We start from the raw sequence: 227,174 nt of genomic DNA, 5'->3' as shown, positions 1-227,174 counted from the left end.
CGCGTCCCAACTCCAGGTCGCCGAGCTGGCACACGGGCTGGAAGTCACGTCCCATCACGCGCTCCTCACCTCGGAGGTCGGGCTGCGGGGTACCACTGGGGCACCTGCGACACGATTCGTCACGGCGGCTCCTTCCTCTCGACCTCGAACGTTAGGAGTCGGATGTTGTGAGTTCGTTGCGTCATGTTTCGCGCAGGAAAACGCTTGCTCCGTGCAGACCTCCAGGGACGCTCGCCTGAGCGCCTCCCCTCGCGCCTGCGCGGACGCCCCACGAGGTGGGTGGGCACGACGACGGGTCGGTACCCTGAACCCCGTGACGAACCCCCTCGACGCCTCCCCCGCGACCGACGCCCGACCGACCCCCTGCGCGGTGGTCGTCCTCGCTGCCGGTGCGGGCAGCCGGGTCGGCGCGACCGTCGCCGGTCTCCCGGTCAACAAGGTCCTGCTCCCGCTCGCAGGCCGCCCGGTGCTGGTGCACTCGGTGCGCAACGCACTGGCGACGCCCGGCCTGCGCCACCTCGTCGTGGTCGCTCGTCCGGGCGAGGAGGGCATGGTCGCCGGCGCGATCACTCCGTACCTGGACGAGCGCACCGAGGTGCGTCTGGTCACGGGCGGAGCGAGCCGGCACGCCTCCGAGGCAGCGGGCATCGAGGCCGTCGCCGCCGAGATCACCTCGGGTGAGGTCGAGGTCGTCGCGGTCCACGACGGTGCCCGCCCGTTGGCCTCCCCGCGGCTCTACGCCGCGGTGGTCGCCACGGCCGCCGAGGTCGGTGGCGCGGTGCCGGTGGTCCCGGCCCGTTCGCTCGTGACGCTCTCCGGCGGCGAGGGCCCGCAGCAGTTGGCCGGCGTCCAGACCCCGCAGGCGTTCCGGGCCTCCGCGCTGCTGGACGCCTACCGTGCGGCTGCCGTCGACGGTTTCGAGGGCACCGACACCGCGAGCACGTTGGAGAAGTACGCCCCCGAGGTCCTGCTGGCGGCCGTGCCGTCGGGCACGAGCAACCTCAAGGTCACGTTCCCCGAGGACGTCGCGCTGGCCGAGGCACTGCTGGAGCGCCTCGGCTGAGTCACGAGCTGATCAGCCCAGCCGATCAGCCCAGCGGGCCGGTCTCGCGACGGGTCAGTTCCTCGAGCACCCGGACGTCGTCCGCGGTGACGATGCGGCGCGCCTCGGCGGGAGCCTCGACGAGCGCGATCGGGAAGTGCTCACGCAGCAGCGGCACCAGCACGTCGAAGTGGGTGCTGGGCAGGTTCGGCATGGCGGCCACGACCGAGGACGGCAGCGCGATCGGGGAGACCACCTGACGCAGGTCCTCACGGTCGACGGTCTCGCCGAGGACGCCGTCGGTGACGGTCTTCACGGTGTCGGTGACCGGACGCACGCCCACCACGACGACGCGCTGGCGGTGAGCTCGGTCGACGCAGTCGGCGATGAACGCGGCCGGCGTCATCGGGCAGAGCGGGTCGTGGAGGACCAGCGTGGCGCCGGTCTCGACGACGTGCTCGCGGATCTCGTCCCACGGGACGCCGGAGTCGCCCGGCAGCACGCCTGCTTCACCCATGCCCCAGGCGGCGGCGGTCACGAGGGCCTCACCGTGGATCAGGGCGTAGGGAAGGGTGCCGCGGTCGACGTCGAGCAGGATCCCGACGGGGTCGGGGGCGTCCGGGTCAAGGAAGACCGAGAGGGTCTCCTCCTCGGGCTCCACAGGATTGCCGTCCTCGTCCACGTCGGGGAGGTCGGCGTACGGGTCGTCGGTGATGTGCTCGCTCATGACGTCTCCCACGCTAGCCGTTGGTGTCGTGGACGCACGAGGCCCCCGGGTCTTCCCGGGGGCCGACGTCGGCGTCACACGTGTGTTCAGGAGGCGAGGACCTCGTCCAACAGTGCTTCGGCCTTGTCCTCGTTGGTGTGCTCGGCGAGCGCGAGCTCGGAGACCAGCACCTGCCGGGCCTTGGCCAGCATCCGCTTCTCGCCCGCGGAGAGACCGCGGTCGCGGTCGCGGCGCCACAGGTCGCGCACGACCTCGGCGACCCGGATCACGTCGCCGCTCTTGAGCTTCTCCTGGTTGGCCTTGAACCGACGCGACCAGTTGGCCGGCTCGTCGATCTCGGCGGAGCGCAAGGTGCTGAACACCCGCTCGAGGTCTTCGCCCTCCACGGCGTCACGCACTCCGACCAGGTCGCAGTTGTCGGACGGGAGCCTGACGAGCAGGTCCTGCTGGGCGACGATCCTCATCACGAGGTACTGCCGCGCCACCCCCTTGACCGTCCGCGTCTCGATGTCCTCGATGACTGCTGCTCCGTGCTGGGGGTAGACGACCGTCTCCCCTACTGCGTAAGCCATGTGCTCTTGTCCCCTCATCCGCGTGGGGCACCCGGAACACTCAGAGTGGGTACCCCTCGGAGTATTTTCGCAGGTCAATCGTCGTTTATCGAGGGCCTGAACCCTTGACATACCGCGGGTCGACGTGCGTCAGTGCTCCGCGAGCCGGTGCCGCACTGCTCTGCAGAGCCTGCACACCGAAGCGTGGCCCGGGAAGACGCCGGGAGCCGGGTCCGGCTACCCTAGGGGGCATGCAGATGTCTCACCGCCGCAAGACCGCGTTCGCGTCGTCCGCGATCGTCCTCGCCTCCGTGCTGAGTTCCTGTGGTTTCGACACCCCCACTGACCGGGACTACCCGGTCGCCACGGGTGCCGAGGACCGTACGCAGGAAGTCGACGTCCTGAGCGGTCACGTGGTGACCGACATCGCCGGTCGTGGCGTGGTTGTCGCCACGCTGAACAACGGCTCCCAGGACGAAGAGATCTCCCTCACCGGTGTCACCTCCGACGAGGTCGACGTTGCTCCGTTCGAGGCGATCCCCGTCGGCAAGCGCAAGGCCGTCAATCTCGCCGACGCAGCCTCCGAGCTCCCGTCCATCCAGGTCACCGACCCGGGCCAGTCCTTCGAGAGCTTCGCCCCCAAGGCCAAGCCCTCCAAGACCACCGAGGCCACCCCCGCCGCTGAGGAGGGTCACGACCACGAGGGTCACGACCACGCAGCAGGCGAGGAGCACGCCGAGGAGCTCGCAACCTCCGGCTACGACGCCGACCTCAAGGTCGTCGGAGGCAAGTTCGTCCGCGTCACCATGCAGTTCTCCAACGGCGAGGCCGTCAACATCAACCTCCCCGTCGTGCGCAACTGCGGCTACTTCGCCGAGACCCCCGGCGTCAACGCCGGCCCGAAGACCTGCCCGTCCGGCAACGACCTGAAGCAGGAGAGCCACCACTGATGACGTACACCCTCGTCCTCCTCCGCCACGGCGAGAGCGAGTGGAACGCCAAGAACCTCTTCACCGGCTGGGTTGACGTCAACCTCACCGACAAGGGACGCGCCGAGGCCGTCCGCGGCGGCGAGCTGCTCAAGGCCGCCGACGTCCTTCCCGACGTCGTGCACACCTCGCTGCAGCGTCGCGCGATCAACACCGCTGCGCTCGCTCTCGACTCCGCCGACCGTCACTGGATCCCGGTCAAGCGCAACTGGCGCCTGAACGAGCGTCACTACGGCGCGCTCCAGGGCAAGGACAAGAAGCAGACCCTCGCTGAGTTCGGCGAGGAGCAGTTCATGACCTGGCGTCGTTCCTTCGACATCGCCCCGCCGGCGCTGGCCGACGACGACGAGTTCTCGCAGGTGGGCGACGCCCGCTACGCAGACCTCGGCGACGACCTGCCGCGCACCGAGTGCCTCAAGGACGTCATCGCACGTCTCCTGCCGTACTTCGACGGCGAGATCGTCCCCGACCTGAAGGCCGGCAAGACCGTTCTCATCGCCGCCCACGGCAACTCGCTGCGCGCCATCGTCAAGCACCTCGACGGCATCAGCGACGAGGACATCGCGGGTCTCAACATCCCGACCGGCATGCCGCTCGTCTACACGCTGGACGAGAACCTCAAGCCGCTGGTCGCCGGTGGCGAGTACCTGGACCCCGAGGCTGCAGCCGCTGCTGCCGCCGCCGTGGCGAACCAGGGTCGCTGACCCCGCACGACCACACCCGAGAGGGCCGGACGCTGATGCGTCCGGCCCTCTCGGCGTTCGGTGGGCCCTCCTGGGGCACCAGTCAGTCCTCGCGAGAGGGTTGGCCGGTCACCACGAACACGATCCGGGTCGCCAACGAGAGCGCGTGGTCGCCGATCCGCTCGTAGTAACGACACAGCAGGGCAATGTCGACGGCCGTCTCCACCCCGTGCTGCCAGTCCTCGGCCAGCAGGGTGCGGAACAGTTCGCTGCGCAGCCGGTCCAACTCCTCCTCGTCCGGAACGAGGTCTGCGGCCCGAGCGGCGTCGCGGTCGCGGATGATCTCTCCGGCCTGCTGCACCATCTCCTCGGCCAGCTGGGCCATCCGACCGATCATCGGCACCAGGTCGTCCGGCACCGCCACCTGCGGGACCCGCATCCGGGCGATCTTGGCGACGTGGACCGAGAGGTCGCCCATCCGCTCCAGCTCGCCGACCATCCGCAGCGACGCGACCACCGTGCGGAGGTCACCAGCCACAGGCGCCTGGCGCGACAACAGCTCGAAGGCGTGCTCCTCGAGCTGCTCGCGAGCCCGGTCGATCTCGGCGTCGTCGGAGATCACCTGCTCCGCGACGGCGGCATTGCCGGTGAAGAGGGCGTGGGTGGCTCGTTCCACCGCAGTTCGCACGGCCTCGCAGATACGGGCGAGGTCAGCATGGACGGCGTCGAGTTGGTCGGTGAAGGCATCGCGCATGCCTGCACCGTAGGGAACCAGGATGACCGCGCCCCTACCTCAGGTGAACGCCGGATGAACACTGGGCCGACGCCCGTCTCGAGCGGCCGGAACAGCCTCCGGCAAGTCGTACGATCCGGGTGTGGATCCGACGACGCAGGCCTCCCTCACCGCCCTGGTGGGCGTCTTCGTCGGCGCGGTCGGGGTCTGGACCTACATCCACTCCGAGCGCATCCAGCGCACCGCTGAACCCACACCGACCGAACCGTCCGTCCCGGCCGACGTCGCGACCGTGCTGGCGACGTTGCGCAGCAGCGCCGTCGTCGTCGACACCGACGACGTGGTGCTCAAGGCTTCGGCCCCCGCCTACTCGCTCGGCCTGGTGCGCGGTGGTGCGCTCGCGATCGACGAGCTGGCCGAACTGGTGCGACAGGTCCGGCGTGACGGCCAGATCCGGGAGCAGGAGATGACGCTCGAACGAGACCTCTCCGCTCCCCTCACCGTGCACGCCCGCGTCGCTCCCCTGGGCTCCAAGCTGGTGCTGGCGATGTTGGAGGACCGCACCCGGGAACGCCGCGTCGAGGCGGTGCGCCGTGACTTCGTCGCCAACGTCAGCCACGAACTCAAGACTCCGGTCGGGGCGATCAAGCTGCTCGCCGAGACGATCGAGGACGCCAGCGACGACCCCGAGGCGGTGCGCCGTTTCGCCGGCCGTCTGCGGGTGGAGTCCGACCGGCTCACCGACCTCGTCCACCAGGTGATCGAACTGTCCCGGCTCCAGGACACCGACCCTTCCGAAGCCCAGGACGTCGTCGGGATCGACGAGGTGGTGCGGATCGCGGTCGACACCTCGGCCCTCGCTTCCACCGCCAAGCAGATCTCCGTCGTCGTGCGGGGCGACACCGGCCTCTTCGTGCGCGGCAACCCGCAACTGATCAGCGCCGCGGTGAGCAACCTGGTCTCCAACGCCGTGCACTACTCCGAGCCGCACTCCACCGTGGTGGTGCAGACGCGCGGCCAGGGCCAGACCGTCGAGATCGCGGTCGTCGACCAAGGCATCGGCATCCCGGCGGACGAGATCGACCGGATCTTCGAACGCTTCTACCGCGTCGACCCGGCCCGGCACCGGTCCACCGGCGGCAACGGTCTGGGACTCTCGATCGTGAAGCACGTCGCCGCCACCCACGGTGGTGACGTGAAGGTCTGGTCCGTCGAGGGCCAGGGCTCGACGTTCACCCTCACCCTCCCCAGCACCTCCCCCACCGATATTCCCAGCGACATTCCCAGCGACATTCCCACCGACATCCCCAGCGAGACCCACCCGGCCGACACACACCCGGCCCAGCAGGAAGGCACCCCATGACCCGCGTGCTCGTCGTCGAGGACGAAGAGAGCTACTCCGACGCTCTCTCGTACATGCTCCGCAAGGAGGGGTACGAGGTGGCCGTGGCAGCGACCGGGCCGGACGCCCTCGTCGAGTTCGACCGGAACGGCGCCGACATCGTCCTGCTCGACCTGATGCTCCCCGGTCTGCCGGGCACCGAGGTGTGCCGACAGATCCGACAGACCTCCTCGGTCCCGGTCATCATGGTCTCGGCCAAGGACGACGAGGTCGACAAGGTCGTGGGCCTCGAGCTCGGCGCCGACGACTACGTCACCAAGCCCTACTCCCCGCGCGAGCTCGTGGCGAGGATCCGCGCGGTCCTGCGTCGCGGCGGCGAGAGCGAGGTGGCTCTCGACGTCCTCGAGGCCGGCCCGGTGCGGATGGACGTCGAACGGCACGTCGTCACCCTCGACGGCGTCGAAGTGAAGCTGCCGCTCAAGGAGTTCGAACTGTTGGAGATGTTGCTGCGCAACCCCGGCCGGGTGCTCACGCGCGGGCAGTTGATCGACCGGGTGTGGGGCTCCGACTACGTCGGGGACACCAAGACCCTCGACGTCCACGTCAAGCGTCTGCGCGCCAAGATCGAGCCCGACCCGAGCCTCCCGCAGCGTCTGGTGACGGTGCGGGGGCTCGGATACAAGCTCGACCTCTGAGGACGGAGGGCCCGCTCCGCGCGCTCAGGACGGAGCGGGCTCCTCGCCGGACTCGAGCCAGCCGCGGAACGCCTCGAGGTTGTGCGTGGGTTGGCCGGTCTGCTTGCGCCACTCCCACTCCTTGCGGATCGAGGTCGCGAAACCCATCTCCAGCAGCGGGTTGAACGACTCGTCGGCGTAGGTCAGCACCGACCCCATCAGGCGGTCGAGTTCGTCGAGGGTGACGGTGTGCAGCGGGAGCCGGGCGTCGAGGTAGATGTCACCGTCGGCGTCCACGGCGAACGCGACCGCGTACATGCGGAGGTTCTTCTCCAGCAGCCAGCGGTAGACGACCTGGTGGTTCTCGTCAGGGTTGCGGCACACGAAGGCGTGCACACCCAGGGCGTGCGGACCGACGTCGATGCGCACCGGCGTCTGGAGCTTGTTGGTCCCGGGCAGCGAGAACGAGAAGACGCCCGGGGCGGTCTCCTCGGCCGGGAGCTCGTTGGTCTCCAGCCACTCGATCACGGTGCGAGCCACGTCGAGGTCGTAGGAGAGCTGCGGAGCGCCCTCGCTGAAACCCGGAGTCTGGTCGGTCATCGTCGTCCCCCTGCTGCGATCGGTGCGGCCTGCGCGGACGCGAGCGTCCGCTCCGCCAACGTGTACGCCGCGAGGGTCTCCTCCGCGGCTCGTTCCCAGGCAAAACGTTCGGCGCGCTCGGTCGCGCCCGCGGCGAGACGCATCCGGAGCGCGGGATCCACGAGGACGCGGCGCAACGCGTGGGCCCAGTCGCGGGGGTCGTGGCCACCGACCAGGAGGCCGGAGACCTCGTCGGCGACGACCGTGGTGAGACCGCCCACGGCGGCCGCGACCACCGGAGTGCCGGCGGCCTGCGCCTCGGCGGCGACCAGACCGAACGACTCGTTGTGCGACGGCACCGCGACCAGGGTCGCAGCAGCGAACCACTTCGCGAGCTGGCTCTGGCCCACCGGCGGGACGAACCGCACGACGTCGTCGAGACCGAGGGTGTGCGAGAGGTCGGCCAGCGCCTCGGGGTGCTCCAGGCCCGACCCTGACGGGCCACCGACGATCGGGACGACCAGGTTGCTGCGCAGCGACGGGTCCTCGTCGAGCATCACCGCGACTGCCTTGAGCAGCACGTCGGGCGCCTTGAGCGGCTGGATCCGGCCGGCGAACAGCACGACGAGGGCGTCGGGAGCGATGCCGAACTCGGCGCGCGCGGCGGCACGGTCGGGGTTGCGGAAGACGGAGAGGTCGACGCCGGGGTGCACGACCGCGACCCGGGCCGGGTCGGCACCGTAGAGGCTGACCAACTGGTCGGCCTCCAGGTCGGTGTTGGCGACGAGGACGTCGGAGGCGTCCACGACCTGCTCCTCGCCGATCACGCGAGCCAGCGGTTCGGGGCTGTCGCCGGCAGCGAGTGCGGCGTTCTTGACCTTCGCCATCGTGTGCATGGAGTGCACCAGCGGCACGTTCCAGCGGTCCCGGGCCAGGGCGCCGACCTGCCCCGACAGCCAGTAGTGGGAATGCACGACGTCGTACCACCCGGGCTCGTGCAGCACCTCGGTGCGCAGGACCTCACGGGCGAACGTGCAGAGCTGGGCCGGGAGCTCGGACTTGGTGAGTCCTTCGTAGGGGCCGGCGTCGACGTGACGCACGAGCACCCCCGGGGCCGCCTCGACCTCGGGGCGCAGGGAGGAGTCGGTGGCGCGGGTGAAGATGTCGACGGCGATGCCGCGTTCGGCCATCCGCTTGGAGAGTTCGAGGACGTAGACGTTCATGCCGCCGGCGTCCCCCGTGCCGGGCTGGTCGAGCGGCGAGGTGTGCAGGCTGATCATCGCGACGCGCTTCACACCACGTCCTTCCGTCCGGTTTCTGACTGGTCCAACTCCCCCGGACCGCCAATTCTTCCCCGAGCCGTCCCCGAACGCGACTGCCGGGGGTGAGCGGGCCCGTTCAGACCCGGCTGTGCCGACCGCGCTGCGGTTCGGGGACCCGGCCCACCGGCGCCTGCGCGGCCGTCGATCGGTCGCGCCGTGCCCCGGTGGCGAGCACGAAGCCGGTGACGACCGCGAACACCCCGAGGACGAGATGTGTCGAGCCCGACGAACCCCACGTGTGCACCGTCTCGTAGACCGTCCACACCAGCAGCGGAGCCGCGGCGCCGACCACCAGGCCGAGCCACCAGGCGGTGGCCTTGACCATGCCCAGGCCGACACAGACCCAGGAGGCAAGGATCAGCGCCAGACCGATCGAGCGCAGTTCGTCCTGGGACTGTGCCGCGCCTGCGTCCTGCAGGAGCCACCGCACGATCCAGGCGACTCCGCCGGAGATGCTCAGCAGTGCCGCCATCGCTCTGGTCCGCATGGTCCCTCCCCAGGGTGTGCAGGTCCCGTCCCGCGCCTGACCCTACTGCGTCGTGGGGTCAGGCGCGTTCGGCCGACGCGTGGTGGAAGCGCTGGAACCACTCGCCGCGCTCACGCACCCACCAACTGCTGCGCAGGGTGGCGCCGGCGCGGCCGTGGCTGCGCCACACGATCAGGACGACGCCGGGGCTGACCTCGCTCACCTCCAGGACGTCCATGTCGACGTGGCCCACCGGCCCGACGCCCTGCAGGAACCCCTCACGGGTGAGCAGTCGACCACTGCGTCCGATCTCGCTCCACTCGGGGTGCAGGAGGTCGGCGACTCGTTCGACGTCGGAGCGGACCGCGTCGGTGAGCAGGGCACGTTCGAGGTCGAGGACGGTCTCCCGGGGATCCGTCGCAACCTCCTCGACGCCGGGCGCGAGCAACGGGGCGTCGTCGCGGGAGACACCCTCGTCGGCAGCTGCGTCGGTTCCGGGGGCGGCGGCTCCAAGGGGGTCGACCTCGGGCACAGCGTCGAAGAGGCTGGCCGCGGGCACAGCGTCGAAGAGGCTGGCCTCGGGCAGCGCGGCCGGAGCGGCGGGGGCGCCGTCGTCCTCGACGCGGGCGGCGCCGGTGACGCGGTCAGCGGCGTCGCCGAATCCGGGACCGCCGTCGGGCACACGGCCTTCCTTGTAGGCCTGCGAGGCGCCGTTGGCGAGGCGGTCGGCCTCCTCGTTGAGGGCGTGACCCGCGTGGCCCTTGACCCAGGTGAAGGTCACCTTCCCCACGCGCTCACGCATCGCCACGTCGAGCGCCTTGACGATCTCGAGGTTGGCCACCGGCTTGCCGTCGGCCTTCTTCCAGCCCTTCTTCTTCCAGCCGGCCATCCACTTGGTGATCGTGTCGATGGCGTACTTGGAGTCGCACAGGACCTCGAGTTCTTCCTCGAGGTGGGCGGTCTGGCGCAGCAGGTCGAGGACGGCGGTGAGCTCGCCCATGTTGTTGGTGCCGTGCGGCCAACCGCCGGCGGCCCAGCAGGAGGGGTCGACGTACCACCCCCACCCGGCGGGGCCGGGGTTGCCGAGTGCGGAACCGTCTGCTGCAGCGATGATCGTCACGGGGTCGATCCTGCCAAAGCCGAAGGCCTCCGGCGGTGTCGACGCCGGTGCCAGAATGACGTCATGAGCCCTGACCCCTCCGTCCCCACCTCCGTGCCTGCCGCCGTCCCTGCCTCCGTGGTCGCCTCCGGCCAGCGCGTCGCCGTCGTCACCGGAGCTGGTTCCGGCATCGGCGCCGCGACCGCCCGCGCCCTGGCCGGTGACGGTTTCCACGTGGTGTGCGCGGCCCGGCGCGCCGACCGGATCACCGAGGTCGCGGCCGAGATCGGTGGCACCGCAGTGGTCTGTGACGTGACCGACGCCGACTCCGTCGCTGCCCTGGCTGCAGCCTGCGGCGACGTCGTGCACGTCGTGGTCAACAACGCCGGTGGTGCGTTCGGCAACGACCCGGTCGAGTCGGCCGACCCCGCGCAGTGGCAGCAGATGTTCGACGTCAACGTCGTGGGTCTGCAGCGCGTCACCGCTGCCCTGCTCCCGGCGATGCGTGCCAGCGGCGACGCCCTGGTGGTGACGATCGGTTCGGTCGCGGGCCGCGTCGCGTACGAGAACGGTGGCGGCTACGTCGCGGTCAAGCACGGCGCGAAGGCGGTCATGCACACGCTGCGCCTGGAGCTGTGCGGTGAGCCGATCCGGATCTCCGAGGTCGCACTCGGCATGGTGCACACCCCGGAGTTCTCGCTGGTGCGGTACGGCGGCGACCAGGCTGCGGCCGACAAGGTCTACGACGGTGTCGCGGAGCCGCTGCTGGCCGAGGACATCGCGGAGACGGTGCGCTGGATCGCCTCGCTGCCCAGCCACGTGAACATCGACGAGATGGTGGTCCGTCCGCGTGCCCAGGCTGCGGCCCACAAGGTGCACCGCGCCTGATCCCCCTTTTTTCTCCGGGACGTCATAGGAATCCGGGGCTCTGCCCTCGGATTCCTATGACGTCCCGCTGGGTTTTCCGGCGGACTCCACTTTCCAACATGGAAAGTCAGTGGTTTACTTTCCATGTTGGAAAGTCCCGTCCATGAGGAGACCCCGTGACCAGCACCAGCCACGCACCCAGCCCCGAGGGCTACTACGTGAAGCTCGCCGTCGCGTTCGCGACCCTGACGATCGCCGTCGCCTCCGCCCCCGTGATCCAGGTGGTCGGCGCCGTCATCGCGGTCGCGCTGGTCTACCTCGCGGTGCGGTCCTGGAACGAACTCCACGGCAGCTTCGCGATCGCCGGCCCCACCACGCCGGGCGTGCACTGGCTCGGGCTCGCATGCCTCCTCGTCGTCGCCGGAATCGGCGCAGCCTCGCTGACCGACAACGTCGCGGTGGCCGTCGTCGCCGCCCTCGTCATCCTCGGCGCCGTCCCTGCACTGGGCGCCCAGTTCGACCGCGCGAACCTCGCAGGAGCGTGAAATCCATGACCAGGCAGAACTCCCACGACCCCGACGACGCGGCCGCCGCCCTCGCTGCGATCTCCTCCACCCGCGCAGACGTCGCGGACCGGATCGGCAGCCCGCCGCACTACTACACCAAGCTCGGCGTCGCGATGGCGCTGATCGTCGGCGCCCAGGCCGACGCCGTCCCGACCGCACTCTCGATCACCGCCGTCGTGGCCGCCTGCGCCCTGCTCGGGTGGGCCGTGCGCTCCTACATCGACCGGACCGGCAACTGGACGATGGCCACCCTGCGCGAACCCGGCGCGTGGAAAGCATGGCTGATGCTCGCCGTCATGCTGGTCTCCCTGGTCGCCGCCACCGTCACGCACAACGGCGTGGTCTGCGTGATCGGCGCGGTCGCGTCGTTCGGCGTCTGCACCTTCCTCGGCCCGAGGTGGGACGCCGCCTGGGTGGCCAGCAAGAAGCGTCAGGCATGAACAAGGACGTCGAGCCCGCCTTCGACACCCTCGTCCACGCCCCGCAACGACTCCAGATCTGCGCCACCCTCGACCTCGTCGACAGCGCCGAGTTCGCCCTGCTGCGCGAGACCCTCGGCGTCAGCGACTCCGTCGTCTCCAAGCACCTGAAGACGTTGGAGGAGGCCGGGTACGTCAAGGTCTCCAAGGGTGTGCTCGACCGCCGGACCCGCACCTGGGTGGCGATGACGAAGGCCGGGCGCACCGCTTACCGCGGTCACGTCGCGGCACTGCGCCAGATCGTCGGCGGTTGAGGCTCCGCGTCGGGGGCTGAGAATCTGGCCATGACGCGCCCCACGCAGCGCGGATCGCTGCCACACTGCTCGCCATGCAGACCATCGGACTCATCGGCGGCATGAGCTGGGAATCCAGCGCGGCGTACTACCGACTGCTCAACGAGGGCGTGCAGGCGCGTCTGGGCGGGCTGCACTCGGCCCGGACGATCATGACCTCGGTCGACTTCGCCGAGGTCACACACCTGCAGAACGCCGAGGACTGGGACGGCGTTGCCGAAATCCTGGTGGAGGCTGCACGTGGCGTCGAACGGGCCGGCGCCGACTTCTTGCTCCTGTGCACGACCGCGTTCCACCGCGTCGCCGACCAGGTGGAGGCCGCCGTCGACCTGCCCCTGGTGCACCTCGCCGACGTCGTGGCCCGGACTGCGCGCGAGCGACGGATCCACGCCGTCGGGCTGATCGGGACGAAGTTCGCCACCACCCGGACGTTCTTCACCGACCGGCTCGCCGGACACCAGCTCGACGTCGTCGTCCCGCCCGAGGAGGCCTGCGACGACCTCGACCGGATCATCTACGACGAGCTGGTGCACGGGAAGATCACCGACGCCTCACGACGACGCGTCGTGCGGATCGTGGAGGACCTGTGGGACGCCGGTGTCGGCGGAGTGATCCTGGGCTGCACCGAACTCGAGCTCCTGGTTCACCAGGCCGACCTCGAACTGCCCGTCCTCCCCTCCACGACCCTGCACGTCACCGCTGCTCTGGACCGGGCTCTCGCCGACGTCGCGGCTCCGGCAACGACGGCGGTCGCCCCCTACTGACGTCATCGCTGGCCGCCTGCATCCGGTGGGCGGCCTCGGCGGCGCGGCGTTCCCGCCTCCGGGCGTCGCCGCGACGCACCGCGGCACGCAGCATCCGCACGAAGGCCCACACCACAGCCAGCAGGGCGACCAACGCCAGCACCGGCGCAAGCAGGGCCAGCAGACTCAGCCCCACCGAGACCCCGTCCTCGGCTGTGGAGAGCACCGGTGCCGCGACTCCCCCCGTCCCGGCGTTCGCGACGGGGCGGATCGTCGCCTTCGCGGTGTGCACCACCAGGGCCACCACCGCGCCCAGCACGATCGAGATCCACGGGTTGTCGGCCAGGAACGACGACGAGTCCTCGACGTCCTGCGCGGCCGTGGTCGCAGCGACCACGATTCCTGCGCTGGCCGGACGGATCGCGGTCTGCACGGCGTCGTTGAGGGTGTCGACCACCGGGACCTTGTCGAGCAGTACCTCAGCGGCCAACAGCACGACGCCGAGCCCGATCGCCCACCACGACTCCATCCACTCCCACCCCGAGGGCAGGGAGACGACATCGGTGAACCGGGCGACCAGCGCGACCACCAGGAACGGGATGTAGGCGTTCAGCCCGGCAGCCGCCGAGAGGCCGAGTCCGGTGAGGGCAGCGAGCACGTCAGCCTCCTGTGGGGGCGCGTGCTCGGTGAGGGTCACACCGGCAGAGAACGCCAAGGATCGGTGCGGTCCCACAGCGTCGGGAGGTGCAGTCGCACGCCGTCGCGCTCGGCCAACGCCTCGAGGCGCTGCAGGGTCACGTCAAGATCGTCCACCGCGTAGGGCAGGGCGCGCAACGGTGCATCGAGAGGTCGGAAGAAGTTGTCGTGGTGGACCACCACCGCGACCTTCGCCCCGACCCGCCCGACGGTCTCGTTCCAGTACTCCTCGACGTAGGCATCCTCCTGGACGCCCAACTGCCCGACCCCGAGCATCACGACCTCGGCCTGTTGCCCCTCCAGGGCGCCGGGAACACAGCCGGCCGAGCCCTGGACCAGCAGCCGACGGCCGGTGGCAGGGTGGTGGATCAGCGTTGACCACGCTTCTCCGCAGCGGTACTCGCGCGCCCGGTCGTCGATCATGACGGGCTCCTCGATCTCGCCGGGGAACCGGTCGGGTGGGCAGTGGCTGCTCTCCACGAGGGTGATCTCGAAGCCGCCGACCTCATGGGTCTCGCCCGACTCCACGACCGTGACCCGCTCGGGCGGCAGGCCGTGGCCCACCACCACGTTCAACGTCGAGGTGCCGCCGTAGACGTCGGCTCCGGTGCGCGCGGCGACAGTGGCGGAGTCGAGGACGTGGTCGTAGTGGCTGTGGACCGGGAGCACGGCGTCGAGGGCGAGGATGCCCATCCGGTCGAGAGCGTGCTCGATCCGAGCCCGGTCGGGGACCAACGGCGCCAGACCGGTGCGCAGCAACGACGGCCGGGAGAAGAACCCGTCCGTCATGACGGCACTCGTGCCGTCGGTGACGAGCACGGTGCTGACCCCGAGCCACGCGACCTGCAGGACGGATCCTGCGGCGGCGGCCACGGGGTCAGCGACCGGGACATCAGTGAGGTGGATCCACCTCAGCAGGTCAGGTCGACCGAACCGGAGCCTCATCCATCACTTCCCGTCAGTGCTCTGAGGCTCGCGTCGTCCGTGAGGACGAACCGTCACGCAACTTCCGTGCCGGTGGACTGACGCGCGGCCATGTCGGCGTCGAGGCGCAGCATGCCGGCACCGTCGTCACCGATGCGCTCGATCTGGCCGATGATCTCGCGAATGGTGGCCTCCTCCTCGACCTGCTCCTCGACGAACCAGTTGAGAAGGGGACGGGAGTCGATGTCGCCCTCGGCGTCGGCGAGGCGGTAGAGGTTGCGGATCGACTCCGAGACCTTCTGCTCGTGCGCCAGGGACGCCTTGAAGACGTCGAGCGGGGTGGAGACGGTGGCGACGGGCGCGTCGAGAGCACCGATGACCGGGTGGTTGTCACGGTCGGCGACGTGCTGGATGAACTTGTTGGCGTGGACGATCTCCTCGTCGGCCTGGGCGCGGAGCCAGCCGGCCATGCCGGGGAGGTCCTGGAGCTCCATCTCGATGGCGAGCTGGCGGTAGACCAAGGAGGCGCCGAACTCCAGGGTGATCTGCTGGTTGAACGCGTCTTCGAGGGCGGGAGTGAGCTTCATGCGGGCCACGCTAGACGACCTCGGACGCATCCGCATCGAAGGAAAGGCTCACCCAACATAGGTGAGGCTCACCTGCACGAATCCCGCTCGGCACCTGTGGAGACCAAGGCCACGCACGCGCGAAGTGGGTCAGGATCGGCCCCGCACGTAGGATGGATCGGCTACCCGAGTCGGGGTGGCAACCCCCGAGTACCGAAAGTGATGCCACACGCTCATGACTTCTCTTCGCAGGAACGACCTGCGCAACGTCGCCATCGTCGCCCACGTCGACCACGGCAAGACCACGCTCGTCGACGCCATGCTCCGCCAGGGCGGTGCCTTCACTGAGCGCGAGGCCGAGAACGCGGGCGACCGCGTCATGGACTCCGGCGACCTGGAGCGCGAGAAGGGCATCACGATCCTCGCGAAGAACACCGCCGTGCACTACAGCGGTCCTTCCGCTCCCGAGGGCATGACGATCAACATCATCGACACCCCGGGTCACGCTGACTTCGGTGGCGAGGTCGAGCGCGCGCTCTCCATGGTCGACGGCATTGTCCTCCTGGTCGACGCCTCCGAGGGTCCGCTCCCGCAGACCCGTTTCGTGCTGCGCAAGGCCCTGAACCAGAAGAAGCCCGTCGCGCTGGTCGTCAACAAGACCGACCGCTCCGACGCTCGCATCGACGAGGTCGTCGACGAGACCTACGAGCTCTTCATGGACCTCCTGGAGGACGGCGACGAGGACGCACTCGACTTCCCCGTCATCTACGCCTCGGGCAAGGCCGGTATCGCCTCCTCCGTGAAGCCGGAGAACGGAACCCTCCCCGAGGGCGACAGCCTCGAGCCGCTCTTCAAGACGATCCTCGAGACCATCCCCGCCCCGGTCTACGACGAGGGTGCGCCGCTCCAGGCCCACGTCACCAACCTTGACTCCTCGCCGTTCCTCGGCCGTCTCGCCCTGCTGCGCATCTTCCAGGGTGAGCTGCACAAGGGTCAGACCGTTGCCTGGATGAAGGGCGACGGCACCGTCAAGAACGTCAAGATCACCGAGCTCCTCGTCACCGAGGGCCTGGTCCGCGTCCCCGGCGAGAAGGCTGGCCCGGGCGACATCGTCGCCATCGCCGGTATCCCGGAGATCATGATCGGTGAGACCATCGCCGACGCCGAGAACCCGATCGCACTGCCGCTGATCACGGTCGACGAGCCCGCGATCTCCATGACCATCGGTACCAACACCTCGCCGCTCGCCGGCAAGGTCAAGGGCGCCAAGGTCACCGCTCGCCTGGTCAAGGACCGCCTCGACTCCGAGCTCATCGGCAACGTGTCCCTCAAGGTCCTCCCGACCGAGCGTCCCGACGCCTGGGAGGTCCAGGGTCGTGGCGAGCTCGCGCTGGCCATCCTGGTCGAGCAGATGCGTCGCGAGGGCTACGAGCTCACCGTCGGCAAGCCGCAGGTGGTCACCAAGGACATCAACGGCAAGCGTCACGAGCCCGTCGAGCGCCTCACCATCGACGCTCCCGAGGAGTACCTCGGCGCGATCACCGAGCTCCTCGCGAACCGCAAGGGCCGCATGGAGGGCATGTCCAACCACGGCACCGGCTGGATCCGCATGGAGTTCCTGGTCCCCGCCCGTGGCCTCATCGGCTTCCGTACCGAGTTCATGACCGTCACCCGCGGTACCGGTATGTCGTCGCACATCTTCGAGTCCTACGAGCCGTGGGCCGGCGAGATCCGCTCGCGTCTGTCGGGTTCGCTCGTCGCCGACCGCGCCGGTGCTGCCACCGCTCACGCCATGACCTCGCTCCAGGAGCGCGGCACCCTGTTCGTGCCCCCGACCACCGAGGTCTACGAGGGCATGATCGTCGGCGAGAACTCGCGCGCCGACGACATGGACGTCAACATCACCAAGGAGAAGCAGCAGACGAACATCCGTTCCTCGTCCGCTGACAACTTCGAGAAGCTGACCCCGCCGAAGACCCTCTCGCTGGAGCAGTCCCTGGAGTTCTGCCGAGACGACGAGTGCGTCGAGGTCACCCCGGAGAACGTCCGCATCCGCAAGCTGGTCCTGGACGCCGGCGAGCGCAGCCGCACCGCTGCCCGCGCCCGCAAGGCCAACAAGTCCTGATCGTCTGATCCAGGTCTGACGAGGGCCCGTCACCGCTTCGGCGCTGGCGGGCCTTTGCCGTTCCCAGGTGACCGCCCACGGGCTACCGTCGGGCCCATGACCACCGAGACCCCCGCACTGCTGCCCACGTTCGACGACGCCGACGTCCAGCGCGTGCTGTGCGTGGTTGCCCACCCCGACGACATCGAGTACGGGCCGTCGACGGCGGTCGCGACGTGGACGGCTCGCGGCGTCGAGGTCCGCTACCTGCTGATGACGCGCGGCGAGGCGGGGATCTCGACGATGCACCCCGACGAGACCGGCGCGCTGCGCACCCGCGAGCAGATTGCGGCCGGCGTGGCTGTCGGCGTCGACCACATCGACTTCCTGGGCCACCCCGACGGGATGCTCACCTACTCCCTCGACCTGCGCCGTGACGTCGCCCGGGCCGTGCGCACGTTCCGGCCCGACATCGTCGTCACCCAGACGTGGGCCGAGGAACCCGCCTGGGGACTCAACCAGGGCGACCACCGCGCCACCGGGCTGGCCTGCGCCGACGGTGTCCGCGACGCCGGCAACCGGTGGGTCTTCACCGACCTGATCGACGAGGGCCTGGAGCCGTGGTCGCCGCAGTGGCTGCTGGTCCACGGCGACCCGAACCCCACCCACGGGGTCGTCGTCGACGAGGAGTCGTTCGAACGCGGTGTCGCGTCCCTCGAGGCGCACGCGGAGTACTTCGCGGTCCTCACCGACCACCCCACCCCGCGGGAACTCGTCACTACCTTCACCACCACCGCAGGCGCTGCCATGGGCGTGCCGCACGCGATGCTGTTCCGCGTCCACGCTCTCTGAGCGCCTTCGCCCCGACCAGATCCCAGGAGACCTCATGCCTGTCACCGCGTCCCGTCCCGCTCCCCCGCGAACCGCCACCCTGCGACCCGCCACCCTGCGTCACCGGCTCGGCGTCGTCGTCCTCGGCAGCGCGCTCGTGCTCGGGCTGAGCGCCTGCAGCGACGACGAACCAGCCGCGAAGTCCTCCGAGAGTCCCGCCACGTCCGCTGCCCCGGGGAGCAGCTCCGCAGCCTCCCCCACCTCGGAGCCCACCGAGGCTGGCGACAACACCCGCTCCCGGGCTGCGCTCGACCAGCTCGTCGAGGCCAACCGGAGCATGCTGGGCACCCAGAAGGAAGCGATGAAGGAGGTCTACTCCGACATCACGGTCGAGGCCCAGGGCGACGACACCTTGCTGATCCGCTACGTCCTGGCCGCACAGGCTCCCGCCGAGGCTGCCGAGGCGTTGCAGAGCGAGGCGAACCCCGCCGTGGAATCGCTGCGCACCACGGTCCTGCCGCAGATGGAGACCGCTGGCGTCGACGAGCCGAAGGTTCGCTACGTCGTCGAGAACCCGGACGGCAAGGTCGTCTACGACGAGACGATCAGCCAGTGACTCAGGCGAGCCCGTGCTCGTAGGCGAAGACCACGATCTGCACCCGGTCACGCAGACCCAGCTTGCGCAGCACCGACCCGACGTGGGTCTTCACCGTCGACTCCCCCAGGAACGACGCCGCCGCGATCTCACCGTTCGACAGGCCCCGCACGACGCCGTCGAAGACCTCGCGCTCGCGTTCGGTCAGTGACGCGTACGCGGCGGGCACCGTCACCTCGGGGGTGTTGAACTGGCCCTCCATCAGCGTCGCGAGGTCCTCCGGTGCCAGCACCGCGTGTCCGGCGTGGACCGTGCGGACCGCGTCGACGAGCAGCGCCGGCGAGGTGCCCTTGAGCAGGAACCCGCTCGCCCCCAGACGGATCGCGGTGGCGGCCCGGTCGTCGAGGTTGAAGGTGGTCAGCACGATCACCTTCACCGGCGTCTCCCGGGCAGCGACCGCGGCCGGGGAGAAGATCTGACGGGTCGCCTCGACGCCGTCCATCTCCGGCATCCGCATGTCCATCAGCACCACGTCAGGGCTCAGTGCCCGGACTGCCGAAACGGCCTCGGCGCCATCGGAGGCGGTGCCCACCACCCGGATGCCGGGCTGGGCGTCCAGGATCACCTGGATCCCGGCACGGAAGAGTTCCTGGTCGTCGACCAGCAGGACCCGGATCTCGTCGGGGTGTTCGTCGTTCACGGTCGGTGCTGTCCTTCGAGGGTTCCGGGCAACGGCAGCCAGGCCGTCACCGTGTGGGTGGAGGGACGGGTGGCGTCCCCGGTGCGGATCCGGACGTCGAGACGCCCGCCGACCGACTCCAGCCGACGCCGCATCCCGGTGACGCCCTGCCCGACCCGACGGACCACCGTCGGTGGGACCGCTTGCTCGGGTTCGAACGGCATCGCGTTGGCGACCTCCAGACGCAGGTCCCACCCCCAGTGGCGTTCCACCAGGATCGGCTCGTGCTCGTTGCCGTGGCGCACTGCGTTGGTGACCATCTCCTGCAGCACCCGGTGTGCGACCGTGGCGAGCTCGGGCGGGAGCGGGCGCGGCTGCCCTTCCTCCATGAACTCGACCCGGCGCCCCGAGGCGCGCACACCGTCGAGCATCACGTGCAGGTCCTCCACGGCCGGGGCCGGCACCGGCGCCCCCGAGGTGCTGGCCAGCACGCGGCGCACGTCGTCGAGAGAAGTGTGGGCGGTGGCTGCGATCGTCTCCAACGAAGCCCGCACCTGCTCCTCGTCGCCGAGGAACTGGGCCGCCTGGGCCTGGGCGAGGATCACGGTGAGTGAGTGCCCCACGACGTCGTGGACGTCGCGGGCCAACTGCGCCTGCTGCTCCCGGACATGCGCGACCTCCTCGGCCTCGACGCGGGCGGCAGCGGCGTCGTCGCGCTCCGCCTCGGCAACGGCCGTCTCCCGGGCGGCTGCCTCCGAGCGGATCCGGAACCGTACCGCCAGCCCCGCGAACCACGGCAGCGCGAGCGCGAGAATCGCCACCACGAGGATCACGAGCCGCCAGTCGACGACCTGGTAGAGGTCGTAGCCGTAGCGGTAGAAGCCGAACTCGGCAGCCGCCCTGCTGACCACCAGCGGGTCGAGGGAGACGGCGACGAGGAACGTCGCGGCCGGGATCGAGAGCGCACTGGCCCACAGCGTCCAACGGTTGCCCCACGCAGCGCACGCGAACCCGGTCAGCACGGTCATGCCGATCGCAGCCTGGGGCGGGCACCCCAGACCCACCATGCCGAGCACGATCCACGCCAGGAGCAACGACAACGACGGAACCCGTCCCGCCACCGCCACCGCGAGCACCGCGACGGCGGTGCCCCACAACGAACGGTTGCGGAGGTCGTCGTCGATCCAGTTGAGGTACGGGTCGCTGTGCGTGGCGAACCCGAACCACGCGATCACGACGGTGACCAGGGCAAGGGTCCCGAAGACGACGTCACGACGCCGGAACCGCGCTCCGGGTTCGCCGGCGACCGGGGCGAGGGGAACTTCGGAGTCGGCGTCACGCACACCGGATGTTCTCATGCGCGCACCTCCCGGCCAGCCGGTGCTCCCCGGCGTCGACCTCCCCATCGACGCGCCGCGGGTTCCTCGACCCAGCGCCACGACACCTCGGCGAGCAGACAGGTCAGCAGCACACCCACCACGGCCTGGACGCCGAGCGGCAGGTCCGTGGCACGCAGCCACACCGCGACCGGGTAGTTCCACAAGTAGGCGGCGTAACTACGACGCCCCAACCACACCGCGGCCCGAGCCAGGTCGGGCGAGCCCGCGGCGTCGACGCCCCCGGCCCGCGCACGCGCCACCAACAGCGTGGTCAGGACCGCCACCAGTGGCGCGACGACGGTGTACGTGAGCCAGGAACCGCGCACCGGCAGCAACGCGAGGGCCAGCAGTGTGGCTGATGCCGTCGGCACGATCCATCTCCCTGTCGCCAGCGGCTGCACCACCGGGGAGAACAGGGCCGACGCCCCGCCCACGACGAAGCAGAGCGCCCAACTGGTGGGGAACGCGTAGGCCACGTCGGCTGCCTCCCCCAGCCACAGCGCGGTCGCGGCCAGTCCGACGACGCAGGCCAGCAACGCCCCCAGGAGGAGCCTCACGCGTCGACGACGGGCGAGCGCGCACCCGAGGAGGACAGGCCACAGCAGGTAGAACTGCTCCTCCCCGGCCAGGGTCCAGAGGTGGAACGCCGCGTCACTGGACTCCCCCACCCACGGCAAGGGCAGGTTCGCGGTCCACGTCAGTGCGGTGCCCCAGGTCGCCGACAACGTCGTCCGGTCGCCGAGCGGATCGAGACACAGCACGACGACGCTGAACCCGATCAGCCAGAGGACCAGCGCCGGGGCCAGCCGCACGACCCGGCGTCGGTAGAACTCCCGCAGGTCGATCCGACCGTCCCGACGGTGTTCGGCCAGCAGCCCGTGGGTGATGAGGTGACCCGACAGCGCGAAGAACATCACCACCCCCACCACGCCGGCGCCGGGGAACAGGTCGGGCAGAGCATGCCGGGCCATCACCAGTGCCACCGCGGCGGCCCGCAGGACGTCGATCCCGACGTGGTGTGCACTCACGACGTCGGCGTTGCGGTCAGTGCAGGCCTCAACGGACACGGGCCGACCTGACGAGGTCGCTGAGCAGCTCCGCGTACGTCATCCCCGCGGCCGCCGCCATCAACGGCACCTGCGAGGTGGCCGTCATCCCGGGCACGGTGTTGACCTCGTTGAGCACCCAGCCACGCTCGGTGAGGAAGAAGTCGACCCGAGCAACCCCGGCGCACCCCAGGGCCTCGAAGACGTCCACCGCCTGACGTTCCAGCTCGGCGCGTTCCGCCCCGGTGATCGGGGCCGGGACCTCGAACCGGGTGCCGTCGCTGCCTCCGTACTTGGCGTCGTAGTCGAAGAAACCGTCGACGTGGACCTCCAGCGCCGGCGTGACCAGCAGCGTGCCGTCAGCCCGGCGCAGCACCGCCACGTCGATCTCGCGGCCTTCCACGACCTCCTCCACCAGTACGCGGTCGTCCTCGGCGAAGGCCGCCTTCAGTGCGACCTCGAGGTCTCCGGGCTCGCGGACCAAGGAGACGCCGTTGCTCGATCCCGCCGCGACCGGCTTCACCACCACCGGCCCTTCCCACGTCACCAGGTCGTCGGGACGCACCAGCCGCCCGGCGGCCACCTGCACCCCGACCTCGGCGGCCACGAGTTTGGTGACCCACTTGTCCATCGCCAGGGCTCCGGCGGTGAGGCCGGAGCCCACCACGGCGACCCCCAGCAGCGAGGCGAGCGCCGCAAGCGTCCCGTCCTCGCCGCCGGGGCCGTGCACCGACCCGAACAGCACCTCGCAGCGGGCGAGCTTCCCCAACGCCACAGCCGCGTCCAGTGCCGAACCGTCGGCGTCCTGCCACCCGCCGCAGCGGGTGATGTCCATGCGCAGCACCTCGAACTCGTCGAGACCTGCGAGCGTCGTGCTGATCGAGTCGGCGGTGGCGTTCGAGACGTCATGCTCGGAGCTCGTTCCGCCACCGATGACCGCGACCCGCGTGGTTGCTCCCTCTGCGGCGCTCATGCGGCACGCTCCATGTGGTTCGAGCTGTTGAGGTTTCCAGCGCCGAGGTGCACCCGCGCGACCCGTGCCGGGATCCCGGTGAGCACCTCGTGCGGGATCGTGCTCCCCCACTCTGCCCATTCCTGCACCGTCGGTTCACCCCGCTCCCCGGGCCCGAACACGACCGCCTCGGAGCCCGGAGCCACGGCGTCGTCCCCGAGGTCGACGACCGTCTGGTCCATCGAGATCCAGCCCAGGACCCGACGACGTCGTCCGGCCACCCACATCTCGGCATGGTCGGACGCCGCACGCGGCAGACCGTCGGCGTACCCCAACGGGACCAGCCCGACCCATCCGTCCCGGGACACGGCGTGGTCGTGCCCGTACCCGACGTGCTGTCCCGCCACGACTCGACGGACCTGGACGACGGGGGCGCTCAGGGTCGCGGCCGGGCGCAGCCCGCAGACAGCTGCCTCGACGCCGGACGGATCGATGCCGACGAGGCCGGCACCCACCCGCAACGTGTCGTGGTGGGCACCGGGGGTGCGCAGGGTCGCCCCGGTCGCGGAGAGGTGCAGGTGCCGCGGCGAGAGTCCGAGGCCGCGAGCGACACGGACCGCGGCGGTGAAGCGGAGGTGCGCAGCGCGGTGGTGGCGCTCGTTCTCGTCGTCGGCACACCCCAGGTGCCCCATCACTCCGACGACCTCGAGGTACCCGCAGCGTTCGGCGCCACGGGCGCGGGCACACAACGTCACCCAGTCCACGGGGTCGCAGCCGTCCCGGTTCATGCCGGTGTCGACGAAGAGATGGACCCGACGACGCACCCCGCTCCGGGCAGCACCACGGACCACGGCAGCCAGGTGCTCCAGCGAGGTCACGGCGACCTCGACGTCGGCGGTGGCCGGGTCCTCGAAGGCGGCGCCGACGGGGTTGAGCCAGCTGAGCACCGGCACCCCGAGGTCCAGCAACGGTTCGGCCTCAGCCAGCGTCGTGACCCCCAGCCCCGAGGCACCGGCGGCGATCGCCGCGCCGGCAACCGCCCGGGCACCGTGCCCGAAGCCGTCGGCCTTGACCACCGCAACCAGGTCGCGGGCCGTGCTCCCGGCCCGGAGCCGGGTGACGTTGTGGGTGACCGCCGCGAGGTCGACGGTGAGGCGTGGAGTGAGCATGCCTCGACGTTAGGTCTGGGCCACGGTGCTCCGGATCCACCCGGAGTACCGGCCGTCTCCGCCCTGGGTACCGGTTACGGCGACCTTTGGGTGGACCGGGGCAGGACCCACGGGACGTCTCAGCGGACGCGGAGCACGGTGACCGCGAAGTCGGCGTCGTCGGTGAACGGGTCGAGGTGCCAAGTCGCGAAGCGCTGCTCGAAGTCGGCGACACCGTCGCGGGCCAGGGCGGTGAGGTCGTCGTCGAAGGCGGTGAACGGGTAGACCTCGTCGCGACGGAACCCGAGGACGACGCGACCACCGGCACGGGTCACGGCACAGAGGTTGCGGAGCACCTGCTGCTCCGTGCCGGGCGCGAGGAAGACCATCACGTTGCCGGCGCAGACCGTGAGGTCGACGGGCTCGTCACCGACGTCGTCGAGCGTGAGTTCACTGAGGTCGGCGACGGCGTAGGTCGGGCCGGGGTGGTCGGTCTCGGCCGCCTCGATCAGGACCGGGTCGACGTCGAGGCCGAGGGCCTGGTGCCCCACCGCGTGCAGCGCACCGGCGACGCGTCCGGCACCGCAGCCCGCGTCGAGGATCCGGGAGCCGCGGCCGGCGAGGGTGTCGACGAACCGGGCCTCGCCGTCGAGGTCGGCGCCCTGGTCGGCGAGCGCGCGGAAGCGTTCGACGTAGTTGGTCGAATGGCCCTCGGGGGTCGCGGTGAACCAGCGGGGACGGGGAGAGGCGGACTCGCTCATGGAGTCATCCTCGCTCAGCCGACGCGGGCCTCGCCCACGAGGAGGTGGGAGGCGGTGGAGAAGCCGTCGCCGCGGAAACCGCGGAAACCGAGCTCGGCTCCCTCGGAGGTCCGCACGACCATGCCGTCGCCCCAGCGCGCGTCCAGCTCGGCGGCGAGTTCGTCGTAGGCGATCTCGGCGACGTTGAGCTCCTCGAAGGTGATCGCGGCGATCACGGCGTCCAGCGCGGCCCGCAGACGCTGACCATCCTCGTAGGCGCGGGAGTCGCAGACCTCGGTGTCGCAGGCTTGATCGTGCTCCGCCACCCAGGTGCCGTGCACACCGGGACGGCGCCACGAACGCTCCAGGTAGCCGCGGAGCAGGGACAGTCGGGTGGTGTCCGGGAGGTCCAGGTAGCGCATGACTTCTCCTCAGGTCGCTTCTGATGAAAACCTAGGCGCCCCCGACGCCCGCGTCATCGGAATCGACGAACTTTCACGTCGGCGAAACAACTGTTCCCCGATACGGGTCACCCGCAGACGCTGCCGGTCACCGTCGCGACGCCCGGGCTGAGCCGGGCGAGAGCGCAGAACTCCTCGAACGCCGTCCCCGCAGCCGGTCACGCAACCAGGCGCGACGCATCGAAAGGGTCTCCAGGAGCGCCAACGCGATGAAACCGGAGACGAGTTTGTCCACGACGGAGACGACGAGGTTGGAGACGAAGACCGCCGCCACCAGCCACGGCAACGACTCCGCCAGCGACTGGGTGAGCCGGGCCGAGTCGTGGAGGGTGAATCCGTCGTACTTGAGATAGGTGATGGGCACCGAGATGGCGGTGCAGGTGACGGCGACCGCCAGCGACAGGCCCAGGAACCTGACGGTGGAACGGGCCAACGCCCACCAGCGCACGCCGTAGCCCCACAGCAACGCGCCCGCCACCGCCACCGGCAGGTACGCGAACCCGGTGTCCCCGAAGAGGGCGACGTCCACGGCCATCGACGCCACGGCCACACCGGCTCCCCACCACGGCCCCAGAGCGATGGCGGCCACAGCGGTCCCGGTCATGTCCTGCCAGATCGGGAGGTCGAGGTCGGTCATCAGGCTCTGCCCGACGACGTTGAGCACCAACGCCAGGACGAGGAGTTTCGCGACGGTGGCAGGCCGCGGGCGGTGGAACCCGGCAGCGCGCGCCGCGACAGGCTCCGCGTCGGGCGTCTCGTCGGCGGCATCCTGGGTGGGCGTGACCTCGGTGGACGGTTCAGGAAGCGACGCGACGGCCGCCAGAGGCGTCGTCGGCGTGATCGGCGCGACGGCCGGCACCGGGTCCCCGCCCAGCACCTCGACGATGTCGGCCACGAGGTCGCGATCCAGACGTCGGCGCCCCAGCCGGAACGCGTCGTAGACCGTCGTGCGCGGCGGCATCGCTGCCTCCGGAGCCACGCCACGCGCCTCCCGCAGACGTCCCACACCCCGGGCGATCTCGGCGTAGGACGGTTCTCCGGCTGCTCGACGCAGTTCCTGCAGACGGAGTGCGACCGCGTCGGCCTGCCCAGTCCCCGGCCGCCCCAACTCCTGCATCCCACCCCCAACGACGTCGTGCACCCCCCGGCGCACCGGACAAGGCTAACCAGCGCTGTTCGGAGTCGAGGAGGCCGTTCGGGAATCGTCCGGACTTTGCTCCGAGGGCGCAGAACGTCCACGAACGACGGTGATTCAGATTTGAATGGAGTGCATCGGGCGGGAGGGCCCGAACCCACGGCGCACCGTCCTGCGTCGAGGATCTCTGCGGCGTCGGCCCTTCGCGGGGGCAGGGGCCGACGCCGTCAGGGACCAGCGCCGTCAGGAACGGGCAGCGATCAGGCCCAGATGTGTCCGGGACGACCGCCGTCGGCGGTGACCACCGCACCCGAGGCCACCCAGGCCCGCGGAGAGGCCAGGAACGTGATCAGGTCAGCGACGTCAGAGGCGTGCGGAGCCCGACGCAGCGCGTTGCCGGCAGCTGTCTCCAGGTAGTCGACGTCGCCCAGGTTGCGTTCGGTCACCGTCAGACCGGGGTGGACGCAGGTCACGCGGACCCCGTCGGGGCCGAGTTCGTCGGCAAGGTTCTTCGTCAGCGCCACCACGCCGATGTTGCGCACCGATCCGGAGATGTTGCCGGTCACCCGGGCGTTGCAGCCCGAGACGTTGACGACCGCTCCCCCGCCCCTCCGCAGGTGCGGCGCAGCAGCCCGCACGACCCGCAGGTAGCCGACCACCTTCGTGTCGACGTCGGCGAGCATGTCGGCCTCGACGAGCTCCTCGAGCGACGTCGGTGTGCCCGGCAGTGCCCGCGGAGCCGCCGCGTTGACCACGACGTCGAGGCCGCCGAGGAGATCGACGGTGCGCGCCATCGCAGCGCGGACCGTCACGTCGTCGGTGGTGTCGGCCAGGACGTGACCCACCGCGCCCACCTCGACGACTGCGTCCAGCAGCGCTGCCTCGTCCCTGCCCAGCAGCACCACGCGTGCGCCCTCCGCGACGAGGGCACGGGCCGTGGCGCGTCCGATCCCACGGTTTCCACCGGTGACGAGGGCACGGGCCCCCGAGAGTCCAAGATCCATGCGCGGTAGTGAAGCACTCCCACGCGCGGCCCCTGACGTCAGGCGGCGTTCTCGCGGGCGTGCCGAGCAGCGATGTCCCGACTGCTGGCGTGGCGTGGCTGGTTGTTGAGGTTGGCGACGATCCCCGCCCCGGCCATGCCCGCCGCCATGAACAACGCCGGGAGACCGTGGAACGGGGTGAAGCCCAGGAGTCGTTCTGCCAGGAGTGCGACCGGATGCAGCACCAGGGCGATCGGGATCCAGTACGGCACCCGGCACGCACCCCAGAGCGTGCGAGCGAGCAGCAACTCGCCGGCGAAGAAGGCGAGGTGGGCACCCTGGAGCATCCCGGCCTGCAGACCGTCCTCCATGACGCGGGTGAGGTCCCCCGGCGCCAGCGGGACGTGGGTGACGACGTTGCGCAGCATCAACAACTGCTGGGCGAACCCGGCGATCATGACGACCCCCAGGGTCAGTAGCGCCATCCCGAGGAACCCGCCGATCTCACGACGTCCCTGCGGGACGAGGGACCTGAGCGCAGGCAGCCCCAGGATCAGCGCCGTGGCACCCAGCAACAGCACCACCGCGGGCGACAGCAGGCCGTCCGGTCCCCGGACGACGAACTCGAGCACCTCCCCGTAGCCGTCAGGGCGTGGCATGGTCTGCGCGCCGTAGAAGAGTCCGGTGGCCCCCACCACCAGGGAAGCCGCCGAAACGGGGAGCCAGTCGATTCGCACCCACAAACGGTAATGGCCGAGCACTCCACTGACAGAGTGATCGGCCAAACCTGCCGCGTGCAGGCGGCCAGCGCCCCCCGAGATGGCGCAGGTCGCCCTGTGTGCACAAGACGTCAAGGACCTTAACAACCAATGCCACACCGTCGCGTGTCAGCGACGGCGAACTGCAACATGTTCACCCCGTCCGGGGGTGCGGTGGTCACGGACGAACGACGGACGGGCCGTTCCCCCAGGGAGAACGGCCCGTCCGTACGGAGATGTGACCCGTGGCGAGGTGGGTCAGACGCCGGTGGCCTTCACGCCCGCGTGGGTCTTGTAGCGACGGTTCATCGCGATCAGGTTGGCGGTGAGCGCCTCGACCTGGTGGGCATTGCGACGGCGACCGCCCCAGACGCCACGGACACCGGGGATCGAGGCGGCCAACTCCTGGACGAGGTCAGTGGCGTCGCGCTCGTCACCGAGGACGAAGACGTCGGTGTCGATGCTGCTCAGCTCGGGGTCCTCGAGAAGAGCGGCAGAGACGTTGTGGAAAGCACCGACAACGGTCGACTCGGTCAGGATCGCGGCAGCCTGCTCGGTGGCGGAACCCTCCTCCACCTTGAGAGCGAAGGGGCCCTGCTTGTCGAAGCCGAGCGGGTTGACGCAGTCGACGACGATCTTGCCGGCCAGGACGTCCTTGAGGGACTCCAGCAACTCCTTGTGGCCGTCCCACGGGACGACGACCAGGACGACGTCGGCAGCAGCAGCGGCGTCGGGGTTCGCGGCACCGGTGACCTTGCCGCCGGTGGCCTCGACCAGCTCCGCAGCGGTGGCCTCGGCCTTCTCCGCGCCGCGACCGCCGATGACGACGCTCAGGCCAGCCTGGGCGAAGCGACGGGCCAGCCCGCGGCCCTGGGGTCCGGTGCCGCCGAGGACGGCGATGGTCTTGCCTGCGAGCTCGCTCATGTCTACTCCTGGGGTGGTTCTAACCGTGGTGGCCGCAGCCGCCTGACTTAAATGTCTGACATCTGGGAGGGGCAACAGATTCGCACGCTCAGCGCGTCGAAGTGTCACCGGGGTCACGCAGTCCGCGCAGCAGCAGTTGCGCCAACTGTTCGTAGGCGGCGGCGTCGTCCAGGCCTGTGACCCGGGCGATCTCGCCGGCCTGGATCGCCGACATCACCTGGGCGACGACGGCGCCGACGAAGACCGCGTCGACCTCGCGCAGACGACCAGTGCCGACGCCCTCAGCCACAAGACCCCGGATCCGCTCGGCAGCCAGTTCGGTGTTGTGGCGGTAGATCTCGCGCGCCGGTTCGTGGGCGGCGAGGTCAGCGTAGAACTGGGGGGAGGCCGGAGCGAGGCCCCGCGCGACGGCGCGCAGGTAGGTCTCGATCCGCAGCACCGGATCGTCTGCGAGCGCCACCTCGGCCTCGATCGCGGCCGTGGCGTCACGGAACCAGGTGCGCACCACCTTGAGGACGAACTGCTCCTTGGTGGGCGCGACGAGGTAGAGGGTGCTGCGGGAGCAGCGCAGGCGTTCGGCGAGGTCACCGATGCCGAAGGCGAGGAACCCCTCGGCCAGGAACAGGTCACAGAGACCGGAGAGCAGCTCTGCCCGGCGGGCGTCACGGCGCACCTCGACCCGACCGACGGGACGTCGAACGACCGACCTGCGAGAACTCTCATGACGCATCTCCACGGCCGCTACAGTACTCACACCGAGAACGCAGTACTCATTCCAGTACGTCAGGAGAGACGGGTGTCCGCACGCCGCGTGATGAGCAGCTCCGAGACCGCCGACCTGCTCTCCCTCGCCCGTCGCGTCTGCGCCGACCTGGCCGAGCGGGCCGTCGAGGCCGAGTCCTCCGCCACTTTCCCTCGTGACGTCTTCACCCTCCTGGGCGAGATCGGCGTCCTGGGACTCCCCTACCCCGAGGAGCAGGGCGGCGGCGGCGAGACCTACGAGGTGTACCTCCAGGTGCTGGAGGAGATCGGTGCGGTCTGGTCCAGCGTCGCGGTGGGCGTCAGCGTGCACGCCCTGTCCTGCTTCCCCCTGGCCCGCTTCGGCACACCTGAGCAGCAGCAGCGCTGGCTGCCCGACATGCTCGCCGGCCACCTCCTCGGCGCCTACTGCCTCTCCGAGCCGCACGCCGGGTCCGACCCGGCCGCGATGACCACCACCGCACGCCGCGACGGCGCCGACTACGTCCTCGACGGTGCGAAGGCGTGGACCACCCACGGCGGCGAGGCTGACTTCTACACCGTCATGGCGCGCACCGGCACCGGTCGCACCGACATCTCCTGCTTCCTCGTCCCCGCCGACGCCGAGGGGCTGCGCGCCGACACCCCCGAACGCAAGATGGGCCTGACCGGTTCCACCACCGCGACGATGCTGCTCGACGGCGTCCGCGTCCCGGCCGAACGACGTATCGGCGACGAGGGCCAAGGCCTGCAGATCGCGCTGGCCGGGCTCGACTCCGGACGGCTCGGGATCGCTGCCGTGGCCACCGGGCTCGCCCAGGGCGCGCTCGACCTCGCGGTCACCTACGCCCAGCAGCGCGAGACGTTCGGGTCCCGGATCATCGACCACCAGGGGCTGGCCTTCCTGCTCGCCGACATGGAGATCGCGGTCGCCTCGGCCCGCGCCACCACCCTGCACGCCGCCCGCCTGCGGGACGCCGGGCTCGGCTTCTCCCGCGAGGCCAGCGTCGCCAAGACCCTCGCCACCGACAACGCCATGCGCGTCACCACCGACGCAGTCCAGGTGCTCGGCGGATACGGCTACACCCGCGACGTCGCCGCCGAGCGCTACATGCGCGAGGCCAAGGTGATGCAGATCTTCGAGGGCACCAACCAGATCCAACGCATGGTGATCGCCCGCTCGCTCGACCGGGACACCCCCGGCCCGATCACCCACCTGCCCCCACTCTGATCCAACCCTCCCCGCACAGCCCGTCACGACCCAGCCCGTCACGACCCAGGAAGAGGAACACCATGCAGCTCAACGACACCGCCGCGATCGTCACCGGAGGCGCCTCCGGACTCGGTGCCGCCACCGCCGAGGCACTGACCAAGCAAGGCGCCAAGGTCTTCGCCTTCGACCTCCCCACCGCGATCGAGGCCGCCCCCGCCGTCGACGGCATCACCTACGTCGGCGTCGACGTCACCGACGTCGAGCAGGTGCAGGCAGCCGTCGACACCGCCGCGTCCGCGGGCGTCCCGCTGCGCACCGTCGTCAACTGCGCCGGCATCGGCCCCTCCGCCCGACTCCTGGGCAAGAAGGGTCCCCACGACCTCGCACTCTTCGCCAAGATCGTCCAGGTCAACCTGCTTGGCACCGTCAACGTCATGACCCTGGCCGCGGAGAAGATCGCCGAGACCGAGGCCCTGGAGCACGGCGCCCGTGGCGTCGTCATCAACACCGCCTCCGTCGCCGCGTTCGACGGCCAGATCGGCCAGGCCGCGTACTCCGCGTCCAAGGGCGGCATCGTCGGCCTCAACCTGCCGGCCGCCCGCGACCTCGCCCAGTACGGCATCCGCGTGCTGACGATCGCACCCGGCATCGTCGAGACGCCGATGCTGGCGACCGTCTCCGAGGAGTTCCGCGCTGCGTTGGCGGCGGGGATCCCGTTCCCGCAGCGCCTGGGCCGTCCCGACGAGTACGCCCAGCTCGCCCTGAGCCTGATCGACCACGACTACCTCAACGGTGAGGTCATCCGGATGGACGGCGCGTTGCGCATGGCCCCGCGCTGATCCCTCGCCCCGGGCCCGTCAGCGACGCCCGGGCAGCGCAATTGTGGGATCGATGCGCCGACACGCCTGTGGCGGTGGCATCAATCCCACAATTGCGGAGCGGAGTTGCGGCTCAGGCAGTGAGGCGTTCAGCGAGCGTCCGGGCGGCGTCGCCGACCCGGTGTCCCAGACGCACGCAGGACGCCGGGGTGCGGTCCTGGAGTCCACCGCCGACCGCCACGAGCAGGTCCGGCTGGGCGACACCGAGCATCTCGACGACGGCCTCGACGTGGGCGAGGTCGCGGGTCATGGAGGCCGCCAGCACCACGGCCGATGCGCCTCGAGTACGGACCGCGGAGGCCCAGTCCTCGACCGGCAGGTCGGCGCCCACGTACGTCGTCGGCAGACCAGCGCGACGCGAGCAGACCGCGAAGCCGAGCAGACCCAGCTCGTGACGCGACTTGGGCGGCAGACCGACGACGACGCGCGGCCCGGCCAACGGTGCGGCAGCGGCGTCGAACGCCGCGGAGAGGCGTCGGACCACCGCGTGGGAGACCATGTGTTCGCCCGCCACGGTGACGCGTCCCGAGGCCCAGGCCAGGCCGAGTTCGGTCATGGCAGGGAGCAGCCAGTCGTCGGTGACAGCCTCGAAGGAGGCGCTGGCGTAGCGGGCGTCGAGCAGTCGGGTGACCGCGGCGACGTCGAGGCGTTCGGCGGCGACCAGCAGGGCTTCGGTGGCACCGGCGGCGTCGTCGGGAATGCCTTCGAAGGTGTCGACGACGACGGTGCGGGTCTGGACCTCCCCGGCGAGGAGCCGCTTGGCCTCCTCCGCGGCCTGCCTGGGCGCCATCCCGTCCATGACGAGGGAGTTCATGGTGCTGAGCGCGCGCAGGGCTTCGTCGTCGTAGAGGCGGTAGCCGGAGTCGGTGCGCAAGGGGACCGCGATCTCGTAGCGCCGTTCCCAGGCGCGCAGGGTCGCGACGTTGACGCCGATCATCTCGGCCGCGTGCTTGATCGTGTACATGCCAGCTGCTCGCCCGGTCGACGGACCGGACTTCCTCCGCCCTAGTTCTGCGTGCCCAGCCAGCGCTTCCCACCTCAGCGTGCGAGTGGGGCGTCAGCCCGTAGATCCTACTGCGCCTTCCCCGGGATCCCCGGCGATGACACGAGTGCAACGAAGCGCTCACCCCCGAGTAAACCTTGTGCAAACCTTGAACACAACCTTTGACAAAGATTGTTCGTGCACCTAGCGTCGTACTCGCTGAAGAACTCCCGATCAACCCCTCCCCTCCGTCGGCACGCTGACCACCGGTCCCCATCCGGTGACCGACGGAGAACTGATGCCCCGTCGCCGCCCCCATCGGTGACGGGGCATCAGCGCGTCCACAGTCATTGCAGCCCCAGCACGAAACCACCACGGCACTGGTCGCGGCGCGCGCGACCTGAGAGCGTGGGAGAACGACTCCCGGAGGACACGTGACCAGACCCGCCGCACCCGCTCCCGTTCTCGTCTGGCTGCGCCGCGACCTGCGCATCGAGGACCATCCCGCGATCGGCGCCGCGACCGCGCTGGCCAACGAGAGCGGCGCGACGGTGCTGCCGCTCGTCGTCCTCGACGAGACCTTGGCGCTCAGCGAGACCCGACGTGCGCGGTACGGCGCCGCCGTCGACGCACTCGCCGCATGCCTCTCCGACCTGGGCGGCAGCCTGCTGACGCAGGCGGGCGACCCCCGAGAGGTCCTGCCCGACGTGGCCCAGGCACTGGGTGCGACCCACGTGGTGGTCAGTGGCGAACACACACCCCACGCCCGACGCCGCGACGCCGCCGTCGCCGATCGACTGGCCAGCCGGGGCGTCGTGATGACGTCGGCCGGCTCGTGCCACGTGCTCGCACCGGGCACCGTGCGCACCAAGGCCGGTACGCAGCCCAAGGTGTTCACCCCCTTCTTCCGCACGTGGCTGGACCAGGTGCGACGCGACCTGAGTGAGGCGCCACCCTTGGGCCCGGCACCCGAGGACGTCCCGTGGCACCACCTCGACACCTCGACCCCGCACCGCGACGACGCACCCGCACAGGAGGCGCCCATACAGGAGGCGCCCGCACAGGAGGCGGGCGAAGCCGCTGCCCTGCATCGATGGGACGGCTTCCGTGCCGACATGGCCGGGTACGCGGCCGACCGCGACCTGCCCGCCGCGGACGCGACCAGTCGCCTCTCGATCGCCCTGCGCCTGGGCGAGGTGCACCCCGCGCGGCTCGTCGCCGACCTGCTCGACGACCACGCCGACCGCGCTGCCGCCAACGGCGAGGCGCCCGGCGACGTCGACCTCGACGCGGACGTACGCAAGTTCCTGGCCGAGATCGCATGGCGCGACTTCCACGCCGACGTGCTGTGGCACCGCCCCGAAGCACTCTGGGTCGACATGAATCCGGCGCCCGCAGGGATCCACGACGAGCCGGGCGAACAGTTCGACGCATGGCGCGAAGGCCGCACCGGCTACCCGCTCGTCGACGCCGGCATGCGGCAGTTGCTGGCCGAGGGGTGGATGCACAACCGGGTCCGGATGGTGACGGCGAGCTTCCTGGTCAAGGACCTCCTGCTGCCGTGGCAGGTGGGCGCGCGGCACTTCCTGGAGCACCTGCTCGACGGCGACCCGGCGTCGAACAACCTGGGGTGGCAGTGGGTGGCGGGCGTCGGGACCGATGCTGCGCCGTACCACCGCGTCATGAACCCGACGGCGCAGGCGACGCGGTTCGATCCGCGCGGGGAGTACGTGCGGCAGTGGATCCCGGAGCTGCGCCATCTGGGCGGCAAGAAGGCACTCGAACCCTGGAAGCACGACGACGGGCACAGCGACGGATACCCGCGCCCGATCGTCGACCACTCCGAGCAGCGGACCGAGGCGCTGCTGCGCTGGCGCAACGCCCGCGCCTGACTCGCGACCGGGTCGCACGGGCACCCGAATGCCCACATTTCGATACAACTTGTATCCCAATGAACCGCTGGGCGACGGCCGGGACTACTCTTCTTGCGAACCCTTTGCAATAAGAGCGGGAGAGCCATGTCCACAGCAGTTGACGCCCCCGAGGCAGTCAGCGCGCCGAGTCCGTCCCGGCGCACTGCCGGCCGTACGGGCGGGCGTACGACCGGGCTGGTCGTCGGGAAGTTACTCCGGCTCCTCAGCCTGCTCGTCGCCACCGTCGTCGGCATCTTCGTCCTGCTCTCCTACTCCCCCGTGGACCCGGTGCAGGCCTACGTCGGCGCCGACTCCGCCGCCCTGAGCGCGGAGCAGAAGGCACAGATCGCCGAGCGCTGGGGACTCGACGACCCGCCGCTGGAACGCTTCGGCGCCTGGGCCGGCAACCTCCTCCAGGGCGACTGGGGCACCTCGCAGGTCTACGGCGAACCCGTCCTCGACGTCATCGGCGAACGGTTCATGGCGAGCCTCGCGCTGATGGCCCTGGCCTGGATCTTCTCCGGTGTCCTCGGGTTCATCCTCGGCCTCGTCGCCGGTGCCCGCCAGGGTCGCCTCACCGACCGCGTCCTGTCATGGTTCGCCTACACGCTCGCGTCGTCCCCGACCTTCTGGGTCGGCCTGCTGCTGCTCTACGTCTTCGCCGTGCAACTGCAGTGGGCGCCGGTCTGCTGCGCCGGCCCGATCGGCGCACTGCCCGGCGAGGTCTCACTGCTGGAGCGTCTGCACCACCTCGTGCTCCCGGCCCTGACGCTCAGCGTCGTCGGTGTCTCGCCGGTCCTGCTGCACACCCGGCACGCCACCATCGAGGCACTGGCCAGCGACCAGGTCTCGTTCGCCCGTTCCCAGGGCGAGAAGTTGCCCGGCCTCGTCCTGCACCGTGTCGTCCGCAACGCCGCAGCCCCCGCGCTGATGCTGCAGTTCGCCTCCGTCGGTGAGCTCTTCGGCGGTGCGGTCCTGGCCGAACAGGTCTTCACCTACCCCGGCCTCGGCGAGGCCACCACCACCGCCGCGATGCGCCAGGACGTCCCGCTGCTGATGGGCATCTCGATCATCACCGCGGTGCTGATCTTCGTCGGCAACGCCCTCGGCGACGTCGCGCACCGCGCCGTCGCACCCCAGACCAAGGAGGTCGGCGCATGAGCGAGGCCACCCTCTCCCCCGCGACCGGCTCGCCGCACGGTGGTGGGCAGCGCACCGGATCCTCGCTGCGTGCCGCGTGGCGCAACCGTCGCACCCGCACGCTGACCAGTCTCACGCTGGCACTGCTGGTGGTGGTTGCGGTGGTCGTCGTCGGTGGAGTCGTCCGCGACGACGCCGCCGTCACCGACCTGACGCAGAAGACGCTGGCCCCCAGCGGCGAGCACTGGTTCGGCACCGATCCCTACGGCCGCGACCTCTTCGAACGCACGATGGTGGGCCTGCGGCTCAGCCTCGTCGTCGGCACCACCGCCGCCGTGCTCTCGGGCCTGATCTCGATCGCCCTGACCCTCTTCGCAACCGTCGGTGGACGCTGGGCGATGGCGACGGTCAACTGGCTGATCGACCTCTTCCTGGCCCTGCCGCACCTGGTGCTGCTGATCCTCGTGGCGTTCGCGCTCGGCGGCGGCACCGACGCGGTCGTCCTGGCCGTCGGCCTGACGCACTGGCCGCGGCTGACCCGCGTGCTGATCTCGGTGGCCCGCGAGATCAACGCCACCGACTACGTCGCGCTCTCGCGCACCTTCGGTTCGTCGCGACGCTTCGTCGCCCGACGCCACCTGGCCGTCCACCTGGTGCCGCACTTCTCGATCGGCGTGATCCTGATGTTCCCGCACGCGATCCTGCACGAGGCGGCGCTGTCGTTCCTCGGCCTGGGCATCGACCCCGGCCAGCCTGCGATCGGCATCCTGCTCGCCGACTCCATGCGGTACCTCTCCGCCGGCCACTGGTGGCTCGCAGCCCTGCCCGGCCTCGCGCTGCTGCTGATCGTGAAGCTGATCGACCGGATCGGCGACGACCTACGGATGCTCTCGGACCCGAGGAGCGCACACCTGTGAACGCCACTCCTGCTCCTGCGCCCAGCGGCCAGCCACTGCTGGAGGTCCAGCACCTCGCGGTCTCCTTCACCCAGTACGAACGCGGCCTGCGTCGTCGGGAACTCACCCCGGTCACCGACATGTCGGTGAGCGTCAACGCCGGCGAGGTCGTCGCCCTCGTGGGAGCCAGCGGCGCCGGCAAGAGCCTGCTCGGCCAAGCCGTCCTGGGCATGCTCCCGCCCAACGCGACGTCCTCGGGCGTGATCCGCTGGCAGGGTCGCGAGCTCGACCTCGCCGGACGCCGAGCCCTCGCCGGACGCGAGGTCGCGTTCCTGCCGCAGTCGCTCAGCCACCTCGACCCGACCGCGACGGTCGGGGCACAGGTGCGCCGTTCCGCACGTCTCCAGGGCGCGTCGCGTCGTGAGGCGAAGACCCGGGCGCTCGACGCGCTGACCTCCCAAGGGCTCGACGCGTCGGTGCTGAAGCTCTACCCGCACGAACTCTCCGGCGGCATGGGACGACGCGTCCTCACCGCGTGTGCGCTGATGGGATCGCCGTCGTTGGTGATCGCCGACGAGCCGACGCCCGGTCTGGCGTCGGAGAGCGTCACCGCTGTCCTCGATCGACTGCGTGGCATCGCCGCGACCGGCGCCGGCGTCCTGCTGATCACCCACGAGATCACCGGTGCGCTGACGGTGGCCGACCGCGTGGTCGTCGTCGACCGGGGTCGTTCGTTGGAGGAGGCGCCGGTGAGCGCGTTCACCGGCCACGGCGTCGCGCTGACGCACCCGTACTCGCGCCAGTTGTGGATGGCGCTGCCCGGCAACGGGTTCCAGGTACCGGCCGACCACGTCGCGCACACGTTCCACGTGATGGAGCACGACCACGCCCACCCCCACACCGAGGAGCAGCCGTGCTGACCGGGACCGACCTCTCTTTCCGCTGGTCGCGTCGCGGCCCGTGGATCCTGCACGAGCACGCGATCGAGGTGGCGCCCGGCGAGGTCGTGGGCCTGCGTGGCCCCTCAGGGTCGGGCAAGTCGACCTTGGCCGCAGTGCTCGCCGGGCTGCAGCGTCCGGCGTCGGGCACGGTGCTCGTCGACGACGAGCCGTTGGCGTCGTTCACGGGTGCGTCGCCGGTGCAGGTGGTGCTCCAGCACCCCGACCGCGCGATGAACCCGCGCTGGACGATCCGCGAGGTGCTGGCCGAGGCGTTGCCGCTGCGTCGTCGTGAGGCGTTGGTGCGCGTCGACGAGATCGTCGCCGAGGACTGGGCCCGTCACGGACTCGTGAACCCTGACTGGCTGGGACGACACCCGCACGAGATCTCCGGCGGCGAGCTGCAGCGGGTCAACCTGCTGCGGGCGCTCTGCGCCGAACCCCGCTACCTGCTGGCCGACGAGATCTCGGCCAGCCTGGACGCGATCACCCAGACGGTGCTGTGGCACCGGATCGAGCACGAGGTGAAGTCGCGCCGGATCGGCGTCCTGGCCGTCTCCCACGACTCCGCACTCCTGGAGCAGGTGGCCGACCGGATCGTCGACTTCCGCACCCCCTGAGGTCCGCTCCGCAACGTCAGGCGAGGCGGACGAGCGTCTTGCCCACGGTGCGTCCGGCCAGCATGTCGGCCATGGCCCTCGGCGCCTGCTCCAGGCCCGAGTACACCGTCTCGCGCTGCACGAGCTCTCCCGAGCGGAGCCACCCACCGAGGCGGCGCTGCATCTCCTCCATCACGCCGATGTGCAGGCTGCCGCGGAACCCCTGGAGCGTCAGGTGCTTGGCGGTGGCCAGGAAGATGTTGCGCGGACCGACAGCCTCGCCCTCGTAGTCGCTGACCGAGCCGCACAGAGCGATCCGGCCGTGCATGGCCATCGCGTCCAGAGCCGCCTCGAGGTGGTCCCCACCGACGTTGTCGAAGTAGACGTCGATCCCCTCCGGCGCCAGCTCACGCAGTGTCGGAGCCAGGGGCTGGGTGCGATGGTTGAACGCTCCGGCCACGCCCACCTCGTCGCGCAGCCAGGCGACCTTTGCGTCAGTGCCGGCACTGGCGAGCACGCGATGTCCGAGCAGGACGCCGATCTGTGCCACCAGTGAGCCCACGGCGCCGGCCGCAGCGGAGACCCAGAGCGTCTCACCGCCCTTCAACGCATCGACCACGGCCAGTCCGCTCCACGCGGTCAGACCCATCGCCCCGAGCGGACCGAGGTACCACTGGGGCTCGACGTCGGTGACGTCCAGACGCCGCAGGGTCGCGGCTCCGTTCATCAGTTCGACGCCGGCCGGGACGACCGCGTGCGTGCGCCACCCGAAGGGGTGCCAGACGGTGTCGCCGACCGCGAACCCCTCGGCCCGCGACTCGACGACCTCGCCGAGGGTGATCACCCCGTCCATCGGACGTCCCAGCTCGAAGGCGGTGAAGTAGCCCTCAGGTGCGTGCGGGCGCAGCCGCAGCCGCATCCCCGGGTCGACCGAGGTCCAGGTGTTGCGCACCAGCACCTCGCCCTCGGCGGGCGTCGGGACAGGGACCTCCACCACCTCGAAGTGCTCCGGCCCCACCGCCGCGTCGGGGTAGGACCTGACGTGGACCTCGCGGGCGAACGCCACGGTTCCTCCTTCAGTCGTTGAGGACGACCAGGCGTCCGGTGACGCCTCCGGCCCGGAGCCGCTCGATGCCCTCGGGCACCTGGTCGAAGCGCAGGTGCGTGACCACGGGGGCCAGGTCTCCGGAGGCGAGCAACGTGTAGACGGCTGCGATGTCGGCGGCGGTGCCGCCGGAACTGCCGACGATCCGCGCCTTCTGGTGGACGACGTCGGCGGTGACCAGCGGCGTGGTGTGCGCGCCCATGCCGACCATCACGACGGTTCCACCCTTGCGGATGGCCATCAGGCCGGCCTGGGTGGTCGACCCGAACCCGGCGAAGTCGACCACGGCGTCCAGCTCGAGGCCGATGAGTTCCTCGGCGCTGGAGACGACGGAGGCCAGCCCCAGGGAACGTCCCAGTTCGACGGCCGCGGGGTTGGTGTCGGCGGCGTGCACCTCGGCGCCGTGGAGCACCGCGATCCGCGCGCCGACCTGTCCGAGCCCGCCGAGGCCGATGATCCCGATCCGCTGGCCGGGGACCGCCCCGGCGACCTCGACCACGGCATGGTGCGAGGTCATGCCGGCGTCGGTGCCCAGCGCAGCCAGGTCGTAGCCCAGACCGTCCGGAACGGCGACGAGGTCGGACGCCGACACCAGGTGGTACGCGGCATACCCGCCGTCCCGTCCGTAGCCGGGCACGGTGTCCCCCATCGGGAACACCCCGAATCTCTGGCCCAGCTCGATGCCGGTGACCGACTCGCCGAGAGCGACCACGTCGCCGGCGATCTCGTGTCCCAGGGTGATCGGGTTCTGGTGGATGTTCTCCGCCCACGACGGTTCGTCCAGCTCCCCCACGTCGGAGTGACACATCCCGGCCGCGCGCACGCGGAGCAGGACTTCACCGGGGCCCGGCCGGGGCACGGGCACGTCGTTCAGAGTCAGGGGCCGGCCGGTGCCGGTCCACTGCCAGGCCTGCATGGTCGCCGGGAGGACGACGTCCTCCGCGGTCGCGGCGGCGCTGAGACCGGTGCTCACGCGGTGGCCGCCAGTGCCTGCGCGGGTGCGACGGGGGCCGAGTCGGCGTAGACCTGCATCGCCTCGGGGCGGAAGGAGATGACCACGGGCTCGCCCTCGTGGGCGCTGCGCAACCATGCGCCGTGCTGTGCCGACGCGACGCGCAGACGGAACTGCTCCGGCCCCGCAGCGACAGTGACGTCGTAGTGCCGTCCACCGAACTCGGAGGCCAGCAGCACCGCGTCCAGCGCCACGGCGTGATCAGGCACCCGGTCACCGGCGCGGTGCAGGGCGACGTCGTCGGGCCAGAGCCGGGCCACCACGTGCTGGGCGTCCGGGAGCTCGCGGAGCAGTTCGATCTCGTTGCCGCCGCGCGTCCGCCACCGGGAACCAGCACGCTCGAGCTCGATGCGGTTGGCCATGCCGATGAACTCGGCCACGAAGTCGGTCCCCGGGTTGTCGAAGACCTCCTGCGGGGTGCCCATCTGCTCGATCCGACCCTTGTTCATGATCGCGAGCTTGTCGCCCAGTGCGAAGGCCTCGGACTGGTCGTGGGTGACGAAGACCGCGCCGAATCCGAGGCTCTCGTGCAGGCGGTGGATCTCGGTGCGCACGGAGTCACGCAGGCGAGCGTCCAGGTTGGAGAGGGGCTCGTCGAAGAGGACGAGTTCGGGGCGCGCCGCGAGACCTCGGGCGACGGCCACTCGCTGCTGCTGACCACCGGAGAGCTGGGAGGGGTAGCGGTCGAGCAGGTGGCCGGTGTCGACCATCGCCGCGGCCTCCTCGACCCGGCCTGCCGCGAGGGCGTCCTTCATCTTGCGGACCTTCAGCGGGTAGGCGATGTTCTTGCGCACCGTCATGTTGGGCCACAGTGCGTACGACTGGAAGACCATGCCCAGGTTGCGCTGGTGCGCGGGGACGTTGGTGCGGGCAGCAGCGTCGAAGACCGGGCGTCCGGCCAGTTCGATGGTGCCTCGTTCGGGGGTCTCCAGACCGGCGAGACAGCGCAGGGTGGTGGTCTTGCCGCAGCCCGAGGGGCCGAGCAGGACCAGGAACTCGCCCTGCTCGATCTCGAGGTCGAGATCGTCCACGATCACGTTGGAGCCGTAGGCCTTGTGCAGGCCACTGATCTTGAAGGCAGAAGACATGGGAGGAACCTCTCGGGACACCAGGGACAGGCCCTGGACGGCATTCATTTCGTGGGCGGGGACGCGCGGCGGTGGCGCAGGAGTGACGCGGGGGACGTCACAGGTTGTCGAGGACGTTGCGACCACCGATCGCCATGGCCAGCGCGACGCCCGCGGTGGTCACGGCCGTCATCAGGATCGACATCGCCGCGACCAGCGGGTAGGAGCCGTTGCTCCAGTGGTCGTAGAGCACGGTGCCCATGACCTGCGTCGTGGACGAGCGCACCATGATCGAGGCGGCGAACTCATGTGTGAGCAGGATGAACATCAGCGCGACGGCGCTGAGCGCGGCGGGCTTCAGCGAGGGCAGGGTGACCCGCATCGTCGTGACCAGCGGACTCGCGCCGCTGACCGCGGAGGCCTCGGTGTAGCTGTTCCCCATCGAGATCAGAGCCGTCAGCAGCATCCGCGTGGCGAAGGGAAGCATGAGCACGACGTAGACCAGGACGATCACCGTCCGGGTGCCGTAGAGGATGAACGGCGGCTCCGTGTAGGTGAGCAGGAATCCGACACCGAAGATCACCGCGGGGATGCCGAGCGGCAGCGCGGAGACCAGGTCGCCCAACAGCCGCAGGAAGGGCACGTGCTGACCCTTGGCGATGAGCAGCGCGACGGCCAGGCCGAGCGGGACGCAGATCGCAACCGCGGCCAGCGAGGTCACGACGCTGGTGACGACCGACTCCATGATGCCGGGGGTGTCCACCAATTGACGGTAGTTGTCGAAGGTGAAGAGGCTCCAGGAGAGGTCTCCGGACCAGTAGGGCGTCAGCGAGACGATCACCACCCCGATCATCGGGAGCACGAGCGCCAGCAGACCGTACAGGGCCACCACCACGGTGGCCCAGTGCGACTGGCCCGAGGTGGGAGCGAACGACTTGCCTCCGTGGGTGACGAATCGTGCCTGGTTGCCCAGCAGCAGACGCTGGGCCAGGACCACGAGGATGCCCAGGATCACCAACGGTGACCCGGCGGCAGCAGCGGCGGCGAAGTTGGCCGGCGACTCCGAGGCCCGGAAGTACATCTCGGTCGTCAGGACCTTGAGACCTTCGTTCTGCCCGAGCAGCAGAGGCGCGGTGAACTGCCCCAGTCCCAGGAGCAGCGCGACACCGCCGCCGTAGACGAGGGAGGGGCGCAGCAGCGGGAGCACGACCTTGAAGAAGACCCCGAGCGTGGTCGATCCGCTCAGCTGGGCCGCTTCCAGGTGCTCGGACGAGATGTTGGACATCCCGGCGGAGACGAACAGGTACACGAAGGAGGTGAGGCTGAAGCCCGTGATGATGACGATCCACGCGGTGGAGTAGATGTTGACCGGACCGGCGTCGAGGTGGTCCCACCAGGGCAACTGGCGCAGGACCATGTTGAGGTATCCGGGACCGGGCGAGAGCAGGAACGCCCACCCGACCACGTTCGCGACCGACGGCATGACGATCGGCAGGAGCGGGACGATGCGCAGCCAGCCGACGCCTCCCGGCAGCCGACTCACGGCGAACGCCAGGATCGTGCCCAGCACCATCGCGATGACCACCGAGACGACGGCCAGCAGCGCCGTGGTCTGCAACGTCTGGGCCACGTCGTCGCGGCCGAACTGGTCCCGGTAGCCCTGGGCGCCGTCGGCGAAGGCCATCGACTGGAGCTTGTAGAGGGGCCACACGATCAGGTAGGCCAGCACTGCGATCAGGACGCCGTAGCCGATACGACTGCGCCACAGGCGCGACGCGGCCAGACGGGACCACGGTGTGGGGGTGGGAGCCGCATGGGCCGCGGCACGGGTCATCGTCATCACTTCACCTCGCTCAGCGCTTCACAGCGCCGACGTACTCGCCGGGGGGAGGAGCGGGAAGCCGCTCCGACCGGGCGGCCCGGGAGGGCCGCCCGGCAGGGGGTCACTTCTTGAGGAAGAGGCCTTCCCACGTCTTCTGGTAGTCGGTGACCACCTCGGGGCTGATCTCCTCGGGGTCCGGGAGCTTGATCTCCTGGGCGACGACGTCGGCGCCGGCGATGCCGGTGCCCTCCACGTCGGGCAGAGCCGCGACGTAGTCCGCCGAGATCGCCTTCTGGCCAGCCTCGGTGACCATGAAGTCAGCCAGCAGTTGGGCGGCGTTGGGGTTCTTGGACGCACCGACGACGTGCGTGTACCAGGGGACGCCGAAGGGCTTCTCCGGCACGACGAAGTCGACCGGGGCGCCCTTCTCCTTCTCGGCCAGCAACTGGCTGGCGGCCACCGGCGTGGCCCACACCTCACCCGAGGTCAGCGCGGAGGTGATGGCCACTGCACTGGGGTAGATGCGCGGTCCGGTGGCGGCCAGGTCGGTGACGAAGCCGGGCGCCCAGTCCTGCTCGAAGCCCTTCCACATGTCGACGTAGGTCGGGATGCCGGACGGGTTGGAGACGCCGACCTTGCCCTTCAGCTTCGGGTCGAGGACGTCCTCGGGTGCGGAGAGGCCTGTGGGGTACTTGTTGGTGTTCCAGGCGATGCCGAAGACGGCCGCGCTGGTCACGAACCACCGGTCGTCGAGGATGCTCTCCGCGCGGCGGTACTCGGCGGCGTCGAACGAGGGACCCACGAGCTCGGCCGAGGCGTCCTCGTCCTCGAGGTCGCTGGCGATCCAGGCCGCGTCGGTGGTCATGTGGACGTCGGCGATGGCCTTGCCGGTCTTCTTCTCGACGTCGACCTTGGGCAGGATGTCGGCGTCCGTGCCGCGCACGAAGTCCAGCTTGATGTCGGGGTACTCGGCCTCGAAGGCCTTCTTGAGCGCCTCGAGGTTCTCGGGAGCGTGGGTGCTGTAGAGAGTCACCTTGCCCTCCTTCGCGGCCGCCTCGACGATCCCGTCCCAGCTGTCTGCGAGTTCGGACTCGGGGCCCGATCCTCCACAGGCGGCGAGGGACATGGATGCAGCCACCACCAGGGCGGTCAGGACGGCAGGACGCTTCGATGCCATGAGTTGGGGCTCCTTGCAGAATGCACTCGTTCGCCAAATTGAACTAGATTCAGGCACCAAGGTATGGCGCGGGTCACATCCTGACAAGAGGATGTGCAATGTTTCTTGAATCGAATTCAACAGACGACAGGGGTGCCCGGAACCCCGGACACCCCTGTCGCGTCGTCGCTGGCCACTCTCAGCGTGCGACGAACCTCTCGATCAGTCGGACGGCCTCGGCGCCGGCGACGGCACGTGAGATCGTCCTCGCCTCCTCAACCCCGACGGCCGTGCGGTCGATCTCCCACCCGGCACGCAGGAGACGTCGAGCCTGCCCCAGGGCGCTCGCCGGCCCTGCAGCGAAGTCCAGGGCCACCTGGGTGGCACGGGAGACGGCCACGTCGGCGTCGTGCACGACCTCGGTGACCATGCCCCACTCGTGCGCGGTCGCGGCGGTGACGGGCTTGTTCGCCAGCGCGAAACCCAGCGCCCGCTGCTGCCCGATCGCGCGCGGAAGCAGGTAGGAGACGCCGCAGTCAGGCGTCAGGCCGATGCCGGGATAGGCGAAGACGAACTTCGTCTGCTGGGCAGCGACGATGACGTCCGCAGCCAGCATGATCGCCAGCCCCGCACCTGCCACAGCACCGTGGACGGCCGCCACGACCGGCTTCTCCAGCGACTCCAGGCCCCGGACCGCAGCGTCCGCGTCCAGCGCCAACTGGTGCAGGAAGGCCGGTTTGTCCTCGGCCGCAGCGAACGCGGGAACGTCCCCGCCACCACAGAACCGCGCACCGGATCCGGAGACCAGGACCGACTTCGCACTCTCGTCGGAGGCCGCTCGCTCGGCCGCCAGTCGCAACGCGTGCGAGAGGCCGACGTCCAGGGCGTTGGCCGCGGACGGTCGGTTCAGGGTGATGTGCGCGACGCCGTCACGCACGGCGTAGGTGACGTCGTCCTCCGGCCCGAGGTCGTGCTCGCCGACGACGTAGCCGGCCGGCAGTTCGTCGGGCAGGACGTACTCGCCAGCCATCTCAGACCCGCTTCAGCAGGGCGGCGAGCGCCTGGCCGCCACCGATGCACATGGTGACGATGCCGTACTCGTGGTCGGCGCGGACCATGGTCTTGGCCGCTCGGACCGTGAGCAGGGCGCCGGTCGCGCCGACCGGGTGACCGAGCGCGATCGCGCCGCCGTAGGGGTTGGTCTGTTCGGCGGAGAGCCCGGCGTCACGCATGACAGCGACAGCCTGGGAGGCGAAGGCCTCGTTGAGCTCGACGGTGCCGATGTCGGACGGCGTCAGGCCGGTCTGCTCGAAGAGCTTGCGGAGCGCGAACGTGGGGGCGTAGCCCATGAGTCGCGGGTCCATCGCAGCGGTGGTGACGGCCTCGATCGAGACCAGCGGCGTCAGACCACGCTCGGCAGCCACCGATTCACGGGCCAGGACGACCGCGGCGCCACCGTCGTTGATGCCGGAGGCGTTGCCGGCTGTGACGGTTCCGTCCTTCTTGAACGCCGGGCGCAGGCCGGCGAGGGTCTCGATGGTGGTGGCGGGCTTGGGGTGCTCGTCGGTGTCGACGACGACGGGCTTGCGGCCCTTGACCTCGAAGGCGACGATCTCCTCGGCGAAGGCGGCCTTGGCCTCGGCGGTCGCAGCGCGACGCTGCGACTCCAGGGCGAACTCGTCCTGCTCGGCACGGGAGACGCCGTACTTCGCGGCGACGTTCTCGGCGGTGATGCCCATGTGCACGCCGTCGAAGGGGTCGGTGAGCATCAGGACGGTGCCGTCCTTGAGCTCACGGTCACCCAGGCGGTAGCCGTTGCGCGCACCGAAGTCGTAGAACGGCATGCGGCTCATCGACTCGTTGCCGCCCGCGAGGGCGAAGTCGAGGTTGTTCCAGCGCATCTCCTGCGCGGCCGACCAGATCGCCTGCAGGCCCGAGCCACAGAGGCGGTTCACGGTGAAGGCAGGGACCTCGTGCGGCAGCCCGGCGGCCACACCGACGCGGCGGGCGTTGTACGCGTCCGGGCCCACCTGACCGATGCACCCGGTGACGACCTCACCGATCTCCTCCGCCGCCACGCCGGAGCGCTTGAGCGCCTCGACGGACGCGGCAGCACCCAGTTCGTAGCCGGGGACGTCCTTGAAGACGCCGCCGAAGGACCCCACCGGGGTGCGGGCTCCGTCGACGATGACGATCTTCTCCACTGTTCTCTCCATTCGTAGAAGCGGCCAGGTGCAGGATGGCACGCCGAGCGGCGCCCGCCCCGCGACCGACGCCGGGGGAAACGAGCCGCAGCACCCGACAGGTGCTGCGGCGTCAAGGGTCAGGCAGGCTCGGGATAGACGACCATGAGCGTCTGGGTCACCGCGGCAGGGCGCTCCCGGCCCTCGATCTCCACCACGTAGGAGACCCGGCCCAGCACTCCTCCCCCGTCGACGTCGGACGCCTCGAGCATCGTGGCCGTGAGGCGGATGCGGTCACCGGGGTGGACCGGCGCGGGGAAACGCACCTTGTCGAGGCCGTAGTTGACCGCGCGGCCCACCTCGGCGAACTCGAAGACCTGCGCGCTCAGGCGCGGCATCAGCGAGAGCGTCAGGAATCCGTGCGCCACCGTGCCTCCGAGCCCTTCGGCGCGGGCACGTTCAGGGTCCACGTGGATCCACTGCCAGTCCTCGGTGACGTCAGCGAAGGCATCAATGCGCTCCTGGGTGATCTCGAACCACTCACTGGTGCCCAGCTCGGACCCCACGAGGGATCGAAACTCCGCGATGCCGCGAATCGTACGACCCATCACCCCTCCTAGTTGAATTCAATTCAGTTCGGTGTCACTGTAAACCCACAACCGTCCCCCGACCAGTGGGACGCCCAGGACGACCGACTCCGCAGTCGCGGACACATCCCAGGAGAAGCCATGGACCGCTACACCGGCAGGACCGTCCTCGTCACCGGCGCCACCGGCGGGATCGGCACGCACGTGTGCCGACGCCTCGCCTCCGAGGGGGCCCGGGTGGTCGCGGCGGACCTCGCCGGCACGCCACTGGATGACCTGGTCTCCTCCCTGCCCGGCTCCGGGCACCTGCGCTCAGTGCTCGACGTCAGTGACGAATCAGCCTGGATCCGGGTGGTCAAACTGCTGGAGGAGCGCACCGGCGGACTCGACGTCCTGGTGAACAACGCAGCCATCGGCTCGGCCGCCGACGTCACCGAGGAGACCCGCGAGCGCTTCGAACGCGTCGTCGCCGTCGACCAGATCGGCACGTGGCTGGGCATGAAGCACGCCGGCGCACTGATCGAGCGCAGCGGGGGCGGCGCGATCGTCAACGTCGCCTCGATCCTGGGCAGCACCGGCGGCCTGGGCAACTCGGTCGCCTACGCCGCAGCCAAGGGCGCCGTGCGCACGATGACCAAGAACGCCGCCCTGACCTGGGCCACCCGCGGCGTGCGGGTGAACTCACTGCACCCCGGCTTCATCGAGACCCCGCAGCTGCTCGAGCGCTTCGAGGGCTCCGAACGCCACCGCGGCATGCTCGCCAACACCCCGATGGGCCGCCTGGGCCGCCCCGAGGAGATCGCCGGCGCCGTGGCCTTCCTGGGCTCCGACGACGCCGGCTTCATGACCGGCAGCGAGCTCTACGCGGACGGCGGCTGGACCGCGCGCTGAGCACTCCGGGGTCTCCCCGCCCCGGAGCAGGGCGGGGTCACCGCGCGAGAAACCGGTCGACTCCCCCGCGGGACGGCTCCACGGCGATTTCGCCCTGCTCCACGAGCACGTCGAGGTGGGCCATCGTCTCGCAGACCGCGATCATCTTGTTGAAGACGTCGAGCTCACCGAAGCTGCGCCCGCGACGGGTCCAGAGCAGACCGGAGGCGACCTCCAGCCCCGTGCTCGCACCGTGGTCGAGCACCTGGTCGCGGGTCGCGTCCAGACGCACCCGGTGGTGCTCGAGCAACGCGCGCACCCGCTCGTGCACTCCCCCGCCGACCGGCCCGTGAGCCGGCAGCAGGATCGCGTCCGGCCGCGTGAGCAGCAGTTCCAACGAGGAGAGGTAGTTGCCCAGCGGCAGGTCCCAGTCACCCAGCTCGAAGCCGATCGAGGGCGTGATCGTGGGCAGCACGTGGTCGCCGGAGAAGAGCAGCCCCGCGGCGTGGTCGTGGAAGACCAGGTGACCCTTGGTGTGCCCGGGCGTGAGCACCGCCTCGACCGGTCGTCCGGCCAGCGCGACCGTTCCGGGAGAGGTCCAGACGTCCGGCTCCTCCCAGTCCGCCGCCCTCCACGGTTCGCCGTGCTCCATCCGCGCGACGACGCCGGCGATCGCGTCGGCGCCGGCACGCGCCAACTCGCGCAGGGACGCTTCGGGGCTGTTGCTGCGCAGGGCGCTGACCATGGCCAGCCCGGGCGCCTCCTCGGCACCGAGGTGGATGCGCGCACCGCACGCGCGGCGCAGTTCCGGTCCGAGGGTGTAGTGGTCGCGGTGGATGTGCGTGACGTGGACGTCGGTGACGTCGGCCAGGGTGCAGCCGATCTGCCCCAGGCCGGCGGAGAGCACCTCGAGGGCACCCGGCACCCGCCATCCGGCGTCGACCAGAGCGAGGCCGGCGGGCCCCTGGACGGCGTAGACGTTGACGGCCCGGAGTCCGTCCTGGGGCATCGGCAGGACGATGCGGTGGATGCCCTCGGCGACCGGGTGGGCACCGGGTGCGGACCAGTCCTGGCCCGCACCCGACACCGCTCCCGGCAGCAGCGGAGAGGTCACTTCTCCGCGACCATCACTCGCTCTTCGCCCATCACGGCAATCCGGCTGCCCTTCATGTCGCCGACGTGCTCGATGGCCTTCTTCCACTCGTCACTGGCCAGCGCCGCGTCGAGCGCCTCCTTGGAGTCGAAGGAGAGGATCGAGACACCGTCCCAGCCGGCCGAGCGCTTCTCGTCCATGCGCTCGAGCACCTCGGTGTGGTGCCAACGTCGCAGCCCGGGGAGTCCGTAGGTGACCTCGGCGTGCTCGCCGCGCCACCACTCGATGAACTGGTCGTGGGTCCACTCGTGCGGCTTCGAGGCCATCAGGATCAGGTTGTACACGGTTCCTCCTGAGTTGAATTCTGTTCAAGGACTACGGGTGAAAAGGTGCCCCTCCTGTCACGACAGGAGGGGCTGCGGCTCAGTGAGCCAGTCGGAGGCAGGCCTCGACAACCTCGTCGGCGACCTGGTCGAGCGTCTGGGAGCCACTCGGGCGGTACCAGCGCCAGACGCTGTTGAGCAGACCCAGCATCAGCCTCGCGCCCGTCTTGGTGTCACGGTCGGAGAAGGCGCCCTGCTCGATGCCCAGCGCGAGCATCGCGGACCAGTCCTGCTCGATCTGACGGACGAGGTCGCGCGACTTCTGGCGCTCGGCCTCCTCGCGCTCGGAGACACGAGGAGCAACCAGGAGGTCCTGGTGGCTCAGCAGGATGCGGGCCTGCAGGGCCTCGCGCGGCTCGACGGCGATCGCTGCCCGGACCGAGGCACGGAGTTGCTCCTCGGCGCTCGCCACTCCCTGGGTCACGGCGACGAAGCGCTCGTGCGAACGCTCCAGTTCGGTGCTCATGATGGTCAGCAGGCAGTGCGCCTTCGACTCGAAGTAGTGGTAGAGCGCCGTCTGACCGATGCCCACCTGGTCGGCGATCGTGGCCCACTTGGTGTGCTCGAAGCCGACCTCCCCGAAGTTGTCGATGGCAGCGTCGAGGATGAGGCGACGCTTGGAGCGCGGCCCTGCTGGAGCTGTGGTGGACATGTTTCTCCCGGTGTCGGCGTCGTCACTCAAGCGTAACCTGAGTCGAGTTCAGGTCGGTACACACAATGGCCTGAGATCCCCTGCAGCGCCATCACTGTCAGAAATCGTTACACCAAGGAGCCGTCGGTGGCGTACCGCGCGGCGAGCGACACGGCCTCGACCCGGTTCAGCTTGCCGACCCTGTTCTGGGGCAGCGTCGGGACCGACCACAAGAACTCCGGCCACTTGAACTTCGGGAAGTCCGAGGCCGCCAGCTCGCGGACCACCTCGTCCAGCTCGCGGGGCTGGCCGTCCCACACCACCAGTGCAGCGGCGCGCTCCCCCAGCATGTCGTCCGGCACCGGCACCACGCAGACCTGCGCGACGCCGTCGAGGGCGGCCAGGGCCGACTCGACCTCGTTGATGTCGATGTTGCGCCCGCCGCGAATGATGACCTGCTTCTCGCGGCCGAGGATGTTGATCGTGCCGTCCTCGTTGATGCGGGCCCGGTCACCGGTCGGGAAGAAGCCGTCAGCGACGACCTCCGGCGGGACCGGGACGCCACCGCGCGCGTAGCCGGTGAAGAGCGAGGGGCCACGCACCTGCGCGGCACCGACCTGCCCCTGCGGCAGCGGGGATCCGTCCTCGCCGACGACACGCACCTCGGTGCCCGGGAACGGGCGACCGTCACGGCCCAGGCGGACCTCGGCGTCGTCGCTCGGCCGCGGGGTGGTGTGCCCCAGACACTCGGACATGCCGAAGACCCGCAGGAACTTCGTCCCCAGGTGCTCCTCGGCACGACGCAGTGCGTCCATGTTCATGGGACCGCCGCCCACGGTCATCGCCTTCATCTGCGAGAAGGCGTCTGCGGAGCCGTCGACCAGGGAGAGCTGCAGCGCCATCGTCGGCACGAGCATCGTCCAGGCGACCTTCTCCTCGCGCAGGAGCGCGACGGCCGACTCGGGGCTCCACTTCTCCAGACACACCATCGGCGAGCCGTTCATCGCCGGCAGGTGCAGGCCGAAGCAGAAGGCAGCCACCGACGACAGCGGCACCAGAGCACCGACCGGGTCGCCGGGCTGCAGGCCCACGGCCTCGATGGTGGAGCGTCCGGCGTAGCGCAGGGCCTCCTCGGACTGCACCACACACTTGGGGCGACCGGTGGAGCCCGACGTCATCGCGATCACGACACCGCCGTTCCAGCGCTCGACGCCACGGGTGGTCCCGGACGCGGCGCGCAGCAGCGGCCACCCGTCCAGCACCTCGCCAGCGGCGACGAACCCGGCGTCGGCCCCGGTGCCGAGCTGCCAGCTCTCGGAGGTGTGGGCCGAGACCACGACGGCGTCGGGCTCGATGTCCTCCTGGGCCAGCTCCCACTCGGTGCGGGTGGCATGGCCGCTGATCACCGCGACCAGACCACCGCGAATGCCGACGGCCAACGCAGCCGCCAACGTCCGCCAGGTGTTGTCGGCCTGCACGAGAACCGTCGGGGCGCCGTCGAGCTCGCGCTCCAGCACCTCGGCGAGGGCTCGGGCGTGGGTCACGACCTCGCCCAGCGTGTGCCTACCGGTTCCGTCCACCACGGCCACCTGCTCGGGTGACTGCTCGGCCCGGGCCAGAACCTCCTGCGCCAGCTTCTGCATGCCTGGATGCTCCTCTGCTCGTCGTCGTCTTCGTTCAAGGGGGTGGTTCAGCGTCCGGGGATGACGACCGCGCGGCCGTGCACCTCCCCGGCAGCGAGGCGTGCGTACGCCTCCTCCACCCGGGACAGGTCGAACTGTTCGGTCTCGGCGTGCAGGACGCCACGGGACGCCAGGTGCACCACCTCGACCAGGTCGGCGTGCGTGCCCCAGAACGGAGCGCTCACCGAGAACCCACGGGGCCAGGGCGCACCCTTGGCCACCCGAGCGGCGCCCCCGCCCGATCCCACCACCACGTAGGAACCACCGGGGACCAACAGGTCCGGGGCCGCGTCCAGGGTGGCAGCGTTGCCGACCAGGTCGATGACCAGGTCGAGACTCCCGTCGGCCTCGGCGGCCGGCAACGGACCGCGCGCAGCCAGCGCCAGGGCGACGGCGGGCTTGACCTCGCTGACGTCGGCGACCACGACGTCGGCGCCCAGGTGGGTGGCCAGGTCACGGGCACCCGGACGCGGGTCGACCGCCGCCAGGAGCTCGAGACCTTCGGTCGCCAGGAGCTGGAGCGCGAGGTGGCCGAGTCCCCCGATCCCGACCACCGCGGCCACTCCCCCACGCAGGCGACCGCGGTGCGGGGCCAGGGCGTGGAAGGTGGTCAGACCTGCGTCGGTGAGCGGTGCCAGGTCGACGGCCGCGACACCGTCGGCCGGCACCAGGTGCTCGGCGGAGGGCACGAGCACGTACTCGGCCAGGCCACCGTCGCGCCCGATCCCGGGACCGATCGCGTCGGTGATCGAGGCACAGGAGTTCTGCTCACCACGACGGCAGGCACGGCACTGGCCGCACCCCCAGACCCCGTGCACGGCGAAGGTGCCGCGCAACGTGGGGTCGGCGTCGGGTCCGAGTGCGACGACCCGTCCCACGACCTCGTGACCGAGGGTGAACGGGACCGCGAAACCCATCGCTCCCGGAGCGGCGCCGATCAGTGTGAGGTCGGAGTGGCACAGCCCGGCCGCCTCGACGGCGAGCAGCACCTCACGTCCCTGCGGACGCGGCACCGGCACCCGGACGGTCGTCGGCGCCTCACCCCAGGCCAGGAGCCGGAAGGCGTCCATCTCCTCGGGGAGATCTGCAGGGAGCCCTGCGGGGAGGTCTGCGGGCGTGGTCACTTCGCGGTCCATCCACCGTCGACGGCGAGGGTCTGGCCCGTGACGTAGCTGGAGGCGTCCGAGGCCAGGAACAGCAGGGCGCCGTTCACCTCGCCCTCGGCGCCGCCGCGTCCGAGCATGGTGTTGCGACGCACCCAGCCGGCCGACTTCTCGTTCTGGAAGAGGCCGTCGGTCATCTCGGTGTCGAAGAAGCCGGGGACGATCGTGTTCACGCGGATGCCGCGCCGTCCCCACTGCCCGGCCAGCTCGCGTCCGGTGCCGATCACGGCTGCCTTGGAGGCGGCGTACCCGGCGCCACCGATCGGGGCGGTCGAGACCAGGCCCACGATCGAGGAGATGTTGATGATCGACGCGGTGCGGTCGTCCGGCAGCGCCTTGACGGCCGACACGGTGAGGTGAAAGCCGGAGACGAGGTTGATGTCGAGGATCCGGTCGAACTCCTCGGCGGTCTCGGTCAGGGCGTCCGGGCCACCGGCGATGCCGGCGTTGTTGACCAGCACGTCGATCCCGCCGTTGATCTCGGTCGCCGTGGCCACCAGACGCTCGCGGTCCTCGATGCGGGTGATGTCGGCGACCACCGGGACGATGCCCGACACCTCGGCGGCCAGCGCCTCGAGGCGATCGGCACGGCGGGCAGCAGCCACGACGGTGGCACCGGCACCGGCCAGCGTGCGGGCGAAACCCTCCCCCAGACCGGAGGAGGCACCGGTGACCACGGCGACGCGACCGGTGAGGTCGAAGAGTGCGTTCACGTCCACCATCTCAGTACACCGCCGTACGCCCGCCGTCGACGGGGATCAGGGCACCGGTCGTGTAGCCGGCGCGATCGGAAGCCAGGTGGACGACCATCCCGGCGAACTCGCGCGGGTCGCCGAGACGCCCGGCGGGCAGCCGGTCGACGACCTTGCCGATGAGCTCATCGTCCCAGTTGGCCGCCATGTCGGTGGCGAAACCGCCGGGCATCACGCAGTTGACGCGCACGGTGGGCGCGAACTCCTGGGCGAAGGCGCGGGTGAGTGCGTTGAGGCCGTTCTTGGTGGCCGCGTACGTGGCCTCGGCCGGGCTCGGACGCTCGGCGCCGATGCTGGAGACGTTGATGATCGAGCCGGAGCCCTGACGACGCATGTGCTCGCCGGCGACGGCTATCACCCGGAAGGGACCCTTGAGGTTCACGTCCACGGTCTTGGAGAAGAGAGCCTCGGAGACCTCGTACGAGCTCGGCGCGAACGGGGCGATGCCGGCGTTGTTGACCACGACGTCGATGCGACCGTGGTCGGCGACGACCGAGTCGATCGCCGGCTCGATGGCGTCCCAGTCACCCACGTGCAGGGCGAGCGGGTACGCCTTCACGCCGGTGGCCGCGGTGATCTCGGCAGCGACCTCCGCGCAGGCCTCGGCCTTGCGGCTGGAGACGATGACGGTGGCGCCGGCCTCGGCCATGGCGTCGGCGATCGCGCGGCCCAGGCCGCGGGTTCCACCGGTGACCAGGGCAACCTTGCCCTCGAGCTCGCGAGGGGCAGCAGTGCTGGCGGGGTTCGTGGGGGTGCTCATCACTTCTTCTCCGGACGCAGGTGGCGGTACTTGCGCAGCTCGCCGCGGCCGATCGAGCGCAGGTGCACCTCGGTCGGGCCGTCGGCGATCTGCAGGGCACGCGTGAGCGAGTGGAAACGGGCCAGCGGGGTGTCCTCGGTGGTGCCAGCGGCACCCCAGGTCTGGACGGCGCGGTCGATGACCTTGTGTGCGACCTCCATGGCGGCCACCTTGATCGCAGCGACCTCGGTGCGCGCGGCGGCGTTGCCCTGGGTGTCCATCAGCCAGGCGGCCTTGAACGTGTAGAGACGGATCTGGTCGATCTCCATACGGGAACGGGCGATCCACTCGCGCACCACACCCTGGTCGGCCAGCGGGCCGCCGAAGGCGCTGCGCTGCTGGGCGCGCTCGCACATCAGCTGCAGGCCACGCTCGGCGATGCCGATGGCGCGCATCGCGTAGTGCATGCGGCCGGGACCGAGACGGCCCTGGGCGATGGCGAAACCGTCACCCTCGTTGCCGAGCATGTTGGCGGCCGGGACGCGGACGTCGGTGAACTGCAGTTCGGCGTGGCCGAGGCGGTCGCGGTAGCCGAAGGAGGAGAGGTCCCGGACGATCTCGACGCCGGGGGCGTCGGTCGGGACCAGGATCATCGACTGCTGGCGGTACGGCTCGGCGTCCGGGTCGGACTTGCCCATGAAGATGAGGAGCTTGCAGTCGGGGTCCATGCCTCCGGAGGTGAACCACTTGCGGCCGTTGATCACGTACTCGTCGCCGTCGCGGACGATCGAGGACTCCACGTTCATCGCGTCGGAGGAGGCGACCCAGGGCTCGGTCATCGCGAAGGCGGAGCGGATGGAGCAGTCGAGCAGCGGCTTGAGCCACTGGTTCTTCTGCTCCTCGGTGCCGTACATGGCCAGGATCTCCATGTTCCCGGTGTCGGGGGCGGAGCAGTTGAAGACCTCGTTGCCGATGATGGAGCGACCCATGATCTCGGCGAGCGGGGCGTACTCGAGGTTGGTGAGGCCGGCACCCAGGTTGTCGTGGGTCATGGCGAAGTTCCAGAGCCCCTGACGACGGGCCTCGGCCTGCAGGTCCTTCATGATCTGCGGCTGCTCGTGGAAGTCGCCCTCGGCGACCTGCGCGTCGTACACGGTCTCGGCCGGGTAGACGTGCTCCTCCATGAAGGCGGTGATCTTCTCCGCCAGCTCGACGGTGCGGGGGGTGAATGCGAAGTCCACGGGGGTGTCCTCTCGGGTCCTGCAGGGGTGGAGTCAGGCGAGTCGCTCGAGGCCGGTGGTGATCAGGCGCTCGATGGTGGCGGGAAGTTGTTCCTGGGCGGGGTTGTGGTGACGGCCCTCGCGGTGACGTCGGAGGTTGTGTCCCATGATCGCGGCCATCTTGAAGCGCCCCAGGGCGTCGAACCAGGTCAGGTCGCCCAGCTCGGGGCCGTCGCCGCGGTAGAGCTCGACGAGCTCGGCGGGCGTCGGCAGGCCGGGCACCTCGCGGCCCACGCCGGGGAAGTTGCTGCCGTCGGCGAAGACCATGAACCAGCCGAGCTCGACGCGCGGGTCTCCGGGGCTCCAGATCTCCCAATCGATGATCGCGGCGGGCTCGGTGCCGGCCGAGAGGATGTTGCCCAGGCGGTAGTCGCCGTGCACCAGCACCGGCTCGATCGCCTCGGGGACCGACGCCTCCAGACGACGCTGCAGCTCGTCGGCACCGGTGACCAGCTCGGGCGGGACGGCACCCATGGTGCGCACCCAACGGGCCAGCTCGTCGGCCGGCGAGAGCGGCTCGGAGTCGATCGGCAGGTCGGCCAGCGGGACCGCGTGCAGGAGCGGCAGCACCTGCGCTGCACGACGCATCCGGGCCGCGGCGAGGGTGGGCTCGACGGCCGGGTCGTCCAGGACGGGCTCGAGCGACTCACCGGCGACCAGGTCCATGGCGAACCAGGACTGGACCTCGGTGGAGTCGGAGTCGTGGCTGGCGCGCACGGTCGGGACCGGGACGCCGGTCCCCTCCAGCGCCTGCAGGATCTTGGCCTGGCGGAGCATGTCGTGGCGGCCCACCGAGCGCTGCCCGAGCGGAACGGCCTTCACCACGAACGAGTTCTCGCCCATGCTGACGCGGTAGGTGAGGCCGGAGTGGCCTCCGAGCATCGGCACGAGCTCGGTGGCCGTGCCCTCGAACCCGGCTTGGCGCAGGCCGAGGTGGACCGACGCGGTCAGGTCGGCCAGGCCGGGGGTGGCCGGCGTGGTTCCGGCTGCGGTGGTGTCAGCGGTGGTGGCGGTGCTCATCGGGGCTCCCGGGGCAGGCCGAGCACGCGCTCGGAGAGGATGTTGTGCTGGATCTCGTCGGTGCCGCCGGCGATCCGGTAGCCCGGAGCGCCCAGGACGTGCTCGGTCCAGGCGAAACGTCCCCACTCGCCGGAGTCGACGGTCAGGTCGGCGCCGAGCAGGGCACGGGCGACCTCAGAGGTGCGGGCCATGGTGTCGGTGGCCAGCAGCTTGCCGACGCTGGCCTCGGGACCGGGCTCGCCGCCGGCGGCCACGGCCGCCAGGACGCGCATGCCGGCCAGACGCTGGACGTAGCTGCGGGTGACCAGGTCGGCGACCTTGTCCTTCTCCAGGTCGGTGAGCTCGCGACCGATGTTGCGGGCCAGGTCGACGGCCGCGTCCGCGTTCTCCAACCCGAGGGTGCCCGAGTCGAGGCGCTCGGAGGCGAGGACGGTCAGGGCGACCTTCCAGCCCTGGCCCTCGGGGCCGAGGCGGTAGGCGTCGTCCAGGACGACGTCGTCGAGGTAGACCTCGTTGAACGAGGAGCCACCGGTCATCTGACGGATCGGACGGATCTCCACACCGGGAGCGTCCATCGGGACCAGGAAGACGGTGAGACCGGCGTGCTTGGCCGAGGTCGGGTCGGTGCGGGTGACGGCGATGCCGATGTCGGCGACGGGGGCTCCCGAGGTCCAGACCTTGTGGCCGTTGAGGCGCCAGCGGACGCCCTCTCCGGTCTCCTCCTTGACCGCCTTGGTGCGCACGGCGGCGAGGTCGGAGCCGGCCTCGGTCTCGGAGAAGAGCTGGCAGGCGATCAGGTCGGTGCGCAGCATGGCGGCGACGTAGCGGTCACGCTGCTCCTCGCTCCCCCACTGGGCGACGGTCGGCGCGACCAGCTGCTGGGTCACGGGGAACATCTCGGTCCGCTTCGGGACGTCGTAGCCGGCCTCGGCCTGACGGAAGGCCAGTAGGTGCTGGACCGGCAGGTTCGAACCGCCGTAGCGGGCGTCCCAGGTGATCGCGGTGAAGCCGGCGTCGAACTTGGCCTGCTCGTAGGCGCGGATCCGGTCGGTCTCCTCGCGCTCCTGCTCGGGCGTCCAGTTCTCGAAGACGGCGACGGCGTCGGAGCCCTCGCCCCAGGTGCGGGTGGTGCGCGGTGCGGCGACGCTGGCGAGCCAGGTGTGGGCGCGCTGGACGAACTCCTCCAGGCTGACGCCGGCGTGGGTGACGGGGGTGCTCATCGGCGGGCTCCCAGGACGGTGCAGGCGCTGATGCCGGGGGCGCCGTAGACGTGGGTGAATCCCAGCCGGGGCCCGTCGGGGACCTGACGCGCGCCGGCCTCGCCGCGCAGCTGGGTGACGATCTCGTGGACCTGGCGCAGGCCTGAGGCACCGATCGGTTCACCGTTGGCGATGCAGCCGCCGTCGGTGTTGACCGGCAACTGGCCGGTGATCTCGGTCAGTCCCTCGTGGATCCACTTCTCCTGCTCGCCGTGCTCGACGAAGCCGCACTCGGCCATGTGCATGATCTCGGCACCCGCCTCGGTGTCCTGCAGCTGGGCGACGTCGATGTCGGACGGGGAGACACCGGCGGCCTCGAAGGCGGCGGTGGCTGCCTGGGTGGAGACCGAGGTGGGTGTACCCAGACCCTGGATGGCCGGGCTGAAGACCTCGAAGGTGCCGAACTTGCGGGTCGCGTTGGCGACCGAGAGCAGCTCGACGGGACGTCCGCCGAGGCGCTTCACCACGTTCTCGGAGGCCAGGATGATGGCTGCGCCGCCCTCACCGGGCGAGCAGAACATGTACTGGGTCAGCGGGTCGTTGACCATCTTCGAGCCGGAGATCTCGGCCTCGCTCAGCGCCTGCTGGCGCCAGGCGTTGGGGCTGATCGAGCCGTTGCGGAACGCCTTGGCGGCGACCTTGGCCAGGGTCGGCTCGGAGATGTCGTGCTCACGCATGTAGCGGGCGATCTTGATCGCGAAGAACTGGGTGGTGACCATCAGGCCGGCCTCGCCGTAGCCCGAGGGCAGGCCCCAGTCCTCGGGACGCGGGTCGAAGGCACCCGGGGGGTGCTTGTCGAACCCGACGGCCAGAGCGATCTCGGCAGCACCGGAGCGGATGGCGTTGACCGCCTGCACCAACGCGCTGCCGCCGGTGGCGCAGCCGTTCTTGACGTTGGTGAACGGGATGCCGGTCAGGCCCAGGTCGGCGACCAGGGTGTCGGCCAGGCCGGAGCCGTCCGAGCCGCCGTAGGCGACCTGGACGTCGGCCCAGGTGATGCCGGCGTCGTCGAGGGCGTTGTGGATGGCGGTCACGGCCATCTGGCGCCCGGTGATGCCGGGCTGGCGACCGAACTTCGAGAGTCCGGCGCCGATGATGCTGACGCGGGTCATCGTGCGGACTCCTCGGTCGGCGTGGTGGGAACGGTGGCGAAGCGGGGCACGGGCAGGGTGGCCACGAGCTCGACCTCGGTCCCGGCCAACGCGTGCGGATCAGGGTCGGGGCCGCAGTCGATGACTGCCTCGACCCGGACGCCGTCGGGGAGTTCGACGTACCCCACGGCGAAGGGCGTGAAGCCCTCCGCCGGGGGGACGTACGGAGGAGACTTCGGAGCGAACCTCTGGACCGTGGCGGCCCAGACGACACCCGAGGTGGCGAGCGGGAGAGGCTCGCAGTCGCCGGCCGAGCACCTGTGACAGCGCACGGCCGTAGGGAACGCGACATTTCCGCAGGTGGCGCACCTGCTTCCGACGAGGACCAACGGGTCCTGCAGCGTGTCGGTCGAGCGGGCGGGTCGAGTGCTCATTCCATCTCCTCGGTGACTCCTCCAGTGGTGCTGCTGACGCACGCCCCGATGGGGACGGGGCGGCTCAGTGGTTCAGCGACCGATCCAGACGGGCTCACGCTTCTCGAGGAAGGCCTGGACGCCCTCCTTGCCGTCGGCGGACTGCAGCGAGTTGCCCACGGCGAAGTGCTCCATGATCATGAGCGACTTGATGTCGGCGTCGAGGCCCTGGTTCACGGCCATCTTGGTCAGCTTCATCATGAAGGGGGACTTGTTGGTCAGGTCACCGATGAAGTTCTCGACGGTCTCGTCGAGCTTGTCGGCCGGAGCCGAGTCGTTGATCAGACCGAACTCGTGGGCCTCGTGGCCGGAGAGCAGCTTGCCGGTGAGCATGAGCTCCTTGGTCTTGCGCAGACCGAGCATGCGGGGCAGGCGGTAGATCGGGCCGGCGCCACCGAAGAGGGCGCGGTTGATGTGGAAGTCGCCGATCTTGGCGTCGTCCGAGGCGATGGCGAAGTCGCAGGAGATCATGAGCTCGAAGCCACCGGCGGTCACGTAGCCCTCGAGGACGGCGACGGACGGCTTGTTCATCGAGTACAGGCGGTCACAGACCTGGGCCGACAGGACGCCGACGTCCATGGCGTTCGAGGTGCCGATGAAGTCGCCCAGCAGCTCGTTGAGGTCGAAGCCGGAGCAGAACTGGTTGTTGACGCCGCGCAGGACGAGGACGCGCAACTCGGGGTCGGTCTCGACCTCCTTGATGATCTCGTCGAGGCGGTGGAGCAGCTCGACGGTGACGGCGTTCTTCACGTGCGGGCGGTTGAGCCACACGCGAGCAACGGGGCCGTCCTTCTCGAGCAGGATGTGGTCAGTCTCGATGGCCATGATGTGCGTCCTTTCAGAACCGAACTGGATTCAGTTCGAAGTATGCCCTGCATCACACGACCCTCGTCAAGGTCAAACTGAACTTATTTCAAATCAATTTGTTTGCTCCTGCCCCGACCTGCGAGAACGACGCAGGGGCCGCGGGACCCATCGGTCCCGCGGCCCCTGCCGTCGTGATCAGATCTCCGCGCCCAGGCGGTACCCCTCCGCGATCGCGTGCGAGATGCGACGTGGCGTCACGCAGTCACCGATCGAGGTGACCACCGCGCCGAACTCGGCGTCGGGCGCGAACGGCCCGGTCCCGAACGGCAGCACCGCGACGCGCGGCACGTGGTGCACCAGCAACGCGTCGGCGACCTCGAGGTCCACTCCCCCGAACACCGGACGCAGCAGCAGTGGCACCCCCGCCTCGTCAGGACGCACGACGGTGTGGGCGACGTGGAGCGCCACCCCGGCCTCCCCCAGCCGAGCCAGCAACAGGGCCGCACTCTCGGCCGGGATCCGGGTCGCCAGACCACCCAGAGTCGTCGCGAAGTCGACCTGCCAGCCCTGTCGCACGAGCGCCTCGACGGCACTGTAGGCCGGCCAGAACCCGTCCCCGTCGTCGAGGACGACCGCGCGGCGTGACCCCGTCTCCGGCTGGCGACCGAGCAGGACGTCGTCCACCGTCGCCTGCGCGCCCGACCACTCCGGCAGCGGAGCCGGACGCGAGCCCGTGGCGAGCACCACGTGGTCGGCCATCGAACGGATCTCGGCGAAGTCGTCGGCGTCGATCGGCGAGCCGAGGTTCACCTCCACCTTGAGCCGCTTCGTCTCGCGCTCGAGATGGTCGACGACGTCGATCATGGTCGCGCGGTGCGGCGAGGCAGCGGCGACCCTGACCGTTCCGCCGAGCGCGGGCGAGGCCTCGAAGAGCGTGACCTGGTGCCCACGCTGGGCGGCCACCCGGGCAGTCTCGAGTCCGGCAGGTCCACCGCCGATGACGAAGACGCTCTTCGGCTCGGCCACCTTCACTCCGTAGTTGGTGTGGCGACCGCGGCCGACCTCGGCGTTCACCGCGCAGTGCAGGTGCGGGTCGAAGGCGCGGCAGTCCTGGTTGATGCCCAGACAGCCGCGCACCTCGCCCAGCCGCGCCGTGCGCGACTTCTCCGGAAGCTCAGGGTCGGCGATCAAGGCCCGGGCCATGCCGACCAGGTCGGCGTGACCGGCCCGGACGACGTTGTCGGCAGTCGCCACGTCGCGGATCCGCTGGCCGACAATGACCGGCTTGCCGGTGGCGGCGCGTACCCGGGCCGCGGACGGTACCGCGACGGCGTCGGGGTTCGAGGCGTCCTTGACGTACTTGCCCCGGGTGCCGTGGGTGATCGAGAAGTAGTCGACCCGGTCGGCCAGGTGCTGCGCGATCCGGACACAGTCGGTGATGTCCATGCCGCCGGGAATCTCCTCCTCACCACTGAGCCGGACCCCCAGCGCGAACCCGTCAGGGATCACGCTGCGCATCGCGTCCACGATCTCGTCGACGAACCGCATCCGGTTCTCGAACGAGCCGCCGTAGGCGTCGGTGCGCTGGTTGGTCAACGGCGACATGAACTGGGCCGGGAGGTAGCCGTGGGCCGCGTGGATCTCCACGCCGTCGGCGCCTGCCTTGACCAGGTTCTGCGTCGAGACGCGCCAGCCGGCGACGATGTCGGCGATCTCGGGGGCAGTCAGCTCGTGCGGCGGGTAGGCGTCGCGCGGGGTCTTGATCGCGGACGGCGCCACCGGCGGCGAGTCGGACTCACCGCCGATGAACTCGCGTCCCAGATGGACCAGCTGACCGATGAACTTCGCGCCGTGCCGGTGGATCACCGCGGCCTTGGCAGCCGCCTTCGGCACGAACTCGTCGATGTAGGCCTCGACCAGTTTGCGCGAGCGGAGCGTCGTGGTCGGGTGGACGACGGTCGCGCCGCCGATCACCAGGCCGACGCCACCGGCAGCGAGCCGTTCGAAGTGCTCGGTGTCGCCGTCGGTGGGAACGCCCTCGTGTGCGAGCGACGTGCCGGCCGGCAGCGCCACCAGTCGGTTGCGCAGCGTGAGCGGGCCGAGCTGGAACGGCGAGAAGGCGTGCGGGAACTCGGGGTGCTCGCCGCCGGGCAGCGCGGACCCGTCCGGGAGCCGGAGGTCGTCGAGACCGGCCATCAGACCGTGAACCTTCCGCCGTTGGAGAGCAGCACCGCCCCGACCACGTTCGCCGACGCCGGCGAGGCCAGGTAGCAGATGTTGTCGGCCAACTGCTCGGGCGTCGCGTAGCCGATGGCGCCCGAGGCCTCCATCGCTGCACGGACCGAAGCGGGCGTCCGGGCCGCCATCGCGGTGTCGACCGGGCCGGGGGCGACGGTGTTCACGCGGATGCCGAACGGGATGACCTCCTTGGCCACGGCCTGGGAGACCGCGTGCACGCCGGCCTTGGAGGCGGCGTAGTGCGGGTAGCCGACGAGGGTGTCGAAGGCGGCCGAGGAACCGACGGTGACGATCGCACCCGAGCCCTGCGGCTTCATCCGACGCACGGCTGCGCGCAGGATGTGGAAGGTGCCGTCCAGGTTGATCGAGAGCACCCGGCGCCAGCCCTCGTCGGAGAGCTGGGTGAGCACGTCGACCGGCTCCCCCTTCTCCATGGCCGCCAGCATCCTGGCCTTGGACTCGGCGTCGTCGACCCCGGCAGCGTGCACCACGACGTCGACCCGTCCCGACTCCGCCACGACGGCGCCGAAGGCGGCCTCGACGGCGTCAGGGTCGGAGACGTCCACGACGTGTGCGGAGCCGCCGACCTGCTCGGCGACCGCGAAGGCGTTGGCCTCCACGACGTCGACCACGTGCACGCGCGCGGCGCCCTCGGCCGCGAGCTGGCGGGCCACGGCGGCGCCGATGCCGGAGCCGGCACCGGTGACCAGGGCGACCTGGCCGGCGAAGCGCTGGGCAGCGCCGGTCTGGTGGGCGCCAGCGTTCTCGGCTCCGGCGGTCTCGTTTCCAGCGGTCTGGGCGGGACTCATTCACGTCCTCCTTCGTCAGGGGTCGGGACAGCGCCCGGCCGGTGGGGGGTGGTGCCCTGCCCGGAGTCCGCGCGGCGCGCAGGACGGGCAGGAGGTTCGGGGGTGCTCGCCGACGAGGACACGAACGGACCCTCGACCCGGTCGGCGAGCAGGTGGACCGCGGTACGCAGACGCATCTCGGGGACCGTGAGTCTCTCCGTCTCCTGCGCGAAGAGCTCGACCGGGTCGACCAGCACGTAGTTCTCGACCCAGGGGGATGCGGCGTGCGCTCCGCCTGCAGGCTCATGGAGACGCCACCTCGTCGCTCCGGTACGCAGCCGTGAGAGTCGGAGCGGCTCCATCGCACGGACGAAGTCGTCGGAACGCCCGGGGAGGACGGAGTAGTGGTGAGTGACCTCGATCGGACCGGGCTCCAGGTCGGACAGCGAGGTGAGCAGGCCGTGGGTGGCGTCGTCGGCCTCGACCAGGACAGGTTCGATGCCTTCGGCGGACGCCAGCCCGAGCCGGAGCAGCACGACGATCGAGGCGCACATCGCGACCGCCGCAGCGACCAGAGCAGCGGGCAGGCCGACCAGGTCGGCGACGACGCCCCAGGCGAAGGAGCCGATCGCCTGGGTGCCCTGGAAGAGGAAGAGCAGCAGTGCGATCACCCGAGGACGGACCCACTCGGGCAGCGCCTGCTGGGCGAGCGTCATCCACGTGCTCTGGACGCCGACCCAGGCCACTCCGCCCAGGACCAGCACCCCACCGACGACGGCCGGGACGGTCACCAGCCCCATCACCAGCAGCGTGAGCGCGTAGAGGCCCGACCCCAGTGCCGCGAAGACGGGCACGCTGAGGCGACCTCGCAACGGCGGCAGCACGAAGGTGGCGACGACCGCGCCGGAGCCGACCAGTGCCATCACCACCCCGAAGCCGGTGGAGCCCAGGCCTAGGCGGTCGTGCACCACCAGGGAGACGAGGGCCCACAGGGCGCTGGCGGGGAGGCCGAAGCAGACCATCCGGGTCAGCAGCCGACGGGTCCAGGGTGAGTGACGGGTGAACCGCAGCCCGCCCAGCATCTCGCCGACGATCGGGCGCCGCGGGCCGCGGGCACTGGGGTGGCGCACCTCGACGACCAGCAGGACGAGGGTGCACGCGCCGAAGAGCAGGGAGACGGCCACGAAGGTGCCACTGACCCCGACCCAGCCGAGGCCGACGCCGGCCAGCAGCGGTCCGACCGCGCGCGCGACGTTGTAGGCGGACCCGTCGACCACCGAGGCCGAACCCATGAGGTGCCGGCCCACGACGTCAGGGATCATCGCCTGCCAGGTGACGCCGGTGACCACCAGCGCGGCACCGACGACCAGGACGGTGCCGACCATCGCCGTCCAGTGCAGGTCGCCGGCCGCACCGAGCGCAGCACCGACCAGAGCGGCCAGGACGGAGGCGGCGGTGGAGGCGATCAGCAGTCGTCCGCGCGGGGCGAAGCCGACCCAGGCACCCACCGGCAGCGAGAGCAACAGGAACGGCAGGGCAAGGGAAGCCGGCGCCAGGGAGACGACGGCGGCGCTCTCACCACGCTCGGTCAGGGTCCACTGGACAGTGACGACGTGGGCCCAGACCGCGATCGCATTCACGAGCTGCACCGTCATCAGGAGCGCGAAGAGCCGCACCCTCAGGGCATCCAGGGCGCTGGGGGCATGCAGGGCGCTGGTGGCATCGGGGGCGCTGGTGGCGGACCCCGGCCGTGTCGCTCGGTCACGCATGGATCCTCCATCCCTAGACTTACTGAAGTGAGTTCGGTTTACTGTAACCCCAATCACACCCCGAAGGGAGTCCCCCCACATGGACCAGCTCGACCTCCTCGTCATCGGGGCCGGCATGGCCGGCCTCACCGCGGCCACCAAGGCCGCCCGTGACGGACTTCGCGTCACCGTGGTCGAGATCGGTGAGGACGTCGGCGGCTCAGCTCGCTTCGCCGGCTACGCCTGGACCGCACCCACCCGCGAGGTGATGGACGAGGTCAACCCCGGCGGCGGCGAGGCACTGCGCCACAAGATCGTCGACGACTTCGCAGCCGGCATCGACTTCATCCGCTCGGTCGGGGTCGAGGCGATGCCAGCGCAGCGGATCCTCAGCTTCGGCCAGGGACACGGCTTCGACACCAACCAGTACGTCGACACCTGCCGCAAGCTGGTCACCGAGGCGGGCGGCGAGGTGCTCGTGCGCACCCGCACCGAGGAACTGCTGCTCACCGACGGTCGCGTCGTCGGCGCCCGCGTCACGACCCCCGAGGGCGAGCGCGAGCTGCGTGCCCGCTGGACCCTGCTGGCCACCGGCGGTTTCCAGGCCGACGCCGACCTGGTCCGCGAGCACGTCGGCGCCCTGGGCGACCGCATGCAGCTGCGCTCCAACCCGCACAGCGCCGGCGCCGGCCACCGCCTCGCCACCGCAGCGGGCGCGGCCACCGGCGGCGAGAACGCTGGTTTCTACGGCCACCTCGTGCCGTCGGGCGTTCCGTTCGCCGACCCGTCGGACTTCGTCGACCTCTCGCTCTACTACTCCGAGCACGCACTGCTCTTCAACCTCGACAACGAGCGGTTCACCGACGAGACCCTCGGCGACCACCTGACCACAATGGAGTTGCTCGACCAGCCCGAGGCCCGCGGCCTGCTCGTCGCCGACGCCCGCGTGCACCGCGACTGGATCGTCGCCTCCTACGTCGAGGGCGCCGTGGCACTGGACAAGTACGCCGTGGCGAACCGTCGGGGCGGCCGGGTCGGCATGGCCGAGTCGCTGGACGAGCTCGAGTACCTGCCCGAGGAATGGGGCTACGACGGCGCCAAGATCGCCGCGGCGATCGAGCAGTACAACGCCGACACCAAGGCCGGCACCGTCACGCCCGGGCGCGAACTCGACCCGGCCCCGCTGGACGAGGGCCCCTGGTACGTCATCGAGTGCGAGCCGGCGATCACGTTCCCCTTCCACGGCGTACTGATCGACACCGCAGCGCGCGCCCTCTCGGCCGACGGCACCCCGGTGCCCGGCCTGCTCTGCGCCGGCTCGGACTCCGGTGGCGTCTACCACCGCGGCTACGCCGGCGGACTCGCCAATGCCCTGGTCTACGGTCTGACCGCCGCAGCCACCGCCGCCGGCGACTGACACCCACCTCGACCAACGGCAACGGCCCCACTCCTTCGAGTGGGGCCGTTGCCGTTGCCGTTGTCGTTGCCCTTGTCACTGGCCGAGGGCGTCGCGTCGACGTCCGACTCAGACCTCGACGAGTGCGGCCACGCGCGCACGACCTCGGGCGGAGCCGCCCCCCAGTCCTTCGTCACCCAGAGCGCGGCGCACGTAGTAGTGGGCGCGGTGCTCCCAGGTGAAGCCGATGCCGCCGTGGAGTTGGACGGCCTCGTGGGCAGTCCGGACGAAGGCGTCCTGGCAGACGACGGCGGCCACCTCGACAGCCAGCTCGACGTCGTCGGGCACCTCGTCGTCCTCCATCGCCTGCTCCAGCACGGCGGCGGCGTAGCGCGAGGCGGACAGGGCGCGCTCGCGGTCGACGAGGACGTCGGCGAGACGGTGCTTGACCGCTTGGAACGATCCGATCGGGCGGGAGAACTGCTCACGCTGGGTGACGTACTCGACCACCAGGTCCAACAGGTGCGAGACGGCGCCGGACTGCTCCGAGGCGACGGCGACCTTGCGCAGCAGGCCCAGGCGGCGTGCCACCGATCCCGCGCGTCCGGACCCGACGAGCACCCGAGCCTCCACCCCCTCGAGTTCGACGTCGGCCTGCCTGCGGGTCAGGTCCACGACGGTGCGCGGCACCACGGTGACACCGGCAGCCGCAAGGTCCACCAGGGCGATCACGTGCTCCCCCTCGACGTCGACCGCGGTCACGAGGTGCTGCGCGAGCGCTCCGTGGACGACGCGCTCCACGCGGCCCGTGACCCGCACCGCCCCGTCACCACTCAACGTCGCCACCGGGACGCACGGCGTGTCGAGATCAGCCACGGTCACCACGACGGAGCCGGCCACGGTCGCAGCGAGGAGGTCGCGGTCCACCTCGTCAGCGAGGGTGAGCGCGCGGACCCCCAGGACGGCCGAGCTGAGCACCGGGTCGGGCAGCAACGCGGCCCCCACCTCCTCGAGCAGGACGGCGAGCTCCGGCAGCCCGAAGCCACTGCCGCCCCACTGCTCGGACAGGGCGAGGCCACCGATCTCGAGCTCTTCGTTGAGGCGCTTCCACAGCGCGACGTCATGCCCGGCAGCGGTGTCGGCCGCCGCGCGGACGGTCTCGCGGTCGGCGTACTTGGTCAACACCTGTCGCACGACGGTACGCAGCTCGTCGTGTTCCTCCACGGGGGTCAGCACGGTGGGATCGGCCTGCGGCCAGGGGTGGGTCATGCGGGTCCTCCTCGGGAAGAAATCTCCTGGACTGAACTCAATTCAGCAACAGTACGACGCGCCACTCGCTGGCGGCAATGCTCTGGACACTCCCCTTCAAGTGAATTAGGTTCAGCCGCATGTCCGACTTCGTCACCCGCCTCGAGCGCTACTACGCAACGATCGACTCCGGCGACCTGGACGGCGGCGTCGCCCTGCTCGCTCCCGACGTCCGGTTCGCGATCCTGCTGCCCGGCACCCCCGTGCGGGGCGAGAGCCGCGACGGCGTGAAGGCCTACCTCGAAGGACGCCCCGCCGGCGTCCGTCGGGTGCACGTCCCGCAGCACCGCAGCACCGACGGCGACCTCGAGTTCGTCTACGGCGCCGTGGTCGAGAACGACGAGCGCACCACCGGCCACTTCCTGGCCAGCGCCCGGATCGGCGCCGACGGCCTGATCCGCGGCTACCAGGTCGCCTTCGACCCGGACCTGGGCCTCACGGCCCTCGACTGACCCTCCCTCCCCGAGACAGAGAGCCCCGAGATGACTGCCTCCGCCACCCCCTTCATGGTGAAGTGGTTCGAGATCATGGACTCGACCACCCCCGAGCGCGTGCTCGACATGATCACCGACGACTTCCAGATCTCGATCCTCTTCGCCACTGCCGACGGCGCAGCGGAGTTCAAGGGCGACCGTGCAGGCTTGGAGACCTACCTGGCCCAGCGCGAGGTGAGCGTCCTGGTGCACCACGTGACGCACGGCCACAAGGTCGGCGACACCGAGGTGCTGCTGGGCGAGACCCGCCGCGACGGCGCCTTCGAGGCGTCGTTCAACACCTCGACGCAGATCGACCCCGCCTCCGGCAAGGCCCGTCGGATGCTGATCTGCCGCACCCCGAGCGTCTCCTTCAGCGACTGAACCGCGCACGCGTGGACGGCGGCAGTCACCTGACGTGACGCGTGACCGCCTCCGTCCACGGCGCCCGCGCGGTGCGGAAGTCGTTGATCCGCGCCTCGGAGTCAGGGTGCCCGAAGGCAAGACCACAGACGAGGAGCCGGTCGTCCTCCAGCCCCAGGTGGCTGCGCACCACGTCGGAGTACATTGCCAACGACCCGAGCGCGCAGGTGCCGAGCCCGGCGTCGCCGAGCAGGAGCATCAGCGTCGCGAGGTACCCGCCGCAGTCGAGGACCCCGTAACTGCCGAGGTCGGCGTCCACCGTCAGGACAGCCAGGTGCGGGGCACCGAAGAAGTCGAAGTTGCGCAGCATCTGCGCGCCGCGGGCCGCGTGGTCCTCACGGGCGATGCCGAGGTGGGCGTACATCTGGCGCCCGGCCTCGCGTCGCCGGTCGGCGTGGACGCCGGTGTAGGTGGGCAGACCGAGGTCGGCACGCTGCGGCTGGGTGGCGACGTGCTCACCGAGGACCTTCGCGAACGACGCCAACGCCTCTCCGCTCAACAGGTGCACCTGCCAGGGCTGGGTGTTGCACCAGGACGGCGCCTTCTGGGCCCGGGCGAACGCGGCGTCGATGACGGCGTCGTCCACCGGGTCGGGCCGAAATGCACGACAGCTGGCACGCTCGTCGACGAGTCGAGTGATCTCCACGTCGAGGAGTGTGCCAGCCGTCGGGCCGACCGGGGTCAGTTGTAGGTGTAGAAACCGCGACCGGTCTTGCGACCGAGCAGGCCGGCCTCGACCATGCGGTTGAGGAGCGGCGGGGCAGCGAACAGCGGCTCCTTGAACTCCTCGTAGAGGGACTCCGCGACGGCCTTGGTGGTGTCGAGACCGATGAGGTCGGCCAGGGCGAGCGGACCCTGCGGGTGCGCGGCGCCGAGCACGAGGCCCTTGTCGATGTCCTCGGGCGAGGCGAAGCCGGACTCGACCATGCGGATGCCCGACAGCACGAACGGGATCAGGAGCGCGTTGACGACGAAGCCGGCGCGGTCCTTGCAGTCAATGGCCTCCTTGCCGAGGGTGCCCTCGACGAAGGTGCGGGCGATCTCGGTGACGGCCGGGTCGGTGACGATCGACGGCACGAGCTCGACGAGCTTGAGCACGGGCACCGGGTTGAAGAAGTGGATGCCGATGACGCGCTCGGGGCGCGAGGTGACGACGCCGAGCTTCATGATCGGGATCGAGGAGGTGTTGGACGCGAGAATGGCGTCCGGGGAGGCGACGATGCGGTCGAGGTCACGGAAGAGCTGGGTCTTGATCTCCTCGTCCTCGATGATGGCCTCGATGACGAGGTCACGGTCGTGGAGCTGCTCGAGGTCGGTCACGAAGCGGATGCCCTCGAGGACGGCCGCGGCGGACTCGATCTTGCCCTTGGACTCGGCGCGCTCCAGGGACTTGGTCATGCGACCCTTGGCGGCCTCGGCGGACGCCTCGGTCGACTCGACGACAATGACGTCCAGACCGGCGCGTGCACAGACCTCTGCAATGCCCGAACCCATCAAGCCGCCACCGACGACTCCTACCTTCTGCATCCTCTTGCCTCTCGCTCAGGGAACTCAGTACCGTCGTACACGGTACTCAGTACCGTACGGTAACCAAAGCACGGGATCCGAAAAGCACGTAATCTCCTCTTGATTCCCCGACCGGAAGGCATCATGTCGACCCGCGACCGCATCGTCGAAGCCGCGTTCTCCCTCTTCGAGGAGCAGGGGTTCGAGGCGACCACCGTCGAGGACGTCGCCGAACGCGCCGGCGTCGGACGCACCACGTTCTTCCGCCACTTCCGGGCCAAGGAGGACGCCGTCCTGCCCGACCACGAGCTCGTGGTCGCCGCCGTCGACGCCCGCCTGGCCCAGGACGACGCCCTCGCCACCCGTGTCGCCGCCGCCGCCCGACTCGTCCTGGAGCACTACCTCGAGGAGGGCGAACGGGCCCGCGTCCGGTACCGCCTGAGCACGTCGGTGCCCGCCATCCGTCGCAGCGAGGCCGCCGGACAGCGCGCCTACCAGCGCACGTTCAAGACCGCGATCAAGGCCGAGCTCGGCTCCGCGGTCGAGGCCCGCCTGGAGGCCGAGCTGGTGGCCAACGCCGTCATCACCGCCCACAACTTCGTGCTGCGCCGCTGGCTGCGCGGCGAGACCGAGGACCCGTTCACCGAGTTCGACGCCGCGATGGTGCGCGCCACCCAGCCGCTGCACCCCGAGCGCCTGGCCACCCACCACCCCGACGCGCACGCGGTCGAGGCCGCTCGACGAGCACTGCCGGTGCTCGAGGAGCTGCTCCCGGCCCTCCGCCGCCTCAGCGACCACTGACGACGAAGGGGCCACGGGCCGGGGACATCCACCCCGGGCCCGCGGCCCCTGTCACGCCCTCCCCCGCAGGGAGGTCGCGGAATCAGGAGAGGCGCTCGAGCACCATCGCCATGCCCTGCCCGCCGCCGACGCACATCGTCATCAGGCCGCGCTCCTTGTCGTCCCAGCGCAGGGCGTTGATGAGGGTGCTCGTCATACGAGCACCGGTCATGCCGAACGGGTGCCCCACCGCGATGGCCCCACCGTGGACGTTGACCTTGTCCTCGTCGATGCCGAGCTGACGCATCGAGGGGATGACCTGGGCAGCGAACGCCTCATTGAGCTCGAACAGGTCGATGTCTCCGACCCCCATGCCGGCGAGCGCCAGGGCTCGGCGCGACGCCTCGACCGGGCCCAGGCCCATGATCTCGGGCGAGAGACCGCTGACGCCGGTGGAGACGATGCGGGCCAGCGGCTGGATGCCGAGCTCGGCGGCTCGGCGGTCACTCATCACCACGAGTGCCGCGGCGCCGTCGTTGAGGGCACAGCAGTTGCCGGCCGTCACGGTGCCGTCGGGGCGGAACGCCGGCTGCATCTCGGCGAGACGCTCGACCGTGGTGCCCGCGCGCGGGCCGTCGTCGGCCGAGACCACGGTGCCGTCGGGCAGGGTGACCGGGGTGATGTCGGAGGCCCAGAAACCCGAGGCGATGGAGGCCTCGGCGCGGTTCTGGCTGCGGGCCGCGAACGCGTCCTGCTCCGCACGCGTGACGCCGGTGATCCGGGCGACGTTCTCGGCGGTGAAACCCATCCCCTGGTAGTAGTCGGGCAGTCCACCCTCGAGGACCGGGTCACTCCAGTCGGCTCCGCTCGCGACGAGGGCGCGGCTGCGTTCGGCGGCCGCGGCGAAGAGGGGGTTCTTCGACTCCTCGGGCGCGTCGGCGAGCCCGTTGAAGTAGCGGCTGACCATCTCCACGCCTGCCGAGACGAAGACGTCCCCCTCCCCCGCCTTGATCGCGTGCAGCGCCATGCGGGTGGTCTGCAGGCTGGAGGAGCAGTAGCGATTGACGGTCACGCCGGGGGTCTCGTGCAGGCCCGCGAGGATCGAGACGGCGCGGGCCATGTTGTGGCCGTGCTCGCCGGCAGGCTGGGCGCAGCCGAGCATCAGGTCGTCGACCATCGCGGCCTCGACCTGGGGCACCGCAGCGAGTGCTTCGCGGACCATCGTGGCGGCCAGGTCGTCGGGGCGGAGGTCCTTGAGGGACCCCTTCATCGCACGACCGATGGGCGATCGGGCAGTCGAGACAATCACGGCTTCAGGCATGGAATCTCCTCGTCGGGTCAGGGGGGGGCGCAGGCACCGTGCCCGGTGCGTTCCCGCGTGGAGACGACGTTCGGAATCTCTGGACCAGCACCCCGGGACGACCTACAGTAGCCGCTGTAATGAATTCAGTTCAGGAGATGAGACGTGCCGAAGACCGCCCCCGCCCCTGTTGACGTGATCGCCTCGGCCGTTGCCGCCGCCACCGGCGACAACCGCTGGAACTCCCTGGACATGAACCTCGTGACCGGCGGGAAGTCCAACCTCACCTACTTCCTCGAGAGCGCCGCCGGCACCCTGGTGCTGCGCCGCCCACCGACGGGCGACCTGCTGCCCAGCGCCCACGACATGCTGCGCGAGGCCCGCGTCCAGTCCGCCCTGGCCGCCAGCGACGTCCCGGTCCCCCGGATCGTCCTCGTCGACTCCGGAGACCTCCTCGGGGTGCCCTGCTACGTCATGGAACGCGTCGCGGGCCACGTCGTGCGCGACCACCTGCCCGTGGGCTGGGCCGACGACGCCGAGAGCCGACGTGCAGTGGCGTTCGGCTTCGTGGACACCCTCGCCGACCTGCACGCCGTCGACCACGAGGCCGTGGGACTGGGCGACTACGGACGCCCCTCCGGCTTCGCCACGCGTCAGGTCCGCCGCTGGACCGGCCAGTGGGAGGCCAGCCGCAGCCAGGACGTCCCGGAGATCGACCTGCTGGCCCAGCGCCTCGCGGAGTCGGTGCCGGTCCAGCAGCGCTCGACCCTCGTCCACGGCGACTACCGCCTCGACAACGTCGTCCTCGACGCCTCCACCCCCGGCACGATCAACGCCGTCCTGGACTGGGAGCTCTCCACCCTCGGGGACCCGATGACCGACGTCGCCCTGCTGGACCTGTTCTGGAACGGCCCCGCGGACCGTCCGCTCAGCCTGATCCCCGGCGTCTCCCACCTGCCCGGCTTCCCGAGCCGCGAGGAGATGCTGCAGCGCTACTCCGCACGCTCGGGCGCCGCACTGGACGACCTCGACTGGTACCGCGCCTTCGCCCACTTCAAGTTCGCCGTCATCACCCAGGGGGTCTCGGCCCGTTCCCGTGCCGGCGACATGGCCGGACAGGACTTCGGTGACCTCGACGCCGAGGTGCTGCACCTGGGCCGGACCGGCCTCGCCCTCCTCTGACCCCTCCCACCGAGCCCGAAAGCGACACCATGGACTTCTCCCTGTCACCCCGTGCCACCGAGACCGCCGAGAACATGTGGGACTTCATGCGTTCCCACGTCTTCCCCGCCGAGCCCGTCTGGGACGAGCACCTGCGCACCCACGGCGACCACGCCCACCCCCCGGTGATGGAGGACCTCAAGGCCGAGGCCCGCAGGCGTGGCCTGTGGAACCTCTTCCACCACAAGTACTCCGGCATGAGCAACGTCGAGTACGCCACCATCGCCGAGATCACCGGGTGGTCGCCGGTGATCGCACCCGAGGCGATCAACTGCCAGGCCCCCGACACCGGCAACATGGAGACCCTCGAGCTCTTCGCCACCCCCGAGCAGCGCGAGCGCTGGCTCGAACCCCTGCTGGACGGACGGATCCGCTCCGCGTTCGCGATGACCGAGCCCGAGGTCGCCTCCTCCGACGCCACCAACATCACCACCACGATCCGTCGTGAGGGCGACGAGTACGTGATCAACGGCCGCAAGTGGTGGATCACCGGCGTGGCCGACGAGCGCTGCGAGATCTTCATCGTGATGGGCAAGACCGACCCTGAGGCCGACACCCACCGTCAGCAGTCGATGGTGCTCGTCCCCCGTGACACCCCCGGCCTGGAGATCGTGCGCTCGCTGCCGATCTTCGGCTACCAGGACCAGCACGGCCACTGCGAGCTCGTCTTCCGCGACGTGCGCGTCCCGGTGAGCAACCTGCTCGCCGGCGAGGGCGACGGCTTCGTGATCTCCCAGGCCCGCCTGGGCCCGGGCCGCATCCACCACGCCATGCGCGCCATCGGCATGGCCGAGCGCGCCCTGGCCCTGATGGTCGACCGCGCCACGTCGCGCGTGGCCTTCGGTCAGCCCCTCTCGGAGTTCTCCAACGTGCAGGACGCCATCGCCCAGTCGCGCATCGACATCGACCAGGCCCGCCTGCACGTGCTCGACGCCGCCTGGAAGATCGACCAGTTCGGCGCCAAGGGCGCCCGCAGCGAGATCTCCGCCATCAAGGTCTCGGCCCCGGCCATGGCGACCACGGTCATCGACCGTGCGATCGAGCTCTTCGGTGCCATGGGGGTCTGCGACGACACCCCGCTGGCCTACTTCTACGCGTGGGCCCGGGTGCTGCGGATCGTGGACGGCCCCGACGCCGTGCACCGTCGCACCGTCGCACGCCTCGAGATGCGCAAGACCCCGCCCTACGTGGGCTGACCGCCCTTCCCCACCTGCTGACTTCACCGAGGAGAACCCCATGAGCAAGCCCGTCGCCGTCGTCACCGGCGCAGCCCGCGGCATCGGTGCCGCCATCGCCCAGCGCCTCGCCGCCGAGGGCCACCCCGTCGCCGTCCTCGACCTCGACGCCACCGCCGGAGCCGAGGTGGTCGCCGCGATCACGGCAGCCGGCGGCACCGCGGCGGCCTACGGCGTCGACGTCTCCGACGAGGCCGCGGTCGAGTCCGGCGTCGCCCGGATCACCGAGGAGCTCGGCCCTGTCGGCGTCCTGGTCAACAACGCCGGCATCCTGCGCGACAACCTGCTCTTCAAGATGTCGGTCTCCGACTGGGACCAGGTCATGGGCGTGCACCTGCGCGGCGCCTTCCTGATGTCGCGCGCCTGCCAGGCGTCCATGACCACGTCCGGCTGGGGACGCATCGTCAACCTCTCCAGCGCCTCCGCGCTGGGCAACCGCGGGCAGGCCAACTACTCCGCCGCCAAGGCCGGTCTGCAGGGATTCACCCGCACCCTGGCCCTGGAGCTCGGCAAGTTCGGGGTGACGGTCAACGCGATCGCCCCGGGCTTCATCGAGACCGAGATGACGGTGGCCACCGCCGAGCGCATGGGCACCGACTTCGCCGACCTCAAGGCCGCCGCGTCGAAGACGATCCCGGTCGGTCGCATCGGTGCCCCCGACGACGTGGCCCACGCGGTCGCGTACTTCGTCAGCGAGGGTGCCGGCTTCGCGACCGGCCAGACGCTCTACCTGACCGGCGGCCCCGGCATCTGAGCCCTCGGCACACACCGACCCACCGGGCGGTCGCGGCAGTGCGCGGCCGCCCGGTGTCGAGTCTCAGCCCCGCAGCGCAGGTGCCTCGCGGCGGTCCAGCATCCACGCCGCGACCACTCCGCCGACGGCGCCGAACAGGTGGGCCTGCCACGAGACGCCCACCTGGGTGGGGAGCACGCCCCACAGCAGGGACCCGTACACCAGGAAGACCAGCACGCCGACGGCGATCTGTTTCAGGTCGCGCGCGAACCACCCGCGCACCAGCAGGTAGGCCAGCAGCCCGAACACGACGCCCGAGGCGCCGATGTGGACGGTGCCCGCGCCGCCGACGACCCAGGTGCCCAGCCCCGAGACCACCATCACGGTGATCATCACCTGCAGCCATCGACCCACGCCGGAGAGCAGCACCAGGAATCCGAGCACCAGCAGCGGACCGGTGTTGGAGAGCAGGTGGGCCCAGCTGCCGTGCAGGAACGGCGCGAGCAGGACGCCGACCAGACCGTCGGGATCGAGCGGACGGATGCCGTCGTCGTCGAGCTGGTTGCCGGAGAGCACGTCGAGGAGTTCGACGAGCCACAGCAACGCCACGAACCCGCCGCTCCACGCAGCGGCGGTGATCCATCGCGACCGTTGCTGACGACGCGGCGAGGGGAACGGGGTGACCTGGGCCATGGAGCGAGGATACGGAGCCGCTCCTCACTGGCGCGCGGGCCGCGACCGAGAAAAGCATGGACGTCCACGCAGATGCGTTAGCCTGCACGCGTGCCCAGCCCCAGCCGCGACGAACGCGACCCGATCCGCGACGCCCGCGAGCAGTGGATCCGGCACGGGTGGTCCGAGGCCGCCGACGGCATGGCCATGGTCACGTCGCTGGTGAGGGCCCAGCAGTTGCTCATGGAGCAGATCGACGCGGTCCTGCGCCCCCTGGGGCTCACCTTCGCGCGCTACGAGGTCCTGCAGGTGCTCTTCTTCACGCGAGCCAACTCCATGGCCATGACTCGCCTGGGTTCGTTGCTCCAGGTGCACCCGACCAGCGTCACGAGCGCCGTCGACCGCCTGGTGAAGCAGGGGTTCGTCGAGCGCCTGCGCGACCCCGACGACGGCCGCGTGGTGCTGGCCGCGATCACCGACGCCGGCCGCGAGGTGCTCACCCGCGCCACGGCCGGCCTTAACGGTTCGGTCTTCGAGCAGCCGGGCCTGGCCCCGGACGCCGTCGCGCGCCTGACCGGACTGCTGGGCGAGCTGCGCACCGCGCACGGCGACCACGTGGTCACCGGCCACTGACCCTCCTCCTGCGAGCCTCCCCGCGGGGCCGACACTGCGTCGTCGCAAGAAAAAGGTTGGACTTCCTAGCAATATTTACTTGGGCGTCCTAATATCCAATTCCTTGGATGTCCCAGTAATCGCCAGAAGGTCTTCGATGTCTGATCTGCACACGCCCACGCACCCCATCCGCCTCGTCACCGCCTCGGCGCTGTTCGACGGGCACGACGCCTCGATCAACATCATGCGGCGCATCTTCCAGAGCCAGGGCGCAGAGGTGATCCACCTCGGCCACAACCGCTCGGTGCAGGAGGTCGTCGACGCCGCCCTCGAGGAGGACGTCCAGGGCATCGCCGTCTCGTCCTACCAGGGCGGCCACGTGGAGTACTTCGAGTACCTGGTGGAGAAGCTGCGCGAAGCCGGAGCCGGCCACGTCAAGGTGGTGGGCGGCGGTGGCGGCGTCATCGTCCCCTCGGAGATCGAGCGCCTGCGTGCCTCCGGCGTCACCATCTTCTCCCCCGAGGACGGCCAGCGCCTCGGCCTGGCCGGCATGATCAACTCCGTCGTCGCGGACTGCGACTTCGACCCGTGGGCGATCTCCCGCCCCACCGTCGAAGCAGTGACCTCCGGCGACCGCCTCGCCGTGGCCCGCACCATCACCGGCGCCGAGGCCGGTCGCCTCGACGCCGACGACCTGGCAGCGCTGCGCGCAGCCGCCGAGGCGTCCCCCGCCCCGGTCCTGGGCATCACCGGCACCGGCGGTTCGGGCAAGTCCTCGCTCACCGACGAACTGGTGCGCCGGTTCCGCGTCGACCAGGGCGACAGCCTGCGCATCGCCGTGATCGCCGTCGACCCCACCCGCCGCAAGGGCGGCGGAGCCCTGCTGGGTGACCGCATCCGTGCCAACGCCCTCGACGGCGACAAGATCTTCTTCCGCTCGCTGGCGACCCGAGGCGCCCACGAGGTCCCCGAGCACCTCGCCGACGTGATCGCGGTGACCAAGGCCGCCGGGTTCGACCTCGTGATCGTCGAGACCCCCGGCATCGGCCAGGGCGACGCCGCCATCGTCCCGTTCGTCGACACCTCCCTGTACGTGATGACGCCCGAGTTCGGTGCCGCGTCGCAGCTGGAGAAGATCGACATGCTCGACTTCGCCGACGTCGTGGCGATCAACAAGTTCGAGCGCCGCGGTGCCGCCGACGCCCTGCGCGACGTGGCCCGCCAGATGATCCGCAACCGCGAGGCGTTCAGCTCCACTCCCGAGCAGATGCCCGCCTTCGGCACCAGTGCCGCCACCTTCAACGACGACGGCGTCACCGCCCTCTACCAGCACCTGCGCGACCTGCTCGCCACCCGCGGCCTCCGCACCAGCACCGGCTCCCTGCCCCGCGTCGACGTGCGTCACTCCTCGGGCATCCGTCAGGTCGTGCCCAGTGAGCGCGTCCGCTACCTGGCCGAGATCGCCGAGACCGTCCGCAGCTACCACCGCTGCACGGTCGAGTACGCCGAGGCAGCCCGACGCACCCAGCGCCTCGACATCGTCGCCGGTGAACTCGTCGAGGCGAACGAGGACGCAGCCGGTGTCCGCACCCTGCTCGAGCAGGCGCGCAAGGAACTGCCGCACGAGGTCGCGGACCAGATCTCGGCCTGGCCGGCCGTCGTGGAGTCCTACTCCGGCGACGAGCAGGTGGTGAAGGTGCGCGACAAGGAGATCGTCACCCGCCTCACCAAGGAGTCCCTGTCGGGCAACAAGATCCCGCGCGTCGCCCTGCCCAAGTACACCGACCACGGCGAGCTGGTCACCTTCTGGCGCAAGGAGAACCTGCCCGGCTTCTTCCCGTTCACCGCCGGCGTCTTCCCCTTCAAGCGCGACGGCGAGGACCCGGCCCGCATGTTCGCCGGCGAGGGCGACCCGGCCCGCACCAACCGCCGGTTCAAGATGCTCTCCTCCGAGGGCGAGGCGACCCGCCTGTCCACCGCCTTCGACTCGGTGACCCTCTACGGCCGCGACCCCGACCTGCGCCCCGACGTCTACGGCAAGGTCGGCACCTCCGGTGTCTCGGTGGCCACCCTGCAGGACATGAAGGATCTCTACGACGGCTTCGACCTGGTGCACCCGTCCACGTCGGTCTCGATGACGATCAACGGCCCGGCACCCACCGTGCTCGCCTTCTTCCTCAACACCGCGATCGACCAGCAGGTCGACCGCTTCCGGGCCAGCGAGGGCCGCGAGCCCACCGGAGCGGAGTTCGACGAACTGCGCGCCTTCGCGCTCGCCAACGTGCGCGGCACCGTCCAGGCCGACATCCTCAAGGAGGACCAGGGCCAGAACACCTGCCTGTTCTCCACCGAGTTCAGCCTGCGGATGATGGCCGACATCCAGGAGTGGTTCATCCAGAACCAGGTCCGCAACTTCTACTCGGTCTCGATCTCCGGCTACCACATCGCCGAGGCCGGGGCGAACCCGATCAGCCAGCTCGCCTTCACCCTGGCCAACGGCTTCACCTACGTCGAGGCCTACCTGGCCCGCGGCATGGACGTCGACGACTTCGCGCCCAACCTCTCCTTCTTCTTCTCCAACGGCATGGACCCCGAGTACTCGGTGCTGGGCCGCGTCGCGCGCCGCATCTGGGCCGTCACCATGAAGGAGAAGTACGGGGCGAGCGAGCGCTCCCAGAAGCTGAAGTACCACGTGCAGACCTCGGGTCGTTCGCTGCACGCCCAGGAGATGGACTTCAACGACATCCGCACCACCCTGCAGGCCCTGATCGCGATCTACGACAACGCCAACTCACTGCACACCAACGCCTACGACGAGGCCGTCACCACTCCGACCGAGGAGTCGGTGCGTCGCGCCCTGGCGATCCAGATGATCATCAACCGCGAGTGGGGCCTGGCGATGAACGAGAACCCCAACCAGGGCTCGTTCGTCATCGACGAACTCACCGACCTCGTCGAGGCGGCCGTGCTGCTCGAGTTCGACCGCATCAGCGAGCGCGGCGGCGTCCTCGGCGCGATGGAGACCGGCTACCAGCGCGGCCGCATCCAGGACGAGTCGATGCTCTACGAGCACCGCAAGCACGACGGGACGCTGCCGATCATCGGCGTCAACACCTTCCTCGACCCGCACGCCGACGAGGCCGAGCCGATGGAGATCGAGCTGGCGCGCGCCACCGAGGAGGAGAAGTCCTCCCAGCTGAGCCGGGTCCGCACCTGGCAGGCCAAGCACTCCACCGAGGCCGAGGTGGCACTGGCGCGACTGAAGGAAGCCGCCGTCTCCGGCGACAACGTCTTCTCGGTGCTGATGGACGCCGCGCGCGTGTGCTCGCTGCAGCAGGTCACCGAAGCCTTCTTCGAGGTCGGCGGCCAGTACCGCCGCAACGTCTGAACCGTCGGCAGAGGGATCCCGCGTCTCACTCGGTGGGGCGCGGGATCCTCACGTCGTCCCCCAGGAACGAGTAGTTGTTGCCCGCCAGGCGGGCCACCGGGTCGAGGGCCCAGACGTCGACGCGTCCCCGACGCCAGAGCGAGTCGTCGACGTGGATGCGCAGCACCCGACCGACGACGAGATGGCCGTTGCCGACCGACACCACCTGCTCGAGCAGGCACTCCAGCCGCGCCGGAGCCTCGGCCACACCGGGCGGGGTGACGTCCATGGAGGTCACCTTGGTGACGCCGCCACGCAGGAACTCGTCCTCCCCTGACGGCAGCGGCGCGGCGGTCTCGTTCATCGCAGCGAGACGCTCGCGGTCGACGACGTTGACCACGAACTCCCCCACGGCCTCGACGTTGGCGACGGTGTCCTTGCGCCCGGTCGAGACGAAGCCGATCATCGGCGGCTCGGTCGAGATCACCGTGTAGTACGAGTGGGGGGCGAGGTTGGCGACGCCGCGGGCGTCGATCGTCGAGACCCATGCGATCGGTCGGGGCACCACCAAGGCGTTGAGCAGGTGGTGGACCATGACGTTCGCCCGGGCCGAGGGGGTCGCGAGGTCAATCTCCATCACTCGACTGTACGTGGCCCACCCCTGAGCAAGAAGCCGTCGAGACCTGCTCAGAAGACCACGAGCGAACGGGTCGTCGCGACCAGCGCCGGACGTTCGCTCCCCTCGACCTCGACGGTGCTGCGCACCAGCACCTGGGTGCCCTTCGGTCCGGTCTCGACCGCGGCAACCACGGCACGGGCGCGGATCCGCGCCCCGACCGGGACCGGTGCCGGGAACCGGATCGTGTCGGATCCGTAGTTGACGCTCATCCGGTACCCCTCGAACCGGTAGACGGTGCGCAGCAGGGACGGCAGCAACGACGACGTCAGGTGGCCGTGGGCGATCGTCGTGCCGTAGGGGCCGACGGCGGCCCGGACAGGGTCGACGTGGATCCACTGGTGGTCGTCGGTGGCGTCGGCGAAGGTGTCGATGCGCTGCTGGGTGATCTCGGTCCACTCCCCCGGCCCGAGCTCGCGTCCGACGACTGCCTCGACGTCGGCGACCGAGGCCAGGACGACGGGGCCGCCTCCCATCAGCCGATCCGTTCGAAGACCGCGGCGAGTCCCTGGCCGCCACCGATGCACATCGTCTCCAGTCCGTACCGGCCCTCGCGACGGTGCAGTTCGCGGGCCAGTGACCCGAGCATCCGTACGCCGGTGGCACCGACGGGGTGTCCCAGGGAGATGCCGGACCCGTGCGGGTTGACGTGCTCGAGGCCGTCGAGGGTCCCGTCGCCGCGGTAGAGGCCCCACTCGGCGAGGCAGGCGAGGGCCTGGGCGGCGAAGGCTTCGTTGAGTTCGACGACGTCCATGTCGTCGATCGTCAGGCCTGCGGTCTTGAGTGCGCGTTCGGTGGCGGGCACCGGTCCGATCCCCATCCGGGACGGTTCGACGCCGGCGACGCCCCAGGAGACCAGGCGCACCAGCGGCGTGAGTCCGAGGCGTTCGGCCAGCGTCGCCTCGACCACGAGGCACATCGCGGCGGCGTCGTTCTGCCCTGAGGCGTTGCCGGGGGTGACGGTGGCGTCCGGATCGATCTTGGCGCGCATCGGGCGCAGCGCGGACAGCTTCGCCAGGGTGACGTCGGGGCGAGGATGCTCGTCACGGTCGACGACGACGTCCCCCTTACGACCCGGGACGGTGACGGGGACGATCTCCTCGGCGAGCAGCCCGGACTCCTGGGCGGCCACCGCGCGACGGTGCGACTCCAGCGCGAGCAGGTCCTGGACCTCGCGGCTGATGCCGTACTCGCGACGCAGGTTCTCGGCCGTCTCGATCATCCCGCCGGGCACGGGGTGGAAGCGTCCGCCGGCGGTCTCGCGGCCGCGGGCGAGGCCGTCGTGCAGGTGGACACCGGCAGCGCCGGCGCCGCGACGCATGTCGGTGGAGTAGAAGGCGACGTTGCTCATCGACTCCACTCCCCCGGCCACGACGATGTCGTTGATCCCGGCGGCGACCTGGGAGACGGCCTGGATGACAGCCTGGAGCCCGGAGCCGCAGCGGCGGTCCACCTGCATGCCGGTGACGTGGGTGCCGAGGCCGGCGTCGAGGGCGACGACGCGTCCGATCGCGGGTGCGTCCGAGGTGGGGTAGCAGTGGCCGAGGACCACCTCCTCGATCCGGTCGGGGTCGAGCCCGGTGCGTTCGAGCAGGCCGCGCAGTGCAGCGGCACCGAGATCGGCCGGCTTCAGCGTGGCGAGCGCGCCCCCGAACCCTCCGACCGGCGTCCGCACCGGCTCGCAGATGACGACCTCACGCAGCGTGTTCACATGAACCTCCCACCAGCGACCTCGACCACGTTCCCGGTCAGGTACGACGACATCGGCGAGGCCAGGAAGAGCACGACGTCAGCGACCTCATCGGGTTCCCCGGCCCGGCCGAGAGGGATCTCGGCCATCTTCTGTTCCCACGCGGCCGGCGGCATCGCCTCGGTCATGGGGGTGCGGACGAGTCCAGGCTGGACGACGTTGACCCGGATCCTGTGCTTGGCGACCTCCTTGGCCGCGGCCTTGCTGAGCCCGATGATCCCGGCCTTGGCGGCGGAGTAGTTGGTCTGGCCGAACATGCCGACCTTGCCCGAGATCGAGGAGACGTTGACGATCGCGCCGCCGTGGCCGAGCGCGGCCATGACGTCGCTGGCGTGCTTGGTGCCGAGCCAGGTTCCGCGCAGGTGCACGTCGAGCACCTGGGTGAACATCTCCTCGCTCATCCGCCGCATCGAGGCGTCGCGGGTGATCCCGGCGTTGTTGACGACGACGTCGAGCCGACCGGTGGCGGCCACCGCGGCGTCGAGCGCGGCCCGGACGGAGGCGTCGTCGGTGACGTCGCACCCGGCAGCGAGCACCTGCCCGGGACCGAGACGTGCGTCGGCGAGACCCTTGGTCGCGAGGTGGGCGGCCTCGGCGTCGACGTCGGCGATCAGGACGTGGGCGCCGTGCTCGGCGAAGCGGCGGGCGGTGGCAAGACCCAGACCCTGGGCGGCCCCGGTGACGACGGCGGTGCGGCCCTCCAGCAGCAGTGATCCGGCGGGCACGCGCGCTGGCGTGGTGGGCGGCGTGCTCATCGGGCGCCTCCGGCCCGCGTCAGGCGTTCGCGGGCTTCAGCGACGACGTGGCGTCCGAGGATGACCTGCTGGATCTGGGAGGTTCCCTCGTAGATCCGGAACAGGCGAGCGTCGCGGTACATCCGTTCGACGGCGACGCCGCGCATGTAGCCCGAGCCGCCGAAGATCTGCACCGCACGGTCGGCGCACCGTCCGACCGCTTCCGAGCAGAAGTACTTCGCTGCCGAAGGCAGCATCGAGCGGTCCTCCCCGGCGTCCCAGGCCCGGGCGGCCTCGGCGACGAGGGCGCGTCCGGCCGCGAGGTCGGTCTGCATGTCGGCCAGAAGCCCCGCGATCAGCTGGTGCTCACCGATCGGGCGTCCGCCCTGCACGCGCTGGGCGGCCTGGTCGCCGGCCTCGACAAGGAGGCGTTCCATCATCCCGACGCAGAGCGCAGCAATGTGGATGCGGCCGTGGGCGAGCGACGTCAGGGCCGTGCGGTAGCCGCTGCCCAGCGCCTCCTCCCCTCCGACGACGGCGTCGTGGCCCACGAGCACCCCGTCGAGGAACACCTCGGCCGAGGCGGCCCCCTTCTGGCCCATCTTGGAGTCGCGGGGTCCGACGGTGATGCCAGGAACGTCTGCGGGGACGAGGAAGACGGTGATCCTGTCCGTACCGTCGACGTCCACCTGGGCGAAGACCATGAAGACGTCGGCCGACGGCGCATTGGTGATGAACCGTTTGGCGCCGTCGATCCGCCACCCCTGCTCGGTGCGGACCGCACGCGTCGTCATGCCGGACGGGTCCGAACCCGCCCCTTCCTCGGTGAGCGCGAACGAAGCGAGGGCTCCCGAGGCGAGGCGCGGCAGCCAGTCAGCGCGCTGGGCCGAGGTGCCGGCCCTGATGAGCACCTGTCCGGCGATGCCGTTGTTGGTGCCGAAGAGGGAACGCAGCGCCGGGGTGGTCCAGCCGAGCTCGGTGACGAGACGGACCTCCTGACTCACCGAGACGCCGAGACCGCCGTACTGCTGCGGGATCGTGAAGCCGTAGAGGCCCATCTCCCGTGCCGCGACGACGATCTCCTCGGGCATCCGGTCCTCGGCGTCGATGACCTCCTCCAGCGGAACCACCTTGCCGCGGACGAACGCCCTCACCGACGCCAGGACGTCGTCGAAGACCTCCGGGTCGAGTTCCGTTGCGGCGCCGGTCCCCGCGTCCACCGTGACGGTCATGCCCCACCCCCGTTGCGTCGTCCCGGGCGGGCGCGACGTGCTGGTCATCCTGCGGCGGACACAGCAGCGCTGACCAGCCCCGTCCCGCGATGTGAACACGGACAAGTGAATCCGGAGTCACACCCGCAGGGCGTCTGCAAGCGGTCGGGACGGCGGGCTCCTCAGCCAGCCAGCGGCTCACTGAGCTGGGTGACCAGAACGGTCAGCACCTCGCGCACGAGGTCCTTGGTGGCCTCACCTTCCGGCCCGGCGACGAGGTGGCCGAGGGCGGTGGCCGAGGCGAGCTGGTTCTGCAGGCCGACTACCACCTGGGCGAGCTGGGCGAGCGGACGCACCGGACGTCGCCCGAGGCGTTCCATGACCAGCGCGATCATCTCGGCGAACTCGGCGCGCAACTCCTCGGTGAAGGCAGTGAGGACCTCATGGGCTCCCTCGTCACGCAGGGCCAGGAGGGTGAACTCAGCCTGGAGGACCAGCCAGGTGCGGTCGCCACTCATCTCCTGCATGAGGTCGAGGACGAACTCGAGGTCGACCTCGACGGCCGCGTCCACGCTGGCCCGAGCACGGGTGAGCAGTCCTTCGGAGTGAGCCCGGAAGACCTCGAAGAAGACCTCGTCGACGCTCTCGAAGTTGGAGTAGAAGGCGCCGCGGGTGAACCCGGCGGCCTTGGTGAGGTCGTCGACGGTGACGCGCTTGAGCCCCTTGGTCACGAAGACCTCGACGGCGGCCTCGAGGAGACGCTCGCGGGTGTTCTCGCGGCGCCGAGCGCGACTCCGATCAGACGTCGAAGGAGTGCTCACGGGCGTCACTGCTGGGCTCACGGCGACCATTCTCACACGATGCGTCAATACACTTTCGTATTCAATACGCTAATGTATTGAACTGTGAGTTCGTACCTGTACCGCCTCGGGCGCGCAGCAGCCCGTCACGCACGCCTCGTCCTCGTCGCCTGGATCGTGGCCCTGATCGGCCTCGGAGCCGGAGCCGTCGCCCTGGGCGGCCAGCTCCAGCAGGACCTCTCCATTCCCGGCACCGAGGGCCAGCGCGGTCTCGACACCCTCGACCAGCGGTTCCCACTGCTGGCCGGCGCCACCGGACAGGTCCTCTTCGTCGCGCCCGAGGGCGAGACCGTCGCCGACCACTCCGACGAGGTCGAGAAGGTGCTCGCCGCGGTGGAGAAGGTCGACCAGGTCGCCACCGTCACCGACCCGCTCGCGCTGATCGACGGAGCCCCCGGCCCGAACGTGAGCCCCGACGGCGGCGAGGCGCTCGCCCAGGTGATCCTCGACGTCAAGCTCGACGATCTCGACGACGCCACCGTGCCTGCGCTCGAGGAGGCCACCTCACTCGAAGGCGGCGACCTCGAGGTCAACCTCGGCGGTTCGGTCTTCACCACCACCAGCGTCGAGATCAGTGCCACCGAGGGCATCGGCGTCCTCGTCGCGCTCGTCGTCCTGGCGATCACGTTCGGGTCGATGCTCGCTGCCGGGCTGCCGATCGTCACTGCGCTGGTCGGCGTCGGTGCCACGATGGCTGGCCTCTTCGCGGTCGCGAAGTTCACCACGATCACCTCCACCACCCCCACGCTCGCGTTGATGATCGGGCTCGCGGTCGGCATCGACTACGCGCTCTTCATCGTCTACCGCCACCGCACCCAGCTGGCCCAGAAGATGGGCGTCGAGGAGTCCGTGGCCCGCGCCGTCGCGACGTCCGGCAGCGCCGTGATCTTCGCCGGCGTCACCGTCGTCATCGCCCTGTGCGGCCTCTCGGTCGCCGGCATCCCGTTCCTCACCGTCATGGGTCTGGCCGCCGCTGCCGGCGTCGCCGTCGCCGTGGCGGTCGCGATCACGCTGGTCCCCGCACTGCTCGCGATGTGCGGCGAGCGCCTGCGTCCCCGGGACGGCTCGAAGGCCGCGCTGCGTGCCACCGGCGACGGACGACGCACGCTCGGGTCCCGCTGGGTCGCGATCACCACCAAGGTCCCCGCGCTCACCGTCGTGGTCTCCGTCCTCGTGCTGCTCGCGATGGCACTGCCCGCCAAGGACCTCGCCCTCGGCCTGCCCGACGGCGGCACCAAGGACCCCGGCACCAGCCCGCGCGTCACCTACGACCTCGTCACCGACGCGTTCGGCGCCGGCATGAACTCGCCCCTGCTGGTCACCACCGACATCATCACCAGCCTCGAACCGGTCGAACTGGTGGAGGAGATCGCCGCCGATCTGGCGAAGATCGACGGCGTCGAGCGGGTCGCGATGGCCACCCCCAACCCCAAGGGCGACCTCGGCGTCTTCCAGATCATCCCCGAGCACGGCCAGACCGACCCCGCCACGGCAGATCTCGTCCGCGCCCTGCGCGAGGCCGGCCCCGGGTTCGAGAAGACCTACGGCGTCAGCGACTTCACCGTCACCGGTCAGACGGCCGTCAGCATCGACATCTCCGACCGTCTCTCCGGCGCGTTGCTGCCGTTCGGCCTCGTCGTCGTGGGCCTGTCGTTGGTGCTGCTGACCATCGTCTTCCGCTCGATCGCGGTGCCGCTCAAGGCGACCGCCGGCTACCTGCTGTCGGTGCTCGCATCCTTCGGTGCGGTCGCGATGGTCTTCGAGTACGGCTGGGGCGCCGAGCTCTTCAACGTCGCCAAGGTCGGCCCGGTGATCTCGTTCCTGCCGATCATCCTCATGGGCGTCCTCTTCGGACTCGCGATGGACTACGAGGTCTTCCTGGTCTCCCGGATGCGTGAGGAGTACGTGCACACCGGCGACGCGGACCGCGCGATCCAGGTCGGCTTCACCGAGTCCGCCCGCGTCGTCACCGCCGCTGCGATCATCATGATCGCCGTCTTCGCCGGGTTCATCCCGCACGGCGACTCCACCACCAAGCCGATGGCGTTCGGGCTCGCGGTCGGTGTCTTCGTCGACGCCTTCCTGGTCCGGATGACGTTGGTCCCGGCCGTGATGGCGCTGCTCGGTCGCAAGGCCTGGTGGCTGCCGGCCTCGCTGGAGCGCTCGCTGCCGCACCTCGACGTCGAGGGTGAGGGGCTGGCCCACCACGTCGAGCACGCTGCGTGGGTCGAGACCCACGGCCCGGCGACGGTCCGTGCCACCGGCATCGAGTTCACCGACGAGCAGCACGCCCCGCTGGGTGCGCCGTTCGACCTGGTGGTCCGTCCCGGTGAGCTCCACGTCGTCTCCGGATCCGACGCGGTGCTGCGTGCCGCAGTGCTGGCCGGAGTCGCGGGACGTCTCCCCCACACGTCGGGCACCCTCGTCGTCCTCGACCGGCTGATGCCGGAGGAGGGCAGCGCGGTCCGTGCGGCCAGCGCCCACTTCGCGCACTGGCCCGACGCCGACGCCCTCGCCTCGCTGGGACGTCGCACCCGGCTCGTCGTCGTCGACGGCATCGACCGCGGTGTCACCGACGACGAGGCCGCACGTCGCTGGGACGCACTCGCAGGCCTCGCCGAGCGCGGCGTCACCGTCGTCGCCGGCGCCGAGCGCGCGCCCCTCCACCTCCCGCACACCTCACTCGAACCAGCCGCCGATCGCACCGGTGCCCTCCCCGGCGCCCACCAGGAGGCACTCGCATGAGCACCCTGATCTCCCGCCTGAAGAACGGCGCCCAGAGCCGGCCCGCAGTGGTCGCGCTGGTCGCCGCCGTAGCCCTGCCCACCCTGGTGACGGCCACCGCGGTGGTCAGCCTCGGTGACCGCGCCGATGCGGCCCGTGAGCTGCGGGCCGCCGTCGTGAACCTCGACGAACCCGTCACCAGCAAGGAGTCCGGAACGGTCGCTGCCGGACGCCTGCTCGCGGCCGGACTGACCCGCCCGGCCGAGGGCGACCCGGACCCCGGCATGGACTGGGTGCTCGCCGACCCCGACAGCGCCGCTGACGGCCTCGCCGACGGTACCTTCCACGCCGTCGTCACGGTCCCGGCCGACTTCTCTGCCACGATCGCGAAGATCTCCACCGACGCGCCCCAGCAGGCCGGGGTCGAGGTCCGCACCGACGGCGCCGACGCGACCGTCGTCGGGACGATCACCACCGACGTCTCCCAGGTCGCGGCCGACAGTCTGGGCCGCACCGTCACCACCTCGTACCTGAACCAGCTCTTCGAGGGCACCAACACGCTCGGCGGCAAGCTCTCCGACGCCGCCGACGGTGCCGCCGAACTCACCGACGGCGCCGGGAAACTGAGCGACGGCCTCGGGACGTTGCGCACCGGCTCGGCGTCCCTGGCCGACGGCGCCAAGAAGCTCGACTCCGGCGCCGGGACGCTCTCGAAGGGCACCCGGGACGCCGCCACGGGCGCCACCCGACTCGACTCCGGCAGCACCCAGCTCGCCGACGGCGCAAACCAGCTCAGCTCCGGGATCTCTGACCTCTCCACCGGAGCCACCCGACTCCGCGACGGCAGCAGCGCCCTCGCCGACGGCGCCCGCAGCGTCGACGACGGCGCCACCCGTCTGGCCGACGGACTCGGCCAGCTGGATGCGGCCACCGTCGGTCTGGAGAAACAGTCCACGGCCCTGGCCGACGGCGCCGCCCAGGTCTCCGACGGCGTCGCCGGGTACGCGAAGGTCCTCCAAGGATGGGGGCAGGCCTGCGCCAACCCGCTCCTGTCGGGATCCGTCCCCGAACTCTGCGCCGCAACCTCCGCCGCGCTCGGTGCGGACGGAGCCAACGCCACTGCCCTCGTCGACGGAGCAGCCCAGCTCGCCACCGGCACCCGCACCCTCGCCGACTCCGCGCCCCAGATCCGCTCCGGCATCACCGCGGCCCACGACGGTGCCGACGCGCTCGCCGCCGGGACCGGTGAACTGAGCAGCGGAGCCGACGACCTCGCGTCCGGCGCGGCCACCCTGGCCTCCGGCGCGAAGGATGCCGACGCGGCCGCGGCCCAGCTCGCCTCCGGCGCAGGCGAACTCTCCACCGGCGCCTCCTCGCTCGCTGCAGGGACCTCGCGTCTCGCGGCCGGCAGCAAGGAACTCACCTCGGGCACCGGCGACCTCGTCAGCGGCAGCACCCGTCTCGCAGACGGCGCGAAGAGCGCAGACGCCGGCTCCACGAAGCTCGCTTCCGGAGCCGGTGAGCTCGCCACCGGCCTGCGTGACGGTGCCGACCAGGTGCCCGTCACCGACGAGGTCACCATCCGCACCAAGGCCGAGACCGTCGCCCAGCCGGTCGTGGCTCGCGCCGTCGACGACGCGCCCTCCGGCGGACGCGCGCAGGCGGCTCCGTCCGTCGTCGCGACCGCTCTCTGGCTCGGTGCTCTCGGCATCTTCCTGACCGTTCCCGCCGTCCAGGTGCGTCGCCTGTCCCGGGCCACGACCGCCCGTCGCACCGTCGCCCGCGCACTGGCTCCGGCCCTCGCGCTCGGGGTCGCGCAGGTGGCGCTCGTGCTGGGTGCCGTCCACCTGCTCGACCTCGACCTGGCACGCCCCTGGCTGCTCGCCCTCGTCGCCGCCCCCGCGGCGGCACTGGCCGCCCTCACCGTCACCCAGGCCGTGGTCGCGCTGTGCGGCGAACGTCTCGGCGGAGTGCTCGTGGTCGCCCTCACCGTCGTCCAGGCCCTGACCCTGCCCGGCTTCCTGCCGCTCGACGCCGCCCCGGGCTGGCTGCAGTCCCTCAACGGCCTGCTGCCGGTTCCGCTGGCCACCGACGCGGTGGCGTGGACCGTCACCGGTGCCGGGTCGGGCGCCTCGGTCGCCGGGCTGCTCCTCTGGTCCCTGGCCGCCGTCGTCGTGAGCGTGTGGGCCACCGCCCGCCGCGGGACGACGACGCTGGCCACCATCCGACGTCAGGTCGCCGCACCGGCCTGACGTCCACCGCCGCGAGTCCCTGTCCCCCTCCCTCCCTCCGGACAGGGACTCGCGGTCATTTCGTCCGGGCGCTGCTGCCGCCCGACGGCGAAACACCCCTCAACCGAGCCCGCACCTTCCACCCGTTCGGGGGCAGTGGTGAAATGGCCCATGGCCACCTCGATCCTCGTGGGAGTCGATGACTCCGAGACCGCCCGTTCCGCTGCCCTCACCGCCGCTGGCCTTGCCCAGGCGCTGCAGGCCGAACTCCACGTCGTGTCCGCCTTCGGCAAGTTCGAGGCGGAGCGCTACAACGTCGGAGGCGACGAGTACCTCGTCTCCAACCACGACGACGCCGTCGCCAGCGCCGAGCGCGTGGCGAACATCGTGCGTGTCGACTTCCCCGACCTGACCCTCCATGTCTCGGCGGCCGACGGCAAGCCCGCCGAGGCCCTCGTCCGGGTCGCGGAGGAGATCGACGCGACGGTCGTCGTCGTCGGCAACAAGCGCGTCCAGGGCCTCGTCCGGATGCTCGGCTCGATCGCGTCCGACGTCGCGAAGAACGCCCCCTGCGACGTCTTCATCGCGCACACGCACTGACCCCCCTTCCCCCCTCTCGCACCCCACCGATTCGGGTCGTCGATCGCTCGCGATCACGACCCAGAACGGTGGGGTGTGACACGTCAGGAGAGGTGCGGCAGGACGTCGCGGGAGAACGCCTCCAGGAACGCGACCTGGTTGGCGCCGACGTTGTGGACGAAGACGCGGTCGTAGCCGAGGTCGAGGTAGGCGCGGATCTCCGCCAGGTGCACCGCCGGGTCGGCGCTGACGGGCAGGCGTCCGGCGAAGTCCTCGGGACGCACCAGCTTCGCGATCTGCTCCACCACCTGCGGCGATCGCAGGTCGCCGCGGGCGAACCGCATCGCAGCCATCGGATAACGCTCGACGACGTTGCGTTCCGCCTCGGTGTCGCTGGCCGCCCAAGACACGTTGAGGTGCAGCCAGGCCGGCATCGTCGCGGGGTCCTTGCCGACCTCGCGGGCGCCTTCACGGAACCGTTCCAGCACCTGCGCAGCCTGCTGCGGCTGCACGGCGACGGCGAGCAGACCGTCGGCCTGACGCCCGGCCCGACGTGCCGTGACCGGGCCGGAGGTGGCGACCAGGACCTGCGGTGCGGGGGTCGGCATCGTCCACAGTCGTGAGGACTCCAGACGGAACCGCTGCCCCTCGTAGCGGACGTCGCGTTCGGTGATCGCGGAGGAGAAGAGGCGCTTGACGATGTCGACGGACTCGAAGAGGCGGCTGATCCGTTCGGGGGCCTCGGGCCAGTAGCCACCGGTGACGTGTTCGTGGATCGCCTCACCGCCGCCCAGCGAGACCCAGTGCCGGCCCGGGTGCAGGGCGCCGAGGGTGGCAGCGGCCTGGGCGATCGCGGCGGGGTGCATGCGGGTGCCCGCGGCGGCCATCCCGACCCCGAAGTCGCTGACGGTGTGCTCGGCCATCGCGCCCAGGAGCGGCCAGACGTTGGGGGCCTGACCCAGCGACGGCAGCCACGGCTGGAAGGTGTCGACGGCCATTGTCCCGGTGAACCCGGCCTGCTCGGCCAGACGGGCGAGGTCGACGGCCTCGCGCGGGGTGACGGCGTCGACCGGCACGACGTACCCGACACGTCCCTGCTCGCCCATGTGTCTCCTCGCGCGTTGGTTCACGTCGTACGACGTCTGCGCCGGAGTCTAGATGCGCGCTCCCCCACCGCCCCGCCGGACGTCATAGGAATCCGGGGTCCCAGCCCTCGATTCTCATGACGTCCTGGCTCACCCCCTGCCGGATGTCATAAGGATCCCGGGTCCCAGCCCTCGATTCTTATGACGTCCCGACGGCAGGGGCAGGGAGTGGAGGGTGGGTCAGAAGATGACGAGCGGGCGGCCGGTGCGCGGGTGCGCGATCACGTCGGCGGCGACGCCGTAGGTCTCCCGCACCAGCTCGGCGGTCAGCACCTCCGCCACCGGACCGACCGCACGGACCCGACCGTCAGCCAGGACGACGACGTGGTCGCAGTACCCAGCCGCGAGATTGAGGTCGTGCAGCGCCGCCACCACCGTCGTGCCCTGCGCAGCGACCTGCCGCAGCAGCCCGAGGGCGTCCTGCTGGGCCTTCACGTCGAGGTGGTTGGTGGGTTCGTCCAAGAGCAGAAGATCGGGTTCCTGGGCGAGCGCACGCGCCATCTGCACGCGCTGCTGCTCGCCACCCGACAGGCTTCCCAGGAGACGATCGGCGAAGGCCGTGACACCAGCGGTGGCCATCGCCTCCTCGACGATCCCGACTTCCGGGGCAGCGACCGCCCACGGCGACTCGTGCGGGATCCGCCCCATCTCGACGACCTGCCGCACCGTCAGCGAGAACTCGGCACGCAGCTCCTGCTCCACCAACGCGACCCGACGGGCACGGTCACGACGCTTCAACCCCAGCAGGTCGATGCCGTCGAGCTCGACGTGGGCCTGGTGCGAGGAGTCGACGGTGCCGGCGAGCACTCGCATCAGCGACGACTTCCCGGCACCGTTGGGCCCCACCAGAGCGGTGACGCTGCCGACCGGGACGCTGAAACCGGCGTCGCACAGGACGTCCCGACGCGCGTTGCGTCCCCCCACCTGACGTCCCAGGCCCGAGGCCTTGAGCGTCGGGACGTGCTCGCGGGTGCTCATGCCCGTCCCCGGTTCTTGATCAGCACCGCCACGAAGACGGGTGCACCGACCAGGACGGTGATGATCCCGACCGGGATCTCGCGGGGGTCGAAGAGGGTGCGGGCCGCGGTGTCGACCCACACCATGAAGACGGCGCCGAGCAGGATGCACAGCGGCAGCATCCGGCGGTGCGAGAACCCGACCATCAGCCGGACCGCGTTGGGCAGCACCAGACCGACGAAACCGATCGCGCCGGAGACCGAGACCATCACGCCGGTCAGGACGGCGGTGGCGAGCAGCAGCAGCCAGCGGGTCCGATTGACGTCGACGCCGAGGGCCGCGGCAGCGGTGTCGCCGAACGCGAAGGCGTCCAACACCCGTCCACGCAGCGCGAGCGGCAGACCGACGAGCACGACCGCACCCCAGGCCAGTGCCGCGGAGGACCAGTCGGCTCCTGCCAACGAGCCGAGGATCCAGTTGAGGACCTGTCGGAAGGAGTCGCCCTTCTCGTTCCAGAAGACCAACAACGACGTCAGCGCCCCCGCGAACGACGAGACCGCGAGACCGGCCAGGACGACGCGGGTCGGGGTGATCTCACCCAGGCTGCGGGCCAGGACCAACGTCGCGACCAGGGCAGCCGTGGCTCCGAGGAACGCCGCCACCGGCAGCGCGACGGAGAGCCCGACCAGCAGCACCAGCACGGCTCCGGTGGAGGCGCCCGAGGAGAGTCCGAGCAGGTAGGGGTCGGCGAGCGGGTTGCGGGTCAACGCCTGCATGACGGCGCCGCTGAGCGCGAGCCCGGCACCCACGGCCGCAGCGGTCAGGACTCGTGGCAGGCGCAGTTCCCAGACGATGCCGGTGCGCAGCAGCGACACGTCGGAGTCGACGAGACCCAGTTTGGCCCCGACGACGCTGGCCACGTCACGTACCGCGATGTCGGCCGGTCCGGTTGCGACGGCTGCTGCCATCGAGCCCAGCAGGACGACGACGAGAGCCGGGATCCAGAGCCACCAGAGGTCGCGTCGACGTTCCGACCGCGGCGTGGCCACGGACTCCGACGCGGGAGCGGGCCCAGGCGCGGGACCGGTCTCAGGTGCGCGGGAAGCTCCCGGCCGAGGACGTCGTACCGGCGCCTCGGGGGCCAGCGTCACTGCTGGCCGTCCTTCGCACCGTCCTCGGCACCGTCCTCGGCGCCGCCCTCGGCGGCGAACCCGAGCTCGGTGGCCTGCTCCAGCAGGCTCGCGGCGGCGTCGACGGAACGGACGCCGGCCTCACCGGACGGGAACGGAATGACGAGGTAGCGCTTCTCCTTCACCGCGGTCATCGCAGCGGTGGCGGGGTTGGACTCGAGGAACTCGATCTTGGTCTCGGCCTTGTTCCACTCGGCGTCGACAAGGACCAGGACGTCGGGGTCGGACTCGACGACGGCCTCCCAACCGAGCGAGGTCCAGGTGTCGTCGACGCCGCCGGCGACGTTGGTCAGGCCGATCGCGTCCATCACCATCTGCGGGGCTCCGGTACCGCCGCCGACGAACGGGGTGTCGACGCCGGAGGACCACCACAGGGCGGTGGTTCCCTCGGTCACGGTGCCGAGGGTCTCGAGCTGGTCGCGCTGTTCGGCGACGAGCTGCTTCGCGGCGGCGGGGGCACCGAGCACCTCACCTGCTTCGCGGAGCTGGCTGAAGAGGAGGTCGAAGGTCATCTTCTCCGGGGCCCCGGTGCTCTGACAGGCCGACGGAGCGACGTAGGTGGCGACGCCGAGCTTGGCCAGCACGTCGCGCTCACCGGCGGTGTCGGCGGCGAGGTTGGACTCCCAGCCGGCGAAGACGAGGTCGGGCTCCACCTCGAGGACGGTCTCCTGGTTCGGTGCCTTCTCGGCGAGGACGGGGAGCTTCGCGGCCTCGGCGGCCCACTGCTCCGGGACGGGGCCGTCGGAGAAGGCCTGCCCGACGATCCGGTCGCCCAGTCCGAGGGCCAGGGCGAGCTCGGTGGAGCTGGACTTGATCGTCACGATCCGCTCGGGTGCGCGGGAGGGGTCGACCTCGACGCGGACGCCGCAGTTGCTGAGCGTGCGGACGTCGTCGTCCTCGACGGGGGCTTCCGCGTCGGTGGCGCAGGCGGTGAGAGCGAGCGCGAGAGCGGCGAGCGGAAGCAGGAAGCGGGTCTTCACGAGAGGTGTCCTCCGGGACGTGTGGGGGCAGGGCAAGGCCGCCGCAGCGATTCGCTGCGGCCGATCCTCACCGCCCCAAGTCCGGGACAGGTGCACCCGGCCAAGACGGCCAGGGGGATCACGCGTTGCACAGCATAGGTGGTGTGCGCCACATGCACGCGGCCGACTCGGTGTTCCGGAGCTGGCGTCGTGGTCACACGTCGACAACAGCCCCGTCCATGGCGTCGGCCACCGGACCACCCGGACTAGGGTGGATGCATGCGCATCGAGCGGCTCGACGACCTCGGCGATCTCGTTCCTCTCGCCCAACCCGTGCGGCGAGTGGTGAGCCTGTCCCCCAGCCTCACCGAAGTGGTCTCGACCCTCGACGTGAACCTGTTGGTGGGCGTCACCTCCGACGTCGCGCTTCCGCCCCTGCCCGGGCCCGTCCTGCACACGGCCGTGAGCCCCGACGTGGCGGTCCTCGGCTCGTCCCGGCAACCCGACCTGCGGCTGGTCTCACGACTCGTGCCCGACCTCGTCCTGGCCAGCAAGTCGGAGAATCGTCTCGCCGACGTGCAGCGTCTGCGCGAGGCCGGCGTCGGTGTCTGGGTGACCGAGGTCGAGACCGTGGCCCAGGCCCTGCACTCCGTCGAACGGCTCATCTCCGAGGGCCTGGGGAGTTCGCTCCCGGCGTGGTGGCGCGTGGCGCAGCAGCGCTGGAGCAAGCCGATGGAGACCTCCCACGAACGTGTGGTCGTGCTCGTCGACACCGACCCGTGGACGGTCGTGGGACGCAATCACCTGGCCACTGACCTGCTGGCGCACCACGGCGTCGAGAACGTCATGGCCAGCCACCGCGATCGGTTCCCGACGATGACTCCCGAGGAGATCGAGTCCCACCACCTCGACGTGGTGGTCCTGCTCGTCGACGACGTCGAGACGGCCGACCTGGCACCGGTCTCCGCGCACTTCCACCGGACGCCGGTCCGGTGCCTGGACCGGCGAATCCTGAGCCACTTCGGCCCCACCTTGCTCGACGCCGCGACGCTCCTCGAACGATCGTTTCCCCGCACCACTCCCAGCCGCTAGCCTCCGAGCACCGGCCCGGGAGTTCTCGGTGACGGTGGGTCCGCAGGGGGCGGGCCGAGCCGGCAGGGGGACGCATGGCAGCACGACGGGGACGCACCTGGCGGGTGCTGCTGGTGCTCGGCCTGCTGCTGGTCGTCTACGGCGGTGCGGTCGCGGCCTTCCTCGGCCCCGACTCCTCTGTCACCATCGGCACCCGGACCGTGCCCCTGACCGCTGCCGGCACGGCCGTGTCCACGCATCCGGAGATCACCGCGTTCCGCAACATCGACATGGAGGTCACCGCGAGCGCCCCGAGCGGTGTCTTCCTGGCGGCCAGCCACCGGGTCGACACCGAGAGCCTGTTGGCGGAGCGGTCGCACTTCGAGATCTCGAAGATGTTCTTCGGCAACGTCGACGGCCGGATGCTCACCGACGGGCCTCCGGCGACCTACCAGGACCTGCGTCCGGACCGTCTGGTCGGGTGGAGCCAGGTGTCACCCGAGAGCTCCGCCGCGGTCCGGGCAGCGAGCGACGGTGGACGCGACGACGACCCGTCGTTCCCCGAGATCTCCACGGTGGTGGTCCCGTTGGGTGGTGCCCCCGTCGACGTGGTGGCGTTCCCGGTCTCGCCGGAGGAGTCGGTGACGTTCTCCTTGGGCGTCCACTCCGAGCGCGCCTTCGTCCTGCACCTCGCACTCGCGGCTCTGGGGGGCCTGCTGATCCTGGTGTGGTGGTTGCTGCGCCGACGCAGGCTCCGTGCTGCCCCGCCCGAGGCGCCTCGCACAGTGACGCCGGTCGCCCCACCGCCGACTGCGTCCACGTTCTCGACCCGGATCCGACCTCCGTCCCCTGAATCCAACCTCCCTGCCCCGTACCGCCGCACGACACTGACGGCCGGGCTCGCGCTCTCACTGGGACTGACCGTCGCCGGGTGTGCGGCACCACGTGCGGTACCGGTGTCGCAGGCCCCAGCCGCCCGCACCGCCATCACCCTGGACGAGGCGGCACAGGTCCTGGACAACGCCCCCCGTCTGGTGCACGCGCTCGGGTTCACTGCCTACCCGATGTGGGCCGTCGCCGAGGTCCCGCCCTCCCGCGACCAGCCCCGGACCCGACTGGCGGTACTCACTCGTGACGCATTCGAGAAGCCGTGGCGCAAGGCCGGCACCGTGAAGATCGTCGAGGCTGCACCTCCTCCGGGAAATCCCACCTCCACGGTGACCGACGCGGTGCGCGCAGAGGCCGTGGCTGCAGGCGCCGCGATCGCCGAGTTCTGGATGACAGGGTCCCTGGACGGCGGCACGAAGATCCCGTCGTCGGTCCGGAAGGAACGCAAGAAACTGCTACGCAACGGCGTCGACAAGACATCCTTGTGGGTGGTCGGCGGCGCCGAGGAGGACGTCCGCATCGTCCCGGTGGTGGGCGGAAACCTGGCGTTGATCAGCCACCGGCTGCACACACCCGAAGAACGCCGGCTGACCTCAGCGGTGATGCTGCGCACCGGGCGTCGCTCCGAGGTGCTCGGCTCGACGGTGGCCTCACCGGGCCGGTGATGCTCTCAGCGGGAGGGTCGTCAGCGGACGACGCGCCAGCGTCCCAGGAGCGTGCCTGACTCCTCGAGCAGCAGTGTCGGAGTGAGCGGAACGTCGATGCCGCCGCCGGCGGTGATCCGGGCGTGGTCTCCGGCGACCAGTCGCGGCACCACGGTCAGGCAGACCTCGTCGACCACCTCGGCGTTCAGCATGTCGCGGAACAGGTGCGGGCCGCCTTCGGCGAGCACCTGGGCGAAGCCTTCCTGCGCCAGTCGTGCGCGGAGGGAGCCACGGTTGATGGCGTAGCCGCCGAGGGTCCAGACGTGCTCGTCACCGAGCAGTTCGCGTGCTTCGGCGAGACGTTCGGCCTTCTCGACGGTCGCCAACCGGACCCGGCCCGGCGCGTGGCCTCGCAGCTTCTCCGGCACACGACCCGATCGGGAGACGACGACGAGCGGCACGTCAGCGGGACCGTAGCCCTCGTCACGCGCGGTGCCTGCCCCCACCACGACGACGTCGGCCTGGGCACGCAGAAGGTCGTAGACGCGCTTGTCGGCAGCGTTGTTGATGCTGCCGCTCGCGCCGTCCTCACCCTGTGCTGACCCGTCGACGGTGGAGACCATGTTGACGCGCAGCCACACCCCGTCGCCCACGGGGCTGTGGGCCGGGTCCGCGGCGTAGAGCCGGGCGAGCGTCGCGTCGTCGACCTCGTTGCTCGTCGCGGTCGGAGCATCGGAACTGATCAGGATGCGCATTGCCACCTCACCACCCAGTACATGACGCCGAAGGGATCCTCGGCGCGGTCGATCCCACCACCCTGCACCACCCAGCCCTCGTCGGCCAGCGTCGTGAACAGACCGAGACCTGCGGTGAGCAGCTCGGTGGCCAGGGCGTGGTCGAGTCCGGCGAGTCCGGCGAGGTCACCGCGGTCGAGCATGTCGCCGACGTGGGCGTCGAACGCTGCGGCGCGGTCGTCGAGGTGTCCGGGCGCCTTCTCGGTGCGACGCGCGGACCCGTTGGCGACCACGACGACGTCGGCATCAGGGCTCGTCGACGGCGTGCGTCCCAACAGCTCGCCGGCGATCCGCAGGCCCTGGGCGTCATCGGCGAGGACCCGGACGTCGTCGCCGAGCCAGTCCAGCGCCTCGCGGCAGGCGGCACGCAGCGCGGGCACCGGATCGGTGAGCGAGGCGTACTGGGCGAGCAGCACGGGCGCCCCGGGAATGACGACGACGCGGCGTCCACGGGGCTGCTGACCGGTGACTCCGGCGTCTCGGGCAGTGGGAACGGCGGTCATCAGGCGAGTCCTCGCACTGCTCGGGCCGGGAGGCGACGCCCGGCGATGGTCCACACCATGTCGACGGTCTCGCGGGTCTCGACGACCTCGTGGACGCGGTAGATCCGGGCCCCGGCGAGCGCGCAGACGCTGGTGGCGGCCAGGGTTCCGGTGAGGCGTTCACCGACCGGCTTGTCGAGGGTCTCCCCGACGAAGTCCTTGTTGCTCAGGCTCACCAGGACCGGCCAGCCGGTGTCGACCATCTCGCCGAGACGGCGGGTCACTTCGAGGGAGTGGAAGGTGTTCTTGCCGAAGTCGTGGGCCGGGTCGATGATCAGCGACTCCCGCGCGACGCCGGCAGCGAGTGCGCGTTCGGCGTAGGCGACGGTGTCGGCGATCGCGGAAGCGACGACGTCGTCGTACTCGATCCGGTGCGGCCGGGTGCGGACCTGCACGCCGCCGGTGTGGGTGCAGACCAGGGAGGCGTCGTACTGCGCGACGACGTCGACGACGTCCGGGTCCGCGCCGCCCCACGCGTCGTTGATGAGGTCCGCTCCGACGGCGAGGACGGCGTCGGCGACCTCGGCCCGCCAGGTGTCGACGGAGATCACCAACTGCGGGTGCTCCTCGCGGATCCGGGCGACGAAGTCGACGACGCGGGCCTTCTCCTCGGCCGCGGAGATCTCGACGCCGGGGGCAGCCTTGATCCCGCCGATGTCGACGATCTCCGCGCCTTGGCCAGCGACGAGCCGGACGCGTTCGACCGCGGCGTCCTCGGCCCAGGTGGCGCCCTTGTCGTAGAACGAGTCGGGGGTGCGGTTGACGATCGCCATCATCAGTGTCGCGTCGTCGGCGAACGAATGGCTCCGGAGTCGCAGGGTCACGGCACTGACCCTATGTGACGTCCACAACTCCTCGCGCCCCACCGGTTTGAGTCGCTTCCCGACCGGAAAGACGACCCAAACCGGTGGGGCGTGCTTCAGAGGAGGTCGGCGGCGGGGGGACGTTCCACCACCAGCACCTCGTCGATGCGAGGGACGAACCCCTCCCCGCCCGCGGCCGGGACGAACTGGGTCAGCGGGACAGCGTCCGCGTGGTGGCTGTGCGTCGAGCGGGCCCACGCTGCGGTGAGGATCTGCGTCGACATCGCGCCGAGGTCGAGGAGGTTCTGGTGCGAGTGCGCCCTGCGGCCGAGGTCGACCTGCGCGATCGCGTCGAGGCCACGGGTGCGCCAGGTGTCGATCAACGACGCGATCTCGACTGCGTACCCGGTGGGCACCGACAGGTGCGAGAAGTGGTCGCGACGCACCGCCCACTCCCCCGCCAACGGCTGCACCAAGCCGGCCAACGGTGGGAACAGCAACGCGATCAACGGGCGTGCGGTCAGTTCGGTGACGCGTCCGCCCTCGTACGGACCGGAGTCGCCGGGACGGGCGTAGAAGCCCTTCACCAGCTGCACCTCGGGGTCGGTGAGCAGCGGTCCCAGCAGGCCGGGCACGAAGTGGGTGTCCCAGTCGACGAGGTCGGCGTCCATGAAGACGACCACGTCACCGCGGGTCACGAAGAGCGACTTCCACATCGCCTCGCCCTTGCCGCGGAACGTCCCGAGGTCGGGACGGATCTCCGAGGCGCGGTGCACGACGGCGCCGGCGTCGGTGGCGACGTCGTAAGTGGCGTCGGTGGAGTCGGAGTCGATGACGACGATCTCGTCGACCAGCGCCGCGGTCTCCATCAGCACCTCACGGCACCGGGTGACCACGGCCCCCACCGTCGCTGCCTCGTTGCGGGCAGGGACGACGAGGCTCACCGTCGTCGTCCCCTTCGCCGCGAGCAGGTCCGCGAGGGTCCAGTCACGCCACGTGTGGGTCCGCGCGGCCCAGCCGAAGTCGTCCCGCTTCTGCTCGCTCATGACGTCGAGCCTAGGCGTCGGCGCCGCCAGGGCGGTGCCTCAGTGGGCGTCGGTGCCGAAGTGCGGCTTCTCCTTGGCCATGAACGCACGCACGCCCTCGGTGAAGTCGGGGCCGGTGTAGACGTCGCCGAGCATCGCACGGTCGAAGTCGGGCTGGACCTCGGTGGCGCGGGCGCGGGCGTTGATCTGGCGCTTGGTGGCGCGCTGGGTGGTGGCGGAGGCGAAGGTGATCTCGTCGACGAGCTTGTCGACGGCAGCGTTGAGGTCCTCGGTGATCTCGTGCAGCGCACCGAGCGAGTAGGCCCGTTCGGCGTCGACGAGTCGACCCGTCAGCAGCATCGAGCGGGTGACGCCTTCACCGAACGCGGCGACGCAGCGGTAGACGATCGGCGCGGAGAGCGCGTTGCCCAGGGTCCGCGCGATCGGGTAGCCGAAGCGGGACTCCGGGGTCGCGATCCGGATGTCGCAGTGGGTGGCGACGGCCAGGCCACCGCCGACGCAGACGCCGTCGACGGCCGCGATCGTCACCTGCGGGAGTTCGAAGAGGAGGTCGAGCATCTCCCCGATCCACTCCTCGTAGGCCGACGCGTCGGGCTCGTCGAGGAAGTCACCGATGTCGTTGCCGGCCGCGAACGCACGTCCTCCTGCCCCACGCAGGACGACGACGCGGACGTCGGGTCGGGTCTGCAGGTCGGTGAAGAGGGCACGCATCTCGGCGTACATCGCCTTGGTGAAGGCGTTGTGACGGTGCGGTCGGTTGAAGACAACCGTCACCACGCCGTCGGACGAGGTGACCAGGAGTTCGGAGTCGCTCACGGGGAGCAGACTAGGACCCCCATCCGGCAGGCAGTTCGCGGGGCGGACAAGGAACCGCTCTCGCTCAGCTTCCAACTGCCTGCCGAAGCGGGGCGATGTCGGCCAGCACAGCGCGGACGCGGGTCTGGTCGAACATGGCTTCCTCCCAGAGGAACCGGACCACCACGAACCCACGTCGGGTCAGCTCGGTGTAGCGGGTGACGTCGCGGCGCAGAGCGGTCAACGTGCCGTGGAACTCGAACGACTCGGCCTCGACGACGACACCGCGTCGCCGGTCCAACAGATCCACCCATCCGACCCCGGGCACTTCCCCCTGGGGTTCGACGTCCAGCCCGGGCACGTCCAACGCCACCGCGCGCAGCACGGACTCGAACGGGTTGGCGGCCCGACCGTCCGCCGCCTCGACCACCCGCAACGCGCGGGTACGCCCGGTTCGAGGGCTGCGCTCTGCTGCTGCGACGAGGTCGCTCCTGCTCACCTCTCCTGAGCGCAGCGCCGAGTCGGCGACCGCCAGCGCTTCATCCCACGGAAGGGCGCGGGCGCAGTCCACCACCGTGCGAGCAGGCCTCGTGACATGGTGCCGCACCTCCTCCTCGTCGAGGTCGCCCCAGCGCACCTCCAGGTTGCCGGAGGGACGCCGACGGTTGCGCGGCATCGTGACCCAGGGCCGCAGCGGTTCGTGCTTGACCTTCCAGCCCCACATCATGGCGGCGCTGAGGTGTGAGCAGACTCCGCCCGCTGCCACCGCTGCCGCGCGTTGTGCATCGGTGTCCACGAGCGCGTAGCGGTTGCGCCTCAGTCGGACGACCCGTCCCGTGGTCACCGCGTGCCTGATCTGGTCCGCGCTGCAGGGGCCGAGCAATTCGCCCCACTCCGCGATGCCACCCAGGCGAGCCAGTACCTCCGTCACGTCCACCCGGTCAGGGTCGCGGATCGGTCAGGCCAGCCGCGGACCTCATCCACAGGCCCGTCGCGAGCCCCGATCCGGCAGGCAATTGGCGAAAGCACGGTGCCGCCCCACGCGGGGCGTGGGGCGGCACCGGACGAACTGCCTGCGGAGTCGGGGTGTCAGGGCGAGCGCAGCGCTCAGGCCTCGCGGTACCCCTGCGGGTTGTTCGACTGCCAGCGCCACAGATCGGCGCACATGTCGTCGATGCCGAGCTTGGCCTCCCAGCCGAGTTCGGCCTTGGCGCGCTCCGCGTTGGCGTAGGAACGCGCGAGGTCGCCGGCACGACGCGGCTTCACCTCATACGGGATCTCGACGCCGGACGCCTTCTCGAACGCCTTCACGACCTCCAGCACGGAGGTGCCTTCACCGGTGCCGAGGTTCCAGGCCCGGCACGAGATCTCGCTGGCGTCCAGGTGCTCCAAGCACGCGACGTGGCCTTCGGCGAGGTCCATGACGTGGATGTAGTCGCGCAGACCCGTGCCGTCGGGAGTGTCGTAGTCGTCGCCGAAGACGCCGAGCTTCTCCAGACGTCCGACCGCCACCTGGGAGATGTAGGGGGTGAGGTTGTTGGGGATGCCCTGCGGGTCCTCACCGATCCGGCCGGACGGGTGCGCGCCGACCGGGTTGAAGTAGCGCAGCAGGCCGATCTTCCACGACGGGTCGGCCGCGGCGATGTCGCCGAGCATGAGCTCGATCATCACCTTGGTCTTGCCGTACGGGTTGGTGGACTCCAGCGGCTCGAACTCCTCGACGTACGGCACCACGGCACGCTCGCCGTAGACGGTCGCGGACGAGGAGAAGACCAGCGTGCGGGTCTTCGAGGCGCTCATCGCGCGGACCAGCGAGAGCGTCGACTCGAGGTTGGTGCCGTAGTAGAGCGTCGGCTTCGCGACGGACTCGCCGACGGCCTTGAGGCCGGCGAAGTGGATGACGGCGTCGAAGTCACCGGTGGCGAAGAGCGCGGTGAGCTGTTCCTCCTCGCGCAGGTCCATCTCGTGGGAGACGACGGTGCGTCCGGTCAGTTCTTCCACGCGCCGGATCGCCTCGGGCGAGGAGTTGTCGTAGTTGTCGACGACCTCGACCTCGTGGCCCTTCTCCAGGAGCGTGAGCACGGTGTGCGAACCGATGTAGCCGGCTCCGCCGGTGACGAGGATCTTCATGAGGCCTCACGATACGTGCGTACGCCGAGGCGCGTGGGGTGCCACACTGTCGCCCATGTCACTCGACACCTCCCTCTCCCCCGCGACGCTGCCCGGAGCGGGGCGCACTGCCCTCGTCACCGGCATCACCGGCCAGGACGGTCTGTACCTGGCCGAACTGCTCCTGGCGAAGGGCTACGAGGTGCACGGCGTCGTGCGCGGACAGAACAACCCGCGTCGTGAGCTGGTCGAGGAGCTCGTGCCCGACGTGCAGCTGCACACCGGCGACCTCACCGACATGTCCTCGCTGCTGCGTGCGTTGAGCGCCTCGAACCCCGACGAGGTCTACAACCTGGGTGCGATCTCGTTCGTCGCCTACTCGTGGGAGAACGCCGCCCTGACCTCGGACGTCACCGGCAAGGGCGTCCTGACGATGTTGGAGGCGCTGCGCCTGCACGCCGGCAGCGACCTCGACAAGGTGCGCTTCTACCAGGCGTCGAGCTCGGAGATGTTCGGCAAGGTCCAGGAGGTTCCGCAGCGGGAGACGACGTTGCTGTGGCCGCGTTCGCCGTACGGCGTCAGCAAGGTCTTCGGCCACTACATGACGATCAACTACCGCGAGTCGTACGGGATGCACGCTTCGAGCGGCATCCTCTTCAACCACGAGTCGCCGCGACGTGGCGAGGAGTTCGTGACGCGGAAGGTCACCAAGGCGGTCGCGAAGATCCACTTGGGGCTGCAGGACGAACTGGTGCTCGGCAACCTCGACGCCCAGCGCGACTGGGGCTACGCCGGCGACTACGTCGAGGCGATGTGGCGGATGCTGCAGCAGGACGAGGCCGACGACTACGTGATCGCGACCGGCGTCTCGCACTCGATCCGGGACCTGGTGACGATCGCGTTCGACCACGTCGGGATCTCCGGCTGGGAACAGTTCGTGCGTCAGGACCCGCGCTTCCTGCGTCCGGCAGAGGTCGACACCCTGGTCGGTGACGCCTCGAAGGCGAAGCGGGTGCTGGGCTGGGAACCGCAGGTCGACTTCGACTCGCTGGTCCGGATGATGGTCGACGCCGACCTCGAGGCACTCAAGGCCGGCTGGAAATGAGTTCTGCGCGACGCCGTGCGCTGATCACCGGAAGCGCCGGTCAGGACGGCTCCTATCTGGCCGAACAGCTGCTGGCCGACGGTTACGCGGTGCACGGCCTGGTGCGTCCCCGGCCCGACGGTTCCGTCGTCCGGCCGGAGTTCGTGCCCGACGCCGTCGTCCTGCACGGCGGTGACGTGACCGACCACGCCGCGACCGCTGCTCTGGTGGCTGAGGTGAATCCGGACGAGGTCTACAACCTCGCCGCGATCAGTTCGGTGGCCCGCAGTTGGACGGAGCCCGACCTGGTGCGAGCCGTCAACGGCGACGCCGCGATCGCGCTCCTGGACGCCTGTGTCGCGGTGGGAGCCCGGTTCGTGCAGGCCTCGAGCGCGGAGATCTTCGGCGCTCCGACGCAGAACCCGCAGACCGAGGACACCCCGCTCGCGCCCACGAACCCGTACGGGGAGGCCAAGGCGGCGGCGCACGAGGCGGTGCAGGCCGCTCGTGCTACGGGGAAGTTCGCCGTCAACGCAGTGCTCTACAACCACGAGTCCCCGCGGCGGCCGAACACGTTCGTGACCCGCAAGATCACCCAGACGGTCGCTGCCATCGCGCGCGGTGAGGCCGACGAGCTGGTGCTGGGCACGACGAGCGTGCGGCGGGACTGGGGGTGGGCTCCGGACCACGTCGACGCGATGGTGCGCGCAGCCCGGCACGACGTCGCGCAGGACTACGTCGTCGCCACCGGCGTCGGGCACTCGGTGCACGACCTGGCTGCGGCAGCGTTCGCCCACGTCGGGATCAGCGACTGGGAACGTTTCCTACGGATCGACCAGGCCTATGTCCGCCCGAATGACGCGCCCGTCCTGCTGGGGGACGCGAGCCGTGCCCGCCTGGACCTGGGATGGGTCCCGACGCGCACGTTCGAGGAGATGGTGGCGGAGATGGTCGACGCCGACCTGGGCTGAGCCCGGCCACTCGCCGTCAGTCGTCGAGCAGGCTGAGCAGGTACTCGCCGTACCCGGACTTGCGCAGCGGCGCGGCCAGCGCGGCCAGTTCGGCGTCGTCGATGAAACCCATCCGCCAGGCGACTTCCTCGGGGGCACCGATCTTGTAGCCCTGACGGCCCTCGATGGTGCGTACGAAGTTGGAGGCGTCGTTGAGGGAGTCGAAGGTGCCGGTGTCGAGCCAGGCGGTGCCGCGGGGCAGCACCTCCACCTGCAGGCGTCCTTCTTCGAGGTAGCGACGGTTGAGGTCGGTGATCTCCAGTTCACCGCGGGCGCTCGGCTCCAGTTCGGCGGCGTACTTCACGACGTCGTTGCCGTAGAAGTAGAGGCCGGGCACCGCGTAGCGCGACTTGGGGACGTCGGGCTTCTCCTCCAGGGAGAGCGCCTTGCCGTCGGCGTCGAACTCGACGACGCCGTAGGCGCGCGGGTCGCTGACGGCGTAGCCGAAGACCGCGGCGCCGTCGAGGTCGGAGAACCGCTGCAGCTGGGTGCCGAGACCGGCGCCGTGGAAGATGTTGTCGCCCAGGACGAGGGCGACGGAGTCGTCACCGATGTGCTCGGCACCGATCGTGAAGGCCTGTGCCAGACCGTCCGGGCTGGGCTGGACGGCGTAGGTGAGCGTGATCCCGTAGCGGGAGCCGTCGCCGAGCAGTCGCTCGAAGGCCTCGGCGTCCTGCGGGGTGGTGATCACCAGGATGTCGCGGACACCGGCCAGCATCAGCGTCGAGAGAGGGTAGTAGATCATCGGCTTGTCGTAGACCGGGACCAGCTGCTTGCTGACACCCAGCGTGATCGGGTGCAGACGGCTACCGGTCCCCCCGGCCAGGATGATTCCTCGCATGAGCCGGATCCTAGGTGACCCCGGCGCGTGCACCATGACCGTTGCGCGGGGGCTTCTGCGACGATGGCGCAGTGAACTTCGTACGTCGTCACCCCGTTCTTGTCGTCACAGGAGTGCTGGGCCTGCTGCTGATCGCTCTCGCGCTGCTCGCGCTGCCCCTGCGTTCGGTCCCCGCTGACGCGGACGCGGCCAAGAGCGAACTGACCGCCGCGGTCGAAGCGTTCAAGGTCGGCGACGTCGAGGTGGCCGGTACGCATCTCGACGCTGCGCGCACCCACGTGGACGCCGTCACCGACGTGACGGACGGTTTCGGCGCGAGGGTGTGGTCGTGGGTGCCGGTGATCGGTTCGGGCGTGGGCGACGCCCGCCACCTCGGCACGGCGCTCTCGGAACTCACCTCCGCGGTCGAGGCCGCCCGGACCGTCTACCCGCAGGTCTCGGGCGAGGACGCGACCCTGATGGAGGGCAAGTCGGTGGACCTCGCGGTCCTGGCGGACGTGACTGCCGCGCTGCGCACCGTCGAGGGCCACGTCGACACCGCACGCTCCCATCTCGACGACGTCGACGGTTCCGCACCGATGATCGGCGCCCGGATCTCCGAGGCCCGCGACGAGGCACTCGACCAGGTGGTCCCGGTCGCCGACGGCATCGACCGGCTGCTGCCGATGGTCGACCAGCTGCCCGCGACGCTCGGCAAGGACCGACCGATGAAGTACCTCGTCGCGATGATGAACCCCTCCGAGCTCAAGTACGCCGGCGGCTCGATGCTGACCTTCTCGGTGGTCACGGCCGACAACGGCACGATCAAGCGCGGTGAGACCTTCGACGTCGAGACCGCACCGCAGATCTTCCGCAACGTCTACTGGGACCACGTCGAGGGCAACCCGTTCGTCTCGCAGTACTCCCAGAAGATCACCCACGCCAACATCGCCCCGTCGTGGGAGGTGTCGGGCGAGGAGACCCTGCGTGCCTGGGAGAAGCTGCGCAAGCGTGACGTCGACGGTCTGATCGCGGTCGACGTCGTCGCGATCTCGCGGATGATGCAGGTCACCGGTCCGGTCTACGTCGAGGGCCTGGGCCAGTTGCGTGCCGACAACGTCGTGGAGCGCACCGCCGGTGACTACGAGCGGTTCACGCTCGCTCAGCAGGCCGAGCGCAAGGCCCTGAACCGGGCCCTGGTCCCGGCGTTCCTGGACCAGCTCTTCTCCGGGAACGACTTCGTCTCCACGATGCAGGCCGTCGGGGACTCCGCGGGCGGACGTCACCTGGCCTTCTACTTCCGCGACGACGTCACCCAGGCCGCGGCCGGCGAGTTCGGTCTCGACGGTGCCCTGGCTGACACCGACCACGACTACGTCGGCTTCTTCACCCAGAACTTGGTCGGCTCGAAGGCCGACTTCGGTCAGCGCAAGTCGATCTCCTCGGAGGTGACGCTGCGTGAGGACGGTTCCGCCGAGGTCGTGATGACGGCGAAGGTGAAGAACGGCAACGACGCCACCGTCGACGGCGAACTCTCTGCGTACACCGACCCGAATCTCGAGGGGAACCTGGCGCTCTTCCTGCCGCGTGGCGCCGAGGTGAGCAAGGTCCGGGTCGCCGACTCCGACGGCTCGCGTGACGCCGCGACGACGACGGGCGACTACTACGGCCGCCCCTACGTCGAGCAGCCCTCGCTGGTGCGCGCCGGTGAGAGCGGGACGTTGAAGGTCACCTACGTGGTGCCGCAGGCCGCAACGGTCACCGGCGACTCCCTCACCTACCTGCTCGACCTCGACCCGCAGCCCACGGTGGAGAAGGCCAAGGTCGATGTCACGGTGCGCTTCCCGGCCGGGTTCACCCCGCGTCCGCAGACCGCTGCAGGCGACGCTGACTCCCCCGTCTGGACGACGGACGGCGACGGGTCCGCGCGCTGGACCAGCACCACCTTCGACACGCGTACGTCCCTCACGCTGGTGGCCTCGCGCGGATGACCGCCGTCGAGGACCTCCGCCGACCCTAGGATCCGCCCCATGACCCACGTTCTCGTGACCGGTGGAGCCGGTTTCATCGGCTGCAACTTCGTTCGGCACCTCGTCCGGGAGACCGATGTCCGGGTGACGGTGCTGGACAAGCTGACCTACGCCTCCTCCGAGGCGTCCTTGGCCGACCTGCCCGCAGACCGGGTGCGTCTGGTGGTGGGCGACATCGTCGACGAGGGTCTCGTCGACGGTCTCGTCGCGACCGCCGACGTGGTGGTCCACTTCGCCGCGGAGTCGCACAACGACAACTCCCTGACCGGCCCGCGCATCTTCGTCCAGACCAACATCGTGGGCACGTTCACGCTTCTGGAGGCGGTGCGGCGTCACGACGTGCGGTTCCACCACGTCTCCACCGACGAGGTGTACGGCGACCTCGAGCTCGACGACCCGGACCGGTTCACCGAGCACACGGCCTACAACCCGTCCTCGCCCTACTCCGCCTCGAAGGCGGCCAGCGACCATCTTGTGCGGGCCTGGGTGCGCTCGTTCAAGGTCCGCGCCACGATCTCGAACTGTTCCAACAACTACGGCCCGTGGCAGCACGTGGAGAAGTTCATCCCGCGCCAGATCACCGAACTGATCGAGGGCCGGGCTCCGCGGGTCTACGGCGCCGGCGCGAACGTGCGCGACTGGATCCACGCCGACGACCACTCCTCTGCGGTGTGGCGAATCATCACTGCCGGACGGATCGGTGAGACCTACCTGATCGGCGCCGACGGCGAGCAGTCCAACCTGGAGGTGGTGCGCCACCTCAACGTCCTCTTCGACCGCGACCCCGACGACTTCGTCCAGGTGGCCGACCGGGCGGGACACGACCTGCGGTACGCGATCAACTCGACGCGGCTGCGGAGCGAGTTGGGGTGGAGGCCCCGGCACGAGAACTTCCACGACGGTCTGGCCCGCACGGTGACTTGGTACCGCGAGCACGAGGACTGGTGGCGCCCGGTGAAGGCCGCCACCGAGGCGACGTACGCCCAGAAGGGACACTGACTCCATGACCAGCACCTCCGGCGCATCCACGCCTCTCCCCCACGTCACGGAGACCCCGATCGAGGGACTCCTGGTGGTCCAACTCGACCTGCGCGAGGACCCACGGGGGTGGTTCAAGGAGAACTGGCAGCGGGCCAAGATGACGCCTGCGGGCCTGCCCGACTTCGGGCCCGTCCAGCACAACCTCTCCTTCAACACCGACCGCGGAGTGGCGCGCGGTTTCCACGCCGAACCGTGGGACAAGTACCTGACGATCGCCCACGGCCGCGTGTTCGCTGCCTGGGTGGACATGCGTGAGGGACCGACGTTCGGGCAGACGTTCTCGATGGAGATGGACCCCAGCGTGGGGGTCTTCGTTCCTCGGGGCGTCGCCAACTCCTACCAGACACTCACCGACGCAGCGACGTACTCCTACCTGGTCAACCAGCACTGGCGCCCCGACGCCGCCTACCCCGGCGTGGCTCTGAGCGACCCGGCGCTGGGCATCGAGTGGCCGATCCCGCTGGATGAGTGCATCCTCAGCGAGAAGGACCTCTCCTACGGTCCGCTCACCCCGGAGATGGCGATCCCCCGTCAGCGGATGCTGGTGCTGGGCGGCAACGGACAGGTCGGCCGCGCGCTGGCACTGGAGTTCCCCGACGCCCTCGTGGTGGGCCGCGACGTCCTCGACATCACGGACGCTGACGCCGTCGCTGCCTGGGACTGGCGTGCGCACGACGTCGTCGTCAATGCGGCTGCCTACACGGCGGTCGACGCCGCGGAGACCGACCAGGGACGTCGGGACGCGTGGGCCGCCAACGCCACCGCGCCGGCCCGTCTGGCTGCGCTGTCGCGTGAACACGGGTTCACGCTGGTGCACTTCTCCTCGGACTACGTGTTCAGCGGCACCGCACCCGAGGGCGGCTGGACGGAGTCGTCGGCGTTCGCACCCCTCGGCGTCTACGCCCAGTCCAAGGCAGCTGGTGACCTTGCGGTGGCAGCCGCTCCTCACCACTACGTCCTGCGTTGTTCGTGGGTGGTGGGCGACGGCGCCAACTTCGTCGCCACGATGCAGTCATTGGCCGCACGCGGCGTGAGCCCGAGCGTCGTCGACGACCAGATCGGACGGCCCACGTTCACCGACGAGATCGCCCGCGCCGTACGCCACCTCCTCGAAACCCGCCCGCCGTACGGCACCTACCACCTGAGCAACGGCGGCGACGCGACGTCGTTCCATGCCCTCGCCCAGGAGGTGTTCGCAGCGAGCGGCCGGCCGGCCGACGACGTCACGGCGGTCAGCACGGCGGAGTACACCGCTGGTCTGGCGACCACCCCTGCCCCGCGGCCAGATGACAGCCGGTTGGACCTCTCCGCGCTCCTCGCCACCGGTTTCGAGCCTCGGGACTGGCGCGACGCTCTCACGAGGTACCTGAGCTAACTCCATAGGACCACCCCTACTGCCCTCCGCGGCACTGGACCGGACCGGCAGGGGCGACGTTCGCACGGCTAGGCTCCGGGGCATGTCGCGCGTACTCCTGAATCTGGCGAACCTGAAGAACGGCGGAGGCATCCAAGTCGGGGCGTCCTTTCTCGATGAACTAGCCCGCCTGAAGACCGAGGGGAATTACGCTTGGCTCCACGGCGAGGTCGTCGTCCTCGCGTCCCACCACGTCATGAACAACATCTCCGCCGCCACCAAGGCAGCCCTGCCTATCACGGAGATCGACAAGACCATTAACCTCGGCCAATTACGCGAGAAGCATGACGTTTCATTCACCGTCTTCGGCCCCGAGTACGTCCCTTTTCGGGCCGCACATCGCTTTGTTGGCTTTGCTGACGTGACCAGCCTCTGGCCTGAGTTCGCTAGGAACACCTCGCGATTGGCAGCGCTGAAGAATCTGATGCGCCGAACGGCCTCTCGAATTTCGACGCGGGGCCGCCGCTTGGTCGTGGAGGCTCCGCATATGCGCGCTGCTCTCCACAATATGTGGGACATTAAAGAGGATGATGTCGCTGTCGTTCCCAACACTTACAACCAGATCTTCGATCGTCCCGCGCTATGGTCTCCGGCTCCAATCCCGAAAAATCTTGCAGAACCTCTCGTGTGCTTTGTGACACGCCTTTACCCCCACAAGAACCACGCTGTCCTTGGCAAGGTGGGAGCTGAAATGAAGCGCCGCGGCTCCCCTGTGAAGTTCCTACTCACACTGCGTGAAGACGAATGGCTCCTCCTCCCGCCTGACGTACGGGAGCATTCCGTCACTGTGGGATCAGTGACCGTCGATCAATTGGCTTCCATTTACGCAGCAAGTGCGGCAGCAGTGTTCCCCAGCTTGCTCGAAGCGTTCTCCGCCACCCCGCTAGAGGCATTGATAACCGGAACCCCTCTCGTGGCCTCCGACCGCCACTTCGTGCGCGACGTGACCGGCGACTTCGCTTGGTACGCCGATCCAACGGACCCCGTGGCGCTGGCTGACGCCCTGACGCAAGCGCTGAGCCCGGCCGGTGCGGACCTGGCCGCGCGCGGCGTGGAGCATGCACGGAATCACCCCACCGCACGGGACCGCGCCGTGGCGTACGCCGACATGATCGCCGACGCCTTGTCCTCCTGAGGGGAACCGCCGCGAATATAAAAGAGGACCCCTACCGTCTGGTCGGGGTCCTCTTGGTCACTCAAGCGTCCGCAGCGACCTCAGCGGTCTCTTGACGACCATAATCGTCCTCGAGGCGGCAGATGTCGTCCTCGCCGGTATAGGCGCCGTGCTGGACCTCGACGATGACGAGTTCTTCCGAGTGCATGTTGGCGATGCGGTGGGCCGAACCCACGGCGACGTCGACCGACTGACCGGGGCCGGCGACGATCTCCACGCCGTCCACGAGGCAGGTGGCCTTGCCGAAGATGACCACCCAGTGCTCGGAGCGGTGCTCGTGGGTCTGGTACGAGAGCCGCTGTCCAGGGTTCACGTGGATGCGCTTGACCTTGTAGCCCTTGCCGTCATCGATGACGTGCCAGGACCCCCAGGGCCGCTCTTCAGAATCCAGTGCCATTTCATCCCCTACTCATGACTGTCCTTGCCGGAGGGCGCTGACGCCACCCGCTCCGGTGATCCACGAACATACGGGACTGAACGCACCGTGTCCGTGGGGTGGCCAGCGTCACTGGCCGCGAGGTCTTCAGCGGGCCACTGCGGAGGCCTGCTCATTGCCATACTCGCACATGGTGGCGAGCGTCCTGATGACGTCCTCGCGCACTCCACTGAGCGGCAGCGCGTCGATCTCTGCATCGCTCACGGAGGGCACCGGGACGTGGGAGACCGCGGAGTGCTTGGGTCGGACGTCCTGGGGCTCGTGGTCGGCGAAGAGCTCCTCGTGCATCTTCTCGCCGGGACGAAGACCCGTGAACTCGATGCGGATCGGCTGACCGGACTGCTCGATGAGCTGCTTGGCGACGTCGAGGATCTTGATCGGCTCGCCCATGTCGAGGACGAGAGCCTCACCGGGCTCGCCGATCGCAGCGGCCTGGACGACCAACTGGCACGCCTCGGCGATCGTCATGAAGTAGCGGGTGACCTCGGGGTCGGTGACCGTGACCGGTCCCCCCTTGGCGATCTGCGAGGCGAAGGCGGTGAGCACCGAACCACGCGAACCGAGGACGTTGCCGAAACGGACCGAGAGGTAGGTGCCGTGCTCGTCGTCGGCGAACTCGGCCGTCACACGCTCGGCGAGACGCTTGGAGTAGCCCAGGACGCTGGCCGGGTTGGCGGCCTTGTCGGTGGAGACGTTGACGAAGCGTTCGACCTGGACCTCGCGGGAGACCTCGAGGACGTTGCGGGTGCCGAAGACGTTGGTCTTGATCGCCTCGACCGGGTACTGCTCGAGCATCGGAAGGTGCTTGAGGGCCGCGGCGTGGAAGACGACCTCGGGACGTCGACGCTGGAAGATCTCGCGGAGCGCATCGATGTCGCGGATGTCGTTGAGGATGACGTCCTCGGAGTCGAGGAGTCCACGCCCGGTGATCGAGAGCTGCACGGCATGCAGCGCGGACTCGTCGCGGTCGAGCATCATCAGCTCGGCGGGGCCGAACTTGTGGATCTGGCGGCACAGCTCGGAACCGATGGAGCCACCGGCGCCGGTGACGAGGACGCGCTTGCCCTTGAGGTAACCGGCGATCGCGGCGACGTCCGTGTCGAGCGGAGCGCGGCCCAGGACGTCGTGGAGGTTGATGTCACGCAGGTCGCGGATGCCGGCGTGCTCACCGAGGATCTCGGTCGGCGAGGGCAGCACCTTGACGTTCAGTCCGGCCTCGACTGCGAGGAGGTTGATGTGCGCGATCGTCTGCTTGTCGGCGCTCGGGATCGCGATGACGACGTCCTTGGCACCGGCTTCACGGGCCACCGCTGCGAGGTCGGCCGTCGTGCCGCGGACCGGGACGTTGCGGATCCGGTAGTAGCGCTTGGCCGGGTCGTCGTCGACGAGCGCGACGGGACGCCACTCGTGGTCGGGGTCGCGGAGCATCGAGATGACCAGGTCGTAGCCCGACTCGCCCGCTCCGACGATGATGACCGGGGTCGCGTTGGCGGCGTCCTCGTGCTCACGTGCGCTCTCGACCTTGCGGCGCCAGGCGGCGCGGCCGGTGAGCGCGACGACGAGGAACAGGAGCGTGGCTCCGACCGGCACGCTGCGCGGTACGACGATCGGGCCGAGGTTGCCGACGAAGATCAGCAGCCCCACGGCGCCCGAGACGAGGGTGAGCAGGATGGCCTCTTCGAGGGAGGCGAGGCGCGAGCGGCCGTGATGGAGACGCACGCTCCAGCCGAGCAGCAGGTGCAGCACGCCGGCGACGGCGCCGAGCAGGAGCGCCCCTGCGTAGTAGTCGCTGCTGGAGTTGCCCTCGAGCAACTTCAGCGCGGTCCAGACCTCGAACGCGACGATCCAGACGATGAAGTCGAAACCAGAAGCCACCAGGCTCCGGCGGTGCTGCAGGCGGGACATGAAGTCTCCCACTGGCTGATCACTCCCCATGAGTTTGTCTCGAACCGATGACGGACGGTTCGCGACCCCATGGTCGCACGCAGCAAGGAGGACCCGCCGGGTCGCCTCCAAATTTTCCCACCCCGTGCACAATTCGACACCTCGAACCGAGGCGGATCGTGAGAAACGAGCAGGAGACAGCGACCGGCGGCCTCCCCCGGGGATCAGCGGGGGGTGACGTCCCGGAGCGCCGGACGCACGTCAGCAAGGAAGACCAGAGCCGCGACCAGCCCCACCAGGTTGAGCATCTGGATCGGCGAGCGGAACACCAGCTGGGCCACCAGCGCGAGGCCGAGGATGGCGCACCAGGCGACCTTGGTGAGCTTGGCGGAGGCCTCATAGGCCTGCTCGGAGAAGGTGAGCGCGGAGATCAGCGCGTACGCCTTCACCACGACGAAGCCGAGGGTGGCGACGAGTCCGACGAGGGCGGTCAGCGAGGAGAGCACGCAGCGAGCCTAGCGGGCACCGCGGCACACCAGAACGAGGAAGTCCGTGCGCGCCGGTCCACCACCAGCGCGCACGGACGGTTCACGGGACTCAGGCCTTGGCGTCGCCCCGGGTCGGCTCGACCGGGAGCGTGCCCTGGGACGACGCGGCGGGCTTCTTCGCCGGGGCCTTCACCGGAGCAGACTTGGCCGGGGCCGGCTTGGCAGCGGGGACCGCGGCCGCCTTGACCTCGGCGACCTTGGCGGCAGCCTTCTTCGCGGGGGCCCGACGGGCGGCCGGCTTGGCGGTAGGTGCCTTGACGGCCACCTCGGTCACCTTCTCCACGGCGGACTCCGCCTTGGCGACGACTTCCTTGACCTCGGTGCGGACCTCGGCGACCTTCTCCTTGGCCAGCACCTTCGAGACGACGCCCTCGCCACGCTCGGCGAGCTCGGCATAGGTGGAGGTGACGGTGGAGACGCCCTTGGCGAAGAGGCTCTTGGCGTCACCGACGGTGGCGCTGGCCTTCTCCTCGACGGCGGTGACGGCGCCCTTGACGAACTCGGTCGCCTTCGCGACGAGAGCGCTGGGCTTGAGGTCGATCTCGGACACGCCGCTCTTGGCCTCGGTGACCTTCTCGGTGACCTCGGTGCGGACCTCGGAGGCCTTCTTGCTGGCGTCCTCGACCGCTCCGGACACTGCGTCGCGGACCGTCTGGACGGCCAGGTCGCCGGCACCCGCGTAGGCGTAGAGAACCTTCGCGGCCTCGGCCTTGACGTCGATGTCGGTGACGGCGAAGCGTCCGGTGGGCTTGGTTGCAGTCTCGGTGCTCATATTTCCTCCTGTGTGTACGGGCTCCCCCTCCGGTGCCCGTGCGTACGTGGGTGGCCTCAGGGCTGCTCGTCCGGCTCCGGCGCCTGCGCTGCAGCAGGACGCGACGAGGCGTGCACGGCGACGAACGAGGCGTGGATCTCGAGGAGCGACTGCCGCTGGGCGACGGTGAGCCGGGTGTCGGCCAGGATCGCCGCCTCGACGCTGACGCCGCTGCGGGTCTCGGGGGCGATCAGGCCGGCCTGGACGTAGAGCTGCTCGGCGGAGATGCGCAGCGCCTTGGCGAGCTGCTGCAGCACCTCGGCGGACGGCTTGCGCAGGCCGCGTTCGATCTGGCTCAGATACGGGTTGGAGACGCCTGCCAGCTCAGCGAGCTGACGCAACGAGAGCTTCGCCGCGAGGCGCTGCTCCTTGAGGTACTCCCCCACCTTTCCGACACCGGTGACGGCGCCAACGCTCCCGGTGACAGCGCTGACTCCGGCCGTGACAGCGCTGACGCCGGCGCCGACCCCGGCGCCCACGCCGGCAGTCACCCCCGATGCAACCTTCTGCACACGTGAACGCTTCTTCGACGGCGTAGCCTCTGGCTCTTCCTGAATGGTCACCCCTCCAGTGTGCTTGCAATTGTTAGCGACTGCAAGCATGGCCGGTGCAACGTATCAACATGGCCTCGCCTATTCTCTGGGCACCACCAAGGCCTACCGCGTGAATCTAGGGTGAACTCATGGCATCGATGTCCGCGGACGAGGTTCGCTCCGTCCAGATCCAGACCCTTCGCGAAGTTGTCTCCCTGTGCGAGCGATCGGGGATCCGGTACCAACTGACGTACGGAACGCTGCTGGGCGCCGCTCGTCACGCAGGATTCATCCCTTGGGACGACGACATCGACGTGATGATGCCCCGCTCCGACTACACCCGATTCCTTACCGAAGCGGCCACGCACCTTCCCCAGTTCCAGATCGGCCGCCCCGGTGACGCCTGGCCGTTCGGCTTCGCCAAGATCTGGGACCGCCGCACCCAGGTCGTCGAGGACGCGAACATGTCCTTCACCTCAGGGGTCGGCATTGACATCTGGCCCGTCGACGACGTCGCCTCCAGCGGCTGGCGACGTACGTTCGCCTTCTCGACGTCCCGCGCCCTTCAGGCACTGGAAACGCTGCGCTCTGTCCGCGCCCGACACGACCACAGCCTGCCCAAGCGCCTCGTTCTCGTGGTCTCACAGTTCGCGCTGAACCGCTTGCCGATCTCCGCGATCGGCACCCTGCGCGACCGCCTCGCCCGCAGCGCCGTCAATGGTTCCGGAGACCTCGGTATCTTGGTCGGCAGTTACCCCTGGGCAGTGGACGCCGCGCTCATGGCGACCGGTTCCGGCCTGCCGTTCGAAGAGGAGGGAAGCCTCGCCGTTCCCTCCGGCTGGGACTACGTCCTGACCACCATGTACGGCGATTACATGCAGCTCCCGCCTGCCGACAAGCAGGTCACCCACCACGCCTACACCGCCTACTGGATCCCCGCGGAATCGTCCGCCCCACGACATGAAGGACAAGCATGAGTTCCGTCGACACCCACCCCGAGCGCCGCACGGTCATCACCTTCGGCACCTTCGATGTCTTCCATCTGGGTCACCTCCGCATCCTTGAGCGCGCCGCTGCGCACGGTGATCGACTGGTCGTCGGCGTCTCCTCTGACGCACTCAATATGAAGAAGAAGGGGCGCAACCCGGTTTTCAGTGAGGCCGAGCGCGTGGCGATCCTGAGTGCTATGCGCATGGTCGACACAGTCTTCGTCGAGGAGTCCTTGGAGCTGAAGCGGGACTACATCAAGGAGTTCGGCGCCCACGTGCTCGTCATGGGAGACGACTGGGCCGGGCGCTTCGACGAGTTCAAGGACATCTGCGACGTCGTCTATCTGCCCCGCACGCCGGCCATCTCCACGACAGCCATCATCGAGCACATCTCCGTGATGGAGCAGTAGGCCTCGACGCACACGTCCACCTCACCGTCGTCCGCGTGGGAGAATGCCCGGGTGTCCTCTCCTCTGCCGCAGCACTGCCCGACTCCGCGCGAGCTCGACGACCTCGAGCTCCTGCTGAACGGAGCACTGGCACCGCGCGACCGTTTCGACAGCGGCGACGACGCCGTCATCACCCTCGACCTGCCCCCGGCCCTGCGCGAGCAGGAGGTGGAACTGGTCGACCCCGAAGGCCTCCCGCTGGCCACCGTCGCCCCGGACGGCACCCTGACCGCCCTGGCCACTCCGGCCCACGGCCCCTTCCGACGTCTCCGTCTCTCCCCCGCCGAGGCCCACGCGGCCCACGCAGGACGCAGCTGGATCGCGGTGGACGACGCACTCACCTCGATGCAGATCTCGCGTCTGTCGCAGCGAGGACCGCTGGTGCTGCTCGCGCTGGTCGGCGCCGGCACCCCGAAGCTCTCGCCCGTCAATCTGGTGCGCGCCACGCTCGCTGCTGCCGAGGAACTGCCTGACGCCGTCGTCGTGGTGGTTCCCCTTGCCACCCATCCCGAAGCGGATTCCGACGCCGACGCCACACTCCGCGACCAGGTGGTCGCCACCTACGCAGGTGCCGACCCGCTCTGGCCCCTCCCCGATCACGCCGGGCCTGTCTCCGCCGCCGACCGCCCCGCTGCTGTCGCCGCTGTCGTGGCTCAGGATCGTCCCGCACCGGATCAGCAGGGGGTCGTCGTCTTCTTCACCGGCCTGTCGGGCTCCGGCAAGTCGACGCTGGCCCGAGCCCTCACTGATCTGGTGCTGGAGCAGGGCAAGCGATCGGTGACGTCACTGGACGGCGACGTCGTGCGACGCAACCTGTCGGCCGGCCTGACCTTCTCCCGCGAGGACCGCGAGACCAACATCCGTCATATCGGGTGGGTCGCCGCCGAGATCGCTCGTCATGGCGGGCTCGCGGTGGTCAGCCCGATCGCACCGTTCGCCGCGACGCGCGCCCAAGTGCGGGAGTACGTCGAGGAGGCCGGCGGACGCTTCTTCCTGGTGCACGTCGCCACGCCGCTCGCCGAGTGCGAACGCCGCGACCGCAAGGGCCTGTACGCGAAGGCCCGCGCCGGCGAGATCCCGGAGTTCACCGGCATCTCGTCGCCCTACGAGGCGCCCGACGACGCCGACGTGGTGGTCAACACCGCTGGCCGTTCGGTCGAGGCCGCGCTGGCGGACGTCCTGGCAGCGCTGCGTGCCCAGGGGCTGCTCGACGTCGAGCAGCCCGGCGACCTGCGCGACGCCGACACCACGTCGTTCGCCGCCGTGTCGCCGCGCACCGGCCCGATCCGGACGACCAACGCGCCTGCCACGCGCACCGACATCTTCGCCGGCGCGCCGGCCCGGGTCGCCACGCACGAGCGAGACGAGCGGGACGCGCACCTCGCGGTGGCGTTCGTCTGCACCGCCAACATCTGCCGCTCCCCCTACATGGAGATGCAGGCTCAGCGTCTGGCCGGTTCCCGGATCGAGATCGTCTCGGTGGGCACCGAGGCCGTGGTCGGTCGCCGGATGGACCCCGAGATGGTGCCGTTCGCCCCCAAGCGTGCGGCGGAGCGTTTCCGGAGCAACCCGGTGAGCCGTCAGTTGGTCGAGGCCGCGGATCTCCTGCTGTGTGCCGAGCAGAGCCACATGGACGCCCTGCTGGAGCGCTACCCCGGGGAGTTCCGCAAGATCTTCACGGTGGGCCAGTTCGCCGCGACCGTGCAGGGGGCCTCGCTCACCGGTCGCGCCCTGATCTCCCAGGCCGGCATGTTCCGGGCGCCGCACCTGAGCGAGTACGACATCGCGGACCCGTACAAGAACGGGCCGGAGGCGGCGAAGGCTGCCGTCGAGCAGATCAACGGCTACCTGGACGTCATCATGCCTGCCTTGACGGGACACCGGGACGCGTCGGCGTCCTGAAAAAGAAGCACCTTCAACCATCTGTCCCGACGGGCTGTCCACAGCCTGCGCAAGTCAGAACGCATACGCGGCGACCGGCTTACGATGACGGCTGCCGTATCGCCCTCGAGAGGTCACACAGATCCCATGAGCACACACCCCGACTATCGACTGAGCCAGCTGGACCAGCTCGAGGCGGAGTCGATCCACATCTTCCGTGAGGTGGCTGCGGAGTTCGAGAAGCCGGTGCTGATGTTCTCCGGCGGCAAGGACTCGATCGTCATGCTGCGTCTGGCGGAGAAGGCATTCCACCCGGCGAAGATCCCGTTCCCGATCCTGCAGATCGACAACGGCCTCGACTTCCCCGAGGTGATGGAGACCCGCGACCGTTGGGTGGAGCGCCTGGGCGTGAAGCTGGTGGTCGCCTCGATCGACGACGCGATTGCTCGCGGCATCGTGATCGACGACGGCAAGACCTCGCGCAACCGTCTGCAGACCCCGACGCTGCTCAACGCGATCGAGGAGAACGGTTTCACCGCTGCCTTCGGTGGCGGGCGTCGTGACGAGGAGAAGGCACGCGCCAAGGAGCGCGTCTACTCGCACCGCGACGAGTTCGGGCAGTGGGATCCGAAGAACCAGCGCCCTGAGGTGTGGAGCCTCTACAACGGCCGCCTGCACGAGGGCGAGCACATGCGCATCTTCCCGATCTCCAACTGGACCGAGCTGGACGTGTGGGACTACATCCGCCGCGAGCAGATCGAGATCCCGAACATCTACTTCGCGCACCAGCGCCGCGTCTTCGAGCGTGACGGCATGCTGATGACCGAGACCCCGCTCAACCCGTGCCGGGACGGCGAGGTCGCCTCTGAGCGGACCGTGCGTTTCCGCACCTGTGGCGACATGACGCTGACCGGTTGCGTGGAGTCCACGGCGAGCACTCTGGACGAGATCATCGCCGAGATCTCGGTGGCACGTCTGACCGAGCGTGGCGCGACCCGCGGCGACGACCGGTTCTCGGAGGCCGCCATGGAGGACCGCAAGAAGGAGGGGTACTTCTGATGCGCACCGAGACCCCTGACACCACCACGACTGCGGAGAGCACTGTGACCACCGTGAGCACTGAGCAGAGGCCCATGGACCTGCTGCGTTTCGCGACTGCCGGTTCGGTCGACGACGGCAAGTCGACCCTGATCGGTCGGCTCCTCTACGACTCGAAGTCGATCTTCGCCGACCAGCTCGAGGCCGTGGAGCGCACCTCGGAGCAGAAGGGTCACGACTACGTCGACCTGTCGCTGCTGACCGACGGCCTGCGTTCGGAGCGCGAGCAGGGCATCACGATCGACGTGGCCTACCGCTACTTCGCGACGCCGCACCGCAAGTTCATCATCGCCGACACCCCGGGCCACACGCAGTACACGCGCAACATGGTGACGGGTGCCTCGACAGCTGATCTCGGTCTGGTGCTGGTGGACGCCCGCCACGGCCTGACGGAGCAGTCGCGTCGTCACGCGGTGCTGCTGAGCCTGTTGCGGGTCCCGCACCTGGTGCTGGCGATCAACAAGATGGACCTCGTCGACTGGGACGAGAACGTCTACACCGCCATCAAGGACGAGTTCACCCAGTTCGCCACGAAGCTCAACATCCCTGACCTCGAGGTCATCCCGCTGTCGGCCCTGCAGGGCGACAACGTGGTGAACCGCTCAGCGAACACCCCCTGGTACCAGGGACCGACGCTGATGCACCACCTGGAGCACGTCCACGTCGCGTCTGACCGCGACCTCAAGGACGTCCGCTTCCCGGTGCAGTACGTGATCCGCCCGCACGCCGACACCGACGAGCTGCGTGACTACCGCGGCTACGCCGGCCAGGTGGCTGGTGGCGTGCTCAAGAAGGGCGACGAGGTGATCGTTCTGCCCAGCGGCATGACGTCGACGATCAAGGCGATCGACTTCTTCGGCGAGGAGGTCGACCAGGCGTTCCCGCCGATGAGCGTGACGGTCCGTCTGGACGACGAGGTGGACGTGAGCCGCGGCGACATGATCGCTCGCGTCAACAACGCCCCTTCGGTGGCTCAGGACATCGACGCGATGGTCTGCTGGATGACCACCACTCCCCTGCGTCCGCGCCAGAAGCTGGCGATCAAGCACACCACCCGCACGGGACGTGCTCTGGTGAAGGAGATCCAGTACCGCCTGGACATCAACTCCCTGCACCGCGACCAGGAGACCGGCGAGCTCGCGCTCAACGAGATCGGCCGCGTCAAGCTCCGCACGACGCTGCCGCTCATGGCTGATGAGTACGCCAAGAACCGGACCACGGGATCGTTCATCCTGATTGACGAGGCGACGGGCGTGACGGTGGGCGCTGGCATGATCAACAGCGCGGATTAGGCTCATCGGGAAGTAACTCAAGCCACGCCTTCTGATCGCCACCGTAGGGGACCACATGTCTTTGTCCGGCAAGTCACTGCTCGTCGTCAATGCCGCGAAGTGGCGCCTGAAGCAGCGATTAGACAGCGACCACAAAGCCAAGGTGGCAGCTGTCCGGGCGCTGGGCGGCCAGATCGCAGCAAACCGCTCCACCGAGCACCGGAGCGAGCTCGGCAAGGCGGTGACCGCCAAGTACATGGTCAGTCCTGCGTGGGCAGCGAAGGGCGAGGTCCCGGTGCTGTGGTTCGACCAGGGCGAGAACTACGGTGACATCCTGTCGCCGTGGCTGATCGCACAGATCACCGGACTCCCCGTTCGCTTCGCCGAGCCGACCGAGACCCACCTCGTCGCCGTGGGATCAATTGCCAGCGAGGCATCCTCGTCGTCAATCGTCTGGGGCTCTGGAACCTACGGTACGGAACGCCGTGGCGCGTTCAACAAGAAGGCGGAGTACACAGCCGTTCGAGGCCCCATTACCCGGTCCCGGCTTCTCAACGTGGGCATCAACTGCCCCCGCGTCTACGGAGATCCGGCTCTCCTGACTCCTCTGTACTACTCGCCCGATGTACCCAAGACTCACAAAGTTGGGATCGTCGTGCGGCACACTGAAAGCGTGTGGCAGTCACTCGACGTCGGCGAGGGAATCAAGATTATCGACCTCAAGACCGAGGACGTCGAGGCCACCACGCGCGAGATCCTCTCGTGCGAGAACATCGTCTCTTCGTCACTGCACGGACTTATTCTGGCTGACGCCTATGGGGTCCCCAACGCTTGGCTGGAGTCCGACTCCGCCAAGGGTGGAAGCCGTCCCTTCGGCGGAGAGTTCAAGTTCTACGACTACTTCGCCTCCGTGGACAAACTTCGCCACGCACAGGAGTTGCCCGAGACCGCTCAGACCTTGACGGCTCAGCACCTCCTCGACTCCTTGGAGTTCGACGCCCGTCCCATCTCCTTCGACCCCGAGACCTTGCTGGACGCCTGCCCGTTGCTCGTGAAGTCAAACGGCTAGGCACACGCATTCGAGGTGGCCGCTTCACTGAGGCGGCCACCTCGTTCCGGGTTCCAGCGATTCCCGGGGCGCAACCACTTCCCCAAAACACGCCGATGCCCGCATTGACGCGAACGCCCGGGAACCGCGCTGCCGGATCGGTCGGCCCCACCGGCCACGACACCTGTGCCACTATGGTCGATGGCACAGGCACGAACCTTTGCGAAGCTCGTGCCCCGGCGTTGAGCCTGTTTCGCGCCCCCTCCGGCTCGCGCTCCAGCGCTCGGCACATAGTCAGCACAGCGAGAATCTGAGGCATCCTTGAGCACAACCGGCAGCTCGCGTCGACTGGTCATTTCCATGATGGACCAGGTCGCGTCCAGCGGGAGCAACTTCGTTCTGGTCTTCCTGATCGCCTCGAATTCCTCTCCCATAGACCTCGGTTCCATCCTGATCGCGTACAGCGGTCTCACGATGGCCGTCATCGTAGGACGATCTGCAATCGGCGCAATCCTGGGCATGGACCTGCCCACAGCGGCACCCGATCAGACTCGACGTCTGGTGTCGAACTCCTTGTCAGCGTCATTGGGTCTGGGCGGCCTGATTGCCGTCTCCCTTGCCCTCGCCTCTCAGTTCCCTGGCCTGTCACCCACGGTCTCGCATGTTCTCCTCGTCCTCGGAGTCACGGCTCCGGTGCTGATGACGCAGGACCTGCTGCGCTACGCGGCCATCGCTCAAGCCCGCCCCGGCGCCGCACTGGCCTCGGACGCCTCGTGGGCCTTTATCGTCGCTGGTGGCTGGCTCATGAGCGCCGTCGGCCTGATCTCCCTCTCCCCGACCCAAGGAGCCGTCCTATGGCTCACGGGCGCGATCATCGCCCTTATGGTGCTCGTGGCGATCCTTCGCCCGCCCCGCCTCGCTCCCCTGCGTCAGGCACTCGGCGACTTCCGCGGTGACCCGCGGCGAGGGCATCTCACGCTCGACGCCCTTCTCAGCGGCGCCACGCCACTGGTCAACGCCTCGGCTGCCGGAGCCGTGAGCACCACGCAAGTGGTCGCTGCATCGCGCGGTGCGAGCACCCTCTTCGGACCGCTCAACACACTCACCACGAGTATCACGCTCGCCGTCGTCCCCGAACTCAAGCGACAGGACAAGGCCACAGCGCGTCGCCTCCTACGCATGATGCCCCTGGTTCTCGTCCTGGGAACTTTGGTTTGGGGTGCCGTCCTGTCGATCCTGCCCGACTCCATCGGCACCGCCCTCTTGGGAGAGACCTGGACCTTGGCGGAGCCGCTGCTCTGGGTGGTCACCATCGAGTACGTCGGTCTGGGCCTCCGTGCCGCGGCTGCTGCCGCGCTCCGCGCAGCCAACAGGACCGCCCTCGTTCTCAAGATCCGCATCGGATATGCGGCTGGCCTGTGCATCGCCCCGCCCGCCGCCGCATGGATCTGGCAGAGCGCTACGGCCTTCGTCATGGCAATGGCCGTGTGCGGGGTCGCTGTGGGCGTCGTCGCCCAACTCCTCGCCTCACGCGCCGAGACCCAGAACAACTGAGCCAGTCGTCCCGTCGTTGCCAGCCAGGAACGACGAGCACGACCCCTAACGAACCCGCACCGGACGGCGGTGGACGGACTCCTGTTGCCTGGGGTGCTTGTAGGAGTAGAACGTTCTCGCCATCACCAGCGCGAGGAAGACCAAGATGCTTGGGTACAGGACGCCCTTGATCGAACCCAGCGTGTCCGACCGCCAGGCGAACGGCAGCGTCGCCACGAAGACGAAGTAGACGAGCTGCCGCGAGTACGAAGCATTGAGGTCCGACCGCGAGTACGCCCACGCGGCGAACAACCCGAAAAAGAAGGGGAGTAGGAAGGCGCCGACGGTGCCGAAGTTGAGTACGCCGTCGGCAGGGATCGAGTATCCGTATCCATTGTTCGCATCGACGCGAAAGAGCCGCCGGAACTCCATTGCGCCGGTGTCGTCGGGCGGTCCGAGGAAGAGGTTCACGATTGGACTGGGAGCCTGACGGAGCACGCCCGCCACGATGGTGCTTCCGCCCAAACGTTCCTCGAAGCCAACCGTAACTCCCGTGGTGAAGGCGACCGACCCGGTATCACGCAGGAGCGTCTCGAGTCCGCTGAGTTCATGCTCTCCGCCAGTGGCCTCTGAGCGGTACACCACCACCGAGTATGCGAACCAGATCAGCACCCCCATCCCCATGATCACCGGGAGAAGGCGGCTCTTCGCGTTCTTCTTGCGCACCAGTACTCCGATCACCACCAGGATGATCGCGATGGCAGATCCTCGTCGGCCGTTGAGTCCCAGCAGGGTGACGAGCGTCACAATACCCAGCCAGTCGACGCCCACGAAGAGCCGCTTGCATTGCGATCGCCCCGCAGCGATGAGAAGGACTGCCGCCGGCGCGAACATAAACCCCGCGGCATCAAGACTGTCCATGAGTGAGCGCTGGCCTTGGCCCTCGCCCCGGGTGAGCACGCTGTTCGTCACGAATCCGTAGGCAGCTAGGGCGAGCGGAAGCAGGAAAACCAGACGCCCTGTCAGTGCGAGCGTCGCGCCGTCACGTGCAATCTGTGGTGGGACAGGTCGCCTGAACTGCATGAGTGCGCCCATGGTGAAGCCGGCCACCGCCAGCGCCATAAGCAGAGGCGTCTGCTCGGAGATGACCGTGCGATTCAAGTAGCCGAGGTCGCGTTCGCGCCCGTAGATCCACATCACCGGCGCCAGAGTGGCCACCGCTACATAGATCACCGGGAACACCAGCGGGTGCATCGGGTCGAACGCTCCCTCGAGTCTCCGACTACGACCGATGCCGATCAGGACCGCCACGCCAGCAAAGACGGCCGCTGCCCACATGCTCCCCATACCAATGCCCCCCGGCCTCCCACGGTGGCCATCACTGTCTCCACGCGAGCAGATGTCGCTCGTCCAGGCGCCACGCACAGGCAAGGAGAGCAGGGCGAACGCAGATTCAACAGGACCGGGCGCAAAGTGATGCGCTCTTGTGACAAAGCCCGATGTGAGGCGTGCGTTGCATGCTCAGGCCATAGAGGGTGGAGAGGAGTCTCGGCAGGCGCCGCGGTCCGCCAAGGACGGACATGCTCGCCATGCCCGGGGACACACCCCTACTTCAGAGGTCTCTCACGTACCACACCGAGTCGGACGAGCAGAAGAACAGTCACACACCCTCCCAGACTGAAGGTGAACGATGACATCAAGTCCCCGCGGGAAATGAACATCACGAACCCAATGGCGAACGGATAGACGAAGCCGATGGCGGGGCTGTTGCTGCGCCAGTACGCAGCGTCGACCTTGGTGCACAGCCACGAGACGAACAGTGCACCGAGAACGACTCCAATCCAACCGAAGTTGAGGTGGAATTCCGACATCAGGGGGAAGGAGATGTTGTCGTACGAGAGGTTGAGCGGCTCAGCAACATAGGAGCCAGTTCCAACCGACTTACCGGGCCACAAGCTGCGCGGAACGAAACCCAAGAGCGACGAAATCAACTGCCCGCCACCGTCCGCTCCGTAATGATGCACGAAGACCACAGAGTTGGACACCATGGAGAACGAGTCGTAGTCACCCTTGGACAACTCTGCCTGAATGTCACTCAAGGCAGACGTGTTGGCATTTCCAGAATCCGCAAGACTTCTTGAGTTTCGCAATGATCCCAAAAGAGGGAACAGCATAAAGGTTCCGAATGAGAGGGCGTACATGAGAGTCCAGTGCCGCTTGAAGAACCCCATGTGAATGGCGAGGCCGAGAACGATCGCCGCCGCCCAGAATCGCGGCGTTGCCGTGGGGAAGTTGAGGGCGATCGAAAGCGCTAGGGCGATGATCGCCGTTGCCACGGTACTCGCATTGCGCGATTCCCTAACCCGGGTCAGCGCCGCGACAAAGAAGGCCACCGGGACCGCACGGGCACAGTAGGAGATCAAGAGCTGCAAGCTGCTCGATCCGCTGAGGTTCGAGCGCCCCTCGTTAGCTTGGCTGCGCAGCAGGAGTCCGTCGACACCCAGACGTGACACGAGGTAGCCGAGAGCCACGAAAGACAGCACTGCTAGAACAGCGACTCGCCCCCCAGAGGCGGGAGCCAAAGCTCGGCGGCTGAAACCGTCACCGGGGGCTTCCGAAGGAATGCGCGACAGCCAGAACAACGAGGCGCTGATCCACGTCACCAGCCACAGGTTGACGACAAGCGAGGCATCCAGCATCACCTCGGGCGAGAAGCCCCCCCTAGGCACCCAAGGAAACTTTCCTGACTTCAACTGGGCAAGCGGAGCCAGATAAAGAAAGATGAAACAGAAAATTCCATGGACCAAGCCGATCGAGAATCGGAACTTGCGGCCATTGATCAGAATGAGGGCCGCACTCTGCAGACCGACGAGGCCGAGCGAGACACCTAGCGGAACATTGATCTCCAGGGCGTGACGCAGGCCGCCGGGAATCGCCATGAATGAAATCAGGACCAGGAAGGCAGCAGCCACCAAGGTGAACATCGCAGAGGTTGACGACGCAGCGGCATTTGACTTGCCTGTATGCTCATCCGCCGCGGCAATTTCGCGGACATCGATCATTGCAATTCCGTCTTTCTTGACCTATGGCAAGTCGGGATTACCGAGGCCATGATTGCCCATGTGTCTTTTCGACACCGGCACTGATTGGCGTGTCATTGAAAATTGGATTGTTCATGGATGCCAAGGTAGTCCGATCGCCGGGCCACCCACTACGACGCATCGCAGTTCGTGTGGCGAGGCAACACGAACTGCGATGCAGTGAGCGGAACGCTCCCAGGATCCGAAGAGCTCAGAGCTCCTGTATTGGCCCAATGCTGCCACCCCTCAACACCGAGGACGAGCAGAAAAGCCAGGGCGCTCCACGGGGCAACCTCGGGCTCAGCGTCGGATTCCAGCCCACTGGTGGTGACGGGAAGCCGTCGACAGAATGAAGCGCACAACCCGGTTGCTGGTGTCCTTGACGCGGTACTCGTCAGGCACGGACGTGTAGTTGCTGCCCAGTTCCATGGCCAGACGAACTCCTTGGATCACGTCGTCGCGGACCAACCCAGTCATGATGATGGAGCCGGCATCGAGAGCTTCAGGACGCTCCATCGCATCACGCAGGGTGACCGCCGGGAAACCGAGAATGGCAGCCTCTTCCGAGATGGTCCCGGAGTCCGAGAGAACACAGGCGGCCTTCAACTGCAGCTTGTTGTAGTCGTGGAAGCCGAACGGGTCCATGAAGCGAATGGACTCCTGGCCGGTGTCCACGCCCAACGCCTCCAGGCGCTTGCGCGTCCGCGGATGCGTGCTGACGATCACTGGCAGGCCCCACTTCTCGTGCACGGCATCGAGGCACGAGAGTAGCTCGGTGAGTCGCTCCGGCGAGTCCACGTTCTCCTCGCGGTGAGCACTCACCAGGAAGTAGCCGCGCTCGTCCAACCTCAGACGATCGAGGACGTCCGATGCCTCGATCCGCGGGCGGAACTTCTCCAGAACCTCCCCCATCGGGGACCCGGTGACGGTAACGCGACGTGGGTGAAGGCCCTCAGCCAGCAGGTTCCGGCGTGCGTGCTCCGTGTACGCCAGGTTGAAGTCGGAGATGTGGTCGACCATGCGACGGTTCGTCTCCTCAGGGACGTTCTCGTCGAAGCATCGGTTGCCCGCCTCCATGTGGTATGTCACGATCTTCATCCGCTTGGCGATGACGGTGGCGATGGCCGAGTTGGTGTCACCGAGCACGAGCAGCGCGTCGGGCTTCTCGGCCAGCAGGACCTTCTCCATCTCCATGATCACGCCGCCGAGGACAGATCCAAGCGAACTGGTGTCGACGCCCAAGTAGTGATCGGGCTCGCGCAGGGAGAGGTCCTCAAAGAAGACCTGGTTCAGGTTGCGGTCGTAGTTCTGCCCGGTGTGGACAAGCACGTGGTCGCACAGCCTGTCCAGTTGCTGGATCACCTCGGTCAGACGGATGATCTCGGGTCGAGTTCCGACAACAGTCATCACCTTCATGCGAGTGATTCCTTTCCGGCCGGCAAGCCGTGCCAGCGAATGTGTGCGTCGTGCATCTGGGCAATCATCGTCGGCCAGTCCGGCGGCGCGTAACCGATGGCCTCACGCAGCCGCTCACCGCTCATCGATCGGTCACAGGTGAATTCGTCCTCAGGGACGATCTCGCCCTTCCATCCGTACTCCTGCGCGACCAAACCGAGCAGGTCGTACTTGCTGATCGGCGTGGAGGAGAGCTGGTAAAGGCCAGTGAGATCGTTCGGCAGTGCGTGTTCGGCGACGAACCGGGCGAACTCGAACGTGGTGAGGCCGGAATAGATGGCACCGCGGAACCCCTTGACCACGTTCCCGTCCTGCCCCAGGAACCAGTCAAGCAGGGACCCGTGGCGTGCCACCTCGGGCCCGATGATAGAGGTGCGGAGAGTCAGAGCGTTGTCGTGCACCTCACCGAGCAGTTTGCTCCGGCCATAGAAGTCGGCCGGGTCAGGGAGGTCGCTCTCCTGGTAGCCACCCTTACGGCCGGAGAACACGCAGTCGGTGCTGACGTGAATAAGACGGCCGCCGACTTCATGCACGGTCTCGGCCAAGAGGTGTGGCAGCAACGCGTTGAGGCGTACCGTCATGGACTGGTCTGCGAGCCCCGGGGCCTGCTTGACCATGCCCACAGCGTTGATCACGACGCGCGGCTTGAGTTCCTCGATCAAGGCCACGACTGCAGCGTCGTCAAGGACGTCCAACTCATGGAGGTGGTCGCCGCCGCCCAGTGCGGTCCGGACCGAGTCCGGCACCCGGCTCAGCGTGCGCGCCGTCCCGTGGACGTTTCTCCTAGTCATGCCGGGCAGTTCGTTGGCCAGGGCGGACCCCAGCATCCCGGTGACGCCCAGGACCAACAGGTCCACGTCGCTCCCGAGCACAGTTTCGCTTGCCACTTCCCCTCCTTCTTCCTCCGACTGGCGGAGAGTCATCGCGAGATCTCGGCGAGCGTCGCTTCGACTGCGTCGACGCCGCGCTCCCGCGAAAAGGTCTTCTCGTAGAATCGGCGAGCCGTCTGGCCCCATGTGTCCAGCGTCCCCGAGGAGCCAGCGAGTTCGAGCAGTGCGTCGACGAGACGGTCGTCCTCGTCGGGACCGACGACTACTCCGCCGCCCGAGGAACGGACGACGTCTGCAGCGTCCCCGGAACAGGTCGCGATGATCGGACGTCCGGAAGCCATGATGGACTGGATCTTGCTGGGCATCGTGACACGCAACAGCGGACTGTCGTCGAGCGACACGAGGTGCGCGTCCCCAGCGGCGATGAGATCCCCCATCTCGGACGGTTCCCGCCGACCCATGAAGTGGACGTTCGGCGCCCCGAGTTCGGCCACGAGCGCCTTCAAGTCCTGTTCTGCGATCCCCTGACCCACGAAGACCAGGTGCACGCCGGCATCCGCGGCTGCCGTAGCCGCCCTGACCGCACGGTCGAGACGCTGGACGTGGCCCATCGCTCCTGCGTACATCCAGACCAGCGCCGCGTCCTGCACCTGCGGAGGCAGGAGGGAGCGGTCGGGGTCGCGCGGGTGGTACTGGTCCTCGTCCGCCCACAGCGGCACGTAGGAGACCCGGTCCGCCGACAGCCCCCGATCCAGGAGCAAATCTCGCTGCCCCGGCGAGGTGACTGCCACGTGTGCTGCCGCGTCGTAGCCGCGCTTCACCAGACCCGTGAGCCACTTCTCAACCGGAAGCTTCCCCAGCGGACCGTCCAGCATCCCGCTGTGCAGGACGGAGTCGGGCCACACGTCCATGACGTGGAGCAGGAACGGCACGCCGGCCCTTCCCTTCAAGCGCCGAGCCGCGAGCGGGACCGTGGCCGGGGAGTTGTAGACCCATACGGCGTCGCAGTCCTTGAGGTGGCTGACCACCTGCATGGAGGCGGTCGCCGCGAAGGACAGGTAGTTGCCGGCCCGCCCGACGGCACCGCCGTCATGGCTCGGGTAGAGCGGAACCCGGTTCACGGTGACTCCCGGACTCACCTGCTCTCGCGCCGACCAGGACTGCTTGTAGCCCTCGTAAACCCTGCCGACCGGGTAGTTCGGGAACCCCGTGAGCACCTCGATCTGGTGACCGCGGGTCGCGAGTTCACGCGCGAGGACGCCCGGCACGGCGGCAGGCCCCGGCTCGGGATCGAACCACTGCGTCAGAACTCCGTAGGTCATCGGCTCAGCTTCTTCCATCCCTCGGGCCCCACGGGCGGAGCCCACTTGTCGTCGAGCCATCCCGGAGCCTGTCCCTGTCCGAACCACAACATCTCGAGACGGCGTGCAATTCCAGCGGCACGAGAGGTCAGCGGCTTCAGCGCGTAGCCGAGCCGGACCAGCGCTCTCGCCAACCACTGTGGTACCTGCAGGGGGCGGCGCTGGCCGAGTAGCCTCACCAGTTCCCCTGTCGTCACGCCCTCCCACGGCTGGAGCACGACCCGCGGAGCATCTTCAGCCCGTAGCGCCACGAACACGATCGCATCCGCCACGTTCTCGACCAGCACCTGAGGCGTCGGGAAGTCGCCCGGGGCGGCGACCGAGGCCAACGGGGAAGAACAGAGACGGACCAGGGAGGCCGTGACGCGACGCCCGGCACCCTGCACCGACGTGGGCCTGAAGACGACCGAGCCGTCGGGAACCATCGCTTCGCCCAGTGCCTTGGCCTCGGAGTAAGGGCTGAATGGTTCGACCTCGGTCGTCTCGTCGAGCACCGCACGCCTCCCCTGGACCGCTGCCGAGCTGACGTGAACGAACCCGGTACCGGGTTCGGTGCTCGCAGCGAGCAGACCGGGCAGAAGTGCGTTCGCTCCGAAGAGCACGTCGCCACCGCTGGTGGCATCGGAGAGCCCAGCAGCGTTCACTACCACCGAGCAACCGCGGAGCTCCTCCCGCAGACGCTCACTCTCCGCCCGAAGAGCGGGGGCAGCCATCTCGGCGTGCAGGGCATCCACCTGGCGCGCACTCGTCTCCAGACGGGGTGCCCTGATCGCACGCACCTCGATGCCCCGCTGTTCGAAGGCGGCCAGGACTGCCCTCCCGACGAATCCGGTAGCCCCGACCACTGCGACCGGGGACACGGGCGAGCCAGTCATGCGGCCTGCTTGCGCGCAAGCACGGTGCGCTGCACTAGTTGCGGGCTGGCGAGGTAGAGGACCAGCAGCGCTGCGAGGACGAGAGCGGCCAGAACCGGGTTGCCGTCGACCAGGAGCGCGACCGACACGCACCCTAGCGCAGCGATCGACGCGCTCCACGCTGCGGACACTAGGTGCGACCAACCGAAGCCGAGCAGACGCTGGTACACGTGGTCGCGGTGTGCTTCGGTGAGCGACTTGCCCGCGCGCTTCCGCTTCACCAATACCCATGCCGTGTCGCTCAGGTAGACCCCGAGAGGCGCCACGACGACGAGCGCAGGAACTCCTGCCCCCCAGGCGAAAACGCTGCTGAGAGCGATGAGAGCACCCATGCCGTAACTGCCCACGTCCCCGAGGAAGATCGATCCGCGGGCGTTCCAGAACAGGAAGCCCAGCACGGCCCCGGCCAACGCGGCACCGACGGGACCAACCACGTCGACGTCGTAGCGCGAACCGACCCAGACGAACCAGCCGCCCGCCACTGCTGCGTGCAGCGCCGAGATGCCGTTGACGCCGTCCATGAAGTTGAACGCGTTCACGTACCCGACCGCGGCGATCACGCCGACCAGTGCGACAAGGCCGAAAGCCTTAGCGCCGTCGTCGAGCAAGAAGAACACAGCACAGGCCAGGACGCCCACCTGGGCGACGAGGCGGAACAGCGCCGGTAAGGACCGGACGTCGTCCATCAGCCCCACGCAGGACAGGAGCAGCGACGGTGCGAGCACCCACCACGGGATCGTTCCTGCCAGCGCGAGACCAGTGACCACCGCGAGCATCACCGCGATTCCACCCCCACGGGGGGTCGGCACGACGTGAGACGAACGGCCGTTGGGCACGTCCATCACGCGGGCCTTGTGCAGGACCATGATGAGCGCGCCCGTCACCACCACGGCCACCGCCGCAGCCCCCCAAAAGGCGATCACGGCTCAGAGACCGGCCAGCAGACGGAACTGCGGGAGCTTCATGAGGAGGTCGACGACACCGTCGACGTCCAGTCGCTCGGTGTTGTGGGAGTGGTAGTCGTCGTGGCTCTCCACGACGCTTCCCTCGTCGAAGTACTTGCCGTAGTTCAGGTCGCGGGCGTCGACGGAGACGCGGTAGTAGTCAGCCTGATCCTCCGCGCGCTCGAGCTCCTCGCGGGTGGCCAGCGTCTCGTAGAGCTTCTCGCCATGACGCGTGCCGATCACCTGAATCTCGGGTTCCACGCCCAGCGCCTTGCCCACTGCCAACGCAAGATCCTCGACCGTCGATGCCACGGCCTTACGGATGAAGAGGTCGCCCGGCTTGGCGTGCTCAAAGGCGTGATCAACCAGCATCACGGCCTCGTCGAGCGACATCAAGAAACGCGTCATCGTCGGGTCGGTCAGCGTGAGCGGCTTCCCCGCCTTGATCTGCTCGATGAAGAGCGGGATCACCGATCCACGAGAACACATGACGTTGCCGTAGCGCACGGTCGAGACCGTGGTGTTGGCCGTCGGGTTGTTACGTGCGAAAGCCTGCGCCACCTTCTCCATCATCGCCTTGGAGATGCCCATGGCGTTGACCGGGTAGGCAGCCTTGTCCGTGCCGAGGCACACCAAGGAGTGCACGCCGTTCTTGTTCGAGGCCTCGATGACGTTGGAGGAACCGATGACGTTGGTCTTCACGGCTTCCATCGGGAAGAACTCACAGCTGGGAACCTGCTTGAGGGCGGCAGCGTGGAAGACGAAGTCGACACCCCGCGTGGCGCGGTCGACGCTGTCGTAGTCGCGCACGTCACCGATGTAGAAGCGCACCCGGGAGTCACCCAGGTGCCGCCGCATGTCGTCCTGCTTGAGTTCGTCACGGCTGAAGATACGAATCTCCCGGACGTCTGACTCGAGCAGTTGCTTCACCATCGCGGAGCCGAAGGAACCGGTACCACCGGTCACCAGCACCGTTGCCTGGTTGGCTGCGGTCATTGCGTGCACTTTTCCCCATTTCAGAAGCGGACGACGGCCCGAGTCTAGGCGTGTCCGTTGGGGGCCAGGCAAGCAGCACCCGCCGCTCTCACTCGAGAGACTCAGCGGCGCTCGATCGTCACACGTCGGTGTGCCTCGGGCGCACGAGAACCCGGAGTACTCCAGCGCCAAGCACAGCACCGACCAACCCACCCAAGGTGTTGGAGACGACGTCGGGGTACTGGGCAGAGCGCGCGTCGAGCACGACCGCCTGGAAGAGCTCGATCGAACACGAGATCACGAAGGCGGCCACCACCCACTCGCTCCAGCGCACGCGCGGCCAGACCAGTGAGGCGAGGAATGTCAGCGGGACGAAGAGGATCGTGTTCATCAAGAACTCGATCCTGACGTCGTTGACGTGAGGTGCAGCAGCAGGCACCGCGTTGACCACTGCCTCACGAGCCACCTCCACCGATCCCACGGCGAGCTCAGGCTGCGGCTGGAAGACGACGAGCAGCAGGAGCAACGTGTAGACGATGAGTGCCAGTCGCGACACCCGGCGCAGGAGCAACGGCATGGACGCATTCTGTCTGCTCGACGCAAGCAGCGTTCAGCCACTCCCTTCCGTCGACACAGAGCGGCCTGCCACGACGTCGCCGATCACCCCCAACGATGTGGTGCCCGGCGTGAAGTAGGAGGTGTGGGCCTCCCACAATCCAGCCAGGCCTCCGCCGTTCCGGCTGGGCTCCACCCAGACGCGCGCACCGAAGCCCGGCGACGCCGGATCAGTCCCGAGGCCCCACGGCGCACCCAGCACATCTGGAACGGGCAACCGTCCTCCCGACCCCAGCATCGCGACGACGTCGTCATCGTTCTTGACGACGTGGACGCCCTCTCGCGCCCGGAGATCATCAGCGACCCGCGCCGACCCCGCACCGGGTGAGCCGACCAGCACAACGGCATCAGGGCGCCCCGCTCCCCCGGCTGGCACACCGTCCGCCAGACCGGAAGCGACCGTCGTCGAGCCGTAGGAGTGCCCCACCACGACCGTCCGACCACCCGCGACGCCTTCCCGCGCCCGACCCAGCGCATCCAGTTCAGCCACGAGCGCCGTGCCACCCTCGCGAGCCCTGGACATCGTCACCATCGCGCCGTCGCTCGGACCGTCGGGGGCGTCATACCCCAACCACCACACCGCAGCGGCGCCGTTCCCCGCCGCGTCCTGGACAGCCCTCGCCTGACGCGCCCCGCGTCGCACGTCGTGCAGATCGGTCCCGACGCCAGGGACGAGAACTGCGAGGTTCTCGGCACCAGCCACGTCGCCGAACCCCACGACAGCCGTGCCGTCACCGTCGTGCGCGCTCCTGGAGTACCCCAACAGCCACGTGGAGCCCGGACCGCCCACGGCATCACGGACTGCACTGACGTCGTGTCCGGCAGCCTCGTCGTGGCGCAGCTCGTCACGGTTGAGACGATCCCGCACGTCCAGTGGGATGCCGGGCAGGTCTGCAAGTTCTGGCCCGAACTCCACTTCTGCCCGACGCTGTGCCTCCGCATCCATCGTGGACCACCGCAGCCGTACGTCGGCCGGGTGAGGATCGTTTGCCCACACCCCGGAGGCAGAATTTGTCGACAAAGATCCATAGAGGCCAATTGCATCGGTCGCTTCGGACACCAATGCAGGATCCCCCATCTCCACCGCGCGTGCCGCCCGACGCAACAGGTCTGCGAGTCGACGCCAGCGAGCGATGTCGTCCCACTTCACTGCTTCGTAGGCCTCTCGCGACCGCCCTGACCACCGCGGACCAGGCGACCCGTCGAGGGCCGCCGCCATGCCTTCGAGCTCGTGCGCCACTCGCAGGATCCACGTCACCATTCGCGACGTGCCGGTCACGGACGACGCCGCCACGTGCGCTGCACAAGGCGGGCCACGCCTTGATCAGCGTGCCCCAGGGTGCGCCCCACATCTCCCAACTGATCGATCCGTTCGGCGGCGACACCACCTTCTGCCGACAAAGCCGCTCGAACCATCGCTTCGAGGCCTCCGTTTCCCGTGAAATCGCTCGCAGCGAGGCGCACGAAGGACGTGCGGACGCGCTCCCACTGCTGTCGCTCCCCAGCAATCGACCCCATGAACCACTGACATTGACTGGACCACTCACCCATGAAGGGTGGTTTTCCGCTTTCCCACGAGGACAACCCTGCCGTGCAATTCCGGCCGTACTCAGTCCAACTTCACGCCGCACGAGGCCCACAGCCCCCATTACTGGCTGTTCAGGAACCCGACATACCCAATTTGGCGTAGCCCAAACGGCCCTATGTCGAGGACACAAGATTGCCTAAATTGGCCCGAGACATGGACTCGTGGTCAGGCCCACGAGAGAGATCAATCGGGGGTTAGCTCGTGAGCCAGGATCAGAAGACAACTACGCAGGCACCGAGTTCACTCGGGCCCGTCAGCCGGCGAGGCATCATTCGCACGGCAACATGGGCCACGCCCGCCGTCACGCTCGCTTCCGCGTCGCCTGCCTTCGCTGGCTCTGGGGGCACTTGTGCCAACGTCATCAGCATCAACGGCACGAGAGCCGCCGTGTCCGCCAACGTGATCCTCGACCCGGCGATCCTGACCAACCCTGTCGGCCTCGGTCTCGGCAACGGCGTTCACTCTGGAAGCCCCGCGGCCATGAGCCTCAGCACATTTATCCTCAACACAGTCGCCACCAACACGCTCGGGTCGGGGGGCGCCACCTCAACCCTCACGTATTCCGGAAGCTACGGCAGCCACGGTGAGAGCCCACTGACGGCCCACTGGAACGTTGCCAATACGGACTGGGACATCCCCGCGCTCACCGTGAACCGGACTGTGACGTTCACCCGCGTATGGACCCCACGGTCCGGCCCCCTTAACGTCGTCCCTGGCTACTACACGGTGGGCGTGAAGGTGAGGGAAGTGTGGAAGTACACCCACACCACCATCGATGCCACGGTCACCAACCCCGGATGCGACCCCCTGGACGACGTCGTGGCCAACGTCATCTATCCGCTCAACGCCTCAGTCGACTTCGATGACCCCAGCAACTTCATGCTCGAGTTGCGGCCCTCCTCGCAGGCGTACTGGACCCACACCGGAGATTCCAGCCTTCTCGAGATCGATGCCCTCGGTCTGGTTGACATCAATCTGCTTGGCAAGGGATCTAGGTTCGAACTCGACCCGATCCTGCAGCCCGCGTCAGGTGAGGCCGCACCCAAGACAGTCCCGTTGCAGTACACCATCTCCAAGGAAATCCACCTCGAGACAGGCTTGGATGCCATCACGCTAGATGTTGGCGGCATCTTGGGACTGCTCGGGGATCTGGTGAACTCGATCCCGTTGGACGCACTGAGCCTCGACCTCGGGACCGGGGAGTTGCTCGCACCTTGGGCCACCGCCACCGGAACAGCGACCGGAACTGGCACCCCCAGCAACGTCAGCGACCTCGAACGCCTGGATTACTTCGATCTCTTCGGTTGATCCCGCACGGACACCGCGAGGGCCGCCCACATCCTTCAGGGGGGGGCGGCCCTCGTGCGTCCAGAACGTCGACGCAGGAAACCGTGAAACGCCAGTCGGAGTCGCCGGTGGTCACCTGGAACGTCACCTTCGACGCCGCGAGACGCTCAGTGGTCCCGTCTCGAGAGCAACGGTCTGGTCGACGCGTAGACGACCAAGACACCAGGCCCTATTCTGATCGCGCGTCAGGCGCGGTTCAGGAAACCCGCGATCCGGTCGTGGTAGCCGGGCGGCTGCAGCAGGAACGAGTCGTGGCCGTAGGTGGAGTGCAGCTCGGCGAAGTCGACTGCCACACCTGCGGCCTCGAGCTGTTCCACCATCGCCATTGACTGACGGGTGTCGAAACGCCAGTCAGAGTCGAAGCTGGTCACCTGGAACGTCGTCTCCGTCGCAGCGAGACGCTCAGCGGTCTCGGGCGCAGCGAACGGGTCGAAGTAGTCCAGCAGGCGCGTCAGGTAGAGGTAGCTGAGCGCGTCGAAACGGTCCAGGAACACCTCGCCCTGGTGCTGCAGGTAGTGCTCAACGGCGAAGTCGGGCTCCATCTGCATCTCCTCGCCGACCGAATCGCGGCGGTGACCGAACTTGTCGTCCAACGACACGTCGGAGACGTAGGTGATGTGAGCCATCATCCGGGCGACCTTCTGGCCCAGACGCGGCACAGTGTCATGCTCGACGTACCGGCCGTCGTAGAACTCCGGGTCGCTCATGATCGCGGTGCGCGCGACCGACGAGAACGCGATGTTCTCGGTCGAGATCCGCGACGACGCCGCCACGATCACGGCCTTCGCCATCGCGTCGGGCTGGTCGATCACCCACTGCAGGATCTGCATGCCACCCAGCGAACCACCGACACCGGCGTACAACTTCTCGATGCCCAGGTGCGCCACCAACGCCCGGTGCACCTGCACCAGATCGCTCATGTGCAGCAGCGGGAAGTCCATGTAGTAGGGCTCGCCCGTCGCGGGGTTCACCGACAGCGGGCCGGTGGTGCCCGAGCAGCCGCCCAAGATGTTGGGGGCGACGACGAAGTACTTGTCGGTGTCCAGCGGCTTGCCGGGGCCGATGATGTTGTCCCACCAGCCACGCTTCTTCGCACCCAGGTGCAGGCCCGCGGCGTGCGCGTGACCCGTCAGCGCGTGGCAGACGAAGATCGCGTTGTCGCGGGCCTCGTTGAGCTCGCCATAGGTCTCGTAGGCCACGTCGACCTCGGCCAACTCACGCCCCGACCGCAGACGCAACGGCGTCTCTGCGGTGAAGAGGCGGACCCGCTGGGTCTCGACGTATTCGATGGGCCCGGTCACGACACCACTTCTGTTCCGGTCACTGCCCCATGATCCCACGCCCACACACCGTGGTCTGACCGCAGGGTGTGGGCGTGGGACGAGGCATGGCTTCCGACCGCGGCGCCCCCTCCCCGATCAGCGAGGGGCGCCGCGGTCGCTTCAGATCACTTGCTGGCGGTCAGCGCCTGCTCGAGGTCGGCGATCAGGTCGTCGACGTTCTCGATGCCGATGCTCAGACGCACCAGGTCCTCGCTGACACCAGCCGCCTCCAGCTCCTCAGGCGTGAGCTGGGAATGCGTCGTGGTGGCGTTGTGGACGGCCAGCGACTTCGCGTCACCGATGTTGACCAGGTGGCTGAACAGGTTGAGCGACTCGATGAACTTCTTGCCACCCTCGCGGCCCGACTTCAGACCGAACGACAGCAGACCGCCGTAGCCCTTGCCGGTCGAGAGCCGGTCGTAGATCTCCTTGTCGGGGTTGCCCTCCAGGCCCGGGTACGTCACCCACGCCACGGTGTCCTGCTCCTGCAGCCACTGCGCGACCGCCAGCGCGTTGGACGAGTGACGCTCCATGCGCAGGTGCAGCGTCTCCAGGCCCTGCAGGAACAGCCACGAGTTGTGCGGCGTGATCGCGGCACCGGTGTTGCGCAGCAGCACCGTGCGGGCGCGAATGATGAAGGCGAGGTTGCCGACGGCCTCGGTCCACACCACACCGTGGTAGGCCGAGTCCGGGCCGGTCAGGCCGGGGAACCGCTCGGCGTGAGCGGCCCAGTCGAAGTTGCCGGAGTCGACGATGATGCCGCCGATGGAGGTGCCGTGGCCACCGATGTACTTGGTCGCGGAGTGCACGACGACGTCCACGCCGTGCTCGAACGGACGCACCAGGTACGGGGTCGAGGCAGTGGCGTCGACGATGAACGGCAGGCCCTGCTCGTGAGCCGCGGCCGACCAGGCGTCGAGGTCGGCGACGTTGATCTTGGGGTTGCCCACCGTCTCGCCGAAGACCAGCTTGGTCTTGGCGTCGACGTGCTTGGCGAGCTCCTCGGGCTTGTTCGGGTCGACGAAGCGGACCTCGATGCCGAACTGCGGGAGGGTGTGCGCGAACAGCGCGTACGTGCCGCCGTACAGGGTGGAGAGCGCCACGATGTTGTCGCCCGCGTAGGTCAGGTTGAGCACCGCGTAGGTGATCGCAGCCGAACCGGACGCCACGGCCAGCGCACCGACGCCGCCCTCGAGCTGGTTGATCCGGTCCTCGAAGACCGACTGCGTCGGGTTCATGATGCGGGTGTAGATGTTGCCCGGCTCCGCCAGCGCGAACAGGTTCGCGGCGTGCTCGGTGTCGTTGAAGACGTACGACGTGGTCTGGTAGATCGGGACGGCTCGCGAGTTGGTCGCGGGGTCCGGGGTCTCCTGGCCGGCGTGGACGGCGAGGGTCTCGGGGCGGTAGGTCATCTCAGGCTCCTGCAGGGTCGTGGTGACGAATGAAGAACTGAACGGGGTGCCGCGGGACCCGAGTCCCGCCGGTGCTGCCGGTAGAGCAGGGGCTGGGCACGCGTGATGCGTGCCCAGCCCCGTCATGCATGGCGTCGACTCACGTCGACGGCGTCGTGTCAGACGGCGATCGCGACCTCAGCCACGTTGCCGATGCTGGCGTGGACCTTGCGGTCGACCGGCTCGGCCTTCGGGGCCAGGGTGCGCAGGGTCCAGATGCCCTCGCCAGCGAAGAAGCGGAAGTGTCCGGTCGCCGAGGTCGGGACCTCAGCGGTGAACTCGCCGTTCTTGTCGAGCAGACGGACGTAGGCCGACGCGACGGGCTCGCCGTCACGGGTGACCTGCCCCTGGATCACGGCCTCCTTGGCGACGTTGACGCCGTCGAGCGACAGGCCGCCTTCAACTGCGCCGCACATCAGAGCGTGCCCGGCTCGTCGCCGAGGGCAACCGGAACGCCCACGAGGGAGCCGTACTCGGTCCAGGAGCCGTCGTAGTTCTTGACGTTCTTGAAGCCCAGGAGCTCCTGCAGGACGAACCAGGTCAGCGAGGAGCGCTCACCGATGCGGCACAGGGCGATGGTGTCCTTGGAGTCGTCGATGCCGACCTCGTTGTACAGCTCGCGGAGCTGCTCGTCGGACTTGAAGGTGCCGTCGTCGTTGGCGTTCTTCGACCACGGGACGTTCAGCGAGGTGGGGATGTGACCGGCGCGCTGGGACTGCTCCTGCGGCAGGTGGGCCGGAGCGAGGAGGCGACCGGCGAACTCGTCGGGGCTGCGGACGTCGATCAGGTTCTGCACGCCGATGGCGGCAACGACCTCGTCGCGGAAGGCGCGGATCGAGGAGTCCTGCTCGGTGGCGGTGTAGGAGGTCTCCGGGCGCACCGGGACGTCCTTGGTGAGCTCGCGGGCGTCGAGCTCCCACTTCTTGCGGCCGCCGTCCATGAGCTTGACGTTCTTGTGGCCGTAGAGGGTGAAGTACCAGTAGGCGTAGGCGGCGAACCAGTTGTTGTTGCCGCCGTACAGCACGACGAGGTCGTCGTTGCCGATGCCACGCGAAGAGAGAAGAGCCTCGAACTGCTCCTTGTTGACGAAGTCGCGACGGACCTGGTCCTGGAGGTCCTTGGTCCAGTCGAGCTTGATCGCGCCCGGGATGTGGCCCTTGTCGTAGGCAGCGGTGTCCTCGTCGACCTCGATCAGGACGACACCGGGGGTCTCGAGGTTGTCCTCGACCCACTGGACAGAGACGAGCGAGTTCTCGCGGCTCATGGTGGTTCTCTCTTTCGGGTGGTGTGAAATCTGGGGTGTCAGTGATGTTCAGGCTGCGCGGCCGGACGGTGCCGCCAGACGCTTCCCGAGCAGGTACATCTCGCAGCCCAGGCAGAAGCCGAAGGCTGCGTTGAGCAGTGCGGCGGCCAGCGCGAAGCCGACCGCGACGAGGGCCACCGTGGTGGCGCCGGCCAGCAGACCGACCAGTCCGACGACGGCGAACGCGAGGCCGACGGCCTGCGCGAAACGCGGGGGCTGCGGTTCTTCCCACTCGACCGGCGGAGCCAGACGCGGTCGGACCAGCGTGCGGAACAGCCATGCATACGGCGTGCGGGCGACACCGAGTGCAGCACCGAGCGCGAAGAACACGGTCTGGACGGCCAGGACCACGACGGAGACGGCCGACGGTGCGGTCGCGAGCACGACGGCCAGCAGCAGCACGGTGATCCAGGCGGCGAACTGCGGACCGCGGGGATCCACCTGACCGGGCGTCGGAACGCGCGGGGTGCGGGGGTCGAGCTGAGTCATGGTCCTGTCCTGGGCGAGTCGTGGCCGGGACGGCATCGGGTGGTGCCGCCAGAGGCTGACGCCACCTTAATCCATTAAGTCAATGGACAAATGGAGATGCGTCAACCACAGGACATTCGACACAGCGCAGACCGGACGCGGCAGTGGTCCACTGCGCGTCGCTTGGTCAGCCAGGCCGAGTTCATGTCGAGAAGAGTAGGTCGCTACCGACTCGTTGCACGAATTGCTCGTCCATTATGTGGACAAGGGGTCCACAGTGTGAGAATCGGACCCGTTTTCACGCTCACGACTCCCCCTCGTGCGCCCATGGACGCAGCCGGCGGGAGGTCGTCACGCAGTCGTCAGGAGTCGTGGACGAGGGCCAGCGCGGTGAGCACCTGCGCCTTCGTCGGGGCGCCCGCCGCGCGCGTCACCTCACGTCCAGCGGCGTCGAGCACGATCGTCGTCGGAGTCCGCAGGACGTCCAGACGACGCACCAGGTCGAGGTGCAGCTCGGCGTCGACCTCGACGTGAGCCACGTCAGGAAGGAGATCGGTGACCTCCTCCAACGTGCGGCGGGTGACCCGGCACGGAGCACAGAACGCGCTCGAGAACTGCAGGAACGTCGCGCGCTCCCCCAGCTGATCAGCGAACGGGGTGTCAGCCACCACCGAGACGACCTCGTCCTGCACAACCACACCTTCCTGCGCGGGCACCGCCCGCGACGACCCGAAGCGACCGTCCATCCGCGCACGCCACAGACCGAAGCCCACGGCCACCACGACGGCCACCACGAGAATCCACTGTCCGACGGTCACACCAGAAGCCAACCACGCCCCCGGCCCCAGCATTCCTCCCCTCCCGGAGTCACCCTCCACGGGTGATTACCGGCGCGCGCACGCGTGAGCCCGGCTGACAGCGGGAACCCGGCGGGCACCTACTGGGAGCACCCCCGCCGTTCCCCTCGGCGGCCCGACCACTCCGAGGCTCCCCATGAATCCCACCCGCCCCCGCACGCGGCAGCAGAAGACCCGCACTCTTCTGGCAGCACTCACCACCCCGGTCGCGGTCGTGGCCGCCGGCGCCCTCGTCTACCAGGCCTCCTGGTCGGCGTTCACCGACACCACCACCAGCCCCGAGAACTCCTGGCAGGCAGGGGCGATCACCCTGACCAGTGAGAACGAGGGCAACGCCTCGTTCGCCGTCACCAACATCGCTCCGGGCGCCACCGACTCGAAGTGCATCCTGGTCACGGCCACCAACGGCCCGGCCTCGACGGTCTCGTTCACCTCCGCCCCGACCGGGCTCCCCGCCGCCGGCCTCAAACCGCACATCGCCCTGACCGTCACCCGCAAGGAAGCCACCGGCGCCGAGACCTGCGCCACCGCCACCGGAACCGCGGTCACGGTCGCGAACGGGACCCTGGGCGTCCCGAACGTCACCACCCCGGACTACTCGGTGGACACCCACGCCACCACCACGACCACCAAGTACGCCTTCACCTTCACCTGGACCTTCACACCGACCGGAGGGGTGGAGCACAACACCCTCCAGGGCCTGACCGGCGGCGCGAGCTTCACCTGGACCATGACCACCACCTGATCCTTCGAAGGCCCCATGTCCCCCAGAGCACAAGACACTGCCCGGCCCGGACGCTCCCCCACGAGCGTCTGGGCCGAGTTCTGCGCGGTGACCGCAGCCCGCCTCTACCGGGCCGTGCTCCTGACGCTGGCTGCCGCAGCAGTGGTCCCCAGCCTGTTCGGGTGGCACACCTACGTCGTGCAGTCGGGGTCGATGGAGCCCCGGATCTCGGTGGGCGACGTCGTTCACACGCGGAGCCTGGCTCCCGAGGTCTCCCCCGAACCCGGGAGGATCTACGCCTTCGCCGACCCCTCGCGCAGCGACGGACACGTCCTGCTGCACCGGATCATCGGCTTCGACGACGACGGGCCTGCCGACGGCCCCCACGACGGGACGTGGACCTCCCAGGGCGACGCGAACCCCGATCCGGACATCACGCCGGTCCCCCGTGAGGCGTTCCTGGGGCGAGCCACTCTGATGGCGCCGTGGGTGGGCAGCCCCGTCGTCTGGTTCCGGAGCGCCGCCTGGGCGCCGCTGCTGCTGTGGATGGTGTTGACGGCTCTCGCCTTCGGTCTGGCCCGACGACGCCTGGCCGACGACCCGCCCGGTCTGGTCGCCGCTGTCCGCTCCCTGCGTCGCTCCCCCGAGGACGACGACAGCGACCCACCGGACCCGCCGCACGGTGGCACGGGCCGGTCGATCGCCCTCGTCTGCCTGACCCTGCTGGCCCTCGCGGTCGCCACCACCGTGGTCGGCTCCGTCCCGGGGAACGCGGACGCTCGCTTCAGCCGCTCGAGCCCACACCCCGGGAACAAGTGGACTGCCTCGAGCGACTTCCGCCATCCGTACGTGCGAGCCGTCGACCTCAACACCCCTGCGGGGTTCTGGCTCCTGGACGAGTCCAGCGGCACGACGACGCTCAAGAGCCGATTCGCGAGCCTCGGCGACGGCACCGTGTACGGGTCCACAACCACACAGCCCGCCACGGGAGGCGCCATCCCCGGGGCGCACCTGAAGTTCACCGGCAAGGCCGGCTACGCCGTGCTCGGCGGTGCGGTCGGCTCGCTCCTCGGCCTGTCGGCCGTCTCGGTCGAACTGTGGTTCAGGACGACGCGCACCAGCACTCCGCAGCAACTCGCGGGGCTCCAGATCAATGCGACGTCCGCCACGGCCAACGCCGCCTTCCCGTCGCTCCAGGTCGATGCGTCAGGACGGATCCGCGAAGGGATCCTCACCTCACTGATCAGCCCCGCGGGGAAGGCCTACGACGACGGGGAGTGGCACCACGTCGTCCTCACGATGGGCGCGGGCGTCGCCGGGTTCCTCCGCCCGTTGGTGATCTACGTGGACGGAGCTTCGGTCGCCAGCGGCAACTCCGGCGCCAGCCTCGAGGTGGTCAGTGCCGCTCGGTGGCGCATCGGCGCGGGAGGCTACGACGCCGCGACGGCCACCTCCCATCAGTCGGAAGCACACATCGACGCCGTGTCCGCCTATGGAGTCATCCTGAGCGCGTCCCAGGTGAAGACCCACTGGTGCGCAGCACGTCCCACCGCCAGCAACTGCCTGTGAACGCATGCGTGTGACGCTGCCGCGTCCCGCGATCCGGACACTTCGGGGCTCATGGGGCGGCGGTGACGCACGCCACGTCGAGCCGCTCCCCGCGCCTCACGGGCCCGTCGTCAGCACCTGAACACGCACAGAACGACGCCCACGTACGGCGATCCGGTGACGTGGACCACGCCGCGGCAGATATTCTTGGCCCTTCCAGACCTGACAGAGGAGGCGCACTTGAGCACGCTGCTGCTACTCACCAGCGCCTTGCAGTCGTCCGCGGACGTGCTGCCCGGTCTCGCACTGCTGGGCCACCAGGTGAAGATCCTGCCCGCCGAGGGCAGCGCACTGCTCGAGGCGCCGGAGTCCGACCTCGTCCTCGTGGACGGTCGCCAGGACCTCGCCCACGCCCGTGACCTGTGCCGCCTGATCCGCACCACCGGCGCCGAGGTGCCGGTCGTCCTGGTCGTCACCGAGGGCGGCCTCGCCGTCGTCTCCCACGACTGGGGCATGGACGACGTCGTCCTGCACACCTGCGGGCCGGCCGAGCTCGAGGCCCGGATCCGTCTCTCCGTCGGACGCCTCACCGCGGCCAAGGCCGCGGCCGACCCGGAGGCGCACGTCATCCGGACCGGCGAGGTCGTCGTGGACGACGCCACCTACACCGCCCGGATCGGAGGTCGAGCGCTCGACCTCACCTTCAAGGAGTTCGAGCTCCTGAAGTTCCTGGCCCAACACCCCGGACGCGTCTTCAGCCGCCAACAGCTGCTGCAGGAGGTCTGGGGTTACGACTATTTCGGGGGCACCCGCACCGTCGACGTGCACGTCCGTCGCCTGCGCGCCAAGCTCGGCCCCGAGAACGAGACCCTCATCGGCACGGTCCGCAACGTCGGCTACCGCTTCGTGCTGCAGCGTGAGCGCGTCGACGAGGAGCAGGACAGCACCACCTCGGCGTGACACGTCCCTGACCTGACACACGGCGCCCCACTCGCTCTAGGCTCACCTCATGCCGACGATCGATGACATCGCCGCCCGCGCCACTGCTGCCGACGGAGCCGCCCCCTGGGACGAGTCCGTCACGATGGCGCTGCGCGAAGGACTCGCCGACGTCGTCAGCAAGGACGGCGTCGTCGCCGTCGTCGTGGGCGACGAATTGGCGCTGGTCGCCGATCCCCCCGTGCGACGCAACGGTCTGGCCGCCGATCTGGCCCGCGAGGTGCTCTCCACCCACCCCGACGTCGCACGCGCATGGAGCCACGGCAACCACCCCGGTGCCGCTGCGCTCGCTGCCTCCCTCGGCTGGTCCCGGGTGCGTGACCTGTGGGTGATGCGGCGCCCGATGGGCGAGGACGCCCCCGATCTCCCGCCGTTGAAGGTGCCGGCCGGGGTCTCCCTGCACCGGTTCGGTGAGCGTCACGGCGACACGAACGAACTGCTGCGGGTCAACGCCGCGGCCTTCGCCCAGCACCCCGAGCAGGGCGACATGGACCTGGTGAACCTCGCCCGGCGGATGCGCGAGGACTGGTTCGACCCTGAGGGCCTGATCATCGCCACTCCCACGTCGAAGCGCGGGACGTGGGGCTTCCACTGGACCAAGCAGCACTCCCCCACCCTGGGCGAGGTCTACGTCGTCGGCGTCGATCCGTCCGCGCAGGGACGCGGCATCGGGAAGCTGGTGACGCTGGCCGGTCTGCACCACCTGCAGGACGCCGGGGTCACGGAGGTGCTGCTCTACGTGGAGGCCGACAACGCCGCCGCGATCGCGACGTACACGTCCCTGGGCTTCTCCCACGCCGACCGCGACACCCACGTCATGTACGCCCGGCCCGACCGGGACATCTGAGCGTCACACAGATTCCGCTACACGCACCCGCGTGACGGAATCAGGAATCGGTGATCTTTCCCCTTCTGGGCCCTCTTCAATCGTGATTTCGCATGTATTTCGGATCACCCCTCGCTTTTCATCCCCCGCAGCACCCGTCGACGCCCCCATACTTGCGATACCACACGGAGCACATCGGGGGATTTGTGCGAACGCTCGACGACACCACACCACTCAACGGCGGGAACATCGACGTACCCGCGCGGCTGGGTTGGCTGGTCAGGATGGCCAGGACGACCACGCCCGACGCGGGCGACACCCGCCTTCAGGCCATGGCGGCTCGACTCGAGTCGAGCGCTGCCCACCTGAGCCGGATCGAGACCGGGCAGCGACGCGACAGCTTCATCACCCAGCGTTTCGAGCAGGCCCTCGGACTGCCTGACGGTGCACTCTGGGCGCCGACGGCGATCCTGTGCCGCGCCCACCCCGAGCCCCCACTCAAGGACACCTGCCCGCTGCCGGCCGAGACCGACGTCCGCACCGTCTCCGGCATCACCGAACGTCTCCTGGACCCGACCGCGACCGTCACCGGTGGCGAATGGGTCCGCTGGGCCCGCACCATCGGTGTGCCCGGCAACGTCGGGCTCCCGGTCCCGCTGTTCGAACAGATCGTGCGCCGCCTCGCCAGCGAGGCCGCCCGGTCGGTCTCGCACGCGCTCCCGGCCCGCTACGAGGCACTGTCGATGCTGCGCTGCTCCCACTACGGTGACCTCGTCCTCGACGTGGCTCGCCAGACCGTGAACCAGCCCCATGCCCACGGCACCGAACTGCTGGCCAGCGCTGCCGGCAAGCGCGTCGACGCCGAAGCGGTGAAGTGGTCACTGGGCCTCCTGGGAGCCGAACGCACCGCGCTGCACGGCGCTCTCGGCCTGGAGTCCTTGGGCCAGATCGGCGGCAACGACTTCTGGGAAGGGCTCACCGCCCCGCTCCTGACCGTCTTCGACGACGCCGCCCCCGGCAGCGACGTCGAACGGTGGGCCACCCACGTCATGCGCCTCGTCCCCCGCGACGCCTGGCGTCGTCTCGGCGAGAACCCCTCGCGTCCCCTGCCCGCGTCGGAGAGCCTCGACGACTGGACACGGTCGTCGGAGAACCCCGCGTGGCGGTGGTGTCTCGATCATGCCGACGACATCACCGGACCGCTCGGTGTCGGGAACCAGCCGATGCTGGCGCGTCTGCTGTTCGAGATCGTCTTCGGCCCCTGGGAAGCCCGCGCCGCCTCCGCCGTGATGGTCCTCAGCGCGCTGCCCCAGCTCTCCGCGACGATCGCGGGGCGCATGGTCGAACTGGCCGGAACCCACCCCGACTGCCCCGCGCGGGACCGGATCGTCCGACGGATCAGCAACTTCCGTCACGACGCCCCCGTCCCGGGGCTCGACCTGTGGATCAGCGCGACCACCCCGACGCTGCGCGCCAGCGCCCTGACCGTTGCCGGAACCACCGGGCACCCGGTGCCCACCGACGTCCTGCGCACCGCGCTGCTCGACCCTGACACGACACAGGCCGCGCGGTACGCCGCCGGCATGAACCGTTCGTCCGACCTCGCCGACCTGGTCGCCGACGCGACCCTGCCCGACGAGACCCGCGCCGAACTGGCATGGTGGCACGCCAGGGGCGGCCGGATCGCCGAGTGACCGAGCGGTCAGCGGCGCCCGCCCGGCGCGTCGGCCTCTCCGACGTCAGCGCAGGGGACGACGCACGTGCAGGCCGATCTCGGGGTCGACGACGACCTCCTGGGCCGCGCTCATGCCGTCGACCAGCAGTTCGGCCGACGTGTCGACGCTGCGCTTGAGCATCGCGACCGCGATCGGGCCCAGCTCGTGGTGGCGGGCCGAGGTTCCGACGAAACCGACGACCTTGCCGTTGAGCGTGACCTCGGAACCGATCGCCGGAAGGCGGTTCTCGGAACCGTCGAGGTGCAGCATGGTCTGACGACGCGGAGGACGCCCCAGGTTGTTGACCCGCGCGACCGTCTCCTGGCCGCGGTAGCAGCCCTTGTCGAGGTGCACGGCGTCGCGCAGCCACGTGGTCTCGTTGGGGATGGTGCGGTGGTCGGTGTCGAGGCCCAGACGCACCTCGCCGCGCTCGATCCGCAGCGCCTCGAACGCCATCAGGCCGCACGCAGGACCGGCCGCAGCGGCGTACGCCTCGAGCCTGTCGGTGGGGACGAAGTCGTAGGTGCCGACCGCTTCCGTCTCAGGAGTGCCGGCCGGGGACGGACGCCAGCAGACCGCGAGGTCTTCGACCAACGTCACCTCGACGCGCAGCATGAACCGCATCCGGTCGAGGAAGTCGACCAACGCCTGACCAGCACCGGGCTCGGTGTGGGCCAGGAAAGCCTCGCCGTCGTCGACACCGGCGAAGTGGTGCTCGACGTGGCCCTGCGGGCTGAGCACCAGCACCTGCGTCCACTGCTTGGGCGGGAGCTGCGCGAGGTGCTGCGTGGTCAGAGAGTGCAGCCACGTGAGCCGGTCCGGACCACTGACCCGCACCACGTCGCGGTGCGAGAGGTCGACGAAACCGTCGCCGCTCACCAACGTGCGCTGCTCCACGTTGAAGGAGCCGTAGTGCGCCGGGACGGGAGCGTCGATGCCGTCGCCGGCGACCGCGCCGGGGAAGGAGAGGAACGGGCTGGTCATGGGGGCCTCCGGGGTGGTGGCCCCGCGAGGAGCCGTCAGGGATCTGGGTTCTACGGGAGCAGGGCGTCAGTGCACGTGGGAGTGCGCGTCGGCGTCGGCGTCGTCGGCCTCCACGGGCGCGTCACAGTCGACGCACTCGCCGAAGATCGTCAGGTGACCGACGTCAGTGACGAAACCCTGCTGGGCGCGGAGTTGTTCCACGAACACCACCGCATCGCCCGGGGCGACCGACGTGACCCGGCGACACCGGCGGCACACGAGGTGGAAGTGCTCGGCCTCACGCGCCGAGTGGTACGTCGGGGCGCGGTCGGACAGGTGTGTGTGTCGCACCAGGCCGAGCTCTTCGAGCACCTCGAGGGAGCGGTACACCGTGGAAGTGTTGACCGCTCCCTCGAGATGGTCACGGACCTCGTCCGGGGTGGCGTGCCCGAGCGCCTCGACAGCGCCCAGCACCAGTTGGCGCTGAGGCGTGAGGCGGTACCCCTTGCCGCGCAGGCGGCTCGCGAGTTCGTCGGGCATCGATCCTCCTGGACCGGTACGTGTGGAACAGGTGTGGAGCTCAGTGCTGGGTGGAGCTGCAGTGTGGACTGCAGGGTGGAGCTCAGTGCCGAATGGCGTACTGGCTCAGGCGCGCTGCAGGCGAGCCCACAGGTGCGGCTGCAGGCCCTGGCCCTCGGCGGCCATGTCGTAGGCGTACATGAGTTCGCCGTTGACGTTGCCGTAGAGACGCTTGCCCGCGGTGACCTCCTTCGCCGACTCGGTACGCATGACGGCGTCGGTGGTCAGTTCGACCTTGCCGTCAGCGGCCTCGCCGTGCCAGATCTCGGAGACGCCGGTGTTGTGCGTCATCAGGAACTCGATCTTGCCCTGCTCGGGGCAGCGCACGAAGCCGGTCTCGATGGCGCCGGGACGCAGCACCTCACCGTTCTCGTCCGTGATCCACGAGTGCGACATGTAGTGGAAGAACGGACGCCCGTCGTGGGTGAAGATCAGTTCCTGCTTGAACTGGAACTTCTCGATCGTGGGGTAGTCGCCGTGACCGTTGCCGCGCCACGTGCCCAGCAGCCACGCGATCGGGCCACAGTTGGGGTGAAGGTTGTCAGGGAGCTGGAACACCATGGCTACATCCTAGGCTGCAACCATGGTTCGCCCACTCGTCGTCAAGGTCACCTGCGGAGCAGAGGACGCCGAACGCCTCAACCAGGCGTTCACCGTCGCTGCCTCCGCCGTCGCTTCCGGAGCCGATGTCTCGCTCTGGCTCACGGGCGAAGCCGCCTGGTTGGGCGTGCCCGGCAAGGCGGAGGAGTTCGAACTGCCGCTCGCCACTCCCCTGGCCTCACTGCGTGACGTCGTGCTGGAGGCCGGGCGCCTGACGGTCTGCTCCCAGTGCGCCGCCCGCCGTGGCATCACCGAGAACGACCTGCTCCCCGGCGCCCGAATCGCGGGGGCCGCGAGCTTCGCCGAGGAGATCTTGGTCGACGGCGTCCAGGCGATCGTCTACTGAGTCCTGCCGCGCCCGGGAGCGCTCGAACTCCCGCAGACGTGGGATCGCCAACAGCAGCGAGAGCGACACCGTGCTGGGCACCGGGACGGCCAGGAACATGGCGACCGGGAGCCAGGACGGGCGTCCACGTCGTGCGGCCACGACGACGAGTGCTGCCGCCACCAGGATCCGCAGCGGGAGCGGCGGCACCACCTCGGGGTACATCCCCGGGCTCCGACCTGAGTTGTCGCGCAGGAAGCTGATCCAGTCCAGCCACGCTCCCGGGGACAACGCGAACGAGACGCCGCCCAGCAGCACGATCCAGCCGATTGCCCGGGCCAGCAACGGCCACTCCCCGCGCGCCAGGAACCACAGCGGCCCCAGACACGGGGTGACCTTGGTGAACGCGGCCAGCGCCCACGGCGCTCCGCGGGTCACTCCCAGCACCGTCAGCACCGCAATCAACCAGTCCACGTTGCCCGAGAGCACCACCGACCCGGCCACCGCCAGCAACGGCACGAGCAGGCCCGTCGAGACCGGGCGCAGCAACCACAGCACGCCCACCGCCGCTGATCCGACGGCCAGCGCACAGAAGACGGACCATGGCAGGTGCGTCAAAGGCCACAGCACCTGGGCGAACACCGGGCTGTAGTTGTAGGCGTTCGGAGCGCCCGGCGGAAGTCCGTAGAGCGAGCCGTCCCAGGCGAGGTGGTAGGCCCTGGCGTCCCACCCGACGCCGTCCCACTCGCTGATCATGAACCCGGCGTGGCCCGCGGAGAAGGCCCCCACCACCATCAGCGCCACCATCCAACAGATGCCGGCCAGGCGACGTGCGGGCGTCCAGTTCACACTGGGGAATCCTAGGGATTCTCCACCCATGTCGTTGACTGTTCAGCGGCTTCCGCCCCAGAAGAACGGCGGGCGGCAACACCGTCAGCAGCGGAGACCTCGCCACCGGCGCGCTCGGCACGGTCCATCTCCAGCATCCGCGGCAGCCCGGCCAGCAACGCCCACGGACCGGTTCCCGGGACCGGTGCAGCACAGAGCATCGCGACCGGGATCGTCCACCGCCGCGACGTCCGAGCACCGTAGACCACCAAGGCGAACGCGAAGGCCATCCGCAACGGGAGCGGCGGCAGCAGTTCGCGGAACATGCCCGGCTTCTCACCCGAGTGCTCGCGCACGAAGTCGAACCACTCCACCCACAGGTGCGGAACCGTCGCCACCGAGATCGCGACCACCACGACCAAGGTCAGGACGAACTTCGCCAGATTGCGCCACTCCCCTCGTGCCGCGAACCACACCGGACCCCAGGTCGGTGCCATCTTCGTCAACGCAACCAGCGCCCACGGCCCGCCACGGGTGACGCCCAGGACCGCCATCACGGCGAGCAACCAGTCGATGTTTCCACTGGCGACCTGGACCGAACAGATGCACCAGCCGAGCGTCTTCGTGAACCAGCCCAGAGGCCGCAGCAGCCACCACACGCCGATCGCGGCAGCGGCCACCGTCAGCGTCGCGAAGACCACCCAGGGCAGATGCGTGAACGGCCAGACGATCTGGGCCACCGCCGGGGTGTAGTTGAACGACCCCAACTTGCCCGGCGTCCCGGTGTACACGCCGCCCTCGAACGCGTCGTAGTAGGCACGGGAATCCCACGCCCACCCCTTGCGGGACACCATGCTCACCGCATGTCTGGCCGCGAACTGGGCGAGATAGACGAGCACCCCGTAGATCCCCAGACGCAGGACCAGAGCTGAATTCGGAGTCTTCACGGCCTGCACGCTAGGCGGAGCGCTGCGCTCGCGACAGGGATTCGGTCGCATGCTGGATACTCTTGCGCCCGTGCGTGCTGTGGTGCAGAGGGTCCTGTCGGCGTCGGTGACGGTGGACGGCGAGGTGGTCGGCGCGATCGACGGCCCCGGCCTGTTGGTCTACCTCGGGATCACGCACTCCGACGGTGACGCCGAGGTCGCCTGGATCGCGAAGAAGATCTGGGACCAGCGCATCCTCGAGGGCGAACTCTCCGCCTCCGACGTCGGCGCTCCGATCCTGCTCGTCAGTCAGTTCACCCTCTACGCGGACGCCTCCAAGGGACGTCGTCCGTCGTGGTCGGCCGCAGCCCCCGGCCCGGTCAGCGAGCCGTTGTACGAGGCCGTCGGCGCCGAACTGGAGCGTCTCGGGGCGCACGTCGAGCGTGGTGTCTTCGGTGCTCACATGCAGGTGAGCAGCGTCAACGACGGCCCCGTCACCTTGCTGCTCGAACGCTGATCCACCCCTGATTCGCGCCTACCCCGCGCAGGGTGACGGTCCAGACCGGAATCCTCATGCAGCTGGCGCCTCGACGTCACCCGTCGTTCACCCGACAGTGGCAGACTCCCGTCATGGCGAGCTCGCACCATGACCCCGACGGCACGGAGACGTCCCCGGACGTCGACGCCGACGTGCCCCCGGAGCACGACCGGAACCTGCACGCCACCTACGACGTCGACCCGCCCTACCTGCCCCACGACGAGGCCCTGGCGGCCGTCCGGGCATTCCCCGACCGGTTCGCCGACCGTGAACTGAGCTGGCTGCGCTTCAACGCGCGTGTCCTCGAACTCGCTGATGACCCCTCCCTGCCGTTGCTCGAACGGGTCCGGTTCCTGGCGATCTTCACCTCCAACCTGGACGAGTTCTTCATGGTCCGGGTCGCGGGCCTCAAGCGTCGGATCGCAGCCGGGGTGGCGGTGCGGGCAGCGTCGGGCCTGATGCCGCGCGAGGTGCTGGAGCGAATCCTCACCGAGACCGGACGGCTCACCCAGCGCCAGGCACGGGTCTTCCGCGACGAACTCGTGCCCGCGCTGCGCCGGGAGGGCGTCGAACTGGTGACGTGGGACGAACTCGACCGCGAGGAGCAGAAGCACTGCAAGCGGCTGTTCAAGGAACGCATCTACCCCGTCCTGACCCCGTTGGCCGTCGATCCGGCCCACCCTTTCCCCTACATCTCCGGGCTCTCCCTCAACCTCGCCGTGCTCGTGCGGGACCCGCGCACCGGCACCGAACACTTCGCCCGGGTGAAGGTGCCGCCGCTCTTCGACCGCTTCGTGCCGCTCGGGAACCAACGTTTCGTGCCGGTCGAGGACGTGATCGGCGCGCACCTCAAGCGACTTTTCGCCGGCATGGAGATCGTGGCCACGCACCGTTTCCGGGTGACCCGCAACGAGGACCTCGAGGTGGAGGAGGACGACACCGAGAACCTCCTCAAGGCCCTCGAACGCGAACTCCTGCGTCGTCGTTTCGGGCCGCCGGTGCGGCTCGAGGTCGAGGAGACGATGGACGAGCGGATGCTGGAGATGCTCGTCTCCGAGCTCGACGTCTCCCGCAGCGAAGTGTTCCGGCTGCCCGGCCCCCTGGACCTGCGCGGTCTGCACGGCATCGCCGACCTGCCCCGTGACGACCTCTCCTACCCGACGTTCGTGCCCTCGACCCACCGTCAGCTCGCGGAGGTCGAGTCGTCGTCGCCGGTCGACGTGTTCAAGTCCGTACGACGCCACGGACACGTCCTGCTGCACCATCCCTACGACTCGTTCGCGACGTCGGTGCAGCGCTTCGTCGAGCAGGCCGCCGCCGATCCGCAGGTCCTCGCGATCAAGCAGACGTTGTACCGGACCTCCGGGGACTCCCCCGTCATCGACGCGTTGATCGACGCCGCCGAGGCCGGCAAGCAGGTGCTGGTGATCGTCGAGATCAAGGCCCGTTTCGACGAGCAGGCCAACATCCGGTGGGCCCGCAAGCTGGAGCAGGCAGGCTGCCACGTCGTCTACGGGCTGGTCGGGCTGAAGACCCACTGCAAGCTCTCGATGGTGGTGCGCGAGGAACCCGACGGGATCGTGCGTTACACCCACATCGGGACCGGCAACTACAACCCCAAGACCGCCCGCGTCTACGAGGACCTCGGGCTGCTGACCTGCGACGAAGGGATCGGCGAGGACGTCGCACACCTGTTCAACACGCTCTCAGGGATCTCCCGCAACGTCTCCTACGAGCACCTGCTGGTGGCGCCCGACACCGTCCGGACGGGGCTGGTCGACGCGATCCACACCGAAGTGGCCCACCATCTGGCCGGGCGACCGGCCCAGATCCGGATCAAGGCGAACTCAGTCGTCGACGAGGCCGTCATCGACGCGCTGTACCTCGCCAGCCAGGCCGGAGTGCCGATCCAACTGCTGGTGCGCGGCATCTGCGCGCTCCGTCCCGGCGTCCCCGGGCTGTCCGAGACGATCGAGGTGCGCTCGGTGCTCGGACGGTTCCTGGAGCACAGCCGGGCCTACGCCTTCGAGAACGGCGGAGAGCCGCGGGTCTGGATCGGCTCGGCCGACGTCATGCACCGCAACCTCGACCGTCGCGTGGAAGTGCTGGTCAGGCTGCCCGCGGGCCCCGTCACCCAGCAGGTCACCGACGTCCTCGACCTGGCGTTCGCACCCGACACCGACGCCTGGGCACTGCTCACGGACGGAACCTGGGAACGACGCCCCGGCAGCACCCACCTGCACGCGGCCCTGGTCGAACGACAACGACGTCGGCGGTGACGCCCGCGAGGACGCCTCGACGGAGAGTTGTCTGCACCCGCGCGGGGGTGTCCAGTCCTCACGCACGCGTACTACGCGCGCGGTTGAAGTAGTGGCAACTCCTTCTCGTCCTCATTTGCGCCCGCTCGCGAACCTGCCCGTAGCATGACGAGAGTTCTCTTCCTCCTCCTCAGGAGTTTCCCGTGGGTTTGAAGTTCCGTCCCGTCGACGCGTCGTTCTATGAACTGTTCAGCGAGTCCGCCGGGCACATGGTCACCGGCGCCGGTCTCCTGGCCGAAATGCTGGCTGAAGGTGCCGATCGCGACGCCGTCGCTTCGCGCATGCGCGATGCCGAGCACGCCGCCGACGAGACCACGCACCGCATCATCAAGCAGGTCAACTCGACTTTCGTGACCCCCTTCGACCGCGAGGACATCTACGCCCTCGCGTCCGGTCTCGACGACATCATGGACATGATGGACGAGGCCGTCGACATGATCCTGCTCTACGAGCCCTCGGTCCTGCCGAAGGAGCTCTCCGACCAGGTCGAGGTCATCCAGCGCTGCGCGGAGGTCACCGTTGCCTCCATGCCGCGCCTGAAGTCGATGGCCGACCTCTCCGAGTTCTGGATCGAGATCAACCGTCTCGAGAACCAGGGCGACAAGATCTTCCGTCGCCTCCTGGCCAGCCTCTTCTCGGGTGCCTACCAGCCGATGGACGTCCTCAAGCTCAAGGACATCGTGACCTCGCTGGAAGGCGCCATCGACGCCTTCGAGCGCGTCGCGAACACCGTGGAGCAGATCGCCGTCAAGGAGTCCTGACCCGATGGATCTCGCGATCATCATCGCGGTAGTCGTCGTCGCTCTCGTCTTCGACTACACCAACGGTTTCCACGACGCCGCCAACGCGATCGCGACCTCGGTCTCGACGCGTGCGCTGACGCCCCGCGTGGCGCTCGGCATGGCTGCGGTCATGAACTTCGTCGGCGCATTCCTGGGTCAGAAGGTGGCCCACACCGTGTCGGACGTGATCGACCCCGGGGACGGTACGCACGCCCTCGTGATCGTCATGTGCGGCCTTCTCGGCGCCATCGCCTGGAACATGATCACCTGGTACTTCGGCCTCCCGTCGTCGTCCTCGCACGCCCTGATCGGTGGCCTCGTCGGCTCCGGTCTGGCTGCGAGCGTCTACGTCAGCTGGGACACGGTGATCGACAAGGTCGTCATCCCGATGGTGCTGTCGCCGGTGGTCGCGTTCTCGCTCGGTTTCGCCCTGATGCTGGCCATCATGTGGATCTTCCGCAAGGCGAACCCGCACAAGGCACAGCGCGGCTTCCGCGTCGCGCAGACCGTCTCGGCCGCCGCCATGGCGCTGGGTCACGGCCTGCAGGACGCCCAGAAGACGATGGGTGTCATCTTCCTGGCGCTGCTCGCCGGTGAGTACGTCAACCCCGGTGACGACCTGCCCCTGTGGGTCATCTTCTCGGCGGCCATGGCGATCTCGCTCGGCACCTGGTCCGGCGGATGGCGCATCATGCGCACGCTCGGTCGCCGCATCATCCACCTCGACCCGGCTCGCGGTTTCGCGTCCGAGGCCGTGGCTGCGTCGGTGCTCTACACCACCGCGTACGTGTGGCAGGCCCCCATCTCCACCACCCACACCATCACCACTGCAGTCATGGGTGTGGGCGCCACGAAGCGTGTCTCGGCTGTTCGCTGGGGCGTCGCGAAGTCGATCGTCGTCGCCTGGGTGCTCACGTTCCCGGCCGCCGGTCTCGTGGCTGCCGCCTCCTACGGAGTGCTGCACCTCTTCCTCCCCTGAGGAAGCGACCACCTGTTTCGTCGAGGGGCCCGGCCATGTGCCGGGCCCCTTCGTCGTCCCTCTCACCCCCGGACGTCATCACTTCTGTGGCCCAAGGGCCTCGATTCTTATGACGTCCCAGTCAGCCACCTCTCGGACGTCATAAGAATCCGGGGTTCTGGGCCTAGATCTTTATGACGTCCCTGAGGGCCAACGGCGGCTCCAACCCCGCGATCGGAGCGCCGACTCGACCTGGGCGTAGAACTCGTCGGGCGCCCAGCGCAGCCCGGACAGGGGAAGCCGCAGGACCAAGGCGCCTGCGATCGCCAGCTCGTTCTGCCGCAGCGCATCTCCCACCACGTGCTGCGCCCACGCATGTTGGATCCCGTCGACCTCCACGACCACGCCGTACCGTTTCCACTCGACGTCGAGGAACCAACGACCGTTCGGGCCCTTGCGCGCCGACTGGCGCGTCGGCTCCGGGAGCCCACGAGAGCGGCATTCCCGGGCCACGTCGATCTCCCCGAGTGACTCAGCTCCCCCACCGATCTCCACGACGAGCTCGTTGAGCAGCATCCGCCGCCGGTCACGCCGGACCCTCATCATCTCCACCGCGAGCTCCGCAGGAGACGTCAGACGTTGCTGCACAGCCATCGACACGAGCAGACCCGCTTGCCGGTCCGTCCTCGCCCACAGACCTGCCCGTACTGCTGCGACCGGGGTGCGGGTCCGAGGCAACCGGTCGTCGGAGAGATCGTCGAGCCGTAGGCGGCGGGTCTGTCGGACGTCCACCCCCTCCATGCTCCGGACCGGGACCCCTCGAGGCACCGACACCCGGATCCGGTCCACGTCATAGTTCTTCAGCCCGGCACGGATCAAGGACGAGGCGCCGTCGAGACAAGCACGTGGTCCCGCGTCGAGGACTGCAAGCCACTCGCGGGCTTCCTGCACGAGCGGACCAGTGTGCAGGACCAAGCACTGATGACCGACACGGCGCCAGCGGCGAGCGCGGACGTCTGCCTCCACCTCAGCCGCGGTCAACCCGGTTCGATACGCCTGGTGAACGCTCACGACCTCGGCCTGCAATGCGGCGATGGTCTCGAGCTCCATACGTCGTTGTGGGCGCGGTAGCCGGGGAAGAGATTGCTGGACAGTCATCGGTCCAGCGTCGTCATCTGGCGTTCGTCGAGGTCGCTGCCTGCCGTCGCCCTGTGGAAGAACTCCGGAGAACCCTCGGTCCCTCGCCCCTGTGCACGCCTCGGGACGTCATAAGAATCGAGGCCCCTGCCCCGCGATTCTTATGACGTCCGGCGGGGCGGAGCGCAGGACGTCATAAGAATCCGGCCCTCTGACCCACGATCCTTATGACGTCCGGGAGGGAGAGGGGAGAGGGGAGAGGGGAGAGGGGAGAGGGGAAGGGAGGGCTCAGCCGAAGCGACCGGAGATGTAGTCCTCGGTGCGCTGGTCGGCAGGGTTGGAGAAGATGCTCGACGTGGCGTCGTACTCGACCAGGACGCCGGTGCGGTTACCGGTGGTCTCGTCCTGACGGGCGGTGAAGAACGCCGTGCGGTCGGAGACGCGGGCAGCCTGCTGCATGTTGTGGGTGACGATGATGATCGTGAAGTCCTGCTTCAGCTCCAGCATCAGGTCCTCGATCCGCGAGGTCGCGATCGGGTCCAGCGCCGAGCAGGGCTCGTCCATCAGGATCACGTCGGGACGGGTCGCGATGGTGCGGGCGATGCAGAGGCGCTGCTGCTGACCGCCGGAGAGCCCGTAGGCGGACTGCTTGAGCTTGTCCTTCACCTCGTCCCACAGCGCCGCACCGCGCAGCGCCTCTTCGACGAGGTCGTCCATGGAGTCGACCTTCATGCCCGTCACCTTGGGACCGTAGGCGATGTTCTCGTAGATCGACTTCGGGAAGGGATTGGGCTTCTGGAAGACCATGCCGATGTGGGTGCGCACCGCGATCGGGTCGACGCCGCGGGCGTAGATGTTCTGCCCGTGGTAGTTCACCGCACCCTCGACGCGGGCCCCCGACACGAGATCGTTCATCCGGTTGAGCGAGCGCAGCACCGTCGACTTCCCGCAGCCCGAGGGCCCGATCAGCGCGGTGATCTCGTTGCGTCCGAACGCGAGGTCGACGTTCTGCACGGCGTGGAAGTCGCCGTAGAAGACGTTGAGTCCCTCGACCGCCATCACCGGGTCGGGCGGCAGCGCCGGCAGCGGCGCGGTGGACTGCATGCGGGTGGCGATCTGGCTCACGGGGGCCTCCGGGACGTGCGGCGCGTAGGGGTCGTGCGCCGCGTTGACGGTGATGGTGCTGGGGGTCTTGTTCACGGTGATCACCACGACTTCTGGAACTTGTTGCGGATGACGATCGCCAGGGCGTTCATGCCCAGGATCATCGCGAGGAGGATGACGATCGCCGCCGACGACGCGATCTGGTACGCCTCGTTGGGCTCCGAGGAGAAGTTGTAGATCTGGATCGGGAGCGCGGTCACCTTGTCGAACAGGCCCGTCGGGTCGGTGCGGACCATCGCGACACCGAGCATGAGCAGCGGTGCGGCTTCACCGATCGCGCGGGACAGGCCCAGGATCGTGCCGGTCGCGATGCCGGGGACGGCCGACGGGAGCGTGTTGCGCCACGTCGTCTGCCACACCGTCGCACCGAGGGCGAGGGATCCCTGACGGATCTCCTGGGGCACCGCCCGGATCGCTTCACGGGTCGTGATGATGATGACGGGCAGGATCAGCAGCGCCAGCGCGAGCGCGCCACCGATCACGATGCCCTTGAACGGCGGGTCGAAGAGGGCCAGGACGGCGACGGCGAGCATGCCGTAGATGACCGACGGGACGGCCGCGAGGTTTTGCAGGTTGACGTCGATGACGCGGTGCAGTCGCGAACGCTTGTTCGCGAACTCCTCGAGGTAGATCGCCGCCGCCATGCCGAGCGGGATCGCGAGGAGAGCGGTGGCGAACATGAGCCAGATCGAGCCGAGGATGCCGGCCCGGAAACCGGTGGTGTCGGGGCTGATCTTCGAGTGGTAGTTGGTGAAGAGCTCGGCGTCGAGGCGCGGCGCGCCCTTGATGACGGTGTCGACGATGAGCGCGATCAGGACGACGACGCCGAAGAAGAGCGAGAACCACAGGGCGACGAGGAAGAGGACGGACTTCACGTTGCGGTCACGACCGCGTCCGGTGAGGTCGGAGGCCGTGATCCCTGTGGTCGCCTCGACGGTGTCGCGGGCAGTACGGGTTGCGATGCTCATCAGTACTCCTGACGGAAGCGTCGGACGATCGCGATGCTGACCATGTTGATCACGAACGTGATCACGAACAGCAGGGCGGCGACGGCGAAGAGGGCGTTGTACTCGACCGAACCGACGGGGTTCTCACCCTTGGCGGTGGTCGCGATGAACGCCGTCATCGTCATGTGCGGCTCGGAGGGGTCCAGCGACATGTTCTTCACCGAACCGCCGGCCATGGTCACGATCATCGTCTCGCCGACCGCGCGGGAGAGCCCCAGGACGACTGCGGCCGCGATCCCCGACAGTGCTGCGGGCAGGACGACGCGGATCGTGGTCTGCATCCGGTTCGCACCGAGCGCCAACGATCCCTGACGCAGGGCGTGCGGGACCGCGGAGAGGGCGTCCTCCGACAGCGACGCGATGGTCGGGATGATCATGACGCCCAGCACCAGACCTGCAGCCCAGGAGTTGGTGAAGTTGACGTCCAGACCGAGCCACCCCTGCAGGACCACGGGCGTCACGAAGAAGAGCGCGAAGAAGCCGTAGACCACCGACGGGACACCCGCGAGGAGCTCGACGGTCGGCTTGAGCCACTTCCGGGCACGCGGGGAGGCGTACTCCGAGAGGTAGATCGCGGCACCGAGCCCCATCGGGACGGCCAACGCGAGTGCGACGACGGTCGTGATCAGCGTTCCCACGACGAGCGGGAGCACTGCGGCGCTGACCGCGCCGGGCTCGTCGCTGGTCGCGAAGAAGTCGGTGAACGGGACTTCCTTGAAGAAGTCGACTGCCGGGGCGAGGACCGCGAAGACGATGCCGAAGGTGATCGCGACCGATGTGAGGGCCGAGAGCGTCAGCAGGGCCTTGATCACGGTCTCGCCGGGACGGCGCTTGGCGTTCAGGTCGGGGGGCACGACGGGCAGGCCCACCCCGGGACGGGGCGAGCCTGCGGTCGTGGTGCTGGTGGGTGCCATGTGAGTGTGTGCTGCCGTGGAGCGTCGAGGCGTCAGCCTGCGATGCCGGCGAGCTTCTCCTGGGTCTCGGCGTACTCGGCGTCGTTCAGCGGGATGTACTGAGCGGTCTCGGCGATCTCGGCGAGGTTCTCGACGTAGTGGTCGACGTAGGCCTGGGTGGCGGCGTTGTCGGCGTACTTCGCGTCGTTGACGTAGATGAAGAGGTCACGCGCCAGCGGCGTGTACTCCCCGGCCTGGGCGGTCTCGGCCGACGGGGCGACGCAGCCGTTGCCGGAGTCGATCGAGAGCGCCTTGAGCTTGTCGGCGTTCTCCTCGAAGTAGGTGTAGCCGAAGAAACCGACGCCGCCCTGGGTGCCGGAGACACCCTGGACGAGGACGTTGTCGTCCTCGTTGACCTCGAAGTCGGTGCGCAACGACTCGGTGTCGTGGCCGATGACGTCGGAGGCCATGTAGTCGTAGGTGCCGGAGTCGGCGCCGGGGATGAAGCCGGCGATCTTGGTGTCGGGGAACGACGTGTCGAGGTCGGACCACTTCTTCGCGGTGGCCTCGGGACCGAAGAGGTCCTCGACCTGCGTGGTCGTGAGGCAGTCGACGGCGAGGTCGGGGTGCACCACGATCGTGAGGGCGTCGGTGGCGACCTTCAGTTCGGTGAAGTCGACGCCGTTGTCGCCGCAGAGGGCGATCTCCTCGTCCTTGATCGGACGCGAGGCGTTCGAGACGTCGGTCTGTCCGGCGCAGAACTTCTCGAACCCACCACCGGTGCCGGAGAAACCGACCGAGACGTCGACGCCGGGCGAGGCCTCCATGAGGTACTCGGCGGCGGTGTCCGACATCGGGAAGACGGTGGAGGAGCCGTCGACGGCGACGTCTCCGGACACCTCGTCGGTGGAGCTGGAACCCGATCCGCAGGCGGAGAGGGCGAGTACGAGGGCTGCGATGCCGGGCACGACTGCCCGACGCGAAGTGATGTTCACTTCTGATCTCCTGGATCTCTCAATGCGTTGTCATGAGAGATCCTGCGAGGTCGAGGTGACGCGATCCGGGGGCGTGGGTGAACGCAAGGTGAACGCCGCGGGACGTCTTGGTTCAGCCTGCGGCGGCCAACTCCACCGCGACGTCGACGAGGTCGCGGTCGTGGGAGTAGCTGAGCAGCGCGACCGCCTGCTCGGGCATGGCCCAGGCGATCACGTCGACCTCGTCGTTGGGGACGAAGGTCTCGGCTTCGAGCAGGGCGCCGGCCACGCTTGCGACCCAGTAGTGGACACGCTTGGGACGGCCGTTGGGCAGGTCGTAGCACTGGTCGGGCAGGGCCGTGGCGAGGGTGACGTCCATGCCGGTCTCCTCGGCGAGTTCACGCACCGCGCACTCCTCGATCGTCTCCCCCGCGTCGAGCTTGCCCTTGGGGAAGGACCAGTCGTCGTGGTGGGGACGGTGGACCAGGAGGACGCGCGGTCCGGTGCTCCCGTCGGGGGCAGCGTCGTGACGCACGACGACGGCTCCGGCGGCGATGACCTCGGGCTTGCTGGCTGCACTCGACATGGGCGACATCTTCGCAGCCCCTGCCGTCACGCTCGGCCCTGACGCCCAGCCATCCAGAGCAGCGCTCCAGAGCAGCCCTCAGGCGAAGCGACGCAGGCGCAACGAGTTGGCGACCACGAAGACGCTGGAGAACGCCATCGCGGCCCCGGCGATCATCGGGGTGAGCAGCCCGGAGGCGGCCAGCGGCAGCGCGGCGACGTTGTAGGCGAAGGCCCAGAACAGGTTGCCCCTGATCGTGGCCAGGGTGCGACGCGAGAGCCGGACGGCGTCGACGACGGCCGTCGGGTCGTCGCGGACCAGGGTGAGGTCGGACGCCGCGACGGCGACATCGCTGCCGGCACCCATCGCGAGGCCGAGGTCGGCGCTCGCCAGCGCGGGGCCGTCGTTGACGCCGTCGCCGACCATCGCGACGACACGTCCTTCGTCCTGCAGGCGACGTACGACGTCGACCTTCCCGCTGGGCATGACACCGGCGACGACCTCGTCGATCCCGACGGCCGAGGCGACCGCGCGGGCGGCGCCGTCGTTGTCGCCGGTGACCAGCAGCGGGCGCAGGCCCATCTTCTTCAGGTCGGCGACGGCGCGAGCGGCCGTGGGGCGCACGGTGTCGGAGACGACCAGGACTCCACGGGCGACGTCGTCCCACCCGACCGCGACGGCGGTGCGACCCGCGGCCTCGGCGGCTGATGCGGTCGCGGCGAGGGCGTCGGGCACGTGGGCGAAGGCGGAGAGCCGTCCGACGGTGACGGCGAGACCGTCGACGGTGCCGCGGGCGCCGATGCCGACGATCCCGGTGACGCCGTCAGCAGCACTGGCCGTGAGGCCGGCCTCGACGCCTGCCTCGCGGACACCTGCGACGACGGCAGCCGCGATCGGGTGTTCCGAACCTGCCTCGACGGCAGCGGCCCGCGAACGGACGTCGTCGAGGGACTCCCCCGGCCCGGCGACGACGTCGACCAACGTCATGACGCCGGTGGTGAGGGTGCCGGTCTTGTCGAGGACGACGGTGTCGACGCGGCGGGTGGACTCCAGCACCTCGGGGCCCTTGATCAGGACGCCCATCTGGGCGGCGCGTCCGGTGCCGACCATGAGCGCGGTGGGCGTGGCCAGGCCCAGCGCACAGGGGCAGGCGACGATCAGGACGGCGACGGCTGCGGTGAACGCGGCGGTGGGTCCGGCACCGTTGCCGAGCCAGAACCCGAGGGTCGCGGCGGCGAGCACCAGCACGACCGGGACGAAGACGCCGGAGATCCGGTCGGCGAGGCGTTGGACCTCGGCCTTGCCGGTCTGTGCCTCTTCGACGAGGCGGGCCATCTGGGCGAGCTGGGTGTCGGCGCCGACCTTGTCGGCACGCACGACGAGGCGTCCGTGGGTGTTCACGCAGGCTCCGACGACGGCGTCGCCGGGACCGACGTCGCGGGGCACGGACTCACCGGTGACGGTGGAGGTGTCGAGGGCCGAGGTGCCGTCCAGGACGGTGCCGTCGGTCGCGACGCGTTCACCGGGCCGCACCACGAAGGACTCACCCACGCGCAGTTCGGCGACCGGGATCCGGGTCTCCGCGCCGTTGCGCAGGACCGCGACGTCCTTGGCTCCGAGTTCCATCAGGGCCCGTAGCGCCGCGCCGGAGGCACGCTTGGCGCGCTTCTCGAACCAGCGGCCGGCGAGCAGGAAGGTGGTGACACCCGCGGCGGCCTCGAGATAGATGTTCATCGTCCCGTCGCCCCGCGCGACGGTGAACTCGAACTCGTGCGTCATCCCGGGCTCTCCGGCGGTGCCGAAGAAGAGGGCGTAGAGCGACCACGCGAACGCAGCCAGCACGCCCATCGAGACGAGGGTGTCCATGGTGGCGGCGCCGTGGCGCAGGTTGGTCCAGGCAGCCTTGTGGAACGGGAACGCTCCCCACACGACGACGGGGGCGGCCAACGTCAGCGAGGCCCACTGCCAGTGCGTGAACTGCCACGGCGGGACCATCGCCATCGCGATCACCGGCACGGTGAGCACCAGGCAGACGAGGAGTCGCTGCTTGAGGGAGGCGACCTCGAGGTCATGACGGTCGGGCTGGGGCTCGGCGTCGGGCGTCTCGACGACGGGCAGCGTGGCGGTGTAGCCGGCGGCCTCGACGGTGCTGACGAAGAGCTCGGGGGTGAGCGTCGTCGAGGTGGGGTCGTAGGAGACCGACGCCTTCTCGGTGGCGTAGTTGACGGTGGCGCTCACGCCGTCGATCTTGTTGAGCTTGCGCTCGATCCGGTTGGCGCACGACGCGCACGTCATGCCGCCGATCTCGAGGTCGAGCTGCGTGAGCCCCTGGACGTCAGTGCTCATGGTTGACCTCGGGGCTCGGCTGCCCGTGCGAGTGCTCGGGAGACTCGTCAGCGAGCGTCGGGACGACTCGCCCCACGCCGAACGCCAGCGCGAAGACGACGACGAGGGTTCCGGCGAAGAGCGCCAGACGGGTGGGGGTGCTCATGACGACCTCTGGGACAAGGGTCGTCTCAGACGACGACGTAGCCGGCCTCGGTGACGGCGGCGACGACGTCCTCGCGGGCGACGGGGGCCTCGGAGGTGACGGTGACCTGGCCGGTCTCGACGACGACGTCGACGGCCGTGACGCCGGAGATCTCGCCGATCTCCTCCGTGACCGAGGAGGCGCAGTGGCCGCAGGTCATGCCGGTGACGGTGTAGGTGGCTTGGGTGCTCATCGCTTCTCCTGGGGGAATCTCGTAGGGCGGTCGGTGCCGGTCACTTCACGAGGCGGCTGATCGCCGCCATCGCCTCGTCGACCTTGGCCCGGGCCTCGTCGTCGCCCTGACGGGCAGCGTCGACGACGCAGTGGTTCATGTGCTCGGCCAGCAGCGCCAGGGCCGCCGACTCGAGAGCCTTCGTGACGGCCGAGACCTGGGTGAGGATGTCGATGCAGTACTGCTCGTCCTCGACCATCCTCTGCAGGCCACGCACCTGTCCCTCGACGCGCTTGAGGCGCGCGAGATGGGAGGACTTCTGGGTCAGATAGCCGTGGTGGGCCGCACACATGCCTTCACCTTATACCCCCGGGGGGTACCCCTCAAGGCATGCCGGGGGCCTCCGGTGCGGGCTCGGCCAGCCCCAGCAACTTGTCGATCTGCTCCTGCTCAAGGGGCTCGTCGCTCGCGCTCGCGGCCACCATCAGCATCGTCGTGAGCTCGACCTCTCCCATCAGATCAACATCCGTGAGGTTCACGTCCAACGGGTCTGCCACGTCCATTCCTCCTGCTCGCCTACCCCCGCGCGCGTGACCAAGACTGACACGCGCTCAAGAAGGACGGCAGAACCCTTCCCCCATGACGCCGAAACGCACAGAACCCCCGTCCGCTGAGCGGACAGGGGTTCTGCGAAAGTCGGAGGACAGGTGCTGCCCTCGACGTCACCAGCTCAGATCAGAGCGGGCGAACGTTCTCAGCCTGGGGGCCCTTGGGGCCCTGGGTGACGTCGAACTCGACCTTCTGGTTCTCGTCGAGCGACTTGTAACCGTTCGACTGAATCGCGGAGTAGTGCACGAAGACGTCGTCGCCGCCGTCCTCCTGCGCAATGAAGCCGAAGCCCTTCTCGGCGTTGAACCACTTCACGGTGCCCTGAGCCATTGCTCAAATCTCCTTAGTCGGGGCGAGAGCCCGCCACTGCGACGGGCCCGCACAGATGCGGTGACACGTCGCTCGACCTCGGGTACTGCGGTAACCGTTGAAGAAACGCCGTTGGATCACAAACTCCGCTGGCGTACCTGCTGGAACTTGCACCTGTTGCGTCGTGAACATTACCAATTTCGCCCGATCACGGAACCCTTCTCCTCAGGCATTTCGTCCGTTCCCGGTGAACTTTGGGTTACGCCCCCATTGATGACCCAGATCACACCCGTGTACCCCCGGAGTGGTCCGTACCGCTGGACCAGACCTCCGAACGGCCCCTCCCCAGCCGATCCATGCCAGCCGTCGTCGCCCCACGCACGGGCCCGGCACACGCTTCTGCGGGTCGACACGGGACAATCACATTGATCGCAACCGACCTCGGCAGGCGCAGGCGCGCCCTACAGTCGCCGGAGAACAGCAGTGACACGTGAGGGAACCGATGGACAGTCAGACCAGTGGAACCACCCCCTGCCCCACCTGTGGGGAGCAGTGGACGGCGGACCACGCCTGCGCGCGCACCGAACCCACGAGCCCCGAGGCCGGTGACTCCGCCCTCGCTGACACCGGGCGAATCCAGATCCCCGAGGCCCTCCTGAACACCGGCCTATTCCGCGCCGCCTGGAAGCCCTCGGCCGCACAGACTCCCGAGCCGGTCGAGAGCATCTTCGAGCGCGTCGAGGAGCCGCGGACGAGCAGCCCCGCCGCGGTCACCCCCGCGCCCGCCCCGGCCGCGACCGTGACCGAGGAGCTCGCAGCACCTGCTCTCCCCGTCCCGCCCGCGCTCCCCGCGTTCGAGGAGTCCGACGCCGCGGTCGACACGTTCCTGGCCCCGCCGGTCGACGACGTCGAGCCCACCCACGCGGTGACGCCGGACGTCCCCGCCGACCCCTGGGCCGGTCTCGACCTCCGTCTGACCTCAGACACCCCCGCTGTTCCCGTCGACCCGTGGGCCTCCCTCGAGCCGTCCCCGGCCGCGGTCGAGATCCTCCCCGAACCCGAGGCAGCCACCGCCCCCGTCCTCGACGCGGCGGCCGACGACGCCGACCCCGCCGACGCCGCCGACACCTCCTCCTTCGCAACCCCGGACGCGACCGAGGAGGAAGACCTCGTCGAGGGCGACGAGTACGCCTTCGAGCCCGCCGTTCACCCCGAGGTCGAGGCGCCCCTCAGCCCGATCGCCGCCGCCGAGGCTGCTGCGCTGGCCGTCGACGGTGCTGCGCTGGCCACCGACGCCCCGGTCACCGAGGACGCTGAGGACGCCGAGGACGCCGAGGACGCCGAGAGCGCCGAGGAAGCCGAGGTCCTCGACCTCGACGAGACCGCCGCGATCGACATGGCCGCTGCTCTTCAGACCGACCCGGTCGACCTCGAGCCCGTCCCCGTTCCCGAGGTCTCCGCCTTCGACCTCTACGGCGACTCCCTCTACGCACCCGCCCAGACCGAGGCCGCTGTCGACGCCCTCCCGGACGCCGAGGAGTTCCCCGCTGCGGCAACGGACGCCCCGAGCGCCCTCCCCGAGGTCGGTCTGAGCGCCGCCGGCGTCACCTCCGCCTCCCTGCCCGGATCGGTTCCTTTCGCCCCCGGCATCGGCGTGGACGGCTCGCCCACGTCTCCCGACGCCAACCTCGACGAGGACCCCGCTCCGCGCCGCTTCCGCAAGGGTCTGGCTGCTGGCGTGGCCGCCGCGGTGCTGGTCGCCGGCGGTGGCGGATGGTTCTGGTGGAACAGCCAGAAGGACGCTCCGGTGAAGGACGCCTTCGCCGTCTCCCACGGCGGCTTCACCTCCGCTGCGTCCCAGTTGCGTCAGGCGTCGTCGATCTCCGAGATCGCAGCCGCGGGCGCGTCGTTCGAGGGCAACCTGGACGAGCAGCGTGCCACCGACGAGAAGTCCCGCGAGACCAACTCCTCGGTCTCCGTCGCCGTGCGCCGGGCCAGCCTCGCCGAGTCCGCCGTCGCGTCTGCCGCAGCGCCGTTGAAGAACCTCAAGCCCGCCGACCTGTCGTCGTGGGCCGAGACCCAGGACAGCCTGCGCGAGAGCATCGAGGGTCTGGCCGCGGTGCGCGACGACATCGAGACCGCCGGCGGTTCCACCGACCTGCTCCCCGGCGTCGAGATCGTCGACCGGCTGCAGGAGACCATCGCTGACGAGGTCGTCACCGGTGCTGCCGACACGGTCACCGACCTCTCCGCGAAGCTCGAGGCGGCCACGCTGCTCGCCGACGTGCGTGCAGTGGGCGCCAGCGCCGGCGAGTACACCGCTCCCCTGGCGCAGGCCGCCAAGGGCATCACCGACCCGGCCAAGAAGGACGAGATGCTGGCCGTCGTCGAGTTCCACCAGGCCCTCACCGGCTTCACCGCGCTGCGCCCAGCCACCTTCGACGTCTGGGACGCCGCCTTGAAGAAGGCCACCGACGCCGCCAAGGAGCTCTCCGACGAGACCCGGCCTGCTGCTGAGGCAGGCCTCAAGGCCGTCGACGCCACCGTCAAGGCGTCGCGCACAACCTTCCGTGACTGGGAGGAGGCCAACGCCAAGGCCAAGGCCACCAAGGAGACCGACCTGGCCAACCTGGCCACGGCCGTCGCCACCGTCACCGGCGCCACGAGCACCCTGACCTCGCTGGACTCCGACCTCGACGCCGTTCTCGTTGACGCCGCCAAGAAGCCCGTCGAGGGCGAGGAGAGCGACGTCGCGAGCCGTCTCGACGCCGCAGCCACCTCCCGCGAGACCCTGCTCTCCCGCTTGAAGGCACTCACCGTGGTGCCCAAGGCGACCGCCGAACTCCAGGCCCTCGTCGACGTGGTGGAGGCGGACGCGAGCGCCGTCCGTGCTGCCGCTGACGCGGTGAAGGACTGCACCGAGGCCTGCGTGGCTGGCTCCAGGCCGGCCGTGAAGGCGCTCACGTCGCGTAGCACCGTCGCCGACTGGACCACGGCGTTCTCCGCGTGGGAGCCGCAGGCGGAGAAGATCACCGCTGCGGTCAAGAAGCGGAAGCTCCCCGAGCGCCCGAAGATCTGATCGCCTCACCGAAGGGCGTCCCCGCTGTGGCGGGGACGCCCTTCGGTGTTTCCGGGACGGCGACGGAGCCGGGCGACAGGGCCGGGCGACAAGCCGCCACTGTTCACGAGATCAGGGGCCAGGAACGACGAAGGGTCCTCGCCGTGTTGGCGAGGACCCTTCGGGTGTGCCCGGACGAGCCGGGCGGGAGGTCAGTGACCCTTGATGTGGGAGAAGTCCACGTCCTCGGCGTCGAGGGAGAGGGAAGCCTCGGCGCAGGTCGGCTCGGTCTTGTCGGGGAAGTCGTCACCGGCGGAGCAGATCCAGTTGAACTCCTGGAACTCACCGTTGGAGAGCGTGGTGCGCACGCTCCACAGGCCGGTGGAGCTCTCGAGCATGTCCTCGGCGGTCGGGGCGCCGGTCACCTTCACCGTGTAGGTGATCGGGTCGCCGTTCTCGTCGCGCGGGTCCTCGCCGATGGTCTGGGCGGTCCAGTCGCCGACGTAGTCGGAGAGGCGCTTCTCCATGGCTTCCTGGGCGACCTCGGCCTTGTCTGCCTTGGAGGGCTCGAGGTGGTAGTTCTGGGCGAAGATGACGGCGCCGATCGCACCGGCGAGCGACACGATGATGAAGCCGGCGATGTTAGCGACACCGCTGTCACGGTGCCCGGGACGGAGAACGACGAGGGCCACCACGATGACGACGAGGCCGAAGAGGACGAGAAGCACGGATCTTCCTTCGCGGCCGCAGGACGGCCAGTTGACTGCACGGGGTCTGGCAGGTCCACGAGGCCTGCACGAAGTCGCGGCCGGAGCCTGCGACGGGCACCGGGACAGACGTCGCTGAACAGGTGCCCGTCCGAGCGTACTCGGCACCCGTGACCGCGCAGGGCCCGACGGGCACATCCACAGCAACCGCCTGGCGCCTCACCACCGCGTTCTGCTCATTTTCCAGTGATCCGCCACCCGAATTACTCCTCAAATTCAGGGATACAGCCGATATGTATCGGGAACACTCAAAGGAGCGACGTCGATTCCGGGGCTCCCGCCGCCTCGGACCGACCGGTCGAACGGTGCACCGCAGCCGTTCGTCACGTCCTCCCCCGGTGCCCGCCAGCACCCGGATCACCACGAGAGCAGAGACCGCCCATGCGACCGCGCCATTTCCTCCCCGCAACCCTTCTGTCCCTGGCCCTGACCGTCCCCGGCCTGACACAGGCGACCACCGCCTCGGCCGTGGCGACCGGCGAGAGCACCACCCTCAGCACGACGACGGCCGAGGCCAAGAAGAAGGTCACCCTGCGCAAGCAGTCGACCAAGTCGCGCTGGGCCGGCCAGCAACTCGGCACCTACAAGGGCCCCCACGACCAGGCATGGCAGGCGCTGACCCGGACCGGTGTGAAGGCGAAGAACAAGCCGTACGTCCAGCAGCTCGTCAACATCCCCAAGGTGGGCTGGATGGGCGCATGGCAGGCCGACGACGTCGTCTACGAGTCCACCAAGAACTACATCCGCGACACCCAGCAGGGAGACCCCACCAAGATCGTCGCGATCGCGTCGTTCCGCCTCGACCCCTGGTACACCGAGGCGCGGACCGCCAACCCCTCGGCAGCGAACATCGCCAGCTACAAGCGCTGGATCCGCAACCAGGTCCGGGCCATCGGCAACACCCCCACGATCATCGTGCTGCAGCCCGACATGCCGTTCCTGATGACGGCCAAGCACAAGAAGAAGTACCAGGGCATGCTGAAGTTCGCGGCCGCTGAGTACAACAAGAACGCCAACACCAAGATCTACCTCGAGGCCGGCTCCTGGGACTGGCCCGCTCCCGGTCAGGGCGGCGCCAAGGCCGCGGCGAAGTTCCTGGAGCCGATCGGGATCAAGAACGTCGACGGCTTCGCGCTCGGATCCACGCACTACACCAGCCTGGAGAAGGAGATCCTGCGCTCCAAGGAGCTCGTCGACATCTTCCGCAAGAAGGGCTACAAGAACGAGCTGCGCACCGTCATCACCACTGCGTCCAACGGCAACCCCTGGAACTTCGGTGACTGGCAGTTCAAGCACCGGGGCGTCGCCGACGAGGCCCCCGCCTGCACCAGCAAGAAGCAGTTCAAGAAGGTCACCTGCGTGACCACCGGCGTTCCGCCGACCTTCGACGTCGCCAACCCGAAGTGGGGCCTGAGCAAGACCGCCCGGGCCCGCGCGAAGAAGTACGTCGACGCCTACCTGTGGTTCAGCCGCCCGTGGCTCGACATGCAGAACTCGCCGTTCCTCGAGGACAAGACCGCCACGATGCTGAAGGTCAGCCCGTTCCGGAAGTACTACGCGCAGTACAAGTGATGCTCCGCCGGTCCTGCTGACTGGTCAGCGGGACCGGCCGGCAGGGCTGGCGAGCAGGGCTGGTCAGCAGCGCACGTCGTCCTGCGTCCCGACCACTCCCCCGCGGACGGGCAGCCTCGGGCCCTGGCTGGCCAGCGTCGGGCGGAACCAGTAGTGACGCTGGATGCGGGTCTTGCGGGTCGACGCCCGGCTCGCGTACCCGGGACTCGACGCGGTCCCCAGCCCCACCGTCACCCTGGACTTGTCGGTGCCGCCCCAACACACCCGGGCGGTGCGGTACGACGAGAGCCACGTCGCCTTCACCCGGGCACCGGTCGCGCTGGCGCCGAACCGTGTGACCACGAGGGGGACGGCGTCCCTCACTGCGGTGTACCGCTTGTCCTTGGCGACCCAGAAGGTCGAGCCGCGGGTGTACGCGGTGGGGATCGAGAACGTGGCTCGGCCGCTGCGCACCGTCCGACGTTGGCTCCACGCACGGCCGGTGCGCCGGTCGAGGACACGTTCGACGACGATCGTGCAGCCGTTGCAGGTGGGGGCCTTGACGACGACGGTGGTGCGCTGCGGCGCGGCCTCGGCAGTCAGGGTCCGGGACGGCAGCAGGGACAGCGACGCAGCCACCAGGACGACGGCGAGCAGGGCACGGACCTTCATCGGTGGGCCTCCTCGGCGGCGGGTGCTCCGAACGTAGCGGCGCTCCCCCATGCCGTCACTCCGTACTCCCCTGCGAGGAGGACCCCGCGCCGACTACCGGCTGACGTGCTGGGCGACGTCGCGCAGGACGTCGAGGGTCTCGTCCTCGTCCTGTTCGGTGCCGTGGTCGCTGAGCTTGACCACGACGGTGCGGCTGGCGGGGTCGACGTAGACGTACTGCCCGTAGATGCCGATGGCGGTGAAGTCCTCTCTGTCCGTCCAGGGGTGCCACCACTGGGCGGAGTAGCCCTGGTCGTAGGCCTCCATCACGACCGCCGAGGTGGAGATCCGGTCGATCCACTCGGCCGGAAGCACCTGCTCACCGTCAGCCTCACCGCCGTCGACGACGAGCTGCCCGACGCGGGCGAAGTCGCGGGCGGTGGCGTTGATCCCAGCGAACGCCTTCTCGACGCCTGCGCGGTCGTCGGTGTCGGCCGCGTCGAGGCTCCAGCGGGCGTCGGCCTCGGCGCCGGTGGGCGTCCAGATTCCTTCGGAGAGCAGGGTGGAGAGGTTCTTGCCGGTGGCCTTCTCGAGGACGAGGCCCAGGAGCATCGTCTCGACGCTGCGGTAGTCGGCCTTCTCGCCGGGGGTGCGGTCCACCTCGGTGCGGTCGGCGACGAACTTCTCCAGGTCGCGGGTGAGGAACATCAGCGAGGTGCCCGTGAAGGGCCACATTTCGTTGTAGACCTCCGAGACGTCGACGCCGGCAGACATGTCGAGGAGATGGGCGACGGTGATCTTGTCGTAGTCGCCACCGGTGCGGAGGTCGGGGAGGACGTCGACGAGGAGGTCGTCCTCGGAGAGTTCCCCGCGTCCGATCGCCTGCCCGACGAGCAGCGACACCACCGACTTCGCGACCGAGAACGACGGCTGCAGCGTGCCTGCGTCGAAGCCGTCGGCGTACCACTCGTGGACGAGTTCACCGTCGTGCAGGACGACGAGGGAATTGGTGTGGGTGGTGTCGAGGAACTCGGCCAGGTCGACCTGCTTTCCCTTCCACGGCACCTGCGTCGGGAGGTCGACGGGCGTGGCGGTGAGCGGACGCGGAGCGCCTGCGGTGACGGTGCGGTAGTCGAACAGTTCGCCCCACTCCGACGGCTTCGCGGTGGCGGTCTTGGCCAGCTGGTGCGGCGGCGGGACGTCGGCGATCGTCGTGGCGACGTAGGCACCACCGACCAGGACGGCGAGCGTCACCGGCACGGCGACGGCGACGCGCTTCCAGCGGGAGCGGCGGGGGCGGTGGAGCTCTTGATCGGTCACTCCGCCACTGTCACACACACTTCTGGACTGCGTCCGACGGTTCCTGACTACCCACGGGGACATGAGGCCCCGACGAGGCCGTCCCGGTCGGTATCGCAGAATTGCGGCACAGACGACTCGGCGTCCCCACCATCTCTCACCACCCTTGTCCGAAAGGCCCTCCCCTCGATGCGTCCTCCCTTCCGCACCCTGCGTCATGCAGTGATTGCTCTCGTCGTCACCGTCCCCCTCTCCGGTACCGCTCTGGCGGCCGCTCCGGCTCGGACCACGTCGGTCGAGTCCGCGGCGTCCGCCCCGTCCTCCACCGTCGCTGCCGCTTCCGGCACACGGACGGTGTCGAGGGGTGGCTACACGCTGCGGGCCCCGAAGAAGGTGACCGGCGTCGGTCGCAAGATCACGCTGACCGGCACGCTTCCCACCGCTCAGGTTCCGGGCCGTTCCTCGAAGCGTCCCTTCGTCGTCCAGGCCCGCAAGTCGGGTCGCTGGAAGCAGGTCGGCGCAGGCAAGACCAACGCCAAGGGTGCTTTCAGCGTCAAGGCCAAGACCCTCAAGAGCGGCACCTTCACCTACCGCGTCGTGGCCCCGAAGTGGAACGGTCTCTCCCGGTTCGCCTCTGCTCAGACCACGGTGAAGATCGTCGCGAAGAAGAAGACCCCGATGAAGACGCCCCAGGCCCCGCGGATCCCGCAGGCGCCGCAGCCTCCCAAGGCCGGTGGCGGTTCGGTGATCCCGTCGGGTTGGGACTGCCCCTCCAGCCACCCGATCAAGGGCAACGGCAACTCGATGATCTTCCACGTCCCCAGCGGTTCGTTCTACTCCCGGACCAACCCGGAGGAGTGCTTCGCGAGCGAGTCCGACGCGTGGGCCGCGGGCTACCGCAAGTCCCAGCGCTGACGTTCTTCACGTGACAGGGGCCCGGAACCGATCGGTTCCGGGCCCCTGTCCGCGTGACGTGTGCGTCGCTACCAGCTCATGTGCAGTTCGTGTGCCCAGACGACGAGTTCGTCGATCGGCGCTCCCGCACGCAGTGCAGCGGCAGGGCTCAGGCCGTCGAAGCTCTCCGAGGGCGTGTTGAGGTCGGAGTCGATCTCCACCGGTAGGGAAGAATCCTCGAAGACTTCGAGGACGCGATCGAAACCGGGGATCCGGAGCAGGTCGGCGGTGGGGAGAGCGGCCCAGGTGATCGCTGCGCGCCTCCGTCTCTCCTCCTGCATCTTCCGGACGTCGTCTCGCGTGACTTCGCGTTCCACCACCTCGCGCGGTATTCCTCCGTGCACGATGAGGAACTCCCGTTCCTCCGGCGAGAGCTGGGGAACTGCAGGGAAGGCGTGCTGACCGGAAGTCTCTGGCACGTCGTGAACGCTGTGACAGTTCCTCGCGCCGCGACGTGACCGGGCGCCCGCCAGCTCAGCGTCCTGTCTGCCCGCGGCCGACGTCGAGCCGTGATGGTATCGCCGACGTGTTGCCCCTCCCCTCACCGTGGCTCAGATTCCGCGCACGCTGGACCTCCGCCACAAGCACGCTGGTGGACATCGGCTGCGATCTGGCCGACCGCGGGGACGTCGAGGGCGCGCAGCACTACTTCGAGCGGGCGTCCGCGTTGGGCGACGCCGCCGCGGCCTTCAACCTGGGCAACTGCCTCGCCGAGCAAGGCCTGTCGGGCGAAGCGGTGGCTGCCTACGACCTCGCGATCGAACCCGGTGAGACCAACGCCCGGCTGAACCTGGGCAGCTCACTGGGCGACCTCGGCGACGCGCACGCCCACCACAACCTGGCGGTCCTGCTCCAGCAGCGGGGAGACTTCGTCGGGGCCAAGGAGCACTTCCGCGAAGCTGCTGCCCGCGGGGACACGCTGGCTGCGAAGGCACTGCGCGATCTGCTCGGGGACTGAAGACTCCCCGGCCCGATCCCCGTGTGGGTCACGGTCGTCGCCTGAGTAGGGCCGTCCCGCACAGCGCAGGCCTCTGGCACAGCCACGACCGACTCCATGGCTACCTGGGCGACGTCCCGCCAGCAGAGTTCGAGGAGACGTTCTACGCTATGAAACGGACCGACCAACACCTGGTTGGAATCCAATAGCCCGAGTCTCCATCAGACCCAGTGCGGTTCACAGTCGTTCGCTGACAGTTGCGGCTCTAGGACGCAGACGCGGCCTCTCGCCTGGCAGAACAGGCGAGAGGCCGCGAGCGTTTGAACTGTGCTCAGTCGACGTTGTTCGGGTCAACCGTCCAGGTGTTGACGGCCGGCCCGGTCAAGGTCGTGCCGGGCTTGTACCAGTACTCGTCCTTGAGTTCCTTGACAAGGATCTTGGTCTTCAACGTGACGTTGAAGCGCTGGGCGCCCTTGGGGACCTCGAAGTTGTAGGTGTAGGCCTTCGGGTCGAAGTTCGTTGCCTTGTATGTCTTACCGTTGATCTCGACCGTCATGTCAGCAGCGGTGAGCGGCTCGACAGCCTCCGGGGAGACCGGGTCGAGGATGACAGTGAAGAACATCTTGTCAGCCGGCGCCAACTGCTGCTTCACCGGGTCCCACGGGGTGTAGCGCCACTTCATGGTCTCGCTGTAGTCGGCACGCCAGGAGCTCCAGCCACCGATCTCGCGAGTGTCCCCGTCGGGCAGTTTCGCCTCGGGTGCAGTGAAGTCGCCGTCGCTGGTGCCCACGACGTGGTTCTCAGCGTAGGTCTTGGAGAACCCGTTGTCGTCGATCTTGCCAGTCAGCAGCGACAGCTTCTGCACGAGCTCGCCGGTGGTGGCAACCAGGGAAACGTCCTTGGCGTCCTTGGGGATCGACAGCACCAGTGATCCGGTGGCACCCGATGAGACGATGCCGGCAAGGGCCTCCTTGGCGCTGTCGCGCGTGGCCCCGTCGACCTCGATGGAGAAGGTGGGCAGGACGCTGGCGTCAGACTCGGGTGCAGTCTCCTCGCCGTACTCGTCGGTGTTCGCGCCGTCGAAGTTGAACCCGAGGATCGGTGCGATGAACTTGTGGTCGTCTGCAGGTCGCTCGGCCACCTCGCGCGCCCCGAGGTACTTGGGCTTCTCGACGGTGGCCAAAACCACCTCGCCGGCAGGGGTGAACAGGGTGGCCTGGTTCTCGCCCTCACCGTCTTCGTCCTCGTAGTTGCTGGTGTAGGTGGCCTCAGCGGATGCGTAATCCTCAGTGACCGCAGGCAGGCCCTTGAACCACTCGTCGTAGTCGTCGGTGATCTGGTCGGCCTTCTCCTGCAGCCACTGTGAGATGTCCTTGCGAACATCGGAGCTGAACTTCAAGTCATTGCCCTCGGTGTCCTCGGCGCGCAACGCCAGGTAGTACTTCTCGCCCTTGCCGAACGCGATCGCAGAGCTGGGCTTGTCGGTCTCGATGGTGAACCGGACCTCGTCGTCTGCCTGTGAAACGTATCGGCACTCGCCTGCGCTGGGCTCGTCGAAGAGTTCAATGTCCAGGTCCAGCTTCTTCGCGACGTCCTCAGGGGAGCCGAGGAACTCTTCGCACACCTGGGGCATGTCGTTCGTGTCGGTCGTCGTGTAGGCGTTGTAGCCGACTTCTCCGCCGGCCGCACCACACGAGGTCAGTGCGAGTCCTGCGGCCGCGAGTCCAGCCAGACGCACAGAGGTTGCCATCTGCTTCAATTTCACGTTCTCCACTTCGAGAGTAGGGGGCAAGAGCGCGGCCACGCTAGCCCGGGCCCGAGATCGGCTGACGCGAAAGCGGCTCCCCAAAGTTACAGGCCTGTGATCTCGCAGTTCCCGGCACCCTAACGAACCCCTCGGTCGGGTCGAGGGGCCCGTGTCGTCGCCGCGGCCAGGTTGAGGCTTTCCCTATCCACGGCCTCACCTTCAATGTCCCAGCGGTGCAAAGCGGTACTGCTGAAGAGATAGGGGACTTCCCAATTGGCTAAGACCGGAGGTCTTGGCTGGAAGGATGGTCCTCGTGGCTGGCAGGTATCCCAAGGAGTTCAAGGACGACGTGGTCCGGGTGGCGCGTGATCGTGGCCCGGGGAGACGTTGGAGCAGATCGCGCATGATTTCGGTGTGCATCCGGTGACGTTGTCGAAGTGGTTGCGTCAAGCGGATGTGGAGGACGGGATCAAGCCCGGTGTCACGGCCAATCAGGCTGCCGAGTTGCGTGAGGCGAAGCGGCGGATCCGTCGTCTGGAGCAGGAGAACGAGGTCCTGCGGCGTGCGGCCGCGTACCTGTTGCGTGCCGGGTCTGATGGAGGCTCTCATTCCACGGAAGGATGAGAGTCATGGGAGCACCGAGGAAGTACCCCGACGAGCTTCGGGAGCGAGCGATCCGGATGGCCGTTGATCTACGACGCGATCCAGTGACCAGGACCGGCGCTCTGCGTCGGGTCGGCGATCAGTTGGGGATCAACCCCGAGACGTTGCGCAACTGGGTTGCTCAGGCCGAGATCGACGAGGGCCACCGCCCCGGCGTCACGACTGATGACGCGAAGCGGATCGCCGAACTGGAGCGTGAGGTCAAGGAGTTGCGGCGTGCGAACGAGATCTTGCGGACTGCGTCGGCGTTTTTCGCCGCGGCGGAGCTCGACCGCAAGCTGAAGTGACCACGACGGTGCTCATCGACTACATCGATGAGCACCGGACGAGGTTCGGGGTCGAGCCGATCTGCACCGTCCTGCGTCAGGCCGGTGCAGATCGCCCCGAGTACCTATTACGCCGCGAAGGCCCGGCCACCTTCGGCACGCGTCCTGGCTGATGAGAAGCATGTCGAAGTGTTGCGGGCCGTCCACTCTGACAACTACGGCGTCTACGGGGTCCGCAAGATGCACGCAGAACTGAACCGTCGTGGACACCGAATCGCAAGGTGCACCGTGCACCGGCTCCTGAGCAAAGAGGGGTTGCGCGGGATCAGCCGGGCGAAGGGACCCCGCACGACGGTTCCGGGCAGCGGTCCTGACACGCGACCGGATCTGCTGGAACGCGACTTCGGCGCTCCGGCACCGAATCGGGTCTGGGTCGCGGACATCACCTACTGCCGGACCTTCGCCGGGTGGGTGTACGCCGCGTTCGTCATCGACGTCTACTCCCGACGCGTGGTCGGTTGGCAGGTGTCGAGGAGTCTGCGCACTGACCTGTCCCTGGATGCCCTGGAGATGGGGTTGTGGACCCGTCAGCACGCCGGCCAGGACACCACCGGCGTCATCCCACACAGCGACAAAGGAGTTCAATATCTCGCCGTTCGCTACACCCAGAGGCTGGCCGAGGCCGGCGCGGTCGCGTCGGTGGGGTCGACAGGCGACTCCTATGACAATGCCCTGGCTGAGGCGTTCAACTCGCTGTTCAAGGCCGAATTGGTCCGTGACAAGGGCCCCTGGAGAAGCATTGACGACCGCGAGATCGCGGTCGCGGAGTACATCGACTGGTTCAACCACCGACGCCTGCACGGCGAGATCGGACTCGTCCCGCCGGTCGAGTTCGAGGACAACCACTACCAGCACAACCCCGCACCGACTACCGTCGGTGCGTTAGTTCAGAGCCTCTACCGAACCCGGCACGCAACAGAGTGCAACGGCCCCAGGAGTTCTCCGCATGATCCACTCGCTGTCCGGGTCGCCCGGGGCGGTGTAGGACTCATGTGCCGCGCTGCGGATGCCTGAGCCTTACGGTAGGGCACGCTGCTGAACGAACGAAGGCAACGCTCCCACCTAGGCAGGCATTCCCGTCCATGAAGTTCTCCACGACCGTTCGCGCAGTTGGTGCGGCCTTTGCTGCTCTGTCTCTTGCAACATTGCCCTCCGTCCCGAACGCGGTTGCCGGGGAGAGTCATGATGTCGCTGGCGTCGTTCAGCACCTCGAGCCGACCGGGTCGGTGGAGACTGCACCAGATGACCTCGTGTCTGACGCGGGCGTGGGGAGGAAGGACGAGGTTCGCGTCGTCGCGGTCACGCTCGGCGAGGACGGCGCCCCCTCCTTCGCTGCGAACGAAGTCAGGGGTGCCGCTGCAGCCACCGAGGCGGTGGAAGAAGCGCAGGACCTCGAAGGCGTCGTCGCAGTCGAGATCGACTCCCCCGTCACCATCGCCGACTACGCCGGGGCCACGAACGACCCGTTTTTCGATGATCAGTGGGGCCTGTCGCGCACCCGGCTGCCCGGCGCCTGGAACGTCTCTACCGGCGACAAGGTCAAGGTCGCGGTCGTGGACACCGGAATCGACATCAGCCACCCCGACCTCGTTGGCCGTGTCACCGACGGCGCTGAGTTCGACTATACCAAGGCGGACCGTGACGCTGACCAGGGTGCGGGCTTCTTGCCTGTTGACGACGAAGACCTCCCCGGGAAGGGATGGGAGGACCCGCACGGGCACGGAACCCACGTCGCCGGGATCATTGCCGCGAACGTCAACAATGGGCTCCAGATCGCAGGCGGTGCACCCGGCGCGGCCGTGATGCCCGTGAAGGTTTTCGACGAGAACGGTGCGGGCGCATCTTCGGACGTTGCCCGTGGCATCGTTTGGGCGGTCAACAACGGAGCGGACGTCGTGAACCTTTCCCTGACTATGGACAGGGCGGCGGCATCCGTCGAAGCCGCCATCGCCTACGCGGTCGAACGCAACGTGATCGTCGTCGCCGCGGCCGCTAACACCGCAAGCAACGGCCAGCTCAAGTACCCGTCCGCTTACCCGGGCGTGATCGGAGTAGCGGCGACCGACAAGAAGAACGCCCGGACCACCTTCTCCTCCGCTCACAGTGGCGTCGATGTTGCTGCCCCGGGATCGTTCATCCTCTCGTTGTGGCCCTCACACCGTCGTCAGTCCGTCAGCGGGACCTCCCAGGCCGCTGCGTTCGTCTCCGCCGCGGCAGCCCTCGCCGTTGAGGCGAACGGAGGCTCGTTGACTCCGGCAGCTTTCGAACGCACGATCAAGAAATCCTCGAAGGACCTCGGTGTGAAGGGCCGCGATGACGAGTTCGGGTACGGCCTCCTCGACGCGGCTGCTCTAGTGTGTGACGTCGCTAGCTGTGACGCTTCGAAGCTTCCTGGTGATGTTCTGGTCGGACCCACCTCCGGCGAGCCGGAAACCGAGAAGGAGACCCCGGCCAGCGTCGTGACTCGCTCGCTGATGACTGTGTTCGAGGCTTACTCTCACCGCGTCGCCCACAACACGTCCGTTCCCTTGCGAGTCTGGGTCACGGACACCAACACGGGCGCCAGCGTCGCCAACGAGGACGTCCTCGTGGTGATCGAGCGAGCCGGAAAGAGCACCATCCGCAGGGCGTTGAAGACGAACAAGAAAGGTGTCGCGAAGGCCTCTGTCCGCGTTCGCAGCCACACCGTCGTCCGCCTGGGCGAGACAGGCCTAAAGGTTCGCTTCACGGCCGTCCCCAACCTGAAGGTCGTTTCGCACACGAAGAAGAAAGCGGCCATCAAGGTGAGCGCCGGTGCGCAGCGGAAGATCGAGTTCCAGAAGCGCGTGAACGGCAGGTGGAAGACCCGCAAGGTCGTCACCGCAAGCAAGGCCGGCAAGGCGAATGTTTCCTCGCTGCCGGCGGGGAAGTGGCGTGCCTACGTGGCGAAGTCCGACACCCACGCCGCAAAGGCAACCGGCTGGTGGCGAGTCAGGTAGACCTTTCGTGAGCGACGCGATGTTGGTGCGAAGCGGGCGCCTCAACGGCAGCTATCTAAGACACCCGGCCCATTCGAAGTGGAACATCAGGCAGCCAGTCCATGCTCGTCCACCAAGGTGCGCGCCATCGTCTGCGCCTGTCGAAGATTCATGCAGGTGACAGTGCAACTGGGCGCGATCCCGTGCATTCGCTCACCTGGCTCAGAAGGAGTGCAAAACTCCTGACCGAGGTCGTGCTGTAGGAGCGAGGACCGTAACGAGGAGGGCCCGACGCGTGAAACCCACAAGACGAATGCCGTGCACGAGGCGCGTTACCGGAGCAGTTGCAGCGATAGCGCTGGCCGCAACAGGTATTGCTCTGACGCCGGCCAACACAGCGCTGGCCGCACCGGCCGCCAAGCCGTCGATTGCGGCCCCGAAGGCAGCAGTGACCGGCAAGACCTTCAAGGTCTCCGGCAAGGCCAAGGGCGTCCGCACCGTCACTGTGCAGAAGCGTGAAGGGCAGCAGTGGCGCAAGGTCAAGACCGTCAAGGTGAAGAACGGTTCCTGGAAGGCAACTCTGCGGGCGCCGAAGAAGACCGGCCGGTACACGCTGCGGGTGACCACTAACTCCAGCGCGTCGAAGTCGGTGAACATCACCGTCCGCACACGCACGAAGATCACTCTCGTTGTCCCGCAGAAAATGACGTCCGAGGACAAGGCCAAGTTCACAGGCCGTACAACGAAGGCGAAAGCCCGAACCGTCGTCAAACTCCAGCGCAAGAGTGCCGGGAAGTGGGTCACGCTTGCGAAGGCCCGCACCAACAAGGCTGGCCGCTACACGATCAAGCACACCCCCACGCCGGGGTCTGAATCGCATGTAAGTGTCTGTCGTGGCTGGCCTGGGGCTGGCTGGCAGGGTGGTGCCGGTTCTTCTGGCTCGATGTGACTCATGAATCGCTTGGCCTCTTCGCGGGGTGCCTTTCCCGGGATCTGTCCGTCGAGTTGGGAGGGCCGGCGCCGTCCCGGCCCACCACGATGGCTTGATCAGAAGCTTGTCCAACCCGATGGGTTGTGGCCCCTTACAGGCATGTCTCGTAGTGATCTTCTCCCGGGCCGACGCCGGTCACGACGTCCGCTCACTCTAAGGAGACACCGCGTGTCCATCGTTGCAGATCACTACAGGTTCGTCGTGGGTGTCGACACCCACGCCGCGACCCACACCTACGCATTGCTCGAATCGCCATCAGGCAGAGAGCTCGGAACCGAGACGTTCCCTACCACGGTTGCTGGCCTGAACCGGGCTATCGCCTGGGTTGGACGCCGCACCGGCGGTGACGTCGACGGTGTCCTTGTCTCAGCCGAGGGCACCGGTTCCTACGGCGCTGTGATGGCCGACCTCATGTCCCAGTCCGGCTACCGGGTGGTCGAGGCTCCAGCGCCGTCAGCCAAACGACTGCGCGGGAGAGGGAAGACCGACTCACTTGACGCTGTCACCGCGGCCCGGTCAACGCTGGTGATGGACCTCAACAGGCTGCGGGACCGTCGTGCCGGCGAGTTGCAGACAGCGCTCAAGGTCCTGACCGGTGCACGTGAGCAGATGAACGCTGAGCGACTCAGGTCGATCAACGCGCTGACCGCGCTACTGCGTACCCACAGCCTGGGCCTCGACGCCCGCAAGGCGCTGACGTTGACACAGATCAGGGCCGTTGCGTCGTGGCGTCGCCGACAAGAGAACCTCGGCTTGTCGGTGGCCAGAGCTGACGCAGTCCGTCACGCCCGACGGGTGCTCGAGCTGGACGACGACCTCACGAGCAACCGTGAACAGGTGACCACGCTGGTCAGCGACCATGCCCCAGTGCTGCTGGAAATGACCGGAGTCGGCGCCGTCACTGCGGCGGTGGTCATGGCTGTGTGGTCTCACCCGGGTCGTGTGAGGTCTGAAGCAGCACTGGCACAGATCGCAGGGACCTGCCCCATCCCTGCATCGTCGGGTAACACGACCCGGCACAGACTGAACCGCGGCGGCGATCGGCAGCTCAACCGCGCGATCAATACCATCGTGCTCACCCGGATGCGGATGGATCCGGCTACCCGTGCCTACGTTGAACGACGCACCGCCGAGGGCCGAACGAAGAAGGAAATCTCACGCTCGCTCAAACGCTACGTCACCCGTCAGATCCACCGGACCCTCACGGCATCGCCACCCCTGGCTGCTTGACACACATAGAAGCATCCTGGGTTTCGTTCCTATGCGTTCCCTTGGCCAGCAAGTGCTGGCCGGGATGATTCTTGGGCAGCGTAGTACGCCGCCTCGACCTCGAGTGGGGTGCACATGTCGAGCTCGCCGTGAAGGCGCTGATGGTTCCACCACCACACGTACTCCAGAGTCGCGAGTTCGACCTGCTCGATCGTCTTCCACGGCCCCCTGCGCCGGATCACCGAGGTGTTGTACAGACCGTTGACCGCCTCAGCGAGGGCATTGTCGTAGCTGTCCCCGACGGTGCCGGTCGACGGTGTCGCACCCAGTTCAGAGATCCGGTCGGTGTAGACGATCGAGAGGTAGTTCGACCCGTGATCGGCGTGATGCACCAACCCGGACAGGTCGGCGGCGCCTTCGCGCTTGGCGTCCCTCGCGGCCATGTCCAGGGCCGGCTTCGGTCCAAGATCGGCTCGCAGTGTGCCGGCGACGTTCCAACCGACGATTCGCCGCGAGTACACGTCGGTCACGAACGCCACGTAGGCGAACCCTGACCAGGTCGCGACGTAGGTGATGTCGGCAACCCACAGCCGGCGAGGCGCTTCTGCTTTGAAGTGTCGTTGCACCAGATCTGCGGGCTTCGCCGCCGCCGGGTCTGGCTTGGTGGTGAACACCTTCTTCGACCGCTTCACGCCCTGCACACCCGCGATCTTCATCAACCTCGCGGTCTGGTCACGACCGACCTCCCAACCCCGGCGCCGCAACAGAGCACGCATCTTCCGGACCCCGTACACGCCATAGTTCTCGCCGTGCAGCCTGGCGATCTCGGGCACCAACAACTCGTCCTTCAACGCCCGCGCCGACGGCGTCCTCGTCTTCGCAGCCCGGTAGCCACGAGAGGTGATGAACCCACGAACTCACCTGCGCAACACCCGACAGATGGCACACGACCGGCAAAACGATCCCTGTACTCATCAATGAACCGGATCATCTCGTCGCGGGACGGTCGAGCTCCTCAGGCGTTAAACACCGATACAGACTTCAAGATCTCGTTCGCACGACGAAGTTCGGCGTTCTCACGCCGCAGCCGCTTGATCTCATCGGCCTCATCGGTCGTGACACCGGGGCGCTTGCCGGCATCGACCTCGGCGCGGTTCACCCACAGCCGCAACGTCTCGACGTTGATCCCCAACAAACCCGCCACGTACCGCAGCGCCGACGTCTCATGCGGATGCTCCCCGCGGACCTCGGCAACCATCCGCACCGCCCGCTCACGCATCTCATTCGTATACCTGGCCATCGTTCCCATCCTGACTGATCAAGCGGAACTAAACCCAGTGCGATTCAAGAAGCACTCCTACGTTTCACGACCGTTCAACGCTGACGGAACCCAGAACGGAGGCACCGACGACGGGTTCTCCCTCTTCCCCGCGATCAGCGGTGACGGGAAGAAGATCACGTTCATCTCCACCTCCGCCAACCTGGACAAGACCGACAAGGTGTCCGGCTACAACGTGTTCATGTGGGAGAAACCGAAGAGCTGACCTCTGATACCCGGACAGTGTGGCCCTCAACCGCTTCATGCGATTAAGGGCCACACTTTTCCAAATCGGCAGAATCGGTGAGGCATGTCGGTGGGTCGGGAGAAGATGCGGGCCGTCAGTCTTATTCAGAAAGGCCCGCCAAGTTGTCAGCCCCGTCCCGCCGTTTCCTCAAACGTGCAGCTACCGCCACAGCAACAGCCGTCATAGGTACGACCCTGGCCATTCCCGTGGCGACCGCCCCTGCATCCGCGGCGCCCACCGCTCAACCACCCACAGTGAAGGTCGCATCGAAGCATGTGGCCGCCGGCACCAAGATCTCCCTGACCGGCAAGGCCAAGGGGGCACGGACTGTCACAGTCGACCAGTACACCGCCGGCCGGTGGAAGCAGGTCAAGCGAGCAGCAGTCACCAAGGGCGTGTGGAAGGTCTCCATTCGGGCCCCGAAGACGACCGGGGCCTTCAAGGTCCGTGTTCGCGCAGGCAACGTCACCTCCCGAACCCTCACCTTGAAGGCCCTCAAGCGCACGAAGGTCACATTGGCCGCGCCCGCTTCCATGAACTCTGAAGACAAGGCCACGTTCACAGGTCGCGCGACGAAGGCGAAGGCCCGCACCGTCGTGAAGCTGCAGCGCAAGAGCGCCAAGAAGTGGGTCACGATCGCGAAGGCCCGCACGAACAAGGCTGGCAGGTACACGATCAAGCACACCCCCACTCCGGGCGCCACCAAGTTCCGTGCCGTCCTGGTACGCAACGGAAAATACGCAGAGGCAACCTCGAAGGTTGCGGCCCGTACCGTGAAGGGCCCCTCAGTCCTGAAGGTCGTAGTCAGCAGCCCGGCCGCCGCCTTGGCCCCCCTCGTGAACGTGTACGGACCCAACGGGTTCCACAAGACCATCAGCGAAACGACCACGTTCCCTCGGGCTGCGGGCGACTGGCAGATCGCTGCTGACTGGACCTACGCGAACGACTTCGAGTCGACGTACTGGGCCAACGAATCTGACCAGCGCGTGAAGGTCGCGAAGTCGACCACGAAAACAGTCAACGTCACCTACGGGACGGAACTCCCGACAGCAACTAAGATCGCCGACTCGGGAGACGTGACCTCAGTTCAGAACAACACCGACAGCGGCGCTGTGCTGACCACCCCTGAGCTCTACCCGGGACCGATCGCAGCGCCCCGCGGCGGTCACGTCGACCTGCCCCAATCGCACTACGAGGTCGGAGACATCATCGTCTCCGAAGCCACCCCGAAACTCCCGAACGGACTCCTCGCACGGGTCACCGCTGTCTCCACCAACAACGATGGAACGACCCGCATCACGGTCACGAAGAAGGGCGTGAAGCTTACCGACGCGGCACCCACCGGAGCTGCGGCAGGAACCCAGGCCCTCACCACCGCCAACGCCACGAACGTGACGATCGCCGGCAAGGCCAAGGAGAAGGGCGGAGTCACCGCAACCCTGTCCCGACTCAAGAACAACGTGTCCTGCAAGGCCGGCGGCAAGCTCGAGCTGACCGGCGACCTGCAGGCAGCAGCCGAGGTCGGATTCGAAACGTCCTGGCACTGGAAAAACGGCACCACTGCCAAGGCCCACGCGTCCGTTGACCAAGAAGCTTCCCTCATCGCTACCGCGACCGGCAACGCGTCGTGCGAACTGAAGGAAACGGCACTGCTGAAGGAGCCGTACGCATTCAAGACGTTCACGGTGTGGGCCGGCCCCATCCCGATCGTCATGACCCCGAAGATCCAGCTCCTCGCTGACGCTCAGATCAACACGAAGGGCGACGCAGAGTTCGGCTACCGCCAGGACTTCCACTCCTGGGCAGAGATGAACTGGAACTCGAAGCGGTCCGGCAACAAGTTCCAGACGAAGAAGGACATCAAGAAGCCGACCCTGAAGCGCATCGGCCCGAACTTCGAAGGGTCCGCCGACTTCGAGTTCGCGGTGACCGCCGAACCGTCCCTCATCCTGTACGGCCTCACTGGCCCGACCATCTCGGTTCGCGGGGCCCTGACCGGAGACGCGAACGTGAACGCGTCCGCGCAGAACCGTCCCCAGGCCACCATCGACGCAGGCCTCTACTTCGGCCTCGGAGTGTCCGGCCGAATGGACGCGCCGCCCCTGGACATCTCCTCCGGAACCCTGAACGTGTGGGACAACTTCGACAGCCCTTGGAAGATTTGGTCCGGTGAGTGGGAGTTCGGGACCGACGCGCCTGGCACAGGCAGCCTCACTAACATCACACCCGGAACCGACCCGTCAGGGAACTCCTACAACACCGTCATCTCCGGCGACGGTAAGTGGGCAGCCTGGGGCGCTCCGGTCAACAAGAAGGGCACCGACCCGTGGCTCTACCTGCGTGAGTTGAAGACCGGCAAGGTCACCAAGATCAAGCCGACCAACGCCGCGTCGAGCCCCAGCTTTGCCGGTGCAGACAACATCGCTATCAGCAACGACGGAAAGTGGATCGCCTACAACCAGACCGAGTCGAACCTCGGCGTGTGGCTCTACGACCGCGTCAACGGCACCCAGAAGCGCATCGACGCGGCGAACTCGGCGTGGCTGCCCGGCGGCCTGTCGATCACCGACAACGGCGACGTCGCTTGGGCCGAGAACAAGTCGCTCACCTGGGAGTCGCGGGCCCAATACTACACCCGCACCACCGGCACCCGCGCGATCATCCCAGGCACCTCCCAGACCTACCTGTACCCCGGGGCCGTGGACCTCTCCGCAGATGGGAGCAAGGTCGCGGTCCTGTTCATCTCCCCCGGAGCATCGTCGTATGGCACCTCCGCAGCGATCATCACTCGTGCAACCGGTAAGGCCCAGAACATCACCACGTCCGCGGCCCGTAACCGGATGCTCAGCAGCCTGCAGATCTCTGCAGACGGCACCGTGCTCACGTACGTGGGGTACGACACCGGAACGTACGCGTTCCCCGTCGACCCGAACTACACGCTCTACAAGTGGAAGGGCGGAACTGAAAAGTCGATCGTGACCAGCTCGAAGTATTACGAGCCGGAGAACGGGAGCTTCTACGCGACACAGTCGATGTCGAAGGACGGCCGCTACGTCGCGTACCTGGCCAAGAACGGCACCTACGGCAGCAAGGTCGAAGTCGTCGACACGACCACCAACAAGGTGTCCGTCATCTCCCGTGCGTTCGCGTCCGACGGGAACCAGACCGGCTCTGTCGGCAACGGGAACGCCTACTACCCCTCACTGACTCGCAGCGGCGCTCGCGCCGTGTTCACGTCCAGCGCGAAGAACCTGTCGAACGACACCGATGGGAAGTACAACGTCTACCTGTGGGACATGCCTTCGGACTGACCCGAGGGACGCAACCCTCAACCCAGGAGGGGCCGACCGCATTGGGGCTGCCCCGAGTTTGGTTGACGCCTGACCTGTGAGGTTTCTGCCTCGCAAGTAAGGATGTCCACCATGCCGAAGCCGTATCCCAAGGAGTTCCGCGACGATGTCGTGGCCGTGGCCCGCAAGGGCCAGGCTCCGTTGAAACAGATCGCGAAGGACTTCGGGATCTCCGAAGCCTCCTTGCACAACTGGATGAAGGCCGCCGACGTCGAGGACGGCAAGCGTCCCGGCCTCACCGATGCCGACCGTGCCGAACTGCGCGAAGCGAAGAAGCGGATCCGGCTCCTCGAGCAGGAGAACGAGGTCCTGCGCCGTGCTGCGGCGTACCTGTCGCAGGCGAACCTGCCGGGAAAATAGTCTTCCCGCTCGTCCAAGAGATGGCCGCGACCGGCGCCCCGATCAGGGTGCCGGTCGCGGTGGCGTGCCGGGTCCTGGGGTTATCGACCCAGGGGTACTACAAGGGGCTCAGGGACCCCGTGTGCCAACGCGACTACGCCGACGCCCATGTGATCAACAGGCTGCGTGACATGCACGCCGACGACCCCACACTCGGCTACCGGTTCCTCACCGACGAACTCGCTGACGAGCACGACATCAAGGTCGGGGAAAACCGGGTGCACCGGCTGTGCCGGATTGCTGGGATCACCGCGTCGCATCACGAGAAACGGTCCAAGCCCGGCTCCACCGGTCCGGCGCCGCACGACGACCTCCTCGCCGTGGTGGACTCGCACGGCGTGATTCGCCACGAGTTCTCCGCCGACGGGCCGAACAAGGTCTGGTTGTGGGACATCTCCGAACACGCCACGCCTTGGATTCCAGCAGTCGTCGCAACACCTACTGGAGGTGTTGAAGTATGGGCGGCTCGAAGTACAGCCAGGAGCAGAAGGACCAGTTCTTCGCGTTGGTCGACAAGGGTGGAACGGTCAGGGCTGCCGCAGCCGCTGCAGGAGTGCATAAGAGCGCGGCGTACACGTGGTTGCGTAGCGCTGGTCTGACGATGCAGCGCGCGACGCCGCGGGCCTACACCGCTGCGGAGAAGGAGGAATTCTTCCGGCGACTCGCAGACAACCCGAACGTGTCGGTGGTGGCAAAAGAGATGGGTTTCCCGCGGGTCACCTGCTACGCGTGGGCGCACAAGGCCGGGATATTCACCAGCGAGGCCCGCAAGGTGAACCCGCGGCGCGAGGAGTTTCTCCGCCTACGTGCATCGGGTATGACCCGTGCAGAGGCCCGCGCCCAGGTCGGTGCCGACGCGCGGTCGGCGACCGACTGGGACAAGGGCATCACGATCATCCATCGTGGCCGGATCTATCCAGATGGCCGCGTGGTGCGCTACCCAGACCCGATCATGGGCGGCGTGCCAGAGAGAAGAACAAGGGCGGTCGGGGGGAGCGTCGATCTGAACGTCGTCGAAAAGGTCATCCATCCTCGCTACCTGAGCGTACTTGAGCGAGAACAGCTCCAGGACCTGCACCGCATCGGGATGTCGATCCGTCAGATCGCGGGAGAGCTGCAGCGTTCACCGGCCACGATCAGTCGAGAGTTGAGACGCAACACAGTATCGTCCCGCGGCTATCTGCCCCACACTGCTCATCGTCTATCGGTGAAACGCCGCTCACGGCCCCGAGAGGCGAAGCTGCTGGTCAACGCACGGTTACGGGTCTACGTGCAGGCGAAGCTGAGGAAGAAGTGGTCGCCACAGCAGATCAGTAACCGGCTGGTCAAGGACTTCCCGACCGACCCGGAGATGCGCGTGAGCACCGAGACGATCTACCAGGCGATCTACGTCCATGCCCGCGGCGAACTCAAACGAGAACTCGGTAGGCAGCTACGCCGGGGCCGCGTGGCCCGCAAGCCCCGCAAACAACCTGATGCCCGCCGACCGCGGTTCGTGGATCCCATGAAGCCCATCAGCGATCGTCCAGCGTTGGTCACGGACCGGACAGTCCCCGGACACTGGGAAGGCGACCTCATCATCGGGGCAGTCAACGGCTCGGCGATCGCGACGCTCGTCGAGCGCACCAGCAGATTCGTCATGCTTGGCCACCTCGGTCGCGAGCGCAGCGCCGACGCCGTCCGCGACAGCCTGATCGCCACGATGCAGCACCTGCCCCAGAGTTTGCGGGGCACGCTCACTTGGGATCAGGGAGCTGAGATGGCCGAACATCGCGCCTTCAGCGTGGCCACCAACATCGACGTGTACTTCGCCGACCCGGGATCACCCTGGCAACGGGGGAGCAACGAAAACACGAACGGTCTTCTGCGCCAGTACTTCCCACGCGGCGTCGACCTGTCCCGGCACAGTGCTGAGGAGTTGAAGGCTGCCGCTGATGAACTCAACGACCGGCCCCGCAAGACCCTCGACTGGGACACCCCTGCCGAACGTCTTGCTGCTTTACTGGGTGCCACTTAGAACCGACTGTTGCGACGACTGCTGGAATCCAAGCGCGGGAAGGAAAGCTGTACATCTGCGCGATCAAGGACGTGTTCTCCAACAAGATCGTGGGCTACTCCATCGACGCTCGAATGAAGTCCAGTCTGGCCGCGGCGGCGATGCGCAACGCGATCGCACTGCGTACACCAGTCGGCACGATCTGCCACTCCGACCGGGGCGGTCAATTTCGTTCGAAGAAGGTCCAGTGCCTGCTCGCGAACAACGGGCTGGTCGGGTCGATGGGCCGCTCCTACGGCGCGGGCGACAACGCCAGCATGGAGTCCTTCTTCTCCCTGTTGCAGAAGAACGTGCTCAACACCCGACGCTGGGACACCCGCGAAGACCTCCGCCTGGCGATCGTCACCTGGATCGAGACCAAGTACAACCGCCGACGTCGCCAACGCGCCCTCGGCAAGCTCACGCCTGTCGAGTTTGAGATGATCTACACTGCCGCAGAAGCGGCCTGACTACCGCAAACCCCAAGTGTCAACCAGACCAGGGGCAGACCCGTTTGACCTTTTCGCCGGACTGTCTCGCGGCTCGTGCCGCCGCCGCTTTCCCTTTGAGGTCTCGCCCCTTTTCGGAGGCGGATGCGCCACCAGCCATGCGTAGTCGTCCTAACAGTGGGGAGTAAGTCCTGTTAGGTATCGACGGTCAGTGGGGAACTTCAATGACGTGTGGGGCCTCAAGCCAACGACTTGAGGCCCCACACGTTGGAGGTTCCGACTGCTAAGGGGGACCAGTTCAGGAAGCAGCAGTCACTGTTGCGTTTCGGGTGAAGTGCACAGTGATGGGTTCCCAGTACGGGTTGATGTCATTGAGGGCGGCGCTGCCCAAGTGGACCATCAGGGTGGACTTCCCCTCGACTGGCGGGTTGAAGGTGTTGAAGATGACGTCCTTCGTGGGTCGGAACGAGCGGGGCGCAATGAGCCAATCCCCCATCTCGAAGTCCTTGACACAGGTGTCGTTCTTCGCAGTCAGGGTGACCGGGCCTCCCTTGAGGCTGGGTCGGCCAGTCAAACGGATCGGGAGCAGGGAGGCGCGAGCCTTCACCGTGTCCGTGTTCGGGTAGGCCATGATCGAGATGTAGGGCTTGTCCCACTTCACGTTGGCCTTCAGTTCCGGCGCGATGCCCGTACCCGAGAGAACTCCACATCCGTTGGCGTCGAACTTGACGGGGTTGAACTTGAAGGTCGCTGCAACACCATCGACGACAGCGCGCACCTTCTTCTCGGTGACAGAAAGGGGCTGCTCCCATGGGTCGGTGAAGTCCTGATGCACGTTGATCTTACCGAGGGTCACGGGCTTGACTTTGACCTTCTTCGTCTTGACGACCTTGACGGTCTTGCCGCGCTTCTTGACCTTGACTGTCTTCTTCAGGGTAATGGTTCCCTTGGTGATCTTGCCGGTGTAGCCACCATCGTTGTCCATGCACACCTTCACCGGGGTGATGAGATACCCGCCCTTGGTCTTGCCCTTCGCGGTGGCGTAGGGCATGCCAAGTTCATCAGTGATGGCCACCATTGCGGTTGCGCCCTTCACCTTCCATCCCTTGCGGGGATAGCGGGCTTCAGCGTGCCACTTGAAGTTGGCCGTCTTGCACGTCCTGCCCACCCAGACGTTACGGCCGCCTTCGTACTTGCTGTTGTAGTAGGTGTACCACTTCGCTGTGGGAGCCTTCGCCGAGAGCGAGGCCACCTCAGGAGCACCTTCGGTGGCGGCGACAGTTGCGGCGGTGGACATGGGGGCGGGGGCAAGGGTTGCCGCGAGGGCAGCGGACGCGAACGTCGCAATGAGAATGCCGGGGAGGCGCATTGTTTCTCCTGTGGGATCTGGGACCCCAAGTTATACTATTTGTCAGACATTTTGTACGACCCTTGTGTCGACAACCCCAGGACTCGGCACGCCACCGCGACCGGCACCCTGATGCGGGCACCGGTCGCGGCCATCTCGCGGACGAGCGGGAAGATTATTTTCCCGGCAGGTTCGCATGTGCCCGGTCTGCCGCAGCGCGGCGCAGGACCTCATTCTCTTGCTCAAGCAGCCGGATCCGTTTCTTCGCTTCACGCAGTTCGGCACGGTCGGCGTCAGTGAGACCTGGACGCCGGCCGTCTTCGACGTCAGCGGCCTTCATCCAGTTCGTCAACGAGCCTTCGGAGATCCCGAAGTCCTTCGCTACCTGTTTCAAAGGAGCCCGGCCCTTGCGGGTCACGGCCACTCCGTCGTCGCGGAACCCCTTGGGATACGCCTTTGCCATGGCGAACATCCTTGCTTGCGAGGCAGAAACCTCACAGGTCAGGCATCAACCAAACTCGGGGCAGTCCCACACTCCCGTGTGCCAGTGACAGCACCGGAGCACCTCCCCAAGAACACCTGAACCACACACCACAACTCAACAGCCGGAGAACGAACCCCAACGACGCCACCGTGCGCCGTGACAGCAGGCATCCACACCACGCCCGCTAAGATCGGCGCACGGTGGTTCAACCGTTGAGTAGAGGGTTCCGTAGAAGGTTCCGTCGATTAAAAGGTTGAACCCCCGGGCCCTTAGCTCAATTGGCAGAGCGTCGGACTTTTAATCCGCTGGTTGTGGGTTCGAGTCCCACAGGGCCTACCGATGACGTGAGCCGCGACCGATCCGATCGGTCGCGGCTCACGTCGTTCAAGGCGTCAGCGCTTGGTCCGGAAGACCACCGTGGCTGCCTTCGACGTTCCCAGGGCCGACTTCGCGCGCACGGTGGCGGTGTACTTCGTGCCGCGCTTCAACTTCTTCAGAGTCGCGCCGGTACGAGCGGTGACGCCGTCGCGCACGGTCGTGGTGCGCTTGACGCCACGGGCGTCACGCCAGGCCAGCTTGACCGTGTAGTCGGTGATCCCGCCAGCAGTGACCGTCGGCTTCTTCCACGTGAGCTTCGCCGAGGTGCGCTTCACCTTCGTGGCCTTCAACGAACGCACCGTGCCGGGAGTGGTGGTCGCGGCCACCGTCACCGTGGAACTGCTCCGCGTGGTCCTGCCGGACGCGTCGCGCAGCCAGCGCGTGACCGTGTGGCGTCCTGCCTTCAGCGTCACCCGAGCGTTGAGTTCGCGGCCTCCCTGCAGAGTGCGCGGGCGCTGGGTGTTCCACGTCCGGCTCGCCACCGTCCGACCGTCGACGTCGACACCTGCAGCGACCACGGCAACGTCGTCCCACGCACCCTCGTCGATGCTCACCGTCGCGGTGGTCGACTTCGCCTTCACCACGCAGGACGAGCCGGAACCGTTGGCCGCGTAGAACGACGCACAGGGCAGGGCACGGTCGCCGACACCGAACACGGGCGCGCCGACGTCAGCAGGGCGCGTCACGCGCACCGTCGCATGGTCTGCTTCGAGCGCCAGGACGTCCACGCGTACCCCGCCCGGCAGCTTGACCGACTCCCCGCTCACGTACGACTGACGTTCGTTGAGCCACCTGCCCAGACCTGCAGGACGCGCCACCACCAGCGGGGAACGGTCGTGTCCGAGGCCCCGTGCCGTCCTCTCCAGGACCGACTCGACGACCACACCGACGTTGTCGCGCCGCACCCACACCGGCTCGGTGGTCGCCGCACGAGCGTCGGCGAACTGCTTCTCCCGCGCTGCGGCACACACCTCGGCAGGATCGTTGTTCCGGTCGTGGTCGGCCCAGTCAGCGTCCTCGAAGTCGGCATGGAGATGGCGGGCGTACCCGCACTCGGCGGAGTAGGGAGCCGCGGTGGCGTGTCGCATCAACCAGTCGGAGCCGAGACCGTTGCGGTACGTGATCACCGTGTGCGTGGTGTCGCCCAACGGCACCACCACCGCCGCAATGCCGTCGTCCACCGTCGAGGTGGCGGTGGAACGGATCGTGTAGACGCCACTGGTGCCGACCGCGGACGCGGTACGACGGTCGTCCCACACGCCCAGACGCATCAACTCCAGCGGGCTGAAGCGCACCGGACCGTTGTTGTCCCCCATCACCGACGCGTGCGACCCGTACTCCTGGATCTCTCCGGGAAAAGCGTCCCCGGTGTGCGGCCCCTGCCCCAGACCGTGCTCGAGACCCAGGTTGTGGCCGATCTCGTGAGCCAGCACGGCCACGTCGAGCCACGTCCCCAGACGGTTGAGTCGCTTGACCGGCTCGGTCATCGCCTCTCCGGCGGTGAAGTACCCCGCGTTCATGTGGACGCCGGGGGCACCCACCCACGCCTGCCCCGAGAAACCGCACGGCCCCTGCGCGACCACCACCCAGATCGCGTCCACCGAGCCTGCCTGCGGCGTGATCCGGTCGATCCGCGACCTCAAGCGTCGTTCCCACCCTGCGACCCCGCACTCCACGACGTCGAGGTCAAGGCTCTGGTAGGAGCCGTGGACGAACCGGTACTTCCCGGCCGTCTCCCGGGCGTACTCCTCGTCAAGGCGCTTCACGACCGCCTTCGACTCCGACGCCGACGTGCCGTGGGCACCGCTGCGGGTGTTCACCGCCAGGACGTGGACGTCGTACCGGTTCACCAAGCCGCTGACGCTGCGCCGCGCTGTCCCGTTGCTGCCCGAGAACGTCGACGTGACGCGACGCAGCGGCTCCCGGTCCGGGTCGACGACGTGGTCCGGCGCTGCAGATGAGGCTGCCGATGACGAGGGCTCCGCGGGCGAAGCGACCGCGGGCAGGCCCGCTGCACCGCTGGCCAGGACACCGTTGGACACGACGACACTGGACACGACAGCGACAACGACCGCGAGGACGCGACGGCGTCCCCGCGAGGAGTGGGGGGAAGAGTTCACTGCCCCATGATGCGTGGCCCGCCTCGCACCGACGCCCACCGGGAGTCCAGAGCCCGACACTTCCATTTCCGAGCATCTGCTGACTGGAAACCGGTGGGCACAGGTCGCTGTGCGAGGACGATGGAGAAACGTCCACGACCTCGGGAGACCTCATGAAGCGCATCAGCATCGCCCTGGCCACCGCCGCTCTGACCGTCGCACCCCTCGCTCTGACCACCACGACGGCTGAGGCCGCGGCGCCGAAGAAGCCCGCCATGTACAAGAACTGCACGGCGCTCAACAAGGTCTACCCGCACGGCGTGGGGCGCGCGAAGGCCGTCGACAAGACGTCCGGCAAGCGGGTCACCAACTTCAAGCGCTCCACGAAGGCCTACAAGAAGGCCATGAGCCACAACAAGGGCCTCGACCGCGACAAGGACGGCATCGCCTGCGAGAAGCGGTGACATTTCGCTGGTTTACGGCCCGGCGTCCGTGAACTCCCGGCATGCTGCATGTCGTCGTACCAGATCAGCCAGTGTTTTCCCCGAGAGACAGGACGTCCGTGCCCACTTCGATGCGCTCGACCCACGCACGTCCCAGCGTCCGCTCGTTCCCCCGGACCGCACCGGTCATCGGCAACGCCCGACTCGACGTCCTGAGCCACGGCCTCGACCTCTGGGGCACGCCCGGCCGCGGAGAGTTCGTCTTCTCCGTCTCGGTCCGCAACTCCGGCACCGAGGCTGCCAGCAACCTGCACGTCGCCCTCGAGATCCCGCACGCCTGTGGCGTCACCCCCGACCACACACAGATCCACACCTGGGGCCCCGCGACATGGCTCAGCGACGCGCTCGCTCCGGCATCGGGGTGGCGCTTCACCCGCCCCGGTCCGCTGGAGCCCGGCGAGACCACCACCCTCGAGGTCCGCCTGCGCGTCGACGCCGTCGCCCCGCGAATGCCCGAGGACGCCGTCGTGCCGGTCTCCGCGCGCGTGCGCAGCACCAGCGCCAGCAACCGACCCACGATCCCCTTGTGGATCAACCTGACCTGAGCCGCCTCCCGCGACGGCCACCGGCATCAGTTGAGCGCAGGGGTGTCCTGCGGGATCACGCCGTCGCCGTACAGGTCGGTGGCGAGGTCACGGTAGGCGCGCAACGCGACCCGCTGGGTCAACGGACCGTACGAGATCCGGGCGACGCCCAATGCCTCGTACTCGGCCGCACTCAGCGCCCCGGGCAGTCCGATGACGCTGAGCTTGCGCTCCCCCAGCCCGGCGACGAGCTGACGGGTGACGTCGGCAGCGAGTACTCCGGGGACGAAGACCAGCGAGGCACCTGCCTCCAGGAAAGCACGACCACGCTCGACGGCCTGGGCCACCTTCTCCTCGACCGGCAGGTCACCGGCCTTCACGAAGACGTCGGTGCGGGCGTTGAGCTGGAACTCGATGCCTTCTGCCTGGGCAGCAGCGATGATCTGCTCCACCGTCCGGATCGACTCCTCCAGCGGCTTCATCCGGTCCTCGACGTTGGCTCCCACCACACCGATGCCGATGGCGCGACGCGTCACCTCACCGGGGTCGCCGAAACCGGCGTCGAAGTCGGCCGAGACCGGCAGGTCGGTGGCCTTCACGATGCGTTCGACCGCTGCGAGCAGCAGCTCCAGCGGCATCTCGCCGTCGGGGAAGCCGTGACTGGCCGCGATCGAGTGACCGGCGGTCGCAATCGCCCGGGTGCCGTCCACCTCGGAGGCCACCTTCGCGGTGATCGCGTCCCAGACGTTCACCACCCGCAGGATCTCGGGTGCTTCGTGCAGGGCCTTGAGGGTGAGTGCCTTCTCGACGTTCGCCATGACCCGACGCTACGCCCGTCTGCCGGACCTCGGAACCCCCGTGTCCACCTGCCACCGGACGTGGTTGTCCACGGGCGCGAAAACATCCTCGCGTCCCGGTGCCAGGAGCCCCGGCGGCCGTACGGTGGAGGGAACAGCGCTGCCACGTCGAGCCCTCCGGACTCCTCAGGACAGCACGAGAGGGGGCGTCATGACGCCCACGACCGAACACCACGACCCGCTCACCACCGACCGTGGTCCGCTCCGCGTCCGACTCGACAACGGATTCCCCTCCGGGCCCCTCGACGGCGCCTGGTGGCCGCGTTCACGGGACCTGAAGACCGAGGTCCGCGACATCGTCGACCACTTCCCCCACTTCACCAGCGAGGTGGTCAGGGTGCTCTTCACCCGCCCCGACTGGGACGGTCAGACGCCCACCCACAGCGAGCACAAGGTGCTCTGCGCGCGGGGTCTGGTCAACATCGGGTCCTTCCCCCACGACGACAGTCACCGGGTGGTGCTGGTGATGCGATCCGGGGAGAGACTGACCCTGCTGGTGATCCCGCCCGACATCGACGTCGACGTGGCCCGTGACCTCATGGACCGGGCCTCCGACGACCTCAACGTCGTCTCCGGGACAGAACTCCTGGCCCGCGCGGGGGCGCACCCGTCGACCCTGCGTCTGCATGTGTGGGAGGACGAGGGCGGCGCACCGGACCCGCGGACCTGACGGCCCGTCAGCGGGCCGAGAGCTGCTCGAAGCCCACCACACGACGGGCGTCGAGCGGGCTCGGGCGACGGTGCAGGCGACCGTGCAGCAACTGCTCGGCCTCCTGGGCACGACCGGCGTTCACGAGCGCGCTGAGGATCGTCTCCTCGACCATCTCGCGCTGGGCAGCCGAACCTCCGGCACGCGGCAGCAGCGGGTGGACGTCGGTGAGCAGGTCCGCAGCGCGGCTCCAGTCCCGGGCGAGGTAGGCCAGCAGGCCGTCGCACAGGTCGGTGATGGAACGTCCGGTCTGCGCCGGGGTGCGGTAGCAGTGCTCACGCAGCTGGGCCAGACGCGGGGCGTCACCGGCCGTGGCGAGTGCGAACGCCGCGTGCAGGGCCACGAACGGGGTCTCGGGGCGCATCAGCATCGACTCGTCGATCGCCTCGAGGACGTTCCCCACCGGCGGGACGGGCGCCTCACCGGCGAACGTCGGCGGCAGCGTCAGGCCGGAGGTGGAGGTGTCCCAGTCGGCGACGGCGATCTTCCAGCGCCACAGCAGCGACGTGGAGTCGATCAGGGCACGCACCCCGGTGACGGCCGGCGGCGCGAGCTGGGAGTAGTAGCGGGCACGAACAGCCTCGGTGTCGCCGAGCGAGAGCTCGTGCAGGGCCGCGTGCCACGCGAAGTGGGCACGGTGCGAGGCCGAACGGCCCGACTGCGCCACCCAGTGGTCGAGCCAGGTGCGACCTTCCTCGTGCTGACCGGTCTCGTACATGACGTGCGCCAGGGCGTGCACCGCGTGGCCCGAGGACGGGTCGACGCCGAGAGCGGACTCGGCCAGCAGGCCGGCCTCCTCGTAACGGCCCTGGTCCTGACGGGTGAAGGCGAGCAGCGAGATGTACCACCAGTGGTCGCCGTAGGCGGGCGCCAGACCCTCGACGAGGTCCCATGCCTCACGCTGGACGTCGACGACACCGGAGAACGCGATCGTCGGGACGGCCGAGGAGACCGCGAGGACGTCGCGCGGGTAGTTCGCGATGTGGCTCATCAGAGCCTGGGCGCCACCGTGGCGGACGTCCTGGACACGACGGCTGATGACGTCGACGAGCGACGCCTCACGGTCGTCACCGCGCTTGCGGACGGCTTCCTGCGCTGCCGTGAGCGAGGCGGCGACGTCGGTGTGTGCGCCAGCCTCGTGGCCGAGCATCGCCAACGCGGCGTGCGCGAGAGCGAACGTCGGGTCGAGCTCGGTGGCCTCGCGGATCTTCTCCTCCGCACCGTCCTGGAGCAGCATGAGCCGCTCGAGACCGGCGTTGTAGGCGGCAGCGGCCTCGGCGGTGGTCGAGAGCGGCAGGCCGAGCGGGTCGCGGGGACGCGCGATCGGGTGGTGACCACCGACCATCCGGCCGTCCTCGAGACGACGCGGCAGCGGAGCGACGGCGTCGAGCACCTGGGTGGCGACCTGGAGTGCCTGGGTGCGGATCTCGGGCACCGCGGTGGACTCCCACAGCTCACCACGACGCAGCGCGCCGAGGGTCCAGAGCGGGGCGTCGGCGTAGCCGTGGCCGTCCAGGACGCGTCCCTCGTGGGTGCGCACACCCATGCCGCCGGTGGCGACGGTGGCGAGCGGGGCCCCGGCGCGGTCGCGGAGCAGGTCGTCGAGCAGCGGGTTGCCGAGCAGACGGATGTCGGACTGCGGTCCGGTGCAGTTGACCACCCAACCGACGTCGTGGGTGGAGCCGTCGCTCAGGGTGACGCGCAGGCCACCGGTGGGCAGCGGCTCGGCGTCCTTGACCGAGGCGGCCTCGGTGCGGAGCACGCCGGTGCGGGTCAGTTCGGAGACGAGTTCGGCCGAGGACGGGGCCATCTTGTGGCGCACGACGTTCCACTCACCGGCGTGCTCGCGGGCGAAGCGGAGACGGTCCTCCTCGCTGAGGCGCTCCCACAGCGTCGCAACCCGGAAGCGCAGACCGTCGACGGCAGGACGCCAGTCGCCGGTGGCTTCCTTGACGCCGGTGATGTGGGCCAGCGCGGCGGCACGGATGCCGTCCAGGCTGCTGCCCCACTCGGAGACGTCGGGGATCGCTGCGAGCTTGGGGGTGGCGAGGTGGGCGCGGGGCAGTCGACCCGAACGCGACACCGCGATCAGATGACGGCCCGGGCGGGCACCCTTGCCGGTGAGGCTCCACACGACGTCGACCATCGTGAGGCCGGCACCGACGACGAGCACGTCGGCGGGGCCGACCTTGTCGCGACGCACGACGTCGAGCGCACCGGGGCGCCACGGGTCAGGGATGAAGAAGGCGGAGTCGGTGAGCGAGGACGGCGCCCAGTCGTGCCCGACCGAGGGGAGTCCGGTGCCGACGACGACGGCGTCGGCGACGATCTCGCGGCCGTCGTCGGTGACGACGCTCATGCCGTGCGCGGTACGACGCAGCGCCGTGGTGGTGGCCCGGACGTGGTGCAGGGACGCGAGCGGGGCGGCGTCCTTGGCGTCGGCGAGGGTGTCGTCGAGGTAGAGAGCGAAGTTGCGGCGCGGCTGGAACGAGTTGGGGTCCACGGCGGTGGCCGACTCGCGGTTGAGCCAGGCGACGAAGTGGCGCGGATCCTCGGGCAGGGCACTCATACCGGCCGCGGGGACGTTGAGGAGGTGCTCGTTCTCCGGGGTGCCGAACGCGGTGCCACGACCCCAGCGGTCGACGGGGTCGACGAGGACGATGTCGACGCCGGTGGAACGTCGGCCCGCGGTGCGCAGCAGGTGGATCGCGGTGAGCGTCCCGGACGCACCGGCTCCCACGACGACGACCTTGGGTCGCTTGACCTGGTTGAGACCGTGCTGCACGGTTCCCCCTCGCTCGGAATGTTGAGAAGTGTTAAATCGACAATATCACTCGACTTTGGGGTCACATTAGCCCTCGAATGCCCCGCCGCCATTGTCACAGCGCCGGTGTGACGTTCAACTCTCCTCGCTCTCGCCCCGAGGAAGCGCCAGCGCCCGGACCTACACTCGAGGAATGTCCTCCTCCCCCACTCCCGGCACGGACGGACACGCCCCCGGCGTCCCGACCGAGCTCTACTCGTCGTTCACGAACAGCGTCCGCGAACTCGCCGACGCCACCCTGCGCTCCAACGCGGACGCCGAGACCTTGGCCCGCGCCGAGGCCCTCGTGCGCGAGGTCACCGCGACGCTCACCGCCGACCAGATCCCCGGCACCCACGGCGAGTCCTGCCCTCAGGGCGGCCTCGTCGGCTCGTGGGGCAACACCGTCGTCGGCCTGCGCAACCCCGTCGCCATCCCCCTGGTCTTCGCCTACGAGACCGACCGGGTGTGGGCCGAGTTCACTCCCGGCGCGCTCTTCGAGGGCCCGCCCGGACACATGCACGGCGGCGTCATCGCGATGTTCCTCGACCAGGTCCTCGGCGAGCTCGCCGTCCACCTGAACCGCCCCGGTCTCACGGCCAACCTGAGCGTCGACTACCTCAAGCCGACCAAGCTCAACACTGTGCTGCGGATCGAGGCGTGGGTCGAGCGCACCGAGGGCTTCAAGACCTGGACCACCGGCACCGTCTCCACCGCTGACGGCACCGTCTGCGCGAAGGGCACCGGCCTGTTCATCCTGCCCCGCTTCCTGCGCGAGAAGTCCCTGGCCGAGATCACCGAGGCCCAGCAGCACGACGCCACCACCTCCTGACGCGCCCCGGACGGCCACTCCCCACGTCGGCCTCCCCACGTCGGCCTCCCCGCGTCCGGCCCCGGACACGGAGAACCCCCTGCGACCTCACGGTCACAGGGGGTTCTTCACGTCAGTGCGTGGGGCTCAGCTCTTCTGCTGCTTGCCGCGCTCGTTGGCGTCGCTGAGGCGTGCCTCTTCGGCAGCCCACGTCTCGAGCTCCTCGCGGCGAGCGACCTCGGCCTCAGCTGCTGCCTTGCGCTGGGAGTCGTACTTGCCCGGCTCGGAGACGAGGTCAGCAGCACCGTGTTCGAGTCGCTGCAGCGCCTGACGGGCGAAGATCTGCTGGACGGTCGTGGTGCGCTCGGAGCGACCGCGGCCCAGGAACGAGATCGCCCAGTGCAGCAGCGCGGTCAGGCGACCCTTGAAGCCGGTGATGTACAGCAGGTGCAGGAAGAGCCACGCCAGCCAGGCGATAAAGCCGGTCAGGCGGAACTTGCCCATCATCACGACCGCGTTGAAGCGGCTGATGATGGCCATCGAGCCCTTGTCGAAGTACTTGAACGGCTCCAGCGGGGCCTTGTTGTCGAGACGAGCCTTGATCGTCTTGGCGGTGTACTTGCCGCCCTGGATCGCGACCTGCGCGACACCGGGGAGGTTGTTCAGCGCGATCATGTCGCCGACGACGAAGACCTCGGGGTGACCCGGCAGGGTCAGGTCCGGGTTGACACCGATGCGACCGGCGCGGTCGAGCGTGGCGCCCGACTGCTCGGCCAGCGTCTTCGAGAGCGAGGACGCCTGGACACCGGCGGCCCAGATCTTGGCGACGGAGTCGATGCGCTTGGTCTCGCCGTCCTTGAACTTCACGGTCAGGCCGCGCTCGTCCAGGTCGGTGACCATCGCGCCGAGCATGACCTCGACGCCGGCCTTCTCGAGCTCCTTCTTCGCCTCGGCGCCGAGCTTGGCGCCGAACGGCGGGAGGACCTGCGGAGCCGCGTCAACCAGGATGACGCGGGCGTCGTCGGGGTTGATGTGGCGGAAGTCGTTCTTGAGCGTGCGGTGGGCCAGCTCGGCGATCTGACCGGCCATCTCGACACCGGTCGGACCGGCACCGACGACGACGAAGGTGAGCAGGTGGTCGACGTTGTCGCCACGGCTCGCGCCGATCTCGGCCATCTCGAAGGCGCCGAAGATGCGGCCGCGCAGCTCGAGGGCGTCGTCGATCGACTTCATGCCGGGGGCGAACTCGGCGAAGTGGTCGTTGCCGAAGTAGGACTGGCTGGCACCGGCGGCGACGACGAGGGAGTCGTACTCGCTGACGGTGGGTCGACCGAGGACGACCGAGGTGACGGTCTTCTTCTCGAGGTCGATGTCGGTGACCTCACCGAGCAGGACGCTGGCGTTCTTCTGCTTGGCGAGGACCTCGCGGGTGGGCGGCGCGATGGATCCCTCGGAGAGGATGCCGGTCGCGACCTGGTACAGGAGGGGCTGGAAGAGATGGTGGGTGGTCTTCGCGACCACGGTGACCTCGACGTCGTCACGACGCAGCGCCTTCGTGGTGAAGAGCCCGCCGAAGCCGGACCCGATGACGACGACGCGGTGACGTTCCGGGGCGGTCTCGTTCTGGCCTGCCATGTGGATGCTGCCTTCCTCCAACTGATCCGCGAGCCATGAAGACTCAGAAGTACCAGTCTTGCCCGCAAGGTGCCATGACGCCAAGCAGGGGTCCACAACCGCAGGCCCGGACGTGCCGCGCATCACCCCGAAGTATCTTTCACTGGAAGTAATGTCTGGAAACAGGCTTGCCCTCCCGTTCTCGGGGTATGTGAGTAATGCTGGGTCCAGACCCCCTCGCCCAAGGAAGTTGGCTGTGCCACTCAATCGCGATGCGCTCGCACTCGACACGTCGCCACGCGCGGCCGCCGTCGCGCGACGCTGGGTGGCCTCCGTCTGCCGCGACCTGGGTCGTGAAGACCTCGTTCACAGCGCAGAGTTGGGCGTCTCGGAGTTGGTCACCAACGCGATCCTGCACGGCAAGGAACCCGTCGACGTACGCGTGCGCGGCACTGCGGCGCACCCCCGGATCGAGGTCTTCGACGCCTCGCACTGCCCGCCGACACTCCCCCTGGCCCGCCCCGCCGAGTGGGCCAACAGCAACCACGGCCTCGAGACCTACGGACGTGGCCTCACCCTGGTCGCACTCACGGCCACCACGTGGGGCACCACGATCGAGGAGAGCGGCAAGGTCGTCTGGTTCGAGCCCGCCGGCGACATCGCCGACGAGCCCGTGCTCGGCGTGTTCGAGGACCTCAAGCCCGTGCCCGGCGCCCCGCTGCCCGGCTCACGACCGATCCGGTTCGAGGCCCTGGACGCTCGTCTCTTCCACTCGATGCTCACCCACTACAGCAACCTGCGTCGTGAACTCCGGCTGCTCTCGATCTCCCACACCGTCGACTACCCCGTCACCCACGAGCTGTCGCCACACTTCCTGCACTTCCAGGGCCAGTTCTCCCCGCGCAGCCTCCGCGACTCCATCCGCGTCACCCAGGAGGCACACGCCCGCGGCGACGACGAGATCGACGTCGTGCTGGAGGCGTCTCCACTCTCCGCCGACGTCTTCCGCGACTTCCTCGACACACTGGACGTCGCCGATCAGTTCTGCACCAGCCAACAGTTGCTCTCCTTGGCACGCACCCCGGAGCAGAAGGCCCTGATGGCGTGGATGTTCGAGGAGTTCCTCCGGCAGACGTCCGGGCACCCGCCGACGCCGTGCCCCCACTCCCGACGCGCGCGGGCACAACTCACCTCCCACGGGTGAGCCGGGCGCCTCAGGCGTAGCCGAGTTCGTGGAGTCTGGCGTCGTCGATGCCGAAGTGGTGTGCGATCTCGTGGACCACGGTGATGCCGATCTCGTCGACGAGCTCGTCGTGCGTCTCGCACATCTCCATCAGCGGGTTGCGGAAGAGCAGGATCCGGTCCGGGAGCGCACCGGCATGGTTGGCCTGACGTTCAGTCAGGGCCCAACCGTCGTAGTAGCCCAAGAGGTCGGGGTCGTCAGCAGGCGGCTCGTCCTCGACCAGGACGACGACGTTGTGGACCAACGACGCCAGCTCGTCGGGGACGTCGTCGAGCGCTCGGTCGACGAGCACGTCGAACTCCTCGGCAGTGATCTCCACGCGGCGAGCATAGGCAGAGAACCCTGAAATGCAGCGAAGCCCTCCTGGAACCAGGAGGGCTTCGTACTTGCGACCCCGACGGGACTCGAACCCGCGACCTCCGCCGTGACAGGGCGGCGCGCTAACCAACTGCGCTACGGGGCCTTGATCGCACTTCATCACCGGAGTGACCCGGCAACAGGAAGAACATTAGCCCACCTCTGCCCAGATCGCGCATTTCGGGCGCACTCCCGGACCGCGACCAGCCCAGAGAGCCCCGGGCGCGCACCCAGGACCGCGAAATGCAGCGAAGCCCCCCTGATCTCTCAGGAGGGCTTCGTACTTGCGACCCCGACGGGACTCGAACCCGCGACCTCCGCCGTGACAGGGCGGCGCGCTAACCAACTGCGCTACGGGGCCTTGATCGCACTTCATTCCCGGGCAGGCCCGGCAACAGGAGAAACATTAGCCCACCGGCGAGATCGGGACCAATCGGGGGTGGCGTACCCCGCCGGGGCTCGCCACAGGCGGACCATCACACCACGCGTGAACTGCAGAAACACTGAGTCGCCAGATCCTGCGCGCCGCAGTGGCCGCCCGAGATCTCCGGCCGGAACGCTCGCAGGCAAGCCCAGAAATGACTTCAGCTCCGACCTGAACCAGGTCGGAGCTGAAGCGTTGTCTGTACCCCCAACGGGATTCGAACCCGTGCTACCGCCGTGAAAGGGCGACGTCCTAGGCCGCTAGACGATGAGGGCTTGCGACAGAGCCAGCATAGGGGCACCCCCTCCCGTGCCCAAATGTCGGGTCGGCGTGTCCGGGAGATTGATCCACTCCGTCGATCCGCTCCCCAGCCCCACCACTCCCTCCGCAGCCGGGCCCGGGCATGCCCGCTCCCGCGCGCTCACCCACGGACGCGCGCGTGCGCGCGCCCCTGCCGATCCGCCCCGAGAGGGATTCCTGGACCCCCGATTTCACACCCCCGGACCCATCGGGTAAGTTTTCTTCTCGTTGGGCAGGTAGCTCAGTTGGTACGAGCGTTCGACTGAAACTCGAAAGGTCGGCGGTTCGACCCCGCCCCTGCCCACCAACAACAGAAGGCCCCGACTTCGGTCGGGGCCTTCTGGCTTTTCATGGCTGCTGCCCCCGCTCCCCCGCGCGGACCAACTCCGCACCGAACAGCCGCTGCGACGGTCAGCTCGTAGCGCGGCCGTAACGGTCAGCAGCCTCGAAGACCGACACCACGTAGGCGTTCTCGTGGTTGTAGGAGAAGACAGCGGCGTTCCAGCCCGACGACGTCGCCAGGTCGTGGCCGTCGTGGCACAGGTAGGCGGCGGTGGACGCGGCCGCGTCGTCGAGGTCGTGCGGGTCCGCGACACCGTCACCGTCGCCGTCACGCCCCCAGCGCTTCCACGTCGAGGGGATGAACTGCATCGGTCCGACCGCATGGTCCCAGGTCGGGTCGCCGTGCATCAACGTGCTCTCCGCCGTCGCCGGGATCGCGGCGAAGTCGACGCCGTTCAGCGCAGGCCCCAGGATCGCCTCCGAGGAGCGTCCGTCGTCACCCAGGGTCCGGCCGTCGATCGTGCCGTGCTGCGACTCCACCCAGCCGATCCCGGCCAGCGTCGTCCAGCCCAGGGCACAGCCGTCGTCGGGCAGGTTGAGCACCGCGGTGCCGTAGGCCCGCACCGCGGGCTCAGGGATCCCGGTGGCCTCAGCGGTGCGCCGCACCCAGCCTGAGTCGACGGTCGGCACCCGGTTGGCCCCCCGCGAGGCGGCGGGCGCGCGGTACAGCGGAGCGTCGACGTCGTCGGCCAGCGGGAGCACCGCACTGTCGGTGCCGGCACCGGGCACCTGCACCCGGTCGAGCACGTCGGTGCTGACGAGACCGGAGGAGACAGCGAGCACGCCAGCCAGGACGAGACCACCGAGCCCCGCCGTCCCAGCAACCAGAACTGACTTCTTCACGTTTCCTTCCGCAGCCCGCAGGCCCAGCTCACATGCCCGGGACCAGACCGGGCCCCGCGGCAGCGAACGCCCGCCCCCGTGACCGTACGCGCTCAGTCTTCCACCCCGCGTCGAACCCGCCCGGTGACCGGGGCGCTGGCACACTGCACACGTGCCCTCCAGCTACCGCGAGGTTGCCCGGATCCGTCCGGTCGAACTCCTCCGTCCCCGCACCTCGGTGCCGTGCAGCATGCGTGCGGGCGAACTCACCCCGGTACCACGGCAGGCACCCTTCGTGACGGTGCTGGGCACCTTCTCCCACGAGAGCCCCTCGACCGATCCGGTGTCGTTGGTGCTCTCCTCGGGCGGGGACTCCTTCGCCGCTCTCTGGGACCCGGTCTCGGGGGCGCTGGCGCTGGGCGTCACCGTCGGAGGTTCACGCCAGACCACCCACCGCAGCCGTCGCCGGGGCACCGTCACCACCCGCCCCGAGGCGATGGCACTGACGTTGACCGGCACCCATCTGACCGTCCTCACCCTGGAGAACGGCGAGTGGGTGGCCCGGGCCCGTCACGACCTCGGCGACCTCGTCGCCGTCCGCGACGACGCGTGGCTGGCCGACCTCTCCGCCGGCGTCGGTGTCGGTGCCCACGTGCTGCGTGAGGTGCGGGCCGGAACCTTCGGCCAACTCGGCCTGCGCGACGTGCGGGCCGTGACCCTGCCCGACGGCACCCCGGTACTGCGCAACGCTCAGGTGCTGTTGAGCGCCACCTGCGCCGGCCCGGGATTCTTCGACACCGCCCACACCGGCCTGTTCCTCCTCGACCCGCGCCACCACCGCCTGACCCACGTCTCCGACCTGTGGTTCCGCCGTCCCGACGTCCCCGGCGCATTCGGTGACCACGCCGTCCACGTGGTCCACGACCCCAGCTCCCCCGACGCGCCGTGGACGGTCGCAGCCAGCACCTGGTCGGACTTCCACACCGAGCGCAACCCACAGGTGCGGTGCACCCTGGTCCGTACCGCCGTCGACATCACGCGTGGCGAGCACCTGCTCGACACCACCGAACTCCCCCTGCCCACCGACGGTTTCACCTCCCTCGGCGTCTGGGACCCGCACTTGATCCGGGACGACGACGTGTGGCGGGTCGCCTACGTCAGCGCCCGCAAGTGGTTCTCGTTCCACCCGGTGACGGCCAGCGGCCCACGTCTCGACTCCCTGACGCTCGACGCGGCACTCACCTCTCGTCGCGCGACCGAGGGCACCACGTGGCACCGCACCGCAGCCGGCCTGCGGCTGCTGGCCAGCGACGGGCGTGACAACCCCCGCGGCTTTCGGGAGCGCTACCCGGTCCTGGACCCCTCACTGACCGAGGTCGGGACGCTCGACGCCCCGTACCCCTCGAACATCCCGTGGCCGACCCTGGTCGACGTCGACGGGCGCCGCCTTCTGGTCACCTTCGACGGAACACCCCGGGCCGGCGACCTGCTGGGCTACGGCACCCACGGCGATCTCGTCGTGATGGCGCTCGACGCCTGAGTCGCGACCCCAGCAACGAGAGAAGCGACCGGAGCTGGGCTCAACGGTCGCTGAAGGCGTCCCCGACCTGGGTCGAGAACGCAGAGGTGTTGCGTCGCGAACGCTCGGCGAGACCCTGGCTGACCCGAAGGACAGACAGAAGTCTCGCCGAGCGCCGCATCAACAACGCTGGGCGTCTGCGAGGTTTCAGGCTGGGCTGGACGTCCGAGGACGTACGACAGCCGTCAACCGCGCGAGGAACCCGTGGAGTCTGACCCCAAAGGGGTCAATCTCGACTCGGGCCGTAGTCGGGCCAGTCTTCTGACTGTTCCGGCTCGTCCCGATCAGAACTGCTGCCTGGATCGCCATGCAGCTCCTTGGCCAGCGCCCCGAAGTCGGTCTCGTGAGTCCGGTACTTCAGGTCGCGGGCGACCTTCGTCTGCTTAGCCTTAGCTCGGCCGCGCCCCATAGGGTCCGACCCCCTCGCACGCTTGGCCGGGGCCTTGGGCGTCTAGCGCCGTGGTCCCCGGGCTTTTGTCTGGATACTCGTGAGGGTCACGCTACCCGCTCCCTGGTCATTCCTGCACACCCAGGTCCGGATTTTGCGTCGCCACCGGTGCGATATTCGCTCAGAGCGCACAAAAAGCCGATCCTGTGTGGCATGGACCACCCGAACGGGGACCCCCGTCCCTCCCCCGTTGCACCCCCGTCTGCGTCCGCGCATGGTCTGGACCAGGGGCCTCAGCAGCCCCGTGCGGCGCCGCGCGCGAGCATGCCCCACCTGGCATCCCTCCAACTGCCCCCGGGCCCCCAGAGCGGCTCCTGCGGCCCCGGGACGCGACGACGCCCCGCCTCCCCACTGACGGGGCGACGGGGCGTCGAGAAGCGCAGGAAGGCGACCTGCTCGGCCGACCGACGAGGGCCGGCCTCAGGTCACCAGCCCGGGTGCTGACCGGTCAGCGCGACCTTGCCGGCCTCGCCGGCGCCGGCCTCGCGGACCTCGCCGGCGACCCATGCCTTGATGCCGTGAGTGGCCAGACGGGCGATCACGTCGTCGACGGAGTCGGGGGCGGTCAGGGAGACCATGCCGACGCCGCAGTTGAGCGTGGCCTCGAGGTCGGCCTGCTTGACCTCGCCGACCTTGCGGACGAGGTCGAAGATCGGCTGCGGGGTCCAGGTGGCGCGGTCCAGGGTCGCGGTGAGCTCCTTGGGCATGACGCGCTCGAGGTTGGCGGCCAGACCGCCACCGGTCACGTGCGACAGCGCGTGGGTCTCGGTGTTGCGGGCGATCTCGAGGCACGACTTCGTGTAGATGCGGGTCGGGACCAGCAGCTCCTGACCGAGCGTGGAACCGAGCTCGGCGACCTCGCGGTCGAGCTCCCACTTGGCCTGGTTGAAGAAGACGTGGCGCACCAGCGAGTAGCCGTTGGAGTGCAGGCCCGAGGCCTCCATCGCGATGACGACGTCACCGGCACGGACGCGCTCGGCACCGAGCAACTGGTTGGCCTCGACGACGCCGGTGGCAGCGCCTGCGACGTCGTACTCGTCAGGGTGCAGCAGACCCGGGTGCTCAGCGGTCTCGCCACCGACCAGCGCGGTGCCGGCCAGGACGCACGCCTCGGCGATGCCCTTGACGATCGCAGCGATGCGCTCGGGGACGACCTTGCCGGTGGCGATGTAGTCGGTCATGAAGAGCGGCTCGGCGCCACAGACGACGAGGTCGTCAACGACCATGCCCACGAGGTCGTGGCCGATGGTGTCGTGGACGTCCATCTTCTGCGCGATGGCGACCTTGGTGCCGACACCGTCGGTGGAGGTCGCGAGCAGCGGACGCTTGTACTTCGTCAGCGCGGAGGCGTCGAAGAGGCCGGCGAAGCCGCCCAGTCCACCGATCTGCTCAGGACGACGGGCCTTCTCCACCCACTCCTTCATCAGGTCGATGGCGCGGTCGGCGGCCTCGATGTCGACGCCTGCGACGGCGTAGGCGTTGGTTGCGTCGGTCACGGGTGATCCACTCCGGTTCTGATCAGGTGGTGGTGCTGTGGGGCTGTTACGGGTGCGTCAGGGGTGCTGCAGGCGTTCAGGGCTGCAGCAGTGCGGTCTCGCCGCCCACGCCGCCGCCGGAGACGGCCAGGCCGTCGACGTCGGTGGCCGGGGAGGTCTCGATGCCGCCGCAGGACGACTTCTCGAGAACGGCCTTGCCGCCCAGGGTCGGGTCGGGCAGCTTGACCGGGTACTCGCCGTCGAAGCACGCACGGCAGAGGTTGTCCATCGGGACCGTCGTGGCGTCGACCAGCTCCTCGAGGTCGATGTAGCCGAGGGAGTCGGCGTCGATCGAACGGCGGATCTCGTCGATGCCCAGACCGTTGGCGATCAGCTCCGCACGGGTGGCGAAGTCGATGCCGTAGAAGCAGGGCCACTTGACCGGCGGCGAGGAGATCCGGACGTGGACCTCCTTGGCGCCTGCCTCGCGGAGCATGCGGACCAGGGCGCGCTGGGTGTTGCCGCGGACGATGGAGTCGTCGACGACGACGAGACGCTTGCCCTCGATCACGTCGCGCAGCGGGTTCAGCTTCAGGCGGATGCCGAGCTGACGGATGGTCTGCGAGGGCTGGATGAAGGTGCGACCCACGTAGGAGTTCTTCACCAGGCCGGTGCCGTACGGGATGCCCGAGCGCTCGGCGTAACCGATCGCGGACGGGGTGCCGGACTCCGGGACGGGGATGACGAGGTCGGCCTCGACCGGGTGGGCGTCAGCCAGACGACGGCCGATCTCGACGCGCACCGAGTGAACGCGCTGGTCGTTCATCAGGGTGTCGGGGCGAGCCAGGTAGACGAACTCGAAGAGGCAGTGCTTGGGGGCTGCCTCGGCGAAGCGGGTGGTGCGCAGACCGTCCGCGTCGACGGCGATCATCTCGCCGGGCTCGATCTCGCGGACGAACGAGGCGCCGACGATGTCGAGGGCGGCGGTCTCGGACGCCACGACCCAGCCGCGCTCGAGGCGACCGAGCACGAGCGGGCGGATGCCCTGGGGGTCACGCGCGGCGTAGAGAGTGTTCTCGTCCATCCACACGAAGCAGAAGGCGCCCTTGACGTGGGGCAGCAGCTCGAGGGCACGCTCCTCGACCGTCTGGTCGGGGTGGTGCGCGAGCAGTGCGGTCACGACGGAGGTGTCGTTGGTGGCGCCGGGCATGCGCTGGTCGGCACCCTCACCCTCGAGCTCGGCCAGGGTGGCGGCGAGATCGGCCGTGTTGGTCAGGTTGCCGTTGTGCGCCAGTGCCAGCGAGCCGTTGGGCGTCGGGTGGAACGTCGGCTGGGCGTTGTGCCACGTCGAGGCACCGGTCGTGGAGTACCGGGCGTGACCGATCGCGACATGTCCGACCAGCGACTCCAGCGTCGACTCGTCGAAGACCTGGGAGACGAGTCCCATGTCCTTGTAGACGAGGATCTGCTTGCCGTTGCTGACCGCAATGCCGGCCGATTCCTGGCCGCGGTGCTGGAGCGCGTAGATGCCGTAGTACGACAACTTGGCGACGTCCTCGCCTGGCGCCCAGACCCCGAAGACGCCACATGCGTCCTGAGGTCCCTGGTCCTGGGGGTCGATGGCGGCGGTGAGACGACCGTCGCCACCCTTGCGCATGTTGCTGGGGTGAGCCACGCCGCAAGTGTACGGCCGCCCTGCCCCTCGGAATGCGGCGAGGGCGTCTCTGGACGGGTTGCGACGGTCACACTTTCGTTACCAGAGGTCCGTACCAGTGTGTGTCCAACCGCCGCATGATCGATACCCGGTAGTAACAAAAATTGATGAACGGACTCAAACCATTCACCGTGACCGCCCTCCCCCCTACAGTGAGCGCGAACGATGCACCGGGGGGGTGAAGTGATGGCCGTGATCGACAGGGCCACGAGCACGCGCGTCTTCCTCGATGCCCTGCGCAACCTCGCGCTGGGCGTCTCCGAGACAACCGAATTCGCGACCGTCGCGATCTCCGTGGCCTTCCACGACCGCCTCGAGACGCTGGCCGTGGCCGGCGACCGCCCCACCCGTCAGCTCCTGCTGGGACGCACCCTGCCCTGCGAACGCGCAGAGAAGTTGCTCCACACCTGTGACCGCTGGGGTGACCTCTACCTGGTGCCGTTCCGCTCACTCGTCATCCTCAGCGACCAGACGAGCGAACCCTCTCCCGACGCCACCGACCCCGACACCGTCGAGGACCACGACGTCCTCGTCGCCGCCATCCGCGACGGCTTCCAGAACCTGCGCGGGCTCGTCGCCGTCGACCGTCCCCGCGACGGCCAGCGCCCCGACGCCAACGCCCTCGCGCACCTGGAGAACTACGTCGAGCAGGTGCGCCGCACCCTCATCTACGCGCTCGAACGCCTCGAGCTCGACGAACACATGCGAATGGCCGACGCCGTCCGCAAGGTCGTGCGCGAAGCCTCCTCACGGCTGTCGGTCGAACACATCATCGGCTACTGCCAGGCCGCGCTCACCGAGACGTTCGACGCCTCGGGCATCTGGCTGCAGACCTTCGACGGCGGCGTCGACGCCGCCGGCGCGATCTACTCCACCAATGGCTTCGAGGTGCACCTCGGCGAAGAACTGCGTCAGGTCGCCCGGCCTGCGGCCCGGCTGCTGTGGGAGGCGCAGAGCGTCGCCGAGATCTCCGAGCGGGTGCCCCGCAGCGAGGCGATGACGCCGCAGCAGGAACAGCTCGTCCTCGACTTCATGCGCGCCATCGACCTGACCTCGATGCTGTTCGTGCCGCTCGGCGCCGGCCCTGAATGTCTGGGCAACCTGGTGCTGACCCGCCTCGACGAACCCCGCCCCTGGACCGAGTCGGAGAAGCGCACCGCCCTCGACATCGGCCACGACCTCGGCCGGGCCCTGCTCAACGCCCGCACCTTCGAACGCGAACGTCAGGTGGTCGCCGAGCTCCGCGAGCTCGACTCCTACAAGTCACGTCTGATCGCGACGCTGGCGCACGAGCTCAAGAACCCGCTCACCTCGATCCTGGGGCACGCCGAACTTCTCGAGGGCAGCGACCTGCCGCCCTCCGCGCGCAGCTCGGTGGCCTCGGTTGAACGCGGCGCAGCCCGGATGCAACGCCTCGTCGACGACCTGCTCGCGCTCGGCAAGGCCAACGACCCGCAGCTCCTGTTCGAACCCGAGCCGTACGACCTGCGCGCCGGCGTCGAGGAGACCCTCGACCTGCTGCGCGTCACCGTCGAACGCAAGGGCCTGAGCATGCACGTCGTCGCTCCGGACAGCGTCGTCGTCCAGGGCGAACCGGCAGGGCTGGAGCAGGTGCTCACCAACCTCATCAGCAACGCCACGAAGTACACCCCCGACGGCGGACACGTCGAGGTCCGGATCAGCGACGAGCCCGATGCAGTCGTCCTCACCGTCGAGGACACCGGAATGGGGATCTCCCGCGAGGACCTCCCGCACCTGTTCACCGAGTTCTTCCGTTCCACCAACCCGGCCGCGGTGAAGCTGCCCGGAACCGGTCTGGGTCTCGCGATCGCGCACCGGATCGTGGCCAGGCACGGCGGTACCTTGCACTGCACCTCTACCTACGGGCACGGCACCACGTTCACGGCGACGTTCCCGAAGGCCGCCCTGACCTGAGACCACAGCAGAGGACGTGGTCGCGGACGGCGAGCACGAGTGGCACGAGGAAATCTCCTTCAAACCGGGTACGCGGAGTCACCGGCCAGTTACCTAGCCTGCCCTGTGCACTGGGTCACGCCGGGAGGGAGCGGTGTCCGTACGACACTGACCGGGCGGGCCCCCAACGGAGGGATCCATCATGTCTGCACTCACCCCCACCAGGCGCTCTGTCGTCCACGCCGCCGCATGGAGCGTCCCGGCCGTCTCGGTCGCCGCCATGTCCCCGGCGTTCGCCGGGTCGACGCCGCCCGCCCCGGCCCCCGACCTCTCGACGTCGTCCAGCGGCGGCACCCCGATACGCACCGGCACCCAGGTCGAGATCGCCGCCTCAACCATCATCAACACCGGTGACGCCACCGTCACCGGCCTCGTCGTCAGATTCGAGAGCTCTGAACCCGTCACCGACTTCGAACTGCTCGTCTTCGGCAATCCTTTCCCGTACGCGTCCTTGGGCATCACCCTGTCCCCGACCCCGTCGGCAGCCAACCCGGTCAACGCGTTCTCCATGACGATCCCGGACGGCACCTCCCTGGGGCAGGTCCGCGTCCTCCCCGGAGCCTCATGGACCTCGCCCGCCAACCAGCGCCTCACGTTCGGCAGCACCACGCCCACCACCCTGACCGTCACCGCGACCGCGTCCAACGGCGGCGTTGCGTTCAACGCTCCTGTCACCACCGTCTGAGCGGCACGGGCACGCGTGCCCACCGGACACACGTACACAGGGCGCGCTCCCGGTCGACGGGAGTGCGCCCTATGTACGTCAGGCGTCAGTCGTCAGTCGTCAGTCGTCAGGCCAACGTCTCGGCGACGTTCTTGAGCATCAGCGTCTCGGCGAGCAGGACCTTCTCCCACTCGGCCAGGTGCAGGCCCTCGTTGGCGCCGTGGGCGCGGGTGTCGGGGTCCTCGACGCCGGTCACCAGGACCGCAGCGTCAGGGAACGACTCCAGGAACTCGGCGATGAACGGGATCGAGCCACCCACGCCCATGTCGACCGGAGCGGTACCGTCCCAGGCCTCGGCGAACGCGGCGCGCGCGGCGTCGTAGACCGGGCCGGTGGCGTCGATCGAGGTGGCCTCGCCGGTGTCGACGACGGTGAAGGTCACCTCGGCACCGAAGGGGACGTTCTTCTCGACGTGCTCCTTGAGGCGCGCGGCGACGTTCTCGGCGTTGTCGCCGGGGGCGGTGCGCAGGCTGATCTTGGCGCGCGCGGCCGGGACGAGGGTGTTGGAGGCACCGTCGACCTTGGGGGCGTCGAGGCCGGTGATCGCCAGCGCGGGCTGGGTCCAGAGACGCTCAACGGCCGAGCCGTGGCCCATCCACTCGATGCCGGGGACTGCACCGGACTCGGCGCGCAGGCGCTCCTCGGGGTACTCGACGTCGGCGGCCGGGCCGGAGTGCAGGCCCTCGATGAGGAGGTTGCCGTCCTTGTCGTGGAAGGAGGCGATGAGGTGCGAGAGCGCGACCAGGGCGTCGGGGACGAGGCCGCCCCACATGCCGGAGTGGACGGCGTGGGTGAGGGTGCGGACCTCGACGTCGGCGCGCACGAGACCGCGCAGCGACGTGGTGAGGGCCGGGACGCCGATGTCCCAGTTGCCGGAGTCGGCGATGACGATGACGTCGCAGGCCAGCTCGGACTTGTACTGCTCGAGGATCGCGGGCAGGGACTCCGAACCGGTCTCCTCCTCGCCCTCGACGAAGATCACGACGTTGACGGGCAGCTCGTCACCGAAGGCGCGCACGGCGGCCAGGTGGGTGATGACGCCGGCCTTGTCGTCGGCGGTGCCGCGACCGTAGAGGCGGTCTCCCACGACGGTCGGCTCGAACGGCGGGGTGTCCCAGTCGGCATGGTCGTTCTCGGGCTGGACGTCGTGGTGGGCGTACAACAGGACGGTCGGGGCACCGGCGGGGCCGTTCTTGCGGCCGATCACGGCCGGTGCGGAACCGTCGTCGTTGGTGGAGACGACCTGGACGTCGAAGCCCTCGGCGGCGAAGAGGTCGCGCACCTTCTCGGCGCTGCGCTGCACCTCTCCGGCCCGGGCGGGGTCGGCGGAGACGGACTCGATGCGGACCAGGTCCTCGAGGTCGGCGCGGAGGCCGGGGAGCAGTTCGGTGATGCGGGCGCGGAGGGTGTCACTCATGGCGTCCACGGTAACTCCGCTCCGGGCGCTCTTCCCGCCGCTGCGCTCCCGGACGTCATAACGATCCGGGCGCAGGACCCTCGATCCTTATGACGTCCCGCAAGGGGGAACACGCAGCAGGACGAGAGGACGGAGCGTCAGGCGATCGCACCCTCGAGCGCCTGGTGCAGTTCGACGGCGACCTCGACGGTCTCCAGGCCGAGACGGGAGTAGCAGCCGAACGCCGGACCCTCAGGATCAGCGACCATCACCAACTGGCGGGCACCCCGGGCGGCGGCCCACTCCCCCATCCGGTGGATCAGCGTGGAGGCGATGCCCTGCTTGCGACGACGGCCATGGGTGGCCACCGACTGGAAGCGGAAGACGCCGTCCCCGACGTCGTACAGACCTGCGGACGCAGCGAGACGCCCGTCGACGAAGACACCCCAGCGATACCCGCGACCGGCCTCGACCAGACGCTGCTCCTGACGGGCGCGGCCCTCGACGTAGGTGCGGGTGTAGCGGGCGTCGTCGGCGTAGACCGACAGCTCGAGGTCGACCCACTTCTTCCACTCGTCGGAGGTGATCGGACGGATCCCGCCGCCGACGAAACGGCGCTCCGGCGCGACGAGGCGAGCCGCGGTCATGACGTGCGAGACGTCCTTGTCCATGCCGGCCTGCTCGAACTCGACGGTGTCGAGGTCGGTGGTGGAGTCGATGCCGATCGCGCGGAAACGGTTGGTGCGGAACCACGTGTCGTAGGCGCCCATGACCTCGCGCGCACCGCCGGCGAGCGGGAGGTTCTTCAGGAGCAGGAAGTTGCCCCAGTGGTACGTCGGGTTGTCCGGGGTGGTCACCAGCAGGTGGGTTCCACAGTCGCGGACGGTGCTGCCCGAGGCCTCGAGGACAGCGATGTCGGTGCGCCAGGCGAGTGAGGTGACGTCCATGGGCACATGATGCCGCGCTCGTGGGCGTCCCGCCCCTCCGGGTCTCGCGCGCCCCACCGGTTTGGGTCGTGAAAACGGCGTTTTCGCGACCCAAACCGGTGGGGTCTGACGTCAGGCGAGGGGCAGCCAGGGCTCCAGGTCAGCGCGCTGCCCGCTCGCACTCACCTTGCCCGACGCCTCAGCCTCGGCCCACGTCATCTCCCCACGCGCCAACGCGACCCAGGTCGCGGCGTCGGTCTCGACGACGGCCGGCGGGGTGCCGCGGGTGTGCTTGACGCCCGGGATCACCTGGACCGCGGCGTACGGCGGGACCCGCACCTCGACGGAGTGCCCGGGCGCCTTCTCCTCCAGCAACGCCATGTAGTGCTTGGTCAGCAGCTTCCACTCCGCGCGGCCCTTCGGGTCGGCGGCCAGCGCAGCCTCGACCTCGGAACGGTCAGCGGGGACGAGTCGACGAGCCATGCGTCGAGCCTACGAGCCCGTCGCCACGGCCGGGTCAGGCGGAGGCGTGGATCTCCAGGTCGAACCCGAGATCGCGTCGTCCGTCCTCCCGACCCCAGACCGGGGCCACGCTGACGACGAACCCGGTGGCACGATCCAGAACCACGCGGTGCGCGACCGGGTACGCCGCAGCGACGAGACGTTTCTCGTCGCCGTACTCCTGACGTGCGGTGTGGGCGTTCTCCAGCAGCGGGCAGCATCCGCAGCGGGGCTCGTAGGCCGGCTCTGTCACCGCGAGGGCTGCCCACGCCTCGCGTCCGTGGTGGGTGGTCACGTTGACATCGCGCAGCGCGACACCGGCGGAGAGTTCGAGCGGGTCGAGCATCGCGACCCAGACATAGTTGTCGTACATCGGGTCGTCGACTTCGTACGCCTCGGGCACCTGACCCGTCGCGGCGAGCCACTCCTGCCCTTGGTCGGGCCGGACGGCAACCAGGCCGTCCTCGCGACGCATCGGTTCCGCCGCGTGCACCCACCTCAACGACGCAGCGCGAGCCGCGACGACGTCGTCGGCGTACCTCTCCGGCATCCCCGACCACGCGGCGACCACCGACGGCGGCACGTAGGTCTGCATGCCGGCTGCCCAGGAGTGCTCACCGTTCTCGTCGAGAACGGTCAACTCACCCGGACGACGCAACCACGCCTCGACGACCTGGTGGACGCCGTCCCTGTGCATCCGTCGGGTGATGTGCGCACTGGTGCACAACCACGGCGACGAGCGTGCCAGCGCCCGGAAGTCGTCCGGCGTGGGGGTTGCCGTCATCGGCTCACTTGACCTTCGGCGCCTTGATGGTGACCTTCTTGCCCCACTTGGTGAAGTCCTGCTTGCTCTTCACCGTCACGCCGAACCCGGTGACGGTGGAGGCGACCCGGATGGGGCGGTACTGAGTGTCCAGCCACACCGTGTAGGCGGAGACCTTGACACCTTCGAACACCGGCTTGCCGGCATATTCGCGGGCCTTGACGCCGTTGATCTTCTTCTCGACGCCGGTCCACTTCCACTTCACCGTGCTCGAGCCGAGCGCCCGCTTGTAGGAGGCTGCAGAGGCATTGGCGCGCCACAACACCCCGGTGAAGTGGGCGAGCTGCTCGTCGGCGTTGCCGTTCTTCTTGCCCTTCGACCATCCCTCACCCGCCGGCTTCATCCAGAAGTTCTTGCCGAGAGCGACCTGCTTGGAGCCGTCGCTGCTGCTGACGGAGGCGTCGGTGGTCTTCCCGAACCGGTAGGGGCCCTTCCCGGTCGGACCGCCGGACTGCGTGGTCCGGATGACGACGGTCTTCGACTTCTTCATCGCCGCGACCGTGCACTTGGCAAACGTCTTGGGAGCGATCGCCTTGCGCGGGTTGACGGTGCGCGACGAACACGCGTCGGCAGCGGAGGCCGGGGCGGTCAGCGTCGGGAGCATCGGCAGTGCGAGTGCGACGAGCAGGACGGGAGCAGCGGTACGGCGGTTCACGGAGTCACCTCGGGTCGGCATCAGGGACGTCCGAGGTTAGGCGCAGCCGCCGGGACACGCCCGGAGAACCCGTGCACCGGTCCGCAATTGTGGGATTGATGCGTCGACACGCCGCCGGAGTGGCATCAATCCGACAATTGCGCAGGCGAGCGAAGCGAGTGCCTCAGACCGGGTGGACGACGTGGGCGAGCGGCTCGCCGGCGACCAGACGCGTCACCTGGGCGCGGATCACCGCAGCCATGCGCGGCAGCATCGCGGTGGTGCCACCGGCGACGTGCGGGGTGATCAGCACGCCGGGGGCGTTGAACAGCGGGTGGCCGTCGGGCAGGGGCTCGGGGTCGGTGACGTCGAGGGCGAAGCGCAGGCGTCCGGCCTCGGCGAGGATCGCGTCGGTGTCGGCCACTCCCCCGCGGGCGACGTTGACCAGCAGCGCGCCGTCAGCCATCTTCGCCAAGAAGCTGGCGTCGACGAGCTTGTCGGTGGCGGCGTTGTGCGGGACCAGGACGATGACGACGTCCTGCTTCGGCAGCAGTGCGTCGAGCTCGTCGAAGCCGCGCACCTGTCCGACGACGTCGTCGGGCCGGGGACGGGTCGCGACGCCGGTGACGTGCGCCTTCATCGGGACCAGACGCTCGGCCACCGCACGCCCGATCGAGCCGTAACCCAGGATCATGACGCGGGCGTCGGCGAGCGACTGACGTCCCGGCATCCGCACCCAGGTGCCGGTGTCGGCGTTGCGGACCGACTCGGGGATGCCGCGCAGCACGGCCAGCGTCATTCCGACGGCGTGCTCGGCGGTGGCGTCGTCGTGCACTCCGACGGCGCTGTGCAAGGAGACGCCGGCGGGCATCCGCTCCGGGACGCCGTCGTACCCGGCGGTCTGCAACTGGACCGCACCGACGGATCCGAAGGCCTGCACCCGGTCGATGACGCTGGGGTGGGTGGAGTAGTCGGGCACCCAGAGGTCCACGTGGGTGAGAGCGTCACCGTCGCCGTTCCAGACCGTGAACTCGGCACCCGTGACGGGACCGACGGCCTCGGCGAGTTCGGCGGTGGGAACGACGACCTGGATGCTCAACGGAATCTCCTCGGACCAGCAGCGGACAGCGCCCCGAGACTATCCGGCACAGAATGAAGCAGGAGGCCCCGCCTCGACCGTGGTCGAAGCGGGGCCTCCCGTTCAGCACTGTGTCAGTGCTGTGTCAGTGCTGTGTCGGTGCTGCGTCAGCAGATCAGGCCATCGCGGCCGGCAGGGTGGCCTGCCAAGCAGCCTTGACCTCGGCGACCGGGGCAGTGAACTGGCCCTCGACGACCAGGTCGGTGCCGCCGGTGGTGCCCAGCTCGGTGACCTTGACGCCGTTGGCGGCAGCCAGAGCGGTGAACGCCTCGACCTGCTCGTCGGTGACGGTGACCAGGACGCGGGCGGTCGACTCGGAGAAGAGCGCCACGAACGCGTCGGCGTGGACGTCGGCGACCGAGACGGTCGCGCCGATGCCGTTGCGGAAGGTCGCCTCGGCGAGAGCGATCGCGAGACCGCCGTCGGAGAGGTCGTGCGCGGAGGTGACCAGGCCGTCGCGCGAGGCGGCGGTCAGGACGTCGGCGAGCTGCTTCTCGGCGGCCAGCTTCACCTGCGGCGGGAGACCACCGAGGTGGTTGTGGACGACATGCGCCCACTCGGAGCCGGAGAGCTCCTCGGCGGTCTCGCCGAGCAGCAGCACCTTCGCACCCTCGGCGACGAACGCCGAGCCGGTGCGCTTGGTGACGTCCTCGATGACACCCAGGACGGCCACGACGGGCGTCGGGAGGATCGCGGTCTCACCGGTCTGGTTGTAGAGCGAGACGTTGCCGCCGGTGACCGGGATGCCGAGCTCGAGGCAGGCGTCCTTCAGGCCACGGCAGGCCTCGGCGAACTGCCACATGACGGCCGGGTCCTCGGGCGAACCGAAGTTGAGGCAGTCGGAGATCGCCAGCGGGGTCGCGCCACCGGTGGAGACGTTGCGGTACGACTCGGCCAGCGACAGCTGCGCGCCGGTGTACGGGTCGAGCTTGGTGTAGCGGCCGTTGGCGTCGGTCGACATGGCCACACCGAGGTTGGTGGAGTCGTCGACGCGGATCATGCCGGAGTCCTCGGGCTGCGAGAGGACGGTGTTGCCGCGGACGTAACGGTCGTACTGGTCGGTGATCCACGCCTTGTCGCACAGGTTGGGCGAGGCGACCAGGGTGAGCAGGGTGTCCTTGAGCTCGGCGCCCGTGGTGGGGCGGGCCAGCTTCTCGGCGCCGTCGGCCTGCAGGGTGTCCTGCCAGTCGGGGCGAGCGAAGGGACGGTTGTAGACCGGGCCGTCGTGGGCGACGGAGGCCGGGGGCACGTCGACGACGCGCTCGCCGTGCCAGTCGATCTCGAGGCGACCGGTGTCGGTGACCTCACCGACGACGACGGCCTCGACGTCCCACTTCTTGCAGATGGTCAGGAACGCCTCGACGTTGTCGGGGGTCACGACCGCCATCATGCGCTCCTGCGACTCGCTCATCAGGATCTCTTCGGGGGAGAGCGAGGAGTCACGCAGCGGGACGCGGTCGAGCTCGACGTGCATGCCGCCGTCACCGGCGGAGGCGAGCTCGGAGGTGGCGCAGGAGAGACCGGCGCCGCCGAGGTCCTGGATACCGGCGACGAGGCCGGCGGCGAAGAGCTCGAGGGTGCACTCGATGAGCAGCTTCTCCATGAACGGGTCGCCGACCTGGACCGACGGGCGCTTGGCGGGGCCGCCCTCGTCGAAGGTCTCCGAGGCGAGCACGGAGACGCCGCCGATGCCGTCGCCACCGGTGCGGGCGCCGTACAGGATGACCTGGTTGCCCTTGCCGGACGCGTTGGCGAGGTGGAGGTCCTCGTGACGCAGGACGCCGATGGCGCCGGCGTTGACGAGCGGGTTGCCGGCGTACGTGGCGTCGAAGACGGCCTCGCCACCGATGTTGGGCAGGCCGAGGCAGTTGCCGTAGCCACCGACGCCGGCCACGATGCCGGGCAGGACACGGGCGGTGTCCTCGGCGTCGAGCGGACCGAAGCGGAGCGGGTCGACGACGGCGACCGGACGGGCACCCATCGCGAGGATGTCGCGGACGATGCCGCCGACGCCGGTCGCGGCACCCTGGTAGGGCTCGACGAACGACGGGTGGTTGTGCGACTCCACCTTGAAGGTGACCGCGTAGCCCTGGCCGATGTCGATGACGCCGGCGTTCTCGCCGATGCCGGCGAGCATCTTGCCGACCGGGGTCTCCTGCGGGATCTCACCGAACTGCTTCAGGTGGACCTTCGTCGACTTGTAGGAGCAGTGCTCCGACCACATGACGGAGTACATGGCGAGCTCGGCAGAGGTGGGGCGTCGTCCCAGGATCTCCTTGATGCGGTCGTACTCGTCCGCCTTCAGACCGAGATCAGCCCACGGCTGCTCCCGGTTCGGGTCCTGGGTGGCAACGGCCACGGTGTCGAGCTGACTGGGGGTGCGGGAGGTCTCGGCCACGGGATGAAATCTACCTGTGACCGGACCGAGACCCGAGTCGGCACCACCCGGCTGGGACAGCAGTGCGGCCAAGGTCACGCTCCGGCCACGGCGACGGGTGACCGGAGTCACCCGTCGGACGTGACCTCGGAGCGTCAGAGCAGGTCGCCTCCGGGCACCTGCATGAAGGTCTTGCCGACCATGCGACCGGCCAGGAGGTCGTCGACGATCGCCCGGTGCGCGGGGTGCGGGGCGTAGGCACGCCACGACTCCTCGGTGTCGAAGTCGAGGACGAACATCACCGAGCAGTTGCCCTCACGCAGGCCCGGGTCGACCACGGCACGGGCGGCGAGCAGGCCGGGAACGACGCCGGCGAGGTCACGGAACGCCTGCGCGGTGACCTCGAGGTGCTCGGCAGGGGTCTCGGGGGCGAGGGTGAGGGCACCGATGTGCTGGAACACGACTGCGTTCTCCTTGATGACGCGCCGACGACGGCGATATGTGGATTGAGGCGCCCCGCTCCGGGGGATCCTTTGAGCAGCGTCCCACGGTGTCATCGCCGTCCCCGCGCTTCGCCGCCACCCCTTTCTCGGAGCCTGTCTTGCGTCTGCCGTCCCTCAAGTCCGTCGCCCTCAGCACCGCGTCCGCCCTCACCGGGCTGGCGCTGACGCTGGGTGTCATGACCCCTCCGGCCACGGCTGCGAACCCGGTCACGCCGGGCCAGTTCACCGGCTACGGATTCGACCAGTGCGTGGCTCCGACGCAGGCGAAGATGGACGCTTGGCTGCAGAACTCCCCCTTCCTGGCGGTGGGCATCTACGTCTCCGGCGACTCCCGCAGCTGCCGTACCCAGCCCAACCTGACGCTGACGTGGGTCTCGACCCAGCTCGCCAAGGGCTGGCGCCTGCTGCCGATCGCGTTGGGGCCGCAGGCCTCCTGCAACGGCAGTTTCCCCCGCTACCGCGACGACCAGAAGATCATCCGGACCCCGGGCAGCAACGGGAAGTACGCCGAGGCCCGTGCCCAGGCCCGGGTCGAGGCCAAGCAGAACGTCGCCGACGTGAAGAAGCTCGGCATCGTCAAGGGATCGACGATCTACTACGACCTCGAGCACTTCGACTCCACCAACACCCATTGCCGCGAGTCGGCGCTGGCGTTCGTCTCGGCGTGGAGCGCGAAGGTGAAGACCTACGGCTACGTGCCGGGCCTCTACGGCGGTGCGTCGTCGACGATCGCGATGGTCGACGACGCGCGGGTCAACCGTCCGGGCAAGTTCACCTTGCCCTCGCAGATCTGGATCGCGCGTTGGGACGGCAAGGCCAACACCGCCGCGCCCGGCTACGTCAGCGACGCCGGTTGGAAGGGCGGTCGGATCAAGCAGTACCTCGGCGACCACGACGAGACGCACGGCGGCGTGAAGATCAACATCGACTCCAACTGGCTCGACCTCGGCACGAAGTCGCGCACCTCGAAGGACCGTCGCTGCGGCAAGGCGTCGATCACCAACACCGGCTCGTACCCGATCGTCTCCCGGGCCAGGATCGCGAAGGGCAAGGCCACGAAGGCGCAGGTCAAGGCGGTGCAGTGCCTGCTCCGCGAGCAGGGGTACAAGAGGTTCCAGCCGAACGGGAACTTCGGTCCGCTGACGCGTTCCGCGGTCCGCAAGTACCGGATCTCGCAGGGCCTGCCGTCCTCCACCAACGTCACCCGCACCACGTGGGTGCGTCTGCTCTCCGACGGCCGTAGCGGCAGCACCCCGGTGCTCAAGACCGGCTCGACCGGCACGGCCGTGCACCGCGTCCAGCAGGCCCTGACCGCTGCCCGCGTCCGGACCGGCACCTCGACCGGCCACTTCGACGCGACGACGCGGTCCCAGGTCGCTGCGTACCAGTCGAAGGTGGGTCTCCAGCGCACCGGCGTGGTCAACGCCGTCACCTGGGCGAAGCTGTTCGCCGGCAACGCCTGAACGGGCCAACCGCGGGGCTCAGCGCAGCAGCAGGTGCGCGAAGGTCCGCTCCCCCACGACCTCGTTGCGTGAGAGATCGACGACGACGCGAGCGTTGCCGACCGTGCACAGCACCTTGCTGCCACCGCTCCAAGTGCCGAGCAACAACACCGCTCCTCCGCCACGCGCCGGCCGGACGGCCGACCAGACGCCGTCGGTCGTGGCAGCGCAGCCCGTCCGACCGTAGGAACGGCGCAGGGCCGTGCGGTCGTTCCACAACTGCCGCATCGCCTCGACCTGCTCGACGGTGACCCCGTCCACCAGACGACTCTCCCCGACGACGCCCCCACCGACGGCAAGGGCCTTGGGCAGGAAGAGACCGCTGTTCTCCGCGAGCGAGACCGGGCTACGGGGCGCTCTCCCCACCGGCGGCAACTCCCCGGGAGCCAGCGGCACAGCTGATCCCACCGACTGTTCACCGACCGGTGCGTCCGAGGCGACCGCCCCCGTCGGCGTCGCCGTGGACGGTTCGCTGGTGTCCGCCCCGCAGGCCGTCGCGGTCAGCGCGACGCCGAGCAACAGGGCGGCGACGCGGACACCGGGACGAGCCCGCGTCGTCGGGCGGGGGGAAGCAGCACTGTGGTGCGCAGCGGCGTGATGCACTGGTGTTCTCCTCGGTCCGGCCGACTCCGAGAGTGTCGACCGACCCCGAAGACTGGCAGCACCGTGATCCGCGCACAAGGGTCCCGCGAGCAGTTTTGCCCACGGACGCACGTCGCCCCCGCCCGGCGGAGCCGGACGGGGGCGAGAGACGCGGGAACCGCTCAGTGCGAGCCGCCGCCGGGCGGGCCGATCATCAGCGCCACGACGAAGAGCACTGCGACGAGAACGACGCCGACCGCCGCACCCTGGACAGGCTTGCGGATCACGAAGGCAGACGCGTGCTCCAGCGGACCCCGCGCGGGCTCGTTCCCCAGACGCCATGCGTCGGTGACGAGCTGCTTCTTCTCGACGTGGTGCTCGAACCACAACGTCAGGAACGGCGGGATCGAGGACAGCACGCCGACGAGCCAGCGGCCGACGCCCCACTTCTGGTCGACGGCGACGAACGTCGTGACGACGCAGTAGGCCAGGAAGGCGGCACCGTGCAGCATGCCGCCGACACGCACGACGAGGTCGGTGGTCTCGGTGACGTACTTCAGGACCAGACCGATGATCAGCATGGCCCAGGTCACCGCCTCGACACGAGCAACACCGCGGTACAGGCTCTTGGGACTCATGCGGCCAAGGGTACGGAGGCGTCCCACCCCACTGGAAAACGCACCGACGCCGTCCCCCTCAGCTCCGGGGAACGGCGTCGGTGATGACTCACGTGCGGATCAGGC

The 227,174-nt window shown here is 68.8% G+C and carries 216 protein-coding genes, 5 tRNA genes, 5 pseudogenes and 1 other annotated feature (2 of these 227 only partly in view); of the genes and pseudogenes, 86 read left to right on the top strand and 140 right to left on the bottom strand.

Features of this window, described 5'->3' with window-relative positions:
* A protein-coding gene (gene nirD / locus EOV43_RS02795) for a nitrite reductase small subunit NirD (protein WP_128219583.1) crosses the window boundary here: on the bottom strand, positions 1-55 show its start. It extends 296 nt beyond the left edge of the window; 55 of the gene's 351 nt are visible here — the first part of the coding sequence; the start codon lies at positions 53-55; its stop codon lies beyond the left edge, outside the window.
* A gap of 258 nt (positions 56-313) precedes the next feature.
* Between nirD and EOV43_RS02790 the strand changes: the two genes are divergently transcribed.
* The gene (locus tag EOV43_RS02790; RefSeq protein ID WP_128219582.1) at positions 314-1,063 is read left to right on the top strand and encodes an IspD/TarI family cytidylyltransferase; all 750 of its coding nucleotides are present in this window, start codon (positions 314-316) and stop codon (positions 1,061-1,063) included.
* A gap of 25 nt (positions 1,064-1,088) precedes the next feature.
* Here EOV43_RS02790 and EOV43_RS02785 read toward each other — a convergent pair whose 3' ends face one another.
* Entirely contained in the window at positions 1,089-1,769 is a 681-nt protein-coding gene (locus EOV43_RS02785; protein ID WP_128219581.1) for a 2-C-methyl-D-erythritol 4-phosphate cytidylyltransferase, read from the bottom strand.
* Between the two features lie 86 nt (positions 1,770-1,855).
* Positions 1,856-2,341, bottom strand: coding sequence for a CarD family transcriptional regulator (locus EOV43_RS02780; protein WP_128219580.1), 486 nt, complete (start codon positions 2,339-2,341; stop codon positions 1,856-1,858).
* 230 nt (positions 2,342-2,571) lie between these two features.
* On the opposite strand from EOV43_RS02780, the gene EOV43_RS02775 reads away from it, so the two are divergent.
* Together EOV43_RS02775 and EOV43_RS02770 are read left to right on the top strand one after the other, a co-directional pair.
* Positions 2,572-3,270 carry a hypothetical protein gene (locus EOV43_RS02775; protein WP_128219579.1) on the top strand — a complete coding sequence of 233 codons (699 nt, stop codon included), beginning with the start codon at positions 2,572-2,574 and terminating at the stop codon, positions 3,268-3,270.
* Positions 3,270-4,013: a phosphoglyceromutase gene (locus tag EOV43_RS02770; RefSeq protein ID WP_128219578.1), complete on the top strand. Its 744-nt coding sequence runs from the start codon at positions 3,270-3,272 to the stop codon at positions 4,011-4,013. The genes EOV43_RS02775 and EOV43_RS02770 overlap by 1 nt, the downstream gene beginning before the upstream one ends.
* Before the next feature lie 82 nt (positions 4,014-4,095).
* Here the strand turns inward: EOV43_RS02770 and phoU are convergent, their stop codons facing one another.
* On the bottom strand, positions 4,096-4,746 hold the full coding sequence (gene phoU / locus EOV43_RS02765) for a phosphate signaling complex protein PhoU (protein ID WP_128219577.1): 651 nt from the start codon (positions 4,744-4,746) through the stop codon (positions 4,096-4,098).
* 121 nt (positions 4,747-4,867) lie between these two features.
* Between phoU and EOV43_RS02760 the strand changes: the two genes are divergently transcribed.
* Both EOV43_RS02760 and EOV43_RS02755 read left to right on the top strand, forming a co-directional pair.
* Positions 4,868-6,088 carry a sensor histidine kinase gene (locus EOV43_RS02760; RefSeq protein ID WP_128219576.1) on the top strand — a complete coding sequence of 407 codons (1,221 nt, stop codon included), beginning with the start codon at positions 4,868-4,870 and terminating at the stop codon, positions 6,086-6,088.
* A complete protein-coding gene (locus EOV43_RS02755) occupies positions 6,085-6,762 on the top strand; it encodes a response regulator transcription factor (protein WP_128219575.1) in 678 nt (225 codons plus the stop codon). Before EOV43_RS02760 ends, EOV43_RS02755 begins: the two co-directional genes overlap by 4 nt.
* Before the next feature lie 24 nt (positions 6,763-6,786).
* On the opposite strand, the gene EOV43_RS02750 is transcribed toward EOV43_RS02755, so the two are convergent.
* The 4 genes from EOV43_RS02750 to EOV43_RS15920 form a co-directional block, all read right to left on the bottom strand.
* Positions 6,787-7,341, bottom strand: a complete 555-nt coding sequence (locus tag EOV43_RS02750) for a type III secretion system chaperone family protein (protein WP_128219574.1) — start codon at positions 7,339-7,341, stop codon at positions 6,787-6,789.
* Positions 7,338-8,615, bottom strand: coding sequence for a D-inositol-3-phosphate glycosyltransferase (gene mshA, locus EOV43_RS02745; protein ID WP_417626109.1), 1,278 nt, complete (start codon positions 8,613-8,615; stop codon positions 7,338-7,340). The genes EOV43_RS02750 and mshA overlap by 4 nt, the downstream gene beginning before the upstream one ends.
* 103 nt (positions 8,616-8,718) lie before the next feature.
* The gene (locus EOV43_RS02740; RefSeq protein ID WP_128219573.1) at positions 8,719-9,129 is read right to left on the bottom strand and encodes a hypothetical protein; all 411 of its coding nucleotides are present in this window, start codon (positions 9,127-9,129) and stop codon (positions 8,719-8,721) included.
* Positions 9,130-9,187: 58 nt separating this feature from the next.
* A complete protein-coding gene (locus EOV43_RS15920; RefSeq protein WP_128219572.1) occupies positions 9,188-10,228 on the bottom strand; it encodes an RNase H family protein in 1,041 nt (346 codons plus the stop codon).
* A 63-nt stretch (positions 10,229-10,291) separates the two neighbouring features.
* Between EOV43_RS15920 and EOV43_RS02730 the strand changes: the two genes are divergently transcribed.
* The 5 genes from EOV43_RS02730 to EOV43_RS02710 all read left to right on the top strand — a co-directional run bounded on the left by EOV43_RS02730 (position 10,292) and on the right by EOV43_RS02710 (position 13,176).
* Entirely contained in the window at positions 10,292-11,095 is an 804-nt protein-coding gene (locus tag EOV43_RS02730; RefSeq protein ID WP_128219571.1) for an SDR family NAD(P)-dependent oxidoreductase, read from the top strand.
* Positions 11,096-11,250: 155 nt separating this feature from the next.
* Positions 11,251-11,619: a hypothetical protein gene (locus tag EOV43_RS02725; protein WP_128219570.1), complete on the top strand. Its 369-nt coding sequence runs from the start codon at positions 11,251-11,253 to the stop codon at positions 11,617-11,619.
* Positions 11,620-11,624: 5 nt separating this feature from the next.
* Positions 11,625-12,080, top strand: coding sequence for a hypothetical protein (locus EOV43_RS02720; protein WP_128219569.1), 456 nt, complete (start codon positions 11,625-11,627; stop codon positions 12,078-12,080).
* A complete protein-coding gene (locus tag EOV43_RS02715; protein ID WP_128219568.1) occupies positions 12,077-12,373 on the top strand; it encodes a winged helix-turn-helix domain-containing protein in 297 nt (98 codons plus the stop codon). The genes EOV43_RS02720 and EOV43_RS02715 overlap by 4 nt, the downstream gene beginning before the upstream one ends.
* Positions 12,374-12,447: 74 nt before the next feature.
* On the top strand, positions 12,448-13,176 hold the full coding sequence (locus tag EOV43_RS02710) for an aspartate/glutamate racemase family protein (protein ID WP_128219567.1): 729 nt from the start codon (positions 12,448-12,450) through the stop codon (positions 13,174-13,176).
* On the opposite strand, the gene EOV43_RS02705 is transcribed toward EOV43_RS02710, so the two are convergent.
* The 3 genes from EOV43_RS02705 to EOV43_RS02695 are packed head-to-tail and all read right to left on the bottom strand — an operon-like array spanning position 13,106 to position 15,362.
* On the bottom strand, positions 13,106-13,813 hold the full coding sequence (locus EOV43_RS02705) for a DUF4126 domain-containing protein (RefSeq protein ID WP_128219566.1): 708 nt from the start codon (positions 13,811-13,813) through the stop codon (positions 13,106-13,108). The two genes, EOV43_RS02710 and EOV43_RS02705, sit on opposite strands and share 71 nt — an antisense overlap.
* Before the next feature lie 35 nt (positions 13,814-13,848).
* On the bottom strand, positions 13,849-14,796 hold the full coding sequence (locus EOV43_RS02700) for an MBL fold metallo-hydrolase (RefSeq protein WP_128219565.1): 948 nt from the start codon (positions 14,794-14,796) through the stop codon (positions 13,849-13,851).
* 53 nt (positions 14,797-14,849) lie between these two features.
* Positions 14,850-15,362, bottom strand: coding sequence for a ferritin (locus EOV43_RS02695; RefSeq protein WP_128219564.1), 513 nt, complete (start codon positions 15,360-15,362; stop codon positions 14,850-14,852).
* Positions 15,363-15,576: 214 nt separating this feature from the next.
* Here EOV43_RS02695 and typA point away from each other — a divergent pair, with 214 nt between their 5' ends.
* From typA to EOV43_RS02680, 3 genes are all read left to right on the top strand, one after another.
* Positions 15,577-17,466: a translational GTPase TypA gene (gene typA / locus EOV43_RS02690; RefSeq protein ID WP_128219563.1), complete on the top strand. Its 1,890-nt coding sequence runs from the start codon at positions 15,577-15,579 to the stop codon at positions 17,464-17,466.
* Between the two features lie 96 nt (positions 17,467-17,562).
* Complete coding sequence (locus EOV43_RS02685; RefSeq protein ID WP_128219562.1) at positions 17,563-18,297, top strand: PIG-L deacetylase family protein; 735 nt, start codon at positions 17,563-17,565, stop codon at positions 18,295-18,297.
* Positions 18,298-18,331: 34 nt separating this feature from the next.
* A complete protein-coding gene (locus EOV43_RS02680; protein ID WP_128219561.1) occupies positions 18,332-18,892 on the top strand; it encodes a hypothetical protein in 561 nt (186 codons plus the stop codon).
* Between the two features lies 1 nt (position 18,893).
* On the opposite strand, the gene EOV43_RS02675 is transcribed toward EOV43_RS02680, so the two are convergent.
* From EOV43_RS02675 to EOV43_RS02620, 12 genes are all read right to left on the bottom strand, one after another.
* Positions 18,894-19,571, bottom strand: coding sequence for a response regulator (locus EOV43_RS02675; RefSeq protein ID WP_128219560.1), 678 nt, complete (start codon positions 19,569-19,571; stop codon positions 18,894-18,896).
* Complete coding sequence (locus tag EOV43_RS02670) at positions 19,568-20,908, bottom strand: sensor histidine kinase (RefSeq protein WP_128219559.1); 1,341 nt, start codon at positions 20,906-20,908, stop codon at positions 19,568-19,570. The genes EOV43_RS02675 and EOV43_RS02670 overlap by 4 nt, the downstream gene beginning before the upstream one ends.
* Positions 20,905-21,996 (bottom strand): acyltransferase family protein, encoded by a 1,092-nt coding sequence (locus tag EOV43_RS02665; protein ID WP_206611380.1) that lies wholly within the window; start codon positions 21,994-21,996, stop codon positions 20,905-20,907. Before EOV43_RS02665 ends, EOV43_RS02670 begins: the two co-directional genes overlap by 4 nt.
* Entirely contained in the window at positions 21,986-22,948 is a 963-nt protein-coding gene (locus EOV43_RS02660; protein WP_128219558.1) for a D-alanine--D-alanine ligase family protein, read from the bottom strand. Before EOV43_RS02660 ends, EOV43_RS02665 begins: the two co-directional genes overlap by 11 nt.
* Complete coding sequence (gene alr, locus EOV43_RS02655) at positions 22,945-24,096, bottom strand: alanine racemase (protein WP_128219557.1); 1,152 nt, start codon at positions 24,094-24,096, stop codon at positions 22,945-22,947. The genes EOV43_RS02660 and alr overlap by 4 nt, the downstream gene beginning before the upstream one ends.
* 119 nt (positions 24,097-24,215) lie before the next feature.
* Positions 24,216-24,836 (bottom strand): class I SAM-dependent methyltransferase, encoded by a 621-nt coding sequence (locus EOV43_RS02650; RefSeq protein WP_128219556.1) that lies wholly within the window; start codon positions 24,834-24,836, stop codon positions 24,216-24,218.
* A gap of 14 nt (positions 24,837-24,850) precedes the next feature.
* Complete coding sequence (locus EOV43_RS02645; protein WP_128219555.1) at positions 24,851-25,237, bottom strand: hypothetical protein; 387 nt, start codon at positions 25,235-25,237, stop codon at positions 24,851-24,853.
* 127 nt (positions 25,238-25,364) lie between these two features.
* Positions 25,365-26,393 carry an ECF transporter S component family protein gene (locus EOV43_RS02640; RefSeq protein ID WP_128219554.1) on the bottom strand — a complete coding sequence of 343 codons (1,029 nt, stop codon included), beginning with the start codon at positions 26,391-26,393 and terminating at the stop codon, positions 25,365-25,367.
* Between the two features lie 278 nt (positions 26,394-26,671).
* Positions 26,672-27,415 carry an SDR family NAD(P)-dependent oxidoreductase gene (locus tag EOV43_RS02635; RefSeq protein WP_128219553.1) on the bottom strand — a complete coding sequence of 248 codons (744 nt, stop codon included), beginning with the start codon at positions 27,413-27,415 and terminating at the stop codon, positions 26,672-26,674.
* 38 nt (positions 27,416-27,453) lie between these two features.
* Positions 27,454-28,131 carry a hypothetical protein gene (locus EOV43_RS02630; RefSeq protein WP_128219552.1) on the bottom strand — a complete coding sequence of 226 codons (678 nt, stop codon included), beginning with the start codon at positions 28,129-28,131 and terminating at the stop codon, positions 27,454-27,456.
* A gap of 279 nt (positions 28,132-28,410) precedes the next feature.
* Positions 28,411-29,076 (bottom strand): NADPH-dependent F420 reductase, encoded by a 666-nt coding sequence (npdG, locus tag EOV43_RS02625; protein WP_128219551.1) that lies wholly within the window; start codon positions 29,074-29,076, stop codon positions 28,411-28,413.
* Positions 29,077-29,164: 88 nt separating this feature from the next.
* The gene (locus EOV43_RS02620) at positions 29,165-29,806 is read right to left on the bottom strand and encodes a TetR/AcrR family transcriptional regulator (RefSeq protein WP_239022270.1); all 642 of its coding nucleotides are present in this window, start codon (positions 29,804-29,806) and stop codon (positions 29,165-29,167) included.
* A gap of 66 nt (positions 29,807-29,872) precedes the next feature.
* On the opposite strand from EOV43_RS02620, the gene EOV43_RS02615 reads away from it, so the two are divergent.
* Both EOV43_RS02615 and EOV43_RS02610 read left to right on the top strand, forming a co-directional pair.
* Positions 29,873-31,045 (top strand): acyl-CoA dehydrogenase family protein, encoded by a 1,173-nt coding sequence (locus EOV43_RS02615; protein WP_239022194.1) that lies wholly within the window; start codon positions 29,873-29,875, stop codon positions 31,043-31,045.
* Positions 31,046-31,107: 62 nt separating this feature from the next.
* Positions 31,108-31,866 (top strand): SDR family NAD(P)-dependent oxidoreductase, encoded by a 759-nt coding sequence (locus tag EOV43_RS02610; protein ID WP_128219550.1) that lies wholly within the window; start codon positions 31,108-31,110, stop codon positions 31,864-31,866.
* Positions 31,867-31,978: 112 nt separating this feature from the next.
* Here EOV43_RS02610 and EOV43_RS02605 read toward each other — a convergent pair whose 3' ends face one another.
* Complete coding sequence (locus EOV43_RS02605) at positions 31,979-32,869, bottom strand: MerR family transcriptional regulator (protein ID WP_128219549.1); 891 nt, start codon at positions 32,867-32,869, stop codon at positions 31,979-31,981.
* A gap of 452 nt (positions 32,870-33,321) precedes the next feature.
* Here EOV43_RS02605 and EOV43_RS02600 point away from each other — a divergent pair, with 452 nt between their 5' ends.
* The 5 genes from EOV43_RS02600 to EOV43_RS02580 all read left to right on the top strand — a co-directional run bounded on the left by EOV43_RS02600 (position 33,322) and on the right by EOV43_RS02580 (position 38,394).
* Positions 33,322-34,779: a cryptochrome/photolyase family protein gene (locus EOV43_RS02600; protein WP_128219548.1), complete on the top strand. Its 1,458-nt coding sequence runs from the start codon at positions 33,322-33,324 to the stop codon at positions 34,777-34,779.
* Between the two features lie 126 nt (positions 34,780-34,905).
* Positions 34,906-35,961 carry an ABC transporter permease gene (locus EOV43_RS02595; RefSeq protein WP_128219547.1) on the top strand — a complete coding sequence of 352 codons (1,056 nt, stop codon included), beginning with the start codon at positions 34,906-34,908 and terminating at the stop codon, positions 35,959-35,961.
* Positions 35,958-36,857: an ABC transporter permease gene (locus EOV43_RS02590; RefSeq protein ID WP_128219546.1), complete on the top strand. Its 900-nt coding sequence runs from the start codon at positions 35,958-35,960 to the stop codon at positions 36,855-36,857. The genes EOV43_RS02595 and EOV43_RS02590 overlap by 4 nt, the downstream gene beginning before the upstream one ends.
* Positions 36,854-37,756 carry an ATP-binding cassette domain-containing protein gene (locus EOV43_RS02585; RefSeq protein ID WP_239022193.1) on the top strand — a complete coding sequence of 301 codons (903 nt, stop codon included), beginning with the start codon at positions 36,854-36,856 and terminating at the stop codon, positions 37,754-37,756. The genes EOV43_RS02590 and EOV43_RS02585 overlap by 4 nt, the downstream gene beginning before the upstream one ends.
* On the top strand, positions 37,750-38,394 hold the full coding sequence (locus EOV43_RS02580) for an ABC transporter ATP-binding protein (RefSeq protein WP_128219545.1): 645 nt from the start codon (positions 37,750-37,752) through the stop codon (positions 38,392-38,394). The genes EOV43_RS02585 and EOV43_RS02580 overlap by 7 nt, the downstream gene beginning before the upstream one ends.
* A gap of 16 nt (positions 38,395-38,410) precedes the next feature.
* Here the strand turns inward: EOV43_RS02580 and EOV43_RS02575 are convergent, their stop codons facing one another.
* From EOV43_RS02575 to EOV43_RS02540, 8 genes are all read right to left on the bottom strand, one after another.
* On the bottom strand, positions 38,411-39,439 hold the full coding sequence (locus EOV43_RS02575; protein WP_128219544.1) for an NADP-dependent oxidoreductase: 1,029 nt from the start codon (positions 39,437-39,439) through the stop codon (positions 38,411-38,413).
* Between the two features lie 10 nt (positions 39,440-39,449).
* Positions 39,450-40,451, bottom strand: a complete 1,002-nt coding sequence (locus tag EOV43_RS02570; RefSeq protein WP_164878633.1) for a zinc-binding dehydrogenase — start codon at positions 40,449-40,451, stop codon at positions 39,450-39,452.
* Entirely contained in the window at positions 40,448-41,578 is a 1,131-nt protein-coding gene (locus EOV43_RS02565; protein ID WP_128219542.1) for an ABC transporter ATP-binding protein, read from the bottom strand. The genes EOV43_RS02570 and EOV43_RS02565 overlap by 4 nt, the downstream gene beginning before the upstream one ends.
* Positions 41,579-41,675: 97 nt before the next feature.
* Positions 41,676-43,397, bottom strand: a complete 1,722-nt coding sequence (locus EOV43_RS02560) for an ABC transporter permease (RefSeq protein ID WP_239022192.1) — start codon at positions 43,395-43,397, stop codon at positions 41,676-41,678.
* Positions 43,398-43,500: 103 nt separating this feature from the next.
* Positions 43,501-44,556 (bottom strand): ABC transporter substrate-binding protein, encoded by a 1,056-nt coding sequence (locus EOV43_RS02555; RefSeq protein WP_128219541.1) that lies wholly within the window; start codon positions 44,554-44,556, stop codon positions 43,501-43,503.
* 178 nt (positions 44,557-44,734) lie between these two features.
* Positions 44,735-45,565, bottom strand: a complete 831-nt coding sequence (locus EOV43_RS02550; RefSeq protein ID WP_128219540.1) for an enoyl-CoA hydratase/isomerase family protein — start codon at positions 45,563-45,565, stop codon at positions 44,735-44,737.
* Position 45,566: 1 nt separating this feature from the next.
* Positions 45,567-46,739, bottom strand: coding sequence for a thiolase family protein (locus tag EOV43_RS02545; RefSeq protein ID WP_239022191.1), 1,173 nt, complete (start codon positions 46,737-46,739; stop codon positions 45,567-45,569).
* A 119-nt stretch (positions 46,740-46,858) separates the two neighbouring features.
* Complete coding sequence (locus tag EOV43_RS02540; protein WP_128219538.1) at positions 46,859-47,326, bottom strand: MaoC family dehydratase; 468 nt, start codon at positions 47,324-47,326, stop codon at positions 46,859-46,861.
* A gap of 120 nt (positions 47,327-47,446) precedes the next feature.
* Here EOV43_RS02540 and EOV43_RS02535 point away from each other — a divergent pair, with 120 nt between their 5' ends.
* On the top strand, positions 47,447-48,196 hold the full coding sequence (locus EOV43_RS02535) for an SDR family NAD(P)-dependent oxidoreductase (RefSeq protein ID WP_128219537.1): 750 nt from the start codon (positions 47,447-47,449) through the stop codon (positions 48,194-48,196).
* 37 nt (positions 48,197-48,233) lie between these two features.
* Here EOV43_RS02535 and EOV43_RS02530 read toward each other — a convergent pair whose 3' ends face one another.
* The 16 genes from EOV43_RS02530 to EOV43_RS02455 all read right to left on the bottom strand — a co-directional run bounded on the left by EOV43_RS02530 (position 48,234) and on the right by EOV43_RS02455 (position 65,343).
* Positions 48,234-49,289 (bottom strand): MBL fold metallo-hydrolase, encoded by a 1,056-nt coding sequence (locus EOV43_RS02530; RefSeq protein WP_239022190.1) that lies wholly within the window; start codon positions 49,287-49,289, stop codon positions 48,234-48,236.
* A complete protein-coding gene (locus EOV43_RS02525) occupies positions 49,286-49,612 on the bottom strand; it encodes an EthD domain-containing protein (protein WP_128219536.1) in 327 nt (108 codons plus the stop codon). Before EOV43_RS02525 ends, EOV43_RS02530 begins: the two co-directional genes overlap by 4 nt.
* A 79-nt stretch (positions 49,613-49,691) precedes the next feature.
* A complete protein-coding gene (locus EOV43_RS02520) occupies positions 49,692-50,303 on the bottom strand; it encodes a TetR/AcrR family transcriptional regulator (protein WP_128219535.1) in 612 nt (203 codons plus the stop codon).
* Positions 50,304-50,410: 107 nt separating this feature from the next.
* The gene (locus EOV43_RS02515; protein ID WP_128219534.1) at positions 50,411-51,925 is read right to left on the bottom strand and encodes a class I adenylate-forming enzyme family protein; all 1,515 of its coding nucleotides are present in this window, start codon (positions 51,923-51,925) and stop codon (positions 50,411-50,413) included.
* Positions 51,926-51,972: 47 nt separating this feature from the next.
* The gene (locus EOV43_RS02510) at positions 51,973-53,088 is read right to left on the bottom strand and encodes an alcohol dehydrogenase catalytic domain-containing protein (protein ID WP_206611378.1); all 1,116 of its coding nucleotides are present in this window, start codon (positions 53,086-53,088) and stop codon (positions 51,973-51,975) included.
* Positions 53,085-53,849: an SDR family NAD(P)-dependent oxidoreductase gene (locus EOV43_RS02505; protein ID WP_239022189.1), complete on the bottom strand. Its 765-nt coding sequence runs from the start codon at positions 53,847-53,849 to the stop codon at positions 53,085-53,087. The genes EOV43_RS02510 and EOV43_RS02505 overlap by 4 nt, the downstream gene beginning before the upstream one ends.
* Position 53,850: 1 nt before the next feature.
* Positions 53,851-54,639, bottom strand: a complete 789-nt coding sequence (locus tag EOV43_RS02500) for an SDR family NAD(P)-dependent oxidoreductase (RefSeq protein ID WP_128219533.1) — start codon at positions 54,637-54,639, stop codon at positions 53,851-53,853.
* On the bottom strand, positions 54,639-55,859 hold the full coding sequence (locus EOV43_RS02495) for an acyl-CoA dehydrogenase family protein (RefSeq protein ID WP_128219532.1): 1,221 nt from the start codon (positions 55,857-55,859) through the stop codon (positions 54,639-54,641). Before EOV43_RS02495 ends, EOV43_RS02500 begins: the two co-directional genes overlap by 1 nt.
* Before the next feature lie 33 nt (positions 55,860-55,892).
* Positions 55,893-56,918 carry a phosphotransferase family protein gene (locus tag EOV43_RS02490; protein ID WP_128219531.1) on the bottom strand — a complete coding sequence of 342 codons (1,026 nt, stop codon included), beginning with the start codon at positions 56,916-56,918 and terminating at the stop codon, positions 55,893-55,895.
* Entirely contained in the window at positions 56,915-58,138 is a 1,224-nt protein-coding gene (locus EOV43_RS02485; protein ID WP_128219530.1) for an acyl-CoA dehydrogenase family protein, read from the bottom strand. The genes EOV43_RS02490 and EOV43_RS02485 overlap by 4 nt, the downstream gene beginning before the upstream one ends.
* On the bottom strand, positions 58,135-59,289 hold the full coding sequence (locus tag EOV43_RS02480; protein WP_128219529.1) for a thiolase family protein: 1,155 nt from the start codon (positions 59,287-59,289) through the stop codon (positions 58,135-58,137). The genes EOV43_RS02485 and EOV43_RS02480 overlap by 4 nt, the downstream gene beginning before the upstream one ends.
* On the bottom strand, positions 59,286-59,702 hold the full coding sequence (locus EOV43_RS02475; protein ID WP_128219528.1) for a Zn-ribbon domain-containing OB-fold protein: 417 nt from the start codon (positions 59,700-59,702) through the stop codon (positions 59,286-59,288). Before EOV43_RS02475 ends, EOV43_RS02480 begins: the two co-directional genes overlap by 4 nt.
* 72 nt (positions 59,703-59,774) lie before the next feature.
* Entirely contained in the window at positions 59,775-60,566 is a 792-nt protein-coding gene (locus tag EOV43_RS02470) for an enoyl-CoA hydratase/isomerase family protein (protein ID WP_128219527.1), read from the bottom strand.
* A gap of 177 nt (positions 60,567-60,743) precedes the next feature.
* Positions 60,744-62,744, bottom strand: coding sequence for an oxidoreductase (locus tag EOV43_RS02465; RefSeq protein ID WP_128219526.1), 2,001 nt, complete (start codon positions 62,742-62,744; stop codon positions 60,744-60,746).
* Complete coding sequence (locus EOV43_RS02460) at positions 62,744-63,595, bottom strand: SDR family NAD(P)-dependent oxidoreductase (RefSeq protein WP_128219525.1); 852 nt, start codon at positions 63,593-63,595, stop codon at positions 62,744-62,746. The genes EOV43_RS02465 and EOV43_RS02460 overlap by 1 nt, the downstream gene beginning before the upstream one ends.
* Positions 63,592-65,343, bottom strand: a complete 1,752-nt coding sequence (locus EOV43_RS02455) for an MFS transporter (RefSeq protein ID WP_164878632.1) — start codon at positions 65,341-65,343, stop codon at positions 63,592-63,594. Before EOV43_RS02455 ends, EOV43_RS02460 begins: the two co-directional genes overlap by 4 nt.
* A gap of 79 nt (positions 65,344-65,422) precedes the next feature.
* On the opposite strand from EOV43_RS02455, the gene EOV43_RS02450 reads away from it, so the two are divergent.
* Complete coding sequence (locus EOV43_RS02450; protein WP_128219523.1) at positions 65,423-66,739, top strand: FAD-dependent oxidoreductase; 1,317 nt, start codon at positions 65,423-65,425, stop codon at positions 66,737-66,739.
* 108 nt (positions 66,740-66,847) lie between these two features.
* Here the strand turns inward: EOV43_RS02450 and EOV43_RS02445 are convergent, their stop codons facing one another.
* Positions 66,848-67,987 (bottom strand): acyl-CoA dehydrogenase family protein, encoded by a 1,140-nt coding sequence (locus tag EOV43_RS02445; protein WP_128219522.1) that lies wholly within the window; start codon positions 67,985-67,987, stop codon positions 66,848-66,850.
* Positions 67,988-68,106: 119 nt separating this feature from the next.
* Here EOV43_RS02445 and EOV43_RS02440 point away from each other — a divergent pair, with 119 nt between their 5' ends.
* Together EOV43_RS02440 and EOV43_RS02435 are read left to right on the top strand one after the other, a co-directional pair.
* The gene (locus EOV43_RS02440) at positions 68,107-68,478 is read left to right on the top strand and encodes a nuclear transport factor 2 family protein (RefSeq protein WP_128219521.1); all 372 of its coding nucleotides are present in this window, start codon (positions 68,107-68,109) and stop codon (positions 68,476-68,478) included.
* A 30-nt stretch (positions 68,479-68,508) separates the two neighbouring features.
* On the top strand, positions 68,509-68,883 hold the full coding sequence (locus EOV43_RS02435) for a hypothetical protein (RefSeq protein ID WP_128219520.1): 375 nt from the start codon (positions 68,509-68,511) through the stop codon (positions 68,881-68,883).
* Between the two features lie 25 nt (positions 68,884-68,908).
* Here the strand turns inward: EOV43_RS02435 and EOV43_RS02430 are convergent, their stop codons facing one another.
* Together EOV43_RS02430 and EOV43_RS02425 are read right to left on the bottom strand one after the other, a co-directional pair.
* Positions 68,909-69,568, bottom strand: coding sequence for a nitroreductase (locus EOV43_RS02430; RefSeq protein ID WP_206611377.1), 660 nt, complete (start codon positions 69,566-69,568; stop codon positions 68,909-68,911).
* 35 nt (positions 69,569-69,603) lie between these two features.
* Positions 69,604-70,449 (bottom strand): 3-hydroxybutyryl-CoA dehydrogenase, encoded by an 846-nt coding sequence (locus EOV43_RS02425; RefSeq protein ID WP_128219518.1) that lies wholly within the window; start codon positions 70,447-70,449, stop codon positions 69,604-69,606.
* Between the two features lie 123 nt (positions 70,450-70,572).
* On the opposite strand from EOV43_RS02425, the gene EOV43_RS02420 reads away from it, so the two are divergent.
* Complete coding sequence (locus EOV43_RS02420; RefSeq protein WP_128219517.1) at positions 70,573-71,229, top strand: TetR/AcrR family transcriptional regulator; 657 nt, start codon at positions 70,573-70,575, stop codon at positions 71,227-71,229.
* An 82-nt stretch (positions 71,230-71,311) separates the two neighbouring features.
* Here the strand turns inward: EOV43_RS02420 and EOV43_RS02415 are convergent, their stop codons facing one another.
* Positions 71,312-72,529, bottom strand: coding sequence for an acetyl-CoA C-acetyltransferase (locus EOV43_RS02415; protein ID WP_128219516.1), 1,218 nt, complete (start codon positions 72,527-72,529; stop codon positions 71,312-71,314).
* A 144-nt stretch (positions 72,530-72,673) separates the two neighbouring features.
* On the opposite strand from EOV43_RS02415, the gene EOV43_RS02410 reads away from it, so the two are divergent.
* From EOV43_RS02410 to fabG (EOV43_RS02400), 3 genes are read left to right on the top strand one after another with little or no spacing between them, the layout of a single operon-like run.
* Positions 72,674-73,690: a phosphotransferase family protein gene (locus EOV43_RS02410; protein WP_239022188.1), complete on the top strand. Its 1,017-nt coding sequence runs from the start codon at positions 72,674-72,676 to the stop codon at positions 73,688-73,690.
* Between the two features lie 29 nt (positions 73,691-73,719).
* A complete protein-coding gene (locus EOV43_RS02405) occupies positions 73,720-74,925 on the top strand; it encodes an acyl-CoA dehydrogenase family protein (protein WP_128219515.1) in 1,206 nt (401 codons plus the stop codon).
* A 40-nt stretch (positions 74,926-74,965) separates the two neighbouring features.
* Positions 74,966-75,718, top strand: a complete 753-nt coding sequence (gene fabG, locus EOV43_RS02400; RefSeq protein WP_128219514.1) for a 3-oxoacyl-ACP reductase FabG — start codon at positions 74,966-74,968, stop codon at positions 75,716-75,718.
* A 63-nt stretch (positions 75,719-75,781) separates the two neighbouring features.
* Here fabG (EOV43_RS02400) and EOV43_RS02395 read toward each other — a convergent pair whose 3' ends face one another.
* On the bottom strand, positions 75,782-76,390 hold the full coding sequence (locus tag EOV43_RS02395) for a rhomboid family intramembrane serine protease (RefSeq protein ID WP_128219513.1): 609 nt from the start codon (positions 76,388-76,390) through the stop codon (positions 75,782-75,784).
* 90 nt (positions 76,391-76,480) lie between these two features.
* Between EOV43_RS02395 and EOV43_RS02390 the strand changes: the two genes are divergently transcribed.
* Positions 76,481-77,002: a MarR family winged helix-turn-helix transcriptional regulator gene (locus EOV43_RS02390; RefSeq protein ID WP_128219512.1), complete on the top strand. Its 522-nt coding sequence runs from the start codon at positions 76,481-76,483 to the stop codon at positions 77,000-77,002.
* Between the two features lie 136 nt (positions 77,003-77,138).
* Positions 77,139-80,369, top strand: a complete 3,231-nt coding sequence (gene icmF / locus EOV43_RS02385; RefSeq protein ID WP_128219511.1) for a fused isobutyryl-CoA mutase/GTPase IcmF — start codon at positions 77,139-77,141, stop codon at positions 80,367-80,369.
* A 25-nt stretch (positions 80,370-80,394) separates the two neighbouring features.
* Here icmF and EOV43_RS02380 read toward each other — a convergent pair whose 3' ends face one another.
* The 6 genes from EOV43_RS02380 to EOV43_RS02355 all read right to left on the bottom strand — a co-directional run bounded on the left by EOV43_RS02380 (position 80,395) and on the right by EOV43_RS02355 (position 85,540).
* On the bottom strand, positions 80,395-80,985 hold the full coding sequence (locus tag EOV43_RS02380) for a flavin reductase family protein (protein WP_206611376.1): 591 nt from the start codon (positions 80,983-80,985) through the stop codon (positions 80,395-80,397).
* Between the two features lie 50 nt (positions 80,986-81,035).
* Positions 81,036-81,500 (bottom strand): MaoC family dehydratase, encoded by a 465-nt coding sequence (locus tag EOV43_RS02375; protein ID WP_128219510.1) that lies wholly within the window; start codon positions 81,498-81,500, stop codon positions 81,036-81,038.
* Entirely contained in the window at positions 81,500-82,735 is a 1,236-nt protein-coding gene (locus EOV43_RS02370; RefSeq protein ID WP_239022187.1) for an acetyl-CoA C-acetyltransferase, read from the bottom strand. Before EOV43_RS02370 ends, EOV43_RS02375 begins: the two co-directional genes overlap by 1 nt.
* Positions 82,732-83,529 (bottom strand): 3-oxoacyl-ACP reductase FabG, encoded by a 798-nt coding sequence (gene fabG / locus EOV43_RS02365; RefSeq protein ID WP_128219509.1) that lies wholly within the window; start codon positions 83,527-83,529, stop codon positions 82,732-82,734. Before fabG (EOV43_RS02365) ends, EOV43_RS02370 begins: the two co-directional genes overlap by 4 nt.
* A complete protein-coding gene (locus EOV43_RS02360) occupies positions 83,526-84,740 on the bottom strand; it encodes an acyl-CoA dehydrogenase family protein (protein WP_128219508.1) in 1,215 nt (404 codons plus the stop codon). The genes fabG (EOV43_RS02365) and EOV43_RS02360 overlap by 4 nt, the downstream gene beginning before the upstream one ends.
* Positions 84,741-84,901: 161 nt before the next feature.
* Positions 84,902-85,540: a TetR/AcrR family transcriptional regulator gene (locus EOV43_RS02355; RefSeq protein ID WP_164878631.1), complete on the bottom strand. Its 639-nt coding sequence runs from the start codon at positions 85,538-85,540 to the stop codon at positions 84,902-84,904.
* A gap of 84 nt (positions 85,541-85,624) precedes the next feature.
* Between EOV43_RS02355 and EOV43_RS02350 the strand changes: the two genes are divergently transcribed.
* The 3 genes from EOV43_RS02350 (at position 85,625) to EOV43_RS02340 (ending at position 91,134) form a co-directional block, all read left to right on the top strand.
* On the top strand, positions 85,625-88,324 hold the full coding sequence (locus EOV43_RS02350) for an MMPL family transporter (RefSeq protein WP_128219506.1): 2,700 nt from the start codon (positions 85,625-85,627) through the stop codon (positions 88,322-88,324).
* Entirely contained in the window at positions 88,321-90,555 is a 2,235-nt protein-coding gene (locus tag EOV43_RS02345) for a YhgE/Pip domain-containing protein (protein WP_128219505.1), read from the top strand. The genes EOV43_RS02350 and EOV43_RS02345 overlap by 4 nt, the downstream gene beginning before the upstream one ends.
* A gap of 150 nt (positions 90,556-90,705) precedes the next feature.
* Positions 90,706-91,134, top strand: a complete 429-nt coding sequence (locus tag EOV43_RS02340; protein ID WP_128219504.1) for a universal stress protein — start codon at positions 90,706-90,708, stop codon at positions 91,132-91,134.
* Between the two features lie 83 nt (positions 91,135-91,217).
* On the opposite strand, the gene EOV43_RS02335 is transcribed toward EOV43_RS02340, so the two are convergent.
* The 4 genes from EOV43_RS02335 to EOV43_RS02320 form a co-directional block, all read right to left on the bottom strand.
* A complete protein-coding gene (locus EOV43_RS02335) occupies positions 91,218-92,219 on the bottom strand; it encodes a TIGR03557 family F420-dependent LLM class oxidoreductase (RefSeq protein WP_128219503.1) in 1,002 nt (333 codons plus the stop codon).
* Positions 92,220-92,438: 219 nt separating this feature from the next.
* Positions 92,439-93,236, bottom strand: coding sequence for an ABC transporter ATP-binding protein (locus EOV43_RS02330; RefSeq protein WP_128219502.1), 798 nt, complete (start codon positions 93,234-93,236; stop codon positions 92,439-92,441).
* Complete coding sequence (locus EOV43_RS02325; RefSeq protein ID WP_239022186.1) at positions 93,233-94,264, bottom strand: putative F420-0 ABC transporter permease subunit; 1,032 nt, start codon at positions 94,262-94,264, stop codon at positions 93,233-93,235. The genes EOV43_RS02330 and EOV43_RS02325 overlap by 4 nt, the downstream gene beginning before the upstream one ends.
* Positions 94,265-94,362: 98 nt before the next feature.
* Positions 94,363-95,385, bottom strand: coding sequence for a putative F420-0 ABC transporter substrate-binding protein (locus EOV43_RS02320; protein WP_206611375.1), 1,023 nt, complete (start codon positions 95,383-95,385; stop codon positions 94,363-94,365).
* A gap of 258 nt (positions 95,386-95,643) precedes the next feature.
* Between EOV43_RS02320 and EOV43_RS02315 the strand changes: the two genes are divergently transcribed.
* Both EOV43_RS02315 and EOV43_RS02310 read left to right on the top strand, forming a co-directional pair.
* The gene (locus EOV43_RS02315; RefSeq protein ID WP_128219500.1) at positions 95,644-96,456 is read left to right on the top strand and encodes a helical backbone metal receptor; all 813 of its coding nucleotides are present in this window, start codon (positions 95,644-95,646) and stop codon (positions 96,454-96,456) included.
* Between the two features lie 74 nt (positions 96,457-96,530).
* A complete protein-coding gene (locus tag EOV43_RS02310) occupies positions 96,531-97,988 on the top strand; it encodes a hypothetical protein (protein WP_128219499.1) in 1,458 nt (485 codons plus the stop codon).
* A gap of 20 nt (positions 97,989-98,008) precedes the next feature.
* Here the strand turns inward: EOV43_RS02310 and EOV43_RS02305 are convergent, their stop codons facing one another.
* From EOV43_RS02305 to galE, 7 genes are all read right to left on the bottom strand, one after another.
* On the bottom strand, positions 98,009-98,722 hold the full coding sequence (locus EOV43_RS02305; RefSeq protein WP_128219498.1) for a dihydrofolate reductase family protein: 714 nt from the start codon (positions 98,720-98,722) through the stop codon (positions 98,009-98,011).
* Entirely contained in the window at positions 98,710-99,264 is a 555-nt protein-coding gene (locus EOV43_RS02300) for a class III extradiol ring-cleavage dioxygenase family protein (RefSeq protein WP_128219497.1), read from the bottom strand. The genes EOV43_RS02305 and EOV43_RS02300 overlap by 13 nt, the downstream gene beginning before the upstream one ends.
* On the bottom strand, positions 99,264-100,127 hold the full coding sequence (gene folP, locus EOV43_RS02295) for a dihydropteroate synthase (RefSeq protein ID WP_239022185.1): 864 nt from the start codon (positions 100,125-100,127) through the stop codon (positions 99,264-99,266). Before folP ends, EOV43_RS02300 begins: the two co-directional genes overlap by 1 nt.
* Positions 100,128-100,222: 95 nt before the next feature.
* Complete coding sequence (locus tag EOV43_RS02290) at positions 100,223-101,152, bottom strand: glucosyl-3-phosphoglycerate synthase (RefSeq protein ID WP_128219496.1); 930 nt, start codon at positions 101,150-101,152, stop codon at positions 100,223-100,225.
* Between the two features lie 39 nt (positions 101,153-101,191).
* Entirely contained in the window at positions 101,192-101,968 is a 777-nt protein-coding gene (locus tag EOV43_RS02285) for an enoyl-CoA hydratase-related protein (protein WP_128219495.1), read from the bottom strand.
* A 64-nt stretch (positions 101,969-102,032) separates the two neighbouring features.
* Positions 102,033-102,884 carry a hypothetical protein gene (locus tag EOV43_RS02280; RefSeq protein ID WP_206611374.1) on the bottom strand — a complete coding sequence of 284 codons (852 nt, stop codon included), beginning with the start codon at positions 102,882-102,884 and terminating at the stop codon, positions 102,033-102,035.
* A gap of 170 nt (positions 102,885-103,054) precedes the next feature.
* Positions 103,055-104,077, bottom strand: coding sequence for a UDP-glucose 4-epimerase GalE (gene galE, locus EOV43_RS02275; protein WP_128219494.1), 1,023 nt, complete (start codon positions 104,075-104,077; stop codon positions 103,055-103,057).
* A 55-nt stretch (positions 104,078-104,132) separates the two neighbouring features.
* Between galE and gmd the strand changes: the two genes are divergently transcribed.
* Together gmd and EOV43_RS02265 are read left to right on the top strand one after the other, a co-directional pair.
* Complete coding sequence (gmd, locus tag EOV43_RS02270; protein WP_128219493.1) at positions 104,133-105,161, top strand: GDP-mannose 4,6-dehydratase; 1,029 nt, start codon at positions 104,133-104,135, stop codon at positions 105,159-105,161.
* A complete protein-coding gene (locus EOV43_RS02265; RefSeq protein WP_128219492.1) occupies positions 105,158-106,111 on the top strand; it encodes a GDP-mannose 4,6-dehydratase in 954 nt (317 codons plus the stop codon). Before gmd ends, EOV43_RS02265 begins: the two co-directional genes overlap by 4 nt.
* A 16-nt stretch (positions 106,112-106,127) precedes the next feature.
* On the opposite strand, the gene rfbA is transcribed toward EOV43_RS02265, so the two are convergent.
* Positions 106,128-106,991, bottom strand: a complete 864-nt coding sequence (rfbA, locus tag EOV43_RS02260; RefSeq protein WP_128219491.1) for a glucose-1-phosphate thymidylyltransferase RfbA — start codon at positions 106,989-106,991, stop codon at positions 106,128-106,130.
* Positions 106,992-107,062: 71 nt separating this feature from the next.
* Here rfbA and EOV43_RS02255 point away from each other — a divergent pair, with 71 nt between their 5' ends.
* The 4 genes from EOV43_RS02255 (at position 107,063) to EOV43_RS02240 (ending at position 112,590) form a co-directional block, all read left to right on the top strand.
* Positions 107,063-108,961: a DUF4012 domain-containing protein gene (locus EOV43_RS02255; RefSeq protein WP_128219490.1), complete on the top strand. Its 1,899-nt coding sequence runs from the start codon at positions 107,063-107,065 to the stop codon at positions 108,959-108,961.
* 39 nt (positions 108,962-109,000) lie between these two features.
* On the top strand, positions 109,001-109,999 hold the full coding sequence (rfbB, locus tag EOV43_RS02250) for a dTDP-glucose 4,6-dehydratase (protein WP_128219489.1): 999 nt from the start codon (positions 109,001-109,003) through the stop codon (positions 109,997-109,999).
* Positions 110,000-110,003: 4 nt separating this feature from the next.
* Complete coding sequence (locus EOV43_RS02245) at positions 110,004-111,416, top strand: sugar nucleotide-binding protein (protein WP_128219488.1); 1,413 nt, start codon at positions 110,004-110,006, stop codon at positions 111,414-111,416.
* 82 nt (positions 111,417-111,498) lie between these two features.
* Positions 111,499-112,590 (top strand): glycosyltransferase family 4 protein, encoded by a 1,092-nt coding sequence (locus EOV43_RS02240; RefSeq protein ID WP_128219487.1) that lies wholly within the window; start codon positions 111,499-111,501, stop codon positions 112,588-112,590.
* 61 nt (positions 112,591-112,651) lie between these two features.
* Here the strand turns inward: EOV43_RS02240 and EOV43_RS02235 are convergent, their stop codons facing one another.
* The 5 genes from EOV43_RS02235 to EOV43_RS15640 form a co-directional block, all read right to left on the bottom strand.
* Complete coding sequence (locus EOV43_RS02235) at positions 112,652-113,026, bottom strand: phosphomannose isomerase type II C-terminal cupin domain (protein WP_128219486.1); 375 nt, start codon at positions 113,024-113,026, stop codon at positions 112,652-112,654.
* A gap of 126 nt (positions 113,027-113,152) precedes the next feature.
* Positions 113,153-114,970, bottom strand: a complete 1,818-nt coding sequence (locus tag EOV43_RS02230; protein ID WP_128219485.1) for a polysaccharide biosynthesis protein — start codon at positions 114,968-114,970, stop codon at positions 113,153-113,155.
* Positions 114,971-115,173: 203 nt separating this feature from the next.
* Positions 115,174-115,455 (bottom strand): DUF2516 family protein, encoded by a 282-nt coding sequence (locus EOV43_RS02225; RefSeq protein ID WP_128219484.1) that lies wholly within the window; start codon positions 115,453-115,455, stop codon positions 115,174-115,176.
* Between the two features lie 91 nt (positions 115,456-115,546).
* Positions 115,547-116,269 (bottom strand): hypothetical protein, encoded by a 723-nt coding sequence (locus tag EOV43_RS02220; RefSeq protein ID WP_128219483.1) that lies wholly within the window; start codon positions 116,267-116,269, stop codon positions 115,547-115,549.
* Between the two features lie 56 nt (positions 116,270-116,325).
* Positions 116,326-116,820, bottom strand: coding sequence for a helix-turn-helix domain-containing protein (locus EOV43_RS15640; protein ID WP_277745768.1), 495 nt, complete (start codon positions 116,818-116,820; stop codon positions 116,326-116,328).
* A 170-nt stretch (positions 116,821-116,990) separates the two neighbouring features.
* Between EOV43_RS15640 and EOV43_RS02210 the strand changes: the two genes are divergently transcribed.
* From EOV43_RS02210 to EOV43_RS15300, 7 genes are all read left to right on the top strand, one after another.
* Positions 116,991-117,818 carry a LicD family protein gene (locus EOV43_RS02210; protein WP_128219481.1) on the top strand — a complete coding sequence of 276 codons (828 nt, stop codon included), beginning with the start codon at positions 116,991-116,993 and terminating at the stop codon, positions 117,816-117,818.
* Positions 117,815-118,240 carry an FAD synthase family protein gene (locus EOV43_RS02205; RefSeq protein WP_128219480.1) on the top strand — a complete coding sequence of 142 codons (426 nt, stop codon included), beginning with the start codon at positions 117,815-117,817 and terminating at the stop codon, positions 118,238-118,240. Before EOV43_RS02210 ends, EOV43_RS02205 begins: the two co-directional genes overlap by 4 nt.
* A 51-nt stretch (positions 118,241-118,291) precedes the next feature.
* On the top strand, positions 118,292-120,181 hold the full coding sequence (gene cysC / locus EOV43_RS02200) for an adenylyl-sulfate kinase (protein ID WP_128219479.1): 1,890 nt from the start codon (positions 118,292-118,294) through the stop codon (positions 120,179-120,181).
* Positions 120,182-120,307: 126 nt separating this feature from the next.
* Complete coding sequence (gene cysD / locus EOV43_RS02195) at positions 120,308-121,219, top strand: sulfate adenylyltransferase subunit CysD (RefSeq protein ID WP_128219478.1); 912 nt, start codon at positions 120,308-120,310, stop codon at positions 121,217-121,219.
* A gap of 74 nt (positions 121,220-121,293) precedes the next feature.
* Entirely contained in the window at positions 121,294-122,550 is a 1,257-nt protein-coding gene (locus EOV43_RS02190) for a sulfate adenylyltransferase subunit 1 (RefSeq protein ID WP_206611436.1), read from the top strand.
* A gap of 55 nt (positions 122,551-122,605) precedes the next feature.
* Positions 122,606-123,598 (top strand): polysaccharide pyruvyl transferase family protein, encoded by a 993-nt coding sequence (locus tag EOV43_RS02185; protein WP_128219476.1) that lies wholly within the window; start codon positions 122,606-122,608, stop codon positions 123,596-123,598.
* A gap of 540 nt (positions 123,599-124,138) precedes the next feature.
* Complete coding sequence (locus EOV43_RS15300; protein ID WP_164878630.1) at positions 124,139-125,131, top strand: MATE family efflux transporter; 993 nt, start codon at positions 124,139-124,141, stop codon at positions 125,129-125,131.
* 45 nt (positions 125,132-125,176) lie between these two features.
* Here the strand turns inward: EOV43_RS15300 and EOV43_RS02175 are convergent, their stop codons facing one another.
* The 10 genes from EOV43_RS02175 to EOV43_RS02130 form a co-directional block, all read right to left on the bottom strand.
* Positions 125,177-126,448, bottom strand: a complete 1,272-nt coding sequence (locus EOV43_RS02175) for an oligosaccharide repeat unit polymerase (protein WP_164878629.1) — start codon at positions 126,446-126,448, stop codon at positions 125,177-125,179.
* Between the two features lie 269 nt (positions 126,449-126,717).
* Positions 126,718-128,172, bottom strand: coding sequence for an oligosaccharide repeat unit polymerase (locus EOV43_RS02170; protein WP_128219473.1), 1,455 nt, complete (start codon positions 128,170-128,172; stop codon positions 126,718-126,720).
* Positions 128,173-128,490: 318 nt separating this feature from the next.
* Positions 128,491-129,606, bottom strand: a complete 1,116-nt coding sequence (gene wecB / locus EOV43_RS02165; RefSeq protein ID WP_128219472.1) for a non-hydrolyzing UDP-N-acetylglucosamine 2-epimerase — start codon at positions 129,604-129,606, stop codon at positions 128,491-128,493.
* Complete coding sequence (locus tag EOV43_RS02160) at positions 129,603-130,532, bottom strand: dTDP-4-dehydrorhamnose reductase family protein (RefSeq protein ID WP_206611372.1); 930 nt, start codon at positions 130,530-130,532, stop codon at positions 129,603-129,605. Before EOV43_RS02160 ends, wecB begins: the two co-directional genes overlap by 4 nt.
* 32 nt (positions 130,533-130,564) lie before the next feature.
* Positions 130,565-131,797 (bottom strand): glycosyltransferase family 4 protein, encoded by a 1,233-nt coding sequence (locus tag EOV43_RS02155; protein WP_164878628.1) that lies wholly within the window; start codon positions 131,795-131,797, stop codon positions 130,565-130,567.
* Positions 131,794-132,711 carry an NAD-dependent epimerase/dehydratase family protein gene (locus EOV43_RS02150; protein ID WP_164878627.1) on the bottom strand — a complete coding sequence of 306 codons (918 nt, stop codon included), beginning with the start codon at positions 132,709-132,711 and terminating at the stop codon, positions 131,794-131,796. Before EOV43_RS02150 ends, EOV43_RS02155 begins: the two co-directional genes overlap by 4 nt.
* Positions 132,708-133,673, bottom strand: a complete 966-nt coding sequence (locus EOV43_RS02145; protein ID WP_128219469.1) for an MraY family glycosyltransferase — start codon at positions 133,671-133,673, stop codon at positions 132,708-132,710. The genes EOV43_RS02150 and EOV43_RS02145 overlap by 4 nt, the downstream gene beginning before the upstream one ends.
* Before the next feature lie 3 nt (positions 133,674-133,676).
* A complete protein-coding gene (locus tag EOV43_RS02140; RefSeq protein ID WP_128219468.1) occupies positions 133,677-134,690 on the bottom strand; it encodes a polysaccharide biosynthesis protein in 1,014 nt (337 codons plus the stop codon).
* Between the two features lie 118 nt (positions 134,691-134,808).
* Positions 134,809-135,246, bottom strand: a complete 438-nt coding sequence (locus EOV43_RS02135; RefSeq protein ID WP_128219467.1) for a VanZ family protein — start codon at positions 135,244-135,246, stop codon at positions 134,809-134,811.
* A gap of 33 nt (positions 135,247-135,279) precedes the next feature.
* Positions 135,280-136,230, bottom strand: coding sequence for an alpha/beta hydrolase (locus EOV43_RS02130; protein WP_164900541.1), 951 nt, complete (start codon positions 136,228-136,230; stop codon positions 135,280-135,282).
* A 1,029-nt stretch (positions 136,231-137,259) separates the two neighbouring features.
* On the opposite strand from EOV43_RS02130, the gene EOV43_RS02125 reads away from it, so the two are divergent.
* Entirely contained in the window at positions 137,260-138,180 is a 921-nt protein-coding gene (locus EOV43_RS02125; protein WP_128219465.1) for a hypothetical protein, read from the top strand.
* 224 nt (positions 138,181-138,404) lie between these two features.
* Here the strand turns inward: EOV43_RS02125 and metX are convergent, their stop codons facing one another.
* From metX to EOV43_RS02095, 6 genes are all read right to left on the bottom strand, one after another.
* Positions 138,405-139,520: a homoserine O-acetyltransferase MetX gene (gene metX / locus EOV43_RS02120; protein ID WP_128219464.1), complete on the bottom strand. Its 1,116-nt coding sequence runs from the start codon at positions 139,518-139,520 to the stop codon at positions 138,405-138,407.
* 146 nt (positions 139,521-139,666) lie between these two features.
* Complete coding sequence (locus tag EOV43_RS02115; protein ID WP_128219463.1) at positions 139,667-140,953, bottom strand: O-acetylhomoserine aminocarboxypropyltransferase/cysteine synthase family protein; 1,287 nt, start codon at positions 140,951-140,953, stop codon at positions 139,667-139,669.
* 158 nt (positions 140,954-141,111) lie between these two features.
* Positions 141,112-141,408: a DUF1416 domain-containing protein gene (locus tag EOV43_RS02110; protein ID WP_128219462.1), complete on the bottom strand. Its 297-nt coding sequence runs from the start codon at positions 141,406-141,408 to the stop codon at positions 141,112-141,114.
* Positions 141,408-142,256 carry a sulfurtransferase gene (locus tag EOV43_RS02105; protein WP_128219461.1) on the bottom strand — a complete coding sequence of 283 codons (849 nt, stop codon included), beginning with the start codon at positions 142,254-142,256 and terminating at the stop codon, positions 141,408-141,410. Before EOV43_RS02105 ends, EOV43_RS02110 begins: the two co-directional genes overlap by 1 nt.
* Before the next feature lie 48 nt (positions 142,257-142,304).
* Complete coding sequence (locus tag EOV43_RS02100; RefSeq protein WP_128219460.1) at positions 142,305-142,784, bottom strand: DUF4395 domain-containing protein; 480 nt, start codon at positions 142,782-142,784, stop codon at positions 142,305-142,307.
* 341 nt (positions 142,785-143,125) lie between these two features.
* Positions 143,126-143,581 carry a thioredoxin family protein gene (locus EOV43_RS02095; RefSeq protein WP_239022184.1) on the bottom strand — a complete coding sequence of 152 codons (456 nt, stop codon included), beginning with the start codon at positions 143,579-143,581 and terminating at the stop codon, positions 143,126-143,128.
* A gap of 175 nt (positions 143,582-143,756) precedes the next feature.
* On the opposite strand from EOV43_RS02095, the gene EOV43_RS02090 reads away from it, so the two are divergent.
* The 5 genes from EOV43_RS02090 to EOV43_RS02070 all read left to right on the top strand — a co-directional run bounded on the left by EOV43_RS02090 (position 143,757) and on the right by EOV43_RS02070 (position 149,411).
* Complete coding sequence (locus EOV43_RS02090; RefSeq protein WP_128219459.1) at positions 143,757-144,365, top strand: hypothetical protein; 609 nt, start codon at positions 143,757-143,759, stop codon at positions 144,363-144,365.
* A 15-nt stretch (positions 144,366-144,380) separates the two neighbouring features.
* The gene (locus EOV43_RS02085) at positions 144,381-145,913 is read left to right on the top strand and encodes a LamG-like jellyroll fold domain-containing protein (protein ID WP_128219458.1); all 1,533 of its coding nucleotides are present in this window, start codon (positions 144,381-144,383) and stop codon (positions 145,911-145,913) included.
* A 219-nt stretch (positions 145,914-146,132) separates the two neighbouring features.
* A complete protein-coding gene (locus tag EOV43_RS02080) occupies positions 146,133-146,852 on the top strand; it encodes a response regulator transcription factor (protein WP_128219457.1) in 720 nt (239 codons plus the stop codon).
* Positions 146,853-146,901: 49 nt separating this feature from the next.
* Positions 146,902-147,738: a mycothiol synthase gene (gene mshD / locus EOV43_RS02075; protein ID WP_128219456.1), complete on the top strand. Its 837-nt coding sequence runs from the start codon at positions 146,902-146,904 to the stop codon at positions 147,736-147,738.
* Between the two features lie 263 nt (positions 147,739-148,001).
* Positions 148,002-149,411 carry a hypothetical protein gene (locus EOV43_RS02070; protein WP_128219455.1) on the top strand — a complete coding sequence of 470 codons (1,410 nt, stop codon included), beginning with the start codon at positions 148,002-148,004 and terminating at the stop codon, positions 149,409-149,411.
* A gap of 45 nt (positions 149,412-149,456) precedes the next feature.
* Here the strand turns inward: EOV43_RS02070 and ygfZ are convergent, their stop codons facing one another.
* The 3 genes from ygfZ to EOV43_RS02055 form a co-directional block, all read right to left on the bottom strand.
* Entirely contained in the window at positions 149,457-150,416 is a 960-nt protein-coding gene (gene ygfZ, locus EOV43_RS02065) for a CAF17-like 4Fe-4S cluster assembly/insertion protein YgfZ (RefSeq protein WP_128219454.1), read from the bottom strand.
* 66 nt (positions 150,417-150,482) lie between these two features.
* Entirely contained in the window at positions 150,483-150,935 is a 453-nt protein-coding gene (locus EOV43_RS02060) for a Fur family transcriptional regulator (protein WP_128219453.1), read from the bottom strand.
* 105 nt (positions 150,936-151,040) lie between these two features.
* Complete coding sequence (locus EOV43_RS02055; protein ID WP_128219452.1) at positions 151,041-151,535, bottom strand: heme-binding beta-barrel domain-containing protein; 495 nt, start codon at positions 151,533-151,535, stop codon at positions 151,041-151,043.
* Between the two features lie 22 nt (positions 151,536-151,557).
* Here EOV43_RS02055 and EOV43_RS02050 point away from each other — a divergent pair.
* A pseudogene (locus EOV43_RS02050) lies at positions 151,558-151,827 on the top strand (DsrE family protein); the annotation flags it as partial.
* Here the strand turns inward: EOV43_RS02050 and EOV43_RS15635 are convergent.
* Positions 151,753-152,655, bottom strand: coding sequence for a glycosyltransferase family 87 protein (locus tag EOV43_RS15635; RefSeq protein WP_239022268.1), 903 nt, complete (start codon positions 152,653-152,655; stop codon positions 151,753-151,755). The pseudogene EOV43_RS02050 and the gene EOV43_RS15635 sit on opposite strands and share 75 nt — an antisense overlap.
* A 104-nt stretch (positions 152,656-152,759) precedes the next feature.
* Positions 152,760-153,674 (bottom strand): glycosyltransferase family 87 protein, encoded by a 915-nt coding sequence (locus EOV43_RS02040; RefSeq protein WP_164878623.1) that lies wholly within the window; start codon positions 153,672-153,674, stop codon positions 152,760-152,762.
* 70 nt (positions 153,675-153,744) lie between these two features.
* On the opposite strand from EOV43_RS02040, the gene dtd reads away from it, so the two are divergent.
* The 4 genes from dtd to EOV43_RS02020 all read left to right on the top strand — a co-directional run bounded on the left by dtd (position 153,745) and on the right by EOV43_RS02020 (position 158,270).
* The gene (gene dtd, locus EOV43_RS02035) at positions 153,745-154,170 is read left to right on the top strand and encodes a D-aminoacyl-tRNA deacylase (protein ID WP_128219448.1); all 426 of its coding nucleotides are present in this window, start codon (positions 153,745-153,747) and stop codon (positions 154,168-154,170) included.
* Between the two features lie 113 nt (positions 154,171-154,283).
* Positions 154,284-156,470 carry an RNA degradosome polyphosphate kinase gene (locus tag EOV43_RS02030; protein WP_128219447.1) on the top strand — a complete coding sequence of 729 codons (2,187 nt, stop codon included), beginning with the start codon at positions 154,284-154,286 and terminating at the stop codon, positions 156,468-156,470.
* Between the two features lie 182 nt (positions 156,471-156,652).
* On the top strand, positions 156,653-157,270 hold the full coding sequence (locus EOV43_RS02025) for a DUF47 domain-containing protein (protein ID WP_128219446.1): 618 nt from the start codon (positions 156,653-156,655) through the stop codon (positions 157,268-157,270).
* Positions 157,271-157,274: 4 nt separating this feature from the next.
* On the top strand, positions 157,275-158,270 hold the full coding sequence (locus EOV43_RS02020) for an inorganic phosphate transporter (protein WP_128219445.1): 996 nt from the start codon (positions 157,275-157,277) through the stop codon (positions 158,268-158,270).
* A 171-nt stretch (positions 158,271-158,441) separates the two neighbouring features.
* On the opposite strand, the gene EOV43_RS15295 is transcribed toward EOV43_RS02020, so the two are convergent.
* The 12 genes from EOV43_RS15295 to EOV43_RS01970 form a co-directional block, all read right to left on the bottom strand.
* A complete protein-coding gene (locus tag EOV43_RS15295; protein WP_164878622.1) occupies positions 158,442-159,041 on the bottom strand; it encodes a DUF559 domain-containing protein in 600 nt (199 codons plus the stop codon).
* Between the two features lie 633 nt (positions 159,042-159,674).
* The gene (pstB, locus tag EOV43_RS02010; RefSeq protein ID WP_206611433.1) at positions 159,675-160,445 is read right to left on the bottom strand and encodes a phosphate ABC transporter ATP-binding protein PstB; all 771 of its coding nucleotides are present in this window, start codon (positions 160,443-160,445) and stop codon (positions 159,675-159,677) included.
* 146 nt (positions 160,446-160,591) lie between these two features.
* Entirely contained in the window at positions 160,592-161,518 is a 927-nt protein-coding gene (gene pstA, locus EOV43_RS02005; RefSeq protein ID WP_128219443.1) for a phosphate ABC transporter permease PstA, read from the bottom strand.
* Positions 161,518-162,471 carry a phosphate ABC transporter permease subunit PstC gene (gene pstC / locus EOV43_RS02000; RefSeq protein WP_128219442.1) on the bottom strand — a complete coding sequence of 318 codons (954 nt, stop codon included), beginning with the start codon at positions 162,469-162,471 and terminating at the stop codon, positions 161,518-161,520. The genes pstA and pstC overlap by 1 nt, the downstream gene beginning before the upstream one ends.
* Before the next feature lie 32 nt (positions 162,472-162,503).
* Positions 162,504-163,445, bottom strand: coding sequence for a PstS family phosphate ABC transporter substrate-binding protein (locus tag EOV43_RS01995; RefSeq protein WP_239022183.1), 942 nt, complete (start codon positions 163,443-163,445; stop codon positions 162,504-162,506).
* A gap of 112 nt (positions 163,446-163,557) precedes the next feature.
* Positions 163,558-164,010, bottom strand: coding sequence for an NUDIX hydrolase (locus EOV43_RS01990; RefSeq protein WP_128219441.1), 453 nt, complete (start codon positions 164,008-164,010; stop codon positions 163,558-163,560).
* Between the two features lie 78 nt (positions 164,011-164,088).
* Positions 164,089-166,335, bottom strand: coding sequence for a heavy metal translocating P-type ATPase (locus EOV43_RS01985; protein ID WP_128219440.1), 2,247 nt, complete (start codon positions 166,333-166,335; stop codon positions 164,089-164,091).
* Positions 166,325-166,480, bottom strand: a complete 156-nt coding sequence (locus EOV43_RS15290) for a hypothetical protein (RefSeq protein ID WP_164878621.1) — start codon at positions 166,478-166,480, stop codon at positions 166,325-166,327. The genes EOV43_RS01985 and EOV43_RS15290 overlap by 11 nt, the downstream gene beginning before the upstream one ends.
* A gap of 25 nt (positions 166,481-166,505) precedes the next feature.
* On the bottom strand, positions 166,506-166,712 hold the full coding sequence (locus tag EOV43_RS01980; protein ID WP_128219439.1) for a heavy-metal-associated domain-containing protein: 207 nt from the start codon (positions 166,710-166,712) through the stop codon (positions 166,506-166,508).
* A 40-nt stretch (positions 166,713-166,752) separates the two neighbouring features.
* A complete protein-coding gene (locus EOV43_RS01975; protein WP_128219438.1) occupies positions 166,753-167,043 on the bottom strand; it encodes a metal-sensitive transcriptional regulator in 291 nt (96 codons plus the stop codon).
* 31 nt (positions 167,044-167,074) lie between these two features.
* Positions 167,075-167,254, bottom strand: a complete 180-nt coding sequence (locus EOV43_RS15285) for a hypothetical protein (RefSeq protein ID WP_239022182.1) — start codon at positions 167,252-167,254, stop codon at positions 167,075-167,077.
* A 172-nt stretch (positions 167,255-167,426) separates the two neighbouring features.
* Positions 167,427-167,630 carry a cold-shock protein gene (locus EOV43_RS01970; protein ID WP_056598399.1) on the bottom strand — a complete coding sequence of 68 codons (204 nt, stop codon included), beginning with the start codon at positions 167,628-167,630 and terminating at the stop codon, positions 167,427-167,429.
* A 481-nt stretch (positions 167,631-168,111) separates the two neighbouring features.
* Here EOV43_RS01970 and EOV43_RS15280 point away from each other — a divergent pair, with 481 nt between their 5' ends.
* A complete protein-coding gene (locus EOV43_RS15280) occupies positions 168,112-170,688 on the top strand; it encodes a hypothetical protein (RefSeq protein ID WP_164878619.1) in 2,577 nt (858 codons plus the stop codon).
* A 191-nt stretch (positions 170,689-170,879) separates the two neighbouring features.
* Here the strand turns inward: EOV43_RS15280 and EOV43_RS01960 are convergent, their stop codons facing one another.
* Complete coding sequence (locus EOV43_RS01960; protein ID WP_128219437.1) at positions 170,880-171,395, bottom strand: hypothetical protein; 516 nt, start codon at positions 171,393-171,395, stop codon at positions 170,880-170,882.
* A gap of 420 nt (positions 171,396-171,815) precedes the next feature.
* On the opposite strand from EOV43_RS01960, the gene EOV43_RS01955 reads away from it, so the two are divergent.
* The gene (locus EOV43_RS01955; RefSeq protein ID WP_128219436.1) at positions 171,816-173,006 is read left to right on the top strand and encodes a glycoside hydrolase family 6 protein; all 1,191 of its coding nucleotides are present in this window, start codon (positions 171,816-171,818) and stop codon (positions 173,004-173,006) included.
* 63 nt (positions 173,007-173,069) lie between these two features.
* On the opposite strand, the gene EOV43_RS01950 is transcribed toward EOV43_RS01955, so the two are convergent.
* Both EOV43_RS01950 and EOV43_RS01945 read right to left on the bottom strand, forming a co-directional pair.
* The gene (locus tag EOV43_RS01950) at positions 173,070-173,657 is read right to left on the bottom strand and encodes a hypothetical protein (protein ID WP_128219435.1); all 588 of its coding nucleotides are present in this window, start codon (positions 173,655-173,657) and stop codon (positions 173,070-173,072) included.
* A 93-nt stretch (positions 173,658-173,750) separates the two neighbouring features.
* A complete protein-coding gene (locus EOV43_RS01945) occupies positions 173,751-174,956 on the bottom strand; it encodes a serine hydrolase domain-containing protein (protein ID WP_206611371.1) in 1,206 nt (401 codons plus the stop codon).
* Between the two features lie 168 nt (positions 174,957-175,124).
* On the opposite strand from EOV43_RS01945, the gene EOV43_RS01940 reads away from it, so the two are divergent.
* Entirely contained in the window at positions 175,125-175,850 is a 726-nt protein-coding gene (locus EOV43_RS01940) for a sunset domain-containing protein (protein ID WP_128219433.1), read from the top strand.
* A 68-nt stretch (positions 175,851-175,918) separates the two neighbouring features.
* Here EOV43_RS01940 and EOV43_RS01935 read toward each other — a convergent pair whose 3' ends face one another.
* The gene (locus EOV43_RS01935; RefSeq protein ID WP_128219432.1) at positions 175,919-176,308 is read right to left on the bottom strand and encodes a hypothetical protein; all 390 of its coding nucleotides are present in this window, start codon (positions 176,306-176,308) and stop codon (positions 175,919-175,921) included.
* Between the two features lie 173 nt (positions 176,309-176,481).
* On the opposite strand from EOV43_RS01935, the gene EOV43_RS01930 reads away from it, so the two are divergent.
* Entirely contained in the window at positions 176,482-176,847 is a 366-nt protein-coding gene (locus tag EOV43_RS01930) for a tetratricopeptide repeat protein (RefSeq protein WP_206611370.1), read from the top strand.
* A 310-nt stretch (positions 176,848-177,157) separates the two neighbouring features.
* Here the strand turns inward: EOV43_RS01930 and EOV43_RS01925 are convergent, their stop codons facing one another.
* Entirely contained in the window at positions 177,158-178,576 is a 1,419-nt protein-coding gene (locus EOV43_RS01925) for a hypothetical protein (protein WP_128219430.1), read from the bottom strand.
* A 384-nt stretch (positions 178,577-178,960) separates the two neighbouring features.
* On the opposite strand from EOV43_RS01925, the gene EOV43_RS15630 reads away from it, so the two are divergent.
* The 5 genes and pseudogenes from EOV43_RS15630 to EOV43_RS01900 all read left to right on the top strand — a co-directional run bounded on the left by EOV43_RS15630 (position 178,961) and on the right by EOV43_RS01900 (position 184,740).
* Entirely contained in the window at positions 178,961-179,197 is a 237-nt protein-coding gene (locus EOV43_RS15630; RefSeq protein WP_206611369.1) for a transposase, read from the top strand.
* A gap of 5 nt (positions 179,198-179,202) precedes the next feature.
* Positions 179,203-180,414: pseudogene (locus tag EOV43_RS01915) on the top strand (IS3 family transposase); the annotation flags it as partial.
* Positions 179,481-179,622, top strand: a sequence feature (AL1L pseudoknot). Its footprint overlaps the pseudogene before it by 142 nt.
* Positions 180,415-180,644: 230 nt before the next feature.
* Positions 180,645-182,540: a S8 family serine peptidase gene (locus EOV43_RS01910; protein ID WP_128219429.1), complete on the top strand. Its 1,896-nt coding sequence runs from the start codon at positions 180,645-180,647 to the stop codon at positions 182,538-182,540.
* Positions 182,541-182,967: 427 nt separating this feature from the next.
* On the top strand, positions 182,968-183,468 hold the full coding sequence (locus tag EOV43_RS01905) for a DUF4469 domain-containing protein (protein ID WP_164878618.1): 501 nt from the start codon (positions 182,968-182,970) through the stop codon (positions 183,466-183,468).
* Between the two features lie 210 nt (positions 183,469-183,678).
* Positions 183,679-184,740, top strand: a complete 1,062-nt coding sequence (locus tag EOV43_RS01900; RefSeq protein ID WP_128219427.1) for an IS110 family RNA-guided transposase — start codon at positions 183,679-183,681, stop codon at positions 184,738-184,740.
* A 29-nt stretch (positions 184,741-184,769) separates the two neighbouring features.
* Here the strand turns inward: EOV43_RS01900 and EOV43_RS01895 are convergent.
* A pseudogene (locus EOV43_RS01895) lies at positions 184,770-186,028 on the bottom strand (IS3 family transposase).
* Between the two features lie 28 nt (positions 186,029-186,056).
* On the opposite strand from EOV43_RS01895, the gene EOV43_RS01890 reads away from it, so the two are divergent.
* The 7 genes and pseudogenes from EOV43_RS01890 (at position 186,057) to EOV43_RS01865 (ending at position 192,538) form a co-directional block, all read left to right on the top strand.
* Positions 186,057-186,263 carry a hypothetical protein gene (locus EOV43_RS01890; RefSeq protein ID WP_128219426.1) on the top strand — a complete coding sequence of 69 codons (207 nt, stop codon included), beginning with the start codon at positions 186,057-186,059 and terminating at the stop codon, positions 186,261-186,263.
* Between the two features lie 275 nt (positions 186,264-186,538).
* Positions 186,539-189,595 (top strand): hypothetical protein, encoded by a 3,057-nt coding sequence (locus tag EOV43_RS01885; RefSeq protein ID WP_128219425.1) that lies wholly within the window; start codon positions 186,539-186,541, stop codon positions 189,593-189,595.
* A 111-nt stretch (positions 189,596-189,706) separates the two neighbouring features.
* Positions 189,707-189,994, top strand: a complete 288-nt coding sequence (locus EOV43_RS15530) for a transposase (RefSeq protein WP_206611368.1) — start codon at positions 189,707-189,709, stop codon at positions 189,992-189,994.
* Positions 189,995-190,014: 20 nt separating this feature from the next.
* Positions 190,015-190,293, top strand: a pseudogene (locus EOV43_RS15930) (IS3 family transposase); the annotation flags it as partial.
* A gap of 197 nt (positions 190,294-190,490) precedes the next feature.
* A pseudogene (locus tag EOV43_RS15915) lies at positions 190,491-190,667 on the top strand (transposase); the annotation flags it as partial.
* Between the two features lie 183 nt (positions 190,668-190,850).
* Positions 190,851-192,050: an IS30 family transposase gene (locus EOV43_RS01870; protein ID WP_128222088.1), complete on the top strand. Its 1,200-nt coding sequence runs from the start codon at positions 190,851-190,853 to the stop codon at positions 192,048-192,050.
* Positions 192,002-192,538 carry a DDE-type integrase/transposase/recombinase gene (locus EOV43_RS01865; RefSeq protein WP_277745772.1) on the top strand — a complete coding sequence of 179 codons (537 nt, stop codon included), beginning with the start codon at positions 192,002-192,004 and terminating at the stop codon, positions 192,536-192,538. Before EOV43_RS01870 ends, EOV43_RS01865 begins: the two co-directional genes overlap by 49 nt.
* Positions 192,539-192,815: 277 nt before the next feature.
* Here the strand turns inward: EOV43_RS01865 and EOV43_RS01860 are convergent, their stop codons facing one another.
* Together EOV43_RS01860 and EOV43_RS01855 are read right to left on the bottom strand one after the other, a co-directional pair.
* Positions 192,816-193,886 carry a hypothetical protein gene (locus EOV43_RS01860; RefSeq protein WP_128219423.1) on the bottom strand — a complete coding sequence of 357 codons (1,071 nt, stop codon included), beginning with the start codon at positions 193,884-193,886 and terminating at the stop codon, positions 192,816-192,818.
* Positions 193,887-194,040: 154 nt separating this feature from the next.
* A complete protein-coding gene (locus EOV43_RS01855; RefSeq protein ID WP_164878617.1) occupies positions 194,041-194,328 on the bottom strand; it encodes a transposase in 288 nt (95 codons plus the stop codon).
* A 284-nt stretch (positions 194,329-194,612) separates the two neighbouring features.
* Between EOV43_RS01855 and EOV43_RS01850 the strand changes: the two genes are divergently transcribed.
* A tRNA-Lys gene (locus EOV43_RS01850) sits at positions 194,613-194,685 on the top strand.
* A gap of 56 nt (positions 194,686-194,741) precedes the next feature.
* Here EOV43_RS01850 and EOV43_RS01845 read toward each other — a convergent pair.
* A complete protein-coding gene (locus tag EOV43_RS01845; protein WP_128219421.1) occupies positions 194,742-196,847 on the bottom strand; it encodes a fibronectin type III domain-containing protein in 2,106 nt (701 codons plus the stop codon).
* Between the two features lie 152 nt (positions 196,848-196,999).
* Between EOV43_RS01845 and EOV43_RS01840 the strand changes: the two genes are divergently transcribed.
* Positions 197,000-197,290 (top strand): excalibur calcium-binding domain-containing protein, encoded by a 291-nt coding sequence (locus tag EOV43_RS01840; RefSeq protein WP_128219420.1) that lies wholly within the window; start codon positions 197,000-197,002, stop codon positions 197,288-197,290.
* Between the two features lie 98 nt (positions 197,291-197,388).
* Positions 197,389-197,874, top strand: a complete 486-nt coding sequence (locus EOV43_RS01835; protein ID WP_128219419.1) for a COG1361 family protein — start codon at positions 197,389-197,391, stop codon at positions 197,872-197,874.
* Positions 197,875-197,900: 26 nt separating this feature from the next.
* On the opposite strand, the gene EOV43_RS01830 is transcribed toward EOV43_RS01835, so the two are convergent.
* Positions 197,901-198,671 carry an isocitrate lyase/PEP mutase family protein gene (locus EOV43_RS01830; protein WP_128219418.1) on the bottom strand — a complete coding sequence of 257 codons (771 nt, stop codon included), beginning with the start codon at positions 198,669-198,671 and terminating at the stop codon, positions 197,901-197,903.
* Between the two features lie 190 nt (positions 198,672-198,861).
* Here EOV43_RS01830 and EOV43_RS01825 point away from each other — a divergent pair, with 190 nt between their 5' ends.
* On the top strand, positions 198,862-199,380 hold the full coding sequence (locus EOV43_RS01825; RefSeq protein ID WP_128219417.1) for a DUF5994 family protein: 519 nt from the start codon (positions 198,862-198,864) through the stop codon (positions 199,378-199,380).
* A 7-nt stretch (positions 199,381-199,387) separates the two neighbouring features.
* On the opposite strand, the gene EOV43_RS01820 is transcribed toward EOV43_RS01825, so the two are convergent.
* Complete coding sequence (locus EOV43_RS01820; protein WP_128219416.1) at positions 199,388-202,204, bottom strand: FAD/NAD(P)-binding protein; 2,817 nt, start codon at positions 202,202-202,204, stop codon at positions 199,388-199,390.
* Positions 202,205-202,376: 172 nt separating this feature from the next.
* Here EOV43_RS01820 and EOV43_RS01815 point away from each other — a divergent pair, with 172 nt between their 5' ends.
* Positions 202,377-203,054 (top strand): PaaI family thioesterase, encoded by a 678-nt coding sequence (locus tag EOV43_RS01815; RefSeq protein WP_128219415.1) that lies wholly within the window; start codon positions 202,377-202,379, stop codon positions 203,052-203,054.
* Between the two features lie 126 nt (positions 203,055-203,180).
* Here the strand turns inward: EOV43_RS01815 and EOV43_RS01810 are convergent, their stop codons facing one another.
* Positions 203,181-204,668 (bottom strand): NAD(P)/FAD-dependent oxidoreductase, encoded by a 1,488-nt coding sequence (locus tag EOV43_RS01810; protein WP_128219414.1) that lies wholly within the window; start codon positions 204,666-204,668, stop codon positions 203,181-203,183.
* 235 nt (positions 204,669-204,903) lie between these two features.
* On the opposite strand from EOV43_RS01810, the gene EOV43_RS01805 reads away from it, so the two are divergent.
* A complete protein-coding gene (locus EOV43_RS01805) occupies positions 204,904-205,851 on the top strand; it encodes an ATP-binding protein (RefSeq protein WP_164878616.1) in 948 nt (315 codons plus the stop codon).
* Positions 205,852-205,861: 10 nt separating this feature from the next.
* Here the strand turns inward: EOV43_RS01805 and EOV43_RS01800 are convergent, their stop codons facing one another.
* The 4 genes from EOV43_RS01800 to EOV43_RS01785 form a co-directional block, all read right to left on the bottom strand.
* Positions 205,862-206,209, bottom strand: a complete 348-nt coding sequence (locus EOV43_RS01800) for a metallopeptidase family protein (RefSeq protein WP_164878615.1) — start codon at positions 206,207-206,209, stop codon at positions 205,862-205,864.
* A 70-nt stretch (positions 206,210-206,279) separates the two neighbouring features.
* Positions 206,280-206,353 (bottom strand) — tRNA-Asp (locus tag EOV43_RS01795).
* A gap of 181 nt (positions 206,354-206,534) precedes the next feature.
* A tRNA-Asp gene (locus EOV43_RS01790) sits at positions 206,535-206,608 on the bottom strand.
* A 265-nt stretch (positions 206,609-206,873) separates the two neighbouring features.
* A tRNA-Glu gene (locus tag EOV43_RS01785) sits at positions 206,874-206,946 on the bottom strand.
* 255 nt (positions 206,947-207,201) lie between these two features.
* On the opposite strand from EOV43_RS01785, the gene EOV43_RS01780 reads away from it, so the two are divergent.
* Positions 207,202-207,278, top strand: a tRNA-Phe gene (locus EOV43_RS01780).
* Positions 207,279-207,382: 104 nt separating this feature from the next.
* On the opposite strand, the gene EOV43_RS01775 is transcribed toward EOV43_RS01780, so the two are convergent.
* A complete protein-coding gene (locus EOV43_RS01775) occupies positions 207,383-208,156 on the bottom strand; it encodes a lytic transglycosylase domain-containing protein (RefSeq protein WP_239022181.1) in 774 nt (257 codons plus the stop codon).
* 151 nt (positions 208,157-208,307) lie between these two features.
* Here EOV43_RS01775 and EOV43_RS01770 point away from each other — a divergent pair, with 151 nt between their 5' ends.
* Complete coding sequence (locus tag EOV43_RS01770; protein ID WP_128219411.1) at positions 208,308-209,675, top strand: hypothetical protein; 1,368 nt, start codon at positions 208,308-208,310, stop codon at positions 209,673-209,675.
* Positions 209,676-209,940: 265 nt separating this feature from the next.
* On the opposite strand, the gene EOV43_RS01765 is transcribed toward EOV43_RS01770, so the two are convergent.
* The 3 genes from EOV43_RS01765 to purF all read right to left on the bottom strand — a co-directional run bounded on the left by EOV43_RS01765 (position 209,941) and on the right by purF (position 213,294).
* Positions 209,941-210,123: a DUF3073 domain-containing protein gene (locus EOV43_RS01765; protein ID WP_128219410.1), complete on the bottom strand. Its 183-nt coding sequence runs from the start codon at positions 210,121-210,123 to the stop codon at positions 209,941-209,943.
* Positions 210,124-210,587: 464 nt separating this feature from the next.
* On the bottom strand, positions 210,588-211,658 hold the full coding sequence (gene purM / locus EOV43_RS01760; RefSeq protein WP_128219409.1) for a phosphoribosylformylglycinamidine cyclo-ligase: 1,071 nt from the start codon (positions 211,656-211,658) through the stop codon (positions 210,588-210,590).
* A 76-nt stretch (positions 211,659-211,734) separates the two neighbouring features.
* Entirely contained in the window at positions 211,735-213,294 is a 1,560-nt protein-coding gene (purF, locus tag EOV43_RS01755; protein WP_128222086.1) for an amidophosphoribosyltransferase, read from the bottom strand.
* 243 nt (positions 213,295-213,537) lie between these two features.
* On the opposite strand from purF, the gene EOV43_RS01750 reads away from it, so the two are divergent.
* Both EOV43_RS01750 and EOV43_RS01745 read left to right on the top strand, forming a co-directional pair.
* A complete protein-coding gene (locus EOV43_RS01750; protein WP_164878614.1) occupies positions 213,538-215,286 on the top strand; it encodes a sensor histidine kinase in 1,749 nt (582 codons plus the stop codon).
* 181 nt (positions 215,287-215,467) lie between these two features.
* On the top strand, positions 215,468-216,010 hold the full coding sequence (locus EOV43_RS01745) for a hypothetical protein (RefSeq protein ID WP_128219407.1): 543 nt from the start codon (positions 215,468-215,470) through the stop codon (positions 216,008-216,010).
* A gap of 106 nt (positions 216,011-216,116) precedes the next feature.
* On the opposite strand, the gene EOV43_RS01740 is transcribed toward EOV43_RS01745, so the two are convergent.
* From EOV43_RS01740 to EOV43_RS01705, 8 genes are all read right to left on the bottom strand, one after another.
* The gene (locus tag EOV43_RS01740; protein ID WP_128219406.1) at positions 216,117-217,466 is read right to left on the bottom strand and encodes a dipeptidase; all 1,350 of its coding nucleotides are present in this window, start codon (positions 217,464-217,466) and stop codon (positions 216,117-216,119) included.
* A 137-nt stretch (positions 217,467-217,603) separates the two neighbouring features.
* Positions 217,604-218,392: a GNAT family N-acetyltransferase gene (locus EOV43_RS01735; protein WP_128219405.1), complete on the bottom strand. Its 789-nt coding sequence runs from the start codon at positions 218,390-218,392 to the stop codon at positions 217,604-217,606.
* A gap of 111 nt (positions 218,393-218,503) precedes the next feature.
* Complete coding sequence (locus EOV43_RS01730) at positions 218,504-218,854, bottom strand: sterol carrier family protein (RefSeq protein WP_128219404.1); 351 nt, start codon at positions 218,852-218,854, stop codon at positions 218,504-218,506.
* Between the two features lie 34 nt (positions 218,855-218,888).
* Positions 218,889-219,656 (bottom strand): hypothetical protein, encoded by a 768-nt coding sequence (locus tag EOV43_RS01725; RefSeq protein ID WP_128219403.1) that lies wholly within the window; start codon positions 219,654-219,656, stop codon positions 218,889-218,891.
* A gap of 4 nt (positions 219,657-219,660) precedes the next feature.
* Entirely contained in the window at positions 219,661-220,350 is a 690-nt protein-coding gene (locus EOV43_RS01720; RefSeq protein WP_128219402.1) for a hypothetical protein, read from the bottom strand.
* A gap of 163 nt (positions 220,351-220,513) precedes the next feature.
* Complete coding sequence (locus tag EOV43_RS01715; RefSeq protein WP_206611367.1) at positions 220,514-221,428, bottom strand: 2-hydroxyacid dehydrogenase; 915 nt, start codon at positions 221,426-221,428, stop codon at positions 220,514-220,516.
* Positions 221,429-221,582: 154 nt separating this feature from the next.
* Complete coding sequence (gene purL, locus EOV43_RS01710; protein ID WP_206611366.1) at positions 221,583-223,865, bottom strand: phosphoribosylformylglycinamidine synthase subunit PurL; 2,283 nt, start codon at positions 223,863-223,865, stop codon at positions 221,583-221,585.
* Positions 223,866-223,999: 134 nt separating this feature from the next.
* Positions 224,000-224,305 carry a Dabb family protein gene (locus tag EOV43_RS01705; RefSeq protein ID WP_164878613.1) on the bottom strand — a complete coding sequence of 102 codons (306 nt, stop codon included), beginning with the start codon at positions 224,303-224,305 and terminating at the stop codon, positions 224,000-224,002.
* Between the two features lie 140 nt (positions 224,306-224,445).
* Between EOV43_RS01705 and EOV43_RS01700 the strand changes: the two genes are divergently transcribed.
* The gene (locus EOV43_RS01700) at positions 224,446-225,810 is read left to right on the top strand and encodes a glycoside hydrolase domain-containing protein (protein WP_164878612.1); all 1,365 of its coding nucleotides are present in this window, start codon (positions 224,446-224,448) and stop codon (positions 225,808-225,810) included.
* 18 nt (positions 225,811-225,828) lie between these two features.
* Here EOV43_RS01700 and EOV43_RS01695 read toward each other — a convergent pair whose 3' ends face one another.
* The 3 genes from EOV43_RS01695 to purQ all read right to left on the bottom strand — a co-directional run.
* Positions 225,829-226,452 (bottom strand): hypothetical protein, encoded by a 624-nt coding sequence (locus EOV43_RS01695; protein WP_128219398.1) that lies wholly within the window; start codon positions 226,450-226,452, stop codon positions 225,829-225,831.
* Positions 226,453-226,613: 161 nt separating this feature from the next.
* Entirely contained in the window at positions 226,614-227,069 is a 456-nt protein-coding gene (locus EOV43_RS01690) for a DUF3817 domain-containing protein (protein WP_128219397.1), read from the bottom strand.
* Positions 227,070-227,168: 99 nt separating this feature from the next.
* Positions 227,169-227,174: the 3' portion of a phosphoribosylformylglycinamidine synthase subunit PurQ gene (purQ, locus tag EOV43_RS01685; RefSeq protein ID WP_128219396.1), read on the bottom strand. Its footprint extends 663 nt past the window's final position; only the last 6 of its 669 coding nucleotides appear in the window; the start codon falls outside the window, past its right edge; it ends in the stop codon at positions 227,169-227,171.

The sequence above is a fragment of the Nocardioides yefusunii genome, from assembly GCF_004014875.1.
Taxonomy (GTDB): Bacteria; Actinomycetota; Actinomycetes; order Propionibacteriales; family Nocardioidaceae; genus Nocardioides; species Nocardioides yefusunii.
This window is presented reverse-complemented; position numbering and strand designations above follow the sequence as displayed.

What these genes read in the sequence shown, in the direction of transcription:
- EOV43_RS02245 (WP_128219488.1), top strand. Translation starts at nt 110,004, where the DNA reads ATGACCAGCACCTCCGGCGCATCCACGCCTCTCCCCCACGTCACGGAG.
- pstC (WP_128219442.1), bottom strand. Translation starts at nt 162,471, where the DNA reads ATGGCACCCACCAGCACCACGACCGCAGGCTCGCCCCGTCCCGGGGTG.
- EOV43_RS02405 (WP_128219515.1), top strand. Translation starts at nt 73,720, where the DNA reads ATGGACTTCTCCCTGTCACCCCGTGCCACCGAGACCGCCGAGAACATG.
- EOV43_RS02130 (WP_164900541.1), bottom strand. Translation starts at nt 136,230, where the DNA reads ATGGATGCGGAGGCACAGCGTCGGGCAGAAGTGGAGTTCGGGCCAGAA.
- EOV43_RS02550 (WP_128219540.1), bottom strand. Translation starts at nt 45,565, where the DNA reads ATGGCTGGCGAGTACGTCCTGCCCGACGAACTGCCGGCCGGCTACGTC.
- gmd (WP_128219493.1), top strand. Translation starts at nt 104,133, where the DNA reads ATGTCACTCGACACCTCCCTCTCCCCCGCGACGCTGCCCGGAGCGGGG.
- EOV43_RS02660 (WP_128219558.1), bottom strand. Translation starts at nt 22,948, where the DNA reads ATGAGCGCCGCAGAGGGAGCAACCACGCGGGTCGCGGTCATCGGTGGC.
- EOV43_RS02070 (WP_128219455.1), top strand. Translation starts at nt 148,002, where the DNA reads ATGGCCAGGACGACCACGCCCGACGCGGGCGACACCCGCCTTCAGGCC.
- EOV43_RS02090 (WP_128219459.1), top strand. Translation starts at nt 143,757, where the DNA reads ATGAATCCCACCCGCCCCCGCACGCGGCAGCAGAAGACCCGCACTCTT.
- EOV43_RS02315 (WP_128219500.1), top strand. Translation starts at nt 95,644, where the DNA reads ATGCGCATCGAGCGGCTCGACGACCTCGGCGATCTCGTTCCTCTCGCC.
- EOV43_RS02020 (WP_128219445.1), top strand. Translation starts at nt 157,275, where the DNA reads ATGGATCTCGCGATCATCATCGCGGTAGTCGTCGTCGCTCTCGTCTTC.
- EOV43_RS02730 (WP_128219571.1), top strand. Translation starts at nt 10,292, where the DNA reads ATGAGCCCTGACCCCTCCGTCCCCACCTCCGTGCCTGCCGCCGTCCCT.
- EOV43_RS02115 (WP_128219463.1), bottom strand. Translation starts at nt 140,953, where the DNA reads ATGACCTACCGCCCCGAGACCCTCGCCGTCCACGCCGGCCAGGAGACC.
- EOV43_RS15280 (WP_164878619.1), top strand. Translation starts at nt 168,112, where the DNA reads ATGGACAGTCAGACCAGTGGAACCACCCCCTGCCCCACCTGTGGGGAG.
- EOV43_RS02775 (WP_128219579.1), top strand. Translation starts at nt 2,572, where the DNA reads ATGCAGATGTCTCACCGCCGCAAGACCGCGTTCGCGTCGTCCGCGATC.
- EOV43_RS01975 (WP_128219438.1), bottom strand. Translation starts at nt 167,043, where the DNA reads ATGTGTGCGGCCCACCACGGCTATCTGACCCAGAAGTCCTCCCATCTC.
- EOV43_RS02490 (WP_128219531.1), bottom strand. Translation starts at nt 56,918, where the DNA reads ATGAGCACCGCCACCACCGCTGACACCACCGCAGCCGGAACCACGCCG.
- EOV43_RS02620 (WP_239022270.1), bottom strand. Translation starts at nt 29,806, where the DNA reads ATGCGTCATGAGAGTTCTCGCAGGTCGGTCGTTCGACGTCCCGTCGGT.
- EOV43_RS02565 (WP_128219542.1), bottom strand. Translation starts at nt 41,578, where the DNA reads ATGTCTTCTGCCTTCAAGATCAGTGGCCTGCACAAGGCCTACGGCTCC.
- EOV43_RS02480 (WP_128219529.1), bottom strand. Translation starts at nt 59,289, where the DNA reads ATGACCCGCGTCAGCATCATCGGCGCCGGACTCTCGAAGTTCGGTCGC.
- EOV43_RS01825 (WP_128219417.1), top strand. Translation starts at nt 198,862, where the DNA reads ATGACGCCCACGACCGAACACCACGACCCGCTCACCACCGACCGTGGT.
- EOV43_RS01740 (WP_128219406.1), bottom strand. Translation starts at nt 217,466, where the DNA reads ATGAGTGACACCCTCCGCGCCCGCATCACCGAACTGCTCCCCGGCCTC.
- wecB (WP_128219472.1), bottom strand. Translation starts at nt 129,606, where the DNA reads ATGAAGGTGATGACTGTTGTCGGAACTCGACCCGAGATCATCCGTCTG.
- EOV43_RS15290 (WP_164878621.1), bottom strand. Translation starts at nt 166,480, where the DNA reads ATGAGCACCCCCACCCGTCTGGCGCTCTTCGCCGGAACCCTCGTCGTC.
- EOV43_RS02455 (WP_164878632.1), bottom strand. Translation starts at nt 65,343, where the DNA reads ATGCGTGACCGAGCGACACGGCCGGGGTCCGCCACCAGCGCCCCCGAT.
- EOV43_RS02785 (WP_128219581.1), bottom strand. Translation starts at nt 1,769, where the DNA reads ATGAGCGAGCACATCACCGACGACCCGTACGCCGACCTCCCCGACGTG.
- rfbB (WP_128219489.1), top strand. Translation starts at nt 109,001, where the DNA reads ATGACCCACGTTCTCGTGACCGGTGGAGCCGGTTTCATCGGCTGCAAC.
- EOV43_RS02415 (WP_128219516.1), bottom strand. Translation starts at nt 72,529, where the DNA reads ATGCCTGAAGCCGTGATTGTCTCGACTGCCCGATCGCCCATCGGTCGT.
- EOV43_RS02535 (WP_128219537.1), top strand. Translation starts at nt 47,447, where the DNA reads ATGGACCGCTACACCGGCAGGACCGTCCTCGTCACCGGCGCCACCGGC.
- EOV43_RS02100 (WP_128219460.1), bottom strand. Translation starts at nt 142,784, where the DNA reads ATGACTCAGCTCGACCCCCGCACCCCGCGCGTTCCGACGCCCGGTCAG.
- rfbA (WP_128219491.1), bottom strand. Translation starts at nt 106,991, where the DNA reads ATGCGAGGAATCATCCTGGCCGGGGGGACCGGTAGCCGTCTGCACCCG.
- EOV43_RS02155 (WP_164878628.1), bottom strand. Translation starts at nt 131,797, where the DNA reads ATGACCTACGGAGTTCTGACGCAGTGGTTCGATCCCGAGCCGGGGCCT.
- EOV43_RS02175 (WP_164878629.1), bottom strand. Translation starts at nt 126,448, where the DNA reads ATGTGGGCAGCGGCCGTCTTTGCTGGCGTGGCGGTCCTGATCGGCATC.
- EOV43_RS02085 (WP_128219458.1), top strand. Translation starts at nt 144,381, where the DNA reads ATGTCCCCCAGAGCACAAGACACTGCCCGGCCCGGACGCTCCCCCACG.
- EOV43_RS02235 (WP_128219486.1), bottom strand. Translation starts at nt 113,026, where the DNA reads ATGGCACTGGATTCTGAAGAGCGGCCCTGGGGGTCCTGGCACGTCATC.
- EOV43_RS02720 (WP_128219569.1), top strand. Translation starts at nt 11,625, where the DNA reads ATGACCAGGCAGAACTCCCACGACCCCGACGACGCGGCCGCCGCCCTC.
- ygfZ (WP_128219454.1), bottom strand. Translation starts at nt 150,416, where the DNA reads ATGACCAGCCCGTTCCTCTCCTTCCCCGGCGCGGTCGCCGGCGACGGC.
- pstA (WP_128219443.1), bottom strand. Translation starts at nt 161,518, where the DNA reads ATGAGCATCGCAACCCGTACTGCCCGCGACACCGTCGAGGCGACCACA.
- EOV43_RS02770 (WP_128219578.1), top strand. Translation starts at nt 3,270, where the DNA reads ATGACGTACACCCTCGTCCTCCTCCGCCACGGCGAGAGCGAGTGGAAC.
- EOV43_RS02420 (WP_128219517.1), top strand. Translation starts at nt 70,573, where the DNA reads ATGTCGACCCGCGACCGCATCGTCGAAGCCGCGTTCTCCCTCTTCGAG.
- EOV43_RS02750 (WP_128219574.1), bottom strand. Translation starts at nt 7,341, where the DNA reads ATGACCGACCAGACTCCGGGTTTCAGCGAGGGCGCTCCGCAGCTCTCC.
- EOV43_RS02305 (WP_128219498.1), bottom strand. Translation starts at nt 98,722, where the DNA reads ATGCGCATCCTGATCAGTTCCGATGCTCCGACCGCGACGAGCAACGAG.
- EOV43_RS02335 (WP_128219503.1), bottom strand. Translation starts at nt 92,219, where the DNA reads ATGGGCGAGCAGGGACGTGTCGGGTACGTCGTGCCGGTCGACGCCGTC.
- EOV43_RS01815 (WP_128219415.1), top strand. Translation starts at nt 202,377, where the DNA reads ATGTCCTCCTCCCCCACTCCCGGCACGGACGGACACGCCCCCGGCGTC.
- pstB (WP_206611433.1), bottom strand. Translation starts at nt 160,445, where the DNA reads ATGGCGGTCGAGGGACTCAACGTCTTCTACGGCGACTTCCACGCCGTG.
- EOV43_RS02395 (WP_128219513.1), bottom strand. Translation starts at nt 76,390, where the DNA reads ATGGCCCAGGTCACCCCGTTCCCCTCGCCGCGTCGTCAGCAACGGTCG.
- EOV43_RS02345 (WP_128219505.1), top strand. Translation starts at nt 88,321, where the DNA reads ATGAGCACCCTGATCTCCCGCCTGAAGAACGGCGCCCAGAGCCGGCCC.
- EOV43_RS02640 (WP_128219554.1), bottom strand. Translation starts at nt 26,393, where the DNA reads ATGCAGGAGTTGGGGCGGCCGGGGACTGGGCAGGCCGACGCGGTCGCA.
- EOV43_RS02030 (WP_128219447.1), top strand. Translation starts at nt 154,284, where the DNA reads ATGGCGAGCTCGCACCATGACCCCGACGGCACGGAGACGTCCCCGGAC.
- EOV43_RS02590 (WP_128219546.1), top strand. Translation starts at nt 35,958, where the DNA reads ATGAGCGAGGCCACCCTCTCCCCCGCGACCGGCTCGCCGCACGGTGGT.
- EOV43_RS02515 (WP_128219534.1), bottom strand. Translation starts at nt 51,925, where the DNA reads ATGCAGAAGCTGGCGCAGGAGGTTCTGGCCCGGGCCGAGCAGTCACCC.
- EOV43_RS02380 (WP_206611376.1), bottom strand. Translation starts at nt 80,985, where the DNA reads ATGGAGATTGACCTCGCGACCCCCTCGGCCCGGGCGAACGTCATGGTC.
- EOV43_RS02425 (WP_128219518.1), bottom strand. Translation starts at nt 70,449, where the DNA reads ATGCAGAAGGTAGGAGTCGTCGGTGGCGGCTTGATGGGTTCGGGCATT.
- EOV43_RS01955 (WP_128219436.1), top strand. Translation starts at nt 171,816, where the DNA reads ATGCGACCGCGCCATTTCCTCCCCGCAACCCTTCTGTCCCTGGCCCTG.
- EOV43_RS02105 (WP_128219461.1), bottom strand. Translation starts at nt 142,256, where the DNA reads ATGAGCCGCGAGAACTCGCTCGTCTCTGTCCAGTGGGTCGAGGACAAC.
- EOV43_RS02445 (WP_128219522.1), bottom strand. Translation starts at nt 67,987, where the DNA reads ATGACCCACCCCTGGCCGCAGGCCGATCCCACCGTGCTGACCCCCGTG.
- EOV43_RS02150 (WP_164878627.1), bottom strand. Translation starts at nt 132,711, where the DNA reads ATGACTGGCTCGCCCGTGTCCCCGGTCGCAGTGGTCGGGGCTACCGGA.
- EOV43_RS01990 (WP_128219441.1), bottom strand. Translation starts at nt 164,010, where the DNA reads ATGTCGAGTGCAGCCAGCAAGCCCGAGGTCATCGCCGCCGGAGCCGTC.
- EOV43_RS02060 (WP_128219453.1), bottom strand. Translation starts at nt 150,935, where the DNA reads ATGCCCGACGAACTCGCGAGCCGCCTGCGCGGCAAGGGGTACCGCCTC.
- npdG (WP_128219551.1), bottom strand. Translation starts at nt 29,076, where the DNA reads ATGAGCGAGCTCGCAGGCAAGACCATCGCCGTCCTCGGCGGCACCGGA.
- galE (WP_128219494.1), bottom strand. Translation starts at nt 104,077, where the DNA reads ATGAAGATCCTCGTCACCGGCGGAGCCGGCTACATCGGTTCGCACACC.
- EOV43_RS01690 (WP_128219397.1), bottom strand. Translation starts at nt 227,069, where the DNA reads ATGAGTCCCAAGAGCCTGTACCGCGGTGTTGCTCGTGTCGAGGCGGTG.
- EOV43_RS02470 (WP_128219527.1), bottom strand. Translation starts at nt 60,566, where the DNA reads ATGGCCATCGAGACTGACCACATCCTGCTCGAGAAGGACGGCCCCGTT.
- EOV43_RS01980 (WP_128219439.1), bottom strand. Translation starts at nt 166,712, where the DNA reads ATGAGCACCCAAGCCACCTACACCGTCACCGGCATGACCTGCGGCCAC.
- EOV43_RS01810 (WP_128219414.1), bottom strand. Translation starts at nt 204,668, where the DNA reads ATGGCAGGCCAGAACGAGACCGCCCCGGAACGTCACCGCGTCGTCGTC.
- EOV43_RS02220 (WP_128219483.1), bottom strand. Translation starts at nt 116,269, where the DNA reads ATGAGCACCGAGACTGCAACCAAGCCCACCGGACGCTTCGCCGTCACC.
- EOV43_RS02140 (WP_128219468.1), bottom strand. Translation starts at nt 134,690, where the DNA reads ATGACCGCAGCCAACCAGGCAACGGTGCTGGTGACCGGTGGTACCGGT.
- EOV43_RS02715 (WP_128219568.1), top strand. Translation starts at nt 12,077, where the DNA reads ATGAACAAGGACGTCGAGCCCGCCTTCGACACCCTCGTCCACGCCCCG.
- EOV43_RS02450 (WP_128219523.1), top strand. Translation starts at nt 65,423, where the DNA reads ATGGACCAGCTCGACCTCCTCGTCATCGGGGCCGGCATGGCCGGCCTC.
- EOV43_RS01765 (WP_128219410.1), bottom strand. Translation starts at nt 210,123, where the DNA reads ATGGGGCGCGGCCGAGCTAAGGCTAAGCAGACGAAGGTCGCCCGCGAC.
- fabG (WP_128219514.1), top strand. Translation starts at nt 74,966, where the DNA reads ATGAGCAAGCCCGTCGCCGTCGTCACCGGCGCAGCCCGCGGCATCGGT.
- EOV43_RS02170 (WP_128219473.1), bottom strand. Translation starts at nt 128,172, where the DNA reads ATGATCGATGTCCGCGAAATTGCCGCGGCGGATGAGCATACAGGCAAG.
- EOV43_RS15530 (WP_206611368.1), top strand. Translation starts at nt 189,707, where the DNA reads ATGCCGAAGCCGTATCCCAAGGAGTTCCGCGACGATGTCGTGGCCGTG.
- EOV43_RS01940 (WP_128219433.1), top strand. Translation starts at nt 175,125, where the DNA reads ATGCGTCCTCCCTTCCGCACCCTGCGTCATGCAGTGATTGCTCTCGTC.
- EOV43_RS02440 (WP_128219521.1), top strand. Translation starts at nt 68,107, where the DNA reads ATGTCCGACTTCGTCACCCGCCTCGAGCGCTACTACGCAACGATCGAC.
- EOV43_RS02670 (WP_128219559.1), bottom strand. Translation starts at nt 20,908, where the DNA reads ATGAGAACATCCGGTGTGCGTGACGCCGACTCCGAAGTTCCCCTCGCC.
- EOV43_RS01750 (WP_164878614.1), top strand. Translation starts at nt 213,538, where the DNA reads ATGGCCGTGATCGACAGGGCCACGAGCACGCGCGTCTTCCTCGATGCC.
- EOV43_RS02645 (WP_128219555.1), bottom strand. Translation starts at nt 25,237, where the DNA reads ATGCGCTACCTGGACCTCCCGGACACCACCCGACTGTCCCTGCTCCGC.
- EOV43_RS02205 (WP_128219480.1), top strand. Translation starts at nt 117,815, where the DNA reads ATGAGTTCCGTCGACACCCACCCCGAGCGCCGCACGGTCATCACCTTC.
- EOV43_RS01840 (WP_128219420.1), top strand. Translation starts at nt 197,000, where the DNA reads ATGAAGCGCATCAGCATCGCCCTGGCCACCGCCGCTCTGACCGTCGCA.
- EOV43_RS02500 (WP_128219533.1), bottom strand. Translation starts at nt 54,639, where the DNA reads ATGAGCACCCCCACGAACCCCGCCAGCACTGCTGCCCCTCGCGAGCTC.
- EOV43_RS01970 (WP_056598399.1), bottom strand. Translation starts at nt 167,630, where the DNA reads ATGGCTCAGGGCACCGTGAAGTGGTTCAACGCCGAGAAGGGCTTCGGC.
- EOV43_RS02265 (WP_128219492.1), top strand. Translation starts at nt 105,158, where the DNA reads ATGAGTTCTGCGCGACGCCGTGCGCTGATCACCGGAAGCGCCGGTCAG.
- fabG (WP_128219509.1), bottom strand. Translation starts at nt 83,529, where the DNA reads ATGAGCACGCCGCCCACCACGCCAGCGCGCGTGCCCGCCGGATCACTG.
- mshD (WP_128219456.1), top strand. Translation starts at nt 146,902, where the DNA reads ATGCCGACGATCGATGACATCGCCGCCCGCGCCACTGCTGCCGACGGA.
- EOV43_RS02505 (WP_239022189.1), bottom strand. Translation starts at nt 53,849, where the DNA reads ATGGTGGACGTGAACGCACTCTTCGACCTCACCGGTCGCGTCGCCGTG.
- EOV43_RS15285 (WP_239022182.1), bottom strand. Translation starts at nt 167,254, where the DNA reads ATGGACGTGGCAGACCCGTTGGACGTGAACCTCACGGATGTTGATCTG.
- EOV43_RS02610 (WP_128219550.1), top strand. Translation starts at nt 31,108, where the DNA reads ATGCAGCTCAACGACACCGCCGCGATCGTCACCGGAGGCGCCTCCGGA.
- cysD (WP_128219478.1), top strand. Translation starts at nt 120,308, where the DNA reads ATGAGCACACACCCCGACTATCGACTGAGCCAGCTGGACCAGCTCGAG.
- EOV43_RS02360 (WP_128219508.1), bottom strand. Translation starts at nt 84,740, where the DNA reads ATGACCGTCACGGTGGACGCGGGGACCGGCGCCGCAACGGAACTCGAC.
- EOV43_RS02300 (WP_128219497.1), bottom strand. Translation starts at nt 99,264, where the DNA reads ATGACCGCCGTTCCCACTGCCCGAGACGCCGGAGTCACCGGTCAGCAG.
- EOV43_RS01735 (WP_128219405.1), bottom strand. Translation starts at nt 218,392, where the DNA reads ATGGACGTCACCTCACTCGCCTGGCGCACCGACATCGCTGTCCTCGAG.
- EOV43_RS01860 (WP_128219423.1), bottom strand. Translation starts at nt 193,886, where the DNA reads ATGCGCCTCCCCGGCATTCTCATTGCGACGTTCGCGTCCGCTGCCCTC.
- EOV43_RS02635 (WP_128219553.1), bottom strand. Translation starts at nt 27,415, where the DNA reads ATGGATCTTGGACTCTCGGGGGCCCGTGCCCTCGTCACCGGTGGAAAC.
- EOV43_RS15635 (WP_239022268.1), bottom strand. Translation starts at nt 152,655, where the DNA reads ATGATCAGCGAGTGGGACGGCGTCGGGTGGGACGCCAGGGCCTACCAC.
- EOV43_RS02290 (WP_128219496.1), bottom strand. Translation starts at nt 101,152, where the DNA reads ATGAGCGAGCAGAAGCGGGACGACTTCGGCTGGGCCGCGCGGACCCAC.
- alr (WP_128219557.1), bottom strand. Translation starts at nt 24,096, where the DNA reads ATGCTCACTCCACGCCTCACCGTCGACCTCGCGGCGGTCACCCACAAC.
- EOV43_RS02055 (WP_128219452.1), bottom strand. Translation starts at nt 151,535, where the DNA reads ATGGTGTTCCAGCTCCCTGACAACCTTCACCCCAACTGTGGCCCGATC.
- phoU (WP_128219577.1), bottom strand. Translation starts at nt 4,746, where the DNA reads ATGCGCGATGCCTTCACCGACCAACTCGACGCCGTCCATGCTGACCTC.
- icmF (WP_128219511.1), top strand. Translation starts at nt 77,139, where the DNA reads ATGTCTGATCTGCACACGCCCACGCACCCCATCCGCCTCGTCACCGCC.
- EOV43_RS02780 (WP_128219580.1), bottom strand. Translation starts at nt 2,341, where the DNA reads ATGGCTTACGCAGTAGGGGAGACGGTCGTCTACCCCCAGCACGGAGCA.
- EOV43_RS02680 (WP_128219561.1), top strand. Translation starts at nt 18,332, where the DNA reads ATGCCTGTCACCGCGTCCCGTCCCGCTCCCCCGCGAACCGCCACCCTG.
- EOV43_RS02330 (WP_128219502.1), bottom strand. Translation starts at nt 93,236, where the DNA reads ATGAGCACCCGCGAGCACGTCCCGACGCTCAAGGCCTCGGGCCTGGGA.
- EOV43_RS02210 (WP_128219481.1), top strand. Translation starts at nt 116,991, where the DNA reads ATGGCATCGATGTCCGCGGACGAGGTTCGCTCCGTCCAGATCCAGACC.
- EOV43_RS01730 (WP_128219404.1), bottom strand. Translation starts at nt 218,854, where the DNA reads ATGGCTCGTCGACTCGTCCCCGCTGACCGTTCCGAGGTCGAGGCTGCG.
- EOV43_RS02190 (WP_206611436.1), top strand. Translation starts at nt 121,294, where the DNA reads ATGGACCTGCTGCGTTTCGCGACTGCCGGTTCGGTCGACGACGGCAAG.
- EOV43_RS01830 (WP_128219418.1), bottom strand. Translation starts at nt 198,671, where the DNA reads ATGGCGAACGTCGAGAAGGCACTCACCCTCAAGGCCCTGCACGAAGCA.
- EOV43_RS01910 (WP_128219429.1), top strand. Translation starts at nt 180,645, where the DNA reads ATGAAGTTCTCCACGACCGTTCGCGCAGTTGGTGCGGCCTTTGCTGCT.
- EOV43_RS02685 (WP_128219562.1), top strand. Translation starts at nt 17,563, where the DNA reads ATGACCACCGAGACCCCCGCACTGCTGCCCACGTTCGACGACGCCGAC.
- EOV43_RS02755 (WP_128219575.1), top strand. Translation starts at nt 6,085, where the DNA reads ATGACCCGCGTGCTCGTCGTCGAGGACGAAGAGAGCTACTCCGACGCT.
- EOV43_RS02340 (WP_128219504.1), top strand. Translation starts at nt 90,706, where the DNA reads ATGGCCACCTCGATCCTCGTGGGAGTCGATGACTCCGAGACCGCCCGT.
- EOV43_RS02475 (WP_128219528.1), bottom strand. Translation starts at nt 59,702, where the DNA reads ATGAGCACTCGACCCGCCCGCTCGACCGACACGCTGCAGGACCCGTTG.
- EOV43_RS02605 (WP_128219549.1), bottom strand. Translation starts at nt 32,869, where the DNA reads ATGTACACGATCAAGCACGCGGCCGAGATGATCGGCGTCAACGTCGCG.
- EOV43_RS02135 (WP_128219467.1), bottom strand. Translation starts at nt 135,246, where the DNA reads ATGCCGTTGCTCCTGCGCCGGGTGTCGCGACTGGCACTCATCGTCTAC.
- EOV43_RS01855 (WP_164878617.1), bottom strand. Translation starts at nt 194,328, where the DNA reads ATGGCAAAGGCGTATCCCAAGGGGTTCCGCGACGACGGAGTGGCCGTG.
- EOV43_RS02230 (WP_128219485.1), bottom strand. Translation starts at nt 114,970, where the DNA reads ATGTCCCGCCTGCAGCACCGCCGGAGCCTGGTGGCTTCTGGTTTCGAC.
- EOV43_RS02310 (WP_128219499.1), top strand. Translation starts at nt 96,531, where the DNA reads ATGGCAGCACGACGGGGACGCACCTGGCGGGTGCTGCTGGTGCTCGGC.
- EOV43_RS02465 (WP_128219526.1), bottom strand. Translation starts at nt 62,744, where the DNA reads ATGGCCGGTCTCGACGACCTCCGGCTCCCGGACGGGTCCGCGCTGCCC.
- EOV43_RS01985 (WP_128219440.1), bottom strand. Translation starts at nt 166,335, where the DNA reads ATGAGCACTGACGTCCAGGGGCTCACGCAGCTCGACCTCGAGATCGGC.
- EOV43_RS02520 (WP_128219535.1), bottom strand. Translation starts at nt 50,303, where the DNA reads ATGTCCACCACAGCTCCAGCAGGGCCGCGCTCCAAGCGTCGCCTCATC.
- EOV43_RS02710 (WP_128219567.1), top strand. Translation starts at nt 12,448, where the DNA reads ATGCAGACCATCGGACTCATCGGCGGCATGAGCTGGGAATCCAGCGCG.
- purF (WP_128222086.1), bottom strand. Translation starts at nt 213,294, where the DNA reads ATGCGCAAGGGTGGCGACGGTCGTCTCACCGCCGCCATCGACCCCCAG.
- EOV43_RS02700 (WP_128219565.1), bottom strand. Translation starts at nt 14,796, where the DNA reads ATGAGGCTCCGGTTCGGTCGACCTGACCTGCTGAGGTGGATCCACCTC.
- EOV43_RS01870 (WP_128222088.1), top strand. Translation starts at nt 190,851, where the DNA reads ATGACCCGTGCAGAGGCCCGCGCCCAGGTCGGTGCCGACGCGCGGTCG.
- EOV43_RS01725 (WP_128219403.1), bottom strand. Translation starts at nt 219,656, where the DNA reads ATGACGGCAACCCCCACGCCGGACGACTTCCGGGCGCTGGCACGCTCG.
- EOV43_RS02595 (WP_128219547.1), top strand. Translation starts at nt 34,906, where the DNA reads ATGTCCACAGCAGTTGACGCCCCCGAGGCAGTCAGCGCGCCGAGTCCG.
- EOV43_RS02485 (WP_128219530.1), bottom strand. Translation starts at nt 58,138, where the DNA reads ATGAGCACCCCCGTCACCCACGCCGGCGTCAGCCTGGAGGAGTTCGTC.
- EOV43_RS02240 (WP_128219487.1), top strand. Translation starts at nt 111,499, where the DNA reads ATGTCGCGCGTACTCCTGAATCTGGCGAACCTGAAGAACGGCGGAGGC.
- EOV43_RS02650 (WP_128219556.1), bottom strand. Translation starts at nt 24,836, where the DNA reads ATGAGCGAGTCCGCCTCTCCCCGTCCCCGCTGGTTCACCGCGACCCCC.
- EOV43_RS02110 (WP_128219462.1), bottom strand. Translation starts at nt 141,408, where the DNA reads ATGTGCGGCGCAGTTGAAGGCGGCCTGTCGCTCGACGGCGTCAACGTC.
- EOV43_RS02555 (WP_128219541.1), bottom strand. Translation starts at nt 44,556, where the DNA reads ATGGCATCGAAGCGTCCTGCCGTCCTGACCGCCCTGGTGGTGGCTGCA.
- typA (WP_128219563.1), top strand. Translation starts at nt 15,577, where the DNA reads ATGACTTCTCTTCGCAGGAACGACCTGCGCAACGTCGCCATCGTCGCC.
- EOV43_RS01745 (WP_128219407.1), top strand. Translation starts at nt 215,468, where the DNA reads ATGTCTGCACTCACCCCCACCAGGCGCTCTGTCGTCCACGCCGCCGCA.
- EOV43_RS01950 (WP_128219435.1), bottom strand. Translation starts at nt 173,657, where the DNA reads ATGAAGGTCCGTGCCCTGCTCGCCGTCGTCCTGGTGGCTGCGTCGCTG.
- EOV43_RS02740 (WP_128219573.1), bottom strand. Translation starts at nt 9,129, where the DNA reads ATGCGGACCAGAGCGATGGCGGCACTGCTGAGCATCTCCGGCGGAGTC.
- EOV43_RS02185 (WP_128219476.1), top strand. Translation starts at nt 122,606, where the DNA reads ATGTCTTTGTCCGGCAAGTCACTGCTCGTCGTCAATGCCGCGAAGTGG.
- EOV43_RS02460 (WP_128219525.1), bottom strand. Translation starts at nt 63,595, where the DNA reads ATGAGTCCCGCCCAGACCGCTGGAAACGAGACCGCCGGAGCCGAGAAC.
- EOV43_RS02435 (WP_128219520.1), top strand. Translation starts at nt 68,509, where the DNA reads ATGACTGCCTCCGCCACCCCCTTCATGGTGAAGTGGTTCGAGATCATG.
- EOV43_RS02540 (WP_128219538.1), bottom strand. Translation starts at nt 47,326, where the DNA reads ATGGGTCGTACGATTCGCGGCATCGCGGAGTTTCGATCCCTCGTGGGG.
- EOV43_RS02560 (WP_239022192.1), bottom strand. Translation starts at nt 43,397, where the DNA reads ATGACGATGACCCGTGCCGCGGCCCATGCGGCTCCCACCCCCACACCG.
- EOV43_RS02375 (WP_128219510.1), bottom strand. Translation starts at nt 81,500, where the DNA reads ATGGGAGGCGGCCCCGTCGTCCTGGCCTCGGTCGCCGACGTCGAGGCA.
- EOV43_RS01925 (WP_128219430.1), bottom strand. Translation starts at nt 178,576, where the DNA reads ATGGCAACCTCTGTGCGTCTGGCTGGACTCGCGGCCGCAGGACTCGCA.
- EOV43_RS02695 (WP_128219564.1), bottom strand. Translation starts at nt 15,362, where the DNA reads ATGAAGCTCACTCCCGCCCTCGAAGACGCGTTCAACCAGCAGATCACC.